Here is a 230,686-nt window from a genome sequence, read left to right as displayed (position 1 = left end):
GCCAATATTGGCGCGACCTCGATGCGCTGGAGGCATTCACCCGCTCGATGCCGCACGCCGGCTGGTGGAAGGACTTCCTCGCCGATCGCCACGGCAACGGCTTCTGGCACGAGGCCTATGCCGCGCGCGGCGGGATGGAGGCGATCTACGTTGACATGCCGCACGCCCCGGGCCTCGGCGCCTTCGCCCCGGCGCTCCCCGCGCACGGACGGCTGATGTCGAGCAGGGTTCGGCTGGGGCGGTGAGGTATGGAGCGCTGACCTCACCTTGTTCAATGACGGGGCCTCCTAGAACAACTCCCCCTGCGCCCCCGCCGGCTTGCGAAACAGATCGCAGCGCAGGTCCAGCGAACGGCGCCGGTCCGGGAACCCCGCCTTGGTCCGCGCGATCCGGAAGCGCGTGCGCAGCAATTCCGCCCACGGCCCCTGACCCTTCATCCGCATCCCGAACCGCGGGTCATTGTCCTTGCCCCCACGCAGCGATTGCACGATCGCCATCACCTTGCCCGCGCGATCGGGATAATGTTCGTCGAGCCATGCGCGGAACAGCGGTGCGACTTCCCACGGTAGCCGCACCGGAATGTACGACACGCCCAGCGCCCCCGCCGCCGCCGCGCGCGCGACGATCGTCTCGACCTCACAGTCGGTGATCGCCGGGATCACCGGCGCCATGTTGACATAGGTCGGCACGCCCGCGTCGCTGAGCGTGCGCACCGCCGCCAGTCGCCGCTCGGGCGCGGTCGCGCGCGGCTCTAGCGTCATCGCGACGCGTGGATCGAGCGAGGTGACCGACATCGCCACCGCCACGAGTCCCCTGGCCGCCATCGGGGCGAGCAGGTCGAGGTCGCGCACTACCCGGTCTGACTTGGTGGTGATGACCAGCGGGTGGTCACATGCCGCCAATACCTCGATCAGCTCGCGCGTGATCCGCCACTCGCGCTCGATCGGCTGATAGGGATCGGTGTTCGTGCCCATCGCAATCGGTGCGCAGGCGTAGCCGGGCTTGCGCAATTCAGCGTGCAGCAGCGCGGCGGCATCGGGCTTGGCGAACAGCTTCGTCTCGAAATCGAGTCCCGGTGACAGGTCGTGAAACGCATGGCTCGGCCGCGCGAAGCAATAGATGCAGCCATGCTCGCAACCACGATAGGCGTTGATCGAGCGGTCGAACGGCACGTCGGGCGACTGGTTGCGCGAGATGATCGTGCGCGGATGCTCGACGGTGACGGTCGTGCGCACTGGCGGCGGCGCGCCGTCGATCGTCTCCCGCGCGTCTCGCCAGTCGTCATCCTCTTCCGCCTGCGGCAGATTGAAGCGCGCGCTCCGCGTGTTGAGGGTCGCGCCGCGGTGCGGCCGTGGATTCGCCATTGCGCAAGGCTATCGTGCGCCATAGAACACATCAAGAACAAACAGGGAGATGTGATGTGGCCCGCCTCTATTATCTCGAGCTGCCGACCCGCGACCGCGCGGCGTCCAAACGCTTTTACGCGCAGGCATTCAACTGGACCTTTACCGATTTCGGGCCGGATTATGCGGCGACGCTCAGTGGCGACACCGATGTCGGGCTTGACGCGGCGTCGGATCGTGTCGCCGCGCCAATGCCGGTGATCGAGGTCGAGGATCTGGAGGCGGCACAGGCTGCGGTGGAGGGGGCCGGCGGTACGATCACCGTGCCGATCTTCGCCTTCCCGGGCGGACGGCGCTTCCACTTCCGCGATGTCGACGGGCACGAACTGGCGGCGTCGCAATCGGGGTGAGTTGTTCGTGCTTGCGATCGCAGCGAAGCAATCCAGTGACGAACAAGGACGCCCTGGATTGTTTCGCGACGCTCGCAAGGACGCCCTGGATTGTTTCGCGACGCTCGCAAGGACGTCCGTTCCTACCGCTCCGTCAACCGCGGCATCAGCTCGACGAAATTGCAGGGCCGGTGGCGGCTATCCAGTTGCGTCGAGAGAATACCGTCCCACGCATCCCTCACCGCGCCGGTCGAGCCGGGCAGCGCGAATACATAGGTGCCGCGCGCCACGCACGCGCAGGCACGGCTCTGCACCGTCGAGGTGCCGATCGTCTGGAAGCTCAGCCAGCGGAAGAGTTCGCCAAAGCCGGGGATCATCTTGTCGGCGACGCGCTCGATCGCTTCGGGGGTCACGTCGCGCCCGGTCACGCCGGTGCCGCCGGTGGTGACGATGCAATCGACCTGCGGATCGTCGATCCAACGATGAAGCTGCGCGACGATCGCGTCGACATCGTCGCGCAGGATCGCGCGCTCGGCGAGCACATGGCCGGCATCGGACAGTCTCGCGACCAATGTGTCGCCCGAGCGATCCTCCGCCAGCCCGCGCGTGTCGGATACGGTCAGCACCGCGATGCGGACGGGCAGGAAGGCGCGGCTTTCGTCAATCGGCATGGCACCGGGGTAGCGGGGCGGGGCGGGGGCGTCCAGCGGCCGACCGGTCTTCTCCGGAACAACGTCAATTGGGGCGTCACCCCGGCGAAGGCCGGGGTCCAGTCGGGGGACGCTGATGATGCGCGTCACGCTTCGTTACGACGGCCTTCCCAACTGGGCCCCGGCCTTCGCCGGGGTGACGGCGGGAGTGGGGCAAGACGAGTTATTCCGGCGCGGGAGGAGCGTTCAGGACCCGCCTCTGCGTCGCCCCGAACTTGCACCGGCGCCGGGCTGACGGCCTCGACGTCCGCTCTCTCAGTTCGACTGGATCGGCGTCTGCACCCCGACGCTGGCGTTCACCGCCAGCGCGGTGTTCGGCGCGGGGTTCATCCGCACCGCGCTTGCCCCCGGCAGTCCGGGGAAGCGCGGCCACATGCCCTGCGCCAGCGCGGCGCGGCTCGGGCTCTTCGCCTTGCCGCCCTGCGCCTCGTACATCCAGTAATTGCGCAGCACCGTCACCACATAGCCGCGCGTTTCCCAATAGGGGATGCTCTCGATATAGAGCAGCGGATCGCCGTTATCGTGGACCAGCGCGTTCCACTCGCCGACCGGCTTCGGCCCGGCATTATAGGCCGCGATCACCTTGGGCAGCAGCCCGCCGGTCAGCCCCATGTCGCGCAACTTCTCGATATGCCGCTGACCGATATCGATATTGGTCGACGGTCGCGCCAGCGCATTCTGGTCGATCGTCAGCCCGCGCTCACGCATGTAATCGGTCGCGGCGGCGGGCATGATCTGCATGAGCCCGAACGCCCCGGCCGGACTGCGCACCTTGTTGCGGAACCCCGATTCCTGCAGCGTGTGCGCATAGACCAGCGCCTTGTCGATCCGCCATCCGGTGTCCGGCGTCCAGTTCGGCATCGGATAGCGCGTGTCGGCGGTCGCAACCGCACCCTGCGGCAGATTGTGCGCCAGCCAGACGGTGGTCGCGGGCAGGTTGAGCGACTCGCTGAAACGGACGAGACTGGTGAATTCAGCCGGCGTGCCGATCCGCGCCTGTTGCCGCACGACGCGGTCGGCATCGTCGCTCTCGCCGATCTCGGCCAGCGCCGCGGCGACGCGGATGTTCGGGCGTCGCTCCAGTCGCGTCCAGTCGGCCGAGACGCGCTGAGGTCGCACCGCCGGCATCCCGAGCCCCAGCGCCTGCCGTGCGAGCAGCCCATAGAAGGTTTCGCCATATTGCGCCGCGATCTTCAGCCGCGCCTCGACCTTGTCAGGCCGCCCGCATGCCATGTCGGCGCGCGCTGCCCAGAACAGCGCGGTGGCGCGCAGGTCGATGTCAGGGCTGCGCGCCGCGACATTCTCGAACTCGGTCTGCGTGGTGGCGCAATCCTGCTGCCGCCACGCCGCCAGCGCCTGCGTCCAGCGTCCGTGGATCGCCCAGTCGCCGCTGCCCAGCGCCGCCTTCGCACCCATCGTACGCGCCTGCGGATCGAGCCCTTGCAGAAAATAGATCCACGCGATCCGCGCCTGCCATTCGGTCTGCGCCTCGGGCGTCAGGCCGGCGGTGCTCTCCAGCAAGGCCTGCGCCTCGGCGCCGAGATCGGCCTTGACCAGCGGCTGCATCTTTATCGCCAGATCGGCGGCGATCTGGTCGCTGGCGGTCGCTTTCGCGCGGACGCGGATCGGCGCGCCGTCGTTCCAGATCAGCCGTTGCTGCTCGGGCAGGATCGGCAGGTCGCTCAGCCCGCGCGCCTTGGCCACGCGCAGCAGCGCATCGCCCTGCGGCAGTTCGGGCGCCTCGGCGAGCAGGCGTGCGACCGCCGCACCGTCCGCCTTGGGCGAGCCCTTGGCGGTGTACAGCTCGGCGCGCGCATAGGCGTGGAGCGGGCCGGTCGCCATCGCGTCGAGCGCCAGCTGCGCGTCGCTCCACCGCCCTTCGTGCAAGGCCGCGAACACCGCGCGATAGGCGCTGCGCTGCTCGGGGGTCAGCTGCGCCGGAATACCGGCATCCTCGCTGGCCGACGGCGGCGGGGCAGGGGGCGCGACGACCGGCAACCCGCCGCCGACCGGCGCGGCCTGCGCCGGCGCGACCAGCGCCATCGCGGTGGCGACCATCAGCCCGGAGGCAAAGGCAATTTTCACGTTTCGACCTCCCCGGTCAGCAACAACAGGTCCTTCCACGCTTCCGCCTTGGCCGTGGGCCGATCGAGCAGGAAGCGCGGGTGATGGCTCGCCACGACCTGTGTGATCGTGCCATTCTTATGGTTAAGTGTATGAAAACGCCCGCGCGCATCCGCGACATTCATCGTCAGGATCGCACGGCTGGCCGCATCGCCCATCACCAGCAGCCGTTTCGGCGCAGCGAGCCCGACATGATGCCGCGCGATCTCGCCCAGCCGCGCCTCGATATCGCGCGGCACGCGCCCGGTCGTCGGCCGCCGTACGCACACCGAGGCGAGCGCGACATCGGCGCGCGACCGCCCGATCGCGGCGAGCATCCGGTCGAACAATCGCCCGACCTCGCCCTCCATCAGCAGCTCGCGGTCATCGCGCTCGGGGCAGTCGACGAACACCATCAGCTCGGCGTCCGCCGGCCCGCTCGCCGCGATCGCACCGCCGCCCCAGCGCGCCTCGGGCGCGGCCTCGCCGATGCGCCACGTCGCGAACGTCGCCGCATCCTCGGGCAGCGCATCGCCGGCCGGGGCCGCGACCGTGGCCGCGACCGGGCGCGCCGCCTGTCGTGCCGCGAGCTGCTGCGCGGCGCTGTCGAGCCATGCGAACCCCTCGTCGCCGACCACCACGTCGACCCCGGCATCGTGCCACCAGTCGAGCGCGCTGGCCGCCGCCTTCGTCCAGTCGAGATTCTGATCGGCCCCCATGCCGCCATAGGATGGAGAGTTGACGCGAAGGTCAACTTACTGGCACCGCCGATGCCGATAGAACGTTGGCACGATACGACGAGCGCCCGGTGCGGGTGCGCGCGCAGGAGAAGACGAAGTGAGCGACCGCGAATCCATGCCCTATGACGTGGTGATCGTCGGTGCCGGGCCGGCCGGGCTGTCGGCGGCGATCCGCCTCAAGCAACTCGCCGCCGAACGCGAGGCCGACATTTCGGTCTGCGTGCTCGAAAAGGGCTCGGAGGTCGGCGCGCACATCCTGTCGGGCGCGGTGATCGATCCGCAATCGCTCGACGAATTGCTCCCGACGTGGCGCGAGGATGGCTGCCCGCTCGCCGAGGTGCCGGTGACGCAGAACCATCACTGGGTGCTGACCAAATCGGGCAAGTTCAACCTGCCTCACCTGTGGACCCCGCCGTTCCTCCACAACAAGGGCACCTACACCGGCTCGCTCGGCAATCTGTGTCGCTGGCTGGCGGGCAAGGCCGAGGAGCTGGGCGTCGAAATCTTCCCCGGCTTCGCCGCCGCCGAGATTCTGTTCAGCGAGGACGGCAGCGTGAAGGGCGTTGCGACCGGCGACATGGGCGTCGCACGCGACGGCACGCACAAGGGCGACTATCAGCCCGGCCTCGAACTCCACGCCAAATACACCTTCTTCTCCGAGGGCTGCCGCGGGCATCTCTCCAAGGAGCTGATGCGGATCTTCGACCTGCGCCGCGACTGCGATCCGCAGGTCTACGGCCTCGGAGTCAAGGAATTGTGGGACATCGACCCCGCGCTCCATGAACCGGGCAAGGTCGTCCATACGCAGGGCTGGCCGCTCAGCGAGCATGGCGGCAATGGCGGCGGCTGGATCTATCATCAGGCCGGCGGGCAGGTGTCGATCGGCTTCGTGACGTGGCTCAACTATTCCAACCCCTATGTCTCCCCGTTCCAGGAAATGCAGAAGTGGAAGACCCACCCGCAGGTCGCCGCGCTGCTCAAGGGCGGCAAGCGCGTCAGCTATGGCGCGCGGGCGATCAATGACGGCGGGTTGCAGTCGATCCCGAAGCTGGTCTTTCCGGGCGGCGCGCTGATCGGCGACAGCGCCGGCTTCCTCAACGTGCCGCGGATCAAGGGCACGCACACCGCGATGAAGAGCGCGATGCTCGCCGCCGAGGCCGCGGTCGACGCGATCCTGTCGCAGCGCGGCGGCGACGAGCTGGCCGCATATCCGGAAGCGTTCGAGCGCAGCTGGGTGAAGAAGGAGCTGTCGATCGTTCGCAATGTCGTGCCGCTGGTCAAGAAGTTCGGCGACTTCCTTGGCTCGGGACTGGCGGGCGTGACGATGTGGGCGGAATATCTCGGGCTGAAGATGCCGTTCACGCTGCACCACCACCCCGATCACGAGACGCTGTGGCGCAAGGATCTGGTGAAGAAGATCGCCTATCCCAAGGCGGACGGCGTACTGACCTTCGATCGCCTGTCGTCGGTGTTCCTGTCGAACACCAATCACGAGGAGGATCAGCCGGTCCATCTGACGCTCAAGGACCCCGACGTCCCCGTCGCCTACAACCTCCCGCTCTACGACGAGCCCGCCCAGCGTTATTGCCCGGCGGGCGTGTACGAGATCGTCGGCGAGGAAACCGGCGACCCGAAGTTCGTCATCAACGCGCAGAATTGCGTCCACTGCAAGACCTGCGACATCAAGGATCCGACGCAGAACATCAACTGGGTCGTGCCGGAGGGCGGCGGCGGGCCGAACTATCCGAACATGTGAGGCTGTCGTGCCGTCGCCCCGGACCCGATTCCGGGGCGCACACGCTCGTAGGCCGTTCCGATCATTGATAATCCGAGGCCAGCGTATCGACCAGCTCATCCGTCGCCCGCTCGGCCGCAGCGATCGACGCCGCTAGCCTTTCGTCCGCGAACTCGTCGTATTCGATCGCGACCGAATGGCTGTCGCTCAGCCCGATATAGCCGAGCGGAACGCGTAGGCCGGCCTCGACGAGGTTCATCGTCGCCAGCCGCCCGCCCGGATCATAGCCGTAATCACCGCGCGCAGAGAGGATGACCAGCCGTTTGCCTTGCGGCAGCATCGGCCAATAGGGCTCGCCATCGCGCGACCGATCGAACCCGAAAGTGACGCCGACCCGCACGATATTGTCGATCCAGGCCTTCAGCTGCGACGGCAGGCCGAAATTGTACATCGGGGCGCCAATTACCAGCAGATCGGCTGCGAGCAATTCGGCCGTAAGCTGGTCGCTTTCCGAAAGGCGCGCCGATTGTGCGGTGGAGCGGCGCTCCGGCGGCGTGAAGGCGGCATCTATCCAGCCCGCGTCGATCGGCGTTGGAGGCATCGTCGCGACATCGCGGCGCACCACCACGTCGCGTGGTCGCTTGAAGGTCCAGCGCGTGACGAAGCGATGCGAAAGGCGCCGGCTGTGCGATCCATGCGCCTCGTCACCGGAACATCCGAACCGGGCGCTGGAGTCGATATGCAGCAGGCGAAGGGGATCGGAGGAGGATCGGGGCATGGTGGAATTGACCTCATTTGTCATGCAGCCCGTATGGGCTTGTGTTGAGAGCCGTGACGAACGATCCTTTCTCGTCCGATGGCTGAATCTGATTCATCTGGCGGCGTTCCCCGTCGCCTCCCGCCGTTTACGGCGCTGCGCGCGTTCGAATGCGCCGCCCGTCGCCTGAGCTTCCAAAAGGCGGCCGATGAGCTGGGCGTGACGCCTACAGCGATCAGCCACCAGGTCCGTTTGCTGGAGAATGTCCTCGGGCAGCCGCTGTTCGTCCGTCATGTCCGCCGGGTCGCGCTGACGGCGGCCGGAAAGTCGCTGTTTCCCGTTTTGCGTGACGGGTTCGATTCCTTCGCGGCAGCGATCGCGCACCTTCGACCGCTGCATTCCCGTCCCCGCGTCGTGCTGTCGGCAACGCGGCTGTTCACCGCGCGACGTCTCGTGCCGGCACTCGGTGCCTTTGCGGCGGCGCATCCCGGCATCGACCTGCACCTCCACGCCAGCGATTCGGTAGTGGATCTGCTTGCCGGCGATGCGGATATCGCCGTCCGGTATGGAGATGGTCCGTTTGCCGGCCTCGTGGCCGAGCGGTTGGTGCCGGAACGTGTCGGCGTGCTTGCCAGCCCTACCCTTGGGGTCAGGCAACACGCTGACCTGTTCCATGTTCCGCTGCTGCATTCCGATTGGACCGGGCCGATGGAGGCGCCGGATTGGGCGAGCTGGGCGCGGCAGGCAGGCTTATCCGGCTTGCCCGTCACGACGGGTGTCCGGCTGACGGACGACAGCCACGCGCTACAGGCGGCGATCGCCGGACATGGTGCGGTGGTGAGCAGCCTGGTCCTTGCCGCGCCCGAGATACGGTCGCGCTTGCTCGTAAACCCATTCGGCCCGGTGATTGAAGGCGGACATTATCATATCGTCGCGACCGGGAAGACAATCCTGCGAGCCGAAGTGTCGCAGGTTCGCGATTGGCTTCGCACCTTGCGGTGTCGCGACGATCTCGATTGAGCCACCGTTGAGGAGCGCGGTGGTGCCGTTTGTCGGCCGGCCTCATCGGCGAACCTGCGACGGGGTAGTCCGCTCTGCCAGCCTCCAGCATTTACATCCGATCGCGACGCCCACCTGAACGCACCCGCCCTCTCGCGTGTTGAGACACGCATGACCTGCCGCCCGCCGCCACTGGACCTCGCCGCCCGCCGCCTCTACCCCGAACGGCCCTCGACCTGTCCTATCCGAAAGGCCGCCACCACGCTTACCCGCCGTCTCGCGCTCCCGCTCGCCGCGGCGCTTGCCAGTACCGCGCTGCCCGCGTCCGCCGCGACGGTCGACCCGGCCGCCTATGCCCGCGCGCGGATCGCGGAAGCGGACGGGGCGATCGCCAGTGCTGCGCAGGAGTACGCCCGCGTGCTCGCCGACGATCCGCAGGACATCTCGATTGCGCTGCGCACCTTCCGCGCCGCGGTGCGCGCCGGTGACATGCCGCTCGCCGACCGCGCCGCCGCAGCGCTCGCCGCGCAGAGCGCCGCACCCTCCGACACCGCGCTGCTCGCGCTGGCCCGCGCCGCACGCGACGGCAACCGCTTGGGCGCGGAGGCGGCGCTTAAGCGCTTCGACGGCGACCGACTGCGCATCCTCGCGCCGCCGCTGCGCGCGTGGCTGGCGTTCGAGAGCGGCGGCGATCCCTTCGCCGCGCTGGCGCAGACCCCGGACGAGCCGGTCGCGCGGCGCTTTGCCGCCGAAACGCGCGCGCTGCTGCTGATCGCCACCGGTCGCACCGATGAAGGCGTGGCGGCGGTGCGCGCGCTCGGCGGCGCGGCCGATCTCGCCGCGCTGGACGAGCGGGTCGCGGCAGCGCGGCTGCTGATCGGGCAGGGCAAGGACACGGTCGCCCGCGCGCTGCTCGACGACAATGCCGGGTCGACCGCGCTGCGAATCGAGCCGGCACGCGGCGCACGTCCGACGCTCGCGTTCGGTGCATCGCATCTGTTCACGCGGATCGCCGCCGACCTCGCGACCGGCGAGGATCCTGGCGTGCTCACCTACACGTTGCTCCGCGCCGCGCTGCGCGCCGATCCCGCCAATGATCGCGCGCGGCTGTTGCTCGCCGGGGTGCTGGCGGGGGACGATGCGCTCGACGCGGGGCTGGCGCTGCTCGGCGAGGTGCCCGCCGACAGTCCCTATGCGTCGCTCGCCGCGACCGGGCGCGTCCAGATGCTGGCCGATGGCGGGCGCGAGGAGGAAGCGCTGGCCTTGCTTGACACGCTGTCGGTGACGAAGAAGACGCCGGTCGGCGACATTCAGCGGCTCGCCGACTTGCAGATGCAGCTCGATCGTCCGGTGCAGGCTGTGCCGCTTTACGCCCGGTTGGTGAAGCAGGCCGGCGCAGGCGCTGACTGGACCGACTGGCTGCAATATGGCGCGGCGCTCGATGGGGCGGGGCGGTGGCCCGCGGCGCGCGATGCCTTGCAGAAGGCGGTCGCGAAGGGTCCGGACCAGCCGCTCGCGCTCAACTATCTGGGCTATGCGCTGACCCAGCATCGCGAGCGGATCGATGAGGCCCAGGCAATGCTGGAGAAAGCGGCGCGGCTGAAGCCCGACGATGCCGCGATCGCCGACTCGCTCGGCTGGGCGCTGTACCTGCGCGGGCAGCCGGAGCGGGCGCTGCCGCTGATCGAGCGCGCGGCGGAGCGCGATCCGCTCAACGCCGAAATCGGTGAGCATCTCGGGGATCTCTACTGGCAGGCCGGTCGCCGCTACGAGGCGCGCTACGTCTGGACCGCCGCGCAGTCGACCGCCACCCCGGCCGTAACCGCGCGGCTCGCCACCAAGATCGAACGGGGATTGCCGCAGTGAAGATCGTCGAAACCGCTCCCGCAAAGCTCAATCTCGCGCTGCACGTTCGCGCCCGGCGGGCGGACGGCTATCACGAGCTGGAAACGTTGTTCGTGTTTGCGCGCCACGGTGACCGCGTGACCGTCGCGCCCGCGACGACGCCGTGCTTCACCGTCACCGGCCCGTTCGCCGACGCGGTCGGCCCGGCGGCCGACAATCTGGTGACACGCGCGGAGGCGGCGTTCCGGCAGGCGTTCACGCCGGACGCCGCGCATGCTGTCACGCTCGACAAGCACCTGCCGGTCGCCTCCGGGATCGGTGGCGGTTCGGCGGACGCCGCCGCCACGCTGCGCGCGCTTGCCCGGCTGCACGGGCTGCCGGTCGACACGCCACGGTTGTTGACGATCGCGGCCGACCTTGGTGCGGATGTGCCCGCCTGCCTGCTCGGCCGCCCGACCTTCGGACGCGGACGCGGCGATGCGCTGGCCCCGGTGGCGGGGCTGGGCGACATGCCGGCGCTGCTGGTTAACCCCGGGGTGGCAGTGTCGACCGCACAGGTCTTCGCGCACTGGGACGGGGTCGACCGCGGTGCGCTCGATCTGACCGGAACGACACTGGAGCGCGCCATGGCGGGCAGAAACGACCTCCAACCGCCCGCCGAAGCGATCGCACCCGTGATTGGGGCTGTTATTTCCGGGCTCGCCGCGGCACCGGGGGCGATATTGACGCGCATGTCCGGCTCCGGTGCGACCTGTTTTGCGCTGTTTCGTGATACCGAAGCTCGCGACTCCGCCGCCACGCGGATCGCCAAAGCGGCATCCGATTGGTGGCTTTGCGCCACCACCATCGGCTGATTTCGTGCACCGGCGTGCGACTCCGCCGCTGGCGGAACGCGGGTGTGGTCGCGCGCCATGACCGGCTGAGCGCTTGTATTCGCGGCAAAGTTCTCTACTTGTTCTAATGGAACAAACTGAATACAACGGCACGGCGCGTTGAATGCGGCGCGCGGTTGCTCTAGCGAAAGGCTCCACGGCAATGGCCGCCAAACTTCAGGTGATCGATACCGGCATGGCAACCGCGAATACAGACCGTCAGAAGGCACTCGATGCTGCACTGGCACAGATCGATCGCGCCTTCGGCAAGGGCTCGGCGATGAAGCTGGGGCAGAAGGAGACGATGCAGGTCGAGGCGATCTCGACCGGCTCGCTTGGGCTCGACATCGCGTTGGGCGTGGGCGGACTGCCGCGTGGGCGCGTGATCGAGGTCTATGGTCCTGAAAGCTCGGGCAAGACCACGCTTGCGCTTCACGTCATCGCCGAAGCGCAGAAGAACGGCGGCACCGCCGCGTTCGTCGACGCAGAGCACGCGCTTGACCCGGTCTATGCCAAGAAGCTCGGCGTCAATATCGACGAACTGATCGTCTCGCAGCCTGATACTGGCGAGCAGGCGCTGGAGATCGTCGATACGCTGGTGCGCTCGAATGCGATCGACGTGCTGGTGGTCGACTCGGTCGCCGCGCTGGTGCCGCGCGCCGAGATCGAGGGTGAAATGGGCGACAGCCACGTCGGCCTGCAGGCGCGACTGATGTCGCAGAGCCTACGCAAGTTGACCGGCTCGATCAGCCGCTCGCGCTGCATGGTGATCTTCATCAACCAGCTGCGCATGAAGATTGGCGTAATGTACGGCAATCCCGAAACGACGACCGGCGGCAACGCGCTGAAGTTCTACGCCTCGGTCCGTCTCGACATTCGGCGCACCGGCGCGATCAAGGATCGCGACGAGGTGATCGGCAATTCGACCCGCGTCAAGGTGGTCAAGAACAAGGTCGCGCCGCCGTTCAAGCAGGTCGAGTTCGACATCATGTATGGCGAGGGCATCTCGAAGATCGGCGAGATCCTCGACATCGGCGTCAAGGCCGGGCTGGTTGAGAAGGCGGGCGCGTGGTTCTCCTATGATTCGGTGCGGATCGGGCAGGGGCGCGAGAATTCCAAAAACTTCCTGCGTGAGAATCCGGAAATGACCGAGCGGCTGGAAAAGGCCATTCGCGGTCGTACCGAGCAGGTGGCCGACGGCATGATGGCGGGACCCAGCGAGGAAGACGACGTCTGATCGCGATCGTATCGGGCCGGACGCATAGCGCATGACCAATGCCGCCGACTGGCGCGGACGGGTCGGCGACGTTTGGGCGGAAGAATATGTGCGCACCGAGCGCGCATTCAGTGGGATTGCGGCGGCGCTCGATGTGGCGATCGACGCGATCGCGCCACAGATCGGGCGGGCGGCAGATCTCGGCTGCGGCGTGGGGAGCACCACGTTCGCCGTCGCTGCCGCCCGCCCTGGGCTGCGGATCACCGGCATCGACCTGTCTGCCGCGCTGATCGCAGTGGCTCGTCGCCGTGCGGAGATGATCACCAATGGGGCGGAACGGTCGGAGGCGGGAGCGGTGACGTTCGCGACCGGCGACGTCGTGCCGTTGCTCCCGACGCTCGCGCCGCTTGACCTGCTGGTGTCGCGTCACGGGCTGATGTTCTTCGACGATCCCGTACCGGCCTTTGCGGCGCTCCGCGCGGCATCGGTCACCGGAGCGCCGCTGATCTTTTCCTGCTTCGCCGCCCGCACCGAGAATGACTGGTTGGTGACACCCCGGAACGCGCTTGGTCTTAGCCAGCCGATTGTCGACGGCTATGAACCCGGGCCGTTCGCGTTTGCGGACGGGGAATTCGTCCGCGCCTTGCTCGATCAGGGCGGCTGGGACGACGTGCAGATTACCCGGCAACGTGTCGACTATCCGGTTGGCGGCGGCATGGACCCCATCGAAAGCGCGCTGGACTTCTATCGCCGTATCGGCCCGCTCGCCCCGTTCCTTGCCGCCAGCCAAGCTCCGGATCGCGCACGACATGAGACGATGTTGCGTGATCTGTTCGCGTCGCGGATACAGGGCGGCATGGTCACGTTTTCCGCCGCGATACAGATCGTGACCGCGCGGGCGGGGAAGGAAGTTGCATGACGATCATTGTCCACCATCTCGAAAACTCCCGCTCGCAGCGCATCCTCTGGATGCTTGAGGAGCTGGCAATTCCGTACGAGGTGAAGCGCTATGAGCGCGACAGGGCGACGATGCTGGCGCCACCCGAGCTGCGCCGTGTCCATCCGCTCGGCAAGTCGCCGGTCATCGAAGACACCGTCGCACACAGCTCGACCGGGCCGCGGATCGTCGCCGAGACCGGGGCGATCGTCGAATACCTGGTTGATCGTGCCGATGGACGGCTTGGCGCGCCGTCGAAGCGGGACGATGCGCTCGCCTATCGTTTCTGGCTTCACTATGCGGAAGGCTCGCTGATGCCGCCGCTCCTTGTCAAGCTGATCGTCTCGCGCATCCCTTTGGTCGGTAAGCGGATCGCCGCGCGAATCCAGCCGATGATCGCCCGTCATCTCGATTATGTCGAGGCATCACTCGCCGACCATCCGTGGTTTGCCGGCGATACCTTTACCGCCGCTGACATCATGATGAGCTTCCCGCTCGAAGCCGCGCGCCATCGCGCCGGACTGGATGCCGGCCGACCCAATACGATCGGCTGGCTGGAGCGCATTCACGCAAGGCCCGCCTATCAGCGGGCGCTGTCGGCGGGCGGTCCCTACGCCTACGCCTGACCACTCATTCGCCGCTGCTTCCGGTGGGCATCCCTTATGTCCACTCAAGGCGACGTTATCGTCCACTTGAAGCTGGCGAGACCACGGATCCCGGGAACAGGGGCAAGAACCGGGGTTTAGTGTCCACCGCAGGTCTGGCGCGTAGGGCACGGGACTAACACGCCTCCTGCCGCCGCCGGGTGTCAGCCGGCGGGGCAGAGCAGCATGAACCTTCGGCTATTGATCTCAACCGTCAACCTTGACGTATCATCCTGATCAGAAGCGCGTCCGTAAGGTCAGCCCATAGGTCCGAGGTTCGCCAAGGAACGAGGTGAACAGCGAATTGGCCGCTGCGAAATTCGGGCTGCCGAACGCCTGCACCTGCGATTGCGAACCCGCCCCCTGGAACGGTGCGCTGAACGCAACCTGCTGATAGTTGGTGTCGAGCAGGTTTTGTGCCCAGAGTTCGACCGCCCAGCTCTGCTCATCGCCGCGCAGCCCGACCCGGGCGTTCATCAGAAAGAAGCCATCCTGCATCTTCTCGGCAAACAGGTCGGACCCGGTGTTGTAGTCGCTCGTCATGCGCCCATCGACGTAGAACAGCGCGCGCATCCCATTGCCGCCGATCGCCGGAGTCCAGCCGATCGAACTGGTGACGGTATGGCGCGGCGCATTCGACATTTGCGCGCCGGGCAGCAGGAACAGCGCCGGGCTCAGCGGCTCGCCCGCCTTGCTGCCGACCAGATTGTGCGCGTAGTTGGCGTCGGTCAGCGTATAGCCGAGGTTCACCGTCACATCCGGGGTCGGATACATGCCGACCTCCAGCTCGACGCCCTGCGTCACCAGCCCCTTGCCGACCTTGCCCATGCAGGCGCCGGTCGTGTTCGAATTGTCGCGGTCCGCACCGTTCAGCGGCTTGTCGCAACCACCGATGTTCTGAACGATATAATTGGTGCCATTGAAGGTGTTCAGCTGGAAATTGGTGAACTCCGACCGAAACGCCGCGACGTTGGCGGTGAACTGACGCGAGCTGTACTTCAGCCCCAGCTCATAGGCGTTCACTGTCTCCGCGTCGAAGCGCAGGTTGCTGACGCTTGATGCCGGTGGAGTCGTCAGCACCGTTTCGCTCAGGTCCGAACGGTCGAGATTATACCCGCCCGCCTTGTAGCCTCGCGCATAGGACGCATAAATCAACGTCGAAGTGACCGGCTTCCACGAAATCACGCCGGTGCCGGTCAGCTGCCCTTCGCGGATTTGGTCGCCCAACGCGACATTGGTCAGCGCCGCGGTCGAGTTGCCGATGCACGACAAGGTGACGATCCCACCCGCGACGGAGCGCAAGGTTGCGTTGTTCCCGGTCAGCAGCGACCGCAGCGCGCCTTGCTGCGCCGGGCAGACGGTGTTGTTGTTGTTGAACCCGGCCGCCAGCGTCTTGTGCTCGTTGGTATAGCGCAATCCGACCGTAAGGTTCAGCCGATCGGTCAAACGATAGATATTGTGCGTGAAGAAGGCGAAATTCTCGCTGGTCTGGCGATAGACGTCGCGCAGGCTGCCCAGATTGTTGAGTGTGCTTAGCCGATCAATGGCCTGCACCGCGATCGGACCGATCCCGGCCGTCAGCGCAGCGCGGCCGGCGGTGCTCAGGCAGCCTGGATTGCCGGCGTTGCGCAGCGCCGCGGACGGGTTGATCGACAGCACCGCACGGCATGCCGCGAACGCACCATATTGCGCGCCGAACTGGAGATTATCGACCAGCTCGAGATTTTCGTGCGCGTAATAGCCGCCGATCAACCAGTCGAGCTTGTTGTCGAGGATCGTGCCCGAAAAGCGGCTCTCGTGGCTGAACACCTTGAACTGACGGTAATTGTTGCCGTCGTCCGGGCGATAGATCAGGTCGACGTTGGAATAATCCATGTCGCCCGCACCGCCCGACTTGTAATCGCGATATGCGGTCAGCGAGGTGAGCTGCGTCGCGCCCAGGTTCCAGCGGACGCGCATCGACAGGCCACCGTCGGTGGTCAGGTTGCTGTAGGCGCGGCCGGCGGTCTGCGCGATGCGGCGATTGTAGGGATCACCGTCGCTTGGCAGTACGGCGCCGAGGCTGCGCAGGATGCCGGTGATCGGGTTGGCGGTGCTGATCGCGTAGTCGCCCGGGGCGCCCGGTGTCGGATCGACTTTCTGGCGGGTGTCGACATAGACAGCGCCGCAGCACTGCTCGTCGCGCCGCGTATAGTCGCCGATGAAGCGTATCGCGAGGTCGGGCGTGATCGTGAACAGCAGCTGGCTGCGCACGAAGTAACGATCGCGGTTGTTGAAATCCGTCTTGTTGACAACATCGGTCAGAAAGCCATCGCGCCGGCTTGCGACCGCGTCGATCCGGAAAGCGAGCAGGTCCTTGACGATCGGACCAGTCAGCGCGCCCTGTGCGCGAACCGCGTTGTAGTTGCCGTAGCTAATTTCACCCATGCCGCCGAACTTGAATTCAGGCAGTTTGGTGTAGATGCTGATCGCGCCCGCCGAGGAGTTGCGACCCGACAGCGTTCCCTGCGGCCCGCGCAACACCTCGATCCGCTCAACCTCCCCCAGATCATTGAGGCCCGATCCCGTGCGGCTGCGATAGATGCCGTCGATGAACACCGCGACCGAGCTTTCGAGACCGGGATTGTCGCCGACTGTTCCCACGCCACGGATGCGCGCCGAAGCGTTGGCTTCGCTGCCGGTCGAACTGACCAGCAGTGACGGCGCGATCTGCGTCATCTGGCGGATGTCGGTCGCGCCGGAGTTCTGGAGCGCGGCCTGCCCGAACGCCGATACGGCGATCGGGACATTCGACAGCCGTTCCGAGCGACGGGTCGCGGTAACGACGATGTCGGCGGTATTCGGCGAAGCAGCCTGCGTGGCGTCCTTGGGCTGGTTGGCCGCCGATCCGCGCAGATCCTGCGCCGCGGCGGGCGCCGCCATGATCGCGAACACCGCCGCCGATCGATACAAACACGCCTTCCGCATCAGCTATCCCCCCGTCATACCACTGAAAAACCGTTGATCCGCCGGTTAAGCGGGGGGCGGATAAGGATTGGTTAACGCGAGGTTCGACACACGCGTCCTTTCGCGCACTCGCTCGTTGAGACGCGCATGACGCCGCCCGCCGCATCGTCCGCAATTCATATTGCGTGATTCGGCATCTCAACCCGGCGAATCAAAGGTGATAAGCCGCTGTCATGATCCCGATTGTACCCCGTCGCCTGTTGCTCGCCGCGCTCACCGTCGCGGCGCCCGCCGCAGCCCAGATTCCGGTTACGCCGGAAACCGCCGCTCCGACCCCGATCCCGCTCGTCCAGCCGCAATTGCCGCTGCCGACGTTAAGCGACGCACAGCGGCAGGAGCTTGCCAGGCTGATCGCCAGGGACGAAGTGGCGCAGGGATTGAGCCGCACCGCCCGCACCGATCTCGACCGGCTCGACAATGCCTCACTAATCCGCGTCGCGCTCGACCATGCGCGAGCGGTGCATGGCGGGCGTTTGATGCCGTCCGATTTCCAGAAGGATTGGGGCATCCGCCCGGCCGCCTACGATCCGCTGCCCGGCTTCACCGATGCGGTCGCGCGCGATCGCCTGACGACTTGGGTCCGGTCCCTTCCGCCGCCATATCAGGGATATGACACACTCGTCGAAGGACTGGCGCGCTATCGCAAGATCGCGGCGGCGGGGGGATGGCCGACGCTGACCGCCGCGCCGACCTACGGCAGCAGCGGTTCGGCGGTCGCACGGCTCCGTGAGCGGCTGGCGATCGAGGACCCGGAGCTGACCGGCACCGGCGATCGCTTCGATGCGGCATTGCTGGAGGCGGTACGTCGCGCTCAGCGCCGCTATGGCCTCAACCCCGCCGGACAGGTCGGTGCGCAGACGCTTGCGGCGCTCAACGTGCCGGTCGAACAACGCGTTCAGTCGATCATGGCCAATCTGGAGCGCTGGCGCTGGCTGCCGCCGACGCTCGACCGGCGGCGTGTGCAGGTGAATATCGCCGCGGCGGTGTTGACCGCGTTCGATGGCGACCGGCCGATCATGTCGATGCGGGCGGTGACGGGGCGACCCGGCAACGAAACGCCGATGCTGGTGTCGAAGATCAGCAGCATCGTCATTAACCCGCCGTGGAACGTGCCCAGTTCGATCGCCACCAAGGAGTTGTGGCCCAAGGAGCGGGCCAACCCCGGCTATCTGAAGCGCAACGGCTTCCGCGTGATCGACACTGGAGACGGGGGCAAACGGTTGCAGCAGGCGTCCGAGCAAAGTGCGCTGGGACGGTTCAAGTTCGACTTCCCAAACGATTTCGCGGTCTACCTCCACGATACCCCGGCACGTTCGGGGTTTTCGAAATTCGATCGGCTCGCCAGTCACGGCTGCGTTCGACTGGAGAAGCCTGAGGATCTCGCCAAATTGCTGATGGCGACGACTCCCGAGTGGCAGCCGGAAGCGATCGACGCGGCGGTAGCCGCCGGCAAGACGGTCCGCGCCAAAATGGCCGAGCCCGTCAGCGTTTATCTGCTTTACTGGTCGGCATTTGCGGGTGCCGACGGGCAGGTAGGGTTCCGCGAAGATCCCTATGGCTGGGACGGCAAGCTGGCTGCTACGGTCGAGCGACGGTCTGCCGCGCAGGCGCTGGCGGCGAAGTGAAGGAAGCACGAATGACGGTATGGCGGCATCGGTTGACGTTGGTTGCGCTTTTGGGCCTGGGCGTGGCGGGTTGTTCCAAGTCCGAGCCCGAGCCGCCCGAGATGAACATGACCGTCCAGGAACTCGAGCCGACCCCCGAGCCGACGCCGACCGAGGAGCCGACCCCCTTCGTCGAGCCGACGCCGACGCCGAGCAACGACACCGCCATTCTGCCGCCGCCCGAGGACGCGGCGCCCGACGCGCAGATGATGGACGACGCCTCTGCCACCGGCATGACCGCGCGCAGCGATCGTAGCGGGCGTGATGAAGACGCCGATACCGCGCCGGCCGAGACGCGACGGCGGGACTAATAAGAGTTGGTCTGAAGGAAGCAGCAAGCGCAGCACCCCGACGATGAGGGCGACCGAATGACTTGGTCGCTCCATTGCCCACTAACCGGCAACGGCCTGGCACCTGTTTCGACAGCGCGTCAGCGTCGAATCGAGCGCTTGCGGCTCTTCTGTTGTGCAGCGCTGCGGCTCGAGCAGCCTGGGGATTGTGCGACCGGCGGTCGGTCAACGAAGGGGCCTTGACTGTTCGGGAGCAGATGTAGGCTGCTTCTGGTCGGCCCGTGTTTTAGATCCGGACCTGCAGTTTCGTTGGTTGTCCGGTTCTTGCGAGTGCGCGATCCGGCTCGGGAGCGTATCAGCGGATCAGACCGTCTCCAGCAACCGCTCCGCCTGGGCGCGCGCTTCCGCGGTGACGGTCGCACCCGACAGCATCCGCGCGATTTCCTCCCGGCGCCCCGCCGCGTCGAGCGGGCGGACGCCGGTGCGAGTCACCGTCCCGTCGCTGGCCTTGGCGATCAGCAGGTGCGCCGCGCCGCGCGCCGCGACCTGCGGGCTGTGCGTGACGACCAGCAATTGCGTCGTCTCGGCCAGCCGCCCGAGCCGTTCGCCGATCGCACTCGCCACCGCGCCGCCGACGCCACGGTCAATCTCGTCGAAGATCATCGTCGCCGCGCCACCCTGTTCGGCAAGCGCGACCTTCAGCGCCAGAATGAAGCGCGACAATTCGCCGCCCGACGCGATTTTGGCGAGCGGACCGAACGGCGCGCCGGGGTTGGTGGCGATTTCGAATTCCACCCGGTCGCGTCCCGCCGCTGACCAATCGCTTTCAGGCAGCGGCGCCACCACGGTACGGAACCGTGCCGCGTCGAGCTTCAGCGGCGCCAGCTCGCCCGCCACCGCCGCGTCGAGCCGCGCGGCGGCCTCGGTGCGGATCGCCGTGAGCTGTTCCGCAGCGCGATCATAGGCAGCGCGCGATCGCGTCGTCGCTTCCTCCAGATCCGCCAGGCCCTGTTCGCCGGCATCCAGCCGTACGAGCCGGTCCCGCAAGTCGGTGGCGAGCGCCGCTAACGCATCGGGCTGAACGCGGTGCTTGCGCGCCATCGCGCGCAACTCGAACAGCCGCGCCTCGTCCTGTTCCAACTGGCGCGGGTCGTAGAGCAGCGCCACTGCGGCATCGCGCAGCTTCTCCTCGGCGACGCCCCCCTCGATCAGGGCGCGGTCGATCGCCGCGAGCGCTTCGCCAAGCGCGGGGTGATCCTCGGCGATCCGTTCGAGCACGCGCGCCGCCTGCCGCAGATGGCTCAGCGCCCCGGTACTGCCCTCCAGATGCTCGGTCACCGTCTCGAGCTCGCCGGCGCTTTTCTCGGCACGCTGCATCGATCGACGGCGCTCGGCCAATGCTTCCTCCTCGCCGGGTTCGGCGGCGAGCGTCTCCAGTTCGGCGACGGCATGTTCCAGCCACTCGCGATCGGCCTGCGCTGCCGCTATTCCCTCGCGTGCGGTTGCAAGGGCGCCTCGCGCCTCGCGCCACGCCGCATAGGCACTGGCGACATCGCGCACGCCTTGGCCGGCATAGCTGTCGAGCAGCGCGCGGTGTCCGGCCGCGGCGAGCAGCCCACGATCGTCATGCTGGCCGTGGATCTCGACGAGCATCGGTCCAATCTCGCGCAACAGCGCCGCCGAGGCCGGTTGATCGTTGACGAACGCACGGCTGCCGCCATCGGCCTTGACCAGCCGACGGATGATGAGCGGTTCGCCGGGATCGATCTCCAGCCCGTTGTCGGTCAGCAAGGCGGCGACCGCGGGAGGCGTATCGAAGGTGGCGGTAACCACGGCCTGTGCCGCGCCCGCGCGCACCAGCGTGCTCTCGCCGCGCCGTCCCAGCGCTAGCCCGAGCGCATCGAGCAGGATCGACTTGCCCGCGCCGGTCTCACCGGTCAGCACCCCGAGGCCAGGGCCGAAGTTCAGCTCCAGCGCCTCGATTAGCACGACGTCACGAATGGCAAGCGCGGTCAGCATGGGCAGCCGCTCCTTACCCGCAAAAACTGCGGTTGTTTACCCTTTTTGTTCCGACGCGACGCGGTCAGCCGCCGGTCGGGTTCGTTGCGGGCGACGGCGAACCGACGCCCGGTGCGGGGACACCTGCCTGCGCGTCGCCGCCGGTCGTCGCCGGCGTGGCGGGGAGCGGCGCATCGGCCTTCGGCGCGGCGCCGGTCGCCTCCCCTGGAACCGCCGCCCGTACAGGGGCGGCGACGACCGGCTCGCCGGGCGCGAGCGGCGCGATCGTCGCGGGCGGGTTTTCCCTCATCAGCTTGTAGGCGCGGCCGTACCAGTCGGTGCCTGGATAATTCGCGCCCAGCACCGCAGCCGACTTCTCCGCCTCGTTGCGCACGCCGAGCGCGAGATAGCCCTCGGTCAGCCGCATCAGCGCCTCCGGCGTGTGTGTCGTCGTTTGATACTGATCGACAACACGGCGGAAGCGCAGCGTCGCGGCGAGCCACTGCCGTCTGCGCTCGTAAAAGCGCCCGATTTCCATCTCCTTGCCCGCGAGGTGATCGCGGACAAGATCCAGCTTCAGCCGCGCGTCCGCGGCGTAGCGCGACGTCGGGTAACGACGCATCAGCTCACCGAGCGAATCCTGCGCCTGCTGCGTGATCTTCTGGTCGCGGGTGACGTCGCTGATCTGTTCGTAATAGCTCATCGCGACGAGGTAATAGGCATAAGGCGCATCGCGGTTGCCGGGATGGACCGACAGGAAGCGCTGCGCGCCCTGGATCGCCTGCGTATAATCGCCGCTCAGGTAATAACTGAACGACCCCATCAACTGCGCGCGGCGTGCCCATACCGAATACGGATGCTGGCGCTCCACCTCATCGAACAGTGCGGCGGCTTCCTTGTATCGACCCTGATCAAGCCGCTGCTTGGCCGCGGAATAGAGCGTGCCGACGTCGCGCGCGACATAGGGCAGATCGGCGCGCTTGCGCGAACCGCCCGAACAACCGGCAAGCGAGACCGCCAGGGCAGCGACGACCCCGATCGCGAGCGAACGGGTGGGGAGCGGGCGAGAGGTGAGGGTACGCATCGCCTTGGCTCTTAGCTTAGAGGAACCCCCGCGAACAACGGCTTTCGCGCACGTGCAACAGTGGCTAGCGGGAAGGCGTTGATGCGCCCGTCAGCGACCCGGAAGGAAGGATTACGCTTATGCCCGCCACCCTGCTCGCCACCAAGCGCGTCGAAAAGCCGTGGGGGCGGCACCATCTGTACCCCGGCTTTCCCGATCCGGCGCCGGATGCGGAGCCGATCGGCGAAATCTGGTTCCAGTCGCCGCACCCGGAAGAGCCCGAGCTGCTCATCAAGTACCTATTCACGAGCGAGAAGCTGTCGGTGCAGGACCATCCGTCCGACGAAGAAGCGCAAAAGCGCGGCCTTCCGCGTGGCAAGGATGAATGCTGGACGATCCTCGCCGCCGAACCCGATTCGACAATTGCCGTCGGTCCGCTGGCACCAATGACGCGTGAGGAATTGCGGACGTCGGCCGAAGATGGCAGCCTGGAGCACAAGCTCGACTGGAAGCCGGTGAAAGCGGGCGACTTCTATTATTCCCATTCCGGCTTGATCCACGCGATCGGTGCCGGGCTCACCTTGATCGAGGTACAGCAGAACTCCGATACGACGTACCGTTTGTTCGATTACGGGCGGCCGCGCGAACTGCATCTGGACGATGGCGTGGCGGTTGCCGACCTCAATCCCTATGTCGCGCCGCCGCAGCCCGGCGAGGTGGAGCCTGGACGTAACATTCTCGTCGAAGGGCCTAAATTCGTTCTGGAGCGCTGGACCGGTGGCAAGCGCACGATCGCGTTGCCGAGCGGCAAGTCCGGCTGGCTGGTGCCGATCCGTGGCGAGGGGGTTATCGCGGGTGTTGCCTGGAAAGCGGGAGAATGCGTGATGGTGACCGGTGAGGAGTCGCTTCACGCCTCCGAAGACGCCGACCTCCTCTTCGCCTATCCGGGCGATCGCCGGCTTTAACGCCACGTCAACCCCGGCCTGTATGCGACCATAACCATGTTGCGTCGCCATGATTTTCTTGTGATGTCTCTGCGAAATGCATCTGGCGGTCAGCCACGATGCCAGCACAGCACAGCACAGGGACATCGGGGACATGGAGCGGGCCGTTGATCGGGTCGGGGCACGAAGACTGATGAGTTGTCTGACCGACGAGCATTTGCGCATCGTCGATGCAGACGAGGATTATGGGACGGCACTTGGCTATGCGCGCAACGCGTTGGTCGGGCGCGATGTTCTGGAACTGACCCACCCCGATGACCGCGAGATCAATCGCGAGCGCGCCGAGGCCCTGATCGCTGGCGGCGCGCCTTTCTCGATCACCAAGCGCTACATCGGTGCGGACGGACGATTTTTTTGGGTCACCAATCATATCAGCCTTTTTCATGCCGGGACCACGCGACGGATGATGGCGACGGTCGAATTGATCGACGGACCGCCGGCAGACGACGAGAAGCGGATGCTGCGCAAGGCGGCCGAGCGGATCCTCGCCAAGCGGCGGCTGCGTGGTCAATTTTTCGACGATGAAATGCTTGGCGAGCCGGCTTTCGACTTGTTGCTCGACCTGTTCGCGCAGGATCTCGCCGGTCGCGATACTTATACCACTAGCGCGGCGGTGGCATCGGGCGCGCCACTGACCACGGCGTTGCGCCAGATAGCGATGCTCGTCGATCGCGACTGGATCGTCCGCGATCCTGATCCGAATGATCGCCGGCGTATCCGGCTGCGGATGACCGCGTCGGGAGCGCTGCAGATGCGCGACTATCTGCTCACTGCGGAAGGTCTCTAGCGGAAACCTAGTTCAAGAGGCGCTCAGCGCAGGCGTTCGATTGCCTGCGCCAGCGCGACGTACAATTTGCCCATATCGGAGGACAGCAACGTCACGCCCAGCGGCGAGGCGTCCGGCTGCGCGAGGATCGTGCGCAGCATCGCCTCGAAATCGTGGATGTAGCGGTTGACCTGTTCGCGGAAATTGCCGTCCTCGTCGTACAACCGCGCGACATCGCGCTGCTCCGAGCCATCGAGCAACCGTACCGCGCGCCGGGTGAAGACGCCACGATCCCCCTTGAGATACGCGGCCCACGCGCTGTCCGAAATTTCCGGCGCGAAGGTGCGCGTGAGGTCGATCGACGCCGAGTTGAGCGATTCGATCAGCAGCGAGGCGCGCCGTGCGAAGGTGTCGCGCTCATTCTCCTCGGTGGCAGTGCGGGCTTCCTCAAGCCGGCGGTCGATCAACGCGATCGTTGCCTCGATCCCGTCGAGCTGCGTCTGGAGCCGCTCACCCGCGCGGCTCGCTGCGACCACCGCTGTTTCGGAGATGCGCGCGACCTGCTCGACCTGCTGCTGCACGCCGCTTTCGACCGCCCGCTCCAGTGCCTTGACGCCAGCGCTCTCCAGCGCATCGGCAGCCTCGGGAATGACCCTCGCCAGTGCTTCGCGTGCATGGTCGGCGGCGGCGGCGGCGGTCTCGCGAACGCGCAGCAACGCTTCGAGCAGGCGTGGCGCGGCCTCCTGAGCAAGATCGTCGGCGCGGCGGGTCGCGTCCTGGACGGCGTCACCGATGAGGCCAGCCTGCGCCCGGCCGCGTTCCAGACCTTCGCTGAGCCGCGACGTCAATGTCTCGACGGTTTCGCGTTGTTCGGCGACGACCTGCGCGACGGCTTCGATGGCATCATGCGTGCTCTCGGCCGCGGTGACGAGTGCCAGCAGTTCCGGTTTGGCAGCGACGATCACCTGCTTGGTTGAACCGACGCGCGTTTCGAGCCGCGCGATCGCGTCCGGCATCGTCTCGTCCATCTCGCGTGCCGCAGCATCGAGCGCAACGAGCAGATGCTCGGTGGTGGCGATCGTGCGTTCCGCGGTGCCGTTGCCGCTTTCCATCGCCGCGATCAGCGCCTCGGTGGTCGCCTGCAATGCACTGATTGTCGCGGCGAGCTGTCGGCTGCGCTCGGTGCCGTCGGCATGTAGCGTGTCGAAACGCGCGCCGGCCTGATCGATGGCTTCGTCAAGCGTGCTGAAGAGCATTTCGCCCGCGCCGCGCTGGGCGTCCAGCCGCGCCGCAATCCGCTCGATCACGACCTCGACCAGCGCGATACGCTCACTTAGCGCCTCGGCGCTCCCCCGCGCGGCATGATCGAGCGCCTGCTGGCTGGCGGTAACCATCGCCAACATCGCTTCGCCTTGCGCGACGATCCCCTTGCGCGATTCATCGATGGCGACAGCGGTGCGTTCGAGCAATGCATCGACCGCGACCGCTGCATCGGAGGTGACGCCTTCGAGCCGGAGCCCGGCGGTGGCGCTGGTCGCCTCCATCCGCTGCATGTATGCCGCGAGTTTCTCGGCCGCGCCGCCGGCGACACTTTCGGCCTCGCGACCCCGTGCGGCGAGTGCGGCAACCTGCGCGTCGAGCGCGGCGCTGTGTTCATAAGCGACAAGCCCGGCCTGATCGATGGTCGCGGCCAGTGCGCGCGTCTCATCGGTGGCGTGCGGCAAGGCATCAAGCAGCGTGTTGAGCTGTTCGGCGGCATGACCCGTCGCGTTCGCCAACGCGCGCGCGTGCGCATCGGCGCGCGCGATCTCCGCCGACAGATTGTCGCCGATCGTCGTCAACCGGGCAGTCGCCGCCTCGCCTAGGGCGGTCAGCAGCCGCACCTGCTCGGCAAGCGTGGTGCGGCGTTCTTCGATTTCGTCGCCAAGCGCGGCGACGGCGCTTTCGAGTGCAAGTGACTCGGTCCGCATGGCGCGCGCCGTGGCGCCGAAACGGCGTGCCTCTGCGTCACTGGTGCGCAGGGTCAGTAGCCAGAGGATGCCGGCGAGTGCCGGCACGGTCGCCGCGGCGGCACCGAATTGGGCAAGCTCCAGTGGCGACATCGTCGCGAACGCATCGCGCGCGATCCAGGCAAGCGCCCCCACCCAGACGGCGGCTAGCACGACGGCCATCCATCCCAGCACCGCGCGACGACGCAGCGGCCTGGCGGCGGCCTCATCATCGGAAAAGACGAGATCGGTCACGTACTGTTGCGGCTCCGCATACGGCGTCGGGACGAGTTGTTCTGCCGGCGTCTCGGCGCCAGCCGGTCGAATGTCAAAAATGGAAGACGGCCCCCCGTTCATCACGCGGGTGTAACACGTTTACCGTCCGCGGAAACCCGATTCAGGTGCGCGTGCCTGCTCGGTTCGGCGCAAGCGACGGTCGGGTCGGGGATTGTTGCCAGCGGTTCGTCACCCCCCTAACAGCCATGGCATGCTGGCTGGCCTGTTATTCGCGACCCACGAGGCGGAGGATCGCTCCGGAATGCTCGCGGCGACGCTGCCGTTCGCCGCGGCGACGCTGATCGAATATCAGGCGCGGCTGTTGGTGGCGTGTGACGCGGCGCAGATCGTCGTTGTCGTTTCGCGGCTGACCCCCGAATTGATCGGTGCGCTGGCGCGCATCGGGCGGCGCGGCGTGGCGGTGGATACCGTGCGCAGTGCGGCGGATGCGTTGGCCAAACTTCACCCACTCGCGCGGGTCGTGATGATCGCCGACGGGCTGGTCACGACGGAGGATGTCGTCAGCCGCATGGCGGGCGAGGCGGGTGACGCGCTGCTGGTAGTGCCGGGGACGCAGGCCGGCACGACGTTCGAGCGGGTAGGCGGCGGCGCCGCCTGGGCAGGCGTGGCGCGGATCGATGCCGGCCGGGTCGCCGATGCGGCGCGGCTGCCCGAGGATTATGACCTGCAATCCACCCTGCTCCATGCCGCCGAACAGGCCGGCGCGCGGCACGTCACCTTGCGGCTCGACAATATGGCGATGGGGCACGGTATCGAGCGGCGTGCGGTGGCGCTGGAAGAGCGTGGACGTGCGGTGCTGTCGGCGTCGATGGCGGTGCGGCCGAGCTGGTTTGAACGGTTGGTGCTGCGGCCGCTCGCGCGCATGGCGATTCCGTGGATCGCGCGGCACGGGATTGGTACCGAGGCGTGCAGCGCCGGGGCGGCAGCGGCGGTTCTTGCCGGCCTGATCACGGTCGGGGCGGGTTTGACAGGCATTGGACTGGCGCTGGTGCTGGTCAGTGTGCTGGCCGCAGAATTGGCGGGCGCGCTGGCGTTGTTTCGTGATGAACCGGGACTGTTGCGTGCGAACCGGGTGGCGATCCTCGTCGCCCCTGCGCTGGCAGTATTGCTGCTGGCGCAGGTCGTGGACCGCGAGGCGGCCACCACTAGCGCACGCTTGCTTGCCTTGCTCGCGCTGGTTGCCGGGGGTGTAGGAGAGCGCGCCGCGAGTGCTGGAGGGCGTCGGCCGTGGTGGGGTGTCGCGCCGGCGTATCTCGCGCTCCTGACGCTGTTTGCGCTGCTGGGTTATCCGACGATCGGGATCGCCGTGCTCGCTGGCTATGCCGTGGCGACGCTGATCGCCGCGGTGGAGCGGCTTCGCCAGGCTTAGCCGCGCTTTAACGAACATGCGGTAGGAAGGGGCATGTCGGCCACCTTTCCTCATGCCAGCATCACGGGCGATTTGGCGCGGCTGTCGATCCATGTCGCCGACGCCGAGCGTGCCGCCGAGCAGCGGCTGGCCGTCGGGATCGAGGACATTTTCCTCTCCCGACCCGGGCGGCTGGACGATCGGATCCGCGCGGCGACGTTGCGGCTGGCCGAGGCATCGATCGGCGCCATCGAACAGCAAGTGTCGGGCGATACCGCACGCGCATTGATGGCGCTCGGACGGCGGGAAGCGGCGGCGCTGCTTGGTTCCAATCGCGCGCTCGCCTGGCCGCGCCTGCTTGAAGCGGGCTTGATGCGCGACGCCGGTCTGATCGGGGCGCTGATCGCGCAGGCGCGGGTCGATTTGCTCGACGAGTCGCTTGCCGCGCTCCGCGCGCCCGACGCGGGCCCGACGGTGGTGACAGCGCTGATCGAAAACGGTGATGCCGCGCAACGGGCGGCCGCCAGCAACTTTCTGCTCGTCGACGGCATGCGACGCGGCGCGGGGGAGGAGCGTCATGCAGTGCTGCCGCCAACGCTTCAGGCGCAGATCATCTGGTGGATCGCCGCCGCGCTGCGCGAGCGACTCGGCGAGATCGGTGGCGCGGAGGCGGATATCGCGCTGAGCGAAGCGGCGCAGCATCGGATCGCCCGTGCGAACGATGGGCAGGTAATCGGCGCAGCGTCGCGGCTCGTGCGGGCACTGGCACCCACGACCGCTGATCGTGGGACGTTGATGATCCGTGCGCTGGAGAGTGCACGTACGCCGCTGTTCGCAGCGTTTCTGGCCGATGGCGCCGGCGTCGACGCCGAAGCGGCGCTGTCGCTCGTCCTCGATTCGCACAGTGATCGGCTCTGGTTGGCGCTTCGTGCGGCGGGGCTGGACCGCGACACGATTGCGCGTGTCGGCTTCCTGCTGTCCGAGGCGGATCGTGAGCGCGACCTGACGATGCTGATCGAAGTTCTGGACCCGCTCGGCGCGCTTGATCCGGTAGCCGCAGCGAGGGCGATGTCGACGCTGCGGCTGCCGGAAGACTTTCGCGCGGCAGTTCGCGCCCTGGCACGGCGCGCGCCGCTGGAGCGTGCCGGGGCGTGACACGCGGGTCGTTTCATGCCCTGCTGGATGCCGAGGACCGTGTCCTTAGCGGTGACGCCCGGTTTCTTGAACTGAACGACCGTGCCGGGGGGCGCGTGGGCGCCGGTCTGGCGCTGGCTGCCGTAGCCGCGTTGATACGGATCGCACGGGGGTTGCGCGTTCCGGTGGCGCGCACGCTGACGATCGGTGACGACGATAACGATGGCGACTGGCATGTCCGCGCCGTTCCCGACCCGGACGGCGTCATCGCGCTGGCCGGCACCCTGCTGCACGAGCGGCCGGGCGCGACGATATCCTCTGGCGCGATCGTGATGGCCGAGCCGCCTGCCGACGCGGCATGGTCGTGGGAAGTCGATGCGGGGTTGCGCGTGCTACGGGTCGACGCGGCGGCGATCGCGCGTCACGGTCTCGATCCCGTCGCGATCCTGGGCAAGTCGCTGACCGCGCTGTTCATGCTGGAGGCGCATGGTGACGGATCGATGCCGTTGCTGGAGGCCATGTCGAATGTGCGTGATTTCGCCGGACAGGCGGCGGTGGTGCGTGGCAGCGGCGTACGGGTCGCATTGGCGGGCCGGGTACGCCCCGATGCCGCGGGCGGGTTTGCGGGCTTCGTGGGCGGTGTCTATATCGGGGCTGCCGCCGGGGTGCGCGATGGGCTGACCGGGGCGTTCAATGCCCGCCTGCATCGCCTGCTTCGCGCCCCGCTGGATGCGATCATTGCACAGGCGGAGGATATTCGTTGCGCGAACGAGGGCGGGCTCGACGCGCATTACCGTGACTACGCCGCCGATATCGCCAGCGCCGGACGGCATCTGCTCGGGCTGGTCGATGATCTGGTCGACATGGAGGCGATCGAGCGCGGCGATCCAGCGGTAGCGCGTGAGCCTGTCAATCTGGCGGCGGTGGCGCGCGAAGCCGCGGGGCTGCTCGCGGCGCGTGCAGCCGAGCGCGACGTGACGATCGCGCCGCTGGCCGGGGATACTCTGGTCACCGCGATCGGTGATTATCGGCGCACGTTGCAGATCGTCGTCAATTTGCTCGGCAATGCTGTGGATTATTCTCCGACCGGGGGCGTCGTGCGGCTCCGCGCCCGGCATCGCGACGGGCAGGTACGACTGACGATCTGCGATCAGGGGCGCGGGATCGCGGTCCACGAGCAGGCACGCATTTTTGAAAAATTCGTGCGCGGCGACGATAGCGCGCCTGGAGGCAGCGGGCTTGGCCTCTATATCGCGCGCCGGCTGGCGCAGGCGATGGACGGGACGCTGATGGTCGAAAGCGAGCCGGGGCAGGGCGCATGCTTCACGCTCGCGCTGCCCGCCGCCTCAGCGCAGTCGCCGGGCGAGCAGGATCAGCAGCAAGCCGAAGATCGCTAGGCCGCTGCCGTAATCGGCCCAGATGCCGCGCCCCAGCATGAAGCTGGAGCGCGGCCAGTTCACATAGCCCAGCCCCTGCGCGATCCATAGCGCCCCCGTCAGCGCGCACATCACGCCGACGGCGGTCAGGACAGGGCGGAGCCGGGACATGCGGGCTTAGCGCCGCCCGACCGGCACGTAGCTGCGCTGCGTCGGGCCGGTGTACAGCTGACGCGGACGGCCGATCTTCTGGTCGGGATCGGTGATCATCTCGTTCCACTGCGCCACCCAGCCGACGGTGCGGGCGAGCGCGAACAGCACGGTGAACATGCTGGTCGGGAAGCCGATCGCCGAGAGGATAACGCCCGAATAGAAGTCGACGTTCGGGAACAGCTTCTTCTCGACGAAATACGGATCGTTGAGCGCGATCTCTTCCAGCCGTAGCGCGGTCTCGAACAGCGGATCCTGCACGTTGAGCGCCTCGAACACCTCGCGGACCGTCTTCTGCATGACGGTCGCGCGCGGATCGTAGTTCTTGTAGACGCGGTGGCCGAAGCCCATCAGGCGGAACGGATCGTTCTTGTCCTTGGCGCGCGCGATGAACTCGGGGATGCGCTCGGGCGTGCCGATTTCATGCAGCATGTTGAGCGCCGCCTCGTTCGCGCCGCCATGCGCCGGGCCCCACAGGCAGGCGATGCCGGCCGCGATGCACGCGAACGGATTGGCACCCGACGAACCGGCCAGACGGACGGTGGAGGTCGAGGCGTTCTGCTCGTGATCGGCGTGGAGGATGAAGATCCGGTCCATCGCCTTCTCGACCGCCGGGTTCACCACGTACGGCTCGGCCGGCACGCCGAAGGTCATGCGCAGGAAGTTGCCGGTGTAGGACAGCGAATTGTCCGGATACAGGAACGGCTGCCCGACGCTGTACTTGTACGCCATCGCCGCGATCGTCGGCATCTTGGCGATCAGCCGGTGCGACGCGATCATGCGCTGCTGCGGATCGTGGATGTCGGTCGAATCGTGGTAGAAGGCGGACAGCGCGCCGACGACGCCGCACATGATCGCCATCGGATGCGCATCGCGACGGAAGCCGCGGAAGAATTGCGCGAGCTGCTCATGGACCATCGTGTGGCGGGTGATCGTGCGCGAGAACGAGTCCAGCTCGCCCTGGTCGGGCAGTTCGCCGTTCAGGAGCAGGTAGCAGACTTCCATGAAGCTCGACTGTTCGGCCAGTTCGCCGATCGGATAGCCGCGGTGGAGCAGGACGCCCTCGTCACCGTCGATATAGGTCAGCTTCGACTGGCACGACGCGGTCGAGGTGAAGCCCGGATCGTAGGTGAACGCGCCGGTCTGGCCGTACAGCTTGCGGATGTCGACGACGTCCGGGCCGACGGAGCCCGAAAGGACCGGATAGTCGAGCTCCTGGCCCGACAGCGTGAACTTGGCGGCTTCGGTCATGATCTTCTCCTGTCAGGCCCCGGTCGGGGTCATGTGGTCCGCGATGCGGGCCAGGCTTTCCGCGCGTCCTAGAAGGACGAGTACGTCGAAGATGCCCGGCGAGGTCTTGCGGCCGGTCAGCGCGACGCGGAGAGGCTGGGCGACCTGACCGAGCTTGACGCCCGCGTCTTCGGCCACCGAACGCACCACCGCTTCGGTCGTCTCCGTATCCCAGTTGTGCACCGCGTCAAGCGCTGTGTGCAGCCGCGAGAGCAGGGCGGGCGCCTCTCCGCCGAGCAATGGTTGTGCGGCTTCCTCGACCGCGAGCGGGCGTGACGCGAAGAGGAAGGCCGTTGCCTCGGTCAGCTCGTTGAGATTCGCCGCGCGCGGCTTGAGCGACGGCATCGCCGAGCGAAGGATCGAACGCCGGGTATCGTCGTGATCGATGTCGAGTCGCTCCGCCACCAGATCGGCCAGCCGCACATCGTCGGCGGCGCGGATGTAATGGCCGTTGAGGTTCTCGAGCTTCTTCAGGTCGAAGCGGCTCGGCGACTTGCCGACGCCAGCGAGATCGAACCATTCGATCGCCTGTTCGCGCGAAATGATCTCGGCATCGCCGTGCCCCCAGCCGAGCCGGAGCAGGTAATTGTCAAGCGCCTCGGGCAGGATGCCCAGCTCGTCGCGATACGCCTCGATTCCGACTGCGCCGTGGCGCTTCGACAGCTTCGCGCCGTCGCTGCCGTGGATCAGCGGGATGTGCGCATAGACCGGATCTCGCCACCCGCCCTCGATCGCATCCATCGCACGATAGATCGGCAATTGGCGAAAGGCGTTGTTGAGGTGATCGTCACCCCTGATGACGTGCGTCACGCCCATGTCGTGATCGTCGACCACCACCGCGAGCATATAGGTCGGCGTGCCGTCCGAGCGGAGCAGGACGAGATCGTCGAGTTCGGCATTCTGGACGGTGACGCTGCCCTGGACACGATCCTCGATCGTTACCGAGCCCTCGGTCGGCGCGCGCAGTCGGACGACATACGGCTTGTCCGCGGGATGGTCGGTGCGGTCGCGCCACGGCGAGCGGATGCGCAGCGGCTGCTTGGCCGCCTGTGCCGCCGCACGCATCGCGTCCAGCTCCTCCTGCGTCAGATAGCAGCGATAGGCGTGGCCGTGCTCGACCATCGTCTGCGCGACCGCGGCGTGGCGATCGGCACGCTCGAATTGATAGACCTCCTCGCCGTCCCAATCGAGCCCGAGCCAGCGCATTCCCGACAGGATCGCGTCGATCGCGGGCTGCGTCGAGCGCGCGCGGTCGGTATCCTCGATCCGCAGGCGGAAGGTGCCGCCGTGATGGCGGGCATACAGCAGGTTGAACAGCGCGGTGCGCGCGCCGCCGATGTGAAGGAACCCCGTCGGCGACGGGGCGAAGCGGGTGACGACGGCGCGGCCGTCCGCGCTGGCGGTTTTGTCGGTTGCGCTCAAGCGCGCTTGCTCCCAGGCTGGATAATCAGATGGCCACTTCAGCCGCGCCCGCCTCTAGCAAAGCATCGTCGGCGCTTCAAACACGCGCCGCGCATGGCATCACTTTGATTCAGGACGCGCTGGAGCGGCGGCTGGAGGCGGAGCGTGACCAGCTCGTGCTGTGGGTGCCCGTGGCACTCGGCGCCGGGTCGGCGGCGTGGTTTGTGCTCCCCGATCCGCGGAGCTGGGCGGCGATGCTGCTGCTGGCGCTGGCGGTCGCCTCCGGCGCGCTGGCGATGGCGCGCGGCGGCCGGACGCCCGTGCTTGCGGCGGCGCTTTCGTTTGCCGTGGCAGGCGGGCTCGCGCTGACCTGGGCGCGCGCAGAGCGGGTCGCGGCACCGGTGCTGGCGCGCCCGACGATCGCATGGGTCACCGGACGGATTGAGCAGGTCGAGCCGTTGCCGGCACGAAAGCTGACGCGGGTCACGCTTGCCCTGTCGGAATGGGACGGGTCCGGGTACCCGCCGGCGCGGGTGCGGGTTAATTTTGATACGCGGACGGCACCGAGCGGGCTCGTACGCAACGCGATGATTCGGGTGCGGGCGCGCCTGATGCCGCCCGCTCCGCCCGCTGTGCCGGGCGCCTATGACTTCGCGCGGGTCGCGTGGTTCGCCGGGCTTGGCGCGACCGGCCGTGCCCTCACGCCGGTCACGATTGTCACCCCGGCCGCTGCGGAGGCTACGGATATCCGGGCGGCGTTGACGCGCCATATCGAGGCGCGGCTGACGGGCAGTGCGGGCGGGATCGCGGCGGCACTGGCGACCGGGGACACCGGTGCGATCGACGAGCGCGATGCTGAGGCGATGCGCAACGCCGGTCTCGCACATCTGTTATCGGTCAGCGGTTTGCACATCACGGCGGCAGTCGGGCTGGTGATGTGGCTGACGCTGCGGCTGCTCGCGCTGTCGCCGCGGCTGGCACTGACCGGGCGGCTTCCGCTGGTCGCCGCGGCGGCGGGAGCGGTCGCGGCGATCGGTTATACCTGGCTGACGGGATCGCAGGTGCCGACGATTCGTAGCTGTGTCGCCGCGCTGATGGTGCTGGTGGCGCTGGTGCTGGGGCGTGAGGCGCTGACGCTGCGGCTGGTCGCGGCGGGGGCGGTGGTGGTCCTGTTGTGCTGGCCCGAGTCGGTGGTGGGGCCGAGCTTCCAGCTGTCCTTCGCGGCGGTGACGGCGATCATCGCCTTCCACGAGCATCCGCGCGTCCGTTCGTGGTTCGGCGGACACGAGGAGCCAAGGTGGCGTGCGGTGATGCGGGGGCTGGCCTCGCTGCTGCTGACCGGGCTGCTCGTCGAGCTGACGCTGATGCCGATCGCGGTCTATCACTTTCATCAGGCGGGACTTTATGGCGCGCTCGCCAATATCGTCGCGATCCCGCTTACCACCTTCGTGGCGATGCCGGCGGAGGCGCTGGCGCTGCTGCTCGATACGGTCGGAGCGGGCGCGCCGGGGTGGTGGGTCGCCAGGCAGGCGCTGACGCTGTTGCTGTGGATTGCGCGGACCGTGGCGGCGGCGCCGGGGGCGGTGACGGCGTTGCCGGTGATGCCGCAGGCGGCGTTCGCGGCGATGCTGGGGGGCGGGCTATGGCTGGCACTTTGGCGGACGCGGTGGCGCTATGCCGGGCTGGTGCCCGTCGTCATCGGGGCGGCGTGGACGATTGCCACGCCGGTGCCGGACCTGATCGTCACCGGCGACGGGCGGCATCTGGCGCTGCGCGGCGACGATGGCGGTGTGGCGATTTTGCGTGATCGTACAGGGGATTATGTTCGCGATCTGCTCGCCGAGGCAGGTGGACTGGACGGCGAACCAGAGTTGCTGAGCGGGGCGCGAGCGGCGCGGTGCAATCGCGATCTGTGCTGGATGGTTCGACACGTGAAAGGGCGCGTCTGGCGGGTGCTGGCGACGCGCAGCCAGTATCTGTTGCCGGCTAACGCGCTGATACCACTGTGTCGACGCGCGGATGTGGTGGTCAGCGAGCGGCGGCTGCCGCGTGGCTGTCGGGGCAGGTGGTTGACGCTCGACCGGGCGACGCTGGTGAGAACCGGCGGGGTGCGAGTGACGTTTGCGACCGGGCGGGTCGCGACGGTGCGGGCGGTGGGGGATGCGCATCCGTGGCTCGTCGGTGGTGAGCATGAAGCACGGCAAGCGGCAAAAGCGTTGCCGATGTTGGCAGGGTGGTTGTCGATGTTGCCTGTTGAGCGGTCGGACCAGAAACGATGGTCGCTTGCGGCACCGAGCGCTGGCGGATGGCAGTGTGATCGTTGAGCGGGCCAGGGTGCAGTTGGCGGGCCGTCGTATATCATTGCAAATATTCGCCCAACTTGGCCCTGGCGTTCGCCGGGGTGGCAGGTAAGGGCGGCGCGAAGGACGCGCGGGCACTTCGATGTTTGCGAAGGTTGCGCCTATGCGCGCTAATTCAGGAGCACGAAGGAGCGGGGCCCCGGATCAAGTCCGGGGCGACATTTGGGTGGCAGTGGCGCGCTTTACGAGTAGCGGCGGAGCAGGCCGGCGAGCTTGCCCTGTACGCGGACCTGCGCGGGGGCGTAGCGTTGCGGGTCGTAGGCGCGATTGGCGGGGTCTAGACGGATCATCGCGCCTTCGTGACGGAAGTATTTGAGCGTCGCCTCGCTGTCCTCGATCAGCGCCACCACGATCTCGCCGTCGCGCGCGACTTCCTGACGGCGGATCAGCGCATAGTCGCCGTCAAAGATGCCGGCCTCGACCATCGAGTCGCCCGCCACCTCGAGCGCAAAATGCTCGCCCGCCCCGAGCAGCGCCGCGGGCACCGGGAGCATCGTTGACCCCTCGAACGCCTCGATCGGCACACCGGCGGCGATCCGGCCGTGGAGCGGGATCTCGACCACGTCGTTGGCGGGTTCGGGCATGGTGCGCTTGACCGAGGGCGGCGCGGGGCGCTTCGCCTCCGGGCCACGCTCGGGCGCCTTGATGACCTCGAGCGCGCGGGCGCGGTTAGGGAGGCGGCGCAGATAGCCGCGCTCCTCGAGCGCGCTGATGAGGCGGTGGACTCCCGACTTGCTCTTCAGCTCCAGCGCGTCCTTCATCTCCTCGAACGAGGGCGAGACGCCCGTGTCGGCGAGGCGGTCCTCGATGAAGCAGATCAGCTCGTGCTGCTTGCGCGTCAGCATGTCCGGGCGCCTTCCTAGTGAACGGATTGCGAACCTTTATGGAACATAGCGCTGTCCGTCAAGCGATCATCAGGATTTCCGCCGAGTCGCCGGCGCGGGCCGCGGGGGCGTGTGGATCGCGCACGATCAGGCAGGTCGAGCGCGCCAGCGTGCGCAGCATCGAGCTGTCCTGGATGGTCGAGGCATAGGCGCGACCGTCGCGCAATTCGGCGCGCAGATAATCGGTCCGCTCGTTGTTGGCGGGGAGGTCCTCGCCGAGCAAGGCGCGGGAAACCGATGGGAATGGGTCCTTCGCGCCGCTGAGATGCGCGACGAGCGGGCGGACGAACAGCAAGGCGGTGACGAACGCCGACACCGGATTGCCGGGCAGCCCGACCACCGCCATGTCGCTGCGTCGCCCGGCGAGCATCGGCTTGCCCGGGCGCAGCGCAATTCGCCAGAAATCGAGCGTCGTGCCCGCCGCGAGCAGCGCCGGGCGGACAAGATCGTGGTCGCCGACCGAGGCGCCGCCGGTGGTGACGAGAACATCGGCGTTGACAGTGGCGAAGGCCTCGGTCAGCCGGTCGAGCCGGTCGGGGAGGATGCCGAGGTCGACGATCTCGACGCCGGTGCCCGCGAGCAAGGCGCGCAGCAGCAGGCGGTTTGATTCGGGGAGCGCGTCGCCGGAGGTGCCGGGTTCGACCAGTTCGTCGCCGGTCGCGGCGAGCGCGACGCGGACCGGGCGCGCGACCGCGATCCGCGCGACTCCGCCGGTCGCGGCGACCGCGAGCCGGGCGGGGGTAAGGCGCTGGCCTGGCTCGACGAGTGTGTCGCGTTCAGTGAAATCGAGACCCCGGCGGCGGACGTTGCGGCCGACATGCGCGGGGCCTTCGCCATCGAGCGTGAGCGTCTCGCCATCGCGGGCCGCTTCCTCCTGAACGAGCACGGTGTCTGCGCCAGACGGCATCGCTGCGCCGGTGAAGATGCGCACCGCCTCGCCAGCGCCGACCGTGCTGGCAAAGGGCGAACCCGCAGCGCTTTCGCCGATCACGCGGAACGGGCCGGGGAGGTCGGCGAAGCGCAGAGCGTAGCCGTCCATGGCCGATAGATCGCTCGATGGCTGGGTACGACGGGCAATGACGGGGGCGGTGGCCCAGCGGCCAAGCGCCTCATCGAGCGGCACCTCCACCGTTTCGACCGGGCGGCCAAGCGCGAGGACGCGCGCCTGCGCCTCGGCGACCGGAAGCAAGGTCACGGCGCGCGCCAGTCGCCGGAGCGGCCGCCGCGCTTTTCGAGCAGGCGAATGTGTTTGATCGTCATCGCCTTATCGATCGCCTTTGCCATGTCGTAGACGGTCAGCAGCGCGGTGGAGACGGCGGTCAGCGCCTCCATCTCGACCCCGGTCTTGCCGTCAGTCGCGACGGTCGCGGTGGCGGTGATGCCCTCTGTGACCGGTTCAAGATCGAGCGATACGCGCGTGATCGGGAGCGGGTGGCATAGCGGGATCAGGTCGCTGGTGCGCTTCGCGGCCATGATGCCGGCGACGCGGGCGACCGCAAGGACGTCGCCTTTCTTGACCGCGCCGTCGCGAATCGCGGTCAGCGCCGCGTCGGACATCGTGATCGTGCCGGTCGCGACCGCCTCGCGGCGGGTGACGGCCTTGTCGCCGACATCGACCATGTGCGCCGCGCCGTCGGCGTCGAGATGGGTAAGCGTCGTCACCTAGCCGACCATTGCGCGCGTGGCGGCGGCGACATCAGCGTGGCGCATCAGCGCCTCGCCGATGAGGAAGCAATGCACGTCGTGCGCGGCGAGTTCGTCGATGTCGGCGCGACTGGTCAGCCCGCTTTCGGCGACGAAGGTGCAGCCGGCGGGGGCGTGCGCGATCAGATCGTAGGTGAGGCGAAAGTCGACCGCGAAGGTGCGCAGGTCGCGGTTGTTGACGCCGATCAGGCGCGTCTTGAGCCGCGCGGCGCGTTCCATCTCCTCGGCGTCGTGGACCTCGACCAGCACGTCGAGCCCCTGTTCGATCGCGGCCGCCTCGCATTCGGCCATGCACGCGTCATCGATCGCGGCGGCGATCAGCAGGATCGCGTCGGCACCGATGCTGCGCGCCTCGACGACCTGCCACGGGTCGACGGTGAAATCCTTGCGGAGCACGGGGAGGTCGCAGGCCGCGCGCGCCGCGATCAGATAGTCCTCATGGCCTTGAAAATAGGGCGCGTCGGTGAGCACGGAGAGGCAGGTCGCCCCGCCTCCGGCATAAGCGCGCGCGTGCGCGGGCGGGTCGAAGTCGGCGCGGATCAGCCCCTTGGACGGGCTGGCCTTCTTGATTTCGGCGATCAGCGCGTGGCGGCCGGCGGCGACGGTCGCGTCGAGCGCGGCGCGGAAGCCACGTGGGACGCTCTGCGCGGCGGCGCGCGCGGTCAGGTCGGCGAGCGAGGTCGTGGCCTTGCGCGCGGCGACCTCGCTGCGCTTGGTCGCGCAAATGTCGGCGAGGATGGTCATGACCAGGCGATCCAGCGATCGAGGAGCGTGTTGGCGTGCCCGGCGTCGATCGCCTCCGCTGCCTGCGCCGCGGCGGCGGGCAGGTCGGTCTGGCGACCGGCGAGCACCAGCGCGGCGGCGGCGTTAAGCAGCACGGCGTCGCGATACGCGCCATGCTCACCGGTGAGCAGGCGGCGGAGCGCGGCGGCATTATAGGCCGGATCGCCGCCGCGGATTGCGATCGTCGGATGGCGCGCGACCCCGGCGTCTTCGGGAACGATCCGCGCCGGTAGCGGCACGTTGCCGACCGTGACGACGCGCGTCGGGCCGGCACCGGAGATTTCGTCGAGCCCTTCCTCGCCCGCGACCACCGCGGCGGCGTCGCTGCCAAGCTGCGCGAGCGCCTCGGCATAGATCGGGGCGTAATCGGGGCGCGCGATGCCGATCAGCTGGCGGGTGACATGCGCGGGATTGGCCAACGGTCCCATCAGGTTGAAGATCGTCCGCCGCCCGATCCGGCGGCGGATCGGGGTGATGCGGCGCATCGCCGGGTGATGATTGGCGGCGAACAGGAAGCAGATGCCGAGGTCACGCAGCGTCGCCTCGGCCTGTGCCCCGGCGCGCTCCATGTCGAGCCCGAGCATCTCGAGCGTGTCGGCCGCGCCCGCCTTTGACGAGGCGGCGCGGTTCCCGTGCTTGGCGACAGGCACGCCGCACGCCGCGACGACGAGGCTGACCGCGGTCGAGACGTTGAGCGTATGCTGGCCGTCGCCGCCGGTGCCGCAGACGTCGATCGCATCGGCGGGGGCGGCGATCGGGATCAGCCGCTGGCGCAGCGCGCGCGCGGCCTCGGCGATCTCGATGCTGGTTTCGCCGCGTTCCGCAAGGCGGATCAGGAAGTCGGCGACCGCTTCCTCGCTGGTGCGCGCGTCGAGGATGTCGGCGAACGCCTGCGCCGCCGACTCGCGCGCGAGCGGCGACGAAGGGTCGGGCAGCAACGCGACGCTCGTCACGCGGCGATCCGCCCCGCATGGTTGACGCCCGCGAGTCGCAGGAAATTGGCGATCAGCTCGTGGCCGTGCTCGGTCGCGATGCTCTCCGGGTGGAATTGCACGCCGTGGATCGGCAGTTCGCGATGACGCAGCCCCATCACTGACGCGTCCGCTGCGGTGCCGTTGACGACGAGGCCGTCGGGCACGTCGGTGACGATCAGCGAATGGTAGCGCGTCGCGGTGAACGGCGATGGAAGCCCGGCGAAGACGCCGGTGCCGTCATGTTCGACCGGGCAGGTCTTGCCGTGCATCAGCCCGCCGCGCACGACCTTGCCGCCGAAATGCTGGCCGATCGCCTGATGGCCGAGGCAGACGCCGAACAAGGGCCGGCGCGCCTCGGCACAGGCGGCGACGAGGTCAAGGCTGATGCCTGCCTCGTTGGGCGTGCACGGGCCGGGCGAGATCAGGATCGCCTGCGCGTCGCTCGCCAATGCCTCGGCGGCGGTGAGCGCATCGTTGCGGACCACGCGAACCTCTGCGCCCAGTTCCATGACGTAATGGACCAGGTTCCACGTAAAGCTGTCATAGTTGTCGATCACCAGGATCATGCGGTCCGCCATAGCCGATGCGCCGCCGACCGCAACCGCCGAGCGACGTCGGGCACGACAGGAATATTGCAACCGCGCAAAGATTCGTCATGGCGGGGCAAAGCGCGGAGCGGAGAAAAGCGCCGCCCTGCGCGTTCGCGGGACTGAGGAGAATAACGATGCGCCGTCCGATGATCGCCGTGCTGAGTGCGGCCATGCTGGTGCTGCCGACCGGGGCCGTGGCGCAGGTCCAGTCCGCGGGAGACACCGGGCGCGCGCCGCAACGTGTGCGCAGCGTGACGCTGGAGGGCGAAGAGAAATGCCCGGTGGCGCAGGGCGACGAAGTGGTGGTGTGCAGCCGCCTGAACCCCGACGAGCAATATCGCATTCCGAAGCCGCTGCGTGACAGTGCGGAGCCGGCGGCGAAGAATCAGGCGTGGACCAACCGCGTCGCGACCGCCGATCAGGTGAGTCGCGTGGCGGGCGGGCTGCCGGACACGTGTTCGCCGGTCGGGTCGGGCGGACAGACCGGCTGCGCGCTGATGATGAACCGCGCCTGGGCCGCCGAGCGCCGCGCGGCGGAGAAGAACGATTCGATGATCCCCGGCGGGCGGTGAGGAATTCGGGCCGATCTTGACGTAAAAGGCGCCCTACTGACCGAAGCCAGGCGCTGACGCCTGCCGCACCGCCTCCCGCGCGGCGGCGAGGAGCGCGCCGGCTTTGGCCTCGCATTCGCGCTGCTCATAGGCCGGGTCGCTGTCGGCGACGATGCCCGCGCCGGACTGGACGTGGATCGTGCCGTCCTTGACCACCGCGGTGCGTAGCACGATGCACGAATCCATCGACCCGTCGGGCGAGAAATAGCCGACACCGCCCGCGTAGGCGCCGCGTTTTTCTAATTCGAGTTCGGCGATGATCTGGCAGGCGCGGACCTTGGGTGCGCCGCTGACCGTGCCGGCGGGAAAGCCAGCGAACAGCGCGTCGATCGCGTCGTGCTCGGGGGCGAGCCGGCCGACGACGTTCGAAACGATGTGCATGACGTGGCTGTAGAATTCGATGCCGTAGCTGTCGGTGACCTGCACCGTCCCCGGTGAGGCGACGCGTCCGACGTCGTTGCGGCCGAGGTCGAGCAACATCAGATGCTCGGCGCGCTCCTTGGGATCGGCGAGCAGGCTGTCGCGATTGGCGGCGTCCTCCAGCGCGGTCTTCCCGCGCGGGCGGGTGCCGGCGATCGGGCGGATCGTCACCTCGCCATCGCGCGCGCGGACGAGGATTTCGGGGCTCGATCCCGTCAGCGCGAAGCCGGGCAGGTCGAGATGATAGAGGAACGGCGACGGGTTGATGCGGCGCAGTGCTCGGTACAGCTCGAACGCCGGAAGCGGGAAGGGCGCGGTGAAGCGCTGCGCGAGCACGACCTGAAAGATGTCGCCGGCCGCGATATAATCCTGCGCGCGCGCCACCATCTCGGCGTAGCGGCCCGGCGCGAGCACCGGAGCGAGCGCGATCTCGGTCGCGTCGGCGCGCGCGCGTGGCGGCAGCGCGGCGGCGGCGAGGCGTGCTTCGACCGCATCGAGGCGTTCCTCGGCGGCGGCGATCTGCTCGTCGGGTGCTTGCGATTCGTCGGGCCAGACCGGCGCGACGAGGAACAGCTCGTCGGCGAGCCGGTCGAACATCAGGATCACCGTAGGGCGCACGAACATCAAGTCGGGCAGGCCGAGCGCATCCTGTTCGGGCTGCGGCAGTTTCTCGACCAGCCCGATCGTCTCATAGCCGAAATAGCCGACGAGGCACGCCAGCGCGCGCGGCAGTTCGGGGGGCAGGTCCATGCGGATCGAGGCGACAAGGTCGCGCAGCGCCGCCAGCGTCGGCGCGGCGCACGGCGCGAAGGCGTCGCGATCCTCCAGCCAACGCGGGTTGATCTCAGCGGTGTTGCCCTTTGCGCGCAGCACGAGGTCGGGGGCGAGCCCGATCATCGAGTGGCGACCACGTACCGCGCCGCCCTCAACCGATTCGAGCAGGAAATCGCCGCGGCCGGGCTCAATCAGCTTGAGCGCGGCGGCGACCGGCGTCTCGGTGTCGGCGATCCGCCGCCGCCAGACCAGCGCGGGGCGACCGGCGGCGAGCGCCGCCGCGGCGTCACTGGTTGGCGTCGCCACCGAGCAGGTCCTTCTTCAGCGTGGCGATGGCGTCGGGATAGCGCTTGGCTCCCTGCGCGGCGGCGACGGCATTGGCGAACTGCTGCGCATATTCGCCACCGATCGAGCGACCGAGATCGGCGCGGGTCGCCTGGATCGCCGCCGGCTGTTTGCTGGCGTCACCCGGCACGATCTGCTCGACGCGCAGCACCAGCCAGCCGCGGCCGTCGGGGGCCTGGATCGCGCGGGCGCTGCCCTGCTTCATCCCGAACATCATCGCCAGCACCGGATTCACCTGCCCCTGATTGGCGGTGATCTGCGCGCGGGTCGCCTCGACGCGCTCGACCGGTGCCTTGACGCCGGCCTGCGCGACCGCGGCGGCGAGCGGGGTGCCAGCGTTGACCTTCGCGACGATCGCGTTGGCGGCGGCCTGCGCGGCGCGGCGCGCGCGGTCGGCGGTGAGGTCGGCGACGACCTTGGCGCGCGCCTGCGCGAGCGGGATCGGCGTGGCGGGGACGATGCGGTCGAGCGCGGCGATCGCGAAGCCGCCGTCCTGCCCGATGCCGACCGTCGTCGGGGTGTCGCCGTCCTCGGCGGCGAAGCCGGCGGCGATCACCGGGGCAAGCGTCGCGTCGGGCTGCGCCTGCGGCTGATCGGGGTTGATGCCGCTCGACAGCACCGCCGGGGTGGCCAGGACAGTGAGCTTCTGGTCTCGCGCGACCTCGGCGATATTGGCGTTGTCGGCCAGCGCATCCTCGACCGCGTCGCGGATCTTGCCGATCGCGTCGTTCGCCTTCTGCTTGGTGAGCGCGGCGACGATCTCCGGGCGGGCCTGCGCCAGCGTCTTGCCGGGATCCTGCGTCACCTTCTCGACACGCGCGACGACGAAGCCGATCGAACCGCGCACCGGACCGACGACATTGCCCTGCGAGGCGGCGAACAGCGCCGCGGCGACCGATGGCGAGGTCTGGCTAGCGAGCGCGGATTGCTCGACCGCGGTGATCGTGCGCGCCTCCAGCCCGGCGGCGCGCGCGGCGGCGGCGAGCGGGGTGCCGCCCTTGACCTTTGCGGCGAGCGCCTGCGCCGCCTTCTGATCGAGGACGGTCGCCAGCGTCACGTCGCGGAGCGGCTTGGGGGCGTATTTCGCCTTGTCGGCGTCATAGGCCTTTTGGATCTCGGCGTCGCTGGGCACCGCCTGCGCCGCAACCTGCTGCGGCGTGACGAGCGCGTAGCGTATCACGCGGCGCTCGGGCGTGGTGTAGCGCGCGACGTTGCGCTTGTACCAGTCCTGCACCTCGGCGTCGGTCGGCGCGGGGCCGGACACGCTGGCCGGGATCAGCGCGGCCTGACCGGCGCGGCGCTCGAGCAGCAGCGAAGCGTAGCGGAGCGCGAGCTGCTGCGGCACCTGGCTGGCCCCGACCGTTGGCACGATCAGGAACTGCGCCATCGTCTCGCGCGCGATCTCGCGCTGGACCTGCGCGTCGGTCATGCCGCGCTGTGCGATCAGGCGCAGGTACGCCTGCTGGTCGAACTGGCCCGTCGCGCCCGCGAAGGCCGGGATCGCCTTCAGCTCGCTGCCGATCAGCGCGCGGCTGACGCGCATCCCCTGTTCCTCACCGAACGTCTCCAGCGCGAGGCCGGTCAGCGACCGGGTGATGAGGCTCTCCACGCCGCCGGCGCGGACGAAGGTCGCCATATCGAGGTCGGGCTGCTGCTGGCGCGCGCTGCGAATTTCGTCCTGCGCGCGGCGACGGATGTCATCCGCGGTGACCTTTTCGCCGTCGACCGCCGCCAGCGGGTGGCCGAGGATGCCCCCGCCGCTCGCCAGACCGGTGACGTCACCGGCCGCGAACGCCAGCGCGATCACGATCAGGATGCCGAAGGTGACGATCATGCCGACCTTCGAATGGATGATGCCGCGGAGGAAGCTGAGCATGGAAGAGGCAGACCGGGACAGGAGTGAAGCTCGCCGCTTTAGGCACAGGTCCGGCTGGCATCAAGCCGCGCGGTCGTATAACAGGTTTAACACGGCCTTGGGAGAATGATGGTGCGGCGCAAGCTGGTGGCGGGCAACTGGAAGATGAACGGCGATCTGGCGTTGCTGGCGGAGCTGGATGCGGTGGCGGCGGTGGCGGCGGCGCACCCCGATGTCGATGTCGCGGTGGCGGTGCCGGCGACGTTGATCGCACCCGCGGCGACCCGCGTGCCGGGGCTGGCGATCGGCGCGGAGGACGTCCACGAGGCAGACAGCGGTGCGTTCACCGGCTGCATCTCGGCGGCGATGGTGCGCGAGGCGGGGGCGACGTTCACGATCGTCGGCCATTCGGAGCGCCGCGAATATCAGAACGAAACCAGCCAGGACGCCTGGGCGAAGGCGGCGGCGGCGCGGCGGCAGGGCTTGTCGGTGATCCTGTGTTGCGGCGAGACGGGCGCGGAGCGCGACGCCGGACGCGCCGAGCGGGTCGTACAGGCGCAGATCGAGAAGTCGCTGCCGGAGAAGGCGCATGGTGACTGGCTGACGCTGGCCTATGAGCCGCGCTGGGCGATCGGGAGCGGGCGGACGCCGACGCTGGAGGAGATCGCCGCGATCCACGCGATCGCGCGCGCGAAGATGCGGCAGCTGATCGGCGAGGCCGCGGACGGGGTACGGATCCTGTATGGCGGGTCGGTGACCGGCGACAATGCGCGCGCGATCATGGCGGTGGCGGATGTCGACGGCGCGCTGGTCGGAGGGGCGAGTTTGTCGGCGGCGAAGTTCGTGCCGATTATCGAGGCGGCGGATTGAGGGTGCTGGCAGCCGGATAAGGTGCCGTCGCCCCTGCCGGCGCAGGGGTGACGGGGTTGGGGGCCACTCGTCAGCCGTAGCGCTTTTTCAGCAGCGCCCATGTCGCGCGCAGGCCGTAGGCCTCTCCACCCTTCGGACGACCCGGGCGTGGTGACGGTCGCCACGCGAACGTGTCGAGATGCGCCCACGGCACGCTAACGGGCACGAAGCGGCGGAGGAACAGCGCCGCGGTGATCGCGCCCGCGAAGCCGCCGTCGGGGGCGTTGACCAGGTCGGCCACGTCCGACTTGAGCATATCGTCGTAGCCGTCCCACAACGGCAGCCGCCACAGCGGATCGTGGACCCCCGTACCCGCAGCGAGCAGCTCGGCCGCCAGCGTTTCGTCCTGCACGAAGGTGGCGGGCAGATCGGGGCCGAGCGCGACGCGCGCCGCGCCGGTCAGCGTCGCGAAGTCGATCAGCAGGTCGGGCGCGCCCTCGACCGCCTTGGTCAGCGCGTCGCCCAGGATCAGCCGGCCCTCGGCGTCGGTGTTGGTGTTCTCGACGGTCAGCCCCTTGCGCGTCGTCAGCACGTCTCCGGGGCGGAAGGCGTTGCCGGCGATGGCGTTTTCCACCGCGGGGATCAGCAGGTGGAGCCGCACCTTGAGCCGCGCTTGCATCATCAGCGCGGCGAGCGCGAGCGCGTGCGCGGCGCCGCCCATATCCTTCTTCATGAGGCGCATGCCCACCGACGGTTTGATGTCCAGCCCGCCCGAATCGAAGCAAACGCCCTTGCCGACCAGCGCGACGCGGGGCGCGGCGGGGTCGCCCCATTCGAGTTCGATCAGGCGCGGCGCACGGTCCTTGCTCGCCGCCTGACCGACCGCGTGGATCATCGGATAGCCGGCGGCGAGCGCGTCGCCGCGGGTCACGGTGACGGTCGCGCCATGCTGCGCGGCGAGCGTGTCGGCTTCCGCCTCCAGCTCGGCCGGGCCGAGATCGCTGGCGCCGGTGTCGACCAGATCGCGGACGCGCGCAGTGGCGGCGGCGAGGCGGACGGTTTCCTCGATCGTCGCGACATCGGGGGTGAGCAGCACACGCAGCGCGGCGGGTTCGACCTTGCGGTAACGGGTGAAGCGATGCTGCGCGAGCAGCCAGCCGAGGCCTGCCGCGCCGGTCGCGCCGCCGTCGGCCAGCCGGTACGTGCCTTCGGGCAGCGTGTCGGCGAGCGAAGCGATCCGCCACGGCGAGTCGAGCGCTTCGTCGCAGACGAGCAGCATCGCCCAGTCGTCCGGTGCCTCGCCGGGCAGGATCGCGCGGTTGCCGGCGCGGCCGGTGACCTTGTTGGCAGCGATGGCGGTGCGGATGCGCACCGGCTGCCCGGCCAGCCAGTCGGCGAAATGGTCGGGGTGGACGATGTGGATGTCGCGGGCGGGCTGGCCGCGATCGGGCTGGAGCAGGGCGGTAAAGTCGGTCATCGTGGGACCAAAGCAGGACTTGGCGCGGGGTGCAACGCGCGCGGTTCCCTTGCGCGACGCGCCATCCTACATCGCGCGCATGACGACACATTCGACTCGCATGTTGATCCTGGGCTCGGGCCCGGCCGGACTGTCCGCCGCGATCTACGGTGCGCGCGCCGGGATGGCGCCGATCGTGGTGCAGGGCATCCAGCCCGGCGGCCAGCTGACCACCACCACCGACGTGGAGAATTATCCCGGCTTTAAGGAGGTGATCCAGGGGCCGTGGCTGATGGAGCAGATGCAGCAGCAGGCCGAGCATGTCGGCACACGGCTGATGTGGGACACGATCGTCGAGGTCGACCTGACGTCGCGCCCGTTCCGGCTGATCGGCGACGGCGGCGACGTGTACGAGGGCGAGGTGCTGGTGATCGCGACCGGCGCGCAGGCCAAATGGCTGGGGCTTGACAGCGAGGACGCGATGAAGGGCAAGGGCGTCAGCGCATGCGCGACGTGCGACGGCTTCTTCTATCGCGGCAAGAAGGTGGCGGTGATCGGCGGCGGCAATACCGCAGTCGAGGAGGCGCTTTACCTGACCAATCACAGCGATGACGTCACGCTGATCCATCGCCGCGACACATTGCGCGCCGAGCGGATCCTGCAGGAGCGGCTGTTCGCGCATCCGGGCATCAAGGTGCTGTGGAACAAGGAAGTTCGCGAGTTCGTCGATGGCGGCGGCACTGCCGGGCTGGTCGCGCTCGAGCTGGAGGACACCGTCAGCGGCGAGCATTCGCGGATCGATGTCGAGGGCGGGTTCGTGGCGATCGGCCACCACCCGGCGACCGAGCTGTTCCGCGGGCATCTCGCGCTCGACGAGGACGGCTATATCGCGGTCGAGACCGGCTCGACCCGCACCAGCGTGCCGGGCGTGTTTGCGTGCGGCGACGTGATGGACAAGGTGTATCGCCAGGCAGTAACCGCGGCGGGGACCGGGTGCATGGCGGCGCTGGACGCCGAGCGGTTCCTTGCAGCGGCGGAGTTCGAGGCGGTCAAGGAAGCGGCGGAGTAATTGAAGCAATTGCCTCGGCTTAGGCTGGGGCGACGGAGGATAGGTGTTCCTGTCTTCGTCATTCCCGCGACGGCGGGACTCCAGATGCGCAGGTCTTTGAAAGGGCTGCGAACGTCAGAGATTCTGGATCCCCGCCTTCGCGGGGATGACAGCTTTTGATTTTAGACCAGCGCCTTGCCCGCCACGAAGGTCACCAGCGCGCCGAATGTCTCGAGCATTTCGCCGTCGACCTCGTCATCCTCGATGACGATGCCGAGCCGGTCCTCAAGCTCGGTAAGCACGCCTGCCACCGCCATCGAATCGAGTTCGGGCAGCGCGCCGAACAGCGGCGTGGCGGCGTGGAAGGCGGCGACGCGTTCCGGGGCCAGCGCCAGCACGTCGACCAGCACCGCGCGCACGGTCATCTCGATTTCGCTCGTGCCTTCGGGAATCACGCAACCTCCACCTTCGCCGCATCGGTCCGGCGGCAAGTCGGCGCCGCGTTAGGCGCAAGGGGTGGATTCCGCAACGCCTGAGCCTAGATGCCGAACCATGGATGTTCTGCCGCGCCCGATCGACCATGTGCTGCTCGGCGAGCCGCACGCGCCCGCGCTGATCGATCGGGCGGGGATGGTCGAATATGCCGCCGCCGAGGATGCGGTGGCGCGGCTGGCGGGATGGCTGGCGACGCTGGGGCTTCCAGCCGGCGCGCGCGTCGCGACGTGGCTGCCGAAGACGCGGGTGGCGTGCTGGATGCCACTGGCAGCGGCGCGCGCCGGGCTGGTGCATGTGCCGGTCAATCCGGTGCTGCGGCGCGCGCAGGTCGCGCATATCCTGGCCGACAGCGGCGCGGCGCTGCTGCTGACTCAGGATGCGCGCGCAGTGACGCTGGAGGCGGGTGACGTGCCGGACGCTTGCCGGGTCGCGACCGAGGCGGGGGCGGGGGATGCCTTGCCGCGCTCGGACGCCGATCCTGATGCCTTGGTGGCGCTGCTCTATACCTCCGGCTCGACCGGGCGGCCGAAGGGGGTGATGCTCAGCCACGCCAATCTGTGGCTGGGGGCGATAGGGGTGGCGCACTATCTGGCGATCATGCCCGACGATCGTGTTCTCTCGGTGCTGCCGCTGGGGTTCGATTATGGGCAGAACCAGTTGCTCTCGACATGGGCGGCGGGAGCGTGCGTCGCGCCGCTCGATTATCTGACGCCGCGCGATGTCGTAAAGGCGGTCGCGCGGGTCGGCGCCACGACGCTGGCGGGGGTGCCGCCGCTGTGGACGCAGCTTCTGGAAAGCGAGTGGCCCGACGATGTCGCGGGGCAGTTGCGGCGGCTGACCAATTCGGGTGGGGCGCTAACGCCGACGATGGTGCGAGCGCTGCGGGCGCGGTTCCCGGCGGCGCGACTGTTTCCCATGTACGGGCTGACCGAGGCGTTTCGCTCGACATATCTCGATCCCGCGTTGGTCGATGCGCATCCCGATTCGATCGGGCGCGCGGTGCCGTTTGCGGAGGTGCTGGTGGTGCGGGCTGACGGGATGCTCGCGGCGGCGGGGGAGCCGGGCGAGTTGGTCCATGCCGGGCCGCTGGTCGCGCACGGCTATTGGCGTGATGCCGAGCGGACCGCGCTGCGCTTCCGGCAGGCGCCGGCGGGGTCGCATTATGGCGGGACAGCGGTTTGGTCGGGCGACACCGTCGTGGCGGATGCCGACGGGCTGTTGCGGTTCGTCGGGCGCGACGACGAGATGATCAAGAGCGCCGGCCATCGCATCAGCCCGCAGGAGATCGAGGAAGCCGTGACCGCCGGTGCGGAAACCGCCGAGGCGGTGGCGGTCGGCGTGGCGGACGCGCGGCTTGGGCAGGCGATCGTGCTGGTCGCGCGTGGCGATGCGGCGGCGGAGGCGACGTTGCGCGAGCGGCTGAAGCGCGAGCTGCCTGCTTACATGCAACCGCTGCGGATCGACTGGCGCGCCGAACTGCCGCGCAACGCCAATGGCAAGCTGGATCGCGCGGCGATTGCGGCTTCGGTGAAGGAATTGGGTGCATGAAGCCGATCGGGCCAATTCCGCCGGCCTTTGCCGCGCAGTCCGGTGTGCTGACGATCGGCGGGCAGGACGCGACGGCGCTAGTTGCGGCGCATGGCTCCCCGCTGTTCGTCTACGACGCGGCGCTGGTCGCGGCGCAGGTGGCGCGGTTTCGCGCAGCGATGCCGGCGGGCATCGACCTGCATTATGCGATCAAGGCCAATCCCTTGCCGGCGTTGCTGGCGCGGATCGCGCCGCTGGTCGACGGGCTGGACGTCGCCTCGGCGGGAGAATTAACGCGCGCGCTGGCGGTGAAGCCGGGCGCGGCGATCAGCTTCGCGGGGCCGGGCAAGCGCGACGACGAACTGGCGGCGGCGATCGCAGCGGAGGCGACGATCAACCTCGAATCGGCGGGCGAGGCGCGGCGCGCGCTGGCGGCGGGCGAGCGGCTGGGGATCGTGCCGCGGCTGGCGGTGCGGGTGAACCCCGATCTGGAATTGCGCGGGTCGGGCATGAAGATGGGCGGGCGTGCCTCGCCGTTCGGAATCGACGCCGAGCACGCCGCTTCAGTGGTGAGCGAGCTGATCGCGGCGGGAGCGGACTGGCGCGGTTTCCACATCTTCGCGGGCTCGCAGGCGCTGGACGCCGCGGCGGTGATCGAAACGCAGGCGGCGACACTGGCGCTCGCCGCGCGGCTGGCGGAGGAGGCGGGGGCGGTCCCGCCGCTGGTCAATCTCGGCGGCGGATTCGGAGTAGCCTATTTCGCAGGCGACGTTGCGCTGGATGTCGCGGCGGTCGGGGCGGCGCTGGACGAGGCGCTGGCGGCGCGCGGCGAGGTGCTGCGCGACAGCCGGTTTGCAATTGAGCTAGGGCGCTGGCTGGTCGCGGAAGCGGGCGTGTATCTGACGCGGGTCGTCGACGTGAAGCAGAGTCGGGGCGAGACGTTCGTCGTGGTCGACGGCGGGCTCCACCACCAACTGGCGGCAAGCGGGAATTTCGGCACGGTGGTGCGGCGCAACTATCCGCTCGCGGTTGCGGCGCGCATCGGGGCGGCGGCGGATAGCGAGGTATCGGTGGTCGGCTGCCTGTGCACGCCGCTCGATCGGCTCGGCGATCGGGTGGCGCTGGCGTCGGTCGACGAGGGTGAGGTGATCGTGATCTTTCTTGCCGGGGCTTACGGCGCGACGGCGAGTCCGGCGGCGTTCCTCGGACATCCGGCGCCGCGCGAGATCGTGGTGTGAGCGCCGGCCGGCTCGCTGGTTGATCCAGACGCTCGCCGACGATGCGAAGCAGGAGGACGATTCGGGCGAGGTGCTTCTCGGGCCTTGCGTCGGCAGGCCGCTCAGGCAGCGAGGCCGGGTGCGAAGCGCACATCGTCCTGTTCGAGCCGGTCGCGACCGGCGTTCTTTGCGCGATACAGTGCACGATCGGCAACCGTCAGCAGATCATCAAGCGTCGGCGTCATTGCGTTGCTAGTGGCCAGCCCGATGCTGACGGTCATCCGCGCCGCGCCGGGTGTGTGGCGCAACTCGCGAACGCGCGACGCGATACGCAGGCCGAGTGCCGTCGCCTCGTCGCGCGATCCGCCAGGGAGCAGCACCGCAAATTCCTCTCCACCGATCCGCGCCGAAACCGCGCCGACGACCCCACCGGTCGCATCGAGCAAGGCGCCCGCGAACAGCACCAATGCGCGATCGCCCGCCGAGTGGCCCCATAGGTCGTTGACCTGCTTGAAATGATCGATGTCCAGCATCAGCAACGTCGCGCCGCCCGGATGCTCCGCTGCTGGCGTGGCGCGTTCCATGAACGCCCGGCGATTGAGCAAGCCGGTGAGCGAATCGATCGTCGCCGCCTCGCGCTGCCGTTGCGCCTCGTTGCCAAGTTCGAGGGTGGTGAGCGACACCACCAACGTAACGTAGATCGCGGTATAGAGCAGCAGCCACAGCGCAGGCAGCGATGACGTGCTGTCGAGCGGCCGCACCGGATCGCTGTTCAGCCCCGAATAGACGGCGAGCGCCAGCGAGGTGGTCGAGGCGAGAACGAGCAGTGCGGCGGTCAGCCACCGCGCGGGCGAGGTGCGCGCATGAGAGTGGCGCATCAACTCCCCCGTCATCGCAAGGCAGTAGAAAGTGAAGGACAGAGTCGCAACGACGTTGCGCAACGCTTCGTCGGCGAAGATCGGCGGGATCAGGCAGATCGCGGTCCAGGTCGCCGACCCGCTCCAGACCACCCATGCCGGGCGCGAGCGCGCATGGACCAGTCGCACGCCGCCCCACAGGAAGGCGAAGACCTGGATGAAGCCGACCTGCGCTGCCCAGACCGACACCCAGTCCGGCGCGACGTCGCGCAGCATATAGCAAAGGCAGCCTAGCACGCCGGCGGTGATCGAGCAGGCCACCCAAAGGTGGACCCGCTGATCGCGGCGGCCGAGCCACAGCGTCCAGAAATAGAGCGCCATCACAAGCTCGATCGCCATGCTGGCGATGAACAGCGTCGGGACGTCCAGCGTCACGGAAATTCCCCCCGAATCTCGGCCCCCCGGCGCGATAAAGATGTATAGCGCCTCCTTTACGCAAGCGGCAAGTGCTCGTGCTATATAGGTTTATTATTTTATTTCGTGACGCTTAGCGAAGCAGCAGCGCCAGCGCGCCGATCAGCGTCGCGCCTCCGATCGGCGCAAGGATCAACAGGATGACGTTGAACCCGATAATGGCAGCGAGCGCCTTCTCTTCTCGCCGCGTTAGTTTCGGTCGGCGAGGGGGAGGCTGCCAGGGTGGCGGCGGAGGCTGATCGCGGAAGTCGACGAACATGCGCGTCCCTCTTCAAGCAAAGGCCGTTCTTCCTGGCGGCTTTCGACGTTCGTCTGCCGCCGCTACGCCGCCTGCGGAATCGGGTCGCGGCGGCGGTGCCGGATGTGGTCGTCGATCGCGGCGACGATCGGATTGACCAGTTCGGGAGGCAGGGTATGCCCCATGCCGTCGATTTCCAGCAGCCGCGCACCGGGGATCGCCTGTGCGGTGGCGCGTCCACCCGCGACCGGTACCAGCGGATCGTCGCTGCCGTGAATCACCAGCGTCGGCGCGGTGATGCGGCGCAGGCGGTCGGTACGATCGCCGTCGGCGATGATCGCCGCCATCTGGCGCAGGAAGCCGGCCGGGCAGCGGTTGCGCAGCGTCTCGGCGCGGATCCGTTCCGCCATGATCGCATCCTCGATCGGAAAGCGCCCGCCGACCGCGCGCCCGGCCATCGTGCCGTGTGCGACGATCGCCTCGATATCGTCGCTCTTTGGATGGCGCAGCAACAGCGCAGTGGCGCGCATCGTCGGACGCGAGCAATGCGGATGGCCGGTGGTCGACATGATCGAGGTCAGCGTCCGCACCCGCTCCGGCCAGCGCGCCGCGATCAGTTGCGCGATCATCCCGCCCATCGAAGCGCCGACGACATGCGCGCGATCGATCCCGAGTGCATCGAGCAGGCCGACGCCGTCCTGCGCCATGTCGGTGAGCGTATAGGGTACCGCAGGCACGCGCCCGAACTGCATCTGCATCGCGGTCCAGACGATGTGCGGGGCGGGACATTCGTCGAACTTGGCGGAGAGGCCGACGTCGCGATTGTCGAAGCGGATCACGCGGTAACCATGGTCGACCAGGGCATCGACCATCGATTGCGGCCATCGAACCAGTTGCGCGCCCAGGCCCATCACCATCAGGATCGCCTGCCCGTCGCGTGGGCCTTCGTCCTCATATTCGATCTGAATGCCGTTCGCCGTGATCGCTGCCATCGTCTGCTCCGTTGCGCCTCCCGAATGTGACTCCGTGAAAGTGGATAAGTATCCTTGTGCCCTGTGTCACATTAATGCAACGTTTCGGCTTCTGGTTCCGATCGTTTGTTTCACGTCCTTCGCGCAGGTGTCCCATGGCTAAACGCCTCCATCTCGAGCAGTTTCTCCCCTATCTGCTCTCGGTCACCTCCAACCGGGTCAGCGGCCGGATCGCGGGCGCTTACGAGGCACTGTTCGGTTTGACGGTGCCCGAGTGGCGGCTGGTGACGCTGATCGCCGAATATGCGCCGGTGACGCAGGCACAGCTCGGCGAGCGCAGCCGGATGGACAAGGTGACGGTCAGCCGCGCCGCGATCGCGCTGACCGAGCGCGGATTGCTGACGCGCACCCCCAATGCCACCGATCGCCGATCGCACCATCTGCGCTTGAGCCCGGAGGGTGAAGCGCTGTACGCGCAGGTCGCGCCGCAGGCCGTCGCATTGGAGCGCCGGATCTTCGGGCGTTTCGATGCGGAAGAACTGGCGCAATTCACGGACATGCTGCGGCGGATCGACGCCGCGGCCGAGGAGGACGACTGAATGGCGCAACTGCCGTTGATCGCGGGCGTGGAACTGGGCGGAACGAAGTGCATCGCGGTGCTCTCCAGCGGCCCCGACGCGATCCTGGAGGAAGTGCGCGTTCCGACCACCCGGCCCGAGGAAACGCTGCCCGCGCTGGAGGCCGCGATGGACAAGTGGCGCGGCGTCGCGGCGATCGGCATCGCCAGCTTCGGTCCGGTCTCCATCGACCCGCAATCACCCGATTACGGCAAGATCACCTCGACTCCGAAGCCGCACTGGGCGGGCACCGACATCGCGCGGCGGTTGGCGGCGCGGTACGACGTGCCGGTCGGCTTTCACAGCGACGTGGTCGGCGCGGCGATGGCCGAGGCGCGCTGGGGGGCGGGGCAGGGACTCGGCGATCTGGCCTATGTCACGGTCGGGACGGGCGTCGGCGCGGGGATGATCGCGCACGGGCGGCCGGTCGACGGGCTGACGCACAGCGAGTTCGGGCATATTCGCCCGCCGCGCCTGTACGGCGACGATTGGGCGGGATCATGCCCCTATCACGGTGCGTGCGTCGAGGGGCTTGCCGCCGGCCCGGCGATCGCGGCGCGAACCGGGATCAAGGGCGAGGACCTGCCGCAGGATCATCCGGCGTGGGAGACGGTGGTCGGCGCGCTGTCGTCGCTGTTCGCGACGCTGACGCTGACCGGCGTGCCGCGGCGGATCGTGCTGGGCGGGGGCGTGATGGTCGGCAATCCGTGGCTGCTGCCACGGTTGCGCGCGGCGACCGCGGCGAGCCTGAACGGTTACGTGGCGTTGCCAGCGGTGGCGGACATGGACACGTTCGTCGTCCCCGCCGCACTGGGCGGCAATGCCGGGCCGCTGGGCGCCGTGGTGCTGGGCGCGCAGGCGCTGGAGGATCGGACCGGGATCAAGGTGCTGGTTTCCTGACCATCGTCGCCCCGGACTTGAGTCGGGGCGACGCTAGGCGCGCGATCACCTCAACCTGATTGGCTTTCAAATACCAAGCCCTAATCAGCTCAGCGCATACGCCTGCGCTGCCGCCACCTGTTCGTCGGTCGGCCGCACGCCGGTGTAGAGCACGAATTGCTCCAGCGCCTGCAGCGTCGCGATCTGCGCGCCGGTGACGACCGTTTTGCCCGCCGCCTGCGCCGCGCGGAGCAGTGGGGTTTCGACCGGCTTGGCGACCGCGTCGATGACGATCTGCGCCGCGGCGATCTGGTCGGGGGTGAACGCGAGGGCGTCCTGATCCGCGCCGGTCATGCCGAGCGGGGTGACATTGACGAGCAGCGCTGCCTCGCCGGTCGCCTCCGCCTGCCAGCGACAGCCGAGCCGGTCGGCGAGCGCGCGGCCGGCGCGTTCGTTGCGTGCGACGATCGTGCCGTCGCGGAAGCCGGCGTCGACCAGCGCGGTCGCAACCGCCTTGCCCATCCCGCCGCTGCCGCGCAGCAGGAACGGCAGGCGCGGCAGGTCCGCGATCAGATCGCGCACCGCACTGTAATCGGTGTTATAGCCGAGCAGTTCGCCGCCATCGTTGACGATCGTGTTGACGCTGTCGATCGCCGCCGCGCTGTCACGCAGGCCATCGAGCATTGGGATCACCGCTTCCTTGAACGGCATCGACACCGCGCAGCCGCGGATGCCGAGCGCGCGAATACCGGTGATCGCGCCGGCAAGATTGTCGGTGGTGAACGCCTTATAGACATAATCCAGCCCTAGCGCGTCATAAAGATGATTGTGGAAGCGCGACCCGAACGTGCCGGGGCGTGCGGCGAGCGACATGCAGAGGCGGGTGGTGGGGCCGATCGGCGGCTTCATCGGCGATTCCTTACGGTTCAAAGGGGAAGGGCGGGTTGCACAACTTCTTCGTCGCGTAGGATCCCCGACAGCGTCAACCCGAGCAGCCTGATCCCGCCGGGCGCGGGGAGCAGTGGGGCGAGCAGCCCGCGCCCGAGATCGAGCAACTGGGCCTGTGTGTCGATCATGCCCGTCACCGAGCGTGCACGGGTCAGCGTGGTGAAATCGGCGCGACGCAGCTTCAGCGTTGCGGTGCGACCGCGCACGTCGGCGCGTTCGACGCGCGTCCATGCGGCAGCGGCGACCGTCTCCAGCGCGGCGTCAACCTCGGCAGGATCGGTGAGGTTGGTGTCGAACGTGCGTTCGGCGCCGACCGACTTGGCCTGACGCTCGGCACGGACCGGGCGATCGTCGATGCCGCGCGCGGCGCCGTGGAGATAGTCGGCGTGGCTGCCGAAATGCGCCCGCAGGAAGTCGATTGGCCGGTCGCGCAGATCGGCGCCGGTGTGGATGCCGAGCCGCGCCATCTTTTCCGCGGTGACCGGCCCGATGCCGTGGAAGCGCTTGACCGGCAAGGCTGCAACAAACGCTGCGCCTTTCGCAGGCGGGATGACGCACAGGCCGTCCGGCTTGTTCTGGTCCGAAGCGAGCTTGGCGATGAACTTGTTGTAGCTGACCCCTGCCGAGGCGGTGAGCCCGGTATCGGTCTTGATCCGCGCGCGGATCTCCGCAGCGATCGCGCTGGCCGAGCCGAGCGCGCGGCGATCTTCGCTGACGTCGAGATAGGCTTCGTCGAGCGACAGCGGCTCGATCGCATCCGCGTAGTCGGCGAAGATCGCGTGGATCTGCCGGCTGACCGCGCGATAGACGTCGAAGCGCGGCGGCACGAAGACGAGGTCGGGGCAGCGTCGCGCCGCGACCACTGACGGCATCGCCGAGCGCACCCCGAACACGCGCGCCTCATAGCTGGCCGCCGCCACGACCCCGCGCGCGCGATTGCCGCCGACCGCGACCGGCTGCCCGCGCAGCTCAGGGGCGTCGCGCTGTTCGACCGACGCATAGAAGGCGTCCATGTCAATGTGGATGATCTTGCGATTGGCGGAGACTCGTTCGGCCATGCAGTTCAACGACGTAGCGGCTCCGTGGCGGGTGACGGCATGGTGCGCGGGCACGGGCAAAGACTATCCGATGATCGTCGACAATGCCAGTATGATCGGGAACAAACCGGGAATATCATTCTTAACGGACGTCGTTCGCAGGCGGCACCGATGGCGAGAGCGACGGTGAGTGACGCCGCGCGCCATTGTGGCTCACCTCGCGGTCGATTTGCGCTACATGCGTCCGCATGCGCACCATCTCTCTTGCCACCCTGCTGCCCGTTGTTGCCCTTGCCACCGGCGTGGCGGTCGGCCCGGCGTTCGCCACCGACTATGCCACTCGCGATGTCGGCGCGTGGATCGTCTCCGCCAGCAGCGACCAGAAGGGGTGTTTTATCACGCGCACCTATCCGGCGCCGCGCGGCACCACCCTCCAGTTCGGCCTCGACCTGGATGGCAGCAACCGGCTGACACTGCTCAACCCCAATTGGTCGATCCGCGCGCGCGAGCAACTGCGGCTTGACTTCCAGCTCTCCAATTCCGCTTTTCCGCGCCACGTTGCGATCGGCATCGCGCCGGAGGGCAGGCGGGGTTTTGTTACCGACTTTGGCGTGACCTTCCCGCGCAGTTTTGCGACGTCAGCCTATCTCAAGGTACGGCGCGGCGATGTGCCAGTCGAGGAGCTCAAGCTGGACGGGAGCGGCGCTGCCGTCGCCGAGCTGCGTCGCTGTGTCGATCGTCAGCGCGCGCCGATCGCCGGCAAAGCGGCGCGTGATGGCGGCGGCCGCATCCCGCTCGACCCGTTTGCGAACGACCGGCAACGCGATTCGAGAAAGTGACAACTCGATCGTTTTGGTTCAGCAATGGTTAATGGGAAAGTATTTCCGAACGTACCATAAGATATGAAGCATCTTATCACGAACGTCGACGCCGATTATACCTCGCTTCGACGTGCCTTTGGCTCGTGCTGTCGCCTCGACTATTGCCGCTGCGTTACGTTCCGGGCTCCTTCCGCAGGCTAGAGATTATTTGGAAGATTGTGATGCTTACCTCCTTTGCCAAACTCTCCCCCGCGGTTGCGATCCTGCTCATCGCTCCGACGCTCGGCGGCTGCGCCACCAAGAAATATGTGCGTGAGCAAATCGAGCCGGTCAGCGCGCGCGTCAGCACGCTGGAGACGCAATTGCAGGCCACCGACGGTACCGCCAAGCAGGCGCTTGCCGAGGCGCAGGCCGCGTCGGGGCAGGTCCAGCAGCACGGGCAGCGCCTCGATCAGCTGAACGGTCGTGTCGACGGTGTCGAACAGCGGCTCCAGCAGCAGGAACAGCGCGGCAAGCGTCCGCGTCACTAAAAGCCCGCAAAGGCACGACCCTGCCAACCTACGCTTGAAGGCAGGGTCGCTGCGCAGATGATGGCCGGCGTGGCGATGCCGCGCCCGGTCGTGACAAGATCCGGCGGCCGTCCACAGATGGACGGCCGCCTTCGATCCGTGGCGATAGATTATGATTCCACCGATACTTGCCGGCCTCGCGCTGGTCATCGCCACCGCGCCGCCTGGCGCAAGGACGAACCCACGTCGGCCAGTTGCGGCACCAGTGGCGACAACCACCGCCGAGCCAGTCGTGTCGCCTTCTGCCGACGCGTTGCGCGTTGCCGATTGGGTCGCGGCATCGCGCGACAATCATGCGCTCCCCTATGCGGTGATCGACAAGCAGGCGGCTGCGCTGCTGTTGTTCGACGGCAGCGGGAAGATGGTCTCGCAGGTGCCGGTGCTGATCGGCATCGCGCCGGGCGACGATGCAACGCCGGGCGTTGGGAGCAAGAAGCTCGGCGAGATCGGCCCGGCTGAAAAGACCACTCCCGCCGGACGCTTTCTTGCGAAGTTCGGCTATGCCGCCGGGCGCCAGCGCGTGCTGTGGGTCGACTACACCAACAGCGTCGCGATCCATCCGATCCCCGGCGACGCCGCGCGGTCGGAGAACCGCCGCGCGCGGATGCTGTCTCCCGAGCCCAACGACAATCGCATCACCTTCGGCTGTATCAACGTGCCGCGCGGCTTCTACGCCACCGATCTACGGCCGTTGTTCCAGAAAAAGGGTGGTTACGTGTACGTCCTGCCCGACACCAAATCGCTGGAGGAGGTCTTCCCCCGCCTGCGCGTCCATGCGCTGACGGCGGAGCGCGGCGCGGTCTAGGATCGCCGCACGCGCGGCGCTTGCCGCGGGTCGATCTGCTTCGTTCACGACATGCCGGTGCTCTCGCCGCTCCCCGCGTGGGGCGCGGCGAGGGTTTGGTGCCTATCGCGCCGGGGGAGTCCGGTAGCGATCGAACCACGCCAGGATCGCCGCCGCCTTCGCCGCCGATTGCGAGGGACGCGACGTGAAACTGCCGTGGCTGGCGCCGGGTACCTTCACCAAAGCGGTCGGCACGCCACGAATTTGCAGGGCGGCGTAATATTGCTCCGACTCGCTGACCGGGGTGCGATAATCCTCGCTGCCAACCACCACCAGCGTCGGCGTCTTCACGTTGCCGACGAGGCTGAGCGGGGACCGTTTCCAGTAGCTCATCGGATCCTCCCACGGCAGCTTGGCGAACCAGTAGCGCGAGGTGAACAGCGTCGCATCCATGGTCAGCGCCTCGCTGATCCAGTTGATGACCGGCTTCTGTGTGGCAGCCGCCTTGAACCGATCGGTCTTGCCGACGATCCATGCGGTCAGCACCCCGCCACCCGATCCGCCGGTGACGAACAGATTGTCGGGATCGGCGATGCCGTCGGCGATCGCGGCATCGACCGCCGCGATCAGGTCGTCGTAATCGGCGGACGGATAATTCTTGTCGATCAGGTTCGCGAATTCGGCACCATAAGAGGTCGAGCCACGCGGGTTGGTCCACAGCACCGCATAGCCGGCGGCGGCATAGAGCTGCACGTCGGTCGCGAAGCCGGGGCCATAGGCGCTGTTCGGCCCGCCATGGATTTCGAGGATCAGCGGCGCGCGCGTGCCCGGCACCAGGCCCGGCGGCGTCGCCAGCCACGCGTCGATCGCACGACCGTCTGGCGCCTTCACCGCAATCTTGCGCACCGGGGCGAGCGCCTTGGCGGCGGTCATCACCGCGTTGAGCTGCGTCAAGCGGCGCGGCTTTCCGCCGCTCCACACCCAGACGTCCGCGGGGGCGGATGCATCGCCGCCGGTGTAGGCGATCGTGCCGTTCTTCGCGACCGAGAAGTCGCCACCGGTATAGGGCCGGTCGATCCCGCCGCCCTCGACATTGTCGATCAGCGGCTGGACGCGCCCGTCGAGCCCGACCCGAGCGATGCGACGCTGACCGTGATCGTCGTAGCTGGCGTACAGACTGCGTCCGTCCGCCGCCCAGACCGCGTCTTCGATCGAGCGATCGAGCGGCGCGGTCAGCGAGCGCGGGTTCGCTGCGTCGCGATCACCGATGTAGAGCTGCGTGTTTTCATAGCTGCGGCGCTTGTCGTCGAATCCGAGCCAGGCGACGCGGGAGCCGTCCGGCGCGACGCGCGGCTGCGCATCTGGGCCGTCACGGGACGTCAGCGTGCGCAGCGCGCCGCTGTTCACATCGACCGCGATCACGTCGGAGTTCATCACCTGCCGCTCGGCCTCCTGGCCGCGGATCGCGGCGAAGACGATCTCGCGTCCGTCCGGTGTCCATGACAGCGGACCACCGTCATCGAACGCCCCGAACGTCAGTTGGCGCGCCGCGCCGCCATCCGCCGCGACGACGAACACATGGTCGCGGCCCGGTTTGACATAGCCGGGGCCGTCGTTGCGATAGTTCACGCGGTCGATGACGGTCAGCGGCGGCGCCCATTTCGCCCCCTCCGGCTTGGCAGGGGCCTTGCCGAGCGTCGTCGCGTCACCCGCGACGGTCGCGACATAGGCGAGGCGGGTGCCGTCCGGCGACCATGCCAGCGCCTGCGGATCGCCGGGGAAGCCGGTTACGCGCGCGCTGGCGCCGCTCGCCAGCCAGCGTACGAACAGCTGCGATCCCTCACCGTCCCCCGCGACATAGGCGATGCGCGTACCGTCCGGCGACCAGCGCGGGCTCGATCCTTGCGTCGCAAATGGTGATTGTCGTCCGCTCGCCACATCAATCAGCCAGAGCGAGGATTGCATCCGGTCGGCCATGATGTCGGCCGAGCGGCGGACATACACGATCGTGCGTCCGTCCGGGCTGATCTGCGGATCGGCGGCGATCGAGAGGCCGAACAGGTCACCGCCGGTGAAGGCGCGGGTCGGCGCGTCGGCGGCAGCGGCGTTCGGCTGCTGCTGTGCGGCGGAAACGGGCGCCGCGGCGAGCAGCGCAAGAGCGAGGGACAGGCGCAAAGGGGAGTGATCCTTCCTAGGGAGCTGTTAGTTCGCGGTCTTCACTATCGCACCGCGGTGCATGACAAAATCGACGTGCTCCAGCCGGGTGACGTCGTCCAGTGGCGAGCCACGTACCGCGATGATGTCGGCGGTCTTGCCGGGCGCGAGCGTTCCGATGTCGTCGCGGCCGAGCAGATCGGCGGCCCCGATGGTGGCGGCGGCGATTGCCTGGGCCGGCGTCAGCCCGTTCCTGACCAGCAGCGCGAATTCGGTGGCATTGTCGCCATGTTTCGACACGCCGGTGTCGGTGCCGAAGGCGACCTTCACCCCGGCGGCATAGGCGCGGCGGTGGTTGGCGGCCATCGCGGCGGCGGCCTGCTCCGCCTTGGCGATCGTGGCGGGAGGCAACGCTCCACCCCGCGCCTGCGCCAGCGCGGCGACCGGAGCGATCTCGGTCGGGACCAGATATGCACCCTTGGTCTTGAACAGCCGGATCGTGTCGTCGTCGAGGAACGTGCCGTGCTCGATCGAGTCGACCCCCGCCTCCAGCGCCGCCTTCGTGCCCTCGGCGGCATGGCTGTGCGCGGCGACCTTGCGGCCCAGCGCGTGTGCAGTGTCGATGATGGCGCGCATCTCCTCGGGCGTCATCGCACGACCCAGACCACCGCTGACGTTCGACAACACACCGCCGGTCGCGGCGAACTTGATGACCTTCGCGCCCAATCCGACCTGCGCGCGGACGGCGCGCCGGCAATCGTCGGGGCCGTCGCACAGGTTGATCTCGTGCGCGTGCACGGCTTCGGCAAATTCCTCCGCCAGTCCGTTGCCGCCATCGCCATGCCCGCCGGTGACGGAGATCATTTCGCCGGCATTGGTGATCGTCGGTCCCTCGACGGTGCCGGCGTCGATCGCGTCGCGCAGCGCGCGGATGCCGCGCGGGTCGCCGCCCAGATCGCGCACCGAGGTGAAGCCGGCGGCGAGCGTCGTGCGGGCGTTGGCGACCGCGGTCATCTCGTCATCGAAGCGATCACGGGTCAGCGCGCCGAGCCGCGCCTTCATGGGATCGCCGCCGATACCCCAAAGGTGAACGTGCATGTCGACCAGCCCCGGCAGCACGAAGGCATTGCGCAGATCAACCAGCCGGGCGCCCGCTTCAGGCGCGACAAAGCCGTCGCGCAGCTCCGTGACCTTGCCGTCGCGGACCACGATCGTCGTCGCGCCGCGCGGCGCCTGCCCCGGACGGTCGAGCAGCGCGCCCGCCTGGATATAGATCGGCGCGGTCTGCTGTTGCTGCTGCGCCATCGCCGGCAGGGCCGCCGCAGCGGCCGCGCCAAGAACCAATGCTTTCAACATCCTGCACTCCCCCGTTTGTCCCATCGTTGCGGACCTGCCGCCTCAAGGCAAGGGGATTGCCCAACCGGCAAGATCCGTCACGGGGATAGGAGAAGCAGGCGCCGCCAAAGCGTGTCAGTCCTGCAACCATGCGCGGAGCAGCAGCGCCGCGATCGTCATGATGCAGGTGCTTGATCTATCGAAAAAGCCGCCGCCCGGCATCCCGGACGGCGGCTCTTTCAGGTCAGGCGTGCGCCTGAAGCAAGGATCACTCCTTGTTCAGATACTCGCCGGCATCGGCGTCGGTGCCGGTGCCCGAAGGGACGACCTCGGCCAGCGGATCGCTGCCGGTGCCGACGCTCTCGCGCGGGCTGCGCTTTTCCTCGGCGGCGCGGGTCTGCGCCGCGCTGCCAGCCGAACCCGCTGCGACCATCGCCTCCTGCAGCTTGCGCTGCTGGACGCGCAGCGCCGCATCACGCGACGAGGCCGCCACGCGCAGGCGGTTCATGCCCGCGCCGGTACCCGCCGGGATCAGCCGCCCGACGATGACATTCTCCTTCAGGCCCATCAGCGTGTCCTGCTTGCCCTGGACCGCCGCCTCGGTGAGGACGCGGGTGGTTTCCTGGAACGACGCCGCCGAGATGAAGCTGCGGGTCTGCAGCGACGCCTTGGTGATGCCGAGCAGGATCGGCTTGCCCGCCGCACGGGCCTGGCCGTCCTCCAGCTTCTCGTTGATCGCGTCCATTTCCTCGCGATCGACCTGTTCACCGACCAGCAGCGTCGTGTCGCCGGCCTCAATGATCTCGACCTTCTGCAGCATCTGACGAACGATCGTCTCGATGTGCTTGTCGTTGATCTTCACGCCCTGCAGACGATAGACTTCCTGAATTTCGCTGACGAGATATTCGGCCAGCGGCTCGATCCCCATCGTTTCCAGAATGTCGTGCGGGTTGGGCGAACCGCCGATCAGGTTGTCGCCACGCTTGACGTAGTCGCCTTCCTGAACGTCGATCACCTTCGACTTCGGCACCAGATACTCGACGACCTCGCCGCCGTCCTCGGGCTGGATGCCGATCTTGCGCTTCGCCTTATAGTCCTTGCCGAACACAACCCGGCCGGAAATCTTGGCGATGATCGCCGCTTCCTTGGGGATGCGCGCCTCGAACAATTCGGCGACACGCGGCAGACCACCGGTGATGTCGCGGGTCTTGGCGCTTTCGCGCGCGACACGCGCCAGCACGTCGCCGGCATGAACGGTGGCATTGTCCTCGACCGACAGCACCGCGCCCGGCGCCAGCAGGTAGCGAGCGGCCTCGCCCGACCCTTCGTCGAGCAGGGTCATGCGCGGACGCAGATCCTCCTTCGACTTGGTGGTCGCACGATATTCGATCACCACGCGCTGCGCGATACCGGTCGCCTCGTCGACCTGCTCGGTGAGCGTCTTGCCCTCGATCAGGTCCTGGAACTTCACGGTGCCGCCCGTTTCGGTGATCACCGGCATGGTGAACGGATCCCATTCGGCCATCCGGTCGCCCTTGCTGACGATGTGGCCATCGTCGAACATGACGTACGCGCCGTACGGGATCTTGTGCACCGCCAGCTCGCGGCCTTCCATGTCGACGATCGCGATCTCGCCCGAACGGCTGAGCACCACGCGACGACCGCGCTGGTCCTCGATCAGGCGCAGGTCGCGGAATTCGACCGTGCCGTCGACCGGCGCTTCGAGGTTCGACTGCTCGTTGAGCTGCGCCGCGCCGCCGATGTGGAAGGTCCGCATCGTCAGCTGCGTGCCCGGCTCACCGATCGACTGCGCCGCGATCACGCCGACCGCCTCGCCGATGTTGACCGGTGTACCGCGGGCGAGGTCACGCCCGTAGCACTTGCCGCACACGCCGACCTTGCTCTCGCAGACCAGCGGCGAACGGATCTTCATCGCCGGTACGCCCAGCGCCTCGATCTGCGCGACCATCGGCTCGTCGAGCAACGTGCCGACCGGAATGACGACCTTGCCGGTCTTGGCATCCACGACGTCCTCGGCCGTCGTACGGCCCAGGATGCGCTCGCCGAGCGAGGCGATCGTCGAACCGCCCTGCACGATCGCCTTCATCTCCAGCGCGCGCTCGGTACCGCAATCCAGCTCGACGATCGTGCAGTCCTGCGACACGTCGACGAGACGGCGGGTGAGGTACCCCGAGTTGGCGGTCTTCAACGCCGTGTCCGCGAGGCCCTTACGCGCGCCGTGGGTGGAGTTGAAATATTCGAGGACGGTCAGACCTTCCTTGAAGTTCGAGATAATCGGCGTCTCGATGATCTCGCCCGACGGCTTGGCCATCAGCCCGCGCATACCGGCGAGCTGCTTGATCTGCGCGGGGCTACCACGTGCGCCCGAGTGCGCCATCATGTAGATCGAGTTGATGTCGCGCTCGCGGCCGACCATCGGGCCGTCCTCGTAATGGCGCACCGCCTTGATCTCGTTCATCATCGAGTTCGCGACCTGATCGCCGCAACGGCTCCAGGCGTCGATGACCTTGTTGTACTTCTCTTGCTGCGTGATCAGGCCGTCCTGATACTGCTGCTCGAAGTCCTTCACGAGATCACGGGTCTCGTCGACCAGCTTGTCCTTGTCCGGCGCGATCAGCATGTCGTCCTTGCCGAACGAGATGCCCGCGCGGAACGCGTGACGGAAGCCCAGCGCCATGATCGCATCGGCGAACAGCACCGTCTCCTTCTGGCCGGTGTGACGATAGACCTCGTCGATCACCTCGCCGACGTCCTTCTTGGTCAGGACGCGGTTGACGACGTCGAACGGGACCTTGTGGCTCTTGGGCAGGCACTCGCCCAGCAGCATGCGACCCGGGGTGGTCTCATAGCGCTTGAGATACTGGTTGCCCTGCTCGTCGGTCTGCGGAACGCGGCTGACGATCTTGGTGTGGAGCGTCACGGCGCCCGCGAACAGCGCCTGGTGCACCTCGGCCATGTCGCCCAGCAACATGCCTTCGCCCGGCTCGTTCTGCTTTTCGAGCGACAGATAATAGAGACCCAGCACCATGTCCTGCGACGGCACGATGATCGGCTTGCCGTTCGCCGGCGACAGGATGTTGTTGGTCGACATCATCAGGACGCGCGCTTCCAGCTGCGCTTCGAGCGACAGCGGGACGTGCACGGCCATTTGGTCGCCGTCGAAGTCGGCGTTGAACGCCGAGCAGACTAGCGGGTGAAGCTGGATCGCCTTGCCCTCGATCAGCACCGGCTCGAATGCCTGGATGCCGAGGCGGTGGAGCGTCGGTGCGCGGTTCAGCAGCACCGGATGCTCGCGGATCACCTCGTCGAGGATGTCCCAGACTTCCTTGCGCTCCTTCTCGACCCACTTCTTCGCCTGCTTCAGCGTCATGCTGAGGCCCTTGGCGTCGAGGCGCGCGTAGATGAACGGCTTGAACAGCTCGAGCGCCATCTTCTTGGGCAGGCCGCACTGGTGCAGCTTCAGCTCCGGACCGGTGACGATCACCGAACGGCCCGAATAGTCGACGCGCTTGCCGAGCAGGTTCTGCCGGAAGCGGCCCTGCTTGCCCTTGAGCATGTCGGACAGCGACTTCAGCGGACGCTTGTTGGCGCCGGTAATCGTCCGGCCGCGACGGCCATTGTCGAACAGCGCGTCGACCGCTTCCTGCAACATGCGCTTTTCGTTGCGGACGATGATGTCCGGCGCACGCAGCTCCATCAGGCGCTTGAGGCGGTTGTTGCGGTTGATGACGCGGCGGTACAGGTCGTTGAGATCCGACGTCGCGAAGCGGCCGCCGTCGAGCGGCACCAGCGGGCGCAGCTCGGGCGGGATGACCGGCACGACCTCGAGGATCATCCATTCCGGACGGTTGCCCGATTCCAGGAAGCTCTCGACGACCTTGAGGCGCTTGATGATCTTCTTGGGCTTCAGCTCCGACTTGGTCGTCGCCAGCTCTTCGAGCAGCGTGACCTTCTCGCCCTCAAGATCGAGGCTTTCGAGCATGATGCGGACCGCCTCGGCGCCAATCCCGGCCGAGAAGGCGTCCTCGCCATATTCGTCCTGCGCCTCAAGCAGCTCATCCTCGGTGAGCAGCTGATACTTCTCGAGCGGGGTGAGGCCCGGCTCGATCACGATATACGCCTCGAAGTACAGCACGCGCTCGAGCTGCTTGAGCTGCATGTCGAGCAGCAGGCCGATGCGGCTCGGCAGCGACTTCAGGAACCAGATGTGCGCGACCGGGGCGGCGAGTTCGATATGGCCCATCCGCTCGCGGCGGACCTTCGACACCGTGACCTCGACACCGCACTTCTCGCAGACGATGCCCTTGTACTTCATGCGCTTGTACTTGCCGCACAGGCACTCATAGTCCTTGATCGGACCGAAGATGCGCGCGCAGAACAGGCCGTCACGCTCGGGCTTGAACGTGCGATAGTTGATCGTCTCGGGCTTCTTGATCTCGCCGAACGACCACGAGCGGATCTTGTCCGGCGACGCAATCCCGATCTGGATCTGGTCAAAGGTTTCCGGCTTCGCGAGCGGATTGGCGAAATTGGTCAGTTCGTTCATCTTGAACTCCTTAGCCCCTCCCGTTCAGGGGAGGGGTTGGGGTGGGGGCCGCATGAGCGGGCCACCCCGGAAAGTGTCGGAGGCGCGTTCCCCATCCCAGCCCCACCCCCGAAGGGGAGGGTCTAGAGAAGGGGCCTACTCGGCCGCGATGGCGATACCGTCGTCGTCCTGCGCCTCTTCCATCGACCGCAGATCGACATTGAGACCCAGCGAGCGCATTTCCTTGACGAGCACGTTGAAGCTCTCCGGAATGCCGGCCTCGAACGTGTCGTCACCCTTGACGATCGCCTCATAGACCTTGGTGCGGCCGACCACGTCGTCCGACTTCACCGTCAGCATTTCCTGCAAGGTATAGGCAGCACCATAAGCCTGCAGCGCCCAGACTTCCATTTCGCCGAAGCGCTGGCCGCCGAACTGCGCCTTGCCGCCCAGCGGCTGCTGGGTGACGAGCGAGTACGGCCCAATCGACCGGGCGTGGATCTTGTCGTCCACAAGGTGGTGCAGCTTGAGCATGTAGATGATGCCCACCGTCACCTTGCGGTCGAACTTGTCGCCGGTGCGCCCGTCGAACAGGTCCGACTGACCCGAGGTGTCGAGCCCGGCCAGCTCCAGCATGTCCGACACGTCCTTCTCGACCGCGCCGTCGAACACCGGGGTGCCCATCGGAACGCCGGGCGTCAGGTTCTGCGCCAGCTCAATGATCTCATTCGCATCGCGCGAGTCGATGTCGTCGAGATAATGCTCGCCATAGACGGTGCGCAGCCGGTCCTTGACCGCGTCGGGCATGTCGCCAGCCTTGGCGTCGGGATTGGCCTCGCGCCAGTCTTCCAGCGCATGCTTGATCTGCTGGCCAAGGCCACGCGCCGCCCAGCCGAGGTGCGTCTCGAAGATCTGCCCGACGTTCATGCGCGACGGCACGCCCAGCGGGTTGAGCACGAGATCGACCGGCGTCCCATCGGCGAGGAACGGCATGTCCTCCGCCGGCAGGATGCGGCTGATGACGCCCTTGTTGCCGTGACGGCCGGCCATCTTGTCGCCCGGCTGCAGCTTGCGCTTCACCGCGACGAACACCTTGACCATCTTGAGCACGCCCGGCGGCAGCTCGTCGCCACGCTCCAGCTTCTCGCGCCGATCCTCGAACTTGTCGCGGATGCGCTTGGCCGCCTCGTCATACTGGCCCTTTACGGCCTCGAGGTTCGACTGGACCGCATCGTCGGCCACCGCGAACTTCCACCATTCGTGGCGTTCGACGCTGTCGAGCACGTCCATGTCGATGGTCACGCCCTTCTTGACGCCCTTCGGCGCCGCGGTCGCGACCTGACCCAGCAGCATCTCGCGCAGACGCGACCAAGTCGCGCGGTTGAGGATCGTGCGCTCGTCGTCCGAGTCCTTCTTCAGGCGCTCGATCTCCTCGCGCTCGATCGCCATCGCGCGCTCGTCCTTGTCGATGCCGTGGCGATTGAAGACGCGCACGTCGACGATCGTGCCGGCGACGCCCGGCGGCAGGCGCAGCGACGTGTCGCGCACGTCCGACGCCTTTTCACCGAAGATCGCGCGAAGCAGCTTCTCTTCCGGCGTCATCGGGCTCTCGCCCTTCGGCGTGATCTTGCCGACCAGGATGTCGCCCGGCTCCACTTCGGCGCCGACATAGACGATGCCCGCCTCGTCAAGGTTGCGCAGCGCTTCCTCGCCGACGTTCGGGATGTCGCGGGTGATGTCCTCCGGCCCGAGCTTCGTGTCGCGGGCCATCACCTCGAACTCGTCGATGTGAATCGACGTGAACACGTCGTCCTTCACGATCCGCTCGCTGATGAGGATCGAGTCCTCGTAGTTGTAGCCGTTCCAGGGCATGAACGCGACGAGCGCATTACGACCAAGCGCCAGCTCACCGAACTCGGTCGACGGGCCGTCGGCGATTACGTCGCCGGCGTTGACCACGTCGCCCACCTTCACCAGCGGACGCTGGTTGATGCAGGTCGACTGGTTCGAACGCTGGAACTTCATCAGCGTGTAGATGTCGACACCCGACTTGGCCGAGTCGACCTCACCGGTCGCACGCACCACGATACGCGCCGCGTCGACCTGGTCGACGATGCCCGCACGCTTGGCCGAGATCGCCGCGCCAGAGTCGCGCGCCACAGTCTCTTCCATGCCGGTGCCGACGAACGGCGCCTCGGCACGCACCAAAGGCACGGCCTGACGCTGCATGTTCGAGCCCATCAGCGCGCGGTTGGCGTCGTCGTTCTCAAGGAACGGGATCAGCGAGGCTGCGACCGACACGAGCTGCTTAGGCGACACGTCCATCAGCGTCACCGTCTCCGGCAGCGCCATCAGGAACTCGCCCGCCTGCCGCGCGGAGACCAGCTCCTCGGCGAACGAACCGTCCTCGTTCAGCTCCGCCGACGCCTGCGCGACGGTGTGCTTCTGCTCTTCCATCGCCGACAGATAGACGACCTCGTTGGTCACCTTGCCGTCGACGATCTTGCGGTACGGCGTCTCGATGAAGCCGTACTTGTTGACGCGCGCGAAGGTCGACAGCGAGTTGATCAGACCGATGTTCGGGCCTTCCGGCGTTTCGATCGGGCAGATGCGGCCATAGTGCGTCGGGTGAACGTCGCGAACCTCGAAGCCCGCCCGCTCGCGCGTCAGGCCGCCCGGCCCGAGCGCCGAAACGCGACGCTTGTGCGTCACTTCGGACAGCGGATTGGTCTGGTCCATGAACTGCGACAGCTGCGACGAACCGAAGAACTCGCGCACCGCGGCGACCGCGGGCTTGGCGTTGATCAGGTCGTTCGGCATTACCGTCGAGACGTCGACCGACGACATGCGCTCCTTCACGGCGCGCTCCATGCGGAGCAGGCCGACGCGATACTGGTTCTCCAGCAGCTCGCCCACCGAACGCACGCGGCGGTTGCCGAGGTTGTCGATGTCGTCGATCTCGCCCTTGCCGTCCTTCAGGTCGACCAGCGTCTTGACGACCGCGAGGATGTCCTCGGTGCGCAGCGTCGTCACCGTATCCTCGGCGTCGAGGTCGAGACGCATGTTCAGCTTGACGCGGCCCACCGCCGACAGGTCGTAGCGGTCCGGATCGAAGAACAGGCCCGCGAACAGCGACTCGGCGGTTTCCAGCGTCGGCGGCTCGCCGGGGCGCATCACGCGGTAAATGTCGGACAGCGCCTGCTCGCGCTCCTCGGCCTTGTCCGCCTTGAGCGTGTTGCGGATCCACGGACCCGTCGCGACATGGTCGATGTCGAGCAGCTCGATACGGTCGATGCCCGCCTTGTCGAGCTTCTCGAGGTTCTCCGGCCCGATCTCGTCCCCGGCCTCGACGTAGATCTCGCCCGTCGACGCGTTGATGAGGTCATAGGCGCTGTAGCGACCATAGATCTCCTCGGTCGGGATCAGCAGCGTCTCAAGGCCGTCCTTGCCCGCCTTGTTGGCGGCGCGCGGCGTGATCTTGGTTCCCGCGGCGAAGATCACTTCGCCCGACTTGGCATCGACGATGTCGAAGGTCGGCTTCACGCCGCGCCAGTTCTCGGCCTGGAACGGGATTTGCCAGCCGCCGTCGCCCCGCACGAACGTAAGACGGTTGTAGAAGTGGTTGAGGATTTCTTCGCCGTTCATCCCCAGCGCATACAGCAGCGCGGTGACCGGCAGCTTGCGCTTACGGTCGATACGGACGTTGACAATGTCCTTGGCGTCGAACTCGAAATCGAGCCACGAGCCGCGATACGGGATCACGCGCGCCGCGAACAGATACTTGCCCGAAGCATGGGTCTTGCCGCGATCGTGGTCGAACAGCACGCCCGGCGAGCGGTGCATCTGGCTGACGATGACGCGCTCGGTACCGTTGATGAAGAAGGTGCCGTTCTCGGTCATGAGCGGCATGTCGCCCATGTACACGTCCTGCTCCTTGATATCGAGCACCGAGCGGGTTTCCGTATCCGGATCCACCTCGAACACGATCAGGCGCAATGTAACGCGCATCGGCGCCGCATAGGTGATGCCGCGCTGACGGCATTCCTCGACGTCGAACTTTGGCGGCTCCAGCTCGTAGTTGACAAAGTCCAGCTCGGCGGTGCCGGCGAAGTCACGGATCGGGAAGACGCTGCGCAGCGTCTTCTCGAGACCCGAGACATAGCCGATCGATGGGTCGGAACGCAGGAACTGCTCATAGCTCTCACGCTGGACCTCGATCAGGTTCGGCATCTGCACCACTTCGTGGATGTTGCCGAATACCTTGCGGATGCGACGCTTGCGCGTGCCCGCCTTTTCGGTCCGCGCGGAGCCCGCGTCGATCGGATTGGTCGCCATAAAAGCTTGTGCCTCGTCAGCCGTCAAAATGCAGGCGCAGGGTGGAACGAAGAAAAGCCGATCGCAAAGATGCGTCGGCTTTCAGCGTCCTGAACCGCGGCTTCCCAATCCGATCGACACGCTGCGCAAGGCGCGCCGTTTCCCGGAAGCTGTGGTGATGGGTTGGATATAGGAGCGGGGAGGGGGCGTGTCAAACGGGGGCGGCGGCTATCTCCGTCATCCCGGCAAGCGATGGCGCACGAAAAAGGGGCGGCACCCGTGTGGGTGTCGCCCCTTTTCTGCTGGCGGCCGCGTCATGGAAGTGAATTCCATGACGTCGAACGAGCGGGCTTGGGCCGCTCGTCGGCCAGCCTTGCGGCGGGGCGGGCCGTGGCCCGTCACCGCCGCAACGGCTTACTTCAGCTCGACGGTCGCGCCGGCTTCTTCCAGCTGCTTCTTGACCTTCTCGGCCTCGTCCTTGCTCACGCCTTCCTTGACGGGCTTCGGCGCGCCTTCGACGAGCGCCTTGGCTTCGGTCAGGCCCAGGCCGGTGATCGCGCGGACTTCCTTGATGACGTTGATCTTCTTGCCACCGTCGCCGGTGAGGATCACGTCGAACTCGGTCTTCTCTTCAGCGGCCGGAGCAGCAGCGCCGCCGCCAGCAGCCGGCGCCGCAACCGCCGCAGCGGCCGAAACGCCCCACTTCTCTTCGAGCAGCTTCGACAGCTCGGCTGCTTCCAGGACGGTCAGTTCGCTCAGGCTCTCAACGAGCGCGTTCAGGTCTGCCATGATCTTACTTCCTAACTAAACGGGGACAGGGCCCCAATTCCAAACATCAACAGGATGCGGCCTGAAATCAGGCTGCTTCCTTCTCCGAATAAGCTGCCAGCACGCGCGCGATCTGCGCGGCCGGGGCCTGGGTGATGGTCGCCAGCTTCGTGGCAGGTGCCACGATGAGGCCGACGATCTTCGCACGCAGCTCGTCCAGCGACGGCAGCGTGGCCAGTGCCTGCACGCCCGCCACATCGAGCGGGGTCGCGCCCATCGCACCGCCGACGATCTCGAACTTGTCGGTCGTCTTGGCGAATTCGGCGGCAACCTTGGCAGCCGCGACCGGATCGGTCGAGGTCGCCAGGCCGACCGGACCGGTCAGCATGTCGCTGATCGAGCCGTAATCGGTGCCGTCGAGGGCGATTCTGGCAAGCTTGTTCTTCGAGACCTTGTAGGTCGCGCCGGCGTCCCGCATCCGGTTGCGCAAGTCGGTCGACTGCGCCACCGTCATCCCCAGGTTGCGGGTGACGACCACCACGGCAACTTCAGAGAAGGTACGGTTGAGCTCGGCGACGGCCGCGGTCTTCTGACTACGATCCATGCCATTCTCCACATTGGGAAGGAACGTGCCGAAACACGCGCCCTTCCGGGTACGAACCGCCGGCCGCGCGGATACGCGAGCGGCGGCATTGTCCAGCGATGGGGAAAATGAACGGCGACTGGCCGCACGATGATCGTGCAGGCGCAGGGGCGTCGATCCTGTCCCCGCCTCGGCGGGGAATTAAGGCCCGAAGGGGCCACCCGCTGTCTCGGACGGTGTGCCATGCCCGCAAGCGGGCCGGCGACGCGGCGGGCTATAGCGGATCGCGTGGCGTGGTCAAGCAGGTTTGCGATGTCACCAAACCGACCCCGATCTGTCGTGTGTCCGTCGTCGAACTTTCACGCTCCTGCCTTTCAACGCCGCGATAGGCGCCCGGGAGAGTTGTTTTCAGGGGATCCCGTTATGACCAGCTTGCGCCAAGATGCCGCGATCGTATTCAGCGATGGGGACGTCGACACCAATCCGTCGACGACCACGACGCTGGGTGAGCTGGTCGACCAGCGCTACTCGCGACGCCAGCTGATGGGTGGGATGAGCGCGATGACCACCGCCGCATTCGGCGCGTCCTTGCTCAGCGGTTGCGGGTCGGACGACGACAAGAAGAGCGACGCGATCACCGTATCGGACGGGACGACCGTCCAGACGCAGGGCGGGCGGGTCGTGACGCTGACCGCCACCGCCAGCCCCAACGCCACCAACACCAGCTGGTCGCAGGCGAGCGGCCCGACCGTCGCGCTGACCACCAGCGGCACCTCGGTCACCTTCGTCGCGCCCAACGTCACCGCCGCGACCAACGTGATATTGCACTTCTCCGCGAGCAACGGCAGCGCCACCAGCAAGGCGATGTCGACCGTCGTCATCAGCCCCGCGACGCTCGATTTCGCGGCCGTCGCCAAGAACAGGAACGACATCGTCACGGTGCCGGCCGGGTATACGGCATCGGTCCTTTACCGGTGCGGCGATCCGCTGGCGGCGGGGGTCGGCGCTTATGCCAACGACGGCACCGACGGCAATTTCTCGCAGCGCGCGGGCGACAATCATGATGGCATGAGCTTTTTCGGGCTCGCCGCCAGCGGCACGACGCCGGACGCCGGCAACAGCACGCGCGGGCTGCTGGCGCTGAACCATGAATATATCAACCCGGCCTATCTCCATCCCACGGGACAGACGATCGTCAATCGCGTGCGCACCGTCGAGGCCGAGGTCGTCAAGGAGATCGAGGCGCACGGCGTGTCGGTCGTCGAGGTGACGCGTGCCGGCAATACGGGGGCGTGGAGCTATGTGCAGGGCAGCAGCTTCAACCGCCGCATCACCCCGAACACGCCCGTCGCATTCAGCGGGCCGGTAAAGGGCAACGCGGCGTTGCGCACCGTCTACAGCAAGGACGGTACGACCGGGCGCGGCACGATCAACAATTGCGCGAACGGCGCCATGCCTTGGGGCACTTACGCGACCTGCGAGGAAAATTGGGCCGGCTATTTCCGGCGCGCGACCGGCGATGCCGCGATCCGGACCGCTGCGGGCAATGCCAAGCAGAACGTCTCGTTGGCGCGCTACGGCATCAGCGAGGGAGCGAGCGGCAACCATCTGTGGTCGACGGTGACGCCGACGGATGCCGGCAGCACCGTCTATCGTCGCTGGAACGCGTCGGCTTCCGCTGCGCTGGCAGCAGACGGCACCGAGGATTTCCGCAACGAACCCTATACGTTCGGCTGGGTGGTTGAGATCGACCCCTACGATCCTGCCTCGACCCCGCGCAAGCGCACCGCACTCGGCCGCTTGGCGCACGAGGGCGTGAAGTCGGGCCGGATGGTCGCGAACGTGAAGCCGGCCTTCTACATGGGCGATGACGGACGCAACGAGTATATCTACAAGTTCGTCTCGGCGACCGCCTGGTCGACGGCCGATGCGACAGCGACGAACCGGCTGGCGATTGGCGACAAATATCTGGACGATGGAACGCTTTACGTCGCGAAGTTTAACGCCGACGGGACTGGCCAATGGCTTCCGCTCGTGTTCGGGCAGAACGGGCTCAATGCGGCGAATGTGCGTTATCCGTTCGCCGATCAGGCAGACGTGCTCGCCAACGCCCGCCTCGCGGGAGACGCGCTCGGTGCGACGCCGATGGATCGCCCCGAGTGGACCGCGGTGAATCCGGTCAATGGCGAAATGTATTGCACGCTCACCAACAATTCCGGGCGGGCCGGCGTCGCGGCCAGCAGCAGCCAGCGCGCGATCGATCCGGCCAATCCGCGTGCCTATGTCGATACCCGTACCGACGGGAAGACCAATTCCGGCAACGCCAACGGCCATGTGCTTCGGCTGCGCGAGGACAATGACACGACCGAAGCGCTGACGTTTACCTGGGACGTCTACGCGTTCGGTGCGCGCGCGGGGGCGGATGCGGCGAACGTCAACCTCTCGGGCCTCGACGACACCAACGACTTTTCCTCGCCGGACGGACTGTGGTTCGGGCTGCCGACCAACGCCGCCGGTCAGGCCGCGCCGCTGCTCTTCGTCCAGACCGACGATGGCGCGTATACTGACGTCACCAATTGTATGATGCTGGTCGGGATGCCCGGCCGGGTCGGTGACGGCACGACCAAGAGCGTGACCAGCTCCTTCGGCGGTGCCGCGACCACCACGGCACGGGTCGGCGCCGCGCCCGGCGCGAAGCTGAAGCGTTTCCTCGTCGGACCAAAGGAGTGCGAGATCACCGGCATCACCTCCACCGCCGATGGTCGCTCGATCTTCATCAACATCCAGCATCCGGGTGAGGAGGGCAGCTACGACAATATCACCTCCCACTGGCCGCAAAGCCAGGCGACCGGCACCGGCACCGGCCGTCCGCGGTCGGCAACGGTGGTGATCACCAAGAATGACGGCGGGGTGGTCGGGTTCTGACGCTCTGAACGATGTGAAAACGGCGACCGTGGCTGCTTGCCACGGTCACCGTTTCGTTCTGTCGGCCGGCAGCAGGAGCGCCCCTCGCTCCGTCCGTCATTGATGCGTAGGCGGGTATCCAGACGCGCAACCCGCGCAAGAGCCACTCACGTCAGGCGTTCTGGATTTTCGCCTGCGCGAGATTGACGGAGCGGCTGAACGCCGCGCCTTATCGCCCGCGCCGTGGCCCTCCACGCGGCGCAGCGCCGCCGCCGCTGTGGCGACGCTGCGGCGGGCTGCCGGCGTTGCGGATCGGCACCGCGCCGCTCGGCATCGGCTCAATCCGCACGCCGCTCTCGTCCTCGCCGTCTGCGTTCGCCGATGCCTTGACCGCCGCCGCGAAGCGTCCCGCCAGCGCACGCGGCACCTGGAATTGCGTCTCGGTCGCGCCGATACGGATCGCACCGATCTCGGCCTTGGTGACATGCCCGCGCCGGCACAGCAGCGGCAGCACCCAGCGCGGGTCGGCGTTCTGACGCCGGCCGACGTTCATGTGGAACCACACCACGTCGTCGAAGCCGTCGCGATGACCCTTCTGCTGGTTCGCGCTCATCTCGCTACGATCGGCGAGCTCCTCTGGCGCGGGCAGGGCGGCGCGCTGCGCGGCGACCAGCGCGGCGGCGATCTCCTCGGGCGTGCGCTGCTTGAGCAGCTCGGCGGCCAGCGCCTGATCGTCCTCGTCGACCTCGACCGGCGCGAGCAGGCGTTCGAGCAACCGCTCGCGGTCCTTGGCGCGGATCGCCTCGGCGGTCGGCACCTCGCCCCATTCGGCGGCGATGCGCGCGCCACGCAGCATCATCTCGACTCGGCGACGACGCGGATACGGGACGATCAGCACCGCCGTGCCCTTCTTGCCCGCACGCCCGGTGCGCCCCGAACGGTGCTGCAAGACCTCGGCATCGCGTGGCATCTCGACATGAATGACAAGGCTAAGCGTCGGCAAATCGATCCCGCGTGCCGCGACGTCGGTCGCGACGCAAACCCGCGCACGGCGATCGCGCAGCGCCTGCAACGCATGGTTGCGCTCGTTCTGCGAATGCTCGCCCGACAGCGCCACCGCCGCGAAGCCGCGCTCCACCAGCCCGGCGTGGAGATGCCGGACATTGTCGCGCGTCGCGCAGAACAGGATCGCGGTTTCCGCCTCGTAGAAGCGCAGCAGGTTGATGACCGCGTGCTCGATCTCGGACGGCGAGACGGTCACCGCGCGATAGGTGATGTCGCCGTGCCCGCGCTGCTCGCTGACCGTCGAGATGCGCAGCGCATCGCGCTGATACGCCTTGGCCAAAGCCACGATCGGGCGGGGCAGCGTCGCGGAGAACAACAGCGTGCGGCGCTCGGTCGGCGTTTGGTCGAGCAGCGCCTGAAGATCGTCGCGGAAGCCCATGTCGAGCATCTCGTCCGCCTCGTCGAGGACGGCGGCGCGGATCTGCGACAGGTTCAGTGCGCCGCGCTCGGCATGGTCGCGCAGACGGCCCGGCGTGCCGACGACGATATGCGCGCCCTGATTGAGCGTGCGACGCTCGCGGCTGGCGTCCATGCCGCCGACGCAGGTCGCGATCCGCGCACCGGCGTAAAGCCACATCAGCTCCTTGGCGACCTGCAACGCCAGTTCGCGCGTCGGCGCGATCACCAGCGCGAGCGGCGGGCCGGCGGGCGGCAGATTGCCGTCTTCGCCCAGCAACTGCTCGGCCATCGCAAGGCCGAAGGCGACGGTCTTACCGGAGCCGGTCTGCGCGGAGACGAGCAGGTCGCGGCCATGCGCGACCTCGGCGGTCACCTCGGCCTGAACGGGGGTGAGCGCGGTGTAACCACGCGTGGCGAGCGCGCTGGCGAGCGCGGGGGGGAGATTCGGGAAGTCCATGAAGATTGCCACATGGACCTTTTGGCCGACAATTGCCAGTGGGAACGCAGCTGGACGGCACCGCGTTGGGTCAGCATTCCTGACAATCATGGAATTTCCCGCATGACGCTCCCTGCCGATCCGGTCTGGTTCATCACCGGTTGCTCGACCGGTTTCGGTCGTGAGTTGGCCAGGCTGGTGCTGGCGAAGGGCTGGCGGGTGGTGGCGACCGCGCGCGACGCGGCGCGGGTTGCGGATCTTGCTTCGGGGCAGGCGGATCGCCTGCTCGCGCTGGCGCTCGACGTCACTGACGGGAATGCGATCGCCGCGGCGGTCAGCGCCGCCGAGGCGCGGTTCGGGCGCATCGACGTGCTCGTCAACAATGCCGGCTATGGCTACCAGTCGAGCATCGAGGAGGGCGAGGAGGATGAGATCCGCGCGCAATTCGACGCCAACGTCTTCGGCTTGTTCGCGATGACGCGCGCGGTGCTGCCGGGGATGCGCGAACGCCGGCAGGGCGCGATCGTCAACATCACCTCCGTCGCCGGGCTCGTCGGCTTTCCGTCATCGGGCTATTATGCTGCGTCCAAACACGCGGTCGAGGGCTTCTCCGACGCGCTCGCCGCCGAGGTCGCGCCCCTCGGCGTTACGGTGACCTGCGTCGAGCCGGGACCGTTCCGCACCGACTGGGCAGGGCGCTCATTGCGCCAGACCGAAAGCCACATCGCTGACTATGCGGACACTGCAGCGGCGCGGATGGCAACCACCAAGGGTTATTCGGGCGACCAACCCGGCGATCCGGTGCGCGCGGGCGAGGCGATGATCGCGGCGGTCACGCGCCACACGCCGCCGCGGCATCTGGTGCTCGGCAAATGGGGCTATGACGCGGTGACAGAGCGGTTGCGGGCGCGGGTCTCGGAAATCGAGGGTCTACGCGACGAAGCGCTCGGCGCCGACTTCCCCGACGCTACCAGCGGTAGTTGAAGCTGACGCTGATCCGCTCGGCCTTTGCGGTGCTGGTCAGCACCTCGTGCCGCAGCCAGCTTTCCCACAGGAACAGCGCGCCGTCGCGCGGCTCGGCATAGACGAAGGTGCCGTCACGCGGCGGCGCGGCCATCAGCATCGGCAGTCGCGGATCCTCCAGCTTGAGCGCCCCCGATCCCTCGGGCACCGCGACATAGAAGGTGCCCGAGACGACGCTGTGCGGATGGAGGTGCCCGGAGTGTGTGCCGCCTGGCTTCATGACGTTGACCCACAGGCTGTCGAGCTTGAGCTTGCGTCCACCGAGATCGAAGCCGGCCTCCTTGGCGAAGGTGGCGACATGGCGGTCGAGCAGTTTCTTGAGATCGGCGAACACCGGATCGCGCAGCGGCAGATCGTTGAGCGAGGCATAGCTGGTATAACCCCGATAGCCATGCGCCTTTGACCAGCGTTTTCCCGCGACATCCTCCTCAGCCAGCGCGCGGCACGACGCGTCGAGATCGGCGAGCAGCGCGGTGTCGGCGACGTCGGCGTCGTAGAACAGGGTCGGGAACATCTGACGGGTCGGCATGGTACTGGTCCTATTAGATGCGATTTATGCACTGTTCGCCCTAAGCTTGCCGAAGGGCGTGTCGTCGGGGCACGTGCTTCGACAAGCTCAGCACGAACGGAGAAAAAGGGAGCGAATGTCGTCAAACGCCGTGCGCCATGGCGGACGGATAGCACCCTCACCCCAGCCGCAGCGCCACGTCGTTCATGAACCGCACGTCGTCACCCTGCGCCAGCCACTCCGCCTCTGCCGCCAGCGCACCGAGCACGTCGCTCAAGGGCTCGATCTCGCTCTTCGCATAATTGCCGAGCACATGCCCCGTTACGCGATCCTTGTGCCCCGGATGCCCGATCCCGATCCGCACGCGGCGGAAGTCGGGCCCAAGATGCTGGTCGATCGAGCGCAGCCCGTTATGCCCGGCGGTGCCGCCGCCCTGCTTCACCTTGACCTTCATCGGCGCGAGGTCGAGCTCGTCGTGGAAGACCGTCAGCGCGTCGGTGCCGAGCTTGTAGAAGCGCAACGCCTCGCCGACCGAGCGGCCGCTGTCGTTCATGAAGGTCGCGGGCTTGAGCAGCAGCACCTTGGCCGTGCCGATCCGGCCTTCCTGCAACCAGCCCTGAAATTTCTTGGCCGGCGCGGCGAAGCCATGAACTTCGGCGATCGCATCGACCGCCATGAAGCCGACATTGTGGCGGTGCATCGCATATTGCGCGCCCGGATTGCCGAGCCCCACCCACAATTGCATCGCTGATCCTTCTTTCCAAAAGCAAAGGGCAGGGGAGCGTCGCCGCTGCCCTGCCCCGAACAATGGTCCGCACGAAGTTGGCGGACCGGCGATTACTCGCCCTTGTCCTCGCCTTCGCCCTCGGCGGCAGCCGCCTCGGACTCGGCAGCCTGCGCCTCGGCCACTTCGGCGTCGGCCTGCTCGTCCGCAGCGGTCGGGACGGTCGGCGCCACCAGCGTAGCGACCGCGACCTCGCCCTCGGCGGCCGGCTTCGCGCCCTTCGGCAGCTTCAGGTCCGAGATGTGGATCGTGTCGCCGATCTCGAGACCCTTGAGCGAAACGGTGATCTCGCTGGGGATGTCGGCGGCGTCGACGACCAGCTCGACGTCATGCTGGACGATGTTGAGCACGCCATTGCCCTTCTTGATGCCCGGCGCGTCCTCTTCGTCCACGAACACGACCGGCACCGCGATCGTCACGGTCTCGTGCTCGCCGATGCGCAGGAAGTCGACGTGCGTCGGACGATCGGTGACCGGGTGGAACGCCACGTCCTTGGCCAGCGTGCGCGTGCCGTCAACCATGATGACCGAGTTCATGAAGTGGCCGGTCATCAGCGCCTTGACGAGTGCCTTCTCCTCGAGATGGATCGAGGTCGGCTCCTTGTTCTGGCCATAGATCACGGCGGGGACGCGGCCGTCGCGACGGAGTGCACGGGAGGCTCCCTTGCCAACCCGGTCACGCGTCTCGGCTGCGAGCGTAATGGTGTCGCTCATCTCAAATGCTCCGAAATACGGTGATATGCTTTCCGGACCACGCCTCCAGGGATGACCATGACCGGAAGCCCGCGCGCTTAGCGAAGCGGGGCGCGAAATGCAAGGCGTGGCCACCCTACCGCCGTCGCCCCTGCGCAGGGCCGACGGCCTCAGTACTTAACCCGCACCGCCTTCAGCCGGTACGCCCCGAGCTGGTCCTGCACGCTTCCCGCGCCCGCCAGATGCCCCGCGCCGACCGCGACGAACACCGTCCCCGGCCGCTTCATCCGCTCCGCGATCCACGTCGCCCATTGCTTGTTGCGGTCGGTGAGCAGCACCTTGGCGACCTCGGGCGAGTCCTTGAGCGACTCGTTCATCTCCTTCGCCACGCCCTCGGGCCTGCCGCTCGCCCAGGCGTCGACCAAGGTCGTGAAGGTCGTGTCGACCTTGGGCAGTTCGTCGAGCGTGCTCTCCAGCAATTGCACCTGCGCCGCCTTCGACAGCTTGCCGAACACCCCCAATTGCCCCTCGAACGTCTCCAGCCCGACGACCGGCCTGCCCGCCGCCTTCGCCGCGTCGGTCAGCACCTTTTCCGGCCCGTTCGCCGGATCGTAGCCGAGCTGGCGCACCGGCAGCAGCGACAGTGTCACCGCCGCGAACCATGGCCGCATCTTCTCGTAGACCGCCGGCTGGACCTCTCCGTCGCCCATCGCCTTGGCGAAGGCGGCGCGGTAATTGGGCGAGAGCTGCTGCGTCAGCGGCGTGCCGTTCGGGTCGAAGGCGGCGGCGCTCACCACCCGCTGCTGCGTGGCGGCATCGGGCTCGACCATCTCCAGCACCAAAGTCTGCGAGCGGTCGAACGCGGTCTTCACCGCCTCGTCGAACCACGACAGCCCCGGCTTCAGAACGTGGATCGTCCCGAACAGATAGACCGTCGTGTCCTTGTCCTTGATCACCCACAAGGCCGGGTCGGCATCCCGCGCCGACGCGGCGGGCGCGGGGGCCGGCTGCGCACAGGCAGGCAGCGGCAAGGCGAGGAGCAGCGCGGGCAGGGGAGCGACGATCTTCATGGCCCTCTCCATGCCGAGCCATTGCGCGAAAGGGAAGCGCGACGGTTTTGTTGATTCCGCGTCGCCCTTGCGCCACAGGCTCGGCCCTGTGACCGACAACATGACAGACATCAGCGCTCCCCGCCCGCTCAGCTTCCAGGCGATGATCCTGCGGCTCCACCATTATTGGTCGGAGCGCGGCTGTGCGATCCTCCAGCCCTACGACATGGAAATGGGGGCCGGCACCTTCCATCCCGCCACCACGCTGCGCGCGCTGGGGCCGGACACGTGGAACGCCGCCTATGTCCAGCCGTGCCGCCGCCCGACCGACGGCCGCTATGGCGAGAACCCCAACCGGCTCCAGCATTATTACCAATATCAGGTGATCCTGAAGCCGAGCCCGCCCGATCTGCAGGAGCTGTACCTCGGCAGCCTCGCAGCAATCGGGGTCGATACCGGGCTGCACGACATTCGCTTCGTCGAGGACGATTGGGAAAGCCCGACGCTCGGCGCATGGGGGCTGGGCTGGGAGGTCTGGTGCGATGGGATGGAGGTGACGCAATTCACCTATTTCCAGCAAATGGGCGGGTTCGACATGAAGCCGGTCGCGGGCGAGCTGACCTACGGGCTCGAACGGCTGGCGATGTACATCCAGAACGTCGACAACGTCTACGATCTGGCGTTCAACGATGCCGGCGTCTCCTATGGCGACGTGTTCCTCGAGAACGAGCGGCAGATGTCGACGTGGAATTTCGAGGTGGCCGACACCGACGCGCTGTTCGACCTGTTTAAAAAGGCCGCTGCGGAGTGCGAGCGCAGCCTCGCCGCGAAGCTGCCGATCCCGGCCTATGAGCAGGCGATCAAGGCCAGCCACACCTTCAACCTGTTGCAGGCGCGCGGCGTAATCTCGGTCGCCGAGCGGCAGGCGTATATCGGCCGGGTCCGCGATCTCGCGAAGGCGGCCTGTGCGGCGTATATGGAAAAGAACGGGTGGGTGGCGTGAGCGATTTTCTTCTCGAACTCCGCTCGGAAGAAATTCCGGCGCGGATGCAGGCCAAGGCGCGTGAGGATCTCGCGCGGCTGTTCGCGGCCGAGCTGGCGAAGGCCGGACTTACCGCCGCCGCAACCGTCACTTACGCCACGCCGCGCCGCCTCGCGCTGATCCTGCGCGACCTGCCCGACGCTACCGAGGCGGTCAGCGAGGAAGTGAAGGGCCCGCGCGCGTCCGCGCCGCCGCAGGCGCTCGAAGGCTTCCTCCGCAAGACCGGGCTCACCGCCGAGCAGCTCACCGAGCGTGACGGCGTGCTCTACGCGATCACCCAAAAGCCCGGCCGCGCCACCGCAGACGTGCTTGCCGAGGCGATCCCCGCCGTCATCCGCGCCTTCCCGTGGCCCAAGTCGATGCGCTGGGGCGATGCCTCGCTGTCGACCGAAAGCCTGCGCTGGGTCCGACCGCTGCAAGGCATCGTCGCGTTGCTCGGCGAGCAGGTCGTGCCGGTATCGATCGCCGGGATCGACAGCGGCGCGGCGACGCTCGGGCATCGCTTCCACCATCCGGGCGCGATCACGATCGGCTCGGCGGCAGATTATGTCGAGAAGCTGCGCGCCTGCCACGTCATCGTCGATCAGGACGAGCGCGCCGCGCTGATCCGCGACCACGCGACCGCGCTTGCCGCCGACGCCGGGCTGGTGCTGGTCGAGGACGAGGGGCTGGTCGCGGAGAATGCCGGGCTGACCGAATGGCCGGTGCCGCTGCTCGGCCGCTTCGATGCCGACTTCCTGTCGGTGCCGCCCGAGGTCATCCAGTTGACCGCGCGCGTAAACCAGAAATATTTCGTGTGCCGCGACGGGACGGGCAAGCTGGCGAACGCGTTTGTCTGTACCGCTAACATCGACGCGCATGACGGCGGCGCGAAGATCGTCGAGGGCAACCGCAAGGTGCTCGCCGCGCGGCTGAGTGACGCGCGCTTCTTCTACGACACCGATCTTAAGGCGCCGCTGGAGGAGCAGGCCAAGAAGCTCGACCGGATCGTCTTCCACGAAAAGCTGGGCACGGTCGCCGACAAGGTCGAGCGCGTCGCCAAGCTGGCGCGCTGGCTGGTGGAGGAAGGTGCGGTCGGCACGCCTGACCTCGCCGACAAGGCCGAGCGCGCCGCGCGGCTCGCGAAGGCCGATCTCGTCACCGGCATGGTCGGCGAGTTCCCCGAATTGCAGGGCCTGATGGGCGGCTATTACGCCGCCGCGCAGGGCGAGGACGAGGCGGTCGCCAATGCGATCCGCGATCATTACAAGCCAGTCGGGCAGGGCGATGACGCGCCGACCGACCCGGTGACAGTCGCTGTAGCGCTGGCGGACAAGCTGGACAGCCTCCAGCAGTTCTTTGCGATCGGACAGGCGCCGACCGGTTCAAAGGATCCGTTCGCGCTTCGTCGCTCGGCGCTGGGTGTCATCCGCCTGATTACCGAAAACAACCTGCGCTATCGTGTGCCGACCGATCTGCTCGACTTCTTCGCCGATCGCCTCAAGGTCCAGCAACGCGAGGCCGGCGTCCGCCACGACCTGATCGACGCGGTGTTCGCGCTCGGCGGCGAGGACGATCTCGTCCGCCTGCTCGCCCGCGTCCGCGCGCTCCAGTCGTTCGTCACCACGGATGACGGCGCGAACCTGCTCGCCGGCTACAAGCGCGCCGCCAATATCCTCAAGAAGGAAGGCGTCGGCGCGGACGCAACGCTCGCCGCCCCGCAGGAAGCGCTGTCCTACACGCCCGAAAAGGACGAAGCTGCGCTGATCGCTGCGCTCGATGCTGCCGAACCCGCCGCCGCGCAGGCGATCGAGCGCGAGGATTTTGAGGGCGCGATGGCGGCGCTCGCGTCGCTCCGCGCACCGATCGACGCGTTCTTTGATAGCGTTACCGTCAACGACAGCGACCCGCAAAAGCGTTCAACACGTTTAATCCTGCTGGCGCGCGTTCGCGCCGCAGTGCACAAGGTGGCCGATTTTTCGAGAATCGAGGGCTGACGACCACCGCGCCAGCGTCTCAACTTTCGCAACATTCGCGCCGCCCGCCGACGCAAGATCAAGGACTTGTCACGATGACCCAGCGTTACGTCTATCGCTTCGGTGGCGGCGTCTCCGACGGGGGCAAGGGCGACAAGAATTTGCTCGGCGGCAAGGGCGCGAACCTCGCCGAGATGGCGTCGATCGACCTGCCGGTGCCGCCGGGGTTCACGATCTCGACCGCGATGTGCGCTCGTTACTATGATGAGGGCGAGCGCTTCCCCGAGTCGCTCAAGGCCGAGGTCGCTGAGGGCATCGCGCATATCGAGCGGATCACCGGCAAGCGCTTTGGCGACGCCGCCGATCCGCTGCTGGTGTCGGTGCGCTCCGGCGCGCGCGTCTCGATGCCGGGGATGATGGACACCGTCCTCAACCTCGGGCTCAACGATGCGACGGTCGAGGGGCTGGCGAAGACCAGCGGCGACGAGCGGTTCGCCTGGGACAGCTATCGCCGCTTCATCCAGATGTATTCGGACGTGGTGCTCGAACTTGATCACGGCGCGTTCGAGGAAGCGCTGGAGATCGCCAAGGAGGATCGCGGCTATACGCTCGATACCGAGCTGTCGGCGGCGGACTGGCGCGAACTGGTCGCCGAATACAAGGGCGTCGTCGAGAAGGAATGGGGCAAGCCATTCCCGCAGGACGTGCATGACCAATTGTGGGGCGCGGTCGGCGCGGTGTTCGGCTCGTGGCAGTCGGAGCGCGCCAAGGTCTATCGCCGCCTCAACCACATTCCCGGTGACTGGGGCACTGCGGTCAATGTGCAGGCGATGGTGTTCGGCAACATGGGCGACACCAGCGCGACCGGCGTCGCCTTCACCCGCGATCCCGCCAAGGGCGACCGCGCCTATTACGGCGAATTCCTCATCAACGCGCAGGGCGAGGACGTCGTCGCCGGCATCCGCACCCCGCAATATCTGACGAAGGCGGCGCGCGAGGAGGCGGGGGCAAAACCGCTGTCGATGGAAGAGGCGCTGCCGGAGGTGTATACCGAGCTGGCGGCGGTCTTCGACAAGCTCGAGACCCACTATCGCGACATGCAGGACATCGAGTTCACGGTCGAGCGCGGTAAGCTGTGGATGCTCCAGACCCGCTCGGGCAAGCGCACCGCCAAGGCCGCGCTCAAGATCGCGGTCGAAATGGCGAGCGAGGGGCTGATCACGCGCGAGGAAGCGATCGCACGCGTCGACCCGCAGGCGCTCGACCAGTTGCTCCACCCGACGCTCGATCCGAACGCGCCCCGCGACGTGCTGACCAAGGGGCTGCCCGCCTCGCCGGGCGCGGCCAGCGGTCTGGTCGTGTTCGATGCCGACACCGCCGAGCGGATGGCGGCGGACGGTAAGGCGGTGATCCTCGTCCGCACCGAAACCAGCCCCGAGGACATACACGGGATGCACGCCGCAAAGGGCATCCTCACCGCGCGCGGCGGGATGACCAGCCACGCCGCGGTGGTGGCGCGGGGGATGGGGCGGCCGTGCGTCTCGGGCGCTGGATCGCTGTCGATCTCGGCCAAGGACAAGGTGTTGCGCTGTGCTGGCCGCGAGGTGCGTGAGGGCGATACGCTGACAATCGACGGGGCGACCGGCGAGGTGATGGTTGGCGAGGTCGCGACGATCCAGCCCGAGCTGGCCGGCGATTTCGGGACGTTGATGGAATGGGCCGATGGCGTGCGCCGCCTCAAGGTCCGCGCCAATGCCGAGACGCCGCTCGACTGCCGCACCGCGCGCGACTTCGGCGCGGAGGGAGTCGGGCTGTGCCGCACCGAACATATGTTCTTCGACGCCGCGCGGATCACCGCGGTTCGCCAGATGATCCTCGCCGAGGACGAGGCAGGGCGGCGCGCGGCGCTGGAGAAACTGCTCCCCGAACAGCGTGCCGATTTCACCGCGATCTTCGAGGTGATGGCGGGACTACCGGTGACGGTGCGGTTGCTCGACCCGCCGCTTCACGAATTCCTTCCGCACGAGGAGAATGAGTTCGCCGAGGTGGGACGCGCGACCGGACTGTCGGTCGAGCAGCTGAAGCGTCGCGCCGCCGAGCTGCACGAATTCAACCCGATGCTCGGGCATCGCGGTTGCCGGCTGGGCGTGACCTATCCCGAGATCTACGAAATGCAGGCGCGCGCGATCTTTGAGGCGGCGATCGACGTCGCCGAGAAATCCGGTGAGGCGCCGATCCCCGAGGTGATGATCCCGCTCGTCGGCACCAAGCGCGAATTGGAGTTGATGAAGACCGTCGTCGACGCTGCCGCAAAGGCGGTGTTCGCGGAACGCGGCAGGACTCTGGACTATCTGGTCGGCACGATGATCGAGCTGCCGCGCGCCGCGCTGCGCGCGGGCGAGATCGCTGAAGCGGGCGAGTTCTTCTCGTTCGGCACCAACGACCTAACGCAGACCACGCTCGGCGTCAGCCGCGACGACGCCAGCCGCTTCCTCGGCGCCTATGTCGAAAAGGGCATTTACGCACGCGACCCGTTCGTCAGCCTTGACGTCGAGGGCGTCGGCGAATTGGTCGAGATCGCCGCCGAGCGCGGGCGCAAGACACGCCCGGACATCAAGCTCGGCATCTGCGGCGAGCATGGCGGTGATCCGGCATCAATTGCCTTCTGTGAACAGGTCGGGCTCGATTACGTCTCCGCTTCGCCATACCGCGTGCCGATCGCGCGACTGGCGGCAGCGCAGGCTGCGCTCAAGGCGGGGTCGTGATCGTTCGGCTCGGCATCACGGCACTCGCCGGCACCGTATGTTGGTCGGCTCCGGCATTCGCTGCGGTGACGATCGGGGCGCAGATCGTCGACACCCGGTTGACCGGGACGATCGCTGCCGCCCCGGTGGGTTCTTCGGGGAGCGACGCTGGCACACGTGCGGGACGGGTAAGTGCCTCCGCGCAATTGGTCGAACGCGGTGCAAACGGCTTCCCTGCGGTGCGCGGACGATCTTCGGTGGTCGCGGACTTGAGCAGTGCCGAACGCGGGCGGGTGACGTTTCAGCGATCGTTGATGCCGGGGGATATCGACACCGGGAACGAGATTGCGTTGAGCAGTGCCACGTTCCGCTACCTTTTCACTACCGACGAGCAGACGTGGTTCGCGGTGGACTGGGGTGTCGGCGCCTATGGTGACGGCGTGGACGGCCAAATGCCGGGACAAGCCTTGTCGCTCGCTGTGCGCGACGGTGGTGCGTCGCTGCTGCGGATCGGAACGCTGGGGGACGGCGCGAACGGATCGCGGCAGGTGCTGCTCGGGCCGGGCAGTTATGAACTGCGGATTGATGATGCATTTGCTCCGGTCGCATCGGCGGGCCGCACCAGTGGCTTGTCGAGCCAGTATAGTTTCACGATGCGCGCCGTGCCCGAACCGGGCACATGGGCGCTGATGCTGATCGGCTTCGGCGCGATCGGTACCACGCTGCGGCGAAAAATACCCACCAGATTCGCGGTGCGGGCATGATCGAGCGCTTGTTTCGGGGCCCACGGTATCAAGGTGGGCACCGAAACGAGTAGCACGGCGATCGTCAACCCTTAGATGAAACCACGATCGCGCGGGTGGCCGGGGGTCAGACGATCACCGTCGTAGCGGTCACCGTCGAAAGGCCGATCTTCGCGGACGAAGCGTTCTTCGGTGATCGGGCGGGCGGCGGACAGTCGGCTGTTCTCGCGCTCCAGTTCATCGTTTTCGCGCTTCAGCTCCGCCACCCGCTCATTGGCGAGATCGCGCTCGCGTTCCAGCTCGGTCATTCGCGTGCCAACCGTTCCGTGATCGCGCTCCAGCTCGGCGGCGCGTTTCGTGGCGGTGTCGTGGTCACGCTCCAGTTCGTTGACACGCTTGCTGGTCACGGCATGGGCGTCGCGTACGGTCACATAGCGCGCCTTCCACTTGCGCCCGCCGGGGTGGCTGGCCAGACCGAACAGCCAGCCGGCAACCAGCGCGATCGCCAGCGCGATATATTGCGTCGTCGTGGTGAACAGCATGACAAAACTCCACTCCTGTTCCCGGCTGAACGACGAAGCGGGGCGGCTGTTCCTACGGCTTGGCGTTGATGAAGGAGTCGTTGAGGGAGCAGGCCGCCGGACCGAGAATGACGACAAACAGCACCGGGAGGATGAACATGATAAGCGGCACCGTCATGATCGCCGGCAATCGCGCCGCCTTTTCTTCGGCCCGCATCATCCGTTCGTGACGGAATTCCGCCGAGAGCACGCGCAGGGCGCTGGCGAGCGGTGTACCGTATTTCTCGGTCTGGATCATCGTCGTCACCACACCACGCACCGCATCAAGGTCGACGCGGTTGGCGAGATTTTCAAATGCCTGACGCCGGTCGGTCAAAAAGCCAAGCTCGATCGCGGTCAGCGCGAATTCCTCGCCGAGTTCTGAATAGGCCTTGCCCAGTTCGCGAGAGACCCGGTGGAAGGCCGCGTCAACGGTCAATCCGGCCTCCGCGCAGATTACCAGCAAGTCGAGTGCGTCCGGCAACCCCTTGCGGATGCCATCGGTGCGCTTGGTGATCTTATTCTTGAGGAAGATGTCGGGTGCCTTGTAGGCGAGCACGAAGGTCCCCGCCACCAACCCGTAGCGCTTGAGTGCGCCCCAATCGGGAAAGGCGTCGAGCAGATACACCCAGACGACCATGATGCCGCCGAACACGATCGGCAGCACCAGCCGGCCGAAGATGACGGCGACCGCCCATTCCTTGTTGCGGATGCCGGCCTGGATCAGCTTGCGCTGCGCCTCCTTGACCTGTTCGTCCTGCAAGACGCGCAACGACGACAACAGGGCGCGAACGCGATCGGCGGCGTTGCTCTGGTGGACCAGCTTGGTGCGGCGTTTCGCGGTCGAGGCGGTGATGCCCGCCTTCAACTGTTCGCGCCGGTCGATGAGCGCCCGCACGCGACGCGTCATTGGATCGCGCAGGCTGCGCGTCGCATAAGCCACCACCAGCAGCGCCGCGCCGAACACGGGCAGCAAGGTGAGGATCATCAAGACGTCGAGGCCGAAGATGATGGGCATATCAGATCTCGAAGCTCACCATACGAGCCATGATGAAGGCGCCGATCGCCATCCAGATCAGGCCACCGACCGCCGTGATCGTCAGCCGCATGTCACTGAAGAACGTCTGCATGTACGGCGGATTGATGGTGTAGATCAGCCCGAAGACGATGAACGGCAGCGAGCCGATGATATAGGCCGATGCCTTCGATTCCGATGACATCGCCTTGATCTTCAGCTTCATCTGCCCGCGCTGACGCAGCACGGTGGCGAGGTTCTGGAGCGTTTCGGCCAAATTGCCGCCGGTCTCGCGCTGGATCGAAATCGTGATGACGAAGAACTGGAATTCGGCGGTCATCAGCCGGTCGGCGGTTTCCTGCAAGGCGACGTCCATCGAGCGGCCGATCCGCATCTTGTCCGACACCGATCGAAACTCCTCGCCGACGGGGCCGGGAACCTCGGCGGCAACGACCTGCATCGTCTCCGATATCGGCAGGCCGGAGCGCAGGCCGCGCACCAGCAACTCGATCGCGTCGGGAAATTTGCTGATGAAGGCGGCAATGCGGCGCTTGATGAGGAATGCCACCGCGAGATGCGGTATCACCGCGCCGAGCAGCATCGCGACGAACAGCGCGATCAGCACCGGCACACCCTCGATCGCCAGCAGCAACAGGGTGACGATCCCGATCGTCGCCGCGGCGATGCCATATTGGCCGACCGTCCACGGCTTTCCCGTCATCGACAGCCGCTTCCGCAATTCAGCGGCATTGGGCAGGATGCGCGTTACCGCCAGGTCGGCGCGGGTCGCGCTGCGCCCGGTGATGCGGCGCATCTGCGCCTCGATCGTGTTGGTGGGCGCGGGCACGTGTCGCTCGCGCAGCACCGCCAGCCGACGCGTCGTCGCCTTTTGCGTCGACGGCGCGGCCAGCGCGAAAACGAGCAGCCCGAGCGTGAGCGCGCCTGCCAGCAGCAGGAGGATCAGCGTAGACATGGGGGCTCCGCGTCGAGAAAGGCGAAGTGGATCACTTCCGTGCCGGCTTCTTGGAAACCAGTTCGGTGATCCGCGTGAGCAGCGAGCCGCCGCGTGCGCCGCCGTTGTTCAGCGGCACGGGCTCGTCACCGGTCGCCGCAAGCAGGCGTCCGGCCAGCTCGGCGAGCGGGGCCATGGTCTTCGATCCCTTGCCGGCCGCCGCCATCGGCTTGCCGAGTTTCGCGGCCTGCGACGCCAGTTTGTGGTCATATGGGATCACGACGTCGATCTTGCGTTCGATCGAGCCCTCGAAATCCTTGCGGATCACTTCCTGCTGGCCGGTCGGATGAACGCGGTTGGCGAGTACGCAGACCTGCGAGTGCGGTGCGTTGGTGCGCAGCCACGACAGCAGGCGGATCGTATCGCGCGCCGCCGCGAGCGTCAGATCCGTGACCAGCACAACGGCCTGCACCTCGGTCATGAGATGCGGATGCTGGATCAGCATCGCCCGCGGCAGGTCCATGATGCTCATGTCAAAAGCGCTGCGCAGCTCTTCCTGGAGCTGGTAATAGACCGTACCGTCGGTGACGACCGGGTTGCTGATCGGTGCCTCCGCCGACAACACCGACAATTTGTCGGAGGCCCGAACCAGCGCGCGCTCCAGGAACAATCCGTCGATGCGGCTCGGGTTGTCGATCGCGTCGATCAATCCGCGCCCAGGCTCCAGATCCATGGCAAGCGCGTTGGTGCCGAAATGTACGTCAAGGTCGAGCAAGGCGGTCGAGCGCTTGCCGGACTCGCTCATCTGCCATGCCAGCGAGGTGGCGATCGTCGAGGCGCCGACGCCACCGCGACAGCCGATCACCGCCAGCGCCGAATGAACGCGCTCCACCGCGCTATCGGCATAGCGCGGCGTGTTGAGCATCGCCTGCGCGGAGGCGAATGCGTCGCGGACCGCGTCGACGCCGAGCGGCTTGAGCAGATAATCGTGGATGCCGCTCGCCAGCAGGTCACGATAGAGGCGCACGTCGTTCACCTGCCCGGCGGCGATCACGATCGTCCCGGGCTCGCAGACCTCGGCGAGGCTGTTGATGTCGGCAAGCGGATCGCTGGTTTCGCTCAGGTCGACGAACAGCAATTGCGGGCTCGACGAAACGGCTAGCGTTTGCACCGCCTGCCGCAGCCCGCCCTTGTAGACATTTTCCTGCGGCCAGCCGAGCTCATCGACGATCGCGCGCAGCGTCATGCTGGCGTTGTCGTCGCAGCAGAAGGCGAGAAAGGGTGCTCGGGCGGCGACGCCCGCGACTTTCCAGGGAGCGTTCATATCAGCGTCCCCCCGCCGTCGATTCGGCTTTGACAACCGTGCCGCCGCCGCCGGTCGGTGCCGCCTTGCGCCATACGCCGATCGCCTTGGCCGCGGTGAACGCGGTTGCCGAGCCGTCGTCGCTCTTGCCGCGTAGCAGGTCGTTCGGGTCGGCGACCATGGCCGCCAACGTGCCGTTGATCGCGCAGCCGAAGCTGCCGCTGGTATGTGCGTCGAAGTTGACGAGCGTTGCGGACGGTGCCGGGGTCGCGCAGCTGGGCACCGAGGCACTGCTACGCGTGACGACGACCCGCACGGTGCCGGGAGCAGGAGCCTGCCCCTGCGGCAAGACGTTCGAGCCCAGACGAAGCCCGCGCGCAGTAGCAACCGCCGCAATCTCCGTTCGCGCGGCCGGGGAGCCGCTCGGATCGTCGATCGCGATCGATGCGCCGGGAGCGGGGGCAAGCACGTCGAGCCAGCCGCGCAAGCGCTGCGCTTCGCCACCGGCCAGACCATCCGGCCCGGCGAGCAGATCGAGCGCATAATCGGTCTGCGTGACGACGGGCTGGTGAACGGTTTCCAGCCCTCGATACTCGCCGCAACCGCCGAGCGGCACCGCCGCGGCGATCGAGAGGAGGAGGATGAGCGGACGCGACGTCATGAAAAGCATCCTCACTTGATCGAGAAGCCGGGGGCGGGCGGCGTGGCGGGAGTGGCAGCCCTGGGCTGCGGCCGTTCGGTGGCGCGATTGCCGCTGTCGAGCTTGCCGAGCAACGCGCGCTCGAGATCGGTCGGCGCCTTGTAGCCGTCGGTCGGCAGCTTGACGTCGGCGGCATTGACCGGGCGAACCAGATACGGCGTGATGACAATCACCAGCTCGGTTTCGTTGCGCTGGAAGCCGTTCGACCGGAACAACGCGCCGAGGATCGGCAGATCGCCGATGCCGGGCGTCTTCGTATAGCTGTTGTTGTGCGTGTTCTGCATCAGCCCGGCGATCATGAAACTCTGTCCGGAGCCCAGTTCGACGGTCGTCTCGGCCCGACGCGTGGTCAGCGCCGGAACGCGTGCGCTGCCCACCGACACCGCATTGCCATAGTCGAGCTGCGATACCTCGGGCTTGACGCGCAGCGAGATGCGCCCGTCGGACAGCACCGTCGGCGTATACGCCAAGCTGACGCCGAACTGCTTGTATTCGATCGAGTTGGTGCCGAGCGCCTGCGCGATCGGGATGGGGATTTCACCGCCTGCCAGGAACGTGCCGGTTTCACCCGACAGCGCGGTCAGGTTCGGGCTGGCGAGCGTCGTCACCTGACCCAGCGTTTCGCCGAGATCGAGTGCGCTGATGAATTCGCTGCCGAGCAGGCGTCCAAACAGGCTGAACGTGCCACCACCGGTGCTAAGGATCGGCGGAGTAAAGCTGGTGCCGCCATTCGGCAGGTTCGGGTCGGCGCCGGGCAATATGGTCGTGATCGACCCCTGGCGTCCCAGCCCGAAGCCGAGCGACGGACTGGTCCTGCCCTGGCTGCGCGTGGTGATGTTATTGGCGATGTTCTTGAGGAACGATCGGCTCACCTCCGCGAACTTCACCTGCAGGTTGACCTGCAGCGGCGTCGCCACCTTGATGCGGTTGATGATCGCGATCTTGAGCGCGGCATTGTCGCCGCTCGCATCAACGCCGGGATTGAGCAGGCTCGTCACCAGTCGCTGCGCCTGTTCCGCATCGGCAGGCGCAACGGCATTGCCGTTGATGACCGCGATCTGCCCGACCATCGTGACGTGAAAGTCGCTTCCGGGCAGCGCAGCCTGCAGCATGCGGTCGACCTGCGTGGCATTCTGCGCGACCCGCACCGAAGCGGCATAGATCACCGCTCCGGCACGATCGGTGGCAAAGATCGTCGCTTCGCCATCGGCCTTGCCGAACAGATGAATCTGACGCGGATTGGCGACATAGACGTCGGCGGCGGCGGAATTGGAGGTCCAGACCTCGCTTACCGCAGCCGGCAAGGTGATGAGCTCACCCTCGCCGATCGAGAGCCACTTCTCGATGCTCGGCTTGGTGACGCCGACCGGTGGCAGGCCGCTGCGGACGACGGGCCGCGCGGCAGCGGCGGGGCGTGGTGCGCCGCGTGGCGCTGCGGCCACCGTGGCGGGCGAGAGTGTCGCCGACAGCGTCATGGCAAGCGCCGCGCCGTGGATCAGGGGAGCGCGCATCTCAGTTCTTTCCTGCGACGGAGACTTCGGTCACGGCATTGCCGCGGGCAATTCGCACCTTCGGGCCGGCGGCGACGACCGCGACGGGCAGCCCCGGCACCGATGGGGTGGGTGTCACGGCATTGTTGCGCGGCGGCACGGTGCGGCGCTGGAAGCGCGAGACATCCGCGCCGACCGCATAGGTGGTGTTGCCGGTCTGCGGCGTGTTCGCGACGCGGTCGAGCAGCGCCTCCTCGGTCTTGCCGTCCTTGGCGTCGCCGACACTCACCGCGCCCGAAGCGATCGCGCGATCGAGTTCGGAGGCGTTGTCGGCGATCGAGCGCAGCGACAGCGACAGCGTGCCGATCGTCTGCGCCACCGCGATCTGCTCGGCGATCTTGGGCGTCGCCTCAACCGTGATCGTGGAGAAGGTCTGGACGACGGTGTTGCCCTGATCGTCCTTCTGGTCGGTGGTGCGCTGATCGGTGGCGAGGACGCGCAGATTGCGCATGACCGTCTCGCTGGCGCGCAATGGCGGCCCGTCGCCCTCTACCGACTGGGTTAGGATCAAGTCGATGTGATCGCCGGGGAAGACGAAGCCGGCGACGCTGGTCTGCGCCGACACCGGCACCGTCACCGCGCGCATGCCGGCGCCAAGTGCGGCGGCAAGGAAGCCACGATCGCCGGGCTTGACGAGCTGCCCCTGCGTGACCGGCTGTCCGGCGGTGATCGGCAGGCGGACGACCGTACCGATCAATTTGCCCAGATCGGTGCCGTTACGCATGTAATAAGCGTTCTCGACGAGCTCCTTGGGCCAGGGCTGGAATTTCAGCGCGCTGGCGTCGAGGATCGTGCCGACCGGCAGCGAGCGCGTGGCGACCAGCACCTCCGGCCCGTCGATCTTCGGTACCACCGCCCCCATGGCCGCAGCCTCCGGCGCGGGTGAGCCGACCAGCATCGAGCGCGCGGCGAACGCAGTGATCGCAGCGACCATCAGCGCTCCGACCAGCAGAATGAGCTTGCGACTGTCCATGAATGACCTTGTCCCCGCGCCGCACCGGCAGCGCCTGTGTGACTGCTATTATTGGGTAAATTGGTTAAAGAGCGGTTCGTGAAGCGCGATCAATCCGGCCAGCGCGATCGCCACGCCATACGGCACCTCGATCGCGGCCGTGCTGCGGCGAAGGCGCTGTTCGATCAGCATCGCCAAAGTCAGGCCGCCGCCGATCACCGACATCACGAGCAGCATGTCGAGCAGGTGCAGGGGAGCCAGCCACAGCGACAGCGCGCCGATCAGCTTGACATCGCCACCGCCCATCTGCCCGAGCGCGAACGCCCCCACGAACAGGGCGAAGACCAGCAGCGCGGCTCCGAACTGCAGTGCCATGCCAGGCCAGGGATCGAGCCCGATCGTCAACCACCAGAGCGGCGCGAGCGCCGCGATCGTGGCGTTTTTCCAATTGGCGATCTCGCGCGAACGCACATCCTGTATGCCCGCCGACAGCAGCAATGCGCCCATCGCGGCGGGCAGCAGCCAGACGAGAAATCCCCAAGACATGCCGTATGGAACTAGACGGAATGGTTTGAGAAACCGTAACCATGGCCCGCAATGTCGACGACGACCGATTATGCCGCGCTGCGCCGCGCCGTGCCGAACGATGCGTGCCTGGGCTTCGATACCGCGGCGGACGGCTGGCGCTTGCGACGCTTCTCGCGCGATGGACGAGGGCGCGGTGCGCTGATGTTTCAGGGCGGGCGCGGCGACATGATCGAGAAATATCTGGAGGCGTTTGCCGACTGGCATGAGCGTGGCTGGGCGGTCACTGCCTTCGACTGGCGCGGTCAGGGCGGCTCGGGCCGGCTCTGCACGGACCCGCGGGTCGGTCATTGTGACGACTTCGCACCGTTGGTCGACGATCTGGCCGGGGTCTGGCGGCGCTGGACTTCAGAGCAGGGCGGGCCGCACGTGATCGTCGGTCATTCGATGGGCGGCTATCTGGTGCTGCGGGCCTTGCTGGAAGGAGCGATTTCGGCCGATGCCGTGGTGCTGGTCGCGCCGATGCTGGGACTTCGCTCACCAGTCGGATCGTGGCTGGGCGCGCGGATCGCACAGGCCATGGTACGCGTCGGCGACCCGGCCCGGCCAGCGTGGAAGAGTCATGAGCGGCCCGGCATGCTGCCCCGGCAGCGGCTGCTCACCGCCGACCCGGCGCGTTATGCCGACGAGGAATGGTGGCTCTCGGCACAGCCCGAGTTGCGGCTGGGGCCGCCGAGCTGGGCATGGCTGGCGGAAGCGTTCACCGCCACCGCGCGGCTGCGCGCCGACATTGGCCTTACGACGTTGACGACCCCGGTGTTGATGCTGGTTGCCGACGACGATCGGCTGGTTGATCCGCAGGCGGCGGCGCAGGTTGCGGCACGATTGCCGAATGCAACGCTGCTTCGCTTCGGCCCGGAGGCTGCGCATGAGCTTTTGCGCGAGGCCGATCCGGTGCGGCAACGGGCCATGGCGGAAATAGACGCCTTCCTCGATCGACACGCGGCATGAGCTACGACATCGCGATCGTCGGGGCGGGCATCGCCGGCGCCAGTCTGGCAGCCGCGATCGGTGCGCGCGCGCGCGTGCTGTTGCTGGAGGGTGAGGAGCGGCCGGGATATCATGCGACGGGACGCTCGGCTGCTTTTTGGTCCGAAACCTACGGCGGACCGGATATCCAGCCGTTGACGACGGCCTCGGGTGCGTCGCTTCGGGCGGGCGGTTATCTCGATCCGCTCGGCGCGGTGCATATCGGACGGGACGAGGATGCGCCGGCCGTCGCGGCGTTGCTCGATGAGTTCGCCGCAACGCCGGTCGCGCTGGCGGCGGTCGATCCGACGCCGCTGATCCCAGGCCTGCGTCCGGCGTGGACCCTGGGGGTTAGCGAACCCACCTGCGCCTATATCGACGTGGCAAGGCTGCACGGCGACTATCTGGCCGGGGCCGTGCGGAGCGGAACGACGCTGGTGAGCGACGCGCGGCTGGCAAGGGCGACGCGGCGCGACGGCACATGGCAGATCGAAACCGAGGATGGCCGGATCTTTACGGCAAAAATCCTCGTCGATGCGGCGGGGGCATGGGCCGATGAGGTTGCGGTGCGCAGCGGCATATCCCCGGTCGGCATCACGCCTTTCCGCCGGACGATGGTACAGCTGCAGACCGATCCGCTTGTGCCGGCGACGTTGCCGTTCGTTATCGACGTGAACGGTGGCTTCTATTTCAAACCCGAGACAGGCGGCCGCTTGTGGCTGAGCCCGCATGACGAGCATCCGGTGGCGGCGCATGACGTCGCGGCGGAGGAGCTTGATGTCGCGATCGCGATCGACCGGTTGGAGCGTGCCGTCGACTGGCGCGTGGTGCGTGTCGAGCGACGCTGGGCAGGACTGCGCTCATTCGCGCCGGATCGGTTGCCGGTCTATGGCATGGCCGAGGCTGGCTTTTTCTGGTTCGCGGGGCAGGGCGGCTTCGGCATCCAGACGGCGCCAGCGGCGGCCCGAATCGGTGCGGCGCTGCTGTTGGGCGATTTGGTACCCGACGGGATCGATCCCGGGCGCTACGCTCCGCAAAGGTTTCGGAGCTGAACGGACAATTTAGTCGCGTTTCCGGTCCGGTACCGCCGGCACCTGCGCGAGCAGGGTGAGGAGCGTCGGAATATCGCCGGTGATGTAGGTGTCGGTGGGAACACGCAGGCTGGACCGCAGCGCCCGCCCCATGTTGCTCAACTGCTCCTGACGTTGCCGCTCCTTCGCCTGCACGATGTTGTTCCTACGCCATACGATAAGCCGCGTGCGATGGAGCGGCGAGTGAGGAAACAACCTGCCGCCGGCCGCTGTGTTCCGCTGCGCCGGCCTCAACTCGTCGCGCCGCCGATGCCGGTCGCCGGATCCAAATTGTTCAGTGTGGCGCAACCTTTGCCGGTGGCGGCCATTGTGCAGCCATCGACGATAACGGCTCGCAAAGGTCGCCATGTTGAAGACATTCACGCCCCTCGCTCTCGCCCTGCTGCCACTCGTCGCCGTGGTCGGTGCCGTCTGGAACGTACCCTGATCCGCTAGTTTCGCAGCCCCCCGAAGGCACTGCCATCCCCTCTAACGTGGTGGTGCCAAACAAGAAAAGGCCCGCCCGGAGCAATCCGGACGGGCCTTTTTTCTTGCAGACGATGCGTGAGCCGATCAGCCCTGCACGTCGTCCGACTGAGCCTCGGCGGTTGCGCCGGGCTCGGCGTTGGGATCGTAATCCTCGGTGAAGCCGCCCTGATCGCGACCTTCCTCGAAGACCTGCTGCATGACATCGACGCCCGCCGACTGCATCTCGGCCTCTTCAGGCGAGCGCGCGACGTTGACCTTGACGTTCACGACGACCTCCGGGTGCAGCTGCACCTTGACGTCGTACAGGCCGATCGACTTGATCGGACGGTCCAGCACAACCTGGCTCTTCGTCACCTTGTGACCATCGGCCACCAGCGCCTCGACCAGATCGCGAACCGCGACCGAACCGTAGAGCTGGCCGGTGTTCGACGACTGGCGGATCAGCGTGATCTGCGCGTCCTTGAACGAGCCGGCTTCCTTCTCGGCCTCGCCGCGACGGTTGGCGTTCTCGCTCTCGATGCGGGCGCGATTCGCCTCGAACACCTTGCGGTTGGCTTCGTTGGCGCGCAGCGCCTTCTTGTTCGGGAGCAGGTAGTTACGGGCAAAGCCGTCCTTGACCTTCACCACGTCGCCGATGCCGCCGAGCTTCTCGACGCGCTCAAGCAGGATGATATCCATCTGCTCTTCTCCTTACTTCACGACGTAGGGCAGCAGGCCCAGGTGGCGGGCGCGCTTGATCGCCTGCGCCAGCTCGCGCTGCTTCTTGGCGCTCACCGAGGTGATGCGCGACGGAACGATCTTGCCACGCTCGGACACGAAGCCCTGGAGCAGACGGACGTCCTTATAGTCGATCCGGGGCGCATCCTTGGCGCTGAACGGGCACGACTTGCGGCGGCGGAAAAACGGACGCGCCATTATGCGGCCTCCTCTTCACGGTCACGACGGGGGCCACGATCGCCGCGGTCACCACGCTCGCCACGGCCGCCTTCGCGGTCGCTGCGGCGCTCACGGTCGCGCTCCTGCTTGCGCATCATCACGGTCGGGCCCTCTTCATGGCCGTCGACGCGGACGGTCATGTAGCGGATCACGTCCTCGTTGATGCTGGTCTGACGCTCCAGCTCGGCGACGGTGTCACCCGGTGCGTCGATCTCGAGCATCACGTAATGCGCCTTGCGGTTCTTCGCGATGCGATAGGCGAGCGAACGCAGGCCCCAGGTCTCGGTCTTAACGACCTTGCCGCCACGTTCCTCGACAATCTTGGTGGCGTTTTCCGCCAGCGTGTCCACCTGCGCCTGTGCCAGATCCTGGCGCGCAAGGAACACATGCTCGTACAGAGCCATGCATGTACCTTCATGTTGGCCGATCGCTGACGTGCACCCCATGTGCAACGCCCCTCCGGCTGTCGTTCCAATGGCAAAGGGCGGCAAGGGTGATTCCCTTCCGCCCGACGCCGTCGCGCTATGACGCCAAATCGCGTCCTGCGCAACCGAATGTTGCGGCGCGAATGTTGCGAATGTTGAGACGTTCGCGCGTCGCATTCAACATTCGACCCTCATGACATTCTCATGCCAGAAAGCGCGCCGAATCGCCAGTAGTTGACCCGATACGGGCGCGCAGCCTAGCAGCGCGGGCGATTTTCACGGAGGCCAACATGCGCGCGTTCATCTTTCCCGGTCAGGGCAGCCAGGCGGTCGGCATGGGCGCGGCGCTGGCCGATGCCTCCGCCGTAGCGCGCGAGGTGTTCGGCGAGGTCGACGAGGCGCTGGGGCAGAATTTGCGCCGGTTGATGGCGGAAGGTCCGGCGGACGAGTTGACGCTTACCGAGAATGCGCAGCCCGCGATCATGGCCAATGCGATCGCGACGCTGCGCGTACTGACGCGTGAAGGCAATGTGCGGCTGGCCGAGAAGGCCGATTATGTCGCCGGTCATTCGCTCGGGGAATATAGCGCGTTGTGCGGGGCGGAGGCGCTCGATCTCGGCACGACCGCGCGGCTGCTGAAGACGCGCGGTCGTGCGATGCAGGCGGCGGTGCCGGTCGGCGAAGGCGCGATGGCGGCGCTGCTCGGCGCGGACGTCGAGAAGGCGCAGGCGATCGCGGGCGCGGCGGTCGACCTGATCCTGACGGAAACCGGCGAGACGTTGGTGTGCACCGTCGCCAACGATAACGACCCGTCGCAGGTGGTGATCTCCGGGCATCGCGTGGCGGTGGAGCGTGCGGTGTCGCTGGCGAAGGAGATGGGGGCCAAGCGCGCTTTGTTGTTGCCGGTGTCCGCGCCCTTCCACTGCGCGCTGATGGAGGATGCGGCGCGGGTGATGGAAAGCGCGCTGGCGGAAGCCGATCTGCGTGCGCCGCTGGTGCCGGTGTTCGCCAACGTCGACGCCGTGGCGGTCGCCGATCCGGGCGCGATCCGCCGCTTGCTGGTCGAGCAGGTGACGGGGCGCGTGCGGTGGCGCGAGTCGGTGCTGGCGATGGTCGAGGCGGGCGTGACGGAGTTCGTCGAGTTCGGCGGCAAGGTGCTGTCGCCGATGGTCAAGCGCATCGCGCCGGATGTGGAAACGGTGAGCGTGGTGTCGATGGATGATGTCGAGGCGTTGCTGAAGCGGTTGTGAGTCGCCTTGCGCGGTTCGCGCTGGGCATTTCGACGCGTGGGCTATTGGGCACGTGCTTTGACAAGCTCCGCACGAACGGTGTGGGTGATTTCAGCGTCTAGCCGGGTGTGCCCTCGAACCGGCGCGAGAGGTGGCGGCCGAGGCGGATGAAGGGGCGTTCGACCAGAAACACCGAAAGCAGCACGACGAGCGGCAGTAGCGCGATCGGGAACGGTCCGGTCGGGTAATGCGCGGGCGGCGCGAGGAAGAGCTGCTGCCAGAGATACAGGCTGTACGATCCTGCGCCGATGATCTGAAGGACGCGCCACTCAAGGATTGCCCGCACCCAGCGCAGCGCGTTCCCAGCGAAGATGATATAGGTGACGAGGAACGGCAGCGCGACGATCGCGACCACCTCCAGCCGGGTTAGCGGTCCGAGCACCAGCAGCGCGATCGCGGCCAGCCACAGCGGCGTCGCGGTGGCGCGCTGGCACGCCTGTCGCACCGCCGGGCTGAGCGCGTAGAGCGCGCCCGCCGCAATGCAGCCGAACGACGTGTAGTTGCTGTGGAAGACATGCGGGTTCATCGAGATACCGATCGTGCAGCCGATCAGCGCGGCGATCAGCAACGGCACGCGCCAGCGCGGCGCGGCGAGCGCGATCAGCAATGGCCAGGCGAGGTAGAATTGCTCCTCGACGGCCAGCGACCATGTGTGCGCCACCCACCAGTCGCAATCGACGAAGCCGATGTTGCAGGTAAAGGTCGCGGCGCTCGCGAAGCTGGCGGCGGGCAGCGTGAGCGCACCGGCAGCGGACAGCAGGCCGACCGCCCCGAAATAGGCGAGCAGCGGGGGCAGGATGCGGCAGAAGCGTCGCGCGTAGAAGGCGGCAATGCTGATGCGACCGCGCTTACCCTGCTCGCGCAGCATCAGCGAGGTGATAATGAAGCCGCTGATGACGAAGAACAGCTGGACGCCGATCTGCGCAAGCGGCCCGGAGACGCGCTGTACCAGATGCATCGCCGCCCCGGGCGGCACGGTGAAGCGGAAGTTGATCGCATGCGAGAACACCACGAACCCCGCCGCGATCGCGCGCCAGCCATCGATGCCGCGATGTCGGCGGTGCGGCTGGTCATCGGCATGCGGCATGCTGTCGGCGAGCGCGTCACCGGCCGGATTGAACGTCACCCGCCTTTATCCCCTGTCAGCGTCCCCCCCGGACGATCCGGCTGAACTAGGGCGATAAGCGTGGGACTTCCAGCGCGTCGTTGCGCGGGCTTGTCCGTTGCGGGACTTGCCGGGCGGCGGCGAGGCGATAAAGCGGGCGCGTCATTGTGAAGGATCAGAGATGTTCGACCTGTCAGGCATGACCGCGTTGGTCACCGGCGCATCGGGGGGGATCGGCTCGGCGATCGCCAGGGGGCTTGCGGCACAGGGTGCGCGACTGGCCGTATCGGGATCGAACGTCGCCAAGCTGGAGGCGTTTCTGGCCGAGCTGGGTGGCGACGGACATGTCGCGGTGCCGTGCGACCTGTCGGATGCCGCCGCGGTCGACGCGCTGGTGCCGCAGGCGGTGACGGCACTTGGCGGGCGCATCGACGTGCTGGTCAACAATGCCGGCGTCACGCGCGACAATCTGGCGATGCGGATGAAGGACGACGAATGGGATCAGGTGATCCGCGTCAACCTTGAGGCGGCGTTCCGGCTGATCCGCGCCGCGGCCAAGCCGATGATGAAGCAGCGTTTCGGTCGCGTGATCTCGATCACCTCGGTCGTCGGGCAGACCGGCAATCCGGGGCAGGCGAATTATGCCGCGTCAAAGGCCGGGCTGGTGGGCATGTCCAAGGCGCTGGCGCAGGAACTGGCCAGCCGCAACATCACCGTCAATTGTGTCGCGCCCGGCTTCATCCGTTCGGCGATGACCGACGGCTTGCCCGAGGCGCAGAAAACGCAATTGACGGCGCGCATCCCGGCGGGCGATCTGGGCACCGGCGAGGACATCGCCGCCGCGGTCGTCTATCTGGCCTCGAAGGAAGCTGGTTACGTCACCGGGCAGACCATCCACGTCAATGGCGGGATGGCGATGGTTTGAGCCATCCGCCCGGCAAGCGCCGCACACGCGGACTTGTCAGGCGGGTTAACGGGCTCTACCTGCGTTCAGGAAATTTAAATCACCCCCCCAAATCGAAAGAGGGAAAGTTATGAGCGAGACCGCCGACCGCGTGAAGAAGATCGTCGTCGAGCATCTCGGCGTCGAAGCCGACAAGGTGACCGAGGACGCGAGCTTCATCGACGATCTGGGCGCGGACAGCCTCGACATCGTCGAGCTGGTCATGGCGTTCGAGGAAGAGTTCGGGGTGGAAATCCCGGACGACGCCGCCGAGAAGATCTCGACCGTCAAGGACGCGATCACCTATATCGACGAGCACAAGGGCTAAGGCCCTGATGCGCCGGGTGGCGGGGCTTCTCGTCCCTGCCGACGCCCGGCCGTCGAACAGATTTGAGCGGCTTCCCGTCCTTCGCTAGAGGATGGGGAGCCGTTTCGTTTATGAAGACCGCCGGATGCGTGGGAGAGGCGCAAGGGGCGGGAAGAAGGGAAGCCTATGCGTCGCGTCGTCGTCACCGGACTTGGCCTCGTCACCCCGCTGGGAGCGGATGTGGAAACCGCCTGGGCGAATCTGATCGCCGGTAAATCGGGCGCGGGTCCGATCACGCGCTTCGACACCACCGGGCAGAAATGCCTGATCGCGTGTGAGGTGAAGCCGAAGGACCATGAATACGGCTTCGATCCGGACAAGCGCGTCGACCACAAGGTCCAGCGGCAGGTCGATCCGTTCATCGTCTATGGCATCGACGCCGCCGGGCAGGCGCTGGAAGACGCCGGGCTGACCGAGATGGACGAGGAGATGCGGATGCGCGCGGGCGTGTCGATCGGCTCGGGGATCGGCGGGCTGCCGGGGATCGAAATCGAGTCGGTCAACCTCCACGAGCGCGGCCCGGGCCGCGTCAGCCCGCACTTTGTGCATGGCCGTCTGATCAACCTGATTTCTGGGCAGGTTTCGATCAAATACGGGTTGATGGGACCGAACCACGCGGTCGTCACCGCCTGTTCGACCGGCGCGCATTCGATCGGGGACGCGGCGCGGATGATCCGCGATGACGATGCCGACATCATGCTGGCGGGCGGTGCGGAGAGCACGGTCAACCCGCTCGGTGTCGCCGGCTTTGCGCAGGCGCGCGCGCTCAATTGCAGCATGAACGACCGGCCCGAACAGGCCAGCCGGCCCTATGACAAGGACCGCGACGGCTTCGTGATGGGCGAGGGCGCGGGCGTGCTCGTGCTCGAGGAATATGAGCACGCCAAGGCGCGCGGCGCGAAGATCTATGCCGAGGTGGTCGGTTACGGTCTGTCGGGCGATGCCTATCACGTCACCGCGCCGCACCCGGAGGGCAAGGGCGCGGAGCTGGCGATGCGGATGGCGCTGCGCAAGGCGGGAATGACCCCGGCCGACATCGACTACATCAACGCGCATGGCACCTCGACGATGGCCGATACGATCGAGCTGGCGGCGGCAAAGCGTGTGTTCGGCGACGATCTGTCGGGCGCGTCGATGTCGAGCACCAAGTCGGCGATCGGGCATCTGCTGGGCGGCGCGGGCGCGGTGGAGAGTATCTTCTGCATCCTCGCGCTGCGCGACCAGATCGTGCCGCCGACGCTGAACCTCGACAATCCCGATGAGGGTACCGAGGGGGTCGATCTCGTCCCGCATCATGCCAGGAAGCGGCCGGTGCGCGCGGTGCTGAACAATTCGTTCGGTTTCGGCGGCACCAATGCCTCGCTGGTGATGAAGGCGGTCTGAGGCCACGACCATGCGCAGGCTCGGCTGCTTCGCTCTTGTCGCCGGCCTGTTGCTGATCGCGACCGGCTTTTGGGTCGGGTATGGCTGGAAGGGCGCGGGGCCATTGCCGCGCGCCGCCAATGTCGAGGTCGCGGAAGGGTCGAGCCTCGCCGCCGCGGCGCGGACGCTGGAGAAGGCCGGGGTGATCGCCTCGGCCCGCCGCTTCCGCGTGCAGGCGCGCATCTTCGGATCGGGCGCGCCGATCAAGGCGGGCGAATATGCGTTCCCCGACCATGCCAGCGCGGCGCAGGTGCTTGCGATCCTGCAGGGCGGCAAGGCGGTGCAGCGGCTGGTGGTCGTGCCGGAAGGCTTGCCGTCGGTGATGGTACGCGATGCCTTGATGAAGGCCGAGACGCTGACCGGCGATGTCGAGGTGCCCGCCGAAGGCTCGGTGCTGCCCGACGGTTACACGTTCGAGCGTGGCGAGCCGCGTGCGGCGGTGCTCGCGCGGATGCAGGCGGCAATGCGGAAATATCTCGCGGCGGCGTGGAAGACGCGCAAGCCGGCAGCGGTGGTGACGACGCCTGCGCAGGCGATCATTCTCGCCTCGATCGTCGAGAAGGAAACCGCGAAGCCCGAGGAGCGGCGGACGGTGGCGGCGGTTTACGGCAACCGGCTGCGGCTCGGGATGCCGTTGCAGGCCGATCCGACTGTTATCTACCTGATCACCAAGGGCCGGCCGCTGGGCCGGCGTATCCGGCAATCGGAACTGCGCGCCAAGAACGGGTATAATACCTATGCCGAGGCGGGCCTGCCGGTTGGGCCGATCGCCAATCCGGGACGACTGTCGATCGACGCGGTGTTGAATCCGGCGCAGACGAAGGCGCTGTACTTCGTCGCCGACGGCAGCGGCGGGCACGTATTCGCCGACACGCTGGCCGAGCATAATGCCAATGTGAAGAAGTGGTACGCGATCCGCCACGCGCGCGGGGAGATGTAGGCAGATATCGTCATTTCCGGCGCAGCGAAGCAATCCGGGGCCGGGCCAGGACCCCCCGGGATTTTACGCTACGCTTTCAAAGACGAAGGCCTAATGTTGGGTGTAGCGCGGGCGACGAGGCGAGTGGGACGCTTGCCCCCTGATGCCTCGCCGCTGCTGCCCCAGCGGCGCTGGCCTTTTCGACACACCCGCGTGTAAGGCGTCGGTATGACGGAGCAATCTTCATCGCGCGGCGGGCCATTCGGATGGACGCCGGGGCGGATACGGGCATTGCTCCGCTCGCAACGGCCGCGCGCGCGGCGATTGCGCGCGCGGCTGGCGATCCTCACCGGCGCGGTGGCGATCGGGCTTGCGGCGACGGTGTTCGCGCTGGCGGCGGATGCGTGCGGCGAAATTTTCACCGGGATGGCGCGGCGCTATCGGTGGTTGCCGCTGGTGACGACGCCGCTGTCGTTCGGGGCATTGGTGTGGCTGACGCGGCGTTACGTGCCGCTGGCGCGTGGCTCGGGCATCCCGCAGGTGATGGCGGCGCAGGCAGATCCAGAAGCGGCGACACGGTCGTTGGTGTCGCTGCCGACGGTAATCGGCAAGGCGGCGCTGACGCTGGCAGCGGTGCTGTCGGGCGCGTCGGTGGGTCGCGAGGGGCCGACGGTGCAGATCGCGGCGGCGGTGATGGGGCTGACGCACCGTATCCTGCGCGTCCCATTGCGCGCGGGGGTGCTGATCGCGGGTGGCGCGGCCGGGGTTGCGGCGGCGTTCAACACCCCGCTGGCCGGTTTGCTGTTCGCGATCGAGGAACTCGCCTCCGCCTATGAGCAAAAAGTGACGTTGCTGGTGGTGGGCGCGATCGTGATCGCGGGCATGGTCGCGCAGTCGGTGCAGGGCGACTATCTCTATTTCGGGCTGGTCGGCGCTCATATGCCGATCGGGTCGGCGCTGTTGGTCGCTGGCGTCGCCGGGCTGGTCGGCGGCGTTTCGGGCGGTGCGTTCGCGCGCGTCATGCTGGCGCTTGCCAACGGCGCGCATCCACTGGCGGCATGGAGCAAGCGCCGCCCGGTGTGGTTCGCGGTCGGGTGCGGCGTGGTGGTCGCGGTGCTGGGATGCGTAACCGGGCTGACATGGGGCACCGGCTACAGCGCAGCGCGCGCGATGATCGGCGGGGTGGATGCGCCGCTGTGGTTCGGGCCGGTCAAGCTGCTGGCGACGCTTGCCACCGCTATCGCGGGCTTGCCCGGCGGGATCTTCGCACCCTCTCTGGCGGTCGGGGCGGGGATCGGCAATCTGCTGCGTCCGATCTTCTCCGACTCGCCGGCTTCGGCGGTGGTGATCCTCGGCATGGTCGGCTATTTCGCCGGGGTGGTCCGAGCGCCCTTGACGGCGGTCATCATCCTGGCCGAGACTACCGGCAGCCGTGGTCTCATGCTGCCAATGTTCGCCACCGCCTTTGTCGCCGACGGCGCTAGCCAGTTCATCTGTCGTGAGAAATTGTACCACGGCCTTGCGCGCACCTTTGCGCTGCCCCTGCACAAATAGCTTGGTGAACCTGACTTTATATCGTATACGAATGCGATTGATCAGGAGGATGATGTGGTTTCAGGTTCGAGCATGTGGACGGGCGTCTATCCGGCAGCGACGACGCAGTTCGCGGCTGATGGTTCGGTGGATATCGATGCGACGCAGCGCTCTCTGGTAGCGCTGGTCGAGGACGGCGTGGATGGGCTGATTCTGCTCGGCACCTGCGGCGAGAACAACTCGCTGGATGTCGCGGAAAAGCACGCGGTGCTGCGTGCGGGCGTCGAGGCGGTCGGCGGGCGCGTGCCCTTGGTGTGCGGCGTGTCCGAGTTCACGACGCACCGCGCGGCGACCTTCGCGAAGGAAGTCGAGGAGATCGGCATCGACGCACTGATGCTGCTCCCCGCGATGGTCTATGTCCCGACGCCCAACGAGCTGGCGACGCATTTCCGCACCGTGGCGGAAGCGACCGGCCTGCCGATCATGCTGTACAACAACCCGCCCGCGTATCGCGTTTCGGTTGACTTCAACACGCTGGAGCTGCTGGAGCCGGTCAAGAATATCGTCGCGGTCAAGGAAAGCGCGCCCGATCCGCGCCGCTTCACCGACGTCATCAATCGCTTCGGCGACCGCTATATCGTGATGGCGGGGCTGGACGATGTCGCGCTCGAAGGCATGTTGCTGGGCGCGAGCGGCTGGGTATCGGGGCTGACCAGCGCCTTCCCGCAGGAGTCGGTGGCGCTGATCGCGGCGGTCTATCGCGGTGACTGGGAAGAGGCGCGGCGCATCTATCGCTGGTTCATGCCGCTGCTCCACCTCGATGCCGAGCATGATCTGGTTCAGTCGATCAAGCTGGCCGAAGAGATCATGGGCCGCGGGTCGGAGCGCGTTCGCCTCCCGCGCCTGCCGCTGGAAGGCGCACGCCGCGCCGAGGTGATCGCCATGGTCGAGAAGTGCGCGGCGACGCGGCCGACGCTCAAGGCGGCACTCGCCGCCTGATGCGCCACACCTTCTTCTGCATCGACGGCCACACGGCGGGCAATCCCGTCCGTCTGGTGGCCGGCGGCGCTCCGCTGTTGCGGGGCGCCAGCATGGCGGAGCGGCGACAGGACTTTCTGGCGCGGTTCGACTGGATCCGCACTGGCCTGTGTTTCGAGCCGCGCGGGCACGACATGATGTCGGGCGGGTTCCTGTATCCGCCGTGCGGCGATGCGGATGCGGCGATCCTGTTCATCGAGACGTCGGGGTGCCTGCCGATGTGCGGGCACGGGACGATCGGGATGATCACCTTCGGGCTGGAAAACGGCCTGATCACCCCGCGCGAACCGGGCCGGCTGCGCGTCGAGGTGCCCGCGGGCGTGATCGACATCGAGTATGTCGCGGAGGGTAATCGGGTCCGCTCGGTCAGGATCCGCAACGTGCCCGCCTATCTGGCGACGCAGGGGCTGAAGATCGACGTGCCGGGATTCGGCGCGCTGTCGATCGACGTCGCTTATGGCGGCAATTACTACGCGATCATCGAGCCGCAGGGGGCGTACACCGGGCTCGACGATCTGGGCGCGGCGCGGATCGTCGAACTGAGCCGGACGATCCGCGAGCTGGTGCGCGCGGTGTATGAGCCGGTCCATCCGCTGGAGCCGACGATCCGCGGGGTCAGTCATGTGCTGTGGGCCGACAAGCCGAAGGGCGAGGGTGCGGACGGGCGCAACGCGGTGTTCTATGGCGAGCGCGCGATCGATCGCAGTCCGTGTGGAACCGGTACCTCGGCGCGGCTTGCGCATCTGGCGGCGACCGGGCGGCTGAAGGTCGGCGACCGGTTCGTGCATGAGAGCTATATCGGTAGCCGCTTCATCGGACGCGTCGAAGCGGAGACGAGGATCGGCGAGCAGGCGGCGATCGTGCCGTCGATCGAGGGCTCGGCGATCGCGACGGGATTCAACACGATCTGGATCGATCGTGAGGATCCGTTCTTCGCGGGATTTACGGTGGTGTGATCGCCGCTACCCTCGGTCATTCCCGCGAACGCGGGAATCCAGACGCGCTGGTCTTCGCAAATGCCGAATGGTCACGGGTTCTGGATTTCCGCCTCCGCAGGGATGACGGACGGAGGTGCGAAACAAACGAGTAATGGGGAGAGGCATTTGGCACGAGGATTGTTGGGGCCGCTGAAGCCGCTCGACGCGCGGGAAGCCGATCCGGATCGCAAGCTGCGCAAGACGTTGAGCTGGCCGCATCTGATCGCGCTGGGGATCGGCGCGATCGTCGGCACCGGCATCTACACGCTGACCGGGGTCGGCGCGGACCGGGCCGGGCCGGCGGTGATCCTGTCGTTCGCCATCGCCGGGGCGGTTTGTGCTTGTGCGGCATTGGCTTACGCCGAGATGGCGACGCTGATCCCGACCGCCGGGAGCGCCTATACCTATACTTATTCAGTGATCGGCGAGAGCATTGCCTGGATCGTCGGGTGGAGCCTGATCCTCGAATATTCGCTGGCCTGCTCGACGGTGGCGGTCGGCTGGTCCGCCTATCTGGTCGGCTGGTTGCAGAGCGCGGGCATAAATATGCCGGCCGCGTTGCTGTCGGGGCCGCACGGGGGCGGAGTCGTCAACCTTCCGGCGGTGCTGGTTGCGCTCGGGATCGCCGGGATGCTGGTCGCGGGCACGAAGGAAAGCGCGACCTTCAATATCGTGCTGGTCGCGATCAAGATGGTCGCGCTGGCAGTGTTCGTGTTCGTCGCACTGCCCGCGTTCAACGGCGGTAATTTCGAGCCGTTCATGCCCTATGGCTTCGGCAGCCACATCGAGAACGGCGCGACGCGCGGGGTGATGGCGGCGGCAGCCATCGTCTTCTTTGCCTTCTACGGTTTTGATGCAGTCGCGACCTCCGCGGAGGAAGCGCGCAACCCTGGTCGCGACCTGACGATCGGGATCATCGGATCGATGGCGGCGTGCACCGCCATCTACATGGGCGTCGCCGTCGCGGCGATCGGCGCGGTGAGCTATATCGATCTCGGCAAGTCGGCCGAGCCGCTCGCCTATGTGCTCCGCACGCTCCAGCATCCGTTCGCGGCGTGGGCAATCGGGCTGGCGGCGCTGATCGCGCTGCCATCGGTGATCCTCGTCATGATGTATGGGCAGAGCCGGATCTTCTTCGTCATGTCGCGCGACGGGCTGTTGCCGCGATCCCTGAGCCGCGTCTCGGCGCGCACCGGATCGCCGGCGCTGGTGACGATGGTGACGGGGGTGTTCGTCGCGGCGGTGGCGGGGTTCTTCCGGCTCGACGAGATTGCCGAGCTGGCCAATGCCGGAACGCTCCTGGCGTTCATCGCGGTGGCGGCGTGCATGATGGTGCTGCGCAAGCGCGCGCCCGAGCTGAAGCGCGTGTTCCGCTGCCCGGCGCCGATGCTGGTCGGGACGCTGGCGATCCTCGGCTGCATCTATCTGCTGGTCAGCCTGCCGACGCATACGCTGGTGCGGTTCGCGCTGTGGAACGTGCTCGGCGTGATCTTCTATCTGGCGTACGGGCGCGCGCGCAGTCTGGTGCGGGCGCAGGGATGATCCGCTCGGCGATCGTCGTCGGCGACGGCGTGGTGGCGCTCAACGTCGCGCTCGCGCTGCAACGGCGCGCTACGCAGGTGACGATCGTCGCCCCCGACGCGCCGTGGCGGGGGGCGTCATGGGGCAATGCGGGGCATATCGCGGTCGAGCAGGTCGCGCCGCTGGCGTCGCTGGCGACGGTGAAGAGCGTGCCGACGCGGCTGTTCTCGCGCGGTGGCGCGCTGGCGCTGCCGGCGCGCGCGATCCGGCGCTGGTTGCCGTTCACGGTGCAGTTGTTGCGTGCCAGCACCCCGGCCCGCTTCGCGCGCGGGAAGACCGCGCTTTCGGCGATGCTCGCCACCGCGATTCCCGCGTGGCAGCGCGTGCTGGCCGAGGCGGGGACGCCCGAGTTGCTGCGTGTCGACGGCCATTTCATCGTATGGGAGACGCCCGCGACGGCGGAGCGGGGGCGCGCGGCGTGGCTGGCGGCGGATATCGGCACGGCGACGGTGCGCGATGCGACTGCCGGCGAGCTGGCGCGGCTGCGGACGCTGACCACCGCGCCAATCGCAGCGGCGGTGCGGTTCGAGGGCAGCGGGCAGATCACCGACACGGCGGCCCTGGGAGCAGCGCTGGCGGCACGCTTCGCTGCACAAGGCGGTGCGCGCGCCTTCGGTCGGGCGCATTCGATCACGGCCAGCGTAGATGGCGTCACCGTGACGCTGGAAGATGGCGGCGAATGGAACGCCGACGTCGTGGTGGTCGCCGCCGGGGCGGCCTCGGCGCCGCTGGTCGCACCTTTGGGGCTGCGCGCGCCACTGATTGCCGAGCGAGGCTATCATATCGAGGGTGAGCCGGGCGACTGGCCCGCCGACGAGCCACCGGTGGTGTTCGAGGATCGGTCGATGATCGTGACGCGCTTCGCCGGGCGGCTGCGCGCGGCGAGCATCGTCGAGTTCGCGGCGATCGACACACCAGCCGACCCGCGCAAATGGGCGCGGTTGCGCGCGCATGTCGCCGCGCTGGGGCTGCCGCTGCGTGAACCGCTGGTGCCATGGATGGGCGCGCGGCCGACTTTGCCCGATTATCTGCCCGCGATCGGACGGCGCGGTGTGGTCGCCTATGCATTCGGGCACCAGCATCTGGGGCTGACACTGTCGGCGACGAGCGGTGAGGCGCTTGCGGCGCTGCTGCACGATGAAACCCCCGCCTATGATCTATCGCCGTTCGACCTGAAACGGTTCGGATAAGTCGAGCCCGGTGATCTGCTGACGCGCCTGATGCGCGGCCGGTCAACGCTGTCGGGCCTGTACAACGCCTGCGGACCGGACAAACCGATGCCAAATTCTTGATAATTATCCTATTAATAATAGTAGCCGTGCTTGGGGGATTGCGTCGCGCGCTGGACGCAGGTTAATTGATTTACCGGTATATCTCTGCCGGTTGGGGCAATTTATGACCGGTATTATCGTCCGCAATCTTTCCGAGCAGCTCGTTGATCTGGTCCGCGATCGCATTCTCGCGGGGCAGGTGGATGTCGATCGGGCGATCAGGCAGGATGCGCTGGCGGCGGAACTGGGTGTCAGCAAGATCCCGCTCCGCGAGGCGCTGACGCGGCTGGAGCAGGAAGGGCTGGTGCGCTCGCGTGCGAATCGTGGCTACTTCGTTCGCGAACTGACGATCGCGGAGGCCGAGGAAGTCTATGCGCTGCGGCTGAAGCTGGAGCCCGAGGTGGCGGCACTCGCCTCCGCGCGCGCGACCGAACAGGAGCGCAGCGCGGCGATGCAGACGCTGGCGCAGCTGGACGAGGCGACCAATGCCCATGGTGACGGCGTGGGGGCGTTCAACCGCGCCTTCCACCTGGCGCTGTTGCGCCCGTCGCAACAGCCGATCACCACCACCATGCTGGAACGGTTGCACGTGCTGGGCGAGCGTTACGTCCGCAAGCATCTCGAGCCGCTGGGACGTGACCAGCGCGCCAATGACGAGCATTCGCAGCTGTTGGAAAGCTGGCTGGCCCGCGATGTGGACGCGGTGCGGGAGCGGATGTTCGCGCATATCGAGCAGACCGTGCTCGACCTCCGGCGGGAGTTTCACGGGGCGGGCAATCTGGACGGCTGATGCCGGTTTGAACGCCGCAAGCGACACTAACGATCGCGATGATGCGCCAATTGGGCAGCCTAGTGTCTCAAAAAAGACGCATGTCGTAATTTATTGTTAATTGTATCGTATAACATATTTGATCGTCCTTACCATTCGGTTACGAACCCCTTGTCAAACAAGCAGATAGATGGGGTAGACATGGTTGGACCGAAGAGGTGGCTGGCCTCGGCAGCGATCAGCGCGCTCGTGCTGGGTGTAGCGCTACCGGCCGCAGCACAGGTAACCACAGGCGATCAGGCACCCACCGCCGCATCCACGGATGTCGAGGAAGAGGGTGTTGTCGTTACCGGCACACGCCTTGCCCAGCCGGGCGTGATGAGCAACAGCCCGATCACGACGGTGGACGCCGGTGAGATCCGTCTGCAGGGCGCGACCAACATCGAGAGCGTGCTCAACCGTCTGCCGCAGGTCACGGCGGACGCGAACGAGAACGTCTCGAACGGGTCGGACGGCACCTCGCAGGTCAACCTTCGCAACCTTGGTTCCAACCGCAATCTGGTGCTGGTGAACGGCCAGCGCTTGCTGCCGGTGCAGGCGACCGACCTAAATTTCGTCCCGGCCTTCATGATCAAGCGCGTCGACGTCGTCACCGGCGGCGCCTCGGCGGTCTACGGATCGGACGCGGTGTCGGGCGTCATCAACTTCGTGCTGCGCGACGACCTGAATGGCGTGAAGACGGACGTGCAATATGGTTTCTCCGCGCACCACAACGACAATTCGGCCTATCGTCAGCGTTTGACGGCGGCCGGGTTTAGCCGGGCACCTGACACGCCCGTCGACGGACAGCGTTTCGACGCCAACATCGCGATGGGCACGAACTTCGCCGACAACCGCGGCAATGTGACCGCGTACTTCGGGTATCGCGACGTCAAGCCGATCCTGCAGTACAATCGTGATGTATCGGCCTGCGCGCTCGATCCGAACGATGACCGGAGCAATCTGATCTGTGGCGGCTCGTCCAATAACGAGTTCGGACGGTTCACGCCGTTGCGCGATGGCGTATCGCCCACCGGGTATAACAATACGCGCGATGGCCAGAAGACGTGGGTGCCGTACGATGACAGCTTCCGGTACAATTACGCCCCGTCGAATTACTTCCAGCGCAACGATACTCGCTACACCGCGGGCGCGTTCGCCAGATATGAGGTGACGCCTGCTGCCGAAATTTACGGCAGTTTCATGTTCATGGACGATCACACCAATTCGCAGGTCGCGCCGTCTGCCCTGTTCCAGGGTTATAATTACTCGATCAACTGCGATAACCCGTTGATGAGCGCGCAGCAGGGGCAATTGCTGTGCGGCAGTGCCTATGGCACCAGTGCGACGCAGGACACCTACATCGGCTACCGTCCCGTGGCAGCGCCGGCGCAGCCGCGTCGCGACGATCTGCGGCATACCGACTATCGTGTCAGCGGTGGTGTCCGCGGCGAGATCGCGCCCGGCATCCGTTATGATGCCAATGCGCTGTTCTCGACGGTGCTCTTCAACGAAACCTATCGTAATGACATCGACCCGGTGAAGGCGAACAGGGCCCTGAAGGTCGTCAACCGCAACGGCACGCTCACCTGTTTGTCGGTCATCGACGGGACCGATCCGAACTGCGTCCCGCTCAACGTCTTCCAATATGGCGGACCGAGCGCCGAAGCCCTGAGCTACATCTACTCGCCGACCAGCACCGACAGCATCAGCAAGGAAACGGTGCTGTCCGGGACCTTCACGTTCGACGGCGGCGCGTTCGGTGCGAAGCTGCCATGGGCGGACACCGGGATCGGTGCTGTCGTCGGCGTCGAGCACCGACGCGAGAGCTACGAATTCAATGCCGACGCGCTGGCGCAGGCGAAGGGCACGCAGGAAGTCGCAGGCAAGTTCAACGTCACCGAGGTGTTCACCGAAGTGCGCGTTCCGATCGTCGAGAACCGGCCGTTCTTCGAGGAACTGTCGCTGACCGGCGGCTATCGCTATTCAAAGTACAGCACCAACGACAAGGGTGTATCGACGTACAAGGGCGAGATCGCCTGGGCACCATCGCGTGATCTGCGACTGCGCGGCGGATATAACCGCGCTATCCGCGCGCCGAACATTCGCGAATTGTTTGATCCGCGAGCGCCCGGCAATATCACCGCACAGGACCCCTGCGCGGGGGCAAGGCCGACCGCCACCTTCGCGCAATGTGCGCTGACGGGCGTGACGCAGGCGCAGTACGGACGCATAATCGAGTGTCCGAGCGAGACCTGCAACGGGCTGTTCGGCGGAAATCCGGCGTTGAAGCCGGAAGAGGCGGACACCTATACCGCGGGCGTGGTGCTGACGCCGACCTTCGTGCCGCGGCTGACGTTGTCGGTGGATTACTTCAACATCAAGGTGAAGGATTATATCGGCACGATCCCGGTGCCGCTGACGATCAGCCAGTGTTTCGCAACCGCCGATCCGTTCTTCTGTTCGTTGTTCCAGCGCAATCCGCGCAACGGCGTGCTGTTCGGCGCGGATGCGAACACGCTCGGCTATGTCACGGCGACCAACCTGAACACCGGCGAACTGGGCACGAGCGGCCTCGACATCGGTGCCAGCTATGCGGTGCCGACTAGCGTCGGAAGGTTCAGCGTCGACATGCTTGGCACGTGGCTGCGCGCGCTGACGACGCAATCGCTGCCGGGTTTCCCGACCTATGACTGCAAGGGCCTGTTCGGCGGCTCGTGCGGGCAGCCGTCGCCGGAGTGGCGCCATCAGGCGCGCTTCACCTGGGTGTCGAGCGATCAGAAGGGCTCGATTTCGCTCAACTGGCGCTACATCGGCGCGACGAAGCTGTCGTACAACACCTCCGATCCGTCGTTGACCGGCGCCAAGTACATCATCAACTCGCGCCTGCCCGTCGCGAACTATTTCGATCTGGCGGCGTCGGCGACGGTGGCGAAGGACCTGACGTTCCGGATCGGCGTCAACAACCTGCTGGATCGTGACCCACCTGCGATCGCGCAGGGCGTTTTGTCGTCCTTCGGTAATGGCAACACCTATCCCGGCGTGTACGACGTTGCCGGGCGCTCGTTCTTCGTCGGCCTGTCGGCCGAATTCTGAGAACGGTGAAATGAAGGGGGGCGGCCGGCGCGCGTGCGTCGGCCGTCGTCGTGGGAGGAAAGACGATGACGGGTCGGGTCGCACTTGCCGTGCTGGTGTCAACGCTGGCGATCGCGCAGGCGACCGCCCAAACCACGACACCCGCTGAATGGGAGCGGCCCGAGGTGATCCGCGTCGGGGCCGAGCCGATGCACGCGACCTTCGCGGGGTTCGAGAGCAAGGCCGCGGCGTTGCGCGACGATCCGGCGCGCTCGCGCTATCACCTGTCGCTCGACGGGCAATGGTCGTTTCATCACTCGCCGAGCCCGGAAGCAAGGCCGGTCGGGTTCGAGAAGCCCGGTTATGACGTGAGCAAATGGGGCAAGGTGGCGGTGCCCGGCATCCTGCAGGCCGAGGGGCAGGGGACGCCGGTGTTCATCGGCGCGGGCTATCCGTTTCCACGCAACCAGCCGTGGATCGACCACAAGATGAACGAGGTCGGTTCGTACCGGCGCGAGGTAGTGGTGCCCGCGCATTTCACGGGGCGACGGCTGTTGCTGACGGTCGGCGCGGCGGGGGCGGCTTATTATCTGTTCGTGAACGGCGAGCGGGTCGGTTATTCGGAAGACTCTAAGCTTCCCGCCGAGTTCGACGTGACCCGGGCGATGCACGCGGGGCGCAATACGGTCGCGATCGAGCTGTATCGCTACGCGGACGGCAGCTATCTGGAAGATCAGGATTTCTGGCGGGTCAACGGCATCGAGCGCAGCGTCACGCTGTATGCCGCGCCCGCCACGCATCTGCGTGACGTGGATGTGCGCGCGGGGCTGGCCAATCAGTATCGCGACGGGACGCTGGCGCTGAACGTCGCGGTTGGCGGCGGCGCGGCGCCGGTGCGGGTGCGCGCGACCGTCATGGATCGCGGGCGCGTGCTGCTCAAGAGCGAGGGCGCGCCGGATGCCGGGCGCAACGTGCGGATCGATGGGATCATTCCGGCGGTGCGGCCATGGAGCGCGGAGACGCCGGAACTCTACACGTTGCTGGTCGAGTTGCTCGACGCGAAGGGCAAGGTGGTCGAGGCGACCGCGCGGAGGATCGGCTTTCGTACCGTCGCGATCGAGGACGGCGAAGTGCGCGTCAACGGTCGGCGGATCACGATCCGCGGAGTCAATCGTCACGAGCATGATCCGCATACCTTCCGCATCGTCTCCGACGCGACGCTGCGCCGCGATCTGGAACTGATGAAGGCCGCGAACATCAACGCGCTGCGGCTGTCGCATTATCCCAACGATCCGCGCATCTACGATCTGGCCGACGAAATGGGCCTGTATGTGATGGACGAGGCCAACATCGAGAGCCACGGCTATCTGGCCGAAGCGCAGCAGAACGGCGATCCCGAGCATACATTGCTCGGCTACAAGCCCGAGTGGAAGGCCGCGCATCTCGACCGGGTCGAGCGGATGGTCGAGCGCGACAAGAACCATCCGTCGATCATCTTCTGGTCGCTCGGCAACGAGACCGGCATCGGCAGCAGCTTCGAGGCGGCGGCGAATTGGGTGAGGGCGCGCGACAACACGCGGCTCATCAACTTCCTCGGCTATAGCATGAGCGGGTGGCGGCACCCGACCAATGCCTATGTCGATATCTTTGCGCCGATGTACGACGATGTCGAGAAACTGGTCGATTATGCCGAGCGGCCCGAGTTCACCCAGCCGCTAATCCTGTGCGAATACGCGCATGCGATGGGCAACAGCCTCGGCAACTTCCAGGATTATTGGGACGTCATCCACGCGCACAAGAAGTTGCAGGGCGGCTTCGTGTGGGACTGGGTGGATCAGACGATCATCAAGAAGGATGCGCAGGGGCGGGACTATTGGGCGCAGGGGCGCGACTTCGTGCCCGATGGCGACGACAGCCCGGTCGGCGATGGGGTGATCCAGTCCGACCGGACGCCCGACCCGGAATATTATGAGCTGGCCAAGGTCTATGCGCCGATCCAGTTCGAGCGCGATGGCGCGGGCTATGCGGTGATGAACCGTCACGACCATATCGACCTGTCGCGCTTCACGCTCGATTATGCGGTGCTGGAGGACGGGCGCGAGGTGGCGCGCGGGTCGGTGCCGATGCCGTCGGTCGCGCCGGGCGCGCGCGCGCCGCTGTCGCTGGCACTGCCGGCGGCGCGCGACGCGGGGGCCGAGCGGATGCTGGTGTTGCGGGCGCGCGCGACCAAGGGAGCGATTCCGCTGGTCGAGGCGGGACATGTCGTCGGATACGAGCAATTCGCCTTGTCGCCGCCGCGTGCGCTCGCCGCGCCGCTCGGCAGCGTCGCGCCGGTCGATGGCGGTGGTGCGTGGCGGCTGGCGGCGGGCGATGCGGTACTGGAGATCGACAAGGCGAGCGGGCTGGTGAAGCGCTATGCGCGCGGCGGAGTGACGCTGCTGACCGGCGGCGCGCCCGATTTCTGGCGCGCACCGACCGACAACGATGTCGGGACGGGCGTGACCAAGACGCACAAGATGTGGGAGCAGTTCAGCAATAACCGCCGGCTCGACGCGCTGGCGGTCGATGGCGATGCTGTCGTCGTGACGCACGACATGGGCGTCGGATCGGTAAAGGTCATCACGCGCTGGACGATGGACGCGAAGGGGCAGGCGCGCGCGGCGGTGCGCTTCGTGCCGATCCGCGACGATCTGCCCGATCCGCCGCGTGTGGGCGTGCAGTTCCACATGACCCCGATGCTCGACCGCCTGCACTGGTACGGGCGCGGGCCGTGGGAGAATTATGCCGATCGCAAGACCGCGGCGCTGATCGGCGAATGGCGCGGCGCGCTGGCCGAGCAATATCACAATTACGCGCGCCCGCAGGAATCAGGGACCAAGCAGGATGTGCGCTGGTTCGACGTGACCGGGGCGAACGGTGCCGGGGTGCGAGTGAGCGGCGACCGGCCGCTGGCGATCAATGCGCTCCCGTTCCCTTATGCCGACCTGATGGAGAAGCCGCCCGCCAAGGCGCACAGCAGCGACATTCGTCCGCATGGCGACGGCACGCTGCTGATCGACGCGGCGGAGAGCGGCGTGGGGGGCGACACCGGCTGGAGCCTCGATGGCCGGCCGCACATGAAATACCGCGTACCGCTCGCTCCCCTCGAATGGACCTATACTTTGGAGGCGGTACGATGAGGCGCGCGCTGCTGACGCTCGCGCTGCTCGCCACCCCGGCGCTGGCGCAGACCGATCCGCGCGTCGCGCGCTCGATCGCGTTGCGCGACCAGTGGCAATGGCTGACGCGTGACATCGCTTTTCCGGCGGAGTGGGACGCGGACGGGCGACATTTCCATTATCGCAAGACCATCGAGGGCGGATTCGTGTTCGTCGACGTCGATGCGGCGACGCGCGGTAAGGCGACCGCGTTCGATGCGGCGGCAGTGGCGAAGGGGCTCGGCAAGGCATTCGGGCAGACAATCGATCCACGGCGGCTGCCGTTCGAACATTTCGCGTTTGGTAGCGAGCGGCGCGCGATCGACTTCGCGATCGATTATGCGCCATGGCGATGCACGCTGACCGATTACGTCTGTGCGCCGGTCGAGGGCGGCGGGCCACGGCCACGCGGGTTCGGCGTGGTGCGTGACCTGAAGGTGCCCGCGCTCAATGTGCCGCACCGCTCGCCCGATGGCGCGCGCGAGGCGCTGGTGATCGACGACAATCTCGTGCTGCGCACGGCGGGCGGCGGCGCGGAGGCGTGGCGTAGTCAGGACGGCAGCGCGGGTGACTTCTACGATCCCGAGACGATCGCCTGGTCGCCGGACGGGAAATGGCTGGCGCTGTACCGCGTGCGCCCCGGATACCGCCGGATCGTGACGCGCGTGATTTCGTCGCCCAAGGGGCAGGTGCAGCCGGCGCTGGCCGAGCAGCTTTATCCCAAGCCCGGCGATGCGATCGATCAGGAGCGGCCGGTGATCTTCGAGGCGGCGACCGGGCGGCGGATCGAGGTCCCGGATGCCTTGTTCCCGAACCCGTGGCAGCTGGGGGCGATCAGCTGGCGCAAGGACGGGCGCAGCTTTGCGTTCGATTACATGCGGCGTGGGTTCCAGCATGCGGCGGTGATCGCGGTCGACCCGGCGACCGGCACGGCGCATGAAGCGGTGCGCGAGGATGCCCAAACCTTCATCTTCAATGAGCGGCGCTATGCGCATGACGTGGGGGACGAGGGACGCGAGCTGATCTGGGCGTCGGAGCGCGACGGCTGGCGGCACCTGTATCTGATCGACGCCGCGACCGGGCGGGTGAAGCGGCAGATCACGCGCGGTTCGTGGGTTGTCCGGGATATCGCGCGTGTCGATGACGAACAGCGGCGGATCTGGTTCTCGGCGAGCGGGGTGACGCCCGGCGAGGACCCGTATCACAAGCATTGGTTTCGCGTGGATTATGACGGTCGCAACCTGACGCGGCTCACTGACGGCGACGAGACGCACGAGGCGAGCTTCGCGCCGGACGGACGGACGTTCGTCGACGTCCATTCGCGCACCGACGTGCCCGAGGTCGCGGACGTGCGCGATGCGGCGAGCGGCAAGGTGCTGGCGACGCTGGAGCGCGGCGACGTGCGCACGCTGACCGCCGCCGGTTATCGTCCGCCCGAGCCATTCGTGGCGAAGGGGCGCGACGGGGCTACCGACATCTATGGTTTGGTGGTGCGGCCGCGCGATTACGATCCCGCCAAGCATTATGCGGTGATCGAGAACATCTATGCCGGGCCGCACGACAGCTTCGTGCCCAAGGGCTATTGGCCGTTCGGCGCTTTCGCCGGTGGCGACAAGGCGATAGGGATGCAGCAGATCGCCGATCTCGGCTTCATCGTCGTAATGATCGACGGGATGGGCACCGCGAACCGATCGAAGGCCTTTCACGATTTCGCGTGGAAGAACCTCGCCGACAGCGGCTTTCCCGATCGCATCGCGTGGATGAAGGCGCTGGCGGCGAAAGATGCATCGGTCGATCTGTCGCGGGTCGGCATCTATGGCGGCTCGGCGGGCGGGCAGAGCACGCTCAACGCCTTGTTGTTCCACCCCGAATTCTACAAGGCCGGGGTGGCGTTCGCGGGCTGTTTCGACAACCGCATGGACAAGATCGAATGGAACGAACAATGGCTCGGCTGGCCGGTCGACGCGAGCTATCTGGCCGCGTCCGGGGTGGTCCACGCCGGCAATTTGCAGGGCAAGCTGCTGCTGGTCGTCGGCGAGCAGGATTCGAACGTCGATCCCGCCTCGACGATGCAGGTGGTCGATGCGCTGATCCGCGCCGACAAGGACTTTGAGCTGCTGGTGGTGCCGAACGGTGAACATGCCGTGGGGCGGTCGACGGGGCCGGTCGCTTACGGGCAGCGGCGGGAATATGACTTCTTCCTGCGCGCGCTGGGCGGGGCGCGGTAGGCGCTGGCGGGAGTCGAAACCACTATTTCCTCGTCATTCCCGCGGAGGCGGGAATCCAGACGCGCAGGTCTTCGCTTGAGCCGCGGAGGTCAGAGGTTCTGGATTCCCGCCTTCGCGGGGATGACGGGGTGTTGCGGTCGCCCCGGGTCAAGCCGGGGCGACAATGGGGTTATCGGGCCGTGAGGGTAACGGTGGTTGCGGTCGGAGACAGCGCGATGGTCGTGAAGCCGCCTTCCGCCTTGCCCTTGTCGATCGTGTAGGCCGCACCGCCAGCGGGTGCCTCGACCGACAATTGTGCGACCGGCGTCGTCGCGGTTGCCGGGTCGAGCGTCAGTTCGATACGGCGTGTCGCGGGGAGCCAGCGCGCCTTCGTGATCGTGCCCGCCGCCAGCGTGATCCATTGCCTGGCCGGCGCAACGAACAGCCGCGTGCGTGCGCCGTCGTGGGGCACGATCTCGACCGCGTCGCCGTTCTCGCGCACCGTGCCGCCGAAGCCGAGCCAGCCGAACGTCGCATCCTTCACCAGATAGGTCGCGGCGGCATAAGCATGGCCGAAATAGCCCATGCCGTAGTCGCCGGTGTAGGCATCCCAGCGCATCATATCGGGTTCTGAGTGGAAGGCCGCCGACGCGAAGCCGTCCCGGTCGATGTTGGTGATGCCGCCCATGAACCCGCCGTACGCAACGCGCAGCAGGTGGAGGTCGGCGGGATCGCGGCGATAGGCGTCGAACAGCGGCACCGCGTTGAGCGCCGAGCCGTAATGGTGGATCTGGCGCTCGATCCGCTTGACCTTGCCGCCGTACAGGAAGTCCCAATAGCGGCGCGCATTGCCGTTATAGCCCCAGTGCGGGATCGTCGGATCATAGCCGAGGATCACCTCGCGCGTGACCGCCGCCTCCTTCGGATGGTTGAAGTAGCGCATCCACGCATAGACCTCAGGCTGGCCGGTTGAATCCCACGCCATCTCGCTGCCGAACGGATAGGCGAGTGTGCGCCAGTGATCGGCGCGGGCCTTCATCAGCCCCTCGACCTCGTTCGCCTGCGTCGAGAGCCCCTCGCGCTTCAGGTCGGCGAGGATCTCGAGGAAGATCTCGCCCTCCATCTGCCCGAACTGCGCGTAATGCGGCGCGTCGCGCATCATCGCGACGGTCGTGCGATAGGCGTGATCGAGGTAGAAGCGCCAGTCGTGGCGCGTCACCAGCCCGGTGTGGTGCCGCGCGAGTCGGTAGAGCACCCAATGGCCGATCGCGACATGCGGGTAGTTGTACGAGCGACCGAGATCGTCAGCCTGCTTCTTGTCCCACGACGCCCAGGTCGACCAGTCAATGCCCTTGTCATAGTAAGAGCCGAACGCCTTGGGATCGTAGTAGAACAGGCTTTTCTTCACGCCGCCGTCCGGCGACTGCAACCTGGGCAGCACGGTTTCGTCGACCATCCGCTCCAGCTTGGCCACCTCGGCAGCATCGGGATTGTCGAGCTGCTTCATCGTCGCCGCAACCCATGCGCCGCCGCCACCCTCATCGCTCATCCCCGCGATCCACACGCGCTGGTCCTGCGTGACGATGTGGTTCGCCTCGCGGTCATAGGTGAGGATCGACGGCGCGCGCTTGAAGGGGTCACCGGCGTCGTCGAACCATTGTTCGGTGGTGCTGAACCGGCCAAGATCGGCGGCGACCTGCGCCAGCGGCTTGGTGACGTAATAGTGGACGCTCTGCACGCTGCCGTCGGCATAGGTGATCGCGACCCGCGCGCGGCCCCAACCGGTGCCGGTGACGCGCCAGCGGTTCCAGCCCTGTGGCCCCGGCACCTGCGTCAGCGTCAACGCGTCGGCGGGCGTTACCTTGACGTCGCGCACCGGCTGCGAGGCGCGGACGAACAGGTCGGCGGGGTTGTCGTTGGGGACGACATAGCCGGGGATGCCGACCGCGACCGGGCGGCGCTCGGCCTGAAGGGTCGCCTCGATCGCGCGGATCGACGGCGCGGCGACCAGCCGCACGCCGAAGGTACGCTGTGCGCCGGGTGCCAGCGTGAAGCCGGTCGCGGGGTTCCACGGCTGTCCCTTGTCGGCCATCGCGCTGCCGGCGACCATCCAGTCGTAGAAGCCTTCGAACGTCTGCTGGCGCGGGGTGCGGTCGGTGAAGACAGGCGGTGCGGTCTTGCGTCGCGCATCGTCGAGGATGCGATATTGTTCGAGCGGGGTGCGGCCGTCGGGGAGGACGAGCAGCGCCGGTCCCTTGCCGTTCAGGCGCGTCACCTGAAGATAGCCGGCGTCGTTGCCGATGTACGGATCGACGAAGCTCGCCTGCGCGTGCGCCTGTTCGAGCGAGCGATCGGTGATGATGTTGTCGAACACCATCGGCATGCCGAGCGCGCCGACCTCGACCGGCGCGGTGCCGCGGTTGGCGAGCGTGAAGCGCAGCACCGGCGCGCCCTTGTCGCGCAGCCACGTCCGCTCGACGGTGAGCGGGAAACCCTCGCCCATCGTCGCGGTGATGTCGGCGCGCGCTATGACGTTACCGCTCGTCGGAAGAGCGCGGACCGGCACGCGGTGCTGCGCGGAGGAAAAGTCGTGCCACGCGCCATCGGCCCCGCGCACGCGCAAGTGGAGGTCGCCGATCTGGTTGAAGCCGTCGCCGCTCCGCGTGGCGGCGCGGCCACTGGGCACGAAATCGAAGCCGGGTTCGGCGCGCGGGGACAACGTGCGCAACGTCTGGCTGGATGGATCGAGCGAGAGCGTCAGGGCACCACCGGTGTCACCCGTTTTCCGCGCCGGTGCCGCATGAAGCAGCGCGCCGCTCGCCATCGCCGCACCCGCAAGATAGAACGCCAGCCGTCGCATCGCTCACCCTTTTTTCTTCGCAGTTCGATTGACTTCGCACCAACGTACCGTATCGTATACCATATTCCGAGGAGATGGAAATGCAAGTTGGTCGTCGCGGGTTCTTGATGTCATCGGCGACGCTGCCGATGCTCGCCGTTCCGGCGGCGGCGCAGACCGGCGCGGGCCTGCCCGCCAAGGCGAAGGCGTTTCCGCTCTCGGCGGTGCGCCTGCGACCGTCCGATTATGCGCGCGCGGTCGAGGTGAACCGCGACTATCTGCTACGACTATCACCCGATCGGCTGCTGCACAATTATCATGTATTTGCCGGGCTGACGCCGAAGGCGGCGGTTTATGGCGGCTGGGAGAGCGACACGATCGCCGGGCACACGCTTGGCCACTATCTGTCGGCGCTGGCGCTGATGCATGCGCAGACCGGCTGCACCGATTGCGTCGAGCGCAACACTTACATCCTGGGCGAGCTGGCGCGTTGTCAGGCGGCGCATGGCGACGGCTATGTCGCGGGCTTCTCGCGCAAGCGCAAGGACGGCACGGTCGTCAACGGCAAGGAGATCTTCCCCGAGATCATGCGCGGCGAGATCCGCTCGGCCGGGTTCGATCTCAACGGCTGCTGGGTGCCCTATTACAATTGGCACAAGCTCTACACCGGGCTGTTCGACATCATCGATCATATCGGCCCCAACGAGCAGGCGATGGCGATCGCGGTCGCGCTCGGCGGCTACATCGAGCGCGTGTTCGCCGCGCTGAACGACGAGCAGGTGCAGGTGATGCTGGCCTGCGAATATGGCGGCCTGAACGAGAGTTTCGCCGAGTTGCACGCGCGCACCGGCGATGCGCGCTGGCTGCGGCTCGCCGAGCGCATCTACGACAAACGCAATCTCGATCCGCTGACGCAGAAGGTCGACCAGCTCGCCAACTTCCACGCCAATACGCAGGTGCCCAAGCTGATCGGGCTGGCGCGATTGCACGAGATCACCGGCAAGCCCGAACAGGCGACCGCCGCGCGCTTCTTCTGGGAGCAGGTGACCCGGCACCACAGCTATGTGATCGGCGGCAATGCCGACCGCGAATATTTCAGCGGCGCGGACACGATCGCGCAGCACATCACCGACCAGACGTGCGAGAGCTGCAACACCTACAACATGCTCAAGCTGACTCGGCACCTGTTTGCGTGGCAGCCGGATGGCGCGCTGTTCGACTTCTACGAGCGCGCGCACCTCAACCACATCATGGCGCATCAGGAGCCGGTGAACGGCGGCTTCACGTACATGATGCCGCTGATGTCGGGAGCGAAGCGCGCCTATTCGGAGCGCGAGGGCGAGGAATTCTGGTGCTGTGTCGGCACCGGCATGGAGAGTCATTCCAAGCACGGCGAGAGCATCTTCTGGACCGGCGACGACACGCTGATCGTTAACCTCTACATTCCCGCCGACGCGACGTGGAAGGAACGCGATGCGACGCTCGGGCTCGACACCGGCTATCCGTTCGACGGCGCGGCGACGCTGACCTTCACGAAGCTGGGCAGAGCCGGGCGCTTTCCGGTCGCGCTGCGCGTGCCGGGCTGGGCGAAGGGGCATGAGGTGCTGGTCAACGGCAAGCCCGCCGACGCGACGCGGGCCGGTGGTTATGCGATCGTCACGCGGCGCTGGAAGGCGGGGGATAGCATGACGATCCGCCTGCCGCTCGACCTGCGGCTGGAGCCGACGCCGGGCGACGAGCAGACGATCGCAGTGCTGCGCGGGCCGCTGGTGCTCGCCGCCGATCTGGGGCGCGCCGACGGCGACTGGGATCATCCCGAACCGGCGATGGTCGGGCAGGATCTGCTCGCCGCCTTCCGTCCGGTCGACGAGGAGAGCGCACAATATGCGACTACGGCACTGATCCGCCCGGCCGATTTGACGTTTGTGCCCTTCTATCGTCAGTATGACCGGCGCAGCGCGGTCTATTTCAAGCGCTTCACCGATGCGCAGTGGAAGGTCGAGGAAGCCGCGTTCCTGGCCGAGCAGGCGCGGCAGAAGGATCTGGCGGCGCGTTCGGTCGATGTGATGCACCTGGGCGAGATGCAGCCGGAGCGCGATCACAATCTGACCTCGGAAATTTCCTATCCGCTCGCCTATCGCGGGCGCAACGGGCGCGACGCGCGCACCGGCGGGTTCTTCGAGTTTGCGATGGCGGTGAAGCCGGGGCCGCTGCTGTTGCAGGCGACCTATTGGGGGGACGAGCGCAAGCGGTCGTTCGACATCCTGGTCGACAATCAACGCATCGCCACCCAGACGCTCGACACCGACAAGCCGGGGGCTTTCTTCGATGTCGACTATCCGGTCCCCGAGGCGCTGACCAAGGGGAAGTCAAAGGTCCGGGTACGGTTCGTGCCACATGACAAGAACACCGCCGGACCGGTGTTCGGCGTGCGGCTGTTTACCGCCAAGCAGGAGCCGCGTGCATGAGTGAGGGACAGGTCCGTATGACGCTCGACGAGGTGCGCGACTATGCGCGCGCCACGCTGACGCGCGTCGGGCTGGCGCCGGCGCATGTCGCGGCGGTTGCGGAAACGATCGTCGCGGGCGAGCGTGACGGGTGCGGAGCGCATGGCCTGTACCGGCTGTTGGTTGCGGCGCATTCGGTGGCGACAGGGGTGGTGGTGCCCGATGCAATGCCGGTGCTCGAACAGCGCGCGAGCGGTGTGGTGCGGGTCGACGGCAAGGGCGGCTTTGCGCAGCTGGCGTTCGAGACCGGGCGTGAGGCACTGGTCGCGGCAACGCGCGCCAATGGCATCGCCGCACTGGCGATCAACAATGTCGTGCACTTCGCGGCGTTGTGGCCGGAGATCGAGGCGCTGGTCGAGGATGGGCTTGTGGCGCTGGCGGTGACGCCCAACCATGCGTGGGTCGCGCCCGCCGGGGGCACACAGCCGGTGTTCGGGACCAATCCGATCGCGTTCGGCTGGCCGCGCAAGGACAAGGCGCCGTTCGTGTTCGACTTCGCGACCAGTGCGGTGGCGCGCGGCGAGATCGAATTGCACCGTCGCGCGGGCAAGCCGGTGCCGCGCGACTGGGGCCATGCGCCGGACGGCAGCGACACCACCGATGCCGCGGCGGTGCTGGCCGGGGCGATGCGGACGTTCGGCGGGCACAAGGGCTCGGCGCTGGCGCTGATGGTCGAACTGCTCGCCGGGCCATTGATTGGCGACCTGACCAGCGCGGAGTCGATTGCCTGGGACGCCGGGCGCAAGGGCTCGCCGCTGGGGGGTGAGTTGATCCTCGCGCTCGATCCGGCCGGGTTTCTTGGTGCGGCGGCGGCCGAGCATCTCGCGCGCGCCGAGACGGTGTTCGCGGCGATCGAGGGGCAGGGGGCACGGATTTCTGGTGCACGGCGGCATGCGCTGCGCCCGGTCAGTGCGCGCGACGGCGTACTCGTCTCGCGTCAATTGCTCCACGATATCGACGAAGTGACGAAGGAGAAGGCATGACGATCACGCTTGCGCTGACGCTGTTGATGGCCGCGCCCGCCGCGGCGCAGGCCGCCACCCCGCCCGCCACGAAGACCGCGGCGATCCGTGCGAGCGATGCGGCGTTCCGCAAGCTAGCGGAAAGCGAATATGCGTGGCGGCGGACGCTCAACGGTCCCGACGAGGATGCGCCGGCCAGCCAGAATGCGGCGCTCCCCGATGTCGGCCCGGCGGCGCAGGCGGCGATGACGAAGCGCTGGACCGAGACGATGGCGGCGCTCGACCGGATCGATCCGGCGAGGCTGTCGCCGCAGGCGCGCGACGATTACACCGTCTATCGCGGGCAGATCAGTGCCTTGCTCGCCGAGCAGCAATATCGCGAGTTCGAGAAGCCGCTGAACGCCGACACCAGCTTCTGGATGAGCGTCGGCGGCATGGCGCGCGAGACGTATCGCGACGAGCCGGCACTGCGCCGCTATCTGTCGCAGCTCGCCAGTCTGCCGCGCTATTACGACCAGCAGATCGCCAATATGCGTGCGGGGCTCAAGCGCGGGTTCACGCCGCCGAAGGTGACGCTCGACGGGCGCGACAAGGGCGTGGCCGAGATCGTCGCGGCGGGGGACGGGGAAAATTCGCCCTTCTACGCGCCGTTCAAGACGCTTCCCGCAACGATCCCCGCCGGCAAGCAGGCGGCGCTGCGTGCGGAGGCGAAGCGCGTCATCGCCGCGTCGGTGGTGCCGGCGCACCAGAAGCTGCAAGCGTTCCTGCGCGACGAGTACATCCCCAACGCGCGGTCGTCGCTGGCCGCCTATGACATGCCCGACGGGCGCGCTTATTATCAGTCCAAGATCCGCGAGTTCGTGACGCGCGACCTGACGCCCGAACAGATCCACGCGATCGGGCTGGCGGAGGTCGCCAAAATTCGTGCGCGCATGCTGGAGGTGATGCGCGAGGTGAAGTGGCAGAAGGATCTGCCCGCCTTCCTCGACTATCTTCGCACCGATCCACAATTCTACGCCAAGACGCCGCAGGACCTGCTCAATCGTGCGGCGTGGATCGCCAAGACCTTCGACGGCAAGGCTGGTACCTATTTCGGGCGGCTGCCGCGGATGCGTTTCGCGATCAAGCCGGTCGCGCCCGATATCGCACCCTTCTACACCAGCGGGCGCGGCGGACCGGGGATCTATCTGGTCAACACCTACGATCTGCCGTCGCGCGGGCTGTACTCGCTGCCGGCGCTGACGCTGCACGAAAGCGCACCGGGTCATGCCTTCCAGATGCCGTTCGCGATGGAGTTGACCGACCTGCCCGCCTATCGCCGCGACGAATATATCTCGGCCTTCGGTGAAGGCTGGGCGCTGTATTGCGAGGCGCTGGGCGAGGACATGGGGATGTATGAAACGCCCTATGAGACGTTCGGGATGCTGTCATACCAGATGTGGCGTGCGGCGCGGCTGGTGGTCGATACCGGCATCCACGCCAAGGGCTGGACGCGCGAGCAGGCGCAGAAGTACCTGCGCGACAATACCGCTTTGTCGAACCACGAGATCACCACCGAGGTCGATCGTTACATCGCATGGCCAGGGCAGGCGCTGAGCTATTATATGGGCGAGCTGGCATTCCTCGACGCCAAGGCGAAGGCGCAGAAGGCGCTGGGCGAGAAGTTCGACATCCGCGCCTTCCATGACGCGATGCTCAGCCTCGGCTCAGTGCCGTTGCCGATGATCGACCAGCGCGTCGACCGCTTCATCAAGGATGGGGGCAAGGGACCGTATCCGCTGCCGTGAGGCGGGAGTGCCTCCGCCCGTAAGCGGGGGAAGACCTCGCGATGGGTTGTGTTCACTGTCCTTTCCGCTCATCGTGGCGCCACGATAGCGGGAGAGGCACGGATGACGATCGACCGGCGAAGCTGGCTGGGCGGGGCGGCGGCGTTGGCGGCGGGGCTGGGGAGTTCGCCCGCCGCCGCGGCGCGACGTCCGCGGCGGCGACGCGCAAGCGACCGTGTCAACGTGGCGGTCATCGGCGCCGGCGGCATGGGCGCGGCCAACATGGCCAATCTGACCTCGCAGAACATCGTCGCGATGTGCGACGTCGATCTTGCGCATGTTGCCAAGGCGGTGGCCGATCCGAAGCGCGCCGCGCTCAAGGCCGCTTACGACAAGGCGGAAAAATACAGCGATTATCGTCGGTTGCTCGACAGTCGCAAGGATCTGGACGCGGTGGTGATCGCGGCACCTGATCATCATCATGCAGTGGCGGCGAAGTGGGCGATGCAGCGCGGTCTGCACGTCTATGTGCAAAAGCCGCTGACCTATACCGTGCGCGAGGGGCGCGTGCTCGCTGCGCTGGCACGCGACAATCCCAAGCTGGTCACGCAGATGGGCAATCAGGGCCATTCGGGCGATGACGGGCGACGCGCGGTCGAGATCCTGCGTGGCGGCGCGATCGGCCGCGTGCGCGAGGTGCAGGTGTGGACCAATCGTCCGATCTGGCCACAGGGTGTGGCGCGTCCGGCGGCGGTGGCCGCACCGGCTTCGCTCGACTGGGATGCGTGGCGCGGGCCGGCACCGGTCGACTGGGGCTACAACCCGATGTACGCGCATTTCAACTGGCGTGGCTGGTCGCCGTTCGGCACCGGCGCGCTGGGCGACATGGGTGCGCATCTGGTCGACTTTCCGGTGTGGGCGCTCGAGCTGGGGCTGCCGACACGCGTCGAGACGCGGCACAGCGTCTGGGGCAACCCCCTGAACCCGGGCGATGGCAGCTATCCGCTGGCGACCATCACCTATTTCGATTTCGGTAACGCCAATGGCGGTCCGATCCGCATGACCTGGTATGATGGCGGGCTGATGCCGCCGACGCCGCCGGAGATGCCGGCGGGCGCTCGGATGGATCCGGGCGGGGGCGTGCTCTACATCGGCGATCAGGGCATGTTGATGCACGAAACCTATGGCGAGAAGCCGACGCTGATCGGTGACGGCGTCGCTGAGCGTGCGCAGGCGGTGCCGCAGACGTTGCCGCGTATTCTGGGCGGCATGCAAGGCCACGAGATGAACTGGATCCGCGCGATCCGTGGGCAGGAAGCGATTTCCAGCCCTTTCGCGACCGCGGCGCCGCTGACGGAGACGATGCTGCTGGGCGTCGTCGCGCTGAAGGCAGGGCAGCCAATCGACTATGACGGCAGCGCATCACGCGTTACCAACGTCGCGGATGCGAACCGCTATCTGGATCGGGAGTATCGAAAGGGATGGGAGCTATGAAGGGTATCGTGCTGGGCGGCGGGCTGTTGCTCGCGGCGTCCGCCGGAGTTGCGCAGACGCCGCAGGGCGATCCGAAGGCGACCGAGCAATGGTCGCCCGCCGTGCCGGTCGTGACGCCGGGCGCCTTCGAGGGCTGGGCAGCGCCCGCCGACGCGGTGGTGCTGTTCGACGGCAAGAACCTCGATAAATGGTCGGCGGTCAACACCGGCGGCGCGGCCGGCTGGACGGTCGCTGACGGCGTTGTGACGGTGAAGAAGGGCACCGGCAACATCCAGACGAAGCAGGCGTTCGGCAGCTACCAGCTGCACCTGGAATATCGCATCCCAGCCAACATCACCGGCGAGGGGCAGGCGCGCGGCAACAGCGGGCTGTTCCTCGCGTCGACCGGCAAGGGCGACGATGGGTACGAAATGCAGATCATGGACAGCTACAACAACCAGACCTACGTCAATGGTCAGTTGGGCGCGATCTACAAGCAGACGCCGCCGCTCGCCAATCCGGCGCGCAAGCCCGGTGAATGGCAGACGGTCGACGTCACCTGGTCCGCGCCGCAGTTCGGCGCCGACGGAGCGGTGACGCGGCCGGCCTATGTCACCGCCTATATTAACGGTGTGCTGACGCAGAATCATACCGAGGTGCGTGGCGGGACGGTGTATATCGGACAGCCGAAGTATGTCGCCCACGGGCGTGCGCCGATCAAGTTGCAGGATCACGGCGATCCGAGCCAGCCGATCAGCTATCGCAACATCTGGGTTCGCGATCTCAAGGATTGAGAATTTAGCGTCGCGCCGGGCTTGGTCCGTTGACCCGCTTCTGACCGATCCAGGAAAGAAGCGGGCGGTCGGGTCAGGCCCGGGATGCCGGAGGAGCGCGCCGGCTGAGTGACGGAGAGCCTTGGAGTACGAAGCGCCATGGCACCTCCGCGGCACGGGTGATCCCTATTCTCGGTCCCGCAGCGATGAGCGGTTCGGTGTGGCGGTTACGCCATGCGAACGGCGGCGCATCAAGCGGGGTGGCATCAAACGCCAGGTCGATTCCGAGCGCCTTGCAAAGACGCCCCGGACCGGCGCAGAGCAGCGCGTCTGGCTGCGAGGTCGCACGACGCATGCGCATCACCGCTATGCTGTCGGTCGGCGCGAGCGCGCGGATCAGCACCGCCGCGCCTTCGCCGCAGGTGACGTTCAGGCAATGGTGCAGCCCGTAGATGCGATAGACGTAAGCCGTTCCCGCCGGCCCGAACATGGCGGCGTTGCGCGCGGATGGTCCGGAGAAGCTGTGCGAGGCCGGGTCGGTGGCATCATAGGCTTCGGTTTCGACGATTGTGCCGCCGACGCCGGAGACCGTCAGCGTAACACCGATCAGCGCGCGCGCGACGGTTACGACATCGCGGGCGAAGAAGGCACGATTCATTTGGTCGATATGGTGGCTCACGACGGCGTGTGAACCGTCGTGCGGCGTTGTCGAGTGCACGGGGAGCGGTTAGGCGTCGGGGCATGTCGAAAGTGTTGCGTATCGCGATGTCGGGGCTGGCGCTGTTCGCCGCCACACCAATGGCCGCCGCTCCCCGCGCCCCGGTGTCCGAGATCGTCATCGATGCCGGTACCGGGCAGGTGCTGGAAGAGGACAATGCCGATCGTGAGCGACCGCCGGCATCGCTCGCCAAGATGATGACGCTGTTGCTGGCGTTCGAGGCGCTGGATGCCGGGACCCTGAAGCCGGGGACGCTGCTGACGATGACCGCGGCGGCGGAGCGTCAGCAACCGTCGAAGCTGGGGCTGCGGCGCGGGCGGACGATCCGCGTCGATGCGGCGCTGCGCGCGGTTGCGGTGATCTCCGCCAATGACATTGCGGTGGCGATCGGCGATCGATTGGCAGGAAGCGAGCGTGCGTTCGTGACGCGAATGAATGCGCGCGCGGAGGAGATCGGGATGACGCATACCCGCTTCGGCAATGCGACCGGGCTCGCACCGAGCGCCGGGCGCAGCACCGCGCGCGACATGGCGACGCTGGCGCGGCATCTGATCCGCGCCGAGTCGAAGCATTACGGCCTGTTCAAGACCCGCTCGATTACCTGGGAACGACAGGTGCGCCCGAACCACAACAAGCTGCTCGGCAAGGTGGAGGGAATGGACGGGCTGAAAACCGGCTATACCGTGGAGGCGGGTTTCAACCTTGCGGCGTCGGCACGGCGCGGTAGCAAGCGGATGATCGTGGTGGTCATGGGCGCGCCGACCAGCGCCGAGCGCGACCTGCTCGTCGCCAATCTGATGGAAGCCGGCTTCACCGAGCCGCGGCTGCGCCGGCCGCGGCGCTGAACTCAGGCGAGTAGCGCGGCGATCCGGTCAAGGAAGGTCGCGATCCGGTCGGGCTTGGTGACGAATACGTCAGCCCCGGCGTCAAGGCAGGCGCGGCGGTCGGTGGCGCTGTCGAGGACGGTGAGCGCCATGACCGGGATCGCGCGGGTGCGCTCGTCGGTCTTGAGCCCCTCGATCACATCGAGCCCGCTGATGTTGGGCAGGCGAATGTCGACGATGATCGCGGCGGGGCGCACATCCTCGGCGGCCTGTTGAACGGTGCGCTCGTCGGCGAGAACGTGCGGATCGTAGCCGCCGATCCGCAGCCAGGAGGCATAGAGTTTGCGATGGCTGGCCGTATCCTCGACCAGCATGATGCGTTTTCGATCCTGCACCCGACCTCCGTTGTCGTGCGCAGGGCAGCCCGCGCTTTATCACCGGCTTAGCTGCCCGTGACCGTGACGTACCGCAAGCCGTAAAGCGCGTTGGTGGTTGGCTGATCGGATCAATTGGTCTGAGTGAAGATCCGCTCCGCCTCACGGGCCAGGGCGCTGAGATCATAGAGATCCGGCATTTGATCGCGCGGTTCGTGATCGACCACGCACAGCGCGCCGAGCGGGTAACCGGCACGGTCGACCAACGGTATCCCGACATAGAAGCGGATTGCCGGCGTGCCGGTGACGAACGGATTGCTCGCGAAGCGCGGGTCCTGCGCCGCGTCGGGCACGATCATCGCCTCTCCCGGCCGGTGGATTGCCATCGCGCAGAATGACAGCGCGCGAGGCACTTCGTCGTCGACCGGGCCGCGTTTGGCGATCATCCACTGCCGCGCCCGATCAACGACCGAGATCGCGCCGATCGGCGTTTGAGCGATGTCGGCGGCGCGTCCGGCGATCTGCTGCAATCGCTCATCCCAACGTTTCGCCGGAAGATCGAGGCGATCCACCGCAGCCTGGCGCGCCGCCTCATCGGCGACGATCATCGAGCCTGCCATGAGCATTGAAGCGCATTCCCTTGTTTATCCATCATTCTTTTGGACTAGTGCCCGCTGAGTCAAGCCTTGCGGCCACATTGCCGGTTAATCGCACGTACATGATCATTTCTCGTTACGCTTTCCTTGACGCAGATTACTTGCGTGTCGGCGGAAATCGCTCATAAACCAGTAAGACTTCGGCGTGTACGTCAGGCGACCCGCGGAGGTTGTGTGCTACCGACATCCATATCCACTCGAGTCGCTGCTGCCTTTGGTGCCGTTCTGGTGCTGGGTCTGGCGTTGCTCGGAGGCGGGCTGATGCTGGGCCGCGCGATCTACGCCGAGAATGTGACGCTGGGGCAGCTGACCTCGTTGCTCCAAATGGAGGAGCGGCAAGATGCGCTGCAACGCCGCCTGCGGCTCGGAGTGGGTGAAGTGACGCGGCTGGCTGAGCAGCGTAAGCCCGTGACGTCAGGGCAATGGACGTCGGTCAGCAACGCGCTTCGGGATTTTCATCGCGGCAACGCACATCTCTCGCCACGGCTGCCCGCGCCCGATGAGCTGCGCACCTTGGTACGCACCCGCCGGGCGGCCGAGGCGGAGTTCACCGCGCTCAGCCTGCGGCTGTTGCAGGATGCGCGCACCGCGCCCGACCAGATTCCGCGCCATATGCCCGGCTTCCTCGCGGCGCTGCGCACCCTGGAAGCGTCGCGCTCGACGATGCGGGGCGCGCTGATCGAACGAATCGACATTGAATTGCGGCGTAGTGCGGGCGGCCTTGCCACCAACCTGCAGGGCGGGTTGCTCAGTGCCGTCGCGGTGCTGGGCGTGCTGCTGGGGTGCATGGTGTGGCTGCGGCAACGGGTCATCCGGCCGCTTGGCGCGATTGCGGAACGGGTGCGCCAGTTAAGCCGAGGCGAGGATGCCGCGCCCGACGTGCCGGGGGCAAACCGGGCGGATGAGGTCGGCGATCTGGCGCGCGGCATCGCGGATTATCGCGGAGCGGTGGAGGAGCGGCGTCTCGCCGAGCGGCGGATCGAGTTCCTGGCGCACCACGATATGTTGACCGGCCTGCCGAATCGATTGTTGTTCGAGGAGCGGCTGGGGCAGGAACTGTCGCGCGCGCTGCGGACTGGCGAGCGAGTGACGGTGTTCGCGATCGACCTCGATGATTTCAAGTCGATCAATGATCGCTTCGGTCATGCGGGGGGCGATGAAGCGCTTCGCGCGGCGGCGCAACTGCTGAGCGCGTGTGTGCGCGCCAGCGACCTGGTGGCGCGGCTTGGCGGCGACGAGTTCGCGATCGTGCAGGTGGGGGGCGACCAGCCGGCCACCGCCGAGTTGCTGGTGCAGCGCATCCTCCGCGCCTGCGAGGCGACGGCAGGCGACACGGTGCCGGTGCAAATGAGCATCGGCGTCGCGATGTCCGGTGTCGAGCAGGAGGGCGAGGAATTATACAACCTTGCCGACATGGCGATGTACCGCGCCAAGGCGGAAGGGCGGCATACCGCACGTTTCTTCGACGATCAGTTCAAGGAAGAGGTACGGCTCCGCTGGCGGTTGTCGCGCGATCTGGACGGCGCGGCCGAGCGCGGCGAGCTGTATCTCGCCTTTCAGCCGATCGCCGACGCCGATACGCTGCAGGTCATCGGTCATGAGGCGTTGCTGCGCTGGGCGCACCCCGAATTGGGCGATATCCGCCCGGATCGCTTCATCCCGCTGGCAGAGGCGAGCGGCCGGATCGACACGATCGGGCTGTGGATGGCGGATCAGGCGATGGCAGCGGCAAGTCGCTGGCCTGATCATATGACGCTAGCCCTCAACCTGTCGGCGATCCAGTTCCGGCAACCGGCGCTGGCGCATGAATTGCTGGCACTTGCGCGGCGGCATCGTGTTGCGCCGACGCGGCTGGAGTTCGAGGTGACCGAAAGCGCCACGCTGCTCGACAAGCGGCGCCAGCCGGTGTTGACCGTGTTGCGCACCCTCCAGCATCATGGGGCGGCGATCGTCATGGATGATTTCGGGACGGGGTATTCCTCACTCGGCAATCTGCGCGACTTCCGTTTCGACAAGCTGAAGGTCGATCGCAGCTTTGTGGCGACGATGCTCGATCATGCGCCGTCCGGCTCGATCGTGCGCAGCATCGCCGCACTGGGCGCAAGTCTGGGTATTCCGATCGTGGCGGAAGGGGTGGAAGAGGCCGCGCAACTGGCGCGGCTGCGCGAATGGGACATTCCGCAGGTGCAGGGCTTCCTGCTCGGCCGGCCATCGCGCGAGGCAATCCACTGCGCCGATCCCGCCGCCAGGCTGTCAGCGCGTCCGGTCGCACCGAAATGGGTGGCACGCTCGTAGCTGCGCTTGCCGGCTGCTGACCATCTTGCTGCCCGCGGTTGGTTGCGTGTCGATGGTTGACGCGGTTCCGCGCGGCGCTACCCATAGCCTCCGTGCGCCGTGCTGTTGCGGCGGCCGCTTGACTCGCGCCGCGATGCGGTGTTGTTAGCGCTATCAGGCTAAGAAGGTGGAGGGGATGATGGCGCAGCTTCACGACGCGATCGCGTCGGGCTTGCCGCAGGATTGGCGTTCAGGACGGTTTCTGGGGCGTGCCTCCACACCGGCCGGTCCGATTCCGCTGCTGGTGAGCGAGGGCGAAGCCTTTGACATGTCGTCGGTTGCGCCGACGGTGTCGATGCTGGTCGAGGCAGGTGATTTGACGGGTGCGGGCGGTCGGTCGCTCGGCGCGCTCGACGAAGCGGGGCTCGACCTCCTGAGCCCGGTCGACCTGCAATGCGTCAAGGCGTGCGGGGTCACGTTCGCGGTATCGGCGATCGAGCGCGTGATCGAGGAGCGCGCGCGTGGCGACTGGTCGGCGGCGGCGGAGATCCGCGGGCGGCTGGAAGCGCGAATGGGCGGGTCGATCCGCTCGGTCGTGCCCGGCACACCGGAGGCCGCCGAGCTGAAGCGCGCGCTGATCGAGGACGGACTTTGGTCGCAATATCTGGAGGTTGCGATCGGTCCTGATGCCGAGGTCTTCACCAAGGCGCCCGTTCTGGCGACCGTTGGCGCGGGGGCGGAGATCGGGATCCGGTCCGATTCTCACTGGAATAACCCGGAGCCCGAGGTTGCGCTGCTGGTGAACAGCCGGGGCGAGGCGGTCGGCGCCACGCTGGGTAACGACGTGAATTTGCGCGATTTCGAGGGGCGGTCGGCGCTGCTGCTCGGCAAGGCGAAGGACAATAACGCCTCCTGTTCGCTCGGGCCGCTGGTGCGGTTGTTCGACGATGGGTTCACGATCGATGACGTCCGGCACGCAGAAGTGCGGCTGAACATCCACGGCGAGGACGGTTATGACCTCGACGGGGTCAGCAACATGGCCGAAATTAGCCGCGACCCGCTCGACCTGGTGCGCCAGACTCTGTCGGAACACCAGTATCCGGACGGCTTCGTGCTGTTCCTGGGCACGTTGTTCGCGCCGGTCCAGGATCGCGACGAGCCGGGCCGGGGTTTCACCCACAAGGTCGGCGATGTCGTCACGATCGAAAGCGCGAAGCTGGGCCGGCTCACCAACCGGGTCGTGACCTCGAAGGAGGCCGCACCGTGGACCGACGGCATCGGTGCGCTGTTCCGTAATCTGGCGCAGCGCGGGCTGCTGGAGACCGCGAAGTGAGCGGTCGCGCCACCTATCCGTCCCTCGCGGGCAAGCGGGTTCTCATCACCGGCGGCGCGACCGGGATCGGTGCCGGGCTGGTCGAGGCGTTCGCGGCGCAGGGTTCCCATGTCGCATTCGTCGACGTAGCGGAAGAGGCGGGGCAGGCGCTCGCCGAGCGGCTTGGCACACAGACGCATTTCCAGCGGTGCGATCTGACCGACGTCGCGGCGCTGCCGGGGACGATCGGTGCGCTGGTCGAAAAGATCGGCGGGCTCGACGTGCTCGTCAACAATGCCGCCAACGACGATCGGCATACGATCGAAGAGGTCACGCCGGCCTATTGGGACGACCGGATGGCGGTAAACCTGCGCCATCTGTTCTTCGCCGCGCAGGCGGCGGTGCCGCATCTGAAGGCGGCGGGCGGCGGCGCGATCGTCAATTTCGGCTCGATCAGCTGGCACCTCGGGCTGCCCGAACTGGTGCTGTATCAGACCGCCAAAGCGGCGATCGAGGGGATGACGCGCAGCATGGCGCGCGATCTGGGGCGCGACAACATCCGCGTCACCACGATCGTGCCCGGCAACGTCCAGACCCCGCGGCAGGAAAAATGGTACACGCCCGAGGGCGAGGCCGAGATCGTCGCGGCGCAATGCCTCGACGGGCGCATCCAGCCGGCCGATGTCGCGGCGCTGGCGCTGTTCCTCGCGTCCGACGATGCGCGGATGTGCACGGGCCACGAATATTTCGTCGACGCGGGCTGGCGCTGATCCAGGCGACGTCGCGGCAAAGCAAAATAACACAGGAGCGGGATGGGCATGGCGATGGTGATGATGGAGCCGGGCGGACCGGCGGATCGTGACGCCGCGATGGGGCAGGTGAACATGGGCTTCATTGCCGCGATCGTCGCGGTGGCGACAATCGGCGGCTTCATGTTCGGCTATGACTCGGGCGTGATCAACGGCACGCAGAAGGGGCTGGAAAGCGCCTTCGACCTTGGCAAGCTGGGGATCGGCGTCAACGTCGGCGCGATCCTGATCGGCTCGTCGATCGGCGCGTTCGGCGCGGGGCGGCTGGCCGACCGGATCGGGCGGCGCGGCGTGATGATGGGCTCGGCCTTTCTGTTCCTCATCAGCGCATTGGTCGCGGGTGCGGCGTCGTCGTCAGTGATCTTCATTCTCGCGCGGATCGTCGGCGGGCTGGGCGTCGGCGCGGCGAGCGTCATTTCGCCGGTCTATATCTCCGAGGTGACGCCGGCGGCGATCCGCGGGCGACTCTCCAGCCTGCAACAGGTGATGATCATCACCGGGCTGACCGGCGCCTTCGTCGCGAACTTCGCGCTGGCGCGCTACGCCGGTGGGTCGACCGCAAGCTTCTGGTTCGGCTTTACGGCATGGCGGTGGATGTTCTGGCTGCAGGCGATCCCGGCGCTGGTGTACCTGCTCGCGCTGCTCGTGATCCCGGAGAGCCCGCGCTATCTGGTCGCGCGCGGGCGTGAAGACGAGGCGCATAAGGTGCTGACGCGCTTGTTCGGTACGGCAGAGGCCGATCGCAAGGTGGGCGAGATCCGCGGCAGCCTCGCTGCCGACCACCACCGTCCCAAGCTGTCGGACCTCAAGGACCGCACCACCGGCCGCATCCGTCCGATCGTCTGGGCCGGGATCGGGCTGGCGGTGTTCCAGCAGCTCGTCGGGATCAACGTCGTCTTCTATTATGGCGCGACGCTTTGGGAGGCGGTCGGCTTCTCCGAGGATTATGCGCTCCAGACCAACATCCTGTCGGGCGTGCTGTCGATCGCGGCGTGCGTGTTCACGATCTTCACCGTCGACAAGATCGGGCGCAAGCCGCTGCTGCTGATCGGATCGGCGGGCATGGCGGTGACGCTGGCGGTGGTCGCCTGGGCCTTTTCGACCGCCGTCACCGACGCGGCGGGCGCGGTGAGCCTGCCGGGCAACAACGGCGTGATCGCGCTGATCGCGGCGAACCTGTACGTGATCTTCTTCAACGCCAGCTGGGGCCCGGTAATGTGGGTGATGCTGGGCGAGATGTTCCCGAATCAGATCCGTGGTTCGGGGCTGGCAGTGGCGGGGTTCGCGCAGTGGATCGCCAATGCCGCAATCTCGGTGAGCTTCCCGGCGCTGGCGGTGTCGCCGGGGCTGGCGGTGACCTATACCGGCTATGCGCTGTTCGCGGCGATCTCGTTCTTCTTCGTGCGCAAGATGGTGCACGAGACGCGCGGGCGCGAGCTGGAGGACATGCAGGGGTGAGGTTGCGTTTCTTCCGGTGAGACAGAGGAGGGGGCGGTCGCTGCGGTGGCCGCCCCTTCTTCTTGTGTCCGTCATCCCGGACTTGATCCGGGATCCCGCTTCTTCCTTCACCGGTCGAAGGGAGAAGTGGAACGCCGGATCAAGCCCGGGGCGACGAGCGATAGATCACTGCGCTTTCGTCAGCACCGCCTCGATCTCCGCGCCCTTGGCGGCCTTCAGCGCTACGCACTGGTTGATCGCGTCGAGCGTCTGGCCGAGTTCGAGCGCGCCGCCACCGAGCACCGCGAGCTTGGGGCGGAACAGCGCTTCGACCGCAGCGGCCTTGTCGGCGCTGCAATAGCCCGCGAACGACAACGGCAGGCGCGGACGGCTGAAGGCGGGGATGGTCCCGGCGATCGCGTCGAAATTCTGCTGCAACCGCGCGAACACCGCGTCGCGCCCGGCCGGGCGGATCGGCAGGGTGCGCAGGATCGACACCCGCTCGCTCGATTGCAGCGCCTGATCCTCGGTGAGCGCCAGCGCGCGCGTCACGGCTGCCGGCGTATCGGCCGCGCCGAGTGCGCGCACCGCCTGCTGGCGGAAAAGCGGATCGGTGCTGGCGAGCAACGCGGTGCGCAGCGTGTCCATGAACGGCACGCCGAGATCCTGCACCGCCGCGACGAACGCAATCGCGCGGTAGCTGGGGTCGAGCGCCTGCGGGTCACCGCGCAGCGATGCCTGTGCAGCGGTGGTGAGCTGGCGGCGCACTTCGGCGTCCTTGGCGACGAAGGCGGCGTAGGAGACCAGCGACTGGCGCAGCTGGCTCTGCCCGTTTTCCTCCTTCGCATAGGCGCCGGTGGTCAGCTGGAGCGCGCCGAGACTGCGCAGTCGCGGCAGCGACAGGTCGGCGGCGAGGCGGCGCAGCCCGGCGTCGGCGGCAGGGGTGAGGCCGTAGCGCTCGACACCGTCGATCGCCGACGGCAGCAGCAAGGTCGCCGAGCGCTCGCGATGGTTGGCGAGGATGCGCGCGCTCGACACGACGCGCGCGAACCCGGCATTGCCGGCGCTGAAGTCCGCCCACAGGCTGTCGGCGGCGGCCATCGCCTCGCGCGCGGGGAGTGCCGCGGCGCCGGCCATCAGCGTCTGCCACCCGGCATCGTCGAGGCTGTACCGGAAATAGCCCGCGCCATCGGCGTTGGGGACCGCCAGGCCGCTGCCTTTCAGCGCAAGCGTGCCGGTCGCGCCGGTCAGGAGGGTGCAGCTGCGCACCTCGCCCTGCCGCGCGCAGACCGGTACGTTCCACGTCTGCGGTGCGACGGCGGCGACGCCGATCGGGCGGTACCGGGCCTGGCTCAGCCGCCAGCCGGTGCCGTCCTGCCGGATGGCGATGACGGGGACGCCGGTCTGCTCGACGAAGCTGCGGAACACCGGCACGACGCCGGCGTCGCCCGAGCCCTTCGCCATCGAGGCGAAGAAGTCGTTGGCGTCGGCATTGCCGTAGCGGAAGCGGTTGAGGTGATATTGCACGCCGCGGCGGAAGCGATCGGCGCCAAGGTAACGCTCGACCATCGTCAGCACCTGCCCACCCTTCTGGTAGGTAATCGAGTCGAAGGCGCTGGAGACTTCGTCGCTGCGCCTGATCTCCTGCCGGATCGGGCGGCCGACCGACTGGCTGTCGGTGTCCATCGCCGCGAGCGCCTCGGCGAGCTGACCGACCTCGGTGCCGAGCCCCGGCTGCCACAGTTCGCCGACGCGGTTGCCGGCCCATTCGGCGAAGCTTTCGTTGAGCCAGATGTCGGTCCACCATTTCGGGGTCACGAGGTCGCCGAACCATTGGTGCGCCAGCTCGTGCGCGACGACCATCCCGAAGTCACGGCGCTGCGCGGCGGGGGCGTCAGGCGACAGGAGCAGCAGCGTGTCGGCATAGGTGACGAGCCCGGCATTCTCCATCGCGCCGCTCATCACCGGCGAGGCGATCTGGTCGAGCTTCTCGAACGGATAGCCGATGCCGAAATAGTCTTCGTGGAGCGCGAGGATCTTCGGCCCCTCGCTGGCGGCGAGTTGCAACCGCGCGGCCTGCCCCTTGGTGGCGATTGCGCTATAGGGGAGCGCGGTCTTGCGGACGGCATTGGCGGGAGCGTTGCCGGGGACGACATCGAACGCGCCGACCGCGAGCGCGACCAGATAGGTCGGCAGCGGCCTGGACGCCCCGAATTTGTGGACGGTCAGCCCGCCGCCGGCCGTGCCGTGCGCGATCTCGGGCGTGTTGGCGAAGACCTTTTGCGCGGTCGGTGCGGTGATCGTCAGCGTGAACGGCGTTTTGAAGCCCGGTTCGTCGAACGACGGGAACATGCGCCGCGCGTCGATCGGCTCGAACTGCGTCCAGGCGTACCATTCGTCGCCGACCCTGGCGCGGTACAGTCCCTCGCCGCCGGTCATGAATGGCGCGTCATAGTCGAAGGTCAGCGTGACGCGGCCGGCGGGCAGTTCGCCGTCAAAGTCGAGCCGCACGACCCCCGAGGCATCGACCTGCGTGTAGCGCGCGGTCAGCGTGCGCTTGCCGGTGGTGGCGGTGACGCGGGTGACCTTAAGGTCATTGCCGTGCAGGTAGAGCGAGCGCGTCGCACGCGCGACCTGCGTGTCGATCTCGGTATGGCCGGAGAAGCGCGGCTGCGTCGGGTCGATGGTCAGCGCGAGGCGATAGGCGGTAGGGCGCGCGGCGTCGGTGAGGCGGCCGAGCGGCACCTCGGCTGTCTGCGCGACGGCGGGCACGGCGAACAGCAACGCCGCGGAGGCGAGCAGTAAGGTCTTCATCGGATCAATCCCCTTCTCGGGGGCGATCGTAACAGCCGCGACGACTGGAGGGTAGCGGGATGCTACAGGTGCGTGCGCACCGCCCAGAGCTCGGGGAACAGTTCCACCTCGAGCATCCGGCGCAGGTACGATACGCCGGCGGTGCCGCCCGTGCCGCGCTTCAGACCGATCACGCGCTCGACAGTGGTGACGTGGTTGAAGCGCCAGCGGCGGAAATAATCCTCGAGATCGACCAGCTTCTCGGCAAGCTCGTAGAGCGGCCAGTGCGCCTGCGGATCGCGGTAGACGGTCGCCCAGGCGGCGGTGATCGCCTCATTGGCCGCGTGCGGGGCGCGCCAGTCGCGTGCCGGGTCGGTAAGCAGCCCGGCGGCGTGGAGGCGGGTGAGCGCGGCGTCGTAGATGCTCGGCGCGGCGAGGATCGCCTCCAGCCGCGCGAGCGTCGCCGGGCGGTGGCGGTGCGGGCCGAGCGTCGCGGCGGTGCGGTTGCCGCAGAGATATTCGATCGCGCGATACTGCCACGACTGGAAGCCGGACGACTGGCCGAGCGCGTCGCGGAAGGTGGTGTAATCGCTGGGCGTCATCGTGCGCAGCACGTCCCACGCGCCGTTGAGCTGTTCGAGGATGCGCGACACGCGCGCCAGCAGCTTGAACGCCTGTGGCAGCGCGCCCGAAAGGATCGCGTCGCGCGCGCTCTCGAGTTCGTGGACGGCGAGCTTCATCCACAATTCGCTGGTCTGGTGCTGGATGATGAACAGCAGTTCGTCATGCGCGTCGCTCAGCGGGTGCTGCGCATCCAGCACGCGGTCGAGCGCGAGATAGTCGCCGTATCCCATGCGATCGGCGAAGTTGAGTTCGGCGTCGTGGTGGGTGTCGGTCATGTCACGTTGGCGCGCTGGTGGAAGTGCGGCTGGTCCCATTCGCCGGTGCCGAGGATGTCGGCGAGGATCGCCGCGGCCTGCGCGACCTCGTCCTCGCTCAGGTAGAGCGGCGTGAAGCCGAAGCGCAGCACGTCGGGGGCGCGGACGTCGCCGATCACGCCGCGCGCGATCAGCGCCTGCATCACCGCATAGGCGTGCGGATGCGTGAAGCTGACCTGGCTGCCGCGCGCGTGCGGGTCGCGGGGGGAAGCGAGCGTGAGCTGCGGGCAGTGTGCCTCAACCTCGCGGATGAAGCGTTCCGACAGGCGGATCGAGGCGGCGCGCAGGGCGGCCATGTCGACCGCGTCCCAGGCGTCGAGCGCGGCGTCGAGGATCGACAGCGCGACGATTGGTGGCGTGCCGACGCGCATCCGCTCGACACCCGGGGCGGGGCGATAGCCGCGCTCGAACGCGAATGGCGCGTCATGCCCGAACCAGCCGGCGAGGATCGGCTGCGCGACATCGGCGTGCTCGGGCGCGACATGGATGAAGGCGGGCGCGCCGGGGCCGCCGTTGAGATATTTGTAGGTGCAGCCGATCGCGAAATCGGCACGTGCTGCGGTGAGGTCGATTGGCAGCGCGCCCGCAGAATGCGCGAGGTCCCAGACGGTCAGCGCGCCCGCGGCATGCGCGCGGGCGGTGAGCGCGGCCATGTCGTGGAGGCGGCCGGTGCGATAATCGACCTGCGTGAGCATCACGACCGCGACATTGTCGTCGATTGCGTCGGCGACGGCTTCGGGGGCGACGACCTTCACTTCCAGCCCGCGACCGAGCGCCTGCGTCAATGCGTCGGCGATGTAGAGGTCGGTCGGGAAATTGCCGGTGTCGGACAGCACGACTCGACGGTCGGGGCGGAGCGCGAGTGCGGCGGCGAGCGCCTGGAAGACCTTGATCGACAGCGTGTCGCCGGTGGTGACGCTGCCGGCGGGCGCGCCGATCAGCCGCGCGATCCTATCACCGACACGCGCGGGGAGGGTGGTCCAGCCGGCGTCGTTCCATGCGCGGATCAGGCGGTCGCCCCATTCGGCGCGGAGGACGTGGGCGGCGCGGGCCTCGGCGGCGAGCGGCAGCGGGCCGAGCGAGTTGCCGTCGAGGTAGATCACGCCTTCGGGCAGATGGAAGAGCGCGCGGGTGGCGGCGAAATCGGTCATAGGGCGCAGGGTAGGATCGTTGCAGGCGATACGGAAGCCCTTCAAGGTTCCGTTCGCTTCGAGCAGCGATCGAGCCTGCCGAGATCGCCTGTCGAGAAGGCGCTACGTCGGCCTTCTCGATACGCCGTCTCGACAAGCTCGACGGCTACTCGAAGCGAACGGGGAGGGGAGAGCGAGCAGGGCGAGGCGAAGGCTGCGCCTCAATCCGCCGCGACCGGTCCGTGCTGCGGCTTCGGGCGGCGGCAGAGCCAGATTGGCACGATCAGCACCGCCGCCAGCCATGCAGACAGCCGGAACAGATCGGTCGAGGAGAGCAGATACGCCTGCCCGACCATCTGGCGCGTCACCGCCGCGGCGGCCTGCTGGGTGGTCATGCCGAGCTTCGCCAGATTTTCCGCCGCCATCTGCCAGCCCATGCCGTTGCCGATCGCTTCCGCCAGCCGCGATTGGTGGAGCGCCTCACGGCGGTCCCACGCGGTCGAGATCAGCGAGGCGGCGAACCCGCCCGCGACGATCCGGCCGAAGTTCGAGATGCCGGTTGCCGACGGGATCTTCTCGGGCGGGATGCCGTCGAGCAGGATCGTCAGCATCGCGAGGAAGAAGGTCGCCATCGACACGCCTTGCACCAGCAGCGGCAACATCAAGTCGAAGAAGGTCGCCTGCGTCGTGAAGCCCGAGCGCATCCAGTAACTGATCGCGAAGCCGGCGAAGGCGACGGTGGCGAGGATGCGCGCGTCGATCTTGCCCGACAGCCGCGCGATCAGCGGGGTCAGGATCACCGCCACCAGCCCGCTGGGGGCGGCGACCAGCCCGGCCCAGGTCGCGGTATAGCCCATCTGGGTCTGCAGCCAGAGCGGCAGGATCAGGATGTTGGCGAAGAATACCGCGTACCCCAGCGAGAAGGCGAGATTGCCGATCCAGAAGTTGCGGCGCGTGAACAGCGACAGGTCGACGGTCGGGTTGGCGTCGGTCAGTTCCCAGATCACCCAGGCGACGAAGCCGATGATCGCGACGATCGACAGCACGACGATCAGCGGATCGTTGAACCAGTCGGCATTCTTGCCGAGATCGAGCATCACCTGCAACGACCCGACCCACAGCACCAGCAGTCCGAGCCCGACGGTGTCGATCGGCAATTGCTGGGTCGGCGTCTCGCGATCGCGTAGCCGCGTCCAGCAGATGAACGCGGTGATGATGCCGAAGGGGACGTTGATCAGGAAGATCCACGACCAGTGATAATTGTCGGAGATGTAGCCGCCGAGGATCGGGCCCATGATCGGCGCGACCAGCGTCGTCATCGACCAGATGCCGAGCGCGGTGGAGCGTTTGTCGGACGGGAAGATCGCGATCAACAGCGCCTGGCTGCCCGGCATCATCGGCCCGGACACCGCGCCCTGCATGACGCGGAACAGGATCAGCGAGGGCAGGTCCCACGCGATCCCGCACAGGAAGGAGGCGAGCGTGAACAGCGCGACCGAGGTGCAGAAGACGCGCACCACGCCGAAGCGCCGCATCAGCCAGCCGGTCAGCGGCACCGCGACGCCGTTGGCGACCGCGAAGGCGGTGACGACCCAGGTCGAATTGTCGCTGGACACGCCGAGGTTGCCGGCGATCGTCGGGAGCGAAACGTTGGCGATCGTCGAATCGAGCACCATCATGAAGGTGCCGAGCGCCAGCGCCAGCGCGGTGACGCCGAGGCGTGCGCCGGTGAGCGGCGGGGGGCCGGATGGGGGTGCGCTAGCCACGGGTGATGCTCCGCTCGTTCGCGCCACTCACCACCGTCATTCCCGCGGAGGCGGGAATCCAGAACCTCTGACGCTGCGCCTCTTTCGCCGAGCTGCGCGCGTCTGGATCCCCGCCTTCGCGGGGATGACGAAGGGCGGCGCGGGTAAGCGGCGGCGGGCCGGGTGGGGGTGGGCTGGCCATTTATAATGCTCCCTCGGTCCCGCGATCCGTCACCGTCATTCCCGCGAAGGCGGGAATCCAGAACCTCTGACGTCGCGCTTCCTGCCGGGCCCTCCGCGCGTCTGGGGTCCCGCCTTCGCGGGAATGACGAAGAGAGGCGGGGGGATGACGAAGAGGGCGGCTCATTACCGGTTTGCCGCTACGATGCGGCGGATGGCGGCCTCGACCTGCGGGTCGGTGCCGCTGGTGGTCTCACCCTGATAGGGCGTGGTCGCGGCCTGCGCGAGCTGCGCGCCGCCGGTGTCGGCGGTGTCGATCGTCGCCTTCACCGACAGCCCGACGCGCAGCGGATGCGCGCGCAACTCACGCGGGTCGAGCGCGATGCGAACGGGCAGGCGCTGGACGATCTTGATCCAGTTGCCGCTGGCGTTCTGCGGCGGGAGCAGCGCGAAGGCATTGCCGCTGCCCGCCGACAGGCCAACGACGCGGCCGTGGAACTTGACGTCGCCGCCGTACATGTCGGAGGTCAACTCAACCGGCTGGCCGATGCGAACATCCTTGAGCTGCGTCTCGCGGAAGTTGGCGTCGACCCAGACGCGATCGAGCGGGACGATCGCCATCAGCGGCGTGCCGGCGTTGACCTGTTGCCCGACCTGCACGGTGCGCTGCGCGACCACGCCCGCGATCGGCGCGGTCATGTGCATGTGGCTGCGCGTGATCGCGGCGCGGCGATAGGCGGCGATGGCGCTGAGCACCGCCGGATTGGTGTTCACGTCGGTGCCCTGCACGGTCGCCTGCGCCTGCCGCCGCTGTTCCTGCGCGAGGCGGAGGTTGGCAGCGGCGACCTTCACCGCATCGGCGGCGTGCGACAGCTCCTCGCCGGACACCGCGCCCTGCGCGGCGGCCGAACGGCGGCGTGCGTAATCGGCCTGCGCGCGCGACAATTCGGCCTGCGCCTGGACGATCCCGGCGTCGCTCTGCCCGACGCGCGTGAAGTCGGCGCGGGTGCTGCGCACAGCGCGCGCCAGCTCGGCGGCGGCAGCGGCGACGTTGACGTCGGCGGTGGTCGGATCGAGGTCGATCAGCGGCTGCCCGGCCTGCACTGCCTGCGTGTTGTCGGCACGCAGCGCGGTGACGGTGCCCGGATCGCGCGCGGTGACCGCGACGACGTCGCCCGCGACATAGGCGTCGTCGGTTTCCTGCTCGGGTGGGCTGAAGAAGAAGTGCATCACCGCCCAGACGATCGCGGCGATCGCGACGAGGATCGCGAGGATGGTGAGCGCACGCCGACGCGCGGCCGGCTTGCCGCTCGGCGCGGGGGCAGGGGCGGGCGTCGGAGCGGGGGTGGCGGTGTCGGTCATCGGGCAGCGTCCTGAACGGGGTCGAAGCCGCCACCGAGCGCGGTGGCGAGTTGCGCGCGCGCGGCGAGCGCGTCGATGGAGAGGCTGGCGTCTGCCAGCTGGGCGTCGAGCAGGCGGACGTCGTTGTCGACCAGATCGAGCCGGCTGTTGAGCCCGCTGGCGACGCGGATCGTGTTGAGGCGGTTGGTTTCCGCAAAGCCGGCGGTCACCTGGCGCTGGCTGACGCGCGCGGTGTCGGTGGCGCGGACCTGCGCGATCGCGTCCGCGACCTGTCGCGCGGCGGTGACGACCGCGTCATTGTATTGCGCGGTGGCGACGTCGAGCGCGGCGGTGGCACCGGCCAGATCGGCGCGCCGCCGCCCACTGTCAAACAGCGGCAGGTGGAAGGCCGCGCCGCCGCCGGCCGTGCCGGAGTCGAGGTCGACGAAATTGCCGAAGCCGATCGCCTGAAGCCCGACCAGCGCCGACAGGTTGATGTTGGGGTAGAAGGCGCGGCGCGCGACCTGTCGCTCGGCCCCGGCGGCGACGACGCGCGCCTGCGCCGCGGCGATGTCGGCGCGGCGCGCGAGCAGGTCGGCGGGGATCGCGGTCGGCACCGGTAGGGCGGTGTCGGTCGCGAGATGCGTCACGCCGATCGCCGCGGCATAGTCGCTGCCGCGCCCGGCGAGCGCCGCGAGCGCGTTGGTGGCGAGCACGCGTGCCGCTTGCGCCTGCACCAGCGCGAGCCTTGCCTGCGCGAGCAGCGTCCCGGCGGCGGTGACGTCGATGCGGCTGGCGAGCTGGCTGCGCTCGCGCGCCTGCACCAGCGACAGCGAGCCCTCGCGCGCCTTGATCGTGCGCGTGGCGATCGCGGCGCGGCGTTCGGCGCGCGCAACCTCAACGTAATTCTGCACCACCGCGCCGGCGAGCATCAGCCGCGCCGCGGCGACGTCGTAGCCGGCGGCACGGGTCTGCGCCGCTGCAGCCTCGATCGCGGCCTTCTGGCGCCCGAACAGGTCGAGGTTCCACGACAGCCCGGCCTGCGCGGTGCCGAGCGCGCGGACGGTGCCGGCATAGGGCGGCGGGATCGTGTAATTGCCCGACAGGCGCGAACCCTGCACCTGCGCATCGGCATCGACCGACGGGCGGCGCTCGGCATCCTGTCGTTCGAGCGCCGCCTGCGCCTGACGCACGCGTGCCGCGGCGATGTCGAGCGACGGACTGCCGGCGAGCGCGTCGGCGACCAGCCGGTCGAGCTGCGGGTCGCCGATCGCGTGCCACCAGTCGGGGGCGAGCTGCACCGACGGACCGGCGAGCGCCAGCGCGGCCGGGGTCTTCGCTTCGACCGACGTGTGCGAGGCCGGGGCGGCGCAGCCGGCGAACAGCAGCGCCACCGCCGCTGCCAGCCCGGCGCGTGCGCGGGCGAGGCTGCACAGGACGCGCGGCGGGGCCGCATGCTGGGCGGGCGGGGTCAGGGGCATGTCGCAATGTCCTCCAGCGTGCGGCGCAGCTTCTGCATCTGCGAGATCAGCGTCTCGACCTCGGCGTCGGTCCAGTCGTTGAAGCAGCGGTTCCAATGTTCGACGACCATGTCGCGGCAACGGAAGGTCACGGCGCGCCCGGCGGCCGTCAGCGACAGATGCACGACGCGGCGATCGTCGGCGGAGCGGGTGCGCTCGACCAGCCCCTTTTCCTCCAGCGTGTCGATCAGCCGCGTCATCGCGCCCTTGTCGTGCGCCATGCCACGCGCCAGCGCGGCGCAGGTCGGCGCCTCGCCGTGGTGGATCGTCATCATCGCGGACCATTGCGACGAGTTCAGTTCCTCCCCGGCCAGCAGACGGTCGAGCAGCACCGTCATCGTCTGATTGCAGGTCTTGATGAGGTAACCGACCGATCGATCCGGGCCATAGGTTTCGGGATCGTAGAAGCTCATACGGTTGCCATGGCAACCATTGCCGGGGCAGTCAATGACTTTGTTTCGCAACATTGCTGGATCCGGGTCAGTCGTCGCGCTTGCGGCGGAAGCGTCGGTCGCTATGGTTTCGGCAGACACTTCATTCCCCGTGGGAGCATCAAAGTTGGCTTATCGCGCATTCCTGGCCGCCGGTTCGGCGCTGGCGGCTTTGACGACCCCGGTGCTGGCCCAGAACATCCCGGCGGCCGCGCCCGCTCCGGTGTCGCAACTGGTGAAGGCGGTCGACATTCCGTATCAGCAGTTCACGTTGAAGAACGGGCTGCGCGTCGTCGTCCATACCGACCGCAAGGCGCCGATCGTCGCGGTCAGCGTGTGGTACGACGTCGGGTCGAAGCATGAGCCGAAGGGCAAGACCGGCTTTGCGCATCTGTTCGAGCATCTGATGTTCAACGGCAGCGAAAACGCGCCGGGCGACTTTTTCGAGCCGCTGCAACAGGTTGGAGCGACCGACTTCAACGGCACGACCTATTTCGATCGCACCAATTACTTCGAGACGGTGCCGACCGCGGCGCTGGAACGTGCGCTGTTCCTCGAGTCGGACCGCATGGGTTATCTGACCGGCGCGATCACGCAGGGCGTGCTCGACGAGCAGCGCGGCGTGGTGCAGAATGAAAAACGGCAGGGCGACAACCAGCCCTATGGCCTGCTCCGCTACAAGGCGACCGAGGGGCTGTTCCCGGCGACGCACCCCTATGGCCACACCACGATCGGGTCGATGGCCGATCTGGACCAGGCGAGCCTCGCCGACGTCAAGAACTGGTTCAAGAGCCACTACGGCCCGAACAATGCCGTGCTCGTATTGGCCGGCGATGTGGATGTCGCGACCGCCCGCCCGCTGGTCGAGAAGTATTTCGGCGCGATCGCCGCCGGACCGAAGAGCGTTGCGCCGCCCGCGCCGATCCCCGCCTCGCTGCCCGGGCCCGCCAAGGAGGTGATGAAGGACCGCGTCGCCGCGACCCTGATCATGAAGGAATGGGCGGTGCCCGGCCTGAACGATAAGGATTCGGCCTCGCTGGAGGTCGCTGCGGGGGTGCTCGGGGGGCTGGCCAGTTCGCGGCTGAGCAACGTGTTGGTAAAGGGCGAGAAGCTGGCGGTGCAGACGTCGGCCGAATATGAGTCGTTCGCGCAGGTCGGCACGTTCCAGATCACCACCATTGTCCGCCCCGGCGTTGATCCCGCGACCGTTTCGGCACGGATCGACCAGCTTGTCGCTGACTTTATCAAGAACGGTCCGACCGCCGACGAGGTCAATCGCTATGTCACCAGCACCGTGTCGGGCCGGATCGATGGGCTGGAAGCGGTCGGCGGGTTTGGCGGCAAGGCCGTTGCGCTGGCAGAAGGCGCGCTGTATTCCAACGATCCGGGCTTCTACAAGAAACAGCTTGCCGAACTCGCGGCGCAGACCCCCGCAACCGTCAAGGCGGTCGCCGCCAAGTGGCTGACGCGTCCGTCCTATCAGCTCGACATCGTCAATGGCGATCGCGACGCATATGCTGAATCGAAGGCGGTGCCGCCGGCCAAGGTGGTCGAGGCTCCCGAGCAGCCGGCCAAGGGCACGCGTGGTCCGATCCCGGCGGTAGGCGAGGTTGCCGGCCTGTCGTTCCCGAAGGTGGAGCGCGCCAAATTGTCGAACGGGATCGAGCTGGTCTACGCCAACCGCGCGGTGGTGCCGATTACGCAGGCGGTGCTCAGCTTCGACGCCGGTGTGGCCGCCGATGTCTCGGACAAGCTGGGCACGCAGCAGCTGACGCTGGCAATGATGGACGAGGGCACGAAGCGGCTGAACTCGATCCAAATTGCCGAGGCGCGTGAGCGGCTGGGCGCGTCGATTTCGAGCGGGAGCAGCCCGGATCGCACGACGCTGTCGCTGCGCGTGCCGAGCGCCAATCTTGCCGCGGGAGCAGACCTGTGGGCCGACATCGCGCGGACGCCGGCTTTCCCCGAAAGCGAACTGGCGCGCGTCAAGACGCAGCAACTCGCCGAGATTGCGCAGGAGTTGACCAGCCCGCAGGGATTGGTGCAGCGCGTGCTGCCGAAGCTGGTCGGACCGGGTTCGCCTTATGCCAAGGCACAGGGATCGGGCGATGCGGCGGCGGTGCAGGGGTTGAGCCGCGCCGAGCTGATTGCGTTCCAACAGGCATGGCTGCGGCCCGACAAGGCGAAGATCTTCGTCGTTTCCGACCGTCCGCTCGCCGAGATCAGGCAGGTGATGGAGGCGCGGTTCGGCGACTGGAAGCCGGTCGGCGCTGCCGGTGCCAAGGTATTCCCGCCGGCGGTGACATCGGCGTCGCCGCGGATCGTGCTGGTCGATCGTCCTGCCAGTCCGCAGTCGATGATCGCGGCGGGCGTGCAGACCGGGCTGAAGGGCACCGACGATCTTCTCCCGGTGCAGGTTGGCAACGACGCACTGGGCGGCAGCTTCCTCGGCCGGCTCAACATGGACCTGCGCGAGGACAAGCACTGGTCGTACGGCGTGCGCGGCAATTTCAGCCGCAACGCCGAGGCCGCGCCCTATGTGATGTATGCGCCGGTTCAGGCCGACCAGACCGGCCCGTCAGTCGCGGCGCTGCGTAACGACGTGACGCAGTATCTGACCAGCAAGCCGATGACGCAGGAAGAGTTTACCCGCGCCATCAACGCGGGCACGCGCTCGCTCTCGGGCAATTTTGAAACCTCGGACGACGTGTTGACGGCGATGCAGGCCAATGACCTCTTCAAGCGGCCCGACGATTATTATGCGACGATCACGCAGAAATATCGTGCGCTGACGCTGCCGCAGGTGACGGCAGCGACCAGAGCCGCGATCGATCCGGCCAAGTTGGTGTGGGTGGTGGTCGGGGAGGCGGCGAAGGTGAAGCCGCAGCTTGACACGCTGGGATTGCCGGTCGAGGTCATCCCGGCTGCCGCGGTGGCCGGAACGCCTCCGGCGCCCGCCGCGAAGTAAGGAGTTAAAAAGATGGCCGGAGTGGATGGTACCTACGATTGCACCGTGAAGTCGCCGCTCGGCGATCAGAAGCTGACGCTGACCGTGACGCAGTCGGGCGACGCATTCACCGGTCAGGCGTCGGGCGCGATGGGCGCATCTGACGTCAACGGCACGGTCGATGGCAATACGCTGGCGTGGAAGCAGCAGATGACGGTGCCGATGCCGATGACGCTGGACATCACCGCGACGGTTGACGGCGACACGATCAACGGCAGCGTCGGCGCGGGCGCGTTCGGCAGCTTCCCGCTGTCGGGAATGCGCACCGCCTGAGCGCGGGCCTGCCTTTATCAAGCTGACGTGCGGCGCGGCGGGAGCGATCCCGCCGCGCCGTACGACTATTTGGGGCTGGCAAGTCATTGCTGCGCAAGGCACATCCGGCCGCAATGTGAGGGAGACGGGTCGTGGATGCAGGACGCAGGGAATTGATGGCGATGATGGCGATCGGCGGCGCGGGGATGGTCGGTGCCATGTCCGGCGAGGCGCAGGCGGCGGCCGCCCCGGTGCCGGCGAAGGTGGTTCATCACGTGTTCTTCTGGCTGAAGAACCCAGCTTCGACCGCCGATCGCGACCGGTTGATCGCCGGACTGCGCACGCTGGCAGCGATCCCGGTGATCCGCGCGCTGCACATCGGCGTGCCCGCCGATACCGAGGCGCGCGACGTGGTCGACGGCAGCTATCAGGTGTCGGAGCTGATGTTTTTCGACACGGTCGCCGATCAGAAAGCGTATCAGGACCATCCGATACACCGCCAGTTCGTCACCGACTGCGAGCCGCTGTGGCGCAAGGTGACAGTGTACGACACGCTGCGGGTCGACTGACCCAATCTCGATCAGGCGAGTTGCGCGGAAGGCGGCAGCTTCTACACTGACGGCACAGGGACTGGGGGGCGTCGGTGAATCGATGGGTGGCGTGGGGCGCAGCAGGCGCCTCGATGGTGGTGGCGTCGGCGGTTTCGGGGCAGGCGAAGGAGGCGGTGCGCGACGTCCGCTATGCGCCGGTGCCCGGCTGGGTGATCGCTCCGCCGCCGGCCAGCACTGCGCCGGTGCCGCCGGGCGCCCCCATGCGCATCGTTTATGTCGATCAGCAGGTCCGGCTGGTGCCGGGCGGTAGCGAATCCTTCGAGGCGTACCGCATCAAGGTGCTGGCGCCCGAGGCGCTGGCGATCGGCAATCTCACGATCGCCTGGTCGCCGGGCAGCGACGTGCTGACCGTCCATCGTTTGCAGATCGTCCGCGATGGCAAGCCGATCGACGTGCTGGCGTCGCAGAAGTTCGCGATCCTGCAGCGCGAGAGCAATCTCGAACAATCGATGCTCGACGGGCAATTGACGGCGGCGTTGCAGGCAAGCGGCCTGCAGGTCGGCGACGAGCTGGAATTCGCCTTTACCCGCGCGTCACGCGACGCGGCCTGGGGTGAGCGCCCAGAAGGCGGGATGCAATTCCCGATCATGGGCATGCGCGGCTCGTGGCGGTGGCGATTGCTCCAGCCTGCCGGGCAGAAGGTAAAGGTCTCAACGATCGGCGATCTGCCGGCACCCACCGTCGAGGAAGCCGGGTCGCTGATCGATCGTCGCTATTCGCTGTCCGATCCGGCCAGCGCGGTACTTCCCGAGCAGGCACCGCCGCGCTTCGCCATGACGCGGGTGGTGCAGTTCAGCGGCTACGACGACTGGCGCACGGTGTCGCGGACGTTCGCGCCACTCTACACACGCGCCGCTGCGCTGGGCGCCACCTCACCCGTCAGGCAGGAGGCGGCGCGGATCGCGGCGGAGACCAGCGATCCCGCCCGGCGGGTCGAGGCGGCGCTGCGTGCGGTCGAGGACCGCATCCGCTACGTCTATGTCGGGCTGGACGGGGGCAATTACCGTCCGGCAGCGGCGGACGATACGTGGCAGCGTCGGTTCGGTGACTGCAAGGCGAAGACCGCGTTGCTGATCGCGTTGCTGAACGAGCTGGGCATCGCGGCCGAACCGGTGCTGGTGTCGAGCAACGGCGGCGACGGCATCGACGAGCGATTGCCGACGGCCGGCGCCTTCGATCACGTCATCGTACGCGCGACCGTCGGCGCCGCGCCACACTGGCTGGATGCGACGCGGCTCGGCGATCGGCATCTGGCGGACCTGCCGCCTCCGGCGTCGCGCTGGGCGTTGCCGCTCCGCATCGAGGGCGCGCCGCTGGAGGCGCTGCCCGCGACGCCGCCGCGCTTTCCGGACCGGATCGAGGCGATCGACATCGACGCCAGCGCCGGCTTCGACAAGCCAGGCATTTTTCGTGCGCAGCACGTCCTGCGCGGCGACGAGATCTTCGCGATCCGCGCGCAACTGGCGGGGGTCGCCGATGCCGATGCGCAGCGTGCGGTCGCGACCTACTGGCGGCAGCAGCTTCCCGATGTCGAGCCGACGACGACCACATGGAAGTTCGACGACGAAAACCGCCTGCTGGTGCTCGCGATGACCGGGACGGGGAAGGTCGATTGGGAAGGCGACGCCAGGGAAGGGCATACCCATTATGTGTATTATGCCGGCTACACCCCGCCCAATGAGTTGAAGCGACCGAAGGATCAGCCACAGGACGCGCCGTGGGCCACCGACTATCCCAGCTTCACCTGCTACTCGGCGACCGTGAAGGTGCCGGCGGCGGGCAAGGGCTTTCACTGGAGTTTTTCATCCAGGCCAGTCGACCGGATGCTAGGCGGGGTGACCTATTGGCGGATCGCGACGTTCGAGAACGATGTCGTGCACGTCACCAGGACGCGGCGAACCGACGTGCGGGAACTGAGCGCGACACAGGCGCGCGACCTCAACAACGCGATCGCCAAGTTCGACAACAACAAGGCCTATGTGTTCGAGACGCGCGGCACGCCGGCGGTCGACGTCGCGCCGAAGGGAAGCGACTTCGGGAGCTTTGCGGCTTTTGCGGGGCCGAACCCGCCGTGCCAGCGGCCGGTGGCCACGGCGAAGTAATCCCTTGATCCGGGCGACGATCGTGGTGACGTTCAGCTCTTCAAGCGCCAGCCGGTGCGGAAGATCGTCACCACCGCCGCGAGGCACAGGGCTGCGAACCCCAGGGTCACCGCAACGCACAGCGCGAACGACACGTCGCTTTGCCCAAAGAACGTCCAGCGGAAGCCATTGATGAGATAGGCGACCGGATTGAACAGTGTCACCGTCCGCCACGGCTCTGGCAATACGTCGAGCGAGTAGAAGGCGCCGCCGAGGAAGGTCAGCGGGGTGACGACGAGCAGCGGGATGATCTGCAACTGCTCGAAGCCGTTCGCCCAGATGCCGAGGCAGAAGCCGAACAAAGCGAAACTGGCGGTGACCAGCAGCAGATAGAGCAGCATCAGCAACGGATGCGCGACGTGCAGGTCGACGAACAGATGCGCGGTGGCGAAGATCACCATCGCGATCACCATCGACTTGGTCGCCGCGGCGCCGACATAGCCGAGCACCGTTTCGACCGGCGACAGCGGCGCGGACAGCAGTTCGTAGATCGTGCCGGTGAATTTCGGCATGTAGATGCCGAGGCTGGCGTTGAAGATGCTCTCCGAGAAGATCGTCAGCAGCATCAGCCCCGGCACGATGAACGCGCCGTAGCTGATACCGTCGACGCCGCGCATCTGCGACCCAATCGCCGCGCCGAAGACGATGAAATACAGCGTGGTGGTGATGACCGGGGTCGCGAGGCTGGTCCAGATCGTCCGCCCGAAGCGCGCCATTTCGAAGCGATAGATCGCCCAGATCCCGTGCAGGTTCATGCGCGCGCTCCCACCAGATCGACGAAGATATCTTCAAGGCTCGACTTGCGCGTTTCCAGGTCGCGAAAGGCGATATGCTGCTGCGCCAGCCGTTCGAGCAGGCGCGGGATGCCGGTATCCTCGGCCTTGGCGTCGAAGACGTAGCGCAAGGTGTGTCCTTCGTCCTCCAGCGTCAGCGGCCAATCGGACAGCGCCGCCGGTATCGCCGTCATCGGCTCGATCAGTGTCAGGTCCATCTGGCGCTTGCCGAGCTTCGCCATCAGCGCGTTCTTTTCCTCGACCAACAGCAATTTGCCGCCAGTGATGACGCCGACGCGGTCGGCCATTTCCTCGGCCTCCTCGATGTAATGCGTGGTCAGGATGATCGTCGCGCCCTGTTCACGCAGTCGATGGACCAGCTTCCACATGTCGCGGCGGAGCGCGACGTCTACCCCGGCGGTCGGCTCGTCTAGGAACAGGATCTGCGGCTCGTGCGCCAGCGCCTTGGCGATCAGCACGCGGCGCTTCATCCCGCCCGACAGGTCCTTGATCTTGGCGTGGCGCTTTTCCCAGAGCGACAGGTCACGCAGCACCTGCTCGATATAGGCGGAATGGCCAGAGCGGCCGAACAGCCGGCGCGAGAAGGTCACGGTTGCGAGAACGCTTTCGAACTGGTCGGTCGCCAACTCCTGCGGTACCAGTCCGATCGCACGACGTGCGGCCTTGTAATCGCGGGTCACGTCATGACCGGCAACCGTCACCGTCCCGGCGCTTGGGGTGACGATCCCGCAGATGATGCTGATGAGCGTCGTCTTGCCCGCCCCGTTCGGCCCGAGCAGTGCGAAGATCTCGCCGCGCCTGACCGTCAGGTCGACGGTGCCCAGCGCGGTCGGGCCGTTTCGATAAGTCTTCGATACACCCGCGACGGTAAGAATCGGTTCCGACATTCCGCCCCCTGAACGATGATGGATCGTTACGCCGGCGCGGCATAATCGTTCCGCGACAGCAGCTTGAACAGGGCTGGCGGCCTGGTTCCGTGCGCGACTTCAGACTGCAATCGTTTAAATTTAACGCTGATCCATGTTTTGTATCATAATGGAGCAAAGCTGGTGGCTACAACCTTTCGGCTCAAAGGTCGGGCGCCTCTAAGTCCTTGTACCGGCTGGATTGTCGGAAATGGGGAGGGATCATGAAAGCGCTTTACTGCCTGACCGCGGCGGCTCTGGTCGTCGCAGCGGCACCGGCTTCGGCCGCCACCGTCATCGTATCGAACGTCGCCGGCTCGCCGAGCAAGACCGCCTGGGGCACGTATCCCGGCGAAAATAATGCCGGCAGCACCGCTGCCGTGACGGGGACAATCGCCTACAATGGCAACGGCTCGCTCGAAATGCGCGGCGATCGCACGCGGACGCAACTTGGCATCCAGTATGCCTTCGGGCGCACCGATCTGGGCGCGTTGGCCGATGTCAGTGCGCTGACGTTCGACTGGCGGATCGCGGCGGATTCGACCAATCCGTACAATGCCGATTACACGCCGGCGCTGCGCCTGCTGATCCTCGACGGCAGCGCCCGCAAGGAGCTGATCTGGGAGGGCGCGTATAACGGCACCTACGGCAACACCACGCGCGACACGTGGTATAGCACGAGCGCCGACGACAAATTCTACATTACCGGCGGCAACGAGAACGATGGCAAGACGATCGCAAGCTGGGCGTCGCAGCTCACCGACGCGCGGGTGCTGGGGATGTCGGTGGGTGTCGGCGGCGGGCTGGGGAAGGGCTATCATGCCTTCGCCGACAACGTGACGCTGACCACCAGCGCGGGCAGCACCAGCTATAATTTCGATCTGAAGGCGACCGGTGCGGTGCCCGAACCGGGGACATGGATGATGATGATCCTCGGCTTCGGCATGGTCGGCGCGGCCTGCCGTCGCCGGACGCGCGCGCGGGTGGTGCTGGGCTGAACAAAAGCATCCTTCTGTCATTCCGGACTGATCCGGGATGACAGAAGGTAACGTCGGGATGGCTAGGACGCGCGCGCCTTAGCGACCGCCTCCTGCAAGCGATCGAGCGGGAGCGCGCCGCTGAGCAACTGATCGCCGACCACCCAGGCCGGGGTGCCGGAAATCCCAAGCTTTTGCGCGACTTCAAGGTTGGCGCGAAGCGTATCGTCCGCATCGGCGGGCATCCTGGCCAGATCGACCCCGCTGGCGCGTGCGGCCCGCGCGATCGTCGCGTCGCTGACCGCGCCGGCGGCGTAGAGTGCGTCGTGGAAAGGCTTGAATTTGTTCTGTGATGCGGCGGCGAGCGACGCACGGGCGGCGGTGCGACTGGTTTCCGCGAGCACCGGCAGTTCCTTGAAAACGACGCGCAGGTTCTTGTCGGCGGCGACCAGCTTCTCGATTACGGGCAGGCTGGCGCGGCAGAACCCGCAATTATAGTCGTAATATTCGACCAGCGTGACATCGGCGTTCGGATTTCCGATCCACGCATCGCCATACGGTGTCTCGATCGCGCCGCGATGAGCAGCGATCGCGCGGGTAGCGTCACGCTGTTGCAGCCGTTCGATCGCTTCCGGGATCAACTCGGGGTGTGCGAGGACATATTCGCGCACCACGCGACCGATCCGTGCCTCATCGGACGCAGCCACCGGCGCCGCACGGTCCGCGAGCCACATGCCGCCGGCGCCGAACAACAGTCCGATCGCCACCAGCCCCAACACCATCAATCTGTTCAACGTCGGCGCTTCTTTCCGGTCTTGTCGACGGCATTCTGCGCGGTCATCGCAATGTCCTGCGCGCGGATCCAGTCGGGGGTGTTCTTCGGGATGCCCGCCATCGCATAGCGGGCGCGGTCGACGGCGGTACGATCGTCGCCCATCATGCTTGCGCGCTCGGCACTCGCCAGCGCGGCGCGCGCCTCGTCGCCGGTCAACTCGTAGACGGTGCCGAGCTGGAACCACGCGAACGGATTTTCGTCGTCCCGCGCCACGGCGGTGCGGAGCACCCGCTTCGCCTCGTCGTAGTTGGTGGGGTCTTCGGTCGCGATCAGCGCATGACCATAGGTGGTGGCGATGAGCGGGTTGGAGCGTGAGCCGTCGGTCGCGCGCTTGAGCGGGGCGAGCGCCAGCTTCGGCTTGCCCGCTTCCAGCAGGATCTGCCCCATGATCTCCTGAAAATAAGGGTCGTTGGGTTCTTTGGCGACCAGGGCTTCGGCCTCGGCATCGGCTTTTTCGGGATAGCCGGCGCGGTGATAGGCATAGGCGCGCGCGTAATGGGCGTAGAGCGTCTGGTCGCTGTCGGGATATTTCTGGAGCGCCTGCGGCGGCGGCATCAGATAGCCGTCGAGCTTGGCACGGACGCGCAGAAAGCGCTCCTGAAGCGCGCTGTTTGGCGGCTTGCTCCACGCCTTCGACGCCTGCACATCGGCGGTCAGCGTCTGGACGCGGGTGCCCGACAGCGGATGCGACTGCATGAACGGGTCAATGTTCTTCGTCCCGTAGCGATATTCCTGCTGTTGGAGCTTCTTGAAGAACTCCAGCATCCCCTTGCCCGTGATCCCGGCAGTGTCGAGGTAGCGGACCGCCGAGGCGTCGGCAGTCGCTTCCTGCACGCGGCTGAAGGCGAGAAACTTGCCCATGGCGACCTGCTGCCCGGCGGCGAGGATGCCGGCGCCCGCCTCGCCGCCGCCCGCCGCCATCGCGGCCAGCCCGAGCACCATCGAGAGCAGATACACACCCATCGCGGGCTTCTGCGCCTGCGCGCCGGTGATAACATGGCCGTCGGCGATATGGCCGAGTTCGTGGGCGATGACGCCCTGCACCTGATTGGCGCTGTCGGCCTGCTGGAGCAGCCCGGTGTGGATGTAGACGGTCTGCCCGCCGGCGACGAAAGCATTGATCGAATCGTCGTTGACCAGCGCGAAGGATACGTCGGTCGGGCGCAGCCCTGCCGCGGTGACGAGCGGCGCGGACATATCCTTGAGCAGCGCCTCGGTTTCGGCATCGCGCAGCAGCGACTGCGCCTGCGCGGGTTGCGCGAGGAGCAGCACGGCGGTGGTGACGGCGGCGATCAGGCGGCGCATGGGGCGGGTCTTAAAGCGTTTACCGACGCGGGCGAACCTTTCGCCCTGAGCCTGTCGACGGGCGTGTTCCGGAACCCGCCCGTCGACAGGCCCAGCACGACCGGGAGTGAGCGGTGCGCTTGGATCCCAGCCACTTTCATCCCGTAAGGGGCAGTCCCAGGTGACGTCGAAATCCATCGGCCGGGCTTTGCGGCGGTTCGACTGAACCGCCGCTGAAGCCCGGCCGATCGCATTACGCGCCGAAGGTACGCTGCCACCAGCCACGGCGCGGCTGCGCGGCGGACTGGTCGGCGTCGGCGACCGGTTCCTCGGTGGCCGGTGCTTCGTCCGCAGCAGGCTCGTCCGCAACCACGGGTTCGGGCGCGGCGGCCTCGGCGACCTTCTTGCGACGGGTTCGCTTCGGCTTGGCCGGCGCTTCGTCGGCCACCGGCTCGGGCGCGGGCAGGCCGTCGTTGACCGGACCGGCATCGCCTGCCTCGACTACCGGCTCGGCGACCTTCTTGCGACGCGTGCGCTTCGGCTTGGCCGGGACTTCCTCGGCGACCGGCTCCACGGCCACGACCGGCTCGGGCGCCGGTTCGGCGGCCTGGGCGACCGCTGCCTTGCGACCACGCTTTGGCGCGGGCGCCGGCGTCGGCTCGGCAGCGACACGCGCGCGCGGACGGCGGCGCGTCTTGGGCGCCGCGGGCTCTTCGACTGCCGGCGCTTCCTCGACGACCTCGACAACCTCGTTGGCCACGACCGGCTCGGGCTTGATCGCGGCGACCTCGATGACCTCGGCCTCGCTCTCCGCCGTCGACCCGGCAGCCTGCTCGCCGCCACGCTCGCCGTCACGGCGGCGACCGCGACGTCCGCGACGACGACGGCGACCGCCCTCGCGCTCGGCTTCGTCGCTGGTGTCGGCGCCGACCGTCGTTTCCGGCTCGGCGTCGGTTGGTTCGGCTTCATCAGCCTCTTCCCCGCCGGCCTCATCGCCGCGCTCCTCGCCCTCGACCCGGTCGCGACCGCGACGCCCGCGGCGACGACGGCGACGACGACCGCCACGCCCGCCTTCACCCTCGGGCGCGGCGACCTGCTCGACGCTATCCTCTTCCTCGGCCTCTTCTTCCTCGTCGATCTCGTCCTCGACCAGATCGTCCTCGGGTTCTTCGACGATCGGGCGATCGAACTTCGGCGGGTGTGCCGGCGGCGGGCCGCTGGCCTCGACCGACATGCGCGCGCCTTCCTCTTCGCCATCGGGTATGATCTCGACGGTCACGCCGTAGCGATCCTCGATCTCGGCGATATCGGCGCGCTTGCGGTTGAGCACGTAGAAGGCCGCTTCCTGGCTGCAGCGCAGCGTCAGGACCGATCCACGCCCGCGCGCGGCTTCGTCCTCGATCAGCCGCAGCGCCGACAGGCCCGACGACGAGGCGGTGCGGACGAAGCCGGTGCCTTCGCAATGCGGGCAGGGACGCGTTGACGCCTCGAGCACGCCGGTGCGCAGCCGCTGACGGCTCATCTCCATGAGGCCGAAGCCGGAAATGCGGCCGACCTGGATGCGCGCGCGGTCGTTCTTGAGCGCCTCCTTCATCGCCTTCTCGACCTTACGGACGTTCGATCCGTTATCCATGTCGATGAAGTCGATGACGATCAGACCGGCCATGTCGCGCAGGCGCAGCTGGCGCGCAATTTCCTGTGCCGCTTCCAGATTGGTCGCGGTGGCGGTCTGCTCGATATTGTGTTCGCGGGTCGAGCGGCCGGAGTTGATGTCAATCGACACCAACGCCTCGGTCGGGTTGATGACGAGATAGCCGCCCGACTTGAGCTGGACGACCGGATGGTACATCGCGGCGAGCTGATCTTCGACCCCGGCGCGCTGATAAAGCGGCACCGGATCGCTGTAATGCTTCACCTTCTTGGCGTGCGTCGGCATCAGCAGCCGCATGAACTCGCGCGCCTGACGATAGCCCTCGTCGCCCTCGACGATGACCTCGTCGATGTCCTTGTTGTAAATGTCGCGGATCGCGCGCTTCATCAGGTCGCTGTCGCCGTACACCAAAGCCGGCGCGCTCGACGTCAGCGTTTTTTCGCGGATCTCGTCCCACAGCCGGGCAAGATAGTCGAAGTCGCGCTTGATCTCGGTTTTGGTCCGCTGAAGTCCGGCGGTGCGGACGATGCAGCCCATCGACGACGGCAGCTGGAGATCGGCCATGATCGTCTTGAGCCGCTTGCGATCGGCGGCGTTGCTGATCTTCCGGCTGATCCCGCCGCCATGCGACGTGTTGGGCATCAGCACGCAATAACGGCCGGCGAGCGACAGATAGGTGGTCAGCGCCGCGCCCTTGTTGCCGCGCTCTTCCTTGACGACCTGCACCAGCAGCACCTGGCGGCGGTGAATGACGTCCTGGATCTTGTAACGACGGCGCAGGTTCATGCGACGCTGGCGCAGTGCCTCGACCTGATCGTCGTTGCTCCCCGAACGGCCGCGGCGGCGCGGGGCGGGGGCGTCGCCCTCTTCGCCGTCGTGATCGTGATCATGCTCGTCATGGTCGTGATCGGCGTCGTCGTGATCGTCGCCCTCGCCATCGTCGGCGAAGTCACCGTCGTCGATCGCATCCTGCTCGGCGCGCAGCGCGGCTTCCTCGGCGGCGTGTTCCGCCTCCTCGCGCAGCAGCGCCTCGCGATCCTCCTTGGGGATCTGGTAATAATCCGGGTGGATCTCGCTGAACGCGAGGAAGCCGTGGCGATTGCCGCCATAATCGACGAACGCCGCCTGCAGCGACGGCTCGACGCGCGTCACCTTAGCGAGATAGATGTTACCCTTGAGCTGCTTGCGCTCGGCACTTTCGAAATCGAATTCCTCGATCCGGTTACCCTTGACGACCGCCACACGGGTTTCTTCCCGGTGGCGTGCGTCGATCAGCATACGCGTGGTCATTGAAAACTCTCCACGCGCCGCCCTCCGCCGAAGGGGAAGGGGCGCGACGATAGGGCGCGGCCAACCGCCCGATGGGGTCTGCCGCGCGGATGATGATGATGTCTGCTGCGGTTCGCTCCACCGCCCGCTCCATCGAGCGGGTAAGGCCGTCCGCGATCGTGCCGCCGCCGGCACGGGCCGGGCGGAACAGCGATCGGGCGGAATGCGGCATTGCGAACGTCAACCTGATGACCCCGGGACCGGCACGTCGCCGGGCGGGGGGTGGCACCGGAAGCTGCGTCGCGCGACCTTCGCGCAACATTTCCGGTCATCGCGACACGTAGCATCGCAACGCGCTCGCTTCAACCGGGTCGTTTTTATGATTCAAACGCGTTAACCTCGCTGGAACACTGGCGGGCTACCGCCTCGATCATGAAGGCGCAGCGCGAGCGGAAGGGGCGATGGCAGGCAAGACGGGAGCGATGATCGCGGCGGCGCTGCTGACGCTGGCCGCTCCGGTGGCGGGCGCCGATCCGTTGCCGCAGCTCGATTTTCTGCCGTGGACGTCGCACCGCGACGCCACCCCGCGCAAGGTGACGGTGCGCGTGCCGCCGCCGGCACGCGGGGTGCGGCTGCCGCGGATCGTCGGGGCGGCGGGGCGACCGCTGGTGGTGATCGACGCCGGTCACGGCGGCAACGATCCCGGCGCCGTCAACCCGGACGCCGGGCTGCGCGAGAAGGACGTGACGCTGAAGATCGCGCGGGCGATCCGCGATGCGCTGGTCGACAGCGGGCGCGCCCGCGTGGCGCTGACCCGCGACGACGACCGCTTCATCATGCTGCGCGAGCGGTTCGGCATCGCGCGCCGCCTCAAGGCGGACCTGTTCATCTCGGTCCACTGCGACAGCGTCGGCACCGGCACGCCGACCGGCGCGACCGCCTATACGCTGTCGGACGTTGCCTCGGATCGCGAGGCGGCGCGGCTGGCGGCGCGGGAAAATCGTGCCGACGTGATCGCCGGGGTGACGCTCGACCGTGATCCGGACGTGTCGTCGATCCTGATCGACCTGACGCAGCGCGAGACGATGAACGCCTCGGCCGGGTTCGCGCGGCTGCTGGGGCGCGAGGCGCGGCCGCTGATCCCGGTCAAGAGCAACTTCCACCGCACCGCCTCGCTGATGGTGCTCAAGGCGCCGGACATGCCGTCGATCCTGTTCGAAACGGGCTATATTTCGACCGCATCGGATGCGGCGTTCCTCGACAGCGAAGAGGGGCGCGAGAAGATCGCCGAGAGCGTGCGGCGCGCGGTGGATGTGTATTTCGCGCGGCGGATGGCGGAGCGGTAGGGACGGGCGGCGAGGCGGGCGGGGTAGACTCGTGGACGGTCAGCGCCTAACGGACCCGCCGCGCACGCCTCTTACGGGTTTCCGGCCGCTGCGCTTTTCCGAACGAGCCCGCAATCAAGGAGATCCTCGCAATGGCGTGGCTCATCCTCGGCGTCGCCGTGGTCACCGAAATCGTCTGGGCGCTCAGCCTCAAATGGGCCGCGACGCAAGGATCGTGGCTGGCGTCCGCCGTCCCGATTACGCTCAGCTTCGTCAACATGGGGCTGCTGGCGATGGCGATGCGCGGACTGCCGGCGGGGACGGCCTATGCGGTGTGGACCGGGCTGGGCGCGGTCGGGGTCACGATCTTCGGCGTGTTCCTCTTCGGCGAGAAGCTCGCGCCCGCGCAGATCGGGTTCATCGCGCTGATCATCGTCGGGGTGGTCGGCACGAAACTGTTCGCCCCCGCCTGAGCGAGTTGCCGTTTGGCGGGCGAGACCGTACACGCCGAACCCGACATGGCTTCCGATCCGACCGCTGCCGTGCCCGTTCGGCGTATCTCTCCCCGCGCGCTGTGGCGCCGCTGGTGGGTGCGTTGGGGCATCTATCTGCTGGGCTTGCTGGTGGTGGCGCTCGGCGTCTTCTGGCTGGTGTTCGCGCGCGACCTGCCGTCGGTCGACAAGCTGAAGGCCTATGAGCCGCCGCTGCCGACCAACGTGCGCGGCGCGGACGGTGCGCCGATCTATTCCTATGCGCGCGAACGCCGTGTCGAGCTGTCGTACAACGAATATCCGCCGCTGCTGGTGAAGGCGTTCCTCGCCGCCGAGGACAAGACCTTCTTCGAGCATCACGGCGTCGACTTCCCCGGACTGGCGGGCGCGGTCGTCGATTATGCGCGCAAGTTCGGCAGCGGGCAGCGCGCGCGCGGCGGCTCGACGATTACGCAGCAGGTCGCGAAAAACCTGCTGATTGGCAACGAATATTCCCCGACTCGCAAGATCCGCGAGGCGTTGCTGGCGTATAAGATCGAGGAGACGCTGACCAAGCAGCAGATCATCGAGCTGTACCTCAACCAGATTTTCCTCGGGCGGAACGCGTACGGCGTCGAGGCGGCGAGCCACGCCTATTTCGACAAGGAGCTGGGCGAGCTTTCGCTGGGGCAACTCGCCTATCTGGCGATCCTTCCCAAGGGACCGTCGAACTACGATCCCTATCGCGACACTGACCGCGCGCTGGAGCGGCGCAATTACGTGCTGCGCGAGATGGTCAAGAACGGCTTCGTCACCGCGGCGCAGGGGCAAGCCGCTGCCGCCGAGCCGATCGGTGCGATCACGCATCGCACACCGAAGTTCGAGCGGGTCGGCGGCTATTTCGTCGAGGAAGTGCGCCGCGAGCTGATCGCCAAGTTCGGCGAGCAATCCGAGGACGGGCCGCACAGCGTCTATGCCGGCGGACTGTGGGTGCGCACCTCGCTCGACAAGAACATCCAGCAATATGCCGCCGAGGCGCTGCGCAACGGCCTGCTGCGCTTCGACGCCGGGCGCGGCTGGTCGGGGCCGTTGCGGCATGTCGATATCGAGGGCGATCGGTGGCAGGGGCCGCTGATCGGCAGCAACATCATGATCGACCACGAAAACTGGCGCGCGGCGATTGCGATCGATCGGGACGGGGATGCGTGGCGGCTGGGCTTCGCGGACGGCGCGACCGGTACGATGGCGCGTGATGCGGCGCAGATGCCGGTCCGCAACCAGGGCGGAGCCGCGTTCGCCGCGATCAAGCCCGGCGACATCATTGCAGTCGCGCCGGCCGGGGCAGGGCGCTTCGCGCTCCGCTCAGTGCCGCGCATCTCGGGCGGGTTCGTCGTGCAGGAGCCCGCGACCGGGCGCATTCTGGCGATGCAGGGCGGTTTCGAGTCGAGCGTCCAGTCGTTCAACCGCGCAACGCAGGCGTTCCGCCAGCCCGGTTCGACGATCAAGCCGATCGTTTACTCGGCGGCGCTGGAGAACGGCATGACCCCGGCGTCGATCATCATCGACGGGCCGTTCTGCGTCGACCAGGGCGCGCGGCTGGGACAAAAATGCTTTCGCAACTTCGGCAATTCGCGCGGCGCCGGGCCGCACACGATGCGCTGGGGCATCGAGCAGTCGCGCAACCTGATGACGGTGCGCACCGCCGCGCAAACCGGGATGGGACGGGTCGTCAAGCTCATCAAGGCGATGGGTGTCGGCGATTACGCGCCCTATCTGTCCTATGCGCTCGGGGCCGGCGAGACGACGGTGACGAAGATGGTCAACGCCTATGGCGTGCTCGCCAACTGGGGCCGCTGGCACGATCCGTCGCTGATCGACGTCGCGCAGGACCGGCACGGGCAGGTGATCTGGCCCGAGAATTGGCGCGCGTGCGACGGGTGCAACGCGCGCGACTGGAACGGGCGTGCGATGCCGCGACCAGCAACTGGCGGGCGGCAGGTGCTTGACGCGATGAGCGCCTATCAGATGGTGCACATCACCGAGGGCGTGATTCAGCGCGGCACCGCGACCGGGCTGCGCGATCTCAACCGCCCGATGTTCGGCAAGACCGGCACCAACAATGGCCCCACGGATGTGTGGTTCATCGGCGGCACGCCGCAGATGATCGCCGGGCTCTACATGGGTTTCGACAGCCCGCGCAGCCTGGGTGGCTATGCGCAGGGCGGGACGGTCGCGGTGCCGGTGTTCAAGGAATGGGCGCAGAAGGCCTATGCGGGGATGCCGGCGATCCCGTTCCGCGCGCCGCCGGGCATTCGCATGGTAAGGATCGACCGCGCGAGCGGACGGCCGGTGTTCGGCACCTTCCCGACCGACAACGATCCCAAGCCGGCGGTGATCTGGGAAGCGTTTAAGCCGCAGAGCGAGGCGCGCCGCGCCCGCCGCACCGCACCGACCGCCGCGCCCTCGACCCGCCCCAGCGCGAGTGCGACCGGCACTACCGCCAGCGACAGCGACTTCTTGCAGAGGCAGGGGGGCATCTACTAAGTCGTCGCCAGAACGTTCTTTCGTCGTCCGGCCGTCGCCGGGATTCCCCGGTCATGCAGCATCGCTCGCGCCGGTCGGGATTCCGGGTATCGGCCGGCCCGGCGTGACCTTGGAGTAAAGTTATGCGCGCCGAAGCGCAGGCCCATGTCGACAGCATCAACGAGGCGCTGGCGCTGCTGCGCCGTTTCCTCGACTGGGACCGCGCGTTGCGTCGCCTCGACGAGCTCAACGCGCGCGTCGAGGATCAGGCGCTGTGGAACAACCCCAAGGAAGCGCAGGCGGTGATGCGCGAGCGTCGCCGGCTCGACGAGGCGATCACCGCAACGCGCGACATCGAGCGCGAGCTGTCCGACACGGCCGAGTTGATCGAGATGGCCGACGCCGAGGGCGATGCCGAGATGGCCGACGAGGGCGTCGCGGCGCTCAAGGCGCTCGCCGACCGCGCGCAGGCCGACAAGGTCAAGGCGCTGCTGGCGGGCGAGGCCGATGCCAACGACAGCTATATCGAAATCAACGCCGGCGCGGGCGGCACCGAGAGCCAGGACTGGGCCGGGATGCTCCAGCGCATGTACACGCGCTGGGCCGAGCGGCGCGGCATGAAGGTCGAGCTGGTCGACTATCATGCCGGCGAGCAGGCCGGGATCAAGAGCGCAACGCTGCTCGTCAAGGGCGAGAACGCCTATGGCTATGCCAAGGTCGAATCGGGCGTCCACCGGCTGGTGCGGATCAGCCCCTATGACAGCGCCGCACGCCGCCACACGAGCTTTTCGAGCGTGTGGGTCTATCCGGTTATCGACGACAATATCGAGGTCGAAATCAACGAGAGTGACCTGCGCATCGACACCTATCGCGCATCGGGCGCGGGCGGGCAGCACATCAACACCACCGATTCCGCAGTGCGCATCACGCACTTGCCGACCGGGATCGTCGTGCAGTGCCAGAACCAGCGCTCGCAGCACAAGAACAAGGCGGAGGCGTACAACCAGCTTCGCGCGCGGCTTTACGAGCGCGAGTTGGCCGAGCGCGAGGCGGTCGCCAATGCCGAGAACGCCACCAAGACCGATATCGGCTGGGGCCACCAGATCCGCAGCTACGTTCTGCAGCCGTATCAGCTGGTGAAGGACCTGCGCACCGGCGCGACCAGCACCGCGCCCGGCGACGTGCTGGACGGCGATCTCGACGAGTTCATGGCGGCGGCGCTGTCGCAGCGCGTCAGCGGCGAGGCGGTGGTCGTGGAAGACGTCGACTAAGTGGCACGGCGCGCGCCTGTGCTCCGCCTGGCTGCCGTGGCGTTGCTGCTGCTGGCGGCGTGCGACGGATCGCAGCCGCTCATCAAGCACAAGACCAAGGAGCCGGGGCCGTTCCCGGCCGCCGATCGCCCGATCGCGAACATCGTCTCACCGCGCTGGTCGAATGAGGAAACCCGCGACCGGCTGGGCGAGGCGGGGCGGGTGATGGACCTTGCCGACATCCGCAAGGGGATGACCGTCGCCGATCTCGGCGCGGGCGAGGGCTATTACACGATCCGTCTCGCGGCACGGGTCGGTGATAACGGGCGCGTGCTGGCGGAGGATGTGGTGCCGGCGGTGCACGAGGCACTTGCCGAGCGCGTCGCGCGCGAGCGGCTCGACAATGTCAGCGTGCGGCTGGGGCAACCCGCGGATCCGCGGCTGCCCGACAACAGCTTCGACCGGATCTTCATGGTGCATATGTATCATGAGATCGAGCAGCCGTATGAGTTCCTGTGGCGGATGCGCCCGTCGCTGCGACGTGACGGGCTGGTGGTGGTGGTCGACGCCGACCGCCCGACCGAGCAGCACGGGACGCCTCCGAGACTGCTGCGCTGCGAGTTCGCGGCGGTGGGTTACGCGCAGGTCGGGTTCCGGGAGCTGCGATCGGCGGGTGGGTATCTGGCGACGTTCCGCGCGGCGGGGCGGCGGCCCGATCCGGCGGAGATCGTCGCGTGCCGGATGAAGTGAGCGGCTGACGCTCGGTCGTCCCGAGCCTGACCCGGAACCCCGTTTCTTCATGTCCGGGGACGAAATCACGGGTCAAGGCCGGGAGGATGTCTGCTGGTTCGGTCAGTCCCGTGATGGCGGGAATCCAGAACCTCGGACGTCGCGTCTCCTTCGCCAGACCTGCGCGCCTGGATTCTTGCCCGCGCGGGAATGACGGTTTTGAATGGGGCCGCGCCTCACCCGCCGTACAGTGGCGCGAGCCGCCCCATCGCGCTACCACCCGCAGCGTGCAGCAATATCTCGACCTCATGCGTCGCGTGCTCGATTCGGGCGTGCGGCAGGACGACCGGACCGGTACCGGCACGCTCAGCGTCTTCGGGCATCAGATGCGCTTCGATCTGGCGCAGGGCTTTCCGGTCCTCACCACCAAGAAGCTCCATCTACGCTCGATCATCATTGAGTTGCTGTGGTTCCTGCGCGGCGACACCAACGTCCGCTGGTTGCAGGAACGTAAGGTCAGCATCTGGGACGAATGGGCCGACGCGGACGGCGATCTCGGGCCGGTCTATGGCAAGCAATGGCGCGACTGGGCGGCGGCGGACGGGGGGCACATCGACCAGATCGCCGCGCTGATCGACGAAATCCGCACACGCCCGGCCTCGCGGCGGCAGATCGTCACCGCGTGGAATCCCGGCGAGTTGCACGCGATGGCGCTGAGCCCATGCCATTGCCTGTTCCAGACCCATGTCGCCAACGGCCGGCTGTCGCTGCAATTGTATCAGCGCTCGGCGGACATCTTTCTCGGCGTGCCGTTCAACATCGCCAGCTATGCGCTGCTGACGCACATGCTGGCGCAGCAATGCGATCTGGAGGTCGGCGAGTTCATCTGGACCGGCGGCGATTGCCACCTGTACCTCAACCATCTGGAGCAGGCAGAAACGCAGCTTGCGCGCATCCCGACCGCGCTGCCGACGCTTACGCTGGCGCGGCGCCCGACGTCGATCGACGCCTATCAGCCCGAGGATTTCGTGCTGAACGGTTATGAGGCGCAGCCGCATATCAAGGCGGCGGTGTCGGTCTGATCGTCGCGCGCACGCGGCGGTGTGTCGCGGGCGTTTTGCGTTGCAACAATCGCTGGCCTAGCTTGTTTCGCAGCCATGACGATTATTACGCGACGCGATGCGATGCTGGCGACGGGCGCTGCGGCGCTTTGGCCGGCGCTGGCCCGGGCGCAGGGGCGCGGGGACAGCTCGACGCCCTTTTCCTGGGCGATGCTTCAGCAACGTGCTGAGGCGCTGGCGAAGCAGCCGTACCGCGCTGTACCGCCGGTCGCTGCGGCCGCGGCGCTCGATTACGACGCGGTCGGCGGGATCCGCTATCGCGCCGAAAAGACGCTGGCGGGTGGCATCCGCGCGTTTCCGCTGGGCAAGTACGCACAGGTGCCGGTGACGCTCAACGTCGTCTCTGGAGGTCGCGCGACGTGGGTAGACTACGCGCCGTCGCTGTTCGAAACCAAACCGGGCGTGACGCCGGCACCCGGCTTCGCGGGCTTCCGCGTCATGGAGCAGGGCAAGGACAGCGACTGGCTCGCCTATATGGGCGCGTCCTATTTTCGCTCGGCGGGCGCGCTCGACCAATATGGGCTGTCGGCGCGCGGCGTTGCGATCGACACCGGGCTGGAAAAGGAAGAGTTTCCCGTCTTCACCGAGTTCTGGATCGAGCCGCTCGGCGATGGTGGCTACACGATCTATGCCTTGCTCGACGGCGACAGCCTGACCGGTGCGTATCGCTTCGTGTCGCGGCACCCGAAGGCGGTGGTGCAGGACGTGTCGTCGGTGCTGTTCCTGCGCAAGCCGGTCGCGCGGCTCGGGATTGCACCCGCGACCAGCATGTTCTGGTACGACGATCGCAGCCACAAGACCGCTGCCGACTGGCGTCCCGAAATCCACGATTCCGACGGACTCGCGATGCGGACCGCGGGTGGCGAGCGTGTGTGGCGACCATTGCGCAATCCGGCGCAGCCGACCACCGACAGCTTCGCCGCCGATGACGTGCGCGGCTTCGGACTGCTCCAGCGCGACCGGACCTTCGACCATTATCAGGACGATGGCGCGTTCTACGATCGCCGCCCGAACCTGTGGATAGAGCCGCAGGGGCAATGGGGCAGCGGGCGCGTAATCCTCTACGCCTTCCCGACCGCGGGCGAGACGACCGACAATGTCGTGTGCTTCTGGACACCGGGTGCGCCAGTGCGCGCCGGGCAGCGGCTCGCCTATGACTATCGGCTGACGTGGGGCGGCGACGATCCGACGCTCGACCGTGTCGCGCACGTCGTCGATACCTGGACGGGCAGCGCGGGGCGGCCCGGCGCGGAGCCGATCGCCGGCGCGGTCAAGCTGGTTGCCGATTTCGTCGGCGACGGGCTCGCGGGATTGACCCGGCAGAGCGGAGTCAGTGCCGAAATCGGCATCGCGCGCGGCAAGCTGCTGGAGAGCGCCGCCTATCCGGTCGTCGGCCAGCGCAATCGCTGGCGCGTCACCGCCGATATCGCACCGGACGCGAACGGCCCCGCCGACGTGCGGCTCTTCCTGAAACGCGGCAATCTGACCCTGAGCGAAACGCTGCTGGTGCCGCTCTACCGATCATGAACACGCCGCTTCCCCGCCTGCCCGCGCCCGCACCGCTCGAGATGCCCGAGCAGCGGTTCGACGGGCCGCCGCCGCCGGGGCGGGCACCGGAGCCGTTCGACGGGAGGATCGGGTCGGGCGCGGATACGTTTGCGCGTCGCGCCCTGCTGGTGCTGCTGACGCTCGTGCTCGCGCTCGCGGCGTCGACGACGCTCAAGGAATCGGTGCTGACCGACGGGCTGACGATCAGCGACATGCTGCTGCTGACGGTGTTTTTCCCGCTGTTTGCGCTGCTTGCCTTCGGGTTCATCAACACCGTGATCGGCTACATCGTGCTCGCGACGGGACTTCACCCCGGCTTCACTCCAATGCCGCGCTGGTCCGAGCCGCTGAAGGGCCGCACCGCGATCCTGATGCCGGTCCACAACGAGGAGATCGGCGAGGTGTGCGGGCGTCTGGCGCACATGGCTGACGCGCTGGCGCGTGCCGGTACGTGCGGCGCGTTCGACTTCTTCATCCTGAGCGATTCCGCCGCCGAGAACGAGGCCGAGGAAGTGGCGGCGTGGCAGGCGCTGGCAGAACGATCCGACTGCGCGATCTATTATCGTCGTCGCGTCGAGAACGTGGGGCGCAAGCCGGGCAACATCGCCGACTGGCTGCGCGCGCACGGAGCGGCCTACGATTATATGCTGATGCTCGACGCTGACAGCCTGATGGGGGGAGAGACGATTGTCGGCATGACGCAGATCATGGACCGCCGCCCCGGTGTCGCGCTGCTCCAGACGGTGCCGCAGGTAATCGGCGCGTCGACGCTCTTCCAGCGCTGGATGCAATTCTCAAGCCGCATCTACGGACCTGCCGCTACCGCCGGGCTGGTGTGGTGGTCGGGCGCGGAGGCGACCTTCTGGGGGCATAACGCCCTGATCCGCGTACGCGCCTTCGCGGACAGCTGCGGGCTACCGGTGCTGCCGGGCGCTCCACCGTTCGGGGGCACGATCATGAGCCACGACGTCGTGGAGGCGGCGCTGCTGCGGCGGCGCGGCTGGCACGTGCATATGGTGATGACCGAGGAGACGTTCGAGGAATATCCCCCGACATTGATCGACGCCGGGGTGCGCGACCGGCGCTGGGCGCAGGGCAATCTTCAGCATCTCCAATTGCTTGGCGCGTCGGGCTTCCACTGGATCAACCGGTTGCAACTGCTGCTGGGCGCGGCGGGATATCTTGCGTCCCCGCTGTGGCTGTTGCTGATCCTGGTCAGCGTCGTGCAGGCCGTGCGCGGCGAGCCGGGGCTGATGTCGGGCGATCCTTCGGGCATGGTGCTCGAATTGACGCTGGCGTTGCTTTTCGGGCCGAAGCTGCTGGGCATCCTTCACGCGCTGACCGATACGCGTCGGCGGCAGGCGCTGGGCGGGGCGGGCGGTATCCTGCGCTCGGTACTGGTCGACGTGCCGCTGTCGACGCTCGCCGCGCCGGGGATCGCACTGACGCAGACGATCGACCTGATCGGGGTTGCCACTCAGCGCAAGGCGGAATGGCATGCGCAGAACCGCCGGGTCGACGGTTTGCCGATGGCAGCGATCCTGCCGCGCTATCGTTGGCATGTGGTGCTTGGGGCGATGTTGCTGGCGCTGTCACCGCTGATGCCGGCCGCCGCGTTGTGGCTGTCGCCGGTCACCGCCGGGCTGCTGCTGTCGCCGCTGATCGTACAATGGACCGCAAGCGAGCGCTGGGGCGCGCGCGCGGCGCGGGCCGGGGTGTTCGTGACCGATGCGGGTCGAGAACCTTCACCACCGTTGCCGGTGTTGGCGGCAGACTAGGCCGCGTTACGCGTCGCCGTGCATCAGCTCGGGGGCGACAGTGTGCACAAAAAAAGGGAAGCGACGCCGGCGTCGCTCCCCTTTCCTTGGTTCAAAACAGCTTAGTTGCTGTCCGAGTCGCCATCATCAGCAATGATGATGATGCCGGCGATCACCGCCGCCGCCGCAACGGCCGCAACGATCAGGCCGCCACCGACCAGCTCGTTCTTCTTCGCGGCCGGCGCCGACGCGCGAACCGACTTGGCGACCGACAGGCTGGCAGCCGAGTTGACCGGAGCCGCAACCGCCGGAACGGTAGCGAGCGAAGCGACCGCAGCCGCCATCAGGAATTTCTTCATAATACCATCTCCCTCGAGGCCTAAGGCTACTGTCATGCCGCAACGCGTCATGCAACGGCAGTAATATTACAATGCGACGAAAAGTCGCCATCGTGAGTTTGGCGGAAGATCAGGCGGCAAACTGGTTCATGGTGTTGTGTGCGCCACCGGCCTTCAAGGCCGCGTCGCCGGCGAAATACTCCTTGTGGTCGTCACCGATGTCACTGCCCGACATGTTCTGATGACGAACGCACGAAATAGCTTCACGAATTTCGCGACGCTGCACGTGCTTGACGTACCCAAGCATTCCCGCCGCACCGAAATAGTCGCGGGCCAGCAGATCGGTGCCGAGCGCAGCGGTATGATAGGTCGGCAAAGTAATGAGATGATGAAAGATCCCGGCGCGTTGCGACGCATCGCGCTGGAAGGTGCGGATATGCTCGTCGGCCTCCGCCGCCAGTGCGGTCTCGTCGTAAACGGCGTCCATCAGGCGGGCCCGATGGTACCCGCCGACGTCGCGGCCGTTCTCGCGCCAGCGATCGTAGACTTGCTGGCGGAAGTTGAGCGTCCAGTTGAAGCTGGGCGAGTTATTGTAGATCAACTTGGCATCGGGCACTTCGTCACGGATGCGGTCGACCATGCCGGCGATCTGCGCGATGTTGGGGCGCTCGGTCTCGATCCACAACAAGTCGGCACCGTTGCGCAACGCTGTGATGCAATCGAGCACGCAGCGATCCTCGCCAGTGCCTGCGCGGAACTGAAACAGGTTCGAGGCTAGCCGCTTCGGGCGTAGCAGCTGGCCGTCGCGTTCGATCAGCACGTCGCCATGTGCCGGTGCATCGACCGGCTCGGCATCAAGGAACGAATTGTAACGATCGGCAAGATCGCCGGGCGTGCGCGAAAAGGCGATCTGCTTGGTCAGTCCGGCGCCCAGTGAGTCGGTGCGCGCGACGATGATACCGTCGTCGACCCCCAACTCCATGAACGCATAGCGGCAGGCGCGGATCTTCGCGAGGAAGTCCTCGTGCGGCACGGTCACCTTGCCGTCCTGATGCCCGCATTGCTTCTCGTCGGAGACCTGATTCTCGATCTGGAGCGCGCAGGCGCCGGCCTCGATCATCTTGCGCGCGAGCAGGTACGTCGCCTCGGCATTGCCGAAGCCGGCGTCGATATCGGCGATGATAGGGACGACATGACTTTCATACTGGTCGACCGCGTGGATCAGCCGCTGCGTCTCGACTTCGTTACCGGCGGTGCGCGCCGCGTCGATGTCGCGGAACATCAGGCCCAGTTCGCGCGCGTCGGCTTGTTTGAGGAAGGTGTAAATTTCCTCGATCAGCGCCGGCACGGCCGTTTTCTCGTGCATCGACTGGTCGGGGAGTGGACCGAAGGCGCTGCGCAGCGCCGCCACCATCCAGCCCGACAAATAGAGGTAACGACCCTGGGTGGTGCCGAAATGCTTTCGAATGCTGATGATCTTCTGCTGCGCGATGAAGCCGTGCCAGCAGCCGAGCGACTGGGTGTAGGCGCCAGGGTCCGCATCATAGGCGGCCATGTCGCGCCGCATCACGGCGGCGGTGTGGCGCGCGATGTCGAGACCGGTGCGGAAACGGTTCTGTAAGCGCATCCGCGCCACCGCCTCGGGCTGAATGTCTCGCCAGCCGGGGCCGGCCTGCGTGATCGTGCGCTTGGCGGCGGCAACGCTATCCTGATAGCTCATGACGATCCTCTCAGCCGAGCCGACCAAGGCGGTGATACAGGTTGGAGAATTTGGACGAGCGCGGATCGTCGGCGATCTGGCGGACGTAATGCGCGACCGCCTCTTTCATCAGTCCGAAGTCCTCGGTCGAGAAGACTGCGCGGCTGCGTTGCGGTTCGGTGTGCGGCATGGTGATCGCTCCTTCACTAGGGATGGCAGCATCGTACCTCCCGGGAAAAGCAGGCCGTCAGTAATTCACAAGCAAATCGTGTCGCACGGTTCGAGAGATGCGGCTACACCGTGTCCAATTGTAAAGAGATTTACAGGAGGGATAGTGGGCCGGGAAAAGCTGCTGGCAGGTCATGCGGTCCGGCGACTGCGGCGTCGCCACGGGCTGACGCAGGCGGCGATGGCAGAGATGCTCTCGATTTCACCCAGCTATCTGAACCTCATCGAGCGCAATCAGCGGGCGGTGCCGGCAGGATTGCTGGTGAGGCTCGCGGATCGCTTCGACTTCGATCCGCGCGTGCTGGTCGCGGGCGAGCCGGGCGGGGGTGCGGAGGCGATCCGGCGGCGGCTGGCCGATCCGCTGTTCGCCGATCTGGAGGTCGATCGCAGCGAGGTAGAGGAATGGCTTGCCGCCGCGCCCGGCGGGGCGGAGGCGTTCGCACGTGCCTTCGACCGTGGGCAGGGCGGCACGGCCGCACCGATGGGCGACGACCCGGCGATCGCCGTACGGCGCGAGATCGAGCGCTGGCGCAACCACTTCCCCGATCTTGACGCCGCGGCCGAGGCACTGGCCGACGAACTACGGCTGGTCGGCGCGGACCTGTATGGTGCATTGGTCGAGCGGTTGCGCGTGCGCCACGGGCTCGCTATCCGCGTTCTGCCGGTCGAGGCGCTGCCCGATCATCTCGTCCGCGTCGACCTGCACGCGCGGCAGGTGCAGCTTGCCGAACGGCTCGCGCCATGGTCGCGGACCTTCGCGCTGGCGGTGCAATGCGGGCTGATCGAAGCGCGCGCGGAGATCGACGCGCTGGTGCGCGGCGCGGCGCTCGACCGCGTGTCGGAGCGGCTGCTCCGGCGGCACCTGTCGGCTTATTTCGCGGCGGCGGTTATGATGCCGTACGCGCGGTTCCTGCGCGCCTGTGAGGCGAGCGGCTATGATCTGGAGCTGTTGCAGCGGCGGTTCGGCGCGGGGCTGGAGCAGGTTGCGCACCGGCTGACGACCCTGCAACGTGTCGGTGCACGCGGACTCCCGTTTTTCCTGCTGCGCATCGATCGGGCCGGGCAGGTGTCCAAGCGCTTCGCCGGGGCAAGCGAAGCGCCATTGCTCGCAAGCGAGACGCGTTGTCCGTTATGGCGCGTCCATCATGCGTTCGACCGGCCGGGGAGCGTCGTGCCGCAGGTGCTTGAGCTGGAGGATAGCGCGCGCTGGTTCACGCTGGCGGTGGCGGTAACCGGCGCCTCGGTGGGCGCGGGCGCGAACCGGGTCGAGAGTGCGTTCGCGATCGTGCTCGGGGTGCCGGCCGAGGTGGCGGGGACGCTCGCGGCGGCGCGCGGGCTGGACCTGACCGGTGCGGCGACGCCGGTCGGGCTGGGGTGCCGGGCGTGTCACCGCCCGGCGTGCCCGCAGCGCTCCGCACCGCCGGCCGGGCGGGCGCTGTTGCTCAACGAGCGCGAGCGGGCGATCTCGGGATGGACGTTCGCCGGGGATTGATCCGCCGACGATATTCAGGTCGTCATGGCGGCGGTGCGCGGAACACTGATGGCTTCGCTCCGCGCACCATGACGGTACAGGCTGCGTTTACTTCTTGGCGGTGCCCGGCTCGGCCATGTTGCGGTGCTGGTGGGCCGTCACCTCGGGCGGCAGGATGTGCGCGGCTGCGACCTGCAGCTTGTTTTTCCAGCCCGATACGATCGAATGCTTGCCTGCCATCAACGCGTCCCAGCCGTCCTGCGCGACCTTGGCGGGATCGGACTTGCTATCCGAGGTACCGACATCGGTGTCCATCATGTCGGCGCGGTCGAAGAACTCCGTCTCGACGGGGCCGGGCATCAGCGTCGTCAGCGTGATTCCCTCGTGATCCTTCAACTCGTCACGCAACGCATCGGTGAAGGAATCGACGAAGGCCTTGGTGCCGTTATAGACCGCCTGGAAGCTGCCGGGGATGAAGCCGGCGATCGAGCCGGTGACCAGCACCTTGCCCTCATGCCGTTCGGTCATCTGGCGCAGCACCTTCTGGAGCAGGTAGAGCGTACCGGTGATGTTGGTGTCGACGACGCGCCGCCAGTCGGCGACGTCCTGATCAAGGAACCCGCGTCCCAGCCCCTTGCCGGCATTGGCGCAGAGCAGGTCGATCGGACGACCCCCGGCGGCGGCGAGCAGCCGGTCGACACCGTCGATCGTCGACAGGTCCGCCTCGACCGAGGTGACCTCGGTGCCGAATTGCTTGAAGTCGGCAGCCGCAGCGTCGATCAGCGGCTCGTCGGCGACGACGAGAATGTCATAGCCGTCCTTCGCGGCGAGCGTGGCGAGTTCGAAGCCGATGCCGGTCGAGGCACCGGTGATGATCGCGAATTTGTTGGGCATGGCGTTTCTCCAGTTGTACTCCGTCATCCCCGCGCAGGCGGGGATCCAGAACCTCCGACCTTCCGGCCTTTACGAAGACCTGCGCGTCTGGATTCCCGCCTGCGCGGGAATGACGGTGAGGACGTTCGCGCAGGTCACATCATCCCCGGCTTCAGCACGATCTTTGTCACGTCGTTCTGCTGATCGTGGAACATCTTGTATCCCTCCGGTCCCTTTTCGAGCGGCATCCGGTGCGAGATCAGGAAGGTGGTGTCGATCTTCTCCTCGAGGATCGCGGTCAGCAGCGCGGGCAGGTAGCGCTGGACGTGGGTCTGCCCAGTCTTGAGCGTCAGCCCCTTTTCCATGAAGGCGCCAAGCGGCCATTTGTCGACGAACCCGCCATAAACCGCGGGCATCGACACCCGCCCGCCCTTGCGGCATGCGATGATTGCCTGACGGTTGGCGTGCGCACGATCGGTGCCGGTGAAGGTCGAGACCTTGATCTGATCGAGGACATTGTCGACGAAGAAGCCGTGCGCCTCAAGCCCGACGCTGTCGATCACCGCGTCGGGGCCAATCCCGCCGGTCATCACCATCAGCGCCTCATAGACCGCGCTTTCCTCGAAGTTGATCGTCTCCGCACCGAACTTCGCCGCCAGCTTGAGCCGGTTCGGGAAGTGATCGATCGCGATCACGCGCTCGGCGCCCATCAGGAACGCCGACTGGATCGCGAACAGCCCGACCGGGCCGCAGCCCCACACCGCCACCGTGTCGCCGGGCTCGATGTCGGCATTCTCCGCCGCCATCCAGCCGGTCGGCAGGATGTCGGAGAGGAACAGCACCTTGTCGTCCTCCACCCCGTCGGGAATCACGATCGGGCCGACATCGCTGAACGGCACGCGGACATATTCGGCCTGCCCGCCGGCATAGCCGCCGGTCATGTGGCTGTAGCCGAACAGCCCGGCCATCGGCTGACCGTACAGTTCCTGCGCGATGTCCTGATTGTCGGCGGGCAGGCCGTTGTCGCACGCGGAATATTGCTGCTTGGTGCAATGGTAGCAGCTGCCGCACGAAATCGTGAACGGCACCACGACGCGCTGACCCTTCTTGAGCGTCGACTTCGCCCCGACCTCGACCACCTCGCCCATGAATTCATGGCCGAGAATGTCGCCCGACTGCATCGTCGGGATGTAGCCGTCGTAAAGATGGAGGTCAGAGCCGCAAATCGCGGTCGAGGTCACCTTGATGATACAGTCGCGCGGGTTGACGATACCGGGATCGTCGACGGTGTCGACGCGGACATCGTGCTTTCCGTGCCATGCAATCGCTTTCACAGCCCCATCTCCTCGAATTGCTTGGCGTTCATGGCGGGGGTGGCGATCTCGCCCGTCTCCAACAGCTGCTTGAAGCGGCGCAGGTCGCGGCGCGCCTGAATGGCAGGTTCGCGCTGGAACATCTTGGCGATGACCTTGCCGATCACCCCGGCGGGCGGGTCATAGTCGATCGTCGCGACGACCACCGTGCCGCGCGCGCCGGCGTCACGAAACTCGACGTGCCCACGATTGGGGATTTCGGCACCCGGCTCGCTTTCCCAGGCGAGCAACTTGCCCGGCACCTCCTCGGTGATCCGGGCATCCCATTCGACATTGCTGCCGCCGGGCGCCTTGACGACCCAATGTGAGCGGCGTTCGTCGTGCACGTCGATGCGCACGACATTCTCCATGAACGCGGGCCACGCGGCGAAGTCGCGGAAGCGCGAATAGACCTCGGCGACGGGCTGGTTGATCGTGACGGCGCGGGCCGTAAGTGCGGTCGGCTTGTCGTGTTTTGAGGCGGCGAGCGGGGCGTCATCGGCCATGGCGGCTCCTTTCCTTTTGTGCGATCAATGGCCGGCCGGCGAGCGGCGTTCCGTGGAAAAGCCTTGTTTTGATCTGGGTCAGTGAGGTTGGCGCTCACCGTCAACCCTCACTTGTCATCCCCGCGAAGGCGGGGATCCAGAACCTCGAACGTCCGTGCTTCTGTCGACGGACCTATGCTTCTGGATGCCCGCCTGCGCGAGGATCACGATACAGACTTACGGATTTCCCTTGCCGCCGTGTGCGCCCACGGCGGTACCGGTCGAGAAGCTCGTCCCATCCTCCGCCAGCGCGACATAGAGCGGGGCCAGTTCGGCGGGCTGTCCCGCGCGGCCCATCGGCGTGTCCTGCCCGAACTCGCCCATCTTGCCCGGCAACTGCCCGCCCCCGACCTGCAACGGCGTCCAGATCGGGCCCGGCGCGACCATGTTGACGCGGATGCCTTTCTTCGCGAGCTGCTTGGCCAGCCCCTTGGTGAAGATCAGGATCGCACCCTTGGTGCTGGCATAGTCGAGCAGTTCCTCGCCGGGGTCGTAGCTGTTGACCGAGCCGGTGTTGATGATCACCGAGCCCGGCGGCATCGACGGGATCGCGGCCTTGCAGATGCGGAACATCGCGAAGATGTTGGTCTCGAAGGTGCGGACCATCTGCTCGTCGGTAATTTCCGAAATGTCGGCCTTGCTCTGCTGATAGGCGGCGTTGTTGACGAGCAGGTCAAGCCCGTCGAGCTGGCGCACCGCGTCGGCGACCAGCTTCGTGCACGCTTTCTCGGTGCGGATGTCGGCGGGGAGCAGCACCGCCTTGCGCCCGGCCTGTTCGATCAGCGCCTTGACCTCCCGCGCATCGGGCTCCTCGGTCGGATAGTAATTGATCGCGACGTCCGCGCCTTCGCGCGCGAAGGCGATCGCGGCGGCGCGGCCAATCCCGCTGTCGCCGCCGGTCACCAGCGCCTTGCGCCCGGTCAGCCGGCCCGAGCCGCGATAGCTGGTCTCGCCGCTGTCGGGGCGCGGGGTCATCTTGCCCTGTAGCGCGGGCCAGGGCTGACGCTGCTCGGGGAAGGGTTGGCTGGTATATTTGCTGCGCGGATCGCGGAGCGGCGTTGCGGTGGCGCCGCCGCCCGCCTGCGCCGCCGCGCTGCCGGCGCCGCCGAAGGTCAGCCCTGCGGCGGCTGCGCCGCCCAAGATGGTACGGCGCGTGGTGCCCTGATCGTCCATGTCGCAACTCTCCCGATATCCGGGCGCGAACGGACGGGCCGATCAGAGGTTCACCGCTAACGCGTTGATCGCGATCAGAACCGATAGGCGATCGTCCCTTGTACGACGCGGCGGTTGCCGTACCAGCACCATGCATAATTGGCGAAGCACGAGGTGATGTAGGTCTTGTCGAACAGGTTGGAGGCGTTGACCGAGGCGGTCAGCCCCTTGAGCGACGGGCTCAGCCGCTCGAGATCGAACCGCGCCCACGCGTCGTAGACGGTGTAGGACGGGCTGTTGAGCGGAGCGGCGGCGGCTGGGTTCTCGGGCGGGGTGTAGACGCCGGCATAGACCTCATCGACATGCCGCACCGCGCCGCCGAGCGCGACACCGCGGAAGGTGCCGCGCTCGGGCGCCCAGTCGAGGATCAGCGACGCGCCGCCGCGTCCGACCGTCTCCAGCCCGCGCCCGACCCGCGACGGGTCCTGCGGGTCGCTGGTCACGCGAACGCGCTGGCGGCTGTACGCGGCGCGCGCGGTGAAGCCGAGCCCGAGCGGTGCGCTGCCTTCGAACTCGACGCCGGTCGAGCGCACCTCGCCGGTCTGGCGCGAGATCGAGAAATCGGGAGTCGAGGTGACGACATTGGTCTGGTCGATGCGGAACCACGCGCCCGACAGCAGGATCGGCGTGCCGGGCACGCTGAACTTCGCGCCGGCCTCGATCTGCTTGCCGAACGACGGATCGGCGATTCCGAACGAGCCGTCGCCCCGGCGCACCGTCGCCGATTGCGGCTCGAACGAGGTCGAATAGCTGACATAGGGCGCGAGGCCGAAGGGCAGGGTGTAGAGCGCCGCGGCGCGCCACGTGAACTTGTCGTCCTTCTTGTCACTGCTACCGACAGTGGTGATCTGCTTGCCATAGGCCCAGTCCTGCCGGCCGCCGAGCGTGACACGCAGCGCCCCCAGCTCCATCTGGTCCTGCGCGTACACGCCTTGCTGGCGAAGGCGTGCGTCGATCGTATCAACGCCGAAGCCGTTCGGCACCTGTGCCGGGGTGCGCGGCACCGCCATCGTGCCATAGACCGGATTGTAGACGTCGAGCGCGGTCGCGCCGCCGAACTGATAAACCTCGCTCGAATGCGCGACCTGCCGGTCGACGCCGAACAACAGCCGGTGCGTGATCGGACCGGTGCGCACGACCCCGGCGAGCTGATTGTCATAGGTCCAGTTGTTCAGCTCCTCGTCGGTCGCATAGCTGGCGCGATTGTAGACGCGCGTGCTGCCCGCCACCGGCGCGCCGCTGACATAGACCAGCCCGAGCTGCGCGGTGACATTCTGGTAGCGGCCCGACGAGCGGAAGCGCCAGCCGCCGCCGAAATCGTGCGTGAAGATGTACGTCCCCGCGGCCTGTTCGCGCTGGTAGCGATTGCCCGCCTCGCCACCGTCGAAGCGCGTCGACAATTTGCCGTTGGGGTTGTCGACCAGCGTGCCGAGCGCCGGGAAGACGCCGTAAGCGCCGTTGTGCGGATCGTGCGAATAGGTGCCGAGCAGGGTGAAGGTGGTGCGCGAGCCGTTACCGATCGTCACCGCGCCGGACACGGTCTGCCGCTCGCGCTTGGCGAAGCGCTGCTGCGTGTCGCTGCCGTTCGCGCTGCCATAGACGCGCCACAGCACGTCGCTGGTGCTGCCGCCGACATCGGCGTCGACCCGGTAGAGATTATATTCGCCGTAGGTTCCCGCGATCGAGCCGTAGAGCGGCACATCGACCGGCAGCTTGCTCGACTGCGCGACCAGCCCGCCCGGGCTCGACTGACCATAGAGCGTGGAGGCCGGGCCCTTCAGCACCTCGAAGCGCGCGAGCCGCGACACGTCAACCTGCGGGATCGCATAGCCGGTAGTGCTGCCGAACTGCTTCAGCCCGTCGAGGAACACGGGCGCGTCGAAGCCGCGCAGCTTGAACTGATCATAGACCTCGGCGCTCGATCCGCGTGTTTCGGGAGTCACGCCCGCGACGAAGCGCAGCGCCTGGTTGAGGTTCTGGAGCCCAAGCGCCTCGATCTGGTCGCCGGTCACGACGGTGATCGACTGTGCGGTCTCGGCAAGCGGCAGCGCCGACTTGGTCCCGGCGCTGGCGAGATCGGGCACCTGCCTGCCGGTCACGATCACATCGTCAGGAGTCGTGGTGTCGCTCCGCTGCTGCGCCACAGAAGGGGTGGCGGCAAGCATGGCTGCGAGGGTGAGGAAGCTGCTGGACTTACGGACAAACATGAGAACCCCTTTGATCGGGGCGGGCTCTATCGTGAGTGCGAGTGAGTATCAATAACCTTTTAGTCGCTGGGCTGACGTTGAGATGTCGCTCCTGTGAAGGCAGGAGCCCATGGCTGTCTCGTTCAGCACCGACGGTGCATCTGCAAACAACCCGTCTCTGTCGGATGGTCCGCCACACCACAAAGAAACGGGCCCCTGCCTGCGCAGGGTAACGGAGCGTGGGGGAAGCGCCTGCGCTCCAGCCTACCCCAAATATGAGAAGAGGTTGCCGAACGCCCGCTAACGGACGCCCGACAACCCCTTGACATGGTCAGCGGCCGGAGAGCTCCAGCCCGGGAGACCATGTGGGCCTCCAAGAACCACCTGTTCCGCTACGTTGAAGAGAGGATTGATCCTCCCGCAGCGGGTCGGCGATGCTTAGAAGCGCATCTCCCGAACGAACTGAACCGACCCCATTGCTGAACCATGAGACATCGGATCACCTCCTTTCGCTGGTTGATAACAGTTGCGACCGCGTCAGTCGCATCCGCAATGTGACGGGGAAGCGATGGCGATACAAGGCTTGTAATGCGTCGGGTTCTGGACGAAGATTCCAGTCTTCGTGCTTCGACGCATGAGTCTTAGTCTTCAGCGGCGGCAGTCCTCGATCACCCGACCCACTTCGGCCCAGGGCGGGAGCACCAGCGGCGTCGTGCCCGGCTGTTCGACGGTAAAGCGTCCGCGCGTGAAAGCCACCGCGTCAAGCAGCCGGTCGTCGACCGCAAACCGGGCCGCCACCTGCGGCGTGCCACCTGCGATAAGCTGTGTCGGCACGCTGCGCGTCATCGCGCTGGTGCGGATCGTGAATGGCGTTGCGCTGCCTCCTGGTCGCGACAGCAGCACGGCGCGCGTAGCGCGATCGCAGCGCAACTCGGCGGCAGGCGGCTGTCCAATTACGTCATAGCTGGCGCGCGTCCCGGCAGCGTCGCGGATATAGCGCCACGCGCCCGGCGTCCACGGCCAGTCCTGCCAATCCGCGACGGGCGTCGGCGTGGGAGCGGGGGCCGGAGTCGTCGGGACCGGCGGCGGCGCGACCGGGGCAGGAGGCACGGCACGCGGAACGCAGGCGGCGATCGCCACCACCAGGGCCGCGAGCGGGAGCGAGGAAAGATAACGGTTCACGCGTGATGCTATGACGGATTGCCGTCGCGCGCTCAACCGCTGCGCCCGGAACCGCCGCGCCGGCATGACGGTTCACCGCGCGAGATCGCTTGATATAGGAGAATTCTGTCATGGCCGAAGACGCGCCGACCCAGATCCTGGTGCAGTCCACCCTTACCGACACGATGAAGGTCGATACGCGTGACGGCGATCATCTCGGCACCGTGCAGGCGTTCATGGTCCACAAGTCGACCGGGCGGGCGACCCATGCGGTGCTCAGCCTTGGCGGCTTTCTTGGGATGGGGAAAAGCTATTATCCGCTGCCCTTCTCGCTGTTGCAGTTCGATCCGGTGCGTGACCGCTATGTCGTGACGATCGACCGCCGCCTGCTGGAAGGCGGACCGAGCTGGGCGAACAACGCCCCGGTGTTCGATCAGGCCTACGCCGATCGCGTCGCCAGTTACTATCAGGTGCAGGGCGAGAATTTGAACGTCGCATAAGGAGCGTAGCGATGAGCGAGCGCAAGGAAAACGATGTGCAGGAAGCCGTCGAGGAACTGCTGACCGACCCGGATGCGCCGGACAAGGGCAGCAGTACGCCGCCGCCGCAGACGATCGATGCTGAGCCGGCCGAGGACCGCTGACACATTGCCCCGGAGTTGATCCGGGGCACGGTTCGTTGACGCGGTGAAGAAGCGTCGTCCCGGACCAACTTCAGGTATCGGCCTCAACCACCCGCGGCCGGTTCGGGCACGATGACCCACTCGTGGTTCTCGACAATCCACGCCGGCACCGCGCGCCCCTCCGCGTCGCGTGACGGATCGTAGCGAAAGCGACGCTGAATTAGCCGGCAGGTGGTTGCGTCGAGCGTCGTATTGCCGCTGCTCTTTGTCACTTGGCAGTCGTGCACGCGCCCGTCGCTCCACACAAGGAACTTGACCGCCACGGTCCCCTGAAACCCCGCGTCGCCAATGTCGCGTGGGTAATCGGCGTCGGTCAGGCGGCCGCGCTTCCAGATCGGCGGCGTCTCGTCGCCCGGCCCACCATCGCCGTCACCCCAGCCGCCGCTGCCGGTCCCGTCGCCGACGCCGCCCGCGCCGGTGCCCGGCCCGACCTTGCTGGTCGCACCCTGTGTCGCGTCATTGCCCGCAAACGGCTTGAGCGCGACCGTGATCGGCGGCGGCGGCAGCGGCACGACGACGATCGGCTTCGGCGCGGCGACCTGCGTCGCCTGCGAGCGGATGTTCGGAGGTGCGGCGCGGCCCGACGGGCGTGAGGTATGCGTACGCTTGGGTGTCACCTTGGCGGGCGGCGGCGGCGGGGGCGCGACGCGGAACACCGCCAGACCGTCCTCGAAGCGTTGCGCGAGCGGTGCGCCTGCGAGCCCGACGAACAGCGCCCAGCCGAGCGCCGCGCTCATCGCCGCGGCGGCGATGGCCGGACCGATCCGCTCGCGGGGAGGCTGCGCGTACATGATGCGGGATATAGGGGCGGGTGGCTGAACCGGGAGTGATCGTCCAGTGCTCACCAACACCCTATCCTCAACCGTCACCCCGGCGAAGGCCGGGGCCCAGTTGGGGGCCGTCGCCGCATTAACCCGCAACCATCGCTTCGCTTCTTCTTCAGGCGCTCCGCAACTGGACCCCGGCCTTCGCCGGGGTGACGGGCAAGAGAAGCGCCCCTACCTCTTCCCGAACTTGCGCTGCGTTTTGCCGAAACGAGTCTTGCGCGTCCCCGGCTTGCCTTCGTTGCTCCGCCCCATCAGCGGCAGCTTCTGCTGCTCGACCGGAAGCCCCAGCTCCTCCTGCTCCAGCGCGCGAATCTCATCGCGCAGGCGGCCGGCTTCCTCGAACTCGAGATCGGACGCCGCCTTGCGCATCTTCTTCTCCAGCTCCTCGATGTACGCGCGCAAATTGTGGCCGACCATGTGCGGCCGGTCTTCGTCGATCTCGACCGTCACCTGATCCTTCGACGAGACATGCGCGATGATGTCGCCGATGCTGCGGCGGATCGTCGTTGGGGTGATGCCGTGTTCGGCGTTATATGCCTCCTGTTTCTCGCGACGACGCGCGGTCTCGTTCATCGCGCGCTCCATGCTGCCGGTGATGCGGTCGGCATAGAGGATCACGCGGCCATCGACGTTGCGCGCCGCGCGCCCGATCGTCTGGATCAGCGAGGTCTCGGAGCGCAGGAAGCCCTCCTTGTCGGCATCGAGGATCGCGACCAGTCCGCATTCGGGGATGTCGAGCCCCTCACGCAACAGGTTGATCCCGATCAGCACGTCGTACACGCCCAGCCGCAGGTCGCGGATCAGCTCGATACGCTCCAGCGTCTCGACGTCGGAGTGCATGTAGCGGACCTTGATCCCCGCCTCGTGCATGTACTCGGTCAGGTCCTCGGCCATCCGCTTGGTCAGCGTGGTGACGAGCGTGCGGTAGCCGAGCGCGGTGGTCTTGCCGCACTCGACGATCAGATCCTGCACCTGTTCCTCGACCGGCTTGATCTCGACCGGCGGATCGATCAGCCCGGTCGGGCGGATCACCTGTTCCGCGAACACGCCGCCGGCCTGCTCCATTTCCCACGCACCGGGCGTGGCCGAGACGCAGACGGTCTGCGGGCGCATCGCGTCCCATTCGTTGAAGCGCAGCGGGCGGTTGTCGATCGCGGACGGCAAACGGAAGCCATATTCGGCGAGCGTGATCTTGCGGCGGTGGTCGCCGCGCGACATGCCGTTGATCTGGCCGATCGTCTGGTGGCTCTCGTCGACGAACAGCAACGCGTTTTCGGGCAGATATTCAAACAGCGTGGGCGGCGGCTCGCCGGGCAAGCGTCCGGTCAGGAAGCGGCTGTAATTCTCGATGCCGTTGCAGCTGCCGGTCGCGGCGATCATCTCGAGATCGAAATTGGTGCGCTGCTCCAGCCGCTGACGCTCCAGCAGCTTGCCTTCGATCTCCAGTTCCTTGAGGCGTTCCGACAGCTCGTGTTTGATCGCCTCGGTCGCCTGCTTCATCGTCGGGCCGGGGGTGACATAGTGCGAATTGGCGTAGATGCGGATCGAGTTGAGGCTCGCCGACTTCTTGCCGGTCAGCGGATCGAACTCGACGATCTCCTCGATCTCGTCGCCGAAGAACGACACGCGCCACGCGCTGTCTTCATAATGCGACGGGAAGATTTCGAGATTGTCGCCCTTCACGCGGAAATTGCCGCGCTGGAACGCCGCATCGTTGCGCTTGTACTGCAGCGCGACCAGCTTGCGGACGATCTCGCGCTGGTCGACGGTCTGGCCTTTCTTCAGGTCGAAGATCATCGCGGAATAGGTCTCGACCGAGCCGATGCCGTACAGGCACGATACCGAGGCGACGATGATCACGTCGTCGCGCTCCAGCAACGACCGGGTCGCCGAATGGCGCATCCGGTCAATCGACTCGTTGATGCTCGACTCCTTCTCGATATAGGTGTCGGAGCGCGGGACATACGCCTCGGGCTGGTAGTAATCGTAATAGCTGACGAAATATTCGACGGCATTGTCGGGAAAGAACGACTTGAACTCGCCGTAAAGCTGCGCGGCGAGGATCTTGTTCGGCGCGAGGATTAGCGCTGGGCGCTGCATTTCCTCGATCACCTTGGCCATCGTGAAGGTCTTGCCCGAGCCCGTGACGCCAAGCAGCACCTGATCCTTCTCGCCGGCGCGTGCGGTGTCGACCAGTTCGCGGATCGCGGTCGGCTGGTCACCCGAGGGCTGATATTCGCTGACCAGCGTGAACCGCTTGCCGCCTTCCACCTTCTGCGGGCGGGCGGGGCGGTGCGGGACAAACGCCTCGTCGGTTTCGGGCTCGGCAAGGTTGGTTCGGATCTGGATCGCCATGCGCGCAATATGGGCGCAGCCGCAGCGTGGCGAAAGGGCGTGTTGACGATGTGTTCCGCTTTGCGCTTTCGCGCGGGACAGCGGCGCGCGGCTGATGCCGCTTGCCCGGCCCCAAGCCCAGCTATGGTTGACCCTTCCCGCCACGCACCATAATGCGCGCCATTCGCAAGAAATCCTCATATCAGACCGGATCGCCGATGACCGACCTGCGTGCGCCAGTGCTTATCCCTGAATCGACCGCCTTCAACAGCGTCGCGGTGAAATGGGTGCGTCACTGGAACGAGCATCTGTTCAGCTTCGCGGTCGAGCGGCCCGCGTCGTTCCGCTTCCGCTCGGGCGAGTTCGTGATGATCGGCCTGCCCGGCGAGGGCGGCACTGAGGATAAGCCCACCAAGCCGGTGATGCGCGCCTATTCGATCGCGAGCCCGGCCTGGGCCGAGGAGCTTGAATTCCTGTCGATCAAGGTTCCCGGCGGCCCGTTGACCGAGCGGTTGCAGGCGGTGGAGCCGGGCGATCAGGTCTATCTCGGCAAGAAGCCGACCGGTACTTTGGTGCTCGACGCGTTGCTCGGCGGCAAGCGGCTGTTCCTGCTGTCGACCGGCACCGGCCTTGCGCCGTTCCTCAGCGTCGCGCGCGACCCGGACGTGTACGAGCGGTTCGATCAGGTCGTGATCGTTCACGGTGTGCGTCGGGTCAACGATCTGGCGTTCCACGACGAACTCAGCGCGCGGCTGGCCGACGATCCGTTGGTGGCCGACGAGGCGGCGACGCGCTTCCATTACGTCCCCGCGGTTACGCGCGAGGACTTCCACACCACCGGCCGCATCCCCGCGCTGATCGAGAGTGGACGGCTGTTCGACGGGCTGGAGGGCGAGCCGCGGTTCGATCCCGAGAATGACCGCGTGATGCTGTGCGGCTCGACCGCGATGATCCGCGAGATCGCCTCGATGCTCGAACATCTCGGACTGACCGAGGGTTCGAACGCCAATCCGGGGCAGTTCGTCATCGAGCGCGCGTTCGTCGATTGACCGCCTGTTCGTCATTGCGAGCGTAGCGAAGCAATCCAAGGCGTCCTGGTCCGGCGCTGGATTGCTTCGCTGCGCTCGCAATGATGGATGCGTGACGCTAAACGCCTGCCATGCTCGAGATGCGACCCGATTGCGAACGCTGCGGCGTTGACCTGCCCGCCGACGAAGGCGGCGCCTTCATCTGCTCGATGGAATGCACCTTCTGCGCCGAATGCGTCGATGCGCTCGATGAAACCTGCCCGAATTGCGGCGGCGAGTTGCTCGACCGGCCGGCACGCATCGGCAAGACGCTGAAGAAATATCCCGCCGCCACCGAGCGGCATCACCGCGCATGACGATCGCGCGCGTCCTGATCGTCGCCGGATCGGACTCGGGTGGTGGCGCAGGGATTCAGGCCGACCTGAAGACCGTCACGATGCTCGGTGGCCACGCGATGACCGCGATCACCGCGATCACCGCGCAGAACACCCTCGGCGTTCAGGCGATGAGCGCGCTCTCGCCGGACATGGTGCGGCGGCAGATGACGAGCGTCGTCGAAGACCTCGGCGTCGATGCAGTCAAGATCGGGATGCTCGGAGGGGCCGGGATCGCCGCCGCGGTGGCCGATGAACTGGCGAGCGGCCTGTATGCAGCACCGATCGTGCTCGATCCGGTGATGGTCGCGACCAGTGGCGCGACGCTCGCCGATGCGGCGACGATTGTCGCCTTCGCCCGGCTCGCGCGGATGAGCACGCTCGTCACCCCCAATCTGCCCGAGCTGGCGGCACTGGTCGAGCGCGACCATCTTGACGGCGCCGATGTCGAGGCGGCGGCGCGCGATTATGCCGCGAAGATCGGCGCGCCGGTGCTGGTGAAGGGTGGTCACGCGATGGGGGACACGGTGGTGGACCGGTTGATCGGTGCCGAGGGCGTGATCGCCGAATGGGCCAACCCGCGCATCGACACGCGGCACAGTCACGGCACCGGCTGTACGCTGGCCAGCGCGATCGCGACCGGGCTTGCGGCGGGAATGACGCTCGAACCCGCGGTCGCGCGCGCGATCCGCTATGTCCGCGCCGCGCTGCTTGCCGCGCCGGGGCTGGGAGCAGGGCATGGGCCGATGGGTCACGCGCTCGGCGACGCGCCGTTCGAGCGGTGGGAGCGCGAATGCCGGGCCTGAAGCACGAACGCGCCTGCCTGCCGCCGGTGGCGGGGGTGGACGAGGCCGGACGCGGGCCGCTCGCCGGGCCGGTGGTCGCCTGCGCGCTGGTGCTGCCCGCCAAAGGCGTACCGCGCGGGATCGACGATTCGAAGAAGCTCTCCGCCGCCGAGCGCGCGCGGCTGTATGCGCGGCTCACCGACTGCGCGGCGCTGGGCGTCGGGATCGTCGAGCCGGCCGAGATTGATACGCTCAACATCTACTGGGCGACGATGAAGGCGATGACGCTGGCGGTCGATCGGCTGGCCGAGGTGCTGGGCTGCGCACCGGGCCACGTGCTAGTCGACGGCAACCGTCTGCCGCGCTGGAATTATGCCGCGACCGCGATCGTCTCGGGCGACGCGCACAGCCGCTCGATCGCCGCCGCGTCGATCGTCGCCAAGCACACTCGCGACCAGATCATGATCGCCGCCGCCGAATCACATCCGCACTACGGCTGGCATGCCAACAAGGGCTATGGCAGCGCCCAGCACCTCGCCGCTTTGCGCGAGCACGGGCCATCGCCGCTCCACCGCCGCAGCTTCGCACCGGTCGCACAGTGCATTTTGCCGTTTTGAGTCGTTTCGGCCACACTACCACCCCTTGAGTCTGTCGAGTCGCCCCTGACTCAATATGTAGAAACGGACTCGTCTTGTTCCGCATTGACAACGAGTGGAACACGGACTCGCTTCGCCGCACGACTCTTGACGGACTCGCGCTTTCCCGCCCTTTTGGGGCTCGCAGACGGGGAGCAGGAATTCGATGGGGGTTTTGGAAAAGGTCGTGCGCGGGCGTTACGCGACGCCTGCGGAAACGCCGGTCGTGCTGCCGCTCGACCAGATCCTGCGTGGCGATTGCATCGCGCAGATGAAGGCGCTGCCGGCCAAATCGGTCGACATGATCTTCGCCGATCCACCGTACAATCTCCAGCTCGGTGGCGAGCTGTTCCGTCCCGATGGCAGCCATGTCGATGCGGTCACCGACGAGTGGGACAAGTTCGACACCTTCGCGCATTATGACGCCTTCACCCGCGCGTGGCTGGCGGAGGCGCACCGCATCCTCAAGGATGACGGCACGATCTGGGTGATCGGCAGCTATCACAACATCTTCCGCGTCGGCGCGGCGGTGCAGGATCTGGGCTACTGGATCCTCAACGACATCGTGTGGCGCAAGGCCAATCCGATGCCCAACTTCCGCGGCACCCGCTTCACCAACGCGCACGAGACGCTGATCTGGGCGTCGAAGGGCGAGAAGGCGAAATACACCTTCAACTATCGCAGCATGAAGACGCTGAACGACGAACTGCAGATGCGCTCCGACTGGGAATTCCCGATCTGCGGCGGCGGCGAGCGGCTGAAGAAGGACGGGGTGAAGGTTCACCCGACCCAGAAGCCAGAGGCGCTACTCTACCGCATCCTGCTCGCCTGCACGAAGCCGGGCGACGTGGTGCTCGATCCCTTCTTCGGCACCGGCACCACCGGCGCGGTCGCCAAGCGGCTCGGCCGCCGCTGGATGGGGATCGAGCGCGAGGGCGACTACATCGCCGCCGCCGAGGAGCGGATCGCCGCCGCGCTACCGCTCGACGAATCGGCGCTGGCGACGATGCAGAGCCCCAAGTCGCAGCCAAAGGTCGCGTTCGGGGTGCTGGTCGAGAACGGCTATCTCGCGCCCGGTACGATGTTGGTCGACACCAAGCGCCGCTGGCAGGCGATGGTCCGCGCCGACGGCTCGCTGTCGTCGCCCTGCGGCGCGAACGGATCGATCCACAAGGTCGGCTCGACGGTGCAGGGCGCGCCGGCCTGCAACGGGTGGACCTTCTGGCATTACGAGGCGGAGGGCGCGCTCAAGCCGATCGACGCGCTGCGCCAGACGTACCTGCTCGCGACCCAGCCGTAACCACCGTCGAGCCGGCGCAGGCGGGGGGCACGGCTGTTTCGTCGTGGCGCGACGGCAAGACATAAGCGTCGGCTGTGTGGGCAGACGACACGATCAACTGGACCGTCATAGGCCCCCTTCCTGCGCAGGCGCGACGGCGTGTTAGCGAAAGCCCCCCCTTTCAAGGGAGGGGTTGGGGTGGGTCGAGGCTTGGTGATACAGCTCCCTATGCGCGATCGATTACCGTATCGCGAGCACGCTACCCACCCCCGACCCCTCCCTTAAACGGGAGGGGGGAGTAAGCACGATGCACCTCCGTCCGACCCATTTCACCGACGCGCCCTTCGCCTACCCCGACGGCCATGTCGCGCGACTGGCGGGCGGGTTGCAGTGGTTCGCGGCCTATGAGGTCATCGAGTCAACCACTCGCCGGATCGTCTCCGTTGCCGACATCGCGCAGCTCGGCGCGCGCGCCGCGACGCTCCACGCGCGCGTCACCGCACCGCGCACGCCCTGGGTGCTCGGCGAGCGCACCTTGCGCTTCGACCAGCCGCAGGTCGCCGCGATCCTCAACGTCACGCCCGACAGCTTCTCCGATGGCGGTGCGCATGTCGACGATCCGACCGGCGCGGCGTCCGCCGGCATGGCGATGGCGGCAGCCGGGGCGGCGGTGATCGACGTCGGCGGCGAATCGACTCGCCCCGGCGCGGCGCTGGTGTGGGAAGAGGATGAGGCACGCCGCGTGGCACCGGTGGTCGAGCGGCTGGTGCGCGCCGGGGCGCTGGTATCGGTCGACACGCGCAAGGCGACGGTGATCGAGGCGGCGCTGGGCGCGGGGGCGGCGATCGTCAACGACGTGTCGGCATTGCTGTGGGACGAGCGCGCGGTGGAGATCGTCGCGCAGAGCGCCGCCCCGGTAATCCTGATGCACTCGCCCGATCCCAAGGCCGGCGGCCACGGGCGTCCGACGTACCGCAATGTCGTGACCGAGGTGTTCGACTGGCTGGAGGCGCGTGTCGAGGCGGTGGTCGCGGCGGGCGTCGATCGGGCGCGGATCATGGTCGATCCCGGGATCGGCTTCGGCAAGTCGCTCGCCGACAATCTCGCGTTGCTCAACGGCCTCGCGCTGCTTCATGGGCTCGGGTGCCCCATCATGCTCGGCGTCAGTCGCAAGCGGTTGATCGGCGCGCTCGACAACGAAGCGCCGGTCGCGGCGCGGCTTGGCGGGTCCGTCGCGCTGGCGATGGCCGGCGCGCAGGCGGGGGTGCAATTGCTGCGGGTGCATGACGTGGCGGAGACCGTGCAGGCCTTGCGGGTCTGGCGTGGATTGCGCGACCGGGCCCTCTCGGCACCGTCGTGACGGCAATGAAATGACACTGGCACGGATTCTCAAGATGTGCGTTTGCCGGGCATGATCGTTACCGCCGTACCAAGTCTCACCCAGATCGTTCGTGAGGTCTGGAAACCGCTCATCGTCCTGTTCGTCTGGGACGTCATCGTCACCATCACCTATTACGTGCTGCCGTTTCACGCGCCCGAACTGCCGCTGACCCTGTTCGGCTCGGCGCTGGCGCTGTTCCTCGGCTTTCGCAGTAACTCCGCCTACCAACGCTGGTGGGAAGGGCGCTCGCTGTGGGGGCTGATGATCAACGCCAGCCGCAACCTGGCGCGTGCTGCGCGGAATTTCCTCCCCGATCCCGAGGCACGCGACATGAAGCGCACGATCGTCCTGCGCCAGATCGCCTATGTGAATGCGTTGCGCTGTCAGTTGCGCAAGCAGAAGGTCGACGACGAGGTTCTGCGCTTCCTGTCAAAGGGCGAGGCGGATTTCGCGCTCTCGCGCACCAATACCGCCAACGGCATCGTCGATGGTACCGGTCGCCGCATCAACGAGGCGCGCGAGAAGGGCTGGATCGACACCATCCAGCAGACCTCGATGGAAAGCGTGCTGATCGATATCGCCAATGCGCAGGGCGGAATGGAGCGGCTGAAGAACACGCCGCTCCCCAATCAATACCGCTTCTTTCCGATGATTTTCACGCATCTGTTCTGCATCCTGCTGCCGATCGGTTTGGTCGAGACGCTGGGCTTCGCGACCCCGCTCGGCTCGACGGTGGCGGGGCTGATGTTCCTCGCGGTGCTGGCGATCGGCGATGATCTGGTCGATCCGTTCGCGAACACCGTTCACGATCTGCCGTTGAACGCGATGTGCCGCACGATCGAAATCGACCTGCTGCAGTCGATCGGTGACGAAGCCCCGGAACCAATGGTGCCGGACAAGACCGGGGTGCTGTGGTGACGGTCCTGTCGTCACCCCCGACGTGATCCGGGAGCTCGCTCGTTTCCAGGCCGCAGGGTTAAGTGGCGGGGCTCCGGATCAGGTCCGGGGTGACGATTAAAGCAGATATCCGCCGTCGCTCACCAGCACCGACCCCGTCACCAATGCCGCGGCGTCGGACAGCAGGAAGCCGACCTGGGCCGCGATCTCCTCGGGCTTCGCATAGCGCCCAAGTGGCGTTGCCATTGCCGCGAGTTCCGCAAACGCCGCGTCGCGCCCGATCGCCGCGGCGCGCTCCGCGAACATTGGTACAGCGTCCCAGACCGGCGTTTCGACTCCCGCGGGTGCGATCGCGTTGATGCGCAGCCGCTGCGCCGCGCCTTCCTTCGCCGCGACCTTCACGAGCTGGATCAGGGCCGCCTTCGACGCGCCATAGGCGGCGACGCCCGGCTCGGCCTTGATCCCTGCCGCCGAGGCGACCGCGACGATCGCTCCTGCGCGGCCGTCCAAGGCGCGCATTGCGGCGCGTAGCGTCAGGAACGCACCATCGAGATTGACTGAAAGGATACGCCGCCATTCGGCGAACGACAGCGCGGGGATCGTACCGGCGCCCGCCACCCCGGCGTTGATCACGGCACCGTCGATCCCGGTCAGCACTGCCGCCGCCTCGTCCCACAAGGCTTCGTCGGCAACATCGCCGGGCAGCAGGTCGAGCGTGCAGCCGAGATCAAGCCTGGCCAGCGCCTCGGCGTCTCGGTCGGCCAGCACCAGTCGCGTCGCGCCTCCCGCGACCAGATGCTGTGCGCAGGCCTTTCCGATCCCGGACGCCGCACCGGTGACGAGATAGGTGCGATTGGCATAAGGCAAGGTCATGCCCGCGATCGTGCCCCGGTCACGCGGCGGTGTCGATCCCGAGCTCGTTCAGCTTGCGGTACAGCGTTGAACGACCGATCCCCAGCCGCCGCGCCACCTCGGTCATTCGTCCGCGATAATGGGCGATCGCCAGCCGGATAATGTCCGATTCGATGTCCTCGAGCGGGCGCAGATGGCCATCGGGACCGAACAGCGCGACCCCCGGCATCTCGCCGCGTGCGCGCGGAGCGGGGCGGCTGCCCAGCGCCGCGATCTGCGGAAAGTCGGCGCGGGTCAGCGTATCGCCCTCGCACAGCACCGCCGCGCGGAAGAGCGCATTCTGCAACTGGCGAACGTTGCCCGGCCAGTCGTAGAGCATCAGCAGCGTCAAGGCATCGTCGGTGATGTTGAGGTGGCGCAAGCCCGGCTGCCTGGCGATTCGCTCGAGCAAGTGGCGGGCGAGCGCGGGGATGTCGCTGGCCCGCTCACGCAGCGGCGGGATCGGGACGGTCACGGCGTTCAGCCGGAAGAACAGATCCTCGCGGAACCGCCCCGCTGCCACTTCGTCGGCGAGTCGCTTGTTGGTGGCGGCGATCACGCGCACATCGACCGCCTGCGCATGACGCGCGCCCAGCGGAAGCACCTCACCACTCTGAAGCACGCGCATCAGCAGCGCCTGTGCCTCAAGTGGCAGGCAGTCGACCTCGTCGAGGAACAACGTCCCGCCATGTGCGGCGACGAAGCGACCCTGACGCCGCTCAAAGGCGCCCGCGAACGCCCCCGGCTCATGCCCGAACAATTCGCTGGCGATCGCGTTGGCGGCGACCGAACTGCAATTGACGGTGACACGTTCCAATGTATTGCGCGGCGAAGCGGCATGGATCGCCTCCGCGACCACTTCCTTGCCGACGCCGCTTTCGCCCTCGATCAGCACCGCCACGCGCGCCCGCGCCGCCTTGGCAGCGATCGACAGCGCGGCGCGGAACTCGGGGGCGGTGCCGACGATCTCGTCGAAGCCGAGCATCGCCGGGATCTTCTCGGTCAGCGGGCGCAGCTCGCCGCTCGCGGTGGCGCCCACCGCGGCTTCCAGCGCATGGAGCAACCGCTCGGGAGCGAGCGGCTTGCTGAGATAATCAGTGGCACCGGCGCGCATCGCCTCGACCGCGCTCGCCACCGAGGCATGTGCGGTGAGCAGCAGGATCGGCAATTGCGGTCGATAGGCGCGCAGTTGCGCGATCACCGGTGCGGGCTCCACGTCCGCCTCGGCATGGTGGAGCAGGATCGCATCGAGCTGCATCCCGTCCTCGGTCGCGAGCGTCGCCAGCGCGCTGGCGGCGTCCTCGGCCATGATCGTCCGCCAGCCGCTGCGCGCGGCGATCGTCGCCACGACCCGCCGCTGCGCGGCTTCGGCGTCGATCAGCATCAGCAGACGTTGTCCGTTGCGCGTCATGTTCTGGCCCGGCCCCATGTTTCGTCCGATGCTGCCCTAGCGCCCTTGAGTAAAGGGGGACTTAAATCGGACTGTCATGCGGCTATCACCATATTGCCTGTTGCTGATGGCTTAACTACGGTCTCAGGAACCATTCAAGGGGAAGAGGATCATCATGGCCGAACCTGCCGATCTGAAGGCACATGAGGCAACGTATACGAGCATGATTGGTCTGCTCAAATATGGCGCGGTCGCCTGTTTCCTGCTCGCGTTCCTCGTCATCTGGCTCATCTCGTAGTCGCGCGGTGAAGATCGCGGTCGTTCGGGAGCAGGCAGCCGGCGAGCGCCGCGTCGCCGCCACGCCGGAAACGGTGAAGAAGTTCGTTGCGCTGGGCGCGGCGCTTGCGGTCGAGAGCGGCGCGGGCGCGACGGCGTCGTTTGCCGATGCCGATTACGCCGCCGCGGGCGCGACGGTGGGCGACCGCGCCGCCACGCTGTCCGGCGCGGACATCGTGCTCGGCGTACAGGGGCCGGAGCCGGCCTCGCTCACCGGAGTGGCGTCGGGCGCTTGGGTCATTGCCGGGCTTAATCCGTTCGGCGACCGCGCGCGGGTTGACGGCTATGCCGCGGCCGGGCTCGAGGCGCTGGCGATGGAGTTCATGCCGCGCATCACCCGCGCGCAGTCGATGGACATCCTGTCGTCGCAGTCGAACCTCGCCGGCTACAAGGCAGTGCTCGACGCCGCCGCCGAATATGGCCGCGCCTTTCCGATGATGATGACCGCGGCGGGCACGGTCAGCGCCGCGCGGGTGTTCGTGATGGGTGTTGGCGTCGCAGGGCTACAGGCGATCGCCACCGCGCGGCGGCTGGGCGCGCAGGTATCGGCTACCGACGTCCGTTCCGCCACCAAGGAGCAAATCCAGTCGCTCGGCGCCAAGCCGATCTTCGTCGAGAATGTTGCCGGGATCGAGGGGGAGGGCTCCGGCGGCTATGCCGGCGAAATGTCGCCCGAATATCAGGCGGCGCAGGCCGAACTGGTGTCGGCGCACATCGCAAAGCAGGATATCGTCATCACCACCGCGCTGATCCCGGGCCGCCCCGCGCCGCGGCTGGTCAGCGATGCACAGCTCGCGTCAATGCGCGCGGGCTCGGTGGTGGTCGATCTCGCAGTCGAACAGGGCGGCAATGTCGAGGGTGCGGTCGCGGGTGAGGTGGTGGAGCGGCACGGCGTAAAGATCGTCGGGCACCGCAACGTCGCGGGCCGGCTTCCGGCGGATGCGTCGGCGCTGTTTTCGCGCAACCTCTACAATTTCCTCTCGACCTTCTGGGACAAGGAACAGGGGCGCCCGGTGCTCGATGACGAGATCGGCGACGCGATCCGGCTGACGAAGGACGGGAAGGTCGTAAACACCCGGCTGCTGTCGTGAGGTTGGGGTGGGGCGCGCTGATCGGACTACTGCTTGCGAGCACCGCCGTTGCGCAATCTCCCGACAAGGCCCATCGTAAGGCCTTCTACGACCTCGTCGATCGCTACCAGATGTTCGTCGTGCCGCACTGCGACCCGGCGACGATCGACGCCTATCGGACGCAGAATGCGGCGCGCGACGCCGCCTTCGTCCAGTCGTTGCAAGGAACGAAGCTGGCAAGTGTCTATACGCGCGCGGTGGCGGATCGGCAGAAGCACGATCGCAAGACCGTCTATGATTGTCAGCCGACCGCGACTCCCCGCCCCGCGCCGTCCGGTCGAACGGCGGCCCAGCGTCGTCGTGCCGAGCGCGAGGCCGCCCGGCTCGTCGCCGCCGAGGCAAAGCGCGACCGCACCGAAATCTTCACCGAGGGCGATCGGATTTTCGCCGAGATGGTGGCATTGCGCGACCGCACGGCCGCGACGCCGCGCTGAACGAAAGGGGCCAGCATGGACTTCATCGCGATCCTGTCGATCTTCGTGCTGGCGTGTTTCGTCGGCTATTATGTCGTCTGGTCGGTGACCCCGGCGCTGCACACGCCGCTGATGGCGGTGACCAATGCGATCTCCAGCGTCATCATCGTCGGCGCACTGATCGCCAGCGCGGCGGCGGGGAGCGTGGGCGGCAAATGGCTGGGGCTGCTGGCGGTGGTGCTGGCAAGCATCAACATCTTTGGCGGCTTCGCGGTCACGCAGCGGATGCTGGCGATGTACAAGAAGAAGGAACGGTCGGCGGCCAAGTGACCGTCGCCCCTGCGAAGGCAGGGGCCCATGGCTGTAGAGTAGACGAAGACGGTCCGACACAGATGCGTGCTTCATGTGTCAAACCGCCCGCAAGAAGAAACAGATATAGGCCCCTGCCTGCGCGGGGGCGACAAGGTCGGGGGAGCAGAGCCTAGTGCAACACGCCGTCAATCCATGGGTCGCCTTCGCGTACCTCGTCGCGGGCGTGTGCTTCATCCTCGCGCTGCGTGGTTTGTCGAGCCCGACCACCAGCCAACGCGGCAACCGCTTCGGCATGATCGGCATGGGCATCGCGGTGCTGACGACGCTCGTAACGCACGTCCCGACGATCACCGTGCTGGTCGAAGGCTATGACTATGCCGCGCTGTTGTCGGCGATCGACACCGTCGCGGTGTTCGAGATCGTCGCCGCGATCGCACTCGGTGCCGCAATCGGCCTGACCACCGCGCGACGGATCGCAATGACCGCGATGCCGCAGCTCGTCGCGGCGTTCCACAGCCTCGTCGGTCTCGCCGCGGTGCTGGTCGCCGCCGCGGCGTACCTGAACCCGGTGGCGTTCGGGATCGCGCTGCCGGTGCTCACCCCGGACGGCGCGGTCGCGCTCATCAACCCGGTCAGTCGCATCGAGATGGGCTTGGGGGTCGCAATCGGTGCGATCACCTTCTCGGGCTCGGTGATCGCCTTCCTCAAGCTCAACGGCAACATGGGGGGCAAGCCGATCCTGCTGCCCGCGCGGCATGTCATCAATCTCGGCGTGCTCACCGCGATCGTCGCGCTGGTCGCCTATTTCACGCTCGACCAGAGCCCGTGGGTGTTCTGGACGATCACGGTCCTGTCGTTCGTGATCGGTTTCCTGCTGATCGTCCCGATCGGGGGCGCGGACATGCCGGTCGTGGTGTCGATGCTCAACAGCTATTCGGGATGGGCCGCCGCCGCGATGGGCTTCACGCTCCACAACAGCGCGATGATCATCACCGGTGCGCTGGTCGGCTCGTCGGGCGCGATCCTCAGCTACATCATGTGCCGCGCGATGAACCGTAGCTTCATAAGCGTGATCGCGGGCGGGTTCGGTGCCGAGGCGGGCGGCGGCGGTGCAGATGCCGCCAAAACGGATCGACCGTGGAAGCGCGGTTCGGCCGAGGATGCCGCCTTCCTGATGAGCCAGGCCGAGCAGGTCATCATCGTCCCGGGCTATGGCATGGCCGTCGCGCAGGCGCAGCACGTGCTGCGCGAAATGGCCGACAAGCTGAAGGCCGAGGGCGTCCGCGTCAAATATGCCATTCACCCGGTGGCGGGTCGGATGCCGGGACATATGAACGTCTTGCTGGCCGAAGCAAACGTTCCCTACGACGAGGTGTTCGAGCTGGAGGACATCAACTCCGAGTTCGCGCAGACAGACGTCGCGTTCGTGATCGGCGCCAATGACGTCACCAATCCGGCGGCAAAGACCGACAAGACGTCGCCGATCTACGGGATGCCGGTGCTCGACGTCGAAAAGGCCAAAACGGTGCTGTTCGTGAAACGTTCGATGGGCGGGGTCGGCTATGCTGGCGTCGACAACGACGTTTTCTACAGGGACAATACCATGATGCTGCTGGCCGACGCGAAGAAGATGGTCGAGGATATCGTCAAGGCGCTGGACTGAACCGTGGCTACCCCGTTCGGCTTTGCCGGCGCGCGCACGGTTTGCTTCGTGCTGGCGTCGATGGATGCGCGTGGCGGCGCCGCCGCGCTGGATGCGATCGCGATGATCGGCGGCGACCTGACCGGCCATCTCGCGTTGCAGGAAGCACCCGTGGCGCTGGTTGCGCTGCCCGATCCCGCGCCGGTAGCGATTGTCGATCTTGACGGCGCGCCCGACGAATTGGCGCATGATGTCGTGGCGATCGTCGCGATGCTGGCGCAGGCGCAGGCGTGGCGGTGCGTTGTCGCGATGAGCGTGGCGCAAATCGATCTGGTGATCGCCGCGTTGGGCGACGCTGCCGAGGACGTGCATTTGCTCTGCACGCCGGACCAGGCGGAATGGATCGGCACGCTGGCGGTCGCTGCGGCCAGCGGCGCCGGATCGGTGCGCGCTGCCGATGAGGATCGCGAACAACTGGCGCGGCTGAGCGCCGAGGTTGCGCGGATCGCAGAGATGCTGACACGCATGTCGACGCGCGACGCCGGCAGTCGTGCCGAGGATCGCCGCCGTACCTTCGCACTGGCCGAGACGACCAGCGACATTTCGGCAACGGACGTCCGCAACGTCTTGCGCGCGCGCAGGCTGCGCGATCGCTTTTTCGGTGACGGACTGTTCGAGGACCCGGCGTGGGATATGCTGCTCGACCTGTTCGCAGCGCGACTGGAGGGCACGCGCGTATCCGTGTCGAGCCTGTGCATCGCCGCCGCAGTCGCGCCGACCACCGCGCTGCGCTGGATCAGCAAGCTGACTGCCGCGCGTCTGCTCGTCCGAGCGCCCGATCCCCAGGACGGCCGCCGCGCCTTCGTGACGCTGAGCCACGAAGCGGGCGACGCGATGCACCGCTATGTCACCACGCTGGCGGAGGCTCGCCTGCCATTAGTGTAAGGATGGTGGGCGCTGACGGGTTCGAACCGCCGACCTACTCGGTGTAAACGAGCCGCTCTACCAGCTGAGCTAAGCGCCCGGTGCGACGTCGCTCGATGACGACCCGCCGGAACGCCCTCCATACAGGCCTGTGGTGGCGGATCAAGGCCTCTGCGCGTCGGTCACGACGGCAGCCGGGGGGGCAGCTTCTTCAGTCTATGCCGAGGGTGGGGCGAGGGGACGGACGAGCGCCGGCCGACGAACGCCCGTCACCCCTCCGATCCGGCATCCTCCTGATACTTGACCTGCAGATAGCGCCGTTTCGTTTCCAGCGCATCGAGATCGCCCTGCGCCAGCCGCTCGCTGATGTCATTCAGCTCGCGCTCGATCACGGCAAGCCCTTCTACCAATTGCTGGTCGGGGGTCATCCCGTTGCGTGGCGTGCCGCGCATCGCCGGAGGCACGCGCGTGTAATCCGCGACGAAGCTCGGCAATTGCTCGCCGACCAGTCGCCGCAACTCCGCCGCGAGCGGACTGTCCTCGTCGAGCGTCGCGACCTGTACGCCCAGCGTGTCGAGCCGCACGTCGAGCTGGTTCAGCACTCCCGCCGCCGGCGCGGGTAGCGCCGCGCGCCGCGCGTCGAGCCAGCGCGCCGCCTGCGCGGGCACCGCCTTCACTTCCGACCTTACGATCCGCTCGGGCGTCGGAACGGGCGTTGCGGGCGCGAACAGCACCAGCATTGTCAAAGCAATGATCAGCGTCGCCACCGCCACCATCCCGAACGCGCCGAGCCCCACCAGCATCGCCACCGTCAGGATCAGTCCCGCGCCGATCGCCACCGCCGCCGCACGCTTGCGCCGTCCCCCGCGCCCGCGCCGCGGGCGGCGCTGGAGCGGGATCACCGCGCCGCCGCGTCGCCGCTCGCGCGCGACCTGCGCGACCGCGATCGCGTCGTCGACGTCTGTCACAGCGACTCCAGCTTGAACTGCTCGGCACCGCCCGCCACGCGGTTCTGCGTCGCGCCCTCGGCGCGCGCTATATAGCCGCGCGACTTCTCGACTTCGTTGCCGAGCGTGTCGACGGTCACCTTCATCGTGTCGAGCGCCTTCAACTTGAAGGTGTCGATCGCATCCATCGTGTCATAGATGTTCTGGAACGCGCGTTGCAGCGTCTCCAGCGGGATCGTCGACGCCGCGGCCTGTTCGTGTATGCGCGCGGTGTTCTGGCGCAGCAGGTTGCCGGTCGAATCGATCAGTCCGGCGGTGGTGGTGTTGAGCTGGGTGATCTGCTCCAGCACCAGTTTCTGGTTGGTCAGCGCCTGCGCCACCGTCACGGCGGTGCGTAGCGCGGCGACCGTCGTGGTGCTCGCGCGATCGACGCCCTTGATCAGCTCGACATTGTTCTTCTTGACCAGATCGAGCGCCAGATAGCCCTGCACCGTCACCGCCATCTGCGTCAGCAGGTCCTGCGTCCGCTGTCGCGCGTAGAACAAGGCGGTCTCGCGGATCGCCTTGGCCTTGGCGGGGTCGGTATGATCCAGCTCGTCGGCCTTGTCCTCCAGCCGCGCATCCATCGTGCGCGACAGGTGGATCATCTGCTCCAGCCGCCCCATCGCGGTCCACAGATTGGCGCGCTCGGTATCGATCGCGGCATTGTCCATCAGCAGCTCGTCCTTGCCGCTGCCCAAGCTCTTCAGAATCGAGGCGATATGTGTCTGCGATGATTTGTAGCCATCGAAGTAATTGCGGACCTTGTTGCCGAACGGGATCACCCCGAATAATTTCTGCGGCGTGGTCAGCTTGCCCTTCTTGCCGGGATCGAGGTCCTCGACGACGCGGCGCAGCTCGGCCAGATCCTTGCCGACACCGGCCTCCTGATCCATCGCGCGCACCGGTCGATCGAGGAAGCGGTTGGACTGGCCGGCCGCGTCGCGAATTTCCTTCTGCCCCATCGCGGTAATCGCATCGACGCGCTTGCCGAACTCGGGCGAGTTGACGTCTTCAGCAATCAATTGCTCCACGAAGGCATCGACACGCCGCTCCAGCTCGCTACGCTTGCTGTCGTCGACCGGCACCAGCCCGGCGGCCTTTTCGGCGCGAACCTCGGGCACCGGGTCCGGCGGGGTGAGCACCAGCGCCGGTTCTGCGGTCTCGGACGTGGAGGCCATCGTCATTTCCTTCGCTCACTTTACCGCGCTCCATACTCCACGGCGCGCGCGCACAGATCAACTGTGTTGCCAATGTAAGACGCTGCGCCCGCGAAGTCGAGTGCGACATGCACCTGTCATGGACCGCAATTAGCGCGCTCGAAAGACCACAAACGAACAGGGGAACCTTCATGTCGCGCTTCTTCCGCGGCAGCGTCGTCGCGCTGCTGTCGCTTACCGTGTCGTCGCCGGTGCTGGCGCAGGCGATGGCGCAGCCTGCCGCCAGCGGTGACGACAACGAGGTTATCGTCACCGCGCAGAAGACCGCGCAGCGGATCGAGGACGTCCCGCTGACCGTCAGCGCGGTGACCGGGCAGCGGATGGCGGATATCGGCGTCAACTCGCTCGCCGAGGTTGCGATGTACGTGCCCGGCCTCCGCATTCAGGAGCAGAGCGCGAACAATCCCGGGATCGTGATCCGCGGCATCACTTCCGACAGCGGCTCCGCGCAACAGGGCGCGCGCGTCACGCTCTATTATAACGGCGTCGATATCTCGCGCTCGCGCGGGGCCTATCAGGACCTCTACGATATCGAGCGGGTCGAGGTAGTGAAGGGGCCGCAGGCGACCTTGTTCGGCACTGCCGCCGCGGTCGGCGCGGTCTCGATCATCTCCGCCCGGCCACAACCGGGCTTCTCCGACGTCATCCAGGCGTCCTACGGCAATTTCAATCGCGCGCAGGTGTCGGGTTTCGTCAACGCCGGTAACGATACGTTCGCCGCTCGTCTGGCGTTCGGGGTGAAGTATCGGGACGGCTATGTCCGCAACATCGCGGGCGATCCCGGCGTGCCCAACCAGAATCAGGGCCGCGTCGACCAGGATGATCTCTATGGGCAGAAGCAGGCCGGCGCGCGGTTGTCGTTGCGCTACCTGCCGTCCGACGCCGTCACCGCCGATCTGGTGCTGACCTATGACGGTCAGCGCAACACCGGCACGCCGTTCAAGAGCCGTGCCTTCGCGCCGACCGGCGGTCAGACCGGCGACTTCGGATACGCCGAGCTGTCGGGGTCGCCGTACAGCCGCGAGGTCCTCGGGCGTCGCAAGCTCGGCCTGCACCGCGACGTCTACGACGCCAATTTGACCGTCGCGGTCGACATCGCGCCGGGCGTCACCTTCACGACCGTCAACGGCTACCGCCGTTTCGACAGTCTGGAAGTGTTCGACGCCGATGGCGGTCCCGCCTGGTATCTGGAGTTTGCCGAGGATGCGCGCGGTGACCAGTGGAGCCACGAGGATCGCTTCAACTTCAAGGGCGAGCATGCCCGCGCCTCGATCGGCTGGAACGGCTTCTTCGAAAACGGCATCCAGCGCGTTCCGTTTTCCACGGAAGAGGGGACGTACATCGCCTGCTCCGTCAATGCCGGCTTCGCCCGGCTGCGAAGTGCGCTGAACGCCGCGGGCGTGCCGACCGGCACGGGCTGCGTGGCCGCTAACGGCACCATCCCGGCGACCCGCGCCACCGCGTTGCTGACACGCGGCGCGGCCACCCAGCTTCCCTATGCATCGGTGTTCGCCAACGATGGCCGCAACGCGGCCTATTCGATCTTCGCCGACGCCACCTTGCTGCCCGATCCGCGTCTCGAATTCACCGCCGGCGCGCGCGTCCTGATCGAGAAGCGCCGGTCCGGCTATGTCAACACGCAGCCGAACTCGCGCATCCTGGCGGGGCTTGGCATCAACACCGGCCTGCTCGGCGTCCCCAACACCAACAATGTCCGCTTCGTCGCGCAGCAGAGCTACTCCGCGATCCTCCCGCGGTTCAACGCGCTGTACCGCATGACCGATGCGTTCAATCTCTACGCCACCATCTCGAAGGGCCGGCGCTCGCCCGTCGTGCAGCTCGATGCGCAGGCCGGCGCGGCGGGCGTGATCCCGCGCCTGCAACTGGTGCCGGAGGAAAACGTCTGGAACTATGAGGCCGGGCTAAAGGTCGCGACCGCGACGCTGAGCGGGACTCTCTCCGCCTTCTATCAGTCGTACAAGGGCTTTCAGGTGTCGGTCGTCGGCAGCGACGGCGTGGCGCGGACGCAGAGCGCGGGCGCCGCGTCCAACCCCGGCGTCGAACTCGAAGCGACGTGGCGCCCCGCGAAGCCGCTCCAGATGTTCGGCTCCTTCGCCTTTATCGACGGCAAGATCGACCGCAATGCTGCGCTCGCTCCGGCCTTCTCGGGCGCGCACTTCCGGTTGCAGCCGAAATTCACCGCCGCGGGCGGCGCGACGGTGCGCCTGCCGGTCGGATCGGGCGCCACCTTCTACGCCACGCCCTCGGCCACCTACCAGAGCAAGGTCTTCTTCGAGCTGCCCAACAGCGAAGCGATCAGCCAGGGCGGCTACACGCTCGTTAACCTGCGCGCCGGGGTGGAGCTGGCGGACGGGCGCTACACCGTCGGCGCTTTCGCGCGAAACCTGACGGACAAGCGCTACTTGCTCGATGCCGGCAACACCGGTGGCGGGTTCGGGGTGCCATCGTACATCGCCGGCGAGCCGCGCTTCTACGGCCTCGAAGTATCGGCACGGTATTGAGGGGGCAGGGGATCGACCTATCATAATGCGGCGGGGAGGGCACTTCCCGCCGTCCGCCCCGGATCGATCCCGCGATGCCGTTGCGCCTTTTCGCGCGCTCGGTCGGCGAACCCCCACTGGCGTCGGGCGCAACTTTCCGCTATGCGGCGCGGCGAAACTGCCTGCGGACAAGCGGGCCACCCTCAGGAACCCGTATGAACCTGCGCAATATCGCCATCATCGCGCACGTCGATCATGGCAAGACCACTCTCGTCGACCAGTTGTTCCGTCAGTCCGGCACGTTCCGCGACAATCAGCGCGTGGAAGAGCGCGCGATGGATTCGAACGATCTCGAAAAGGAGCGCGGGATCACCATTCTCGCCAAGCCGACGTCGATCGAGTGGGAAGGCGTGCGCATCAATATCGTCGATACGCCGGGCCACGCCGACTTCGGCGGCGAGGTGGAGCGCATCCTCAGCATGGTTGACGGCGTGATCCTGCTGGTCGACGCCGCCGAAGGCGCGATGCCGCAGACCAAGTTCGTCACCGGCAAGGCGCTGGCGCTGGGCCTGCGCCCGATCGTCGTCGTCAACAAGGTCGACCGTTCGGACGCGCGCATCCAGGAAGTGCTCGACGAGGTGTTCGACCTGTTCGTCGCGCTCGAGGCGAATGACGAGCAGCTCGACTTCCCGGTGCTCTACGCTTCGGGCCGCAATGGTTATGCGTCGGAGGACATGGACCGTCGCGAGGGCACGCTGACCCCGCTGTTCCAGAAGATCGTCGATCACGTGCCGCCGCCGAACCTCGATCAGGATGCGCCGTTCAGCTTCCTCGTCACGCTGCTCGACCGCGACAATTTTCTCGGCCGTATCCTCACCGGCCGCGTCCAGTCGGGCGTGGTGAAGCTCAACCAGCCGATCCACGCGCTCGACAACCAGGGCAATGTGATCGAGACCGGTCGCGCGTCGAAGCTGATGAGCTTTCGCGGGCTGGAGCGCGTTCCGGTCGAAGAGGCGCGCGCCGGCGACATCATCTCGCTCGCCGGCCTTGCGGTCGCGACCGTCGCCAACACGATCTGCGACACCACCGTCAGCGTGCCGATCCAGGCGCAGCCGATCGATCCGCCGACGCTGTCGATGCGTTTCGCGGTCAACGATTCGCCGATGGCGGGGCGTGAGGGCAGCAAGGTGACCAGCCGCATGATCCGCGACCGCCTGATGCGCGAAGCGGAGACCAACGTCGCGATCAAGGTGACCGAGGCCGCCGACCGTGACAGCTTCGAGGTCGCCGGGCGCGGCGAGCTTCAGCTCGGCGTGCTGATCGAGACGATGCGCCGCGAGGGCTTCGAGCTGGGGATCAGCCGCCCGCGCGTGCTGTTCGCCGAGGACGAGAACGGCAACAAGACCGAGCCGTACGAAACCGTCATCATCGACGTCGATGAAGAACATTCGGGCACGGTCGTCGAGAAGATGAACCTCCGCAAGGCCGAGATGACCGACATGCGCCCGTCGACCGGCGGCAAGACGCGCATCACCTTCTCCGCCCCGTCGCGCGGCATGATCGGCTATCACGGCGAGTTCCTGTCGGACACGCGCGGCACCGGCATCATGAACCGGCTGTTCGAGAAGTACGGCCCGCACAAGGGCAATATCGAGGGTCGCAAGAACGGTGTCCTCATTTCGAACGGTGCGGGTGAGGCGCAGGGCTATGCGCTCGGCCCGCTTGAGGATCGCGGCATCCTGTTCGTCGGCCACGGCGAGGCGCTCTACGAGGGCATGATCATCGGCGAGAACGCCAAGACGGATGACCTCGAGGTCAATCCGATGAAGGCGAAGCAGCTGACCAACTTCCGTGCCTCGGGCGGCAAGGACGATGCGATCCGCCTGACTCCGCCGAAGAAGATGACGCTGGAACAGGCGATCGCCTATATCGACGACGATGAGATGGTCGAGGTGACCCCGAAGACGATCCGCCTGCGCAAGCGCTACCTCGACCCGAACGAGCGCAAGCGCGCGAGCCGTTCGAAGGCGGCGTAAGGCGAGGCGGCGAGCGAGCAGCAACGCTGCGGGCTCAAGCCTTGCCCGGGCGGCGGCGCTACAGCGTCGTCAAACGCCACGGGCTTTGCTCGTGGCGGGCTCAGCGAGCGATCAGACGGCCACCGCCCACCCGGCGGTGGCCGTTCTCATTTGTGCGCCCGCACGCGCGCCACCACCCTGCGGACCTGCGCGCTGACGAGCGCCGGATTCTCCTCGGCGATCGGGTGATGGTTGCGCGTTGCCACCACCATTTCGCTGACACGCGACAGCCGCGCGAGGCGCGCCTGTGCCGCCGGCCACTCGGCCTCATACTTTTCCGGCACGCCCATTCCGCCAGCAAGGCCATGCCGGATCACGACCAACGGCCGATCGCCCAGCATCCCGGAGATCGTCCTCGGCCGTTCCGCGACCGCGGTCCGCTCCCAGCGGTCGAGCGGATCGCGCGCCTGTCCCGGCATCGCGCGTGACCAGACCGCGTCGAACTGCCCGCGCAGATCGGGCGGCAGGTCCTCGACCCAAGACGGCACTGCAAAGGACAGGATCAGCCGGACGATCCCCAGGTGCCATCCAGCCTGCCACAGCGGGTCGGTGAGCCGCAGCATCGGGAACTCATCCGGGCTGCCCCGGAACCACAAAGCGGGCTCCGACCCGTCAACCATCACCATTCCCGCCACCCGCCGCGGCGCGCGGCGGAAAAACGCGAGCGCGATGACGTTTCCGCCCGACTCCGGTACCAGCACCAGCGGCCCCGCGACGCCGCCACGCGCCAGCAGCTGTTCCAGATCGTCGACCTGATCGCGCAGCCCCATCGCGTGCGTCGCCGGGGCGCTCCATCCCAGTCCGGCGCGGTCATAGCTGCACACGTGCGTGTCGACGGCGATCCGGCGCTGCGCCGCGTACATCGTCACCGACGGCGTGCCGTCGCCCGACAGCAGCAGCACGGTTGGGGATCCCTGTCCGACGCACCACAAGTGGAGGCGGTGGTCGCCGACTGCGATCAGCCGACCGGGCGCGGGATGGCGCGGCGCGTCGATCCGTTCGGCGCGGCGCTCATAGATGACGCCCGTCAGCAGCAGCGCTGTTACGCTGAAGGTGATCCAAAAAGCTTTGCGCACTTACCTTCCCCCGACGCTGCCGAGGCGCCGGCATTCCATCGCGACATGGCATGATCGCGGCCACTTGGAGACCAAGGCGCGACCTGGCCACCTACACCGTCGCCCCTGCGCAGGCCGGGGCCCGTGCCCGTCTCGTGCGTCGATGCGGCCGACACATAAACGTCGCGCCGTTCTCAGCCGACCCGCATGAGAGGACAGCCATCGGCCCTTGCCTGCGCAGGAGCGACGGATCGTGCGGCCGGCGGATCGCCGGTCACCCACGATGAAGCCAGCCGCGCACCTGTCCTACGTCAGCAACCGCGTGGTAATTTCCGGTGATGCCCAATCGCTCGCCAACCCCGCTGCACGCCCTCATCGCCCCGCCGCGGCTCACGAAAGTACCCCGCTACCGTCTCAACATTCGCAACATTCGCGCCGGCAACCCACTGGATCGGCAACATATTGTCATCAGCTATCCACGCCCGCGTCGCGGCACGCGGATAGGGGCAGGGTTCTCTCTTTCAGCGGAGCCTCCGATGCGTATCGCCACCGCCACGACCCTGCTCGCAACCACGCTTCTCGCCGCCACCGGCGCGGCAGCGCAGACCGCTTACCCCGTAATTCCCGAGCCGATGATCTTCGACATGATGCGCCCGCTTGGCGCGAAGAAGGGCGAAATGGAGGTCAATGCGCTGGCGATGACCACCGCGCCATTCCGCCCGCGCGCCGCCGAATGGGCGCCGGAGGTCGAATATGCCTTCGCCGACGGCAAGGCGATCGAATTCGAGCTGCCGTTCAACGGCGCGACGCTGGAGGCGTTCAAGCTCGGGCTACAGGCGGCGTTCGGTGCGTCGGCGGACGGGCGCAGCGCGCATGGCGTGCAATATCTCGGCATCTACGACCGGGAGACCGGCCGCTACAGCAATTCCCTGCTCTACATGGCGGGGCGTCGCTTCAACGCGCGGTGGAGCATGATGAACATGATCGGCGTCGACGATATCGCGTTCAAGCGCCGGGCCGGACGCAATGCGTTGCTGCTCAACCATGCGACCTTTTACGACGTTACTGCCGGCACGATCGCCGGGGTGGAGCTGAACGTCGCGGGTGGGCGCGAGCGGCTGGTGCGGGTCGCGCCGCAGCTTCATCAGCGTGTGGCCGGCAAGGTCAACGTGCAGGCCGCGGCGGGTGTCGAGAAGCATCGCCACCATCGCGCGCGCCCGACGCTTGGCGTGCGGCTGGTGCGCGAACTTTGAGATCGGTAGAAGCGCCGCCATGCCGATCGATCTTATCTGCCTCGATGCCGACGACACGTTGTGGCACAACATGCGCTTCTTCGCTGCCGCCGAGCAGGCGTTCGCCGATCTTGTCGCGCCCTATGCTGACGATACCGCGGCGCGCGAGCGGATGCAGGCGATCGAGATCCGCAACCTGCGCCACTATGGCTATGGCGCGAAGAGCTTCACGCTGTCGATGATCGAAACCGCGCTGGAACTGGCGGGCGACGATCTGCCCGCAACTAGCGTCCGCCATATCCTAGCGATCGGCCGCGAGCTGCTCGCGCATCCGGTCGAATTGCTCGACGGCATCGGGGAGACTCTCGAACGGCTGGCGGCGTTGGGGCGGTTGGTGCTCGTGACGAAGGGCGATCTGCTCCATCAGGAGGTGAAGCTCGCCGCTTCCGGTTTGGGGCAGCTGTTTGCCGGGGTCGAGATCGTCAGCGACAAGCGTGCGGAGACGTTCGTCCGCGTCTTCCAACGCTACGGTTGCGCACCCGAACGCGCGGTGATGGCCGGCGACTCGATGCGCTCCGACGTGCTGCCCGCGCTGGAGGCGGGGGCATGGGGCGCATACATCCCGCAGCCGCTGGCCTGGGCGCACGAGGTGGCGACCGCGCCGACCGATCACCCGCGCTTTCGTCAGCTTGCGCGTCTGGCGGAGTTGCCGGACTGGATCGACGAAATTGGGGGCAATCGATAATCGTCATTCCCGCGGAGGCGGGTATCCAGAACCTCTGGCCTGTCGCTTCTCGCGAAGACCTGCGCGTCTGGATTGCCGCCGCCGCGGAAATAGCGTGGAAGAAGGGAGGCAGACGCCTCCCCAAGCTCGGTTTCAGTCGAACTTGCCGCTCAGCGACACACCGACGATCCGCGGCTCGTTGAACACCGCGGCGTTGTAGTTCTCGATTACGCCCTTCAGGTTCTTCTCATTGGTAATGTTGCGCGCAAATGCCGCGATTTCGTAGCGCCCGTCGGCAGTCGTGAAGCCGGCCTTCAATCCCAGCTCCAGGTTGTCGTCGGCGAAGAACTCGCGGGTCTTGTACAGGACGAAGTTCGTATAGCCCTGCATGTTGACGTCGCCCGCCACGAAGAAGTTGCCGCGATCCGAAAGCGGGATATCGTAGCGAACCGCCGCATCGACCTGCCAGCGCGGCGCGTTGGGCAGCGGGTTGCCGTCGATCCGCGCCAGCGTAGCGGGCTGGCCGAAGATCGTGGCCGGCACCGTCTGGTTCAGCACCGTGCACGTCAGGTCGCGACCGAATTGGCACACCTGTGCGAAGACGTTCTTGTCCTTGATCTCGGTATGGATCGCGCTGCCACCCAGCGAGAAGGTGATGTTGCGGATCGGCCGCCAGTCCATCTCTGCCTCGACACCGTACGCATTGGCGTGGTCGGCGTTGAACAGCGTGCCGTTGCCGTTCGCGTCGTTGCCGTTCAGCTGGATGTCGTTGACCCGATAGGTGAAGGCGGTGGCGTTGAGGCGCAGCTTCGAGGTCGGCTGCGTCTTCACGCCCGCCTCGTACGACATGATCGTCTCGCTGTTCGCGGTCGAGAACGGCGTGTTGAATACCGCCGAACGGCCCTGGATCGTCGGGCCGCGGAAACCGCGCGCAACGCGGGCATAGATGCTCGCGGTCGGATCGATCTCGTACAGCGCCGACAGATCCCAGCTCGGCTCCTTGCCGGTCAGCTTGACCGCCCGCGGCGCGGTGGCCGGGAAGGTGTCGGCCGTGCCCGCCGCGTTGCGCCCGGCGCGGATCAGTTGCGTTTCCTTGTCGTCCTCGGTGTAGCGCGCGCCGGCGGTCAGGGTCAGGCGCTCGGCGAGGCGATAGCTCGCCTGACCGAATACCGCCCAGCTCGTGTTGACGTTATGCAGCCGTACCCAGTTGTTGACGTTGCGCTGGGGATCATTCGGGAGGAGAAAATACCCGCGCTGGTAGAACTCGGTGACGTCGCGGCTGTCGAAATAGAAGCCGCCGAACTGCCACTTGAACGCGCCGTCGCCATTGCTCGCCAGCCGCACTTCCTGCGTCCACTGATCGAGATCGCGGACCCGGCCCATGCTCTCGCCATAGCCGGCTCCGCCGAAGTTGGTCGCCGCGCCGCCGTCGGTATCGCCGCGGCTGTAGCCCGAAGTCGTCTCGTAGGCGGTGATCGAGGTCAGCGTCGCCGCGCCGAAATCCCATGCCGCGTTCACCGATCCGCCATAGGTCTTGTACGCCTGCGGGTTGTTCGCGCCCTCATCGAGCGCGACGCGGTCGCGCGCTTCGAGATTGATGTTGTTCTGGCCCTTGATCAGCGCCCCGCGGTGGAACACCGTCGACGTGCCCTCATAGGAGCGGACATGGCCCGACAGGTTGATCGACAGCGTCTCGGTCGGGGTCAGCAGCACCTGCAATCGTGCATCACGCTCGTCGAAACCGCCCATAGCGTCGCGGCCCGGACGCGTGCCGTCACGGCTGACGCCGGTGTAGCTGTTGTCGATCCAGTCGTCGCGATGCTGGTACAGCCCCGACAGCCGCACCGCGATCTTGTCCTGCACGATCGGCCCGCCGACGCCGCCGTCGAAGGTGACGGTGTTGTACGAGCCGTAGGAGGCGTTGAAGCGGCTCGACCACGCCTGGCCGGGGCGGATCGTGTCGAACTTGATGATGCCCGCGGTGGTGTTGCGCCCGAACAGCGAGCCCTGCGGCCCGCGCAGCACCTCGACATTGGCGACGTCATAGACGGGGTTCGACTTCAAGACGACGTGCTCCAGCACGACATCGTCCTGGATGATCGACACCGGCTGCGAGGCGCCAAGATAGAAGTCGATATTGCCAAGCCCGCGAATGTAGAAGCGCGGGAAGATACGCCCGGTGGTCGTCTCGGCATACAGGCCGGGCACGCGGCCGGCGAGCGCCAACGCGTCCTCGCCACCTGCCTGGAAGGTGCGAAGATCGTCGCCGTTGACCACCGCGACCGACACCGGCACGCGGCGCAGGTTTTCGGTGCGACGCTCGGCCGTCACCACCACATCGCCCAGTCCGGTGTCGCCTGCGTCCTGCGTCGCGTCGGTCGTGACAGGGGCGGTGCCGCCGGTCTGCGCGGCGGCGGGGATGGCGGACAGCGCAACGCCGGCGGCAAGGCCGGCAAGCAGGATCGATTTCGACGAACGACGCATGAGAACCCCTTATGATACGACAGGAAAGTGGCACCGCTGGCACGCCGGCTGCTGCGGCATTTTCCCCGGCGGTTCGACAGCTTTCCTGTCCGCGGCGGCTAGGCGGCGATTGTGTCGAGATCATGAAATATTGCGGAATATTTCCGGCACTTCGCTTGCAGCGCTCCCCCTCTTGTGTAGCTGTGCAGTTGAAGGCGCAGGGCGGGGTGGGCGCGCCAGCGCTTGGCTTGTCCTGCCGGCGAGGCGACTAAACCGCTGATGAATGCACCATTCCGCGCCGGTTCAGCCGCCCAGCCCCATAGCGATGGCACAGGCTCGTACAGATATGCGTTCAGTTCAACTAGCGAGCGAGTGCAGGAGGTCCGGTTTATGTCTGCGTTGAAGAAGACCGTTTTGGCCACCGGCTTGATGGCGACAGCCCTGGCCAGTGCCGCGCCTGCGGAGGCGCAACGTTACTGGCGTCACCGCGATCGTGGTGGCGACACTGCGGCGGGCGCGCTGATCGGTGGCGTCATCGGTTTGGGGCTCGGCGCGGCGATCGCCTCGAGCAACCGCGATCGGTACTACGACCGCCGCTACGACGACCGCAGTTACTACTATGACGATCGTTCCTATTACGCGCCCCCGCCGCGGGTTATCTATCGTGAGCGCTATTACGCGCCGCCGCCCCCGCGCGTTTATTACGAGCCGCGCGGCTACTATCGTGGCTATGACACGCCCGGCTATTACGGCTGGTAAGGCGAACGGCGGCGCGGGGAGCAATCCTCGCGCCGTTTTTTTGTGGCCGTCCGTTCCGCTTTGCGGCAAGGGCGCGGCATGAGCGATACTCCTCCCGACCATCTGTCGATCGATCCGTCGAGCCCGTTCTTCGACCAGGACGCCCTGCAACGCGGCGTTGGCATCCGCTTCAAGGGCGTCGAGCGCCGCGATGTCGAGGAATATAGCATGTCCGAAGGCTGGGTTCGCGTCGCGCTCGGCAAGAAGGTCGACCGTCATGGCCGGCCGCTGACGATCAAGCTGACCGGCCCGGTCGAGGCATATTTCGAGAATGCCGCCGAGGGTGGCGAGGGCGACGGGGATCGGGAAGAGGCGTAACGTCGCCTTACCTCTACTGTCATCCCCGCGAAGGCGGGGATCCAGACGCGCAGGTCTGCCGAAAGAAGTCGGAGGCCAGAGGTTCTAGATTCCCGCCTGCGCGGGAATGACGTAGGTTCCGATTCTACGCCGCTTCCAGCGCCTCGCTGGCGGTCATCCACCGCGCCTCAGCCGCCTCGATCCGGTCGTTCAGCTCGGCGCGACGCTTCATCAACTCGGTCATCGTCAGCTTGGCGAGTTTCGCCTCCGCCTTCGACGGATCGAACATCGCCTGATCCACCGCGGCGCGCTCTGCCGTCAGCTTCGCCAGTTCCGCTTCGGCATCGCGCGCTTCCTTCTTCAGCGCCTTGTCGTTCTCGCGCGCGGCAGCCGCGGCCTTGCGGTCCTGCTTGCTTCCCTTCGGCTTGTCAGCGCCTTTGCCGTCACCCGCCAGCACGAACGCGATGTAATCGTCGAGGCTGCCGTCAAATTCCTTCGCGGTGCCGTTATCGACCAGGACCAGCCGGTCTGCGCTCAGCTCCACCATATGCCGGTCGTGGCTGACCAGCAGCACCGCGCCGGTATAGGCGTTGAGCGCCTGCACCAGCGCCTCGCGCGCGTCGACGTCGAGGTGATTGGTCGGCTCGTCGAGGATCAGCAGGTGCGGCGCCTCGCGCGTGACCAGCGCCAGCGCCAGCCGCGCGCGCTCGCCACCCGACATGCTGCCGACGCGCGCGGTCGCGCGGTCGCCCGAAAAGCCGAACCGCCCGAGCTGTCCGCGCACCGCCGCCGGGGTCGCGCCGGGCATTACCCGCGTCATATGCGCCAGCGGGGTATCATCGGCCTCCAGCTCTTCGACCTGATACTGGGTGAAATAGCCGACCTTCATCTTGCCGGTAGCGTTCATCTCGCCCGCGAGCGGCGTCAGTTGCGCGGCGAGCAGCCGCGCCAGCGTCGTCTTGCCGTTGCCGTTGCGGCCGAGCAGCGCGATGCGATCCTCCGGGTCCATCCGCAGGTTGAGCCGCGACAAGATCGGGGTGTCGCCATAGCCGACCGCCGCGTGATCGAGCGTGATGAGCGGCGGGCGTAATTCGGTCGGGTTGGGGAAGTCGAAGCTGAGCGTCGGATCGTTCACCGCCTCGGCGATCGGCTGCATTTTCGCGAGCATTTTGGCGCGGCTCTGTGCCTGCTTCGCAGTCGAGGCGCGCGCCGAGTTGCGTGCGACATAGTCCTGCAGCTTGGCGCGTTGCGCGTCCTGGTTCGCCTTGGCCGCCGCAAGCTGCGCCAGCCGCTCGGCACGCTGTCGCTCGAACGCGTCATAGCCGCCGGGATAGAGCGTTGTCTTGCCGTTCTGCAGGTGCAGGATGTGGTCGACGACGTTGTTGAGGAAATCGCGCTCATGGCTGACGACGACGATCGTCGCGCGATAGCTCTTGAGGAAATCCTCCAGCCACATCACCGCTTCGAGATCGAGGTGGTTGCTCGGTTCGTCGAGCAGCAGCAGGTCCGGCTGCGAGAACAGCAGGGCGGCGAGCGCGACGCGCATCTTCCATCCGCCCGAGAAGCTGTCGAGCGGGCGATTCTGCGCGTCCTCGTCGAAGCCCAGCCCGACCAGGATGCGCGACGCGCGCGATGGTGCGGCATAAGCGTCGATCGCAATGAGCCGGTCGTGGACCTCGCCGAGCCGGTCCATGCAGCCGGTGCCGTCGAACGCCTCGGCCTCCTCCAAAAGCGCGGCGCGTTCGGTGTCCGCGGCGAGCACCGTTTTCAGGGGAGTCGAGTCACCGGCGGGCGCTTCCTGCGCGATATAGCCGATCCGCGCGCCACGCGGCATGTCGGCCGAGCCTTCGTCGGGTTCGAGCAGCCCGGCGATGACGCGCACCATCGTCGATTTGCCCGCGCCGTTGCGCCCGATCAGCCCGACGCGGCTGCCGGGGGGGAGGGCGGCACTGGCGCGATCAAGGATCGTGCGCCCGCCGAGCCGCACGGTGATGCCGTTGAGAGAAAGCATGGCGGCGCCTGTAGCCGATCGCGCGGAAAGGGGAAAGGGAGGCAGCGATCATCGATCCGGTGCGCCGCCAAGCCTCCGCGCTGCGCGCGACGGCGGATATCAGCCGGTGCCGTCCTCCATTGCCGGGGTCGCAACCCCGCGCTGCTCGCTGAGGATTGTCCAGCCGGTCAGGAACAGCGCCCCCACCACTGGCCCGACGACGATCCCGCTCAATCCCAGCAGGTCGATTCCGCCGAGCGTCGTCACCAGCACCAGCCAGTCGGGCAGACCGGTATCGCGCCCGACAAGGATCGGGCGCAACACGTTGTCGGCCAGCCCGATCACGAAAACGCCCGAGACGATCACTACCACCGCTTGCCAGATCGCGCCGGTGGCGAGCAGGTAGACCGCCACTGGTCCCCAGATGATCGCCGGGCCGATCGCTGGCAGCAATGCGGCCACCGCCATCAATACGCCCCACAACAGCGCAGCGGGCAGGCCAACGATCCAGAAGGTGACCGCGCCCAGCGCGCCCTGCACCAGCGCCACGACTCCGGAGCCCTTGATCGTCGCGCGAACCACCGTGACGAACTTCTCCGCGAGCCGCTCCGCGACAGGCCGCTCCAACGGCAAGGCGCGCACAACCGCCGGGCCGACGTGCTCGCCGTCACGGAGCAGGAAGAAGGTGACGTACAGCCCAACGCCGAACGCCAGGAGGAAGGCTGCAGCATTGGCGCCGATCGACAAGGCCTGCCGTGTGAGGACGCTGGCGCTGCTGCTCAGCGTTGCGGTAACCCGCGCCTGCGCGCGCTCGAGGCTGTTGAGCCCGGCGTTATCGAGCAACTGCTGCAAGCGGGCGGGCAGGGCGTCATGCACCTGTTTGAAATATTGCGCGAAGTCGATCTGTCCGCCGCGAATCTGTTCGTAAACGCCGGCAGCCTGATCGACGATCATGCTGCCGAGGATCAGCGCCGGGATCACCACGGCGAAGGTGATGACCAGTAGCGTCAACGCCGCGGCAAGGTTGCGGCGTGCCGGCCAGCGCCGTGCGAAGCGCTGGAAGATCGGCTGGAACAGCAACGCCGCCAGCGCGGCCCACAGCAGCGCGCCGATAAACCCGGAGACGACCAGCAGCAGCCCGACCGATACCAGCAGCAGGAAAAGGGTCAGCCCGCCATTCTCGACGCGCTGTCGATCGATCGTCATTGAACAAGCCCCGGTATCGCCATGTCGTTACAGGAGAGAAACGCTACCGATCTTGATTAGGTCCGCGAGGGGGGCGGGGACCCTGCTGGTGACCCATCACGCCTGATCGTACATCCGGCCGATATGCGCTTCGCCACGCGCCGCTGCGAGCCGTTCCTGGCGATGCCGTTCGGCATAGCCGGCGCGTTCCTCCGCGGTGCGTTCGCCGACGCAGGCAGGACAACTGACGCCTTCGACAAAGGCGGGCGAGGCGCGATCGGCCGCGCTGACCGGCATCCGGCAGGCGAAACACAGCAGATGCGTTCCCGGCGCCAACCCGTGTCCGACCGCAACTCGCTGATCAAACACGAAACATTCGCCCTGCCACGCGCTCTCGGCTGCCGGCACTTCCTCCAGATAACGCAGGATGCCGCCGTCGAGGTGGTGGACCTGCTCGACGCCTTCCGCCTTCAGGAAGGCGGTCGATTTCTCGCAGCGGATGCCGCCGGTGCAGAACATCGCCACCCGCTTCTTCCCCGCCAGCAGCGTCTCCCGCTGCGTGCGGAACCAGTCGGGAAAGTCGGCGAACCCGGCAGTTTTCGGATCGACCGCGCCTGCGAAGGTGCCAACCGCGACTTCATAGTCGTTGCGGGTATCGATCACCAAGGTTTCGGGATCGGCGATCAGCGCATTCCACTCAGCGGGCGCGACATAGGTGCCCGCGTCGGTCAGGGGATCGACCGTCACGCCCATCGTGACGATCTCGCGCTTTACCTTTACCTTCAGCCGGTGGAACGGCATCGCTGCCGTCCAGCTATGCTTGAGCGACAGCGCCTCGCAGCCCGGCAGCGTGCGGATGTGCGCAATCACCGAGTCCAGCGTGTCGGGCGCGCCCGCGATCGTTCCGTTGATCCCTTCGCCCGCCAGCAGCAACGTGCCCCTGATTCCCGCCGCGCGCGCCACCGCGAGCAGCGGTTCGCGCAGCGCGTGCGGGTCGTCAAATCGCGCAAAGCGATAGAGTGCGGAGACCCTGATGTTCTCGGGCGGGGTCAATGGACGAAGCGCGCCACCACGTCGCGATAGCTGCGGCTGACCTTCACGTTCGCGCCCGAATCGAGCACGAGGAAGCATTCGCCGTTGGTGTGCGGCTTCACCTGCTTAACCAGATCGAGATTGACGATCGTCGAACGGTGAATGCGCTGGAAGCGGCGCGGATCGAGCCGCTTTTCGAGATCCTTCATCGTCTCGCGCAGGATCAAATTTCGGTCGCCGGTGTAGATCACCATATAATCGCCCGCCGCGTCGATCCGCTCGATCGTGTCGACGTCGACGCGGAAGATCTGCCCCTGATCCTTGATGTTGATCATCTTCTCGAAGCGGCTGGCGTTTACCGCATCGCCGCCATCAGCCATTTCCGCCGCCGCTTCGGGGGCGTGCTCGGCAAGCGCCTCCTTGAGCTTTTCCGCCTCGCCCGCACTCTGCCGCTCCGAGAGTCGCTGGCGCACGCGGTCGAGCGTGTCGGCGAGGCGCGACTCCTCGACCGGTTTCATCAGATAGTCGGTCGCCTGCGCCTCGAACGCGCGGATCGCATGATCGGAATAGGCCGTCACGAACACGAACAGCGGCGGCTCGACGTCCATGAGGCCCTGGACGACCGAGAAACCGTCGAAGCCCGGCATCTGGATGTCGAGGAAAACGAGGTCGGGCTTGTGGGTCTTGATTGCGCTGATCGCCTCGCGGCCGTTCTGGCACTTGGCGATGATCTCGACGTCGTCGTGCGCCTGTAGCCGCAATTCGAGCCCCTGGATCGCAAGCGGCTCGTCATCGACGAGGATGGTACGAATGGTCATCACACCTCTCTGTTCGGTACTTCGAGCTGGTACGGGATCTCGATCTCGACCCCGAACCCGCCCGTCGGCATGGCCCGCACATCGAAGCGGTGGTCCGGCCCGTAAGCCTGTGCCAGCCGCTCCCTGATATTGGCGATGCCCACGCCGGTTGAAAGGCTTGGCCGCGATTTCGTCGGCATCAAACCCGGTCCGGTATCGGATACGCCGAGCAGCACCCTGTCACCGACGAGCCGAATGGTAACACAGATTTCCGCGCCGTCCTCCTGCGGCGTCACGGCATATTTGATCGCATTCTCCACGAGCGGCTGGAGCAGCAGCGACGGCAACCGCGCCTTCTCCGCCGCTGGATCGATCTCGAACTTCGGGCGCAGCCGGTCCTCGAACCGCATCTTCTCGATCTCGAGATACAGTTTCAGCGTCTCGACTTCTTGCGCGACGGTGACGTGCGCGGTCGGTTCGTTGGCGAGCGTGTAGCGCAGGAACGACGACAGCCGGCTCAGCATCGCATTCGCCCGCTCGGTCTGCTTCAACAGCACCAGCGTAGAGATCGAATTGAGCGTGTTGAACAGGAAGTGCGGGTTGAGCTGGTACCGCAGCATCGCGAGCTGCGCCGACGACGCCTGGTTCTCCAGATGCTCCATCTGGTCGATCTGATCCTCAAGGATCAGATAGAAGTTGATCCCGAAGTAGAGCGCCGACCAGCCGGCCAAAGTCGTGAAACAAAGGAACAGCGCAGCGAGCAGCAGCGTCAGGTCCACCCCCGGCGCGGCCAGCCGGATCAGGCTGAACGAAAAGGCGTACAGCGTCGCATAGAGGAATGTCGCGGCGGCCAGGGTGAAGATCGACAGCAGGATTCCGGTGACCCGCGGCAGCTGGCGATAGTGCCCGTAGAGCACCGAGAGCAGCAAGGTGATGCAATAACCGATGATGGATTCGATCAGCACCGAGCCGATCACCTGCAACGAGGCATTGCTGCTCAGCGACGAGACGAGCCGAAGCACCAGATAGCCGGTCCAGCCGACCGCCTGGAGTTTCCAGAACGCGGATGCCTTGTTCTCGAAGAACGGCCGGACGAACAGCGGGCGCTCCGGCGTGCCGGCATAAGCGGACGAGGCAGGAGCAGCGGAGACGGAAGTCGCGGAAGTCGCCATCGCGACCTCTGTACACCGCCTGCGCGCCGCGCGCAAAAAGAAGGGCCGCCGGTCCCGAAGAACGGCGGCCCAGCTTTGGGAAGGATTGACGCTTAGAAGGTGAAGCGCGCGCCGATCCGTACCGAGTAGAGCGACTGACGCGACGAGATCACGTTCTGCTGATCCGGCGCAACGCGCGGCGCGGTGTAGCGATATTGCGCGCACGCCTGCGACGAATTTGCCGTCGTCTGCGCGCTGGTCGGGTTCGTGCCGGTCGCGACGGCGGTCTGTAGGCACTGCACCTGGATCGCCGCGGTGGTGTACGGGAACGAATATTCGCGGATCTGACCCCAGTTCTTGTTGATCAGATTGCCGACATTCTCGACATCCGCGAACAGCGTGACGCGGCTGCCGCCGAGCCCGGTGGGAATTTCCTGCGAGATGTGCAGGTCGATCTTCGTAAACCACGGCGAGTTGAAGGCGTTACGCGGCGCGATCGTGCCGCGGAACTTGGACAATCCGCTCGAATTGATCAGCGCGTCGAGATTGGCGGCGGTTTGCGCGGCGGTCTGCGTGACGACGCCGTTCACGACCGTGTTGCCGTAGCTGACCAGCGGATCGGTGGTCGAAACCGGCACATACATAAGGTAACGCTGCTGTGTGCCGACGTTGCCGAAGATCGGGCTGCGGTTCGACGACGTGTCCTGCATCGTATAGCTGAACGGCTTGCCGATGCGCGTTTCCCCGAACAGCGCGATATTGGTCTTGTAATCGCCGAAGAAGGCGTGATCGAAGGTGACGCCATATTTGATCAGGTGACGAACCTGATCGTTCGAAATGCCGTATGCCGCGCCCGAACCGTCGAAGAACGCGCCATTGGCATAGTTCGAGCCTGCCGTCGACGAGGTGGCCGGCGTCTTGTCCTTGACGTCCTGATAGGCATAGCTCGCCGAGAAGCTGAGCCCCATGTCGAACGACTTGTCGAAACGCGCGACACCGATCAGCGACCGACCGCTGCTCGTGTTGTTCAGGACAATGTCCTGGAAGCGATCGGCGAAGCTCGTAACGGCCTGATAGCGCGGGCGACCATCGGGCGTGGTCAGGCCGCTGGCGACGACGCGATAGTCTGCGAAATAGACCTGATCGCGCACGTCCGACCACAGGAAGTCCGCACCGAGATGCCATCCGCCGCCCAGGAAGCCACCGAAGTCGGTGTCGTAATCGGCCGACAGCGTTCCGCGCCACTGCGACGGCAGGCGGAAGTTGCGGTCGAGAGCGTTGGTCGGCGCGTTGGTGGTGTTGGCGGGGCTGGTCACCAGATCGTTGGCCGCTGTGGGTATGGTCGTGCCGTTGACGTTGCTCAGCACCTGCGCCCCGGTGCCCACCGAATAGCTGCCGTTGTTCGACTGGGTGACGTCGATGCTGTTAGTCAGGAAGCCGGTGTTCGAGAAGCTGTTCGAAACATAGACGTCCGGCGAGCCACCCGAGAAGATGCCGATCCCGCCGCGGAAGGTCAGCTGCGACGTCGGCTTGAAGTCGAAGCCGATGCGCGGCTGGAACACGCCACGACCGGAGATGTAGGTCTGGTTGGTAAAGCCATAGCGGTTGACGAAATTCTGGTTGAGCGCCGGACGGCTGTGACCGCCGTACATGTCGTAGCGCGCGCCATAGGACAACGTCAGCAGGTCGCTGATCCGCCAATTGTCCTGAATACCGAACGCGTACGATTGATACTGGAACCGCGCCGCGCCGTTGATCGGATCAAGCGTCGGAACGGCATTCTGATAGCGGAGGCGCTGGGCGTTGCCGGCCGCGAAGTCGGCGATGGAATCGAAGTAATAATCGCCGGCGCTGCGCTGCACGAACAGGTTGACGATCTTCGTATCCGACATTTCGCCGAAGATGCGGAGGTCATGATCGTCGCGGGTCAGGCGTGCCTGAACGGTGCCGCCCCAGGTGCGGCTGGTCAGCTCGTTAGACTGGCGCGAGATATCCGGACCGAACGAGACCGTTCCCGAGCCGTTGGCGCAATTGGTCGACAGATCGATGCCAGTCGCGGTGCTTCCCACGCTGGCGAAGCCAGCACGGTCGGATTGCGCAGCGGTGCAGACCTGGAATTGCGCGAAGCCACGACCCAGGATCGGATCCTGACCGCGCTTGTAGTCCTTGTAGAAGCCGCGGACTTCAGTGGAGAATTCGTCCGACCAGTCGGAGTTCAGCTGGACGACGCCAGCATGCAGGCGGTTGGAGCCGACATAGCCGTTCGAGGCGAGGCCGAGCCCCGGTGCGTTCGCGGTGCCCGACGCCGGCCCCACCTGCGTGTTCTGGTTAAACCGGATCGCGTCCTTTGTGTACATGTACGTTACCGAGGCGCGCTGCGTGTCTGAGAGGTTCGCATCGAGCTTTGCGACGAGGCGATCGTCGCGATCGTCCGAATTGTTGAGCACCCCGCCGGTGTCATAGCCGTAGCGGCTCTTCGCGATTTCCTGAATCTGCGCGACCGCGGCATCGGTGATGTTTGGAATGATGGTGCCGGCGTTGTTGCCGGGCGTGCCCTCGGTGATCGGCGTGCCGGCGCGGATGCGCTCGCCCGCGACCATGAAGAACAGTTTGTCCTTGATGATCGGGCCCGACAGCTCAGCGCCATAATTCTCGTACTTGAAGTCGGGTACGGTCACGCGGCCGGTCGGCACGCCGGGGCCGGCCTTCGTGCGCTTGCCGGTCAGCTCATCAGCCGAATAGGCGTAGAAACCGGTGCCGTGGAACTCGTTGGTGCCCGATTTCAGGATCGCGTTGATCGCGCCGCCCTGGAAATTGCCCTCGCGGACGTCATAAGGCGCGACCTTGGTCTGGAACTGACCGATCGCGTCGAACGGCACCGGCGAGCGGCGCGTGGGCAGGCCATCAGGATTAAGGCCGAAATTGTCCGTGACCGGCACGCCGTCTACCGAGAAGCGGTTGAAGCGCGCATTCTGGCCGGCGAAGCTCACCGCACGGCCACTGCCCTCCGAATAGTCGAGGCGCGCAAACGGATCGCGGCGCATGAGGTCGCGTACGTCGCGGTTGACCGAAGCGACACTGGCGATCTGCGCGGCCGAGAGGACGGTAGCCGGGCCCTGGCTCAAGTTGCGGGCGTTTGGCAGGCGCGACGCGGTCACGACGATGTCCCCGCCGCCCGCGCTCTCCGCCGTCAGTTCGATCGGCAGCTCGAAGCTCTGCGCGACGACCGTCTGAATATCGGTGACTTGCGTCGAGGAATAACCAGGAGCGGTGACGGTTACGGTGTAGGGACCGCCGACGCGCAGGCCGGTGGCGTTGAAGCTGCCACTGGCATCGGTCGTGACCGTGGTCGTGGCACCGGTCGGGACGTTGAGGATTGCCACCGTCGAGCCCGCCACCGGCGCGCCATTCGCCGTGACCGTGCCCCGGATCGAAGAGGTGGTTTCCTGCGCCATCGCGGCGGCCGGAATGACCAGCGCGACCGCAGCCACGCCTACGAACAGATTGTTTCGCATCGGAAATTTGTTCCCCTTTTCGCCGCAGCGCGACCCGCGACGGCTTCGTCGTTGGGGCGCCGATGACCGCACTATGTGAAGGTTGCGTGACAGTTGCGAGTAGATTGCTGCACCGCTGCAAGAGTCTGTTGCGGCGTTGCAAAAAAGCGACAGCAATGCTGCGCCACCGCGGCCTAGCGCCGCGCGAAGATGCGCTTCCAGGCGGGCTTGGCGCTTCCCGATTGCAGGACGCCCCGGCGGAACAGGCGGGCGCCGATCGTGATGAACACCGCAACCCACAGCAATTGCCACGCCAACGCCGCCAGGTGCGGCCACCATTCTGCACCCGAAGCGGCGCGTCCGGCCATCGCAAATGGCGAAGATAGTGGGAAAAGCTCGGCGGCGGTCGCAAGCGCGCTACCGGGGTGGGACACGGCCGAGGAGGCGAGGCCGAACATCGCGACCTGGATGATCGTGATCGGTAGCGAGAGCATCTGAACCTCGCGCATTGTTGCGGCCTGCGCGCCAACCCCCAGAAATACCGAGCCTAAAAGGAGGAAGGCGGTGGTGAAATAGGCCGCGAACAGCGCGGCGAAGGGCACGATCCCGATCGCCGGACGCAGTTGCGCGAGGTCGCGACCGACATCGCCGGGGAGTAGCGCGCCGATCTGGCTGAGCACCGTACCCCAGAATGTAACGAACAACAGCGCGACGCCGTACATGCCAAGCAGCTTGCCAAGGAAAACACTCTCAAGGGGCACGGAAGCGGCAAGAATTTCAATGACCTTGTTGTTGCGCTCTTCCGCCATCGTGCCCACTACCTGACCGGAGAGGAACAGGGTCAGAAAGAAGATACCGAACACTGTAAGGAACGCCGCGGCGTTGCGGTCGCCGGGCGTCGGGGCGGCAGTCTTGACTGCCTCCATGCGCACCGGCGGCGCGTCGGTGCCGGCACGTTCGATCAACGCGGCCTGTCGCGCTACGGCGGCAAGATAACGGGCGTCGTTCCGGTTTCCGGCCGAAAATACCACCTTCGGTTGCGCAAGCGTGCCGTATAAAACCGCACTGACGTCGGCGCCGGGCGCATCGAGCATCGCGCGGGACATTGTTTGCGCGTTTTCGACTGAAGGGTGCAGCGCCAACGGCGGCGGCGCGGCGTCCCCGCGCACGAGCGGACGCAATTGCGCATCGGCGCTGCGCAGCGCCTTTGCCGATGCGGGCGGCAGCATCGCGACCAGCCGGGCCTTGTCCGACGAGCCCTGCGTGACCGATGCCGCGCTGACCCCGCCGATCACGCTCAGCGCGCCCATGATGGCGGGCGCGAACAGGAAGAGCAGGAAGATCGGCGTGAAGACCGTGGCGGTAAAATCACGGCGGGCGATCGTCAGCGTCTGGCGGATCTGGCGACGCAGCGGGTTCATGCATTCGACTCCGAAGCGGATTGCCCGACGATCCGCACGAAGGCGTCGTGCAGGCCGGGGCGTTCGATCGACAGGCCCTTGATACCGTAGCCGGCGTCGATCAGGCGGTGGAGCAGTCCCTCGATCCCTTCTTCCGGCAAGGCGAAGCGCCACGCCTCCGCCTCGTGTCGCGCGCCCGGCGGCAGCATCGCGGCGAGGTGCGCATCGGCATGGGTGGGGACGTAATGGACCTGCTGCGGCAGCAGCGCGCGTGCCTCGTCGACCGTGCCCTCGAAACGCCGTTTGCCGCCTGCGATCACCGCGAGACGATCACACAGCCGTTGGGCGTGTTGCATGACATGGGTCGAAAAGAGGATCGTCGCGCCGCGATCGCGCTCGCTGAGGATCAGCGCCTCCAGCCGTTCCTGATTGACCGGGTCGAGCCCCGAAAAAGGTTCGTCGAGCACCAGCAGGTCGGGCCGGTGGACGATCGCGCCGAGCAGCTGCACGAGCTGCGCCATGCCCTTCGACAGCTTGCGGATCTTCTCGTCGATCGCATGGCCGAGGCCGGCGGCCTCCAGCATCTCGGCGGCGCGTGCGCGGCCGGTCTGCCAGTCGAGCCCGCGCAGCGCGCCCATGAACGCAACCGCCTCGCGCGCCTTCATCGACGGATACAGCCCGCGTTCTTCGGGCAGATAGCCAACCCGGTCGCCGACGTCGCGCGGGTGCGCGCTGCCGAGCAGCGTGCGCGAGCCCTCGTCGGGCTCGATGATGCCGAGCGTCATGCGCAGCGTCGTCGTCTTGCCCGCGCCGTTGGGGCCGAGCACGCCGTAGATCATTCCCGCCGGCACCGTCAGATCGACCCCGTCGACCACGCGCCGCTCGCCGTAACGTTTCACCAGCCCGTCGGCGATGACGGCGTAATCGTTCGATGCCACGCGTGCTTCCCCTTGTCGCAACGCAGCGTAGCGGCGCGCGTTCACGCCGCCAATCGCTATTGCCACGTCGGGTGAGGCCGTGGCGACGTGTCACCGGTCATAACGAGTGCTTCGATATGCGCAGGAGAGGTTTGTTCTGGCATCCACTTGTCGGCGTGAGTGCAAGCTGTTGTGGCGCAGCGAACCCCGGAGCAGGTCAAAGCGTCGGCAGAGGTGCCGGGCGGAGGCCGGGGGCCCCGTCGGGAAGACCTGACAAATAGTTGCAGGCGTCTCCAAACTGGAGCCCGGCCTGCGCCGGGGAACGTAAAGGACGATCGTGAGGATTTGACGTCAGGCGGCGGCGCGTGCGCCGGCGTCGTCGTTGGCGGCCGGGGTGCTGAGCCCGCCGTCCTGCGCCAGCTTCGCGAACGCGCCGCCCGCCGCGAGCAGCTCGTCGAAGCCGCCCTGTTCGACGATGCGTCCCTGATCGAGCACGACGATCCGGTCCGCGGCGCGCACCGTCGAGAGGCGGTGCGCGATGACGAAGGTGGTCCGGCCCTGCCGCAGCCGTTCGAGGCTTTCCTGAAGCCGCGCCTCGGTCGCGACGTCGAGCGCGCTGGTCGCTTCGTCGAGCAGCAGGATCGGGGCGTTCTTCAAGAGCGCGCGGGCAATGGCGATCCGCTGGCGCTCGCCGCCCGACAGGCCCGCGCCACGATCGCCGACGGCGGTGGCGAAGCCATCGGGCTTGCGCATGATGAAGTCCCAGGCGCCCGCGATGCGCGCGGCATCCTCGATCTGCTCCATCGTGGCATCGGGATTGCCCATCGCGATATTCTCGGCGATCGAGCGGTTGAACAGCCCGGCCTCCTGGAACACCACGCCGGTCGCCGCGCGCAACGAGGCAAGGGTGACGCCGCTGATATCCTGACCATCGACGAGGATGCGGCCCTTCTCCGGGTCCCAGGCGCGCTGGAAGAGGCCGAGCGCGGTCGACTTGCCCGAGCCAGTCGGGCCGACGATCGCGACCGTTTCGCCGGGGGCGACCTCGAAATCGAGATCGTGCACCGCGCCCGAGCCGGTCGGGTAGCGGAACGAGACGTTCTCGAAGGTGACGCGGCCGTCCGCGACCGAAAGCGGCGCGGCGTCGGCGGCTTCGGTGATGTGGCTCTGCTGGTCGAGTACCTCGAAGAACTGGCGGAGCGCCGGCAGCCGCTGCGCGACGTTGACGATGAAACCGGTGACCGTCTCCAGACGTGCGATCATCAACGTCGCGAAGCCGACGAACGACACGACATCGCCGATCGTCGCCAGCCCACGTTCGATCAGCGCCGCGCCGAAGCCAAATACCGAGACGATCGCGATCGACGAGGCGCCGCGTGTCAGCACCGCCGACACCGCCCACCAGTTGAGCACCGGATATTGCGCGTGGAGCAGATCGTGGAGCGAGCGGCGGACGTTGCCCATCTCGCCGGGCACCGCAAGGAAGCTCTGGAGCACGGTGACGTTGCCGAACAGGTCGCCGAGATTGCCCGAGATGTCGGTGAAGCGATCCTCGACGCGTGCCTGCCCGGTGGCGGTGTGGCGCATCACGATCAGATTGACGATCGAATAGACGAGCATCAGCACGACCAGCACCAGCCCGAGCCGCCAGTTGGTCATCATCGCAATCGGGAGCAGCAGCACGAGGATGCCGAGGTTGGTGATCTGATCACGCAGCAGCGGCAGCCACAGGTTGAACAGCCCCTCGCACCCCGAGATCATGATCCGCATGAGCCGGCCCGACCGCGCCTGCGTGTGGAACGCGGGTGGCAGCGCGAGCAGATGCTCGACATAGGTCGACATCGCGATCAAGCGGCGGCGGTGCGTCATGCGATCGGCGAGCAGCGCGATCACCACACCGGCGGCGAAGACCGTGACGCTGATCGCGCACCACAGGCCGACGTAGCGCATCGGATTGGCGCCGGTGGTGAGGCCGTTGACCGCCTTGCCGAACAGCAGCGGCTCCGCGACCTGCAGAAATGCGACCAGCGCGCCGGCGGCGAGCAGCGAGCCGGCCTTCAGCCGTTCCGGGCGGAGCAGCGCGAGCGCGCGGAGCACGACATGCGGCGAGCGGGTGCGTTCGGCGGACAGGGGCATGGCCAACTCACGAATCAGTAATGAGGAGCGCGCCGGAGCCGCGTGCGACGTCCGACAGGGGGCGCAGTAAGGGAATGTGGTTAACGGAAGGTGTGATCGGGGGAGCGGAGAGGCGCAATCGACGCTCTACTTACGTCATCCCGGACGTGGTCCGGGATTCCGC

Annotated in this window: 187 protein-coding genes and 1 tRNA gene (1 of these 188 running past the window's edge); 94 read left to right on the top strand and 94 right to left on the bottom strand. The window is 67.0% G+C overall.

The features are described 5' to 3' along the window. Window positions 1–245, top strand: the 3' portion of a protein-coding gene (locus ACI2JO_RS01990) for a monooxygenase family protein (protein WP_404719078.1). 211 nt of this gene lie to the left of the window's left edge; only the last 245 of its 456 coding nucleotides appear in the window; the start codon falls outside the window, past its left edge; its stop codon occupies window positions 243–245. A 42-nt stretch (window positions 246–287) separates the two neighbouring features. Here ACI2JO_RS01990 and ACI2JO_RS01985 read toward each other — a convergent pair whose 3' ends face one another. Next, complete coding sequence (locus ACI2JO_RS01985; RefSeq protein ID WP_404719077.1) at window positions 288–1,364, bottom strand: PA0069 family radical SAM protein; 1,077 nt, start codon at window positions 1,362–1,364, stop codon at window positions 288–290. Between the two features lie 56 nt (window positions 1,365–1,420). Between ACI2JO_RS01985 and ACI2JO_RS01980 the strand changes: the two genes are divergently transcribed. Next, complete coding sequence (locus ACI2JO_RS01980; protein ID WP_404719076.1) at window positions 1,421–1,753, top strand: VOC family protein; 333 nt, start codon at window positions 1,421–1,423, stop codon at window positions 1,751–1,753. 122 nt (window positions 1,754–1,875) lie between these two features. Here ACI2JO_RS01980 and moaB read toward each other — a convergent pair whose 3' ends face one another. The 3 genes from moaB to ACI2JO_RS01965 all read right to left on the bottom strand — a co-directional run bounded on the left by moaB (window position 1,876) and on the right by ACI2JO_RS01965 (window position 5,264). Beyond that, window positions 1,876–2,403, bottom strand: coding sequence for a molybdenum cofactor biosynthesis protein B (gene moaB / locus ACI2JO_RS01975; RefSeq protein WP_404719075.1), 528 nt, complete (start codon window positions 2,401–2,403; stop codon window positions 1,876–1,878). 294 nt (window positions 2,404–2,697) lie between these two features. Further along, window positions 2,698–4,485, bottom strand: a complete 1,788-nt coding sequence (locus ACI2JO_RS01970; RefSeq protein WP_404720308.1) for a lytic transglycosylase domain-containing protein — start codon at window positions 4,483–4,485, stop codon at window positions 2,698–2,700. A 38-nt stretch (window positions 4,486–4,523) separates the two neighbouring features. Further along, window positions 4,524–5,264, bottom strand: a complete 741-nt coding sequence (locus ACI2JO_RS01965) for a uracil-DNA glycosylase family protein (RefSeq protein ID WP_404719074.1) — start codon at window positions 5,262–5,264, stop codon at window positions 4,524–4,526. Between the two features lie 118 nt (window positions 5,265–5,382). Here ACI2JO_RS01965 and ACI2JO_RS01960 point away from each other — a divergent pair, with 118 nt between their 5' ends. Next, window positions 5,383–7,041, top strand: coding sequence for a 4Fe-4S dicluster domain-containing protein (locus tag ACI2JO_RS01960; protein ID WP_404719073.1), 1,659 nt, complete (start codon window positions 5,383–5,385; stop codon window positions 7,039–7,041). A 61-nt stretch (window positions 7,042–7,102) separates the two neighbouring features. Here the strand turns inward: ACI2JO_RS01960 and ACI2JO_RS01955 are convergent, their stop codons facing one another. After that, window positions 7,103–7,798 carry an FMN-dependent NADH-azoreductase gene (locus tag ACI2JO_RS01955; RefSeq protein ID WP_404719072.1) on the bottom strand — a complete coding sequence of 232 codons (696 nt, stop codon included), beginning with the start codon at window positions 7,796–7,798 and terminating at the stop codon, window positions 7,103–7,105. A 78-nt stretch (window positions 7,799–7,876) separates the two neighbouring features. Here ACI2JO_RS01955 and ACI2JO_RS01950 point away from each other — a divergent pair, with 78 nt between their 5' ends. The 6 genes from ACI2JO_RS01950 to ACI2JO_RS01925 all read left to right on the top strand — a co-directional run bounded on the left by ACI2JO_RS01950 (window position 7,877) and on the right by ACI2JO_RS01925 (window position 14,272). Next, a complete protein-coding gene (locus ACI2JO_RS01950) occupies window positions 7,877–8,797 on the top strand; it encodes a LysR substrate-binding domain-containing protein (RefSeq protein WP_404719071.1) in 921 nt (306 codons plus the stop codon). Between the two features lie 150 nt (window positions 8,798–8,947). After that, on the top strand, window positions 8,948–10,642 hold the full coding sequence (locus ACI2JO_RS01945; protein WP_404719070.1) for a tetratricopeptide repeat protein: 1,695 nt from the start codon (window positions 8,948–8,950) through the stop codon (window positions 10,640–10,642). Continuing rightward, window positions 10,639–11,475: a 4-(cytidine 5'-diphospho)-2-C-methyl-D-erythritol kinase gene (locus ACI2JO_RS01940; protein WP_404719069.1), complete on the top strand. Its 837-nt coding sequence runs from the start codon at window positions 10,639–10,641 to the stop codon at window positions 11,473–11,475. Before ACI2JO_RS01945 ends, ACI2JO_RS01940 begins: the two co-directional genes overlap by 4 nt. A 181-nt stretch (window positions 11,476–11,656) precedes the next feature. Further along, window positions 11,657–12,730, top strand: a complete 1,074-nt coding sequence (gene recA, locus ACI2JO_RS01935; RefSeq protein ID WP_404719068.1) for a recombinase RecA — start codon at window positions 11,657–11,659, stop codon at window positions 12,728–12,730. Between the two features lie 31 nt (window positions 12,731–12,761). Continuing rightward, complete coding sequence (locus ACI2JO_RS01930) at window positions 12,762–13,628, top strand: class I SAM-dependent methyltransferase (protein ID WP_404719067.1); 867 nt, start codon at window positions 12,762–12,764, stop codon at window positions 13,626–13,628. After that, window positions 13,625–14,272: a glutathione S-transferase family protein gene (locus ACI2JO_RS01925; RefSeq protein ID WP_404719066.1), complete on the top strand. Its 648-nt coding sequence runs from the start codon at window positions 13,625–13,627 to the stop codon at window positions 14,270–14,272. Before ACI2JO_RS01930 ends, ACI2JO_RS01925 begins: the two co-directional genes overlap by 4 nt. A gap of 255 nt (window positions 14,273–14,527) precedes the next feature. On the opposite strand, the gene ACI2JO_RS01920 is transcribed toward ACI2JO_RS01925, so the two are convergent. Beyond that, entirely contained in the window at window positions 14,528–17,257 is a 2,730-nt protein-coding gene (locus ACI2JO_RS01920; RefSeq protein WP_404719065.1) for a TonB-dependent receptor, read from the bottom strand. Between the two features lie 212 nt (window positions 17,258–17,469). Between ACI2JO_RS01920 and ACI2JO_RS01915 the strand changes: the two genes are divergently transcribed. Together ACI2JO_RS01915 and ACI2JO_RS01910 are read left to right on the top strand one after the other, a co-directional pair. Then, complete coding sequence (locus ACI2JO_RS01915) at window positions 17,470–18,921, top strand: murein L,D-transpeptidase (RefSeq protein ID WP_404719064.1); 1,452 nt, start codon at window positions 17,470–17,472, stop codon at window positions 18,919–18,921. An 11-nt stretch (window positions 18,922–18,932) separates the two neighbouring features. Beyond that, window positions 18,933–19,271, top strand: coding sequence for a hypothetical protein (locus ACI2JO_RS01910; RefSeq protein ID WP_404719063.1), 339 nt, complete (start codon window positions 18,933–18,935; stop codon window positions 19,269–19,271). Between the two features lie 342 nt (window positions 19,272–19,613). On the opposite strand, the gene recN is transcribed toward ACI2JO_RS01910, so the two are convergent. Beyond that, window positions 19,614–21,269 carry a DNA repair protein RecN gene (recN, locus tag ACI2JO_RS01905; RefSeq protein ID WP_404719062.1) on the bottom strand — a complete coding sequence of 552 codons (1,656 nt, stop codon included), beginning with the start codon at window positions 21,267–21,269 and terminating at the stop codon, window positions 19,614–19,616. Between the two features lie 64 nt (window positions 21,270–21,333). Then, window positions 21,334–22,332, bottom strand: coding sequence for an outer membrane protein assembly factor BamD (locus ACI2JO_RS01900; RefSeq protein ID WP_404719061.1), 999 nt, complete (start codon window positions 22,330–22,332; stop codon window positions 21,334–21,336). A 119-nt stretch (window positions 22,333–22,451) separates the two neighbouring features. On the opposite strand from ACI2JO_RS01900, the gene ACI2JO_RS01895 reads away from it, so the two are divergent. Beyond that, window positions 22,452–23,276, top strand: coding sequence for a phosphoheptose isomerase (locus tag ACI2JO_RS01895; protein ID WP_404719060.1), 825 nt, complete (start codon window positions 22,452–22,454; stop codon window positions 23,274–23,276). Between the two features lie 172 nt (window positions 23,277–23,448). Next, window positions 23,449–24,102, top strand: a complete 654-nt coding sequence (locus tag ACI2JO_RS01890; RefSeq protein ID WP_404719059.1) for a PAS domain S-box protein — start codon at window positions 23,449–23,451, stop codon at window positions 24,100–24,102. 23 nt (window positions 24,103–24,125) lie between these two features. Here the strand turns inward: ACI2JO_RS01890 and ACI2JO_RS01885 are convergent, their stop codons facing one another. Then, complete coding sequence (locus tag ACI2JO_RS01885; protein ID WP_404719058.1) at window positions 24,126–26,324, bottom strand: hypothetical protein; 2,199 nt, start codon at window positions 26,322–26,324, stop codon at window positions 24,126–24,128. 232 nt (window positions 26,325–26,556) lie between these two features. Here ACI2JO_RS01885 and ACI2JO_RS01880 point away from each other — a divergent pair, with 232 nt between their 5' ends. The 3 genes from ACI2JO_RS01880 (at window position 26,557) to ACI2JO_RS01870 (ending at window position 30,245) form a co-directional block, all read left to right on the top strand. Next, entirely contained in the window at window positions 26,557–27,735 is a 1,179-nt protein-coding gene (locus tag ACI2JO_RS01880) for a hypothetical protein (RefSeq protein ID WP_404719057.1), read from the top strand. A gap of 33 nt (window positions 27,736–27,768) precedes the next feature. Next, window positions 27,769–28,869 carry a DUF2336 domain-containing protein gene (locus ACI2JO_RS01875; protein ID WP_404719056.1) on the top strand — a complete coding sequence of 367 codons (1,101 nt, stop codon included), beginning with the start codon at window positions 27,769–27,771 and terminating at the stop codon, window positions 28,867–28,869. Window positions 28,870–28,964: 95 nt separating this feature from the next. Then, window positions 28,965–30,245 carry a sensor histidine kinase gene (locus ACI2JO_RS01870; RefSeq protein WP_404719055.1) on the top strand — a complete coding sequence of 427 codons (1,281 nt, stop codon included), beginning with the start codon at window positions 28,965–28,967 and terminating at the stop codon, window positions 30,243–30,245. Here the strand turns inward: ACI2JO_RS01870 and ACI2JO_RS01865 are convergent. Genes ACI2JO_RS01865 through gltX form a run of 3 tightly spaced genes read right to left on the bottom strand, consistent with a single transcriptional unit; the run spans window position 30,195 to window position 33,146 of the window. Then, window positions 30,195–30,395 carry a hypothetical protein gene (locus ACI2JO_RS01865; RefSeq protein WP_404719054.1) on the bottom strand — a complete coding sequence of 67 codons (201 nt, stop codon included), beginning with the start codon at window positions 30,393–30,395 and terminating at the stop codon, window positions 30,195–30,197. The two genes, ACI2JO_RS01870 and ACI2JO_RS01865, sit on opposite strands and share 51 nt — an antisense overlap. Window positions 30,396–30,401: 6 nt before the next feature. Next, window positions 30,402–31,685 carry a citrate synthase gene (gltA, locus tag ACI2JO_RS01860; RefSeq protein WP_404719053.1) on the bottom strand — a complete coding sequence of 428 codons (1,284 nt, stop codon included), beginning with the start codon at window positions 31,683–31,685 and terminating at the stop codon, window positions 30,402–30,404. A gap of 12 nt (window positions 31,686–31,697) precedes the next feature. Next, the gene (gltX, locus tag ACI2JO_RS01855) at window positions 31,698–33,146 is read right to left on the bottom strand and encodes a glutamate--tRNA ligase (RefSeq protein WP_404719052.1); all 1,449 of its coding nucleotides are present in this window, start codon (window positions 33,144–33,146) and stop codon (window positions 31,698–31,700) included. 29 nt (window positions 33,147–33,175) lie between these two features. Here gltX and ACI2JO_RS01850 point away from each other — a divergent pair, with 29 nt between their 5' ends. After that, on the top strand, window positions 33,176–35,449 hold the full coding sequence (locus tag ACI2JO_RS01850) for a ComEC/Rec2 family competence protein (protein WP_404719051.1): 2,274 nt from the start codon (window positions 33,176–33,178) through the stop codon (window positions 35,447–35,449). A 218-nt stretch (window positions 35,450–35,667) separates the two neighbouring features. On the opposite strand, the gene lexA is transcribed toward ACI2JO_RS01850, so the two are convergent. Genes lexA through ACI2JO_RS01820 form a run of 6 tightly spaced genes read right to left on the bottom strand, consistent with a single transcriptional unit; the run spans window position 35,668 to window position 40,396 of the window. Next, the gene (lexA, locus tag ACI2JO_RS01845; RefSeq protein ID WP_159757719.1) at window positions 35,668–36,330 is read right to left on the bottom strand and encodes a transcriptional repressor LexA; all 663 of its coding nucleotides are present in this window, start codon (window positions 36,328–36,330) and stop codon (window positions 35,668–35,670) included. 58 nt (window positions 36,331–36,388) lie between these two features. Then, window positions 36,389–37,564: a molybdopterin molybdotransferase MoeA gene (locus ACI2JO_RS01840; protein WP_404719050.1), complete on the bottom strand. Its 1,176-nt coding sequence runs from the start codon at window positions 37,562–37,564 to the stop codon at window positions 36,389–36,391. Beyond that, window positions 37,561–38,031, bottom strand: a complete 471-nt coding sequence (gene moaC, locus ACI2JO_RS01835; RefSeq protein WP_404719049.1) for a cyclic pyranopterin monophosphate synthase MoaC — start codon at window positions 38,029–38,031, stop codon at window positions 37,561–37,563. The genes ACI2JO_RS01840 and moaC overlap by 4 nt, the downstream gene beginning before the upstream one ends. Next, window positions 38,032–38,817, bottom strand: coding sequence for an indole-3-glycerol phosphate synthase TrpC (gene trpC, locus ACI2JO_RS01830; RefSeq protein ID WP_404719048.1), 786 nt, complete (start codon window positions 38,815–38,817; stop codon window positions 38,032–38,034). Further along, window positions 38,814–39,809, bottom strand: coding sequence for an anthranilate phosphoribosyltransferase (gene trpD / locus ACI2JO_RS01825; protein ID WP_404719047.1), 996 nt, complete (start codon window positions 39,807–39,809; stop codon window positions 38,814–38,816). The genes trpC and trpD overlap by 4 nt, the downstream gene beginning before the upstream one ends. Further along, window positions 39,806–40,396, bottom strand: a complete 591-nt coding sequence (locus tag ACI2JO_RS01820; RefSeq protein WP_404719046.1) for an anthranilate synthase component II — start codon at window positions 40,394–40,396, stop codon at window positions 39,806–39,808. The genes trpD and ACI2JO_RS01820 overlap by 4 nt, the downstream gene beginning before the upstream one ends. Window positions 40,397–40,554: 158 nt before the next feature. Here ACI2JO_RS01820 and ACI2JO_RS01815 point away from each other — a divergent pair, with 158 nt between their 5' ends. Continuing rightward, window positions 40,555–40,992, top strand: coding sequence for a hypothetical protein (locus ACI2JO_RS01815; RefSeq protein WP_404719045.1), 438 nt, complete (start codon window positions 40,555–40,557; stop codon window positions 40,990–40,992). Window positions 40,993–41,025: 33 nt separating this feature from the next. On the opposite strand, the gene ACI2JO_RS01810 is transcribed toward ACI2JO_RS01815, so the two are convergent. Beyond that, window positions 41,026–42,531: an anthranilate synthase component I family protein gene (locus tag ACI2JO_RS01810; RefSeq protein ID WP_404719044.1), complete on the bottom strand. Its 1,506-nt coding sequence runs from the start codon at window positions 42,529–42,531 to the stop codon at window positions 41,026–41,028. Then, window positions 42,512–44,446 carry a peptidyl-prolyl cis-trans isomerase gene (locus ACI2JO_RS01805; protein ID WP_404719043.1) on the bottom strand — a complete coding sequence of 645 codons (1,935 nt, stop codon included), beginning with the start codon at window positions 44,444–44,446 and terminating at the stop codon, window positions 42,512–42,514. The genes ACI2JO_RS01810 and ACI2JO_RS01805 overlap by 20 nt, the downstream gene beginning before the upstream one ends. 108 nt (window positions 44,447–44,554) lie before the next feature. Here ACI2JO_RS01805 and tpiA point away from each other — a divergent pair, with 108 nt between their 5' ends. After that, window positions 44,555–45,295: a triose-phosphate isomerase gene (gene tpiA, locus ACI2JO_RS01800; protein WP_404720307.1), complete on the top strand. Its 741-nt coding sequence runs from the start codon at window positions 44,555–44,557 to the stop codon at window positions 45,293–45,295. Between the two features lie 70 nt (window positions 45,296–45,365). Here tpiA and ACI2JO_RS01795 read toward each other — a convergent pair whose 3' ends face one another. Next, entirely contained in the window at window positions 45,366–46,751 is a 1,386-nt protein-coding gene (locus ACI2JO_RS01795; RefSeq protein ID WP_404719042.1) for a leucyl aminopeptidase family protein, read from the bottom strand. A gap of 100 nt (window positions 46,752–46,851) precedes the next feature. On the opposite strand from ACI2JO_RS01795, the gene trxB reads away from it, so the two are divergent. Further along, window positions 46,852–47,799 (top strand): thioredoxin-disulfide reductase, encoded by a 948-nt coding sequence (gene trxB, locus ACI2JO_RS01790; protein WP_404719041.1) that lies wholly within the window; start codon window positions 46,852–46,854, stop codon window positions 47,797–47,799. Window positions 47,800–47,960: 161 nt separating this feature from the next. On the opposite strand, the gene ACI2JO_RS01785 is transcribed toward trxB, so the two are convergent. Next, complete coding sequence (locus ACI2JO_RS01785; protein WP_404719040.1) at window positions 47,961–48,203, bottom strand: acyl carrier protein; 243 nt, start codon at window positions 48,201–48,203, stop codon at window positions 47,961–47,963. 127 nt (window positions 48,204–48,330) lie between these two features. On the opposite strand from ACI2JO_RS01785, the gene ACI2JO_RS01780 reads away from it, so the two are divergent. Both ACI2JO_RS01780 and ACI2JO_RS01775 read left to right on the top strand, forming a co-directional pair. Next, entirely contained in the window at window positions 48,331–49,821 is a 1,491-nt protein-coding gene (locus tag ACI2JO_RS01780) for an acyl-CoA ligase (AMP-forming), exosortase A system-associated (RefSeq protein WP_404719039.1), read from the top strand. Beyond that, on the top strand, window positions 49,818–51,038 hold the full coding sequence (locus ACI2JO_RS01775) for a pyridoxal-dependent decarboxylase, exosortase A system-associated (RefSeq protein WP_404719038.1): 1,221 nt from the start codon (window positions 49,818–49,820) through the stop codon (window positions 51,036–51,038). The genes ACI2JO_RS01780 and ACI2JO_RS01775 overlap by 4 nt, the downstream gene beginning before the upstream one ends. Window positions 51,039–51,139: 101 nt before the next feature. Here the strand turns inward: ACI2JO_RS01775 and ACI2JO_RS01770 are convergent, their stop codons facing one another. The 3 genes from ACI2JO_RS01770 to ACI2JO_RS01760 all read right to left on the bottom strand — a co-directional run bounded on the left by ACI2JO_RS01770 (window position 51,140) and on the right by ACI2JO_RS01760 (window position 53,578). After that, window positions 51,140–52,309 carry a diguanylate cyclase domain-containing protein gene (locus ACI2JO_RS01770; protein WP_404719037.1) on the bottom strand — a complete coding sequence of 390 codons (1,170 nt, stop codon included), beginning with the start codon at window positions 52,307–52,309 and terminating at the stop codon, window positions 51,140–51,142. Window positions 52,310–52,421: 112 nt separating this feature from the next. Further along, window positions 52,422–52,607, bottom strand: a complete 186-nt coding sequence (locus ACI2JO_RS01765; protein ID WP_404719036.1) for a hypothetical protein — start codon at window positions 52,605–52,607, stop codon at window positions 52,422–52,424. A 62-nt stretch (window positions 52,608–52,669) separates the two neighbouring features. Continuing rightward, window positions 52,670–53,578, bottom strand: a complete 909-nt coding sequence (locus tag ACI2JO_RS01760; RefSeq protein WP_404719035.1) for an alpha/beta fold hydrolase — start codon at window positions 53,576–53,578, stop codon at window positions 52,670–52,672. Between the two features lie 134 nt (window positions 53,579–53,712). On the opposite strand from ACI2JO_RS01760, the gene ACI2JO_RS01755 reads away from it, so the two are divergent. Beyond that, the gene (locus ACI2JO_RS01755) at window positions 53,713–54,156 is read left to right on the top strand and encodes a MarR family winged helix-turn-helix transcriptional regulator (RefSeq protein ID WP_404719034.1); all 444 of its coding nucleotides are present in this window, start codon (window positions 53,713–53,715) and stop codon (window positions 54,154–54,156) included. Further along, window positions 54,157–55,074 carry an ROK family protein gene (locus ACI2JO_RS01750; RefSeq protein ID WP_404719033.1) on the top strand — a complete coding sequence of 306 codons (918 nt, stop codon included), beginning with the start codon at window positions 54,157–54,159 and terminating at the stop codon, window positions 55,072–55,074. It abuts the gene before it with no gap. Between the two features lie 84 nt (window positions 55,075–55,158). Here the strand turns inward: ACI2JO_RS01750 and ACI2JO_RS01745 are convergent, their stop codons facing one another. Together ACI2JO_RS01745 and dinB are read right to left on the bottom strand one after the other, a co-directional pair. Further along, on the bottom strand, window positions 55,159–55,962 hold the full coding sequence (locus ACI2JO_RS01745; protein ID WP_404719032.1) for a shikimate 5-dehydrogenase: 804 nt from the start codon (window positions 55,960–55,962) through the stop codon (window positions 55,159–55,161). 17 nt (window positions 55,963–55,979) lie between these two features. Continuing rightward, entirely contained in the window at window positions 55,980–57,059 is a 1,080-nt protein-coding gene (gene dinB / locus ACI2JO_RS01740) for a DNA polymerase IV (protein ID WP_404719031.1), read from the bottom strand. Between the two features lie 227 nt (window positions 57,060–57,286). On the opposite strand from dinB, the gene ACI2JO_RS01735 reads away from it, so the two are divergent. The 3 genes from ACI2JO_RS01735 to ACI2JO_RS01725 all read left to right on the top strand — a co-directional run bounded on the left by ACI2JO_RS01735 (window position 57,287) and on the right by ACI2JO_RS01725 (window position 59,233). After that, a complete protein-coding gene (locus ACI2JO_RS01735) occupies window positions 57,287–57,877 on the top strand; it encodes a hypothetical protein (RefSeq protein ID WP_404719030.1) in 591 nt (196 codons plus the stop codon). A 203-nt stretch (window positions 57,878–58,080) separates the two neighbouring features. Beyond that, complete coding sequence (locus ACI2JO_RS01730; protein WP_404719029.1) at window positions 58,081–58,389, top strand: hypothetical protein; 309 nt, start codon at window positions 58,081–58,083, stop codon at window positions 58,387–58,389. Between the two features lie 151 nt (window positions 58,390–58,540). Next, window positions 58,541–59,233, top strand: a complete 693-nt coding sequence (locus ACI2JO_RS01725; protein ID WP_404719028.1) for a hypothetical protein — start codon at window positions 58,541–58,543, stop codon at window positions 59,231–59,233. A 102-nt stretch (window positions 59,234–59,335) separates the two neighbouring features. Here ACI2JO_RS01725 and ACI2JO_RS01720 read toward each other — a convergent pair whose 3' ends face one another. The 6 genes from ACI2JO_RS01720 to rplJ form a co-directional block, all read right to left on the bottom strand. After that, window positions 59,336–61,387 (bottom strand): prolyl oligopeptidase family serine peptidase, encoded by a 2,052-nt coding sequence (locus ACI2JO_RS01720; RefSeq protein ID WP_404719027.1) that lies wholly within the window; start codon window positions 61,385–61,387, stop codon window positions 59,336–59,338. Window positions 61,388–61,414: 27 nt separating this feature from the next. Further along, window positions 61,415–62,722 (bottom strand): amidohydrolase family protein, encoded by a 1,308-nt coding sequence (locus ACI2JO_RS01715; protein ID WP_404719026.1) that lies wholly within the window; start codon window positions 62,720–62,722, stop codon window positions 61,415–61,417. Window positions 62,723–62,969: 247 nt separating this feature from the next. Further along, window positions 62,970–67,268, bottom strand: coding sequence for a DNA-directed RNA polymerase subunit beta' (gene rpoC / locus ACI2JO_RS01710; RefSeq protein WP_404719025.1), 4,299 nt, complete (start codon window positions 67,266–67,268; stop codon window positions 62,970–62,972). A gap of 135 nt (window positions 67,269–67,403) precedes the next feature. After that, window positions 67,404–71,582, bottom strand: a complete 4,179-nt coding sequence (gene rpoB / locus ACI2JO_RS01705; RefSeq protein ID WP_404719024.1) for a DNA-directed RNA polymerase subunit beta — start codon at window positions 71,580–71,582, stop codon at window positions 67,404–67,406. A gap of 393 nt (window positions 71,583–71,975) precedes the next feature. Beyond that, a complete protein-coding gene (rplL, locus tag ACI2JO_RS01700) occupies window positions 71,976–72,350 on the bottom strand; it encodes a 50S ribosomal protein L7/L12 (RefSeq protein ID WP_184034227.1) in 375 nt (124 codons plus the stop codon). 67 nt (window positions 72,351–72,417) lie between these two features. Continuing rightward, window positions 72,418–72,933 carry a 50S ribosomal protein L10 gene (gene rplJ / locus ACI2JO_RS01695; protein ID WP_028965446.1) on the bottom strand — a complete coding sequence of 172 codons (516 nt, stop codon included), beginning with the start codon at window positions 72,931–72,933 and terminating at the stop codon, window positions 72,418–72,420. Window positions 72,934–73,335: 402 nt separating this feature from the next. On the opposite strand from rplJ, the gene ACI2JO_RS01690 reads away from it, so the two are divergent. Beyond that, window positions 73,336–75,837: an alkaline phosphatase PhoX gene (locus ACI2JO_RS01690; protein ID WP_404719023.1), complete on the top strand. Its 2,502-nt coding sequence runs from the start codon at window positions 73,336–73,338 to the stop codon at window positions 75,835–75,837. A gap of 208 nt (window positions 75,838–76,045) precedes the next feature. Here the strand turns inward: ACI2JO_RS01690 and ACI2JO_RS01685 are convergent, their stop codons facing one another. Beyond that, window positions 76,046–77,737, bottom strand: coding sequence for a DEAD/DEAH box helicase (locus ACI2JO_RS01685; RefSeq protein ID WP_404720306.1), 1,692 nt, complete (start codon window positions 77,735–77,737; stop codon window positions 76,046–76,048). Between the two features lie 102 nt (window positions 77,738–77,839). Between ACI2JO_RS01685 and ACI2JO_RS01680 the strand changes: the two genes are divergently transcribed. After that, window positions 77,840–78,700, top strand: a complete 861-nt coding sequence (locus tag ACI2JO_RS01680) for an oxidoreductase (RefSeq protein ID WP_404719022.1) — start codon at window positions 77,840–77,842, stop codon at window positions 78,698–78,700. Here the strand turns inward: ACI2JO_RS01680 and ACI2JO_RS01675 are convergent. The 4 genes from ACI2JO_RS01675 to ACI2JO_RS01660 form a co-directional block, all read right to left on the bottom strand. Next, on the bottom strand, window positions 78,684–79,268 hold the full coding sequence (locus ACI2JO_RS01675; RefSeq protein WP_404719021.1) for a TIGR02466 family protein: 585 nt from the start codon (window positions 79,266–79,268) through the stop codon (window positions 78,684–78,686). The genes ACI2JO_RS01680 and ACI2JO_RS01675 overlap by 17 nt on opposite strands. A 157-nt stretch (window positions 79,269–79,425) precedes the next feature. Continuing rightward, complete coding sequence (pth, locus tag ACI2JO_RS01670; protein ID WP_404719020.1) at window positions 79,426–79,992, bottom strand: aminoacyl-tRNA hydrolase; 567 nt, start codon at window positions 79,990–79,992, stop codon at window positions 79,426–79,428. Between the two features lie 92 nt (window positions 79,993–80,084). Then, a complete protein-coding gene (locus tag ACI2JO_RS01665) occupies window positions 80,085–80,744 on the bottom strand; it encodes a 50S ribosomal protein L25/general stress protein Ctc (RefSeq protein ID WP_404719019.1) in 660 nt (219 codons plus the stop codon). Window positions 80,745–80,893: 149 nt separating this feature from the next. After that, window positions 80,894–81,793, bottom strand: a complete 900-nt coding sequence (locus ACI2JO_RS01660) for a TraB/GumN family protein (RefSeq protein ID WP_404719018.1) — start codon at window positions 81,791–81,793, stop codon at window positions 80,894–80,896. 100 nt (window positions 81,794–81,893) lie between these two features. Between ACI2JO_RS01660 and ACI2JO_RS01655 the strand changes: the two genes are divergently transcribed. From ACI2JO_RS01655 to ACI2JO_RS01640, 4 genes are all read left to right on the top strand, one after another. Continuing rightward, window positions 81,894–82,775, top strand: a complete 882-nt coding sequence (locus ACI2JO_RS01655; RefSeq protein WP_404720305.1) for a glycine--tRNA ligase subunit alpha — start codon at window positions 81,894–81,896, stop codon at window positions 82,773–82,775. Next, complete coding sequence (gene glyS, locus ACI2JO_RS01650) at window positions 82,772–84,790, top strand: glycine--tRNA ligase subunit beta (RefSeq protein WP_404719017.1); 2,019 nt, start codon at window positions 82,772–82,774, stop codon at window positions 84,788–84,790. The genes ACI2JO_RS01655 and glyS overlap by 4 nt, the downstream gene beginning before the upstream one ends. Window positions 84,791–84,864: 74 nt before the next feature. After that, entirely contained in the window at window positions 84,865–87,534 is a 2,670-nt protein-coding gene (gene ppdK, locus ACI2JO_RS01645; RefSeq protein ID WP_404719016.1) for a pyruvate, phosphate dikinase, read from the top strand. Then, the gene (locus tag ACI2JO_RS01640) at window positions 87,531–88,277 is read left to right on the top strand and encodes a PEPxxWA-CTERM sorting domain-containing protein (protein ID WP_404719015.1); all 747 of its coding nucleotides are present in this window, start codon (window positions 87,531–87,533) and stop codon (window positions 88,275–88,277) included. The genes ppdK and ACI2JO_RS01640 overlap by 4 nt, the downstream gene beginning before the upstream one ends. 71 nt (window positions 88,278–88,348) lie before the next feature. On the opposite strand, the gene ACI2JO_RS01635 is transcribed toward ACI2JO_RS01640, so the two are convergent. The 8 genes from ACI2JO_RS01635 to ACI2JO_RS01600 are packed head-to-tail and all read right to left on the bottom strand — an operon-like array spanning window position 88,349 to window position 95,795. Then, window positions 88,349–88,798 (bottom strand): hypothetical protein, encoded by a 450-nt coding sequence (locus ACI2JO_RS01635; RefSeq protein WP_404719014.1) that lies wholly within the window; start codon window positions 88,796–88,798, stop codon window positions 88,349–88,351. A 52-nt stretch (window positions 88,799–88,850) separates the two neighbouring features. After that, window positions 88,851–89,834, bottom strand: coding sequence for a type II secretion system F family protein (locus ACI2JO_RS01630; RefSeq protein WP_404719013.1), 984 nt, complete (start codon window positions 89,832–89,834; stop codon window positions 88,851–88,853). A 1-nt stretch (window position 89,835) separates the two neighbouring features. Further along, window positions 89,836–90,804 (bottom strand): type II secretion system F family protein, encoded by a 969-nt coding sequence (locus ACI2JO_RS01625; protein WP_404719012.1) that lies wholly within the window; start codon window positions 90,802–90,804, stop codon window positions 89,836–89,838. Window positions 90,805–90,835: 31 nt separating this feature from the next. Beyond that, window positions 90,836–92,107 (bottom strand): P-loop NTPase, encoded by a 1,272-nt coding sequence (locus ACI2JO_RS01620; protein ID WP_404719011.1) that lies wholly within the window; start codon window positions 92,105–92,107, stop codon window positions 90,836–90,838. 1 nt (window position 92,108) lies between these two features. After that, window positions 92,109–92,747, bottom strand: coding sequence for a CpaD family pilus assembly lipoprotein (locus ACI2JO_RS01615; protein WP_404719010.1), 639 nt, complete (start codon window positions 92,745–92,747; stop codon window positions 92,109–92,111). Window positions 92,748–92,758: 11 nt separating this feature from the next. Then, window positions 92,759–94,297, bottom strand: a complete 1,539-nt coding sequence (locus ACI2JO_RS01610) for a type II and III secretion system protein family protein (protein WP_404719009.1) — start codon at window positions 94,295–94,297, stop codon at window positions 92,759–92,761. 1 nt (window position 94,298) lies between these two features. Further along, window positions 94,299–95,309: a Flp pilus assembly protein CpaB gene (gene cpaB, locus ACI2JO_RS01605; RefSeq protein WP_404719008.1), complete on the bottom strand. Its 1,011-nt coding sequence runs from the start codon at window positions 95,307–95,309 to the stop codon at window positions 94,299–94,301. Window positions 95,310–95,357: 48 nt separating this feature from the next. Next, window positions 95,358–95,795 (bottom strand): prepilin peptidase, encoded by a 438-nt coding sequence (locus tag ACI2JO_RS01600; protein ID WP_404719007.1) that lies wholly within the window; start codon window positions 95,793–95,795, stop codon window positions 95,358–95,360. A 90-nt stretch (window positions 95,796–95,885) separates the two neighbouring features. Between ACI2JO_RS01600 and ACI2JO_RS01595 the strand changes: the two genes are divergently transcribed. Together ACI2JO_RS01595 and ACI2JO_RS01590 are read left to right on the top strand one after the other, a co-directional pair. Beyond that, complete coding sequence (locus ACI2JO_RS01595; protein WP_404719006.1) at window positions 95,886–96,824, top strand: alpha/beta fold hydrolase; 939 nt, start codon at window positions 95,886–95,888, stop codon at window positions 96,822–96,824. Next, the gene (locus ACI2JO_RS01590; protein WP_404719005.1) at window positions 96,821–97,894 is read left to right on the top strand and encodes an NAD(P)/FAD-dependent oxidoreductase; all 1,074 of its coding nucleotides are present in this window, start codon (window positions 96,821–96,823) and stop codon (window positions 97,892–97,894) included. Before ACI2JO_RS01595 ends, ACI2JO_RS01590 begins: the two co-directional genes overlap by 4 nt. 9 nt (window positions 97,895–97,903) lie before the next feature. On the opposite strand, the gene ACI2JO_RS01585 is transcribed toward ACI2JO_RS01590, so the two are convergent. From ACI2JO_RS01585 to rpsF, 4 genes are all read right to left on the bottom strand, one after another. Further along, window positions 97,904–98,296, bottom strand: coding sequence for a hypothetical protein (locus ACI2JO_RS01585; protein WP_404719004.1), 393 nt, complete (start codon window positions 98,294–98,296; stop codon window positions 97,904–97,906). Window positions 98,297–98,485: 189 nt separating this feature from the next. After that, on the bottom strand, window positions 98,486–99,079 hold the full coding sequence (gene rplI / locus ACI2JO_RS01580) for a 50S ribosomal protein L9 (protein ID WP_404719003.1): 594 nt from the start codon (window positions 99,077–99,079) through the stop codon (window positions 98,486–98,488). Between the two features lie 12 nt (window positions 99,080–99,091). Beyond that, window positions 99,092–99,316, bottom strand: coding sequence for a 30S ribosomal protein S18 (rpsR, locus tag ACI2JO_RS01575; protein WP_007403456.1), 225 nt, complete (start codon window positions 99,314–99,316; stop codon window positions 99,092–99,094). Next, window positions 99,316–99,741 carry a 30S ribosomal protein S6 gene (gene rpsF, locus ACI2JO_RS01570; RefSeq protein ID WP_404719002.1) on the bottom strand — a complete coding sequence of 142 codons (426 nt, stop codon included), beginning with the start codon at window positions 99,739–99,741 and terminating at the stop codon, window positions 99,316–99,318. The genes rpsR and rpsF overlap by 1 nt, the downstream gene beginning before the upstream one ends. A gap of 311 nt (window positions 99,742–100,052) precedes the next feature. On the opposite strand from rpsF, the gene fabD reads away from it, so the two are divergent. Continuing rightward, window positions 100,053–101,012 carry an ACP S-malonyltransferase gene (fabD, locus tag ACI2JO_RS01565; RefSeq protein WP_404719001.1) on the top strand — a complete coding sequence of 320 codons (960 nt, stop codon included), beginning with the start codon at window positions 100,053–100,055 and terminating at the stop codon, window positions 101,010–101,012. A 97-nt stretch (window positions 101,013–101,109) separates the two neighbouring features. Here fabD and ACI2JO_RS01560 read toward each other — a convergent pair whose 3' ends face one another. Next, entirely contained in the window at window positions 101,110–102,177 is a 1,068-nt protein-coding gene (locus ACI2JO_RS01560) for an acyltransferase family protein (RefSeq protein ID WP_404719000.1), read from the bottom strand. A 160-nt stretch (window positions 102,178–102,337) separates the two neighbouring features. On the opposite strand from ACI2JO_RS01560, the gene fabG reads away from it, so the two are divergent. From fabG to ACI2JO_RS01495, 13 genes are all read left to right on the top strand, one after another. Beyond that, complete coding sequence (fabG, locus tag ACI2JO_RS01555; RefSeq protein WP_404718999.1) at window positions 102,338–103,081, top strand: 3-oxoacyl-[acyl-carrier-protein] reductase; 744 nt, start codon at window positions 102,338–102,340, stop codon at window positions 103,079–103,081. Window positions 103,082–103,190: 109 nt separating this feature from the next. Further along, window positions 103,191–103,427: an acyl carrier protein gene (locus tag ACI2JO_RS01550; protein ID WP_028056834.1), complete on the top strand. Its 237-nt coding sequence runs from the start codon at window positions 103,191–103,193 to the stop codon at window positions 103,425–103,427. A 165-nt stretch (window positions 103,428–103,592) separates the two neighbouring features. Further along, window positions 103,593–104,849 (top strand): beta-ketoacyl-ACP synthase II, encoded by a 1,257-nt coding sequence (gene fabF, locus ACI2JO_RS01545; protein WP_404718998.1) that lies wholly within the window; start codon window positions 103,593–103,595, stop codon window positions 104,847–104,849. A gap of 10 nt (window positions 104,850–104,859) precedes the next feature. Further along, window positions 104,860–105,828: an endolytic transglycosylase MltG gene (gene mltG, locus ACI2JO_RS01540; protein ID WP_404718997.1), complete on the top strand. Its 969-nt coding sequence runs from the start codon at window positions 104,860–104,862 to the stop codon at window positions 105,826–105,828. A gap of 207 nt (window positions 105,829–106,035) precedes the next feature. Further along, complete coding sequence (locus ACI2JO_RS01535; protein ID WP_404718996.1) at window positions 106,036–107,361, top strand: chloride channel protein; 1,326 nt, start codon at window positions 106,036–106,038, stop codon at window positions 107,359–107,361. Between the two features lie 72 nt (window positions 107,362–107,433). After that, window positions 107,434–108,339: a dihydrodipicolinate synthase family protein gene (locus tag ACI2JO_RS01530; protein ID WP_404720304.1), complete on the top strand. Its 906-nt coding sequence runs from the start codon at window positions 107,434–107,436 to the stop codon at window positions 108,337–108,339. After that, window positions 108,339–109,334, top strand: coding sequence for a 4-hydroxyproline epimerase (locus tag ACI2JO_RS01525; protein ID WP_404718995.1), 996 nt, complete (start codon window positions 108,339–108,341; stop codon window positions 109,332–109,334). Before ACI2JO_RS01530 ends, ACI2JO_RS01525 begins: the two co-directional genes overlap by 1 nt. Window positions 109,335–109,436: 102 nt before the next feature. Next, on the top strand, window positions 109,437–110,897 hold the full coding sequence (locus ACI2JO_RS01520; RefSeq protein WP_404718994.1) for an amino acid permease: 1,461 nt from the start codon (window positions 109,437–109,439) through the stop codon (window positions 110,895–110,897). Beyond that, window positions 110,894–112,126, top strand: a complete 1,233-nt coding sequence (locus ACI2JO_RS01515) for an NAD(P)/FAD-dependent oxidoreductase (RefSeq protein WP_404718993.1) — start codon at window positions 110,894–110,896, stop codon at window positions 112,124–112,126. Before ACI2JO_RS01520 ends, ACI2JO_RS01515 begins: the two co-directional genes overlap by 4 nt. 205 nt (window positions 112,127–112,331) lie before the next feature. Next, the gene (locus ACI2JO_RS01510) at window positions 112,332–112,997 is read left to right on the top strand and encodes a GntR family transcriptional regulator (RefSeq protein ID WP_404718992.1); all 666 of its coding nucleotides are present in this window, start codon (window positions 112,332–112,334) and stop codon (window positions 112,995–112,997) included. Window positions 112,998–113,177: 180 nt separating this feature from the next. After that, complete coding sequence (locus ACI2JO_RS01505; RefSeq protein WP_404718991.1) at window positions 113,178–116,111, top strand: TonB-dependent receptor domain-containing protein; 2,934 nt, start codon at window positions 113,178–113,180, stop codon at window positions 116,109–116,111. A gap of 65 nt (window positions 116,112–116,176) precedes the next feature. After that, window positions 116,177–119,269, top strand: a complete 3,093-nt coding sequence (locus ACI2JO_RS01500; RefSeq protein ID WP_404718990.1) for a glycoside hydrolase family 2 TIM barrel-domain containing protein — start codon at window positions 116,177–116,179, stop codon at window positions 119,267–119,269. Then, window positions 119,266–121,515, top strand: coding sequence for a DPP IV N-terminal domain-containing protein (locus tag ACI2JO_RS01495; protein WP_404718989.1), 2,250 nt, complete (start codon window positions 119,266–119,268; stop codon window positions 121,513–121,515). Before ACI2JO_RS01500 ends, ACI2JO_RS01495 begins: the two co-directional genes overlap by 4 nt. A 169-nt stretch (window positions 121,516–121,684) precedes the next feature. On the opposite strand, the gene ACI2JO_RS01490 is transcribed toward ACI2JO_RS01495, so the two are convergent. Beyond that, the gene (locus ACI2JO_RS01490; RefSeq protein ID WP_404718988.1) at window positions 121,685–124,354 is read right to left on the bottom strand and encodes a DUF5695 domain-containing protein; all 2,670 of its coding nucleotides are present in this window, start codon (window positions 124,352–124,354) and stop codon (window positions 121,685–121,687) included. An 80-nt stretch (window positions 124,355–124,434) separates the two neighbouring features. Between ACI2JO_RS01490 and ACI2JO_RS01485 the strand changes: the two genes are divergently transcribed. From ACI2JO_RS01485 to ACI2JO_RS01465, 5 genes are all read left to right on the top strand, one after another. Beyond that, complete coding sequence (locus ACI2JO_RS01485; RefSeq protein WP_404718987.1) at window positions 124,435–126,801, top strand: beta-L-arabinofuranosidase domain-containing protein; 2,367 nt, start codon at window positions 124,435–124,437, stop codon at window positions 126,799–126,801. Further along, window positions 126,798–127,823, top strand: coding sequence for an Ldh family oxidoreductase (locus tag ACI2JO_RS01480; RefSeq protein WP_404718986.1), 1,026 nt, complete (start codon window positions 126,798–126,800; stop codon window positions 127,821–127,823). Before ACI2JO_RS01485 ends, ACI2JO_RS01480 begins: the two co-directional genes overlap by 4 nt. Continuing rightward, a complete protein-coding gene (locus tag ACI2JO_RS01475) occupies window positions 127,820–129,589 on the top strand; it encodes a DUF885 domain-containing protein (protein WP_404718985.1) in 1,770 nt (589 codons plus the stop codon). The genes ACI2JO_RS01480 and ACI2JO_RS01475 overlap by 4 nt, the downstream gene beginning before the upstream one ends. A 102-nt stretch (window positions 129,590–129,691) precedes the next feature. Continuing rightward, entirely contained in the window at window positions 129,692–131,062 is a 1,371-nt protein-coding gene (locus ACI2JO_RS01470) for a Gfo/Idh/MocA family protein (RefSeq protein WP_404718984.1), read from the top strand. After that, window positions 131,059–131,835: a DUF1080 domain-containing protein gene (locus tag ACI2JO_RS01465; protein WP_404718983.1), complete on the top strand. Its 777-nt coding sequence runs from the start codon at window positions 131,059–131,061 to the stop codon at window positions 131,833–131,835. The genes ACI2JO_RS01470 and ACI2JO_RS01465 overlap by 4 nt, the downstream gene beginning before the upstream one ends. A gap of 73 nt (window positions 131,836–131,908) precedes the next feature. Here ACI2JO_RS01465 and ACI2JO_RS01460 read toward each other — a convergent pair whose 3' ends face one another. After that, entirely contained in the window at window positions 131,909–132,472 is a 564-nt protein-coding gene (locus tag ACI2JO_RS01460; RefSeq protein WP_404718982.1) for a DNA-3-methyladenine glycosylase, read from the bottom strand. An 83-nt stretch (window positions 132,473–132,555) separates the two neighbouring features. Between ACI2JO_RS01460 and ACI2JO_RS01455 the strand changes: the two genes are divergently transcribed. Next, window positions 132,556–133,377 (top strand): D-alanyl-D-alanine carboxypeptidase family protein, encoded by an 822-nt coding sequence (locus ACI2JO_RS01455; protein ID WP_404718981.1) that lies wholly within the window; start codon window positions 132,556–132,558, stop codon window positions 133,375–133,377. A gap of 2 nt (window positions 133,378–133,379) precedes the next feature. On the opposite strand, the gene ACI2JO_RS01450 is transcribed toward ACI2JO_RS01455, so the two are convergent. Together ACI2JO_RS01450 and ACI2JO_RS01445 are read right to left on the bottom strand one after the other, a co-directional pair. Then, a complete protein-coding gene (locus ACI2JO_RS01450; protein WP_404718980.1) occupies window positions 133,380–133,751 on the bottom strand; it encodes a response regulator transcription factor in 372 nt (123 codons plus the stop codon). Between the two features lie 110 nt (window positions 133,752–133,861). After that, window positions 133,862–134,338 carry a GAF domain-containing protein gene (locus ACI2JO_RS01445; protein WP_404718979.1) on the bottom strand — a complete coding sequence of 159 codons (477 nt, stop codon included), beginning with the start codon at window positions 134,336–134,338 and terminating at the stop codon, window positions 133,862–133,864. A 276-nt stretch (window positions 134,339–134,614) separates the two neighbouring features. On the opposite strand from ACI2JO_RS01445, the gene ACI2JO_RS01440 reads away from it, so the two are divergent. The 4 genes from ACI2JO_RS01440 (at window position 134,615) to ACI2JO_RS01425 (ending at window position 140,239) form a co-directional block, all read left to right on the top strand. Further along, window positions 134,615–136,681 (top strand): putative bifunctional diguanylate cyclase/phosphodiesterase, encoded by a 2,067-nt coding sequence (locus tag ACI2JO_RS01440; RefSeq protein ID WP_404718978.1) that lies wholly within the window; start codon window positions 134,615–134,617, stop codon window positions 136,679–136,681. 178 nt (window positions 136,682–136,859) lie between these two features. Next, entirely contained in the window at window positions 136,860–137,993 is a 1,134-nt protein-coding gene (locus tag ACI2JO_RS01435) for a fumarylacetoacetate hydrolase family protein (protein ID WP_404718977.1), read from the top strand. Further along, a complete protein-coding gene (locus tag ACI2JO_RS01430) occupies window positions 137,990–138,742 on the top strand; it encodes an SDR family NAD(P)-dependent oxidoreductase (RefSeq protein WP_404718976.1) in 753 nt (250 codons plus the stop codon). Before ACI2JO_RS01435 ends, ACI2JO_RS01430 begins: the two co-directional genes overlap by 4 nt. Before the next feature lie 99 nt (window positions 138,743–138,841). Next, complete coding sequence (locus tag ACI2JO_RS01425) at window positions 138,842–140,239, top strand: sugar porter family MFS transporter (RefSeq protein ID WP_404720303.1); 1,398 nt, start codon at window positions 138,842–138,844, stop codon at window positions 140,237–140,239. Between the two features lie 165 nt (window positions 140,240–140,404). On the opposite strand, the gene ACI2JO_RS01420 is transcribed toward ACI2JO_RS01425, so the two are convergent. From ACI2JO_RS01420 to ACI2JO_RS01390, 7 genes are all read right to left on the bottom strand, one after another. Then, on the bottom strand, window positions 140,405–143,032 hold the full coding sequence (locus ACI2JO_RS01420; RefSeq protein ID WP_404718975.1) for a M1 family aminopeptidase: 2,628 nt from the start codon (window positions 143,030–143,032) through the stop codon (window positions 140,405–140,407). Window positions 143,033–143,094: 62 nt separating this feature from the next. Then, window positions 143,095–143,910 (bottom strand): tryptophan 2,3-dioxygenase, encoded by an 816-nt coding sequence (kynA, locus tag ACI2JO_RS01415; RefSeq protein WP_404718974.1) that lies wholly within the window; start codon window positions 143,908–143,910, stop codon window positions 143,095–143,097. After that, complete coding sequence (gene kynU / locus ACI2JO_RS01410) at window positions 143,907–145,100, bottom strand: kynureninase (protein WP_404718973.1); 1,194 nt, start codon at window positions 145,098–145,100, stop codon at window positions 143,907–143,909. Before kynU ends, kynA begins: the two co-directional genes overlap by 4 nt. A 200-nt stretch (window positions 145,101–145,300) precedes the next feature. Then, window positions 145,301–146,845, bottom strand: a complete 1,545-nt coding sequence (locus tag ACI2JO_RS01405) for a DHA2 family efflux MFS transporter permease subunit (protein WP_404718972.1) — start codon at window positions 146,843–146,845, stop codon at window positions 145,301–145,303. A 345-nt stretch (window positions 146,846–147,190) separates the two neighbouring features. Next, the gene (locus tag ACI2JO_RS01400; protein ID WP_404718971.1) at window positions 147,191–148,366 is read right to left on the bottom strand and encodes an efflux RND transporter periplasmic adaptor subunit; all 1,176 of its coding nucleotides are present in this window, start codon (window positions 148,364–148,366) and stop codon (window positions 147,191–147,193) included. Continuing rightward, window positions 148,363–149,826 carry an efflux transporter outer membrane subunit gene (locus ACI2JO_RS01395; RefSeq protein WP_404718970.1) on the bottom strand — a complete coding sequence of 488 codons (1,464 nt, stop codon included), beginning with the start codon at window positions 149,824–149,826 and terminating at the stop codon, window positions 148,363–148,365. Before ACI2JO_RS01395 ends, ACI2JO_RS01400 begins: the two co-directional genes overlap by 4 nt. Beyond that, a complete protein-coding gene (locus ACI2JO_RS01390; protein WP_404718969.1) occupies window positions 149,817–150,278 on the bottom strand; it encodes a MarR family winged helix-turn-helix transcriptional regulator in 462 nt (153 codons plus the stop codon). Before ACI2JO_RS01390 ends, ACI2JO_RS01395 begins: the two co-directional genes overlap by 10 nt. Before the next feature lie 103 nt (window positions 150,279–150,381). Here ACI2JO_RS01390 and ACI2JO_RS01385 point away from each other — a divergent pair, with 103 nt between their 5' ends. The 4 genes from ACI2JO_RS01385 to ACI2JO_RS01370 all read left to right on the top strand — a co-directional run bounded on the left by ACI2JO_RS01385 (window position 150,382) and on the right by ACI2JO_RS01370 (window position 156,268). Continuing rightward, window positions 150,382–153,264 (top strand): M16 family metallopeptidase, encoded by a 2,883-nt coding sequence (locus tag ACI2JO_RS01385; protein ID WP_404718968.1) that lies wholly within the window; start codon window positions 150,382–150,384, stop codon window positions 153,262–153,264. Window positions 153,265–153,276: 12 nt separating this feature from the next. Then, window positions 153,277–153,576: a hypothetical protein gene (locus ACI2JO_RS01380; protein ID WP_404718967.1), complete on the top strand. Its 300-nt coding sequence runs from the start codon at window positions 153,277–153,279 to the stop codon at window positions 153,574–153,576. Between the two features lie 131 nt (window positions 153,577–153,707). Further along, complete coding sequence (locus ACI2JO_RS01375; protein ID WP_404718966.1) at window positions 153,708–154,124, top strand: Dabb family protein; 417 nt, start codon at window positions 153,708–153,710, stop codon at window positions 154,122–154,124. 74 nt (window positions 154,125–154,198) lie between these two features. After that, window positions 154,199–156,268: a DUF3857 domain-containing transglutaminase family protein gene (locus ACI2JO_RS01370; protein ID WP_404718965.1), complete on the top strand. Its 2,070-nt coding sequence runs from the start codon at window positions 154,199–154,201 to the stop codon at window positions 156,266–156,268. A gap of 32 nt (window positions 156,269–156,300) precedes the next feature. Here the strand turns inward: ACI2JO_RS01370 and ACI2JO_RS01365 are convergent, their stop codons facing one another. Both ACI2JO_RS01365 and ACI2JO_RS01360 read right to left on the bottom strand, forming a co-directional pair. Beyond that, complete coding sequence (locus tag ACI2JO_RS01365; RefSeq protein ID WP_404718964.1) at window positions 156,301–157,062, bottom strand: ABC transporter permease; 762 nt, start codon at window positions 157,060–157,062, stop codon at window positions 156,301–156,303. Further along, a complete protein-coding gene (locus ACI2JO_RS01360) occupies window positions 157,059–157,988 on the bottom strand; it encodes an ABC transporter ATP-binding protein (protein WP_404718963.1) in 930 nt (309 codons plus the stop codon). Before ACI2JO_RS01360 ends, ACI2JO_RS01365 begins: the two co-directional genes overlap by 4 nt. Before the next feature lie 242 nt (window positions 157,989–158,230). On the opposite strand from ACI2JO_RS01360, the gene ACI2JO_RS01355 reads away from it, so the two are divergent. Beyond that, window positions 158,231–159,004, top strand: a complete 774-nt coding sequence (locus ACI2JO_RS01355) for a PEPxxWA-CTERM sorting domain-containing protein (RefSeq protein WP_404718962.1) — start codon at window positions 158,231–158,233, stop codon at window positions 159,002–159,004. Between the two features lie 62 nt (window positions 159,005–159,066). Here the strand turns inward: ACI2JO_RS01355 and ACI2JO_RS01350 are convergent, their stop codons facing one another. The 3 genes from ACI2JO_RS01350 to ACI2JO_RS01340 all read right to left on the bottom strand — a co-directional run bounded on the left by ACI2JO_RS01350 (window position 159,067) and on the right by ACI2JO_RS01340 (window position 164,031). Further along, complete coding sequence (locus tag ACI2JO_RS01350) at window positions 159,067–159,777, bottom strand: DsbA family protein (protein ID WP_404718961.1); 711 nt, start codon at window positions 159,775–159,777, stop codon at window positions 159,067–159,069. After that, window positions 159,774–161,123 (bottom strand): M48 family metalloprotease, encoded by a 1,350-nt coding sequence (locus tag ACI2JO_RS01345; RefSeq protein WP_404718960.1) that lies wholly within the window; start codon window positions 161,121–161,123, stop codon window positions 159,774–159,776. The genes ACI2JO_RS01350 and ACI2JO_RS01345 overlap by 4 nt, the downstream gene beginning before the upstream one ends. 232 nt (window positions 161,124–161,355) lie before the next feature. Then, complete coding sequence (locus ACI2JO_RS01340) at window positions 161,356–164,031, bottom strand: Rne/Rng family ribonuclease (RefSeq protein WP_404720302.1); 2,676 nt, start codon at window positions 164,029–164,031, stop codon at window positions 161,356–161,358. A gap of 401 nt (window positions 164,032–164,432) precedes the next feature. On the opposite strand from ACI2JO_RS01340, the gene ACI2JO_RS01335 reads away from it, so the two are divergent. The 8 genes from ACI2JO_RS01335 to mdoH all read left to right on the top strand — a co-directional run bounded on the left by ACI2JO_RS01335 (window position 164,433) and on the right by mdoH (window position 174,766). Continuing rightward, window positions 164,433–165,368 (top strand): N-acetylmuramoyl-L-alanine amidase, encoded by a 936-nt coding sequence (locus ACI2JO_RS01335; RefSeq protein WP_404720301.1) that lies wholly within the window; start codon window positions 164,433–164,435, stop codon window positions 165,366–165,368. A gap of 131 nt (window positions 165,369–165,499) precedes the next feature. Continuing rightward, window positions 165,500–165,820, top strand: coding sequence for a multidrug efflux SMR transporter (locus ACI2JO_RS01330; RefSeq protein WP_028965514.1), 321 nt, complete (start codon window positions 165,500–165,502; stop codon window positions 165,818–165,820). Window positions 165,821–165,865: 45 nt separating this feature from the next. Then, window positions 165,866–168,361 (top strand): penicillin-binding protein 1A, encoded by a 2,496-nt coding sequence (locus ACI2JO_RS01325; protein ID WP_404718959.1) that lies wholly within the window; start codon window positions 165,866–165,868, stop codon window positions 168,359–168,361. A 122-nt stretch (window positions 168,362–168,483) separates the two neighbouring features. After that, entirely contained in the window at window positions 168,484–169,611 is a 1,128-nt protein-coding gene (gene prfB, locus ACI2JO_RS01320) for a peptide chain release factor 2 (protein ID WP_404718958.1), read from the top strand. An 18-nt stretch (window positions 169,612–169,629) separates the two neighbouring features. Beyond that, window positions 169,630–170,340 (top strand): class I SAM-dependent methyltransferase, encoded by a 711-nt coding sequence (locus ACI2JO_RS01315; protein ID WP_404718957.1) that lies wholly within the window; start codon window positions 169,630–169,632, stop codon window positions 170,338–170,340. 266 nt (window positions 170,341–170,606) lie between these two features. Next, a complete protein-coding gene (locus tag ACI2JO_RS01310) occupies window positions 170,607–171,401 on the top strand; it encodes a thymidylate synthase (protein WP_404718956.1) in 795 nt (264 codons plus the stop codon). 75 nt (window positions 171,402–171,476) lie between these two features. Beyond that, the gene (locus ACI2JO_RS01305) at window positions 171,477–172,967 is read left to right on the top strand and encodes a glucan biosynthesis protein (protein ID WP_404718955.1); all 1,491 of its coding nucleotides are present in this window, start codon (window positions 171,477–171,479) and stop codon (window positions 172,965–172,967) included. Then, entirely contained in the window at window positions 172,964–174,766 is a 1,803-nt protein-coding gene (mdoH, locus tag ACI2JO_RS01300) for a glucans biosynthesis glucosyltransferase MdoH (protein ID WP_404718954.1), read from the top strand. The genes ACI2JO_RS01305 and mdoH overlap by 4 nt, the downstream gene beginning before the upstream one ends. Window positions 174,767–174,867: 101 nt before the next feature. Here mdoH and ACI2JO_RS01295 read toward each other — a convergent pair whose 3' ends face one another. From ACI2JO_RS01295 to ACI2JO_RS01285, 3 genes are all read right to left on the bottom strand, one after another. After that, window positions 174,868–175,104 carry a hypothetical protein gene (locus ACI2JO_RS01295; RefSeq protein ID WP_404718953.1) on the bottom strand — a complete coding sequence of 79 codons (237 nt, stop codon included), beginning with the start codon at window positions 175,102–175,104 and terminating at the stop codon, window positions 174,868–174,870. Window positions 175,105–175,213: 109 nt separating this feature from the next. After that, the gene (locus tag ACI2JO_RS01290) at window positions 175,214–176,803 is read right to left on the bottom strand and encodes an isocitrate lyase (protein WP_404718952.1); all 1,590 of its coding nucleotides are present in this window, start codon (window positions 176,801–176,803) and stop codon (window positions 175,214–175,216) included. A gap of 10 nt (window positions 176,804–176,813) precedes the next feature. Continuing rightward, the gene (locus ACI2JO_RS01285; protein ID WP_202900634.1) at window positions 176,814–176,972 is read right to left on the bottom strand and encodes a hypothetical protein; all 159 of its coding nucleotides are present in this window, start codon (window positions 176,970–176,972) and stop codon (window positions 176,814–176,816) included. Between the two features lie 144 nt (window positions 176,973–177,116). Here ACI2JO_RS01285 and ACI2JO_RS01280 point away from each other — a divergent pair, with 144 nt between their 5' ends. Then, a complete protein-coding gene (locus ACI2JO_RS01280) occupies window positions 177,117–178,502 on the top strand; it encodes a short-chain fatty acyl-CoA regulator family protein (RefSeq protein ID WP_404718951.1) in 1,386 nt (461 codons plus the stop codon). An 87-nt stretch (window positions 178,503–178,589) separates the two neighbouring features. Here the strand turns inward: ACI2JO_RS01280 and ACI2JO_RS01275 are convergent, their stop codons facing one another. From ACI2JO_RS01275 to ACI2JO_RS01250, 6 genes are all read right to left on the bottom strand, one after another. After that, window positions 178,590–179,375 carry an SDR family NAD(P)-dependent oxidoreductase gene (locus ACI2JO_RS01275; protein ID WP_404718950.1) on the bottom strand — a complete coding sequence of 262 codons (786 nt, stop codon included), beginning with the start codon at window positions 179,373–179,375 and terminating at the stop codon, window positions 178,590–178,592. Between the two features lie 134 nt (window positions 179,376–179,509). Continuing rightward, complete coding sequence (locus tag ACI2JO_RS01270) at window positions 179,510–180,688, bottom strand: zinc-dependent alcohol dehydrogenase (RefSeq protein WP_404718949.1); 1,179 nt, start codon at window positions 180,686–180,688, stop codon at window positions 179,510–179,512. Next, the gene (locus ACI2JO_RS01265) at window positions 180,685–181,212 is read right to left on the bottom strand and encodes an SRPBCC family protein (protein ID WP_404718948.1); all 528 of its coding nucleotides are present in this window, start codon (window positions 181,210–181,212) and stop codon (window positions 180,685–180,687) included. Before ACI2JO_RS01265 ends, ACI2JO_RS01270 begins: the two co-directional genes overlap by 4 nt. Window positions 181,213–181,428: 216 nt before the next feature. Beyond that, window positions 181,429–182,424 carry an SDR family oxidoreductase gene (locus ACI2JO_RS01260; RefSeq protein WP_404718947.1) on the bottom strand — a complete coding sequence of 332 codons (996 nt, stop codon included), beginning with the start codon at window positions 182,422–182,424 and terminating at the stop codon, window positions 181,429–181,431. Window positions 182,425–182,498: 74 nt separating this feature from the next. Further along, window positions 182,499–184,670, bottom strand: a complete 2,172-nt coding sequence (locus ACI2JO_RS01255; protein WP_404718946.1) for a TonB-dependent siderophore receptor — start codon at window positions 184,668–184,670, stop codon at window positions 182,499–182,501. Window positions 184,671–185,297: 627 nt separating this feature from the next. Beyond that, window positions 185,298–185,831 (bottom strand): hypothetical protein, encoded by a 534-nt coding sequence (locus ACI2JO_RS01250; RefSeq protein ID WP_404718945.1) that lies wholly within the window; start codon window positions 185,829–185,831, stop codon window positions 185,298–185,300. Window positions 185,832–185,941: 110 nt separating this feature from the next. Between ACI2JO_RS01250 and ACI2JO_RS01245 the strand changes: the two genes are divergently transcribed. Continuing rightward, window positions 185,942–186,310, top strand: a complete 369-nt coding sequence (locus tag ACI2JO_RS01245; RefSeq protein ID WP_404718944.1) for a PRC-barrel domain-containing protein — start codon at window positions 185,942–185,944, stop codon at window positions 186,308–186,310. 11 nt (window positions 186,311–186,321) lie between these two features. Then, on the top strand, window positions 186,322–186,453 hold the full coding sequence (locus ACI2JO_RS01240) for a hypothetical protein (protein WP_404718943.1): 132 nt from the start codon (window positions 186,322–186,324) through the stop codon (window positions 186,451–186,453). A gap of 83 nt (window positions 186,454–186,536) precedes the next feature. On the opposite strand, the gene ACI2JO_RS01235 is transcribed toward ACI2JO_RS01240, so the two are convergent. Further along, entirely contained in the window at window positions 186,537–187,283 is a 747-nt protein-coding gene (locus ACI2JO_RS01235; RefSeq protein ID WP_404718942.1) for an energy transducer TonB, read from the bottom strand. A gap of 207 nt (window positions 187,284–187,490) precedes the next feature. Beyond that, window positions 187,491–189,674 carry an excinuclease ABC subunit UvrB gene (uvrB, locus tag ACI2JO_RS01230; RefSeq protein WP_404718941.1) on the bottom strand — a complete coding sequence of 728 codons (2,184 nt, stop codon included), beginning with the start codon at window positions 189,672–189,674 and terminating at the stop codon, window positions 187,491–187,493. A gap of 197 nt (window positions 189,675–189,871) precedes the next feature. Here uvrB and ACI2JO_RS01225 point away from each other — a divergent pair, with 197 nt between their 5' ends. From ACI2JO_RS01225 to ACI2JO_RS01195, 7 genes are all read left to right on the top strand, one after another. Continuing rightward, window positions 189,872–190,702 carry a ferredoxin--NADP reductase gene (locus ACI2JO_RS01225; protein WP_404718940.1) on the top strand — a complete coding sequence of 277 codons (831 nt, stop codon included), beginning with the start codon at window positions 189,872–189,874 and terminating at the stop codon, window positions 190,700–190,702. Window positions 190,703–190,812: 110 nt separating this feature from the next. Then, a complete protein-coding gene (locus ACI2JO_RS01220; RefSeq protein WP_404718939.1) occupies window positions 190,813–191,037 on the top strand; it encodes a DUF1272 domain-containing protein in 225 nt (74 codons plus the stop codon). Next, the gene (thiD, locus tag ACI2JO_RS01215; RefSeq protein WP_404718938.1) at window positions 191,034–191,861 is read left to right on the top strand and encodes a bifunctional hydroxymethylpyrimidine kinase/phosphomethylpyrimidine kinase; all 828 of its coding nucleotides are present in this window, start codon (window positions 191,034–191,036) and stop codon (window positions 191,859–191,861) included. The genes ACI2JO_RS01220 and thiD overlap by 4 nt, the downstream gene beginning before the upstream one ends. Next, on the top strand, window positions 191,849–192,457 hold the full coding sequence (locus tag ACI2JO_RS01210) for a ribonuclease HII (RefSeq protein WP_404718937.1): 609 nt from the start codon (window positions 191,849–191,851) through the stop codon (window positions 192,455–192,457). Before thiD ends, ACI2JO_RS01210 begins: the two co-directional genes overlap by 13 nt. Window positions 192,458–192,641: 184 nt before the next feature. Continuing rightward, window positions 192,642–193,775: a site-specific DNA-methyltransferase gene (locus ACI2JO_RS01205; protein WP_404718936.1), complete on the top strand. Its 1,134-nt coding sequence runs from the start codon at window positions 192,642–192,644 to the stop codon at window positions 193,773–193,775. Window positions 193,776–194,061: 286 nt separating this feature from the next. After that, window positions 194,062–195,114, top strand: a complete 1,053-nt coding sequence (gene folP / locus ACI2JO_RS01200; protein ID WP_404718935.1) for a dihydropteroate synthase — start codon at window positions 194,062–194,064, stop codon at window positions 195,112–195,114. Between the two features lie 51 nt (window positions 195,115–195,165). Continuing rightward, window positions 195,166–196,053 (top strand): bestrophin family protein, encoded by an 888-nt coding sequence (locus ACI2JO_RS01195; RefSeq protein ID WP_404720300.1) that lies wholly within the window; start codon window positions 195,166–195,168, stop codon window positions 196,051–196,053. Between the two features lie 96 nt (window positions 196,054–196,149). Here the strand turns inward: ACI2JO_RS01195 and ACI2JO_RS01190 are convergent, their stop codons facing one another. Both ACI2JO_RS01190 and ACI2JO_RS01185 read right to left on the bottom strand, forming a co-directional pair. After that, a complete protein-coding gene (locus ACI2JO_RS01190; protein ID WP_404718934.1) occupies window positions 196,150–196,905 on the bottom strand; it encodes an SDR family NAD(P)-dependent oxidoreductase in 756 nt (251 codons plus the stop codon). 19 nt (window positions 196,906–196,924) lie between these two features. Continuing rightward, entirely contained in the window at window positions 196,925–198,334 is a 1,410-nt protein-coding gene (locus ACI2JO_RS01185; RefSeq protein WP_404718933.1) for a sigma-54-dependent transcriptional regulator, read from the bottom strand. A 154-nt stretch (window positions 198,335–198,488) separates the two neighbouring features. Between ACI2JO_RS01185 and ACI2JO_RS01180 the strand changes: the two genes are divergently transcribed. The 6 genes from ACI2JO_RS01180 (at window position 198,489) to ACI2JO_RS01155 (ending at window position 203,091) form a co-directional block, all read left to right on the top strand. Continuing rightward, window positions 198,489–198,611: an aa3-type cytochrome c oxidase subunit IV gene (locus tag ACI2JO_RS01180; RefSeq protein WP_159759386.1), complete on the top strand. Its 123-nt coding sequence runs from the start codon at window positions 198,489–198,491 to the stop codon at window positions 198,609–198,611. Between the two features lie 7 nt (window positions 198,612–198,618). Next, window positions 198,619–199,740, top strand: a complete 1,122-nt coding sequence (locus ACI2JO_RS01175) for an NAD(P) transhydrogenase subunit alpha (RefSeq protein ID WP_404718932.1) — start codon at window positions 198,619–198,621, stop codon at window positions 199,738–199,740. Then, window positions 199,737–200,213 (top strand): hypothetical protein, encoded by a 477-nt coding sequence (locus tag ACI2JO_RS01170; protein WP_404718931.1) that lies wholly within the window; start codon window positions 199,737–199,739, stop codon window positions 200,211–200,213. The genes ACI2JO_RS01175 and ACI2JO_RS01170 overlap by 4 nt, the downstream gene beginning before the upstream one ends. 15 nt (window positions 200,214–200,228) lie before the next feature. Then, complete coding sequence (locus ACI2JO_RS01165; protein ID WP_404718930.1) at window positions 200,229–200,522, top strand: NAD(P) transhydrogenase subunit alpha; 294 nt, start codon at window positions 200,229–200,231, stop codon at window positions 200,520–200,522. Window positions 200,523–200,676: 154 nt separating this feature from the next. Next, on the top strand, window positions 200,677–202,167 hold the full coding sequence (locus ACI2JO_RS01160; RefSeq protein WP_404718929.1) for an NAD(P)(+) transhydrogenase (Re/Si-specific) subunit beta: 1,491 nt from the start codon (window positions 200,677–200,679) through the stop codon (window positions 202,165–202,167). A 3-nt stretch (window positions 202,168–202,170) separates the two neighbouring features. Beyond that, window positions 202,171–203,091: a hypothetical protein gene (locus ACI2JO_RS01155; protein ID WP_404718928.1), complete on the top strand. Its 921-nt coding sequence runs from the start codon at window positions 202,171–202,173 to the stop codon at window positions 203,089–203,091. Window positions 203,092–203,094: 3 nt separating this feature from the next. Here the strand turns inward: ACI2JO_RS01155 and ACI2JO_RS01150 are convergent. The 3 genes from ACI2JO_RS01150 to ACI2JO_RS01140 form a co-directional block, all read right to left on the bottom strand. After that, window positions 203,095–203,170, bottom strand: a tRNA-Val gene (locus ACI2JO_RS01150). 169 nt (window positions 203,171–203,339) lie between these two features. After that, window positions 203,340–204,038 (bottom strand): hypothetical protein, encoded by a 699-nt coding sequence (locus ACI2JO_RS01145; RefSeq protein ID WP_404718927.1) that lies wholly within the window; start codon window positions 204,036–204,038, stop codon window positions 203,340–203,342. Beyond that, window positions 204,035–205,237 (bottom strand): toxic anion resistance protein, encoded by a 1,203-nt coding sequence (locus ACI2JO_RS01140; protein ID WP_404718926.1) that lies wholly within the window; start codon window positions 205,235–205,237, stop codon window positions 204,035–204,037. Before ACI2JO_RS01140 ends, ACI2JO_RS01145 begins: the two co-directional genes overlap by 4 nt. A gap of 170 nt (window positions 205,238–205,407) precedes the next feature. Here ACI2JO_RS01140 and ACI2JO_RS01135 point away from each other — a divergent pair, with 170 nt between their 5' ends. Both ACI2JO_RS01135 and typA read left to right on the top strand, forming a co-directional pair. Next, on the top strand, window positions 205,408–207,798 hold the full coding sequence (locus ACI2JO_RS01135) for a TonB-dependent receptor (RefSeq protein WP_404718925.1): 2,391 nt from the start codon (window positions 205,408–205,410) through the stop codon (window positions 207,796–207,798). A gap of 194 nt (window positions 207,799–207,992) precedes the next feature. Beyond that, the gene (typA, locus tag ACI2JO_RS01130) at window positions 207,993–209,813 is read left to right on the top strand and encodes a translational GTPase TypA (RefSeq protein ID WP_404718924.1); all 1,821 of its coding nucleotides are present in this window, start codon (window positions 207,993–207,995) and stop codon (window positions 209,811–209,813) included. 146 nt (window positions 209,814–209,959) lie between these two features. On the opposite strand, the gene ACI2JO_RS01125 is transcribed toward typA, so the two are convergent. Next, window positions 209,960–210,928 (bottom strand): alpha/beta fold hydrolase, encoded by a 969-nt coding sequence (locus tag ACI2JO_RS01125; RefSeq protein ID WP_404718923.1) that lies wholly within the window; start codon window positions 210,926–210,928, stop codon window positions 209,960–209,962. Window positions 210,929–211,443: 515 nt separating this feature from the next. On the opposite strand from ACI2JO_RS01125, the gene ACI2JO_RS01120 reads away from it, so the two are divergent. Next, window positions 211,444–212,160 carry a hypothetical protein gene (locus ACI2JO_RS01120; protein WP_404718922.1) on the top strand — a complete coding sequence of 239 codons (717 nt, stop codon included), beginning with the start codon at window positions 211,444–211,446 and terminating at the stop codon, window positions 212,158–212,160. A 19-nt stretch (window positions 212,161–212,179) separates the two neighbouring features. Beyond that, window positions 212,180–212,884: an HAD family hydrolase gene (locus tag ACI2JO_RS01115; protein WP_404718921.1), complete on the top strand. Its 705-nt coding sequence runs from the start codon at window positions 212,180–212,182 to the stop codon at window positions 212,882–212,884. Between the two features lie 132 nt (window positions 212,885–213,016). Here ACI2JO_RS01115 and ACI2JO_RS01110 read toward each other — a convergent pair whose 3' ends face one another. Further along, a complete protein-coding gene (locus ACI2JO_RS01110) occupies window positions 213,017–215,347 on the bottom strand; it encodes a TonB-dependent receptor (protein WP_404718920.1) in 2,331 nt (776 codons plus the stop codon). 369 nt (window positions 215,348–215,716) lie between these two features. On the opposite strand from ACI2JO_RS01110, the gene ACI2JO_RS01105 reads away from it, so the two are divergent. Together ACI2JO_RS01105 and ACI2JO_RS01100 are read left to right on the top strand one after the other, a co-directional pair. Then, a complete protein-coding gene (locus tag ACI2JO_RS01105; RefSeq protein WP_404718919.1) occupies window positions 215,717–216,085 on the top strand; it encodes a hypothetical protein in 369 nt (122 codons plus the stop codon). 78 nt (window positions 216,086–216,163) lie between these two features. Then, window positions 216,164–216,442: a DUF3297 family protein gene (locus tag ACI2JO_RS01100; RefSeq protein WP_404718918.1), complete on the top strand. Its 279-nt coding sequence runs from the start codon at window positions 216,164–216,166 to the stop codon at window positions 216,440–216,442. Window positions 216,443–216,566: 124 nt separating this feature from the next. On the opposite strand, the gene ACI2JO_RS01095 is transcribed toward ACI2JO_RS01100, so the two are convergent. The 9 genes from ACI2JO_RS01095 to ACI2JO_RS01055 all read right to left on the bottom strand — a co-directional run bounded on the left by ACI2JO_RS01095 (window position 216,567) and on the right by ACI2JO_RS01055 (window position 230,523). After that, window positions 216,567–218,432 carry an ABC-F family ATP-binding cassette domain-containing protein gene (locus tag ACI2JO_RS01095; RefSeq protein ID WP_404718917.1) on the bottom strand — a complete coding sequence of 622 codons (1,866 nt, stop codon included), beginning with the start codon at window positions 218,430–218,432 and terminating at the stop codon, window positions 216,567–216,569. 99 nt (window positions 218,433–218,531) lie between these two features. Further along, window positions 218,532–219,617: an AI-2E family transporter gene (locus ACI2JO_RS01090; protein ID WP_404718916.1), complete on the bottom strand. Its 1,086-nt coding sequence runs from the start codon at window positions 219,615–219,617 to the stop codon at window positions 218,532–218,534. Window positions 219,618–219,713: 96 nt separating this feature from the next. Then, window positions 219,714–220,649: a rhodanese-related sulfurtransferase gene (locus tag ACI2JO_RS01085; protein ID WP_404718915.1), complete on the bottom strand. Its 936-nt coding sequence runs from the start codon at window positions 220,647–220,649 to the stop codon at window positions 219,714–219,716. Then, window positions 220,646–221,446 carry a LytTR family DNA-binding domain-containing protein gene (locus tag ACI2JO_RS01080; protein WP_159759347.1) on the bottom strand — a complete coding sequence of 267 codons (801 nt, stop codon included), beginning with the start codon at window positions 221,444–221,446 and terminating at the stop codon, window positions 220,646–220,648. Before ACI2JO_RS01080 ends, ACI2JO_RS01085 begins: the two co-directional genes overlap by 4 nt. Beyond that, on the bottom strand, window positions 221,446–222,597 hold the full coding sequence (locus tag ACI2JO_RS01075) for a sensor histidine kinase (protein WP_404718914.1): 1,152 nt from the start codon (window positions 222,595–222,597) through the stop codon (window positions 221,446–221,448). The genes ACI2JO_RS01080 and ACI2JO_RS01075 overlap by 1 nt, the downstream gene beginning before the upstream one ends. Window positions 222,598–222,689: 92 nt before the next feature. Next, window positions 222,690–226,091, bottom strand: a complete 3,402-nt coding sequence (locus ACI2JO_RS01070; protein WP_404718913.1) for a carboxypeptidase regulatory-like domain-containing protein — start codon at window positions 226,089–226,091, stop codon at window positions 222,690–222,692. A 173-nt stretch (window positions 226,092–226,264) separates the two neighbouring features. Then, the gene (locus ACI2JO_RS01065) at window positions 226,265–227,491 is read right to left on the bottom strand and encodes an ABC transporter permease (RefSeq protein WP_404718912.1); all 1,227 of its coding nucleotides are present in this window, start codon (window positions 227,489–227,491) and stop codon (window positions 226,265–226,267) included. Then, on the bottom strand, window positions 227,488–228,408 hold the full coding sequence (locus ACI2JO_RS01060) for an ABC transporter ATP-binding protein (RefSeq protein ID WP_404718911.1): 921 nt from the start codon (window positions 228,406–228,408) through the stop codon (window positions 227,488–227,490). The genes ACI2JO_RS01065 and ACI2JO_RS01060 overlap by 4 nt, the downstream gene beginning before the upstream one ends. A 330-nt stretch (window positions 228,409–228,738) precedes the next feature. After that, window positions 228,739–230,523 carry an ATP-binding cassette domain-containing protein gene (locus tag ACI2JO_RS01055; RefSeq protein ID WP_404718910.1) on the bottom strand — a complete coding sequence of 595 codons (1,785 nt, stop codon included), beginning with the start codon at window positions 230,521–230,523 and terminating at the stop codon, window positions 228,739–228,741. Between the last annotated feature and the right edge of the window lie 163 nt (window positions 230,524–230,686).

The sequence above is a fragment of the Sphingomonas sp. NPDC079357 genome, from assembly GCF_044901155.1.
Taxonomy (GTDB): Bacteria; Pseudomonadota; Alphaproteobacteria; order Sphingomonadales; family Sphingomonadaceae; genus Sphingomonas.
This window is presented reverse-complemented; position numbering and strand designations above follow the sequence as displayed.

Coding starts and splice junctions, on each gene's coding strand:
- ACI2JO_RS01985 (WP_404719077.1), bottom strand. CDS start 1,364: ATGGCGAATCCACGGCCGCACCGCGGCGCGACCCTCAACACGCGGAGC.
- moaB (WP_404719075.1), bottom strand. CDS start 2,403: ATGCCGATTGACGAAAGCCGCGCCTTCCTGCCCGTCCGCATCGCGGTG.
- ACI2JO_RS01970 (WP_404720308.1), bottom strand. CDS start 4,485: ATGGCGCTGGTCGCGCCGGCGCAGGCCGCGCCGGTCGGCGGCGGGTTG.
- ACI2JO_RS01965 (WP_404719074.1), bottom strand. CDS start 5,264: ATGGGGGCCGATCAGAATCTCGACTGGACGAAGGCGGCGGCCAGCGCG.
- ACI2JO_RS01955 (WP_404719072.1), bottom strand. CDS start 7,798: ATGCCCCGATCCTCCTCCGATCCCCTTCGCCTGCTGCATATCGACTCC.
- ACI2JO_RS01950 (WP_404719071.1), top strand. CDS start 7,877: ATGGCTGAATCTGATTCATCTGGCGGCGTTCCCCGTCGCCTCCCGCCG.
- ACI2JO_RS01945 (WP_404719070.1), top strand. CDS start 8,948: ATGACCTGCCGCCCGCCGCCACTGGACCTCGCCGCCCGCCGCCTCTAC.
- recA (WP_404719068.1), top strand. CDS start 11,657: ATGGCCGCCAAACTTCAGGTGATCGATACCGGCATGGCAACCGCGAAT.
- ACI2JO_RS01930 (WP_404719067.1), top strand. CDS start 12,762: ATGACCAATGCCGCCGACTGGCGCGGACGGGTCGGCGACGTTTGGGCG.
- ACI2JO_RS01925 (WP_404719066.1), top strand. CDS start 13,625: ATGACGATCATTGTCCACCATCTCGAAAACTCCCGCTCGCAGCGCATC.
- ACI2JO_RS01920 (WP_404719065.1), bottom strand. CDS start 17,257: ATGCGGAAGGCGTGTTTGTATCGATCGGCGGCGGTGTTCGCGATCATG.
- ACI2JO_RS01915 (WP_404719064.1), top strand. CDS start 17,470: ATGATCCCGATTGTACCCCGTCGCCTGTTGCTCGCCGCGCTCACCGTC.
- ACI2JO_RS01910 (WP_404719063.1), top strand. CDS start 18,933: ATGACGGTATGGCGGCATCGGTTGACGTTGGTTGCGCTTTTGGGCCTG.
- recN (WP_404719062.1), bottom strand. CDS start 21,269: ATGCTGACCGCGCTTGCCATTCGTGACGTCGTGCTAATCGAGGCGCTG.
- ACI2JO_RS01900 (WP_404719061.1), bottom strand. CDS start 22,332: ATGCGTACCCTCACCTCTCGCCCGCTCCCCACCCGTTCGCTCGCGATC.
- ACI2JO_RS01895 (WP_404719060.1), top strand. CDS start 22,452: ATGCCCGCCACCCTGCTCGCCACCAAGCGCGTCGAAAAGCCGTGGGGG.
- ACI2JO_RS01890 (WP_404719059.1), top strand. CDS start 23,449: ATGAGTTGTCTGACCGACGAGCATTTGCGCATCGTCGATGCAGACGAG.
- ACI2JO_RS01880 (WP_404719057.1), top strand. CDS start 26,557: ATGCTGGCTGGCCTGTTATTCGCGACCCACGAGGCGGAGGATCGCTCC.
- ACI2JO_RS01875 (WP_404719056.1), top strand. CDS start 27,769: ATGTCGGCCACCTTTCCTCATGCCAGCATCACGGGCGATTTGGCGCGG.
- ACI2JO_RS01865 (WP_404719054.1), bottom strand. CDS start 30,395: ATGTCCCGGCTCCGCCCTGTCCTGACCGCCGTCGGCGTGATGTGCGCG.
- gltA (WP_404719053.1), bottom strand. CDS start 31,685: ATGACCGAAGCCGCCAAGTTCACGCTGTCGGGCCAGGAGCTCGACTAT.
- ACI2JO_RS01850 (WP_404719051.1), top strand. CDS start 33,176: ATGGCCACTTCAGCCGCGCCCGCCTCTAGCAAAGCATCGTCGGCGCTT.
- lexA (WP_159757719.1), bottom strand. CDS start 36,330: ATGCTGACGCGCAAGCAGCACGAGCTGATCTGCTTCATCGAGGACCGC.
- trpC (WP_404719048.1), bottom strand. CDS start 38,817: ATGACCATCCTCGCCGACATTTGCGCGACCAAGCGCAGCGAGGTCGCC.
- ACI2JO_RS01820 (WP_404719046.1), bottom strand. CDS start 40,396: ATGATCCTGGTGATCGACAACTATGACAGCTTTACGTGGAACCTGGTC.
- ACI2JO_RS01815 (WP_404719045.1), top strand. CDS start 40,555: ATGCGCCGTCCGATGATCGCCGTGCTGAGTGCGGCCATGCTGGTGCTG.
- ACI2JO_RS01805 (WP_404719043.1), bottom strand. CDS start 44,446: ATGCTCAGCTTCCTCCGCGGCATCATCCATTCGAAGGTCGGCATGATC.
- tpiA (WP_404720307.1), top strand. CDS start 44,555: ATGGTGCGGCGCAAGCTGGTGGCGGGCAACTGGAAGATGAACGGCGAT.
- ACI2JO_RS01795 (WP_404719042.1), bottom strand. CDS start 46,751: ATGACCGACTTTACCGCCCTGCTCCAGCCCGATCGCGGCCAGCCCGCC.
- trxB (WP_404719041.1), top strand. CDS start 46,852: ATGTTGATCCTGGGCTCGGGCCCGGCCGGACTGTCCGCCGCGATCTAC.
- ACI2JO_RS01785 (WP_404719040.1), bottom strand. CDS start 48,203: ATGACCGTGCGCGCGGTGCTGGTCGACGTGCTGGCGCTGGCCCCGGAA.
- ACI2JO_RS01780 (WP_404719039.1), top strand. CDS start 48,331: ATGGATGTTCTGCCGCGCCCGATCGACCATGTGCTGCTCGGCGAGCCG.
- ACI2JO_RS01775 (WP_404719038.1), top strand. CDS start 49,818: ATGAAGCCGATCGGGCCAATTCCGCCGGCCTTTGCCGCGCAGTCCGGT.
- ACI2JO_RS01765 (WP_404719036.1), bottom strand. CDS start 52,607: ATGTTCGTCGACTTCCGCGATCAGCCTCCGCCGCCACCCTGGCAGCCT.
- ACI2JO_RS01760 (WP_404719035.1), bottom strand. CDS start 53,578: ATGGCAGCGATCACGGCGAACGGCATTCAGATCGAATATGAGGACGAA.
- ACI2JO_RS01755 (WP_404719034.1), top strand. CDS start 53,713: ATGGCTAAACGCCTCCATCTCGAGCAGTTTCTCCCCTATCTGCTCTCG.
- ACI2JO_RS01750 (WP_404719033.1), top strand. CDS start 54,157: ATGGCGCAACTGCCGTTGATCGCGGGCGTGGAACTGGGCGGAACGAAG.
- ACI2JO_RS01745 (WP_404719032.1), bottom strand. CDS start 55,962: ATGAAGCCGCCGATCGGCCCCACCACCCGCCTCTGCATGTCGCTCGCC.
- dinB (WP_404719031.1), bottom strand. CDS start 57,059: ATGGCCGAACGAGTCTCCGCCAATCGCAAGATCATCCACATTGACATG.
- ACI2JO_RS01735 (WP_404719030.1), top strand. CDS start 57,287: ATGCGCACCATCTCTCTTGCCACCCTGCTGCCCGTTGTTGCCCTTGCC.
- ACI2JO_RS01730 (WP_404719029.1), top strand. CDS start 58,081: ATGCTTACCTCCTTTGCCAAACTCTCCCCCGCGGTTGCGATCCTGCTC.
- ACI2JO_RS01725 (WP_404719028.1), top strand. CDS start 58,541: ATGATTCCACCGATACTTGCCGGCCTCGCGCTGGTCATCGCCACCGCG.
- ACI2JO_RS01715 (WP_404719026.1), bottom strand. CDS start 62,722: ATGTTGAAAGCATTGGTTCTTGGCGCGGCCGCTGCGGCGGCCCTGCCG.
- rpoC (WP_404719025.1), bottom strand. CDS start 67,268: ATGAACGAACTGACCAATTTCGCCAATCCGCTCGCGAAGCCGGAAACC.
- rpoB (WP_404719024.1), bottom strand. CDS start 71,582: ATGGCGACCAATCCGATCGACGCGGGCTCCGCGCGGACCGAAAAGGCG.
- rplL (WP_184034227.1), bottom strand. CDS start 72,350: ATGGCAGACCTGAACGCGCTCGTTGAGAGCCTGAGCGAACTGACCGTC.
- rplJ (WP_028965446.1), bottom strand. CDS start 72,933: ATGGATCGTAGTCAGAAGACCGCGGCCGTCGCCGAGCTCAACCGTACC.
- ACI2JO_RS01690 (WP_404719023.1), top strand. CDS start 73,336: ATGACCAGCTTGCGCCAAGATGCCGCGATCGTATTCAGCGATGGGGAC.
- ACI2JO_RS01685 (WP_404720306.1), bottom strand. CDS start 77,737: ATGGACTTCCCGAATCTCCCCCCCGCGCTCGCCAGCGCGCTCGCCACG.
- ACI2JO_RS01680 (WP_404719022.1), top strand. CDS start 77,840: ATGACGCTCCCTGCCGATCCGGTCTGGTTCATCACCGGTTGCTCGACC.
- ACI2JO_RS01675 (WP_404719021.1), bottom strand. CDS start 79,268: ATGCCGACCCGTCAGATGTTCCCGACCCTGTTCTACGACGCCGACGTC.
- pth (WP_404719020.1), bottom strand. CDS start 79,992: ATGCAATTGTGGGTGGGGCTCGGCAATCCGGGCGCGCAATATGCGATG.
- ACI2JO_RS01665 (WP_404719019.1), bottom strand. CDS start 80,744: ATGAGCGACACCATTACGCTCGCAGCCGAGACGCGTGACCGGGTTGGC.
- ACI2JO_RS01660 (WP_404719018.1), bottom strand. CDS start 81,793: ATGAAGATCGTCGCTCCCCTGCCCGCGCTGCTCCTCGCCTTGCCGCTG.
- ACI2JO_RS01655 (WP_404720305.1), top strand. CDS start 81,894: ATGACAGACATCAGCGCTCCCCGCCCGCTCAGCTTCCAGGCGATGATC.
- ppdK (WP_404719016.1), top strand. CDS start 84,865: ATGACCCAGCGTTACGTCTATCGCTTCGGTGGCGGCGTCTCCGACGGG.
- ACI2JO_RS01635 (WP_404719014.1), bottom strand. CDS start 88,798: ATGCTGTTCACCACGACGACGCAATATATCGCGCTGGCGATCGCGCTG.
- ACI2JO_RS01630 (WP_404719013.1), bottom strand. CDS start 89,834: ATGCCCATCATCTTCGGCCTCGACGTCTTGATGATCCTCACCTTGCTG.
- ACI2JO_RS01625 (WP_404719012.1), bottom strand. CDS start 90,804: ATGTCTACGCTGATCCTCCTGCTGCTGGCAGGCGCGCTCACGCTCGGG.
- ACI2JO_RS01620 (WP_404719011.1), bottom strand. CDS start 92,107: ATGAACGCTCCCTGGAAAGTCGCGGGCGTCGCCGCCCGAGCACCCTTT.
- ACI2JO_RS01615 (WP_404719010.1), bottom strand. CDS start 92,747: ATGACGTCGCGTCCGCTCATCCTCCTCCTCTCGATCGCCGCGGCGGTG.
- ACI2JO_RS01610 (WP_404719009.1), bottom strand. CDS start 94,297: ATGCGCGCTCCCCTGATCCACGGCGCGGCGCTTGCCATGACGCTGTCG.
- cpaB (WP_404719008.1), bottom strand. CDS start 95,309: ATGGACAGTCGCAAGCTCATTCTGCTGGTCGGAGCGCTGATGGTCGCT.
- ACI2JO_RS01600 (WP_404719007.1), bottom strand. CDS start 95,795: ATGGGCGCATTGCTGCTGTCGGCGGGCATACAGGATGTGCGTTCGCGC.
- ACI2JO_RS01595 (WP_404719006.1), top strand. CDS start 95,886: ATGTCGACGACGACCGATTATGCCGCGCTGCGCCGCGCCGTGCCGAAC.
- ACI2JO_RS01590 (WP_404719005.1), top strand. CDS start 96,821: ATGAGCTACGACATCGCGATCGTCGGGGCGGGCATCGCCGGCGCCAGT.
- rplI (WP_404719003.1), bottom strand. CDS start 99,079: ATGGATATCATCCTGCTTGAGCGCGTCGAGAAGCTCGGCGGCATCGGC.
- rpsR (WP_007403456.1), bottom strand. CDS start 99,316: ATGGCGCGTCCGTTTTTCCGCCGCCGCAAGTCGTGCCCGTTCAGCGCC.
- rpsF (WP_404719002.1), bottom strand. CDS start 99,741: ATGGCTCTGTACGAGCATGTGTTCCTTGCGCGCCAGGATCTGGCACAG.
- fabD (WP_404719001.1), top strand. CDS start 100,053: ATGCGCGCGTTCATCTTTCCCGGTCAGGGCAGCCAGGCGGTCGGCATG.
- fabG (WP_404718999.1), top strand. CDS start 102,338: ATGTTCGACCTGTCAGGCATGACCGCGTTGGTCACCGGCGCATCGGGG.
- ACI2JO_RS01550 (WP_028056834.1), top strand. CDS start 103,191: ATGAGCGAGACCGCCGACCGCGTGAAGAAGATCGTCGTCGAGCATCTC.
- fabF (WP_404718998.1), top strand. CDS start 103,593: ATGCGTCGCGTCGTCGTCACCGGACTTGGCCTCGTCACCCCGCTGGGA.
- mltG (WP_404718997.1), top strand. CDS start 104,860: ATGCGCAGGCTCGGCTGCTTCGCTCTTGTCGCCGGCCTGTTGCTGATC.
- ACI2JO_RS01535 (WP_404718996.1), top strand. CDS start 106,036: ATGACGGAGCAATCTTCATCGCGCGGCGGGCCATTCGGATGGACGCCG.
- ACI2JO_RS01530 (WP_404720304.1), top strand. CDS start 107,434: ATGTGGACGGGCGTCTATCCGGCAGCGACGACGCAGTTCGCGGCTGAT.
- ACI2JO_RS01525 (WP_404718995.1), top strand. CDS start 108,339: ATGCGCCACACCTTCTTCTGCATCGACGGCCACACGGCGGGCAATCCC.
- ACI2JO_RS01520 (WP_404718994.1), top strand. CDS start 109,437: ATGACGGACGGAGGTGCGAAACAAACGAGTAATGGGGAGAGGCATTTG.
- ACI2JO_RS01515 (WP_404718993.1), top strand. CDS start 110,894: ATGATCCGCTCGGCGATCGTCGTCGGCGACGGCGTGGTGGCGCTCAAC.
- ACI2JO_RS01510 (WP_404718992.1), top strand. CDS start 112,332: ATGACCGGTATTATCGTCCGCAATCTTTCCGAGCAGCTCGTTGATCTG.
- ACI2JO_RS01505 (WP_404718991.1), top strand. CDS start 113,178: ATGGTTGGACCGAAGAGGTGGCTGGCCTCGGCAGCGATCAGCGCGCTC.
- ACI2JO_RS01500 (WP_404718990.1), top strand. CDS start 116,177: ATGACGGGTCGGGTCGCACTTGCCGTGCTGGTGTCAACGCTGGCGATC.
- ACI2JO_RS01495 (WP_404718989.1), top strand. CDS start 119,266: ATGAGGCGCGCGCTGCTGACGCTCGCGCTGCTCGCCACCCCGGCGCTG.
- ACI2JO_RS01490 (WP_404718988.1), bottom strand. CDS start 124,354: ATGCGACGGCTGGCGTTCTATCTTGCGGGTGCGGCGATGGCGAGCGGC.
- ACI2JO_RS01485 (WP_404718987.1), top strand. CDS start 124,435: ATGCAAGTTGGTCGTCGCGGGTTCTTGATGTCATCGGCGACGCTGCCG.
- ACI2JO_RS01480 (WP_404718986.1), top strand. CDS start 126,798: ATGAGTGAGGGACAGGTCCGTATGACGCTCGACGAGGTGCGCGACTAT.
- ACI2JO_RS01475 (WP_404718985.1), top strand. CDS start 127,820: ATGACGATCACGCTTGCGCTGACGCTGTTGATGGCCGCGCCCGCCGCG.
- ACI2JO_RS01470 (WP_404718984.1), top strand. CDS start 129,692: ATGACGATCGACCGGCGAAGCTGGCTGGGCGGGGCGGCGGCGTTGGCG.
- ACI2JO_RS01465 (WP_404718983.1), top strand. CDS start 131,059: ATGAAGGGTATCGTGCTGGGCGGCGGGCTGTTGCTCGCGGCGTCCGCC.
- ACI2JO_RS01460 (WP_404718982.1), bottom strand. CDS start 132,472: ATGAATCGTGCCTTCTTCGCCCGCGATGTCGTAACCGTCGCGCGCGCG.
- ACI2JO_RS01455 (WP_404718981.1), top strand. CDS start 132,556: ATGTCGAAAGTGTTGCGTATCGCGATGTCGGGGCTGGCGCTGTTCGCC.
- ACI2JO_RS01445 (WP_404718979.1), bottom strand. CDS start 134,338: ATGATCGTCGCCGATGAGGCGGCGCGCCAGGCTGCGGTGGATCGCCTC.
- ACI2JO_RS01435 (WP_404718977.1), top strand. CDS start 136,860: ATGGCGCAGCTTCACGACGCGATCGCGTCGGGCTTGCCGCAGGATTGG.
- ACI2JO_RS01425 (WP_404720303.1), top strand. CDS start 138,842: ATGGGGCAGGTGAACATGGGCTTCATTGCCGCGATCGTCGCGGTGGCG.
- ACI2JO_RS01420 (WP_404718975.1), bottom strand. CDS start 143,032: ATGAAGACCTTACTGCTCGCCTCCGCGGCGTTGCTGTTCGCCGTGCCC.
- kynA (WP_404718974.1), bottom strand. CDS start 143,910: ATGACCGACACCCACCACGACGCCGAACTCAACTTCGCCGATCGCATG.
- kynU (WP_404718973.1), bottom strand. CDS start 145,100: ATGACCGATTTCGCCGCCACCCGCGCGCTCTTCCATCTGCCCGAAGGC.
- ACI2JO_RS01400 (WP_404718971.1), bottom strand. CDS start 148,366: ATGACCGACACCGCCACCCCCGCTCCGACGCCCGCCCCTGCCCCCGCG.
- ACI2JO_RS01395 (WP_404718970.1), bottom strand. CDS start 149,826: ATGCCCCTGACCCCGCCCGCCCAGCATGCGGCCCCGCCGCGCGTCCTG.
- ACI2JO_RS01390 (WP_404718969.1), bottom strand. CDS start 150,278: ATGAGCTTCTACGATCCCGAAACCTATGGCCCGGATCGATCGGTCGGT.
- ACI2JO_RS01385 (WP_404718968.1), top strand. CDS start 150,382: ATGGTTTCGGCAGACACTTCATTCCCCGTGGGAGCATCAAAGTTGGCT.
- ACI2JO_RS01380 (WP_404718967.1), top strand. CDS start 153,277: ATGGCCGGAGTGGATGGTACCTACGATTGCACCGTGAAGTCGCCGCTC.
- ACI2JO_RS01365 (WP_404718964.1), bottom strand. CDS start 157,062: ATGAACCTGCACGGGATCTGGGCGATCTATCGCTTCGAAATGGCGCGC.
- ACI2JO_RS01360 (WP_404718963.1), bottom strand. CDS start 157,988: ATGTCGGAACCGATTCTTACCGTCGCGGGTGTATCGAAGACTTATCGA.
- ACI2JO_RS01355 (WP_404718962.1), top strand. CDS start 158,231: ATGAAAGCGCTTTACTGCCTGACCGCGGCGGCTCTGGTCGTCGCAGCG.
- ACI2JO_RS01345 (WP_404718960.1), bottom strand. CDS start 161,123: ATGCGCCGCCTGATCGCCGCCGTCACCACCGCCGTGCTGCTCCTCGCG.
- ACI2JO_RS01340 (WP_404720302.1), bottom strand. CDS start 164,031: ATGCTGATCGACGCACGCCACCGGGAAGAAACCCGTGTGGCGGTCGTC.
- ACI2JO_RS01330 (WP_028965514.1), top strand. CDS start 165,500: ATGGCGTGGCTCATCCTCGGCGTCGCCGTGGTCACCGAAATCGTCTGG.
- ACI2JO_RS01325 (WP_404718959.1), top strand. CDS start 165,866: ATGGCTTCCGATCCGACCGCTGCCGTGCCCGTTCGGCGTATCTCTCCC.
- prfB (WP_404718958.1), top strand. CDS start 168,484: ATGCGCGCCGAAGCGCAGGCCCATGTCGACAGCATCAACGAGGCGCTG.
- ACI2JO_RS01305 (WP_404718955.1), top strand. CDS start 171,477: ATGACGATTATTACGCGACGCGATGCGATGCTGGCGACGGGCGCTGCG.
- mdoH (WP_404718954.1), top strand. CDS start 172,964: ATGAACACGCCGCTTCCCCGCCTGCCCGCGCCCGCACCGCTCGAGATG.
- ACI2JO_RS01295 (WP_404718953.1), bottom strand. CDS start 175,104: ATGAAGAAATTCCTGATGGCGGCTGCGGTCGCTTCGCTCGCTACCGTT.
- ACI2JO_RS01290 (WP_404718952.1), bottom strand. CDS start 176,803: ATGAGCTATCAGGATAGCGTTGCCGCCGCCAAGCGCACGATCACGCAG.
- ACI2JO_RS01285 (WP_202900634.1), bottom strand. CDS start 176,972: ATGCCGCACACCGAACCGCAACGCAGCCGCGCAGTCTTCTCGACCGAG.
- ACI2JO_RS01275 (WP_404718950.1), bottom strand. CDS start 179,375: ATGCCCAACAAATTCGCGATCATCACCGGTGCCTCGACCGGCATCGGC.
- ACI2JO_RS01265 (WP_404718948.1), bottom strand. CDS start 181,212: ATGGCCGATGACGCCCCGCTCGCCGCCTCAAAACACGACAAGCCGACC.
- ACI2JO_RS01260 (WP_404718947.1), bottom strand. CDS start 182,424: ATGGACGATCAGGGCACCACGCGCCGTACCATCTTGGGCGGCGCAGCC.
- ACI2JO_RS01255 (WP_404718946.1), bottom strand. CDS start 184,670: ATGTTTGTCCGTAAGTCCAGCAGCTTCCTCACCCTCGCAGCCATGCTT.
- ACI2JO_RS01245 (WP_404718944.1), top strand. CDS start 185,942: ATGGCCGAAGACGCGCCGACCCAGATCCTGGTGCAGTCCACCCTTACC.
- ACI2JO_RS01240 (WP_404718943.1), top strand. CDS start 186,322: ATGAGCGAGCGCAAGGAAAACGATGTGCAGGAAGCCGTCGAGGAACTG.
- ACI2JO_RS01235 (WP_404718942.1), bottom strand. CDS start 187,283: ATGTACGCGCAGCCTCCCCGCGAGCGGATCGGTCCGGCCATCGCCGCC.
- uvrB (WP_404718941.1), bottom strand. CDS start 189,674: ATGGCGATCCAGATCCGAACCAACCTTGCCGAGCCCGAAACCGACGAG.
- ACI2JO_RS01225 (WP_404718940.1), top strand. CDS start 189,872: ATGACCGACCTGCGTGCGCCAGTGCTTATCCCTGAATCGACCGCCTTC.
- ACI2JO_RS01220 (WP_404718939.1), top strand. CDS start 190,813: ATGCTCGAGATGCGACCCGATTGCGAACGCTGCGGCGTTGACCTGCCC.
- thiD (WP_404718938.1), top strand. CDS start 191,034: ATGACGATCGCGCGCGTCCTGATCGTCGCCGGATCGGACTCGGGTGGT.
- ACI2JO_RS01210 (WP_404718937.1), top strand. CDS start 191,849: ATGCCGGGCCTGAAGCACGAACGCGCCTGCCTGCCGCCGGTGGCGGGG.
- ACI2JO_RS01205 (WP_404718936.1), top strand. CDS start 192,642: ATGGGGGTTTTGGAAAAGGTCGTGCGCGGGCGTTACGCGACGCCTGCG.
- folP (WP_404718935.1), top strand. CDS start 194,062: ATGCACCTCCGTCCGACCCATTTCACCGACGCGCCCTTCGCCTACCCC.
- ACI2JO_RS01195 (WP_404720300.1), top strand. CDS start 195,166: ATGATCGTTACCGCCGTACCAAGTCTCACCCAGATCGTTCGTGAGGTC.
- ACI2JO_RS01190 (WP_404718934.1), bottom strand. CDS start 196,905: ATGACCTTGCCTTATGCCAATCGCACCTATCTCGTCACCGGTGCGGCG.
- ACI2JO_RS01185 (WP_404718933.1), bottom strand. CDS start 198,334: ATGACGCGCAACGGACAACGTCTGCTGATGCTGATCGACGCCGAAGCC.
- ACI2JO_RS01180 (WP_159759386.1), top strand. CDS start 198,489: ATGGCCGAACCTGCCGATCTGAAGGCACATGAGGCAACGTATACGAGC.
- ACI2JO_RS01165 (WP_404718930.1), top strand. CDS start 200,229: ATGGACTTCATCGCGATCCTGTCGATCTTCGTGCTGGCGTGTTTCGTC.
- ACI2JO_RS01140 (WP_404718926.1), bottom strand. CDS start 205,237: ATGGCCTCCACGTCCGAGACCGCAGAACCGGCGCTGGTGCTCACCCCG.
- ACI2JO_RS01135 (WP_404718925.1), top strand. CDS start 205,408: ATGTCGCGCTTCTTCCGCGGCAGCGTCGTCGCGCTGCTGTCGCTTACC.
- typA (WP_404718924.1), top strand. CDS start 207,993: ATGAACCTGCGCAATATCGCCATCATCGCGCACGTCGATCATGGCAAG.
- ACI2JO_RS01120 (WP_404718922.1), top strand. CDS start 211,444: ATGCGTATCGCCACCGCCACGACCCTGCTCGCAACCACGCTTCTCGCC.
- ACI2JO_RS01115 (WP_404718921.1), top strand. CDS start 212,180: ATGCCGATCGATCTTATCTGCCTCGATGCCGACGACACGTTGTGGCAC.
- ACI2JO_RS01110 (WP_404718920.1), bottom strand. CDS start 215,347: ATGCGTCGTTCGTCGAAATCGATCCTGCTTGCCGGCCTTGCCGCCGGC.
- ACI2JO_RS01105 (WP_404718919.1), top strand. CDS start 215,717: ATGTCTGCGTTGAAGAAGACCGTTTTGGCCACCGGCTTGATGGCGACA.
- ACI2JO_RS01100 (WP_404718918.1), top strand. CDS start 216,164: ATGAGCGATACTCCTCCCGACCATCTGTCGATCGATCCGTCGAGCCCG.
- ACI2JO_RS01095 (WP_404718917.1), bottom strand. CDS start 218,432: ATGCTTTCTCTCAACGGCATCACCGTGCGGCTCGGCGGGCGCACGATC.
- ACI2JO_RS01090 (WP_404718916.1), bottom strand. CDS start 219,617: ATGACGATCGATCGACAGCGCGTCGAGAATGGCGGGCTGACCCTTTTC.
- ACI2JO_RS01080 (WP_159759347.1), bottom strand. CDS start 221,446: ATGACCATTCGTACCATCCTCGTCGATGACGAGCCGCTTGCGATCCAG.
- ACI2JO_RS01075 (WP_404718914.1), bottom strand. CDS start 222,597: ATGGCGACTTCCGCGACTTCCGTCTCCGCTGCTCCTGCCTCGTCCGCT.
- ACI2JO_RS01070 (WP_404718913.1), bottom strand. CDS start 226,091: ATGCGAAACAATCTGTTCGTAGGCGTGGCTGCGGTCGCGCTGGTCATT.
- ACI2JO_RS01065 (WP_404718912.1), bottom strand. CDS start 227,491: ATGAACCCGCTGCGTCGCCAGATCCGCCAGACGCTGACGATCGCCCGC.
- ACI2JO_RS01055 (WP_404718910.1), bottom strand. CDS start 230,523: ATGCCCCTGTCCGCCGAACGCACCCGCTCGCCGCATGTCGTGCTCCGC.